Below are 193,713 nucleotides of genomic sequence, written 5' to 3'. Positions count from 1 at the left end.
GTCGCTCTTATTCAAACCTCGATTCTACCTTGCCTGGGCATGGGTTATCCACAGGGTAGGGCATAAGCCTGCACATGCCGCCCCCTTAACTGTTTGACAAGACAGGGAAAACTTGCTGAAATGGTGGGCTTTTCCGAATTCTGTCTGTCAGAAGGTTTCGCAGAAGGCCCGGTATCACCGCGAGCGCTACACTGGCGTTCGCCTGGAATCCTGGCCTTGCTGAATAGGTCGCCCGGGGAATCCCCGGCCCCAAGCCCCGTCTACAAGTCTGTTTTTGCTGGCGTTTTTGCACTTCACGTGCCATGACGCGGCAGAATCGCTTACTAGATACCCGCTTTGGATCTGCGACCAGGAACCCTCCGGGCAGGTCCCTTCTGACTTTTGTTCTTTTTGTGGATCGTCCATGAAACGTACCTACCAACCTTCCGTTACCCGCCGCAAGCGCACCCATGGCTTTCGCGTGCGCATGAAAACCCGCGCTGGCCGCGCCATCCTGAGCGCCCGCCGCGCCAAGGGCCGCAAGCGTCTGGCCGTCTAAGTCCCGCGTTTCCGGTCTTTTGCCGGAAGCCTGACTTTTTTTGCACGGACCGGCCATATTGCAAGACCTCTCGCAATCCCGTCCCGGTTCCGCGCAAACGCCTGACCCGCAGTCCATGCCGCGCTCCACGCTTCCCCCGGAGGCGCGGCTGCATCGCCCCTCCGAGTTCGCCGCCGCCCTCAAAGGCCGGCGTCTTGCCCGAGGGGCGTTTTTCGTTGTGAGCGCCGCTCCCAACGATCTGCCTCCCGGCCAGGACGCCTGTGCCCGCCTGGGCCTGGTGATCGCCAAGCGGTTCGCCGCCCACGCCACCACGCGCAATGCCTTGAAGCGGGTCATCCGCGAGGCGTTCCGTCACCGGCGCCTGGCGCTTCCGGCAAAAGACTACGTCGTGCGGCTGCACTGCAAGGTGGCGCCCGCCACGCTCACCGCGCTCAAACGCGCGGCCAGGGCCGAAGCGGACGCTCACTTCGAGCGGATCGCGCGATGAACGGCCCATCCCCCCGGCAGGCAAGCCGTCCGCGACGCGGGCGATCCGTGGGGGCCGCAATACTCATTGCCCCGATCCGGTTCTACAGGTTCTTCCTGAGCCCCTGGATCGGCCGGCAGTGCCGCTTTACCCCGACCTGCTCGGCGTACGCGATCGAGGCGATCGAACGCCACGGTCCCTGGCGCGGCTTCTGGCTGATGGTCCGGCGCATCGGCCGGTGCCATCCCTGGACGCCCGGCGGCTGGGACCCGGTTCCGCCGGCCAAGGGAACCAACGGCGGCGCTTGCTGCTCCCATGGCCACCGCACCGAGCACGATTGACGCTAAACTGGCGGGCTTTGCTGGCCCGTATTCACTTCAGTAGGCACCATGGATATCCGACGAACCGTCCTCTGGATGATTTTTTCCTTCTCGCTGTTGCTCCTTTGGAACAACTGGCAGATCCATAACGGCAAGCCGTCGTTGTTCGGGGGCCCCACGCCCGCGGCCAGCACGAGCGCCAACGGCACGCCGGCCGCCGCGAACAACGCGACGCCTTCGGTGCCCAATGCGCCCACCGCCGCCAGCGCTCCCGCGCCTTCGGCCGTGCCGGGCGCCGCCACGCCGGCCCCGACGCGCTCGGAAGAAGTCGTCATCACCACCGACGTGCTGCGCCTGACATTCGACACGCTGGGCGCCCAACTGGTGCGCGCCGAGCTGCTGAAGTACCCGGCCACCGGCCAACCCGACAAGCCCACCGTGCTGCTGGATCGCGCCGCAGGCCTGAACTACGTCGCGCAGACCGGCGTGGTCGGCGCAGGCAACGGCCAGAGCTTCCCGACGCACCAGACGCCTTTCCGCGTCGTCTCCACCGATCGCCAGCTCACCGGCGACAACCTGGACGTGACGTTCGAAGCCGAATCCGGCGGCGTCAAGGTCACCAAGACCTTCACCCTGCATCGCGGCCGCTACGACATCGACGTGCGCCACGACCTGGCCAACGTCGGCGCCGCCCCCGTGACGCCCGCGCTGTACCTGCAGCTCGAGCGCGACGGCAACGACCCGGCCGACACCTCCAGCTTCTATCACACGTTCACCGGCATCGCCGTCTACTCGGAACAGGACAAGTTCCAGAAGATGACCTTCGCCGACATCGAAAAGAAGAAGGCCAACTACATCAAGCAGACGGACAACGGCTGGATCGCCGTGGTCCAGCACTACTTCGCCACCGCCTGGGTGCCGCCGCAAGGCAAGCCGCGCAGCAACGAAGTGCTGGAAGTGCAGAAGAACCTGTACGCCGCCCGCACCATCGAAGCCGTTGGCGAAATCGCCCCGGGCGCCGCTGCCCGCGTCGATTCGCACCTGTGGGTCGGCCCGCAAGACCAGAAGGCCATGGCGGCACTCGCCCCCGGCCTGGAACTCGTGGTCGACTACGGCTGGCTGACCATCATCGCCAAGCCGCTGTTCACGCTGATGACCTGGCTGCACTCCATCCTGGGCAACTGGGGCTGGACCATCGTCGCCCTGACCGTGCTGATCAAGGCCCTGTTCTACCCCCTGGCCGCCGCCAGCTATCGCTCGATGGCCCGCATGAAGCAGGTCGCCCCGCGCCTGCAGGCCCTGAAGGAAAAGTACGGCGACGACAAGCAGAAGCTCAATGCGGCCATGATGGAGATGTACCGCACCGAAAAGATCAACCCGCTGGGCGGCTGCTTGCCGATGGTGGTGCAGATCCCGGTGTTCATCTCGCTGTACTGGGTGCTGCTGGCCAGCGTGGAAATGCGCGGCGCGCCCTGGATCCTGTGGGTTCATGACCTGTCGATCCGCGACCCGTTCTTCATTCTGCCCGCCATCATGATGGCCACCATGTTCCTGCAGATCAAGCTGAACCCGACGCCCCCGGACCCCGTCCAGGCCAAGGTCATGATGATCATGCCGCTGGTGTTCGGCGGGATGATGTTCTTCTTCCCGGCCGGCCTGGTGCTCTACTGGTGCGTCAACAACACCCTGTCTATCGCCCAGCAGTGGTCCATTACCCGCGCCATGCAGCGCAAGGCAGAAGCCGCGGCCAGCCGCTGATCGCTTCGCGCCACGAAAAACCGGCCTCCTGAGGCCGGTTTTTTTTCGCCTGCGTTCAGGCGACGACGGGGTGCATGCCGCACCAACGATAGTTATTTTCAATCAAATTTACTAGTTCAATCAACTTCACAGTGGAAACATAGACCCCTATGATGTGTCGGAGATATTCCCCGGCCGGCTATGTCCGGGGCGGTATCCATCACGTTGCGCGCGCCGGCCCAGTCGCCGCGCATTCCAGGAATTACGTAGGGAGTTGCCATGACCGACAAGAAGCCTCTGACCACCGCCTCTGGCGCCCCGGTGGCCGACAACAACAACACGCTGACCGCGGGCCCACGGGGCCCCGCGCTGCTGCAAGACTTCTGGCTGATCGAAAAGCTCGCCCATTTCGACCGGGAACGCATCCCGGAACGCGTCGTGCACGCCAAGGGTTCGGGCGCCTACGGTACCTTTACCGTCACCCACGACATCTCGCGCTACACCCGCGCCAGCATCTTCTCGAAGGTGGGCAAGCAAACCCCGCTGTTCCTGCGCTTTTCGACCGTGGCCGGTGAACGCGGCGCGGCCGACGCCGAACGCGACGTGCGCGGCTTCGCCATCAAGTTCTATACCGACGAGGGCAACTGGGACCTGGTGGGCAACAACACGCCGGTATTCTTCATCCGCGACCCGCTCAAGTTCCCCGATTTCATCCACACCCAGAAACGCGACCCCAAGACCAATCTGCGCAGCGCCACCGCCGCCTGGGACTTCTGGTCGCTCAGCCCCGAATCGCTGCACCAGGTCACCATCCTGATGAGCGACCGCGGCATTCCCGCCAACCTGCGCCAGCAGCATGGCTTCGGCTCGCACACCTTCAGCTTCGTCAACGCCAACGGCGAACGCTTCTACGTGAAGTTCCACTTCAAGTCGCAGCAAGGCATTGCCTGTCTGAGCGACGAGCAAGCCGCGCAAGTGGTGGCCCACGACCGCGAAAGCTCGCAGCGCGACCTGTTCAACAACATCGAACAGGGCAATTTCCCGAAGTGGACGCTGAAGGTGCAGATCATGCCCGAGGCCGAAGCCGAGACCTACCACATCAACCCGTTCGATCTCACCAAGGTGTGGCCGCATGGCGACTACCCGCTGATCGACGTGGGCGTGCTGGAACTGAACAAGAACCCCGAAAACTACTTCGCCGAAGTCGAGCAGGCCGCCTTCACGCCGGCCAACGTGGTGCCGGGCATCGACTTCTCGCCGGACAAGATGCTGCAGGGCCGCCTGTTCTCGTATGGCGACACGCATCGCTATCGCCTGGGGATCAACCACCACCAGATTCCGGTGAACGCGCCGCGCTGCCCGTTCCACAGCTACCACCGCGATGGCGCATCGCGCGTGGACGGCAATGCCGGCGGCACGCTGAACTACGAGCCCAACAGCGCCGGTGAATGGAAGGAAACCCCGTCGGCCGGCGAACCGCCGCTGGCGCTGGACGGCCAGGCCGCGGCCCGTTGGAACCACCGCGTGGACGACGACTACTACTCGCAGCCGGGCGCCTTGTTCCGCCTGATGACGCCGGCGCAACAGGAACTGCTGTTCGGCAACATCGGCCGCCACATGGCGGACGTGCCCGAGGAAATCCAGCGCCGTCAGCTGGAGCACTTCCGCAAGGCCGATCCGGCCTATGCCGCGGGCGTGGCCAAGGCGCTGGGCTTGAAGCTGTAACGCACCAGCACGGATGCCGCGCGGTGTTGACTGCGTGGCCCTGGCGGGCGGCCTTCGGGCCGCCCGTTTTCATTGCTGCCTTGCCGTTTGGCGCCGAAAGACTCCGAAAATCCCTGCCAGCGACTTATCCCCAGAGGGTGGGGTGGAAAGTTATTCTTTTTTATCCACAAGCCTTTCACAGGCAATCCACAGGACTTTCACAGGGATATCCACAGCTTCGGCCGACATTGACCCGATATTGCGTTGAATCGGGTATCCCAGGCCTAATACTTCAAGCCGGTGTCGCACAACACGGTAGCCACCGTCGCGTCCGGCCGCAGCCGTCCGGACTGCAACAGCTTCACCGCCGCGCACACGTTGGCCGCGGCCGAAAACCCCACGTACAGCCCCTCGCGCACGGCCAGCAGGCGGCGCCAGTCCTCGGCCTCGTCATCGGTTACTGCCAGGCTCAGGTCCATCAGCGTGGCATCCCAGTGGGGCGGCACGGCGCCGTAGCTGGTGCCCTGGATCACGTGGCGAGCCTTCATGACGGGCGCGCCGGCCAGCACTTCGCTGCCCTGCGGCTCGACCGCCGCGCACACGGTCGCCGGATTGGCCGCCTTCAATGCGCGCGCCACGCCCATGAACGTGCAACCCGTGCCTACGGCTGCGACCCAGCCATCCGGCGCACTACCCAATTGATCCAGGATTTCCCGGCCCGTGCCCGCTTCGTGCGCCGCAATGCATTCGACGGCGTTGAACTGGTCCACATAGAAGCCGCCGCGTTCGGCCGCGATGCGAGCCGCGACATCAGCGGCGGCCTGCACGTCGGCACCGGTGACCTGCCCGGGGGCGCCATCCACTTGCGCCACCAGCACCACCTCGGCGCCCAGGCCTTCCAGCATGCGGGCGCGGGCAGGGCTGTTGCCGGCAGACATCGTCACCACCAGCGGGTGCCCCAGCGCGGCGCAGGCCACGGCCAGACCCGCCCCCATGTTGCCACTGGTCATTTCCACCACCGGCATCCCCGGCTGAAGCCGGCCATCCGCCCGCGCGGCCAGCAGAATGGCGCGGGCAGCACGGTCTTTGACGCTGCCGCCGGGCTGCAGGAATTCCGCCTTGGCGACGATGCGCCCAGGGCCGTCGTGAATGCGGCCCAGGGTTACCAGCGGGGTATTGCCGATCAGGTCGATCGAGGAAGTGGCAAGCAGCATATCGGTCCCGGAAAGCTCGCGCGGCTGGCTCCGCGGTGGCACGGGCCAGGATCACGAGCGACGAGACCTATTGTAGAGAGGCGGACACCGCGGGCAGATTGGCCTGACCCGCTTGGGCGGCGCTTGCCGGCGTAGGTGAGGCGAGGGCGACAAGGGCGAGCGCCAACGCCAGGCCGGCGCCGGTCGCGGTGCGGACGAGCCGTTCACGTAGATCAGGAGAGAGACGCATGGCGGTCCTTGTGGATAAGCAGGGTGGCGAAAAACGGTCCGATGTCAGACCGGCACATCGCCTTCGATGGTGGTGCGGTACAGCTTGCGGCGCAGATGGTCGGGCGTGCCGCCGGCCAGGTGGATCAGCGAACGGTTGTCCCAGAACACCAGGTCATGCGGCTGCCAGCGGTGGCGGTACAGATGATCCGGCCGGATGCTGTGCGCAAACAGTTCGTCCAGCAGTTGCCGGCTTTCGTCTTCCGGCAGGCCTTCGATGCGGGTCGTGAAGCCTTCGCTGACGAACAGCGCACGGCGTCCGTTCTCCGGGTGCGTGCGCACGACCGGATGCACCACTTCCTGCACCTGCGCCACCTGCTGCGCGCTCAGGTTGGGGCGCCAGTTGCCTTCCTTTTGCAGCTGGCCGTACTTGGCCAGGTAGGAATGCACCGCACGCTTGCCCTCAATGGCGCTGCGCAGCGCCGCGGGCAGCGTGTCGTAGGCCAGGTGCATGTTGGCGAACAGCGTATCGCCGCCTTCAGCCGGCAGCTCCTGCGCATGCAGCAGCGAACCCAGGCTAGGCAGTGCCTTGTACGAGATGTCCGAATGCCAGTACTTGCCGGCATCGCCCAGACCGACAGGCCTGCCGTCTTCGACGATGTTGGACACGATCAGGATTTCAGGGTGTCCGGCCAGATGGAACTGGTGCAGCACGTGAATCATCAGGCGGCCAAAGCGGCGGCTGAAATCGATGTGCTGCTGCGGCGTGATGCGCTGGTCGCGAAACACCAGCAGATGATGGTCCAGATGCGCCTGGTGCACCCGCGAAAAATCGGCCGATGTCAGCTCGCGCGACAGGTCCAGGCCGATGATCTCCGCGCCAACCGGGCCCGGCAGGGGCCGCAGCTCGAACGTCTGCGATTGGGCGGCGGCGGGGCTGGCCTCCACACGCCGCAGGGCATTGCTCTGGGACATCGATCGCTCCGGTTCGCAAGGCGGCAATACCGCCCGCGCTGGCTCTGCGATCCGCTCACGGGCGGATCAGGAATGATCGATTATGGAAAGCGCGCCTTGTATCTCAAACGAAGATATCGGCGTTTGAACAAAGCTTCCCGTCATATAGAAAAGCCGCCCGGGGGAAGGTGGGCGGCTTCATGTGCTGCACGCATAAGCTAATAGCGCTTATGGCTGAACGGCAGAGCGAATCCGCCGCCAGGATGCGAGGAAAATCACTTCTGCGCGGGCAGGAAGGCCTCGACCAGCTTGACCCAGTACGTCGCGCCCACCGGCAGCAAGGCATCGTTGAAGTCGTAGTTGGGGTTGTGCAGCTGGCACGGCCCCATGCCGTGATAGCTTTCCATGCGGTGATCGCCGTCGCCGTTGCCCAGGAACAGGTACGTGCCAGGCAGCGCTTCCAGGAAGAAGGAAAAGTCTTCCGCCCCCATGAACGGCGGCATTTCGCGCACCACGTTCTCGGCGCCGAAGGCGTCTTCGGCCACCTGCGCGGCAAACGCGGTTTCATTTTCCCAGTTCACCAGCGGCGGATAGGCGCGCACGAAATCCAGCGTGCCGGTGCCGCCGTACACCTGCGGCAGCGTCGTGGCAATGCGGCGCATGTCGGCCTCGATCTTGTCCAGCACCGCCACCGAATAGGTGCGCACGGTGCCGCGCAGCACGGCTTCGCCGGGAATGACGTTGTAGGCGTCGCCCGCGTGGATCTGCGTGATCGACAGCACGGCCTGCTCCAGCGGATCCTTGCTGCGCGAGATGACGGTCTGCAGCGCATGCACCATGTCGGCGGCCACGATGATCGGGTCGACCGACGCGTGCGGCTGCGCGGCATGGCCGCCCACGCCCTTGATGACGATGTCCCAGCGGTTGCTGGACGCCATGGTGGGGCCGGAGCGGAAACCGAACTGGTTCACCGGCATGCCCGGCATGTTGTGGATGCCGAACACGGCATCGCACGGAAATCGATCGAACAGCCCGTCCTGCATCATGGCGCGCGCGCCGGCATTGCCGCCTTCTTCGGCGGGCTGGAAGATGAACACCACCGTGCCATCGAAATTGCGATGCTTGGACAAGTACTGGGCCGCACCCAGCAGCATCGTCGTGTGGCCATCGTGGCCACAGCCATGCATGCGGCCGCTGATGGTCGACTTGTGCGCGAAGCGGTTGTGTTCGGGCATGGGCAGCGCATCCATGTCGGCGCGCAGGCCTACCGTCTTGCCGCCGTTGCCGCCACGCAAAACCCCCACCACGCCGGTTTTCCCCAGCCCGGTGTGCACCTCCAGCCCCCACTCGCGCAGGCGCTCGGCCACCAGGTTCGACGTGCGCGTTTCCTGGAAGGCCAGTTCGGGATGGGCGTGGATATCACGGCGCAGGGCGGTCAAATCGCCGTGGACGCGTTCGATTTCGGCTAGGGTTTTCATGGCTGTGGATAAGCTGGAGGTGGAATGTCGGTTCGAAAAATGCAACGTCTGTGCAGACACACTATCGCAGAAATTCTCGCGCTGGCCACCCGCCGCGTCCAGCCCTGTTACGGATGAGGGTCAGCTCGCGTCGTTCAGATGGCAGGCGCTGAACTGCCCCGGCGCGATCTCGCGCAGCAGCGGCCGCTCGGCCTTGCAGCGCGCCATCGCCTGTGGACAACGTGGGTGGAACGCACAGCCGCTGGGCGGATCCAGCGGCGACGGGAGTTCGCCCTTGATAGGCTGGTAACTGCGGCGCCCGGGCGTCAAGGTGGGCAGTTCCTTCAGCAGCGCCTGCGTGTACGGATGGTTGGCGCGCTGGAACACCATGTCGGTCGGCGCCAGTTCGACCACGCGGCCCAGGTACATGATGGCGACGCGATCCGAAATATGGCTGACCACGCTCAGGTTGTGGCTGATGAACAGGTACGTCAGGTCCAGGTCGTCGCGCAGTTGTTCGAACAGGTTCAGCACCTGCGCCTGGATGGACACGTCCAGCGCCGCTACCGCCTCGTCGCAGACGATCACCGATGGCTTGAGCGCCAATGCCCGCGCGATGCCGATGCGCTGGCGCTGGCCACCCGAGAATTGATGCGGATAGCGCTGCGCAAAGCTTGGGTCCAGCCCGACCTGGCGCATCAGGCCTGCCACGTACTCGGCCTTGTCGCGGGCCCGTATCAAGCCATGTGCCACCGGCGCCTCGCCGATGATCTCGCGCACCCGCATGCGCGGGTTGAGCGAGGCGTACGGGTCCTGGAAGATCATCTGCACGCCCAGCTCGTAGGCGCGCCGCTGCTGTCCTGTCATGGCCTTCACGGCCTGGCCCTGGTAGTGCACCTCGCCGGAAGAGGGCGGCAAGATGCCGGACACGATGCGGCCCAGCGTCGACTTGCCGCAGCCCGATTCGCCGACGATGCCGATCACCTCGCCCGGCTGCACGTCCAGGTCGACCCCGGCCACGGCGTGCACGACTTGCGTCTTCAGGCCAGCCCCCAACAGGTTGGCGATGCGTCCGGCCAGGTCCACCGGTTGCGTGAATCGCAACTCCACACCGCGCAGGGACAGGATGGGGGCGGCGGCGCCGCGTTCTGCTGCGCTCATTTGATGTCAGGGTCTCCGGCATGCCAGCAGCGCACCCATTGCGCCGGGTGGACTTCAACAGGCTGCGGCTCGACCAGACAGGCGTCGCTCGCACGCGGGCAACGCCCCCGGAACGCACAGCCTTGCGGCAGGTTGAGCAAAGATGGCGTCATGCCGGGAATCGGCACCAGCGGACGGCCACGCGATTCGGGCGTGGGAATCGACGCGATCAGGCCATGTGTGTACGGGTGCATCGGGTGACTGATCACGTCCTGCGTGCTGCCGGTTTCCACCACGCGGCCGGCATACATGACCGACACGCGATCGGCCAGGCCCGCCACCACCGCCAGGTCATGCGTGATCCAGATCAGGCCCGTGCCGGTCTCGCGGCACAGCTTCTGCACTTCGAACAGAATCTGCCCTTGTATGGTCACATCCAGCGCCGTGGTGGGCTCATCCGCGATGATCAGGCGCGGTGAATTCAGCAGCGCAATCGCGATCGCCACGCGCTGGCGCATGCCACCGGACAACTGATGTGGATAAGCGCGCAAACGTTCCTGCGGCGACGGAATGCCGACCATCGTCAAGGTCTGCAACGCCCGGTCGCGGGCCTGGTCGCGCGACACCTTGTGATGCGCCTGCACCGCCTCGATCATCTGCGTATCGACGCGCAGCACCGGGTTCAGCGTCATCATCGGATCCTGGAAGATCATGGCGATCTCCTGGCCGCGCAGCTGCCGCCAGCGCGCCGGCGATGCGCCGCGCAGGTCTTCGCCATTCAAGCGCAATTCACCGTCGACGATGCGGCCCGGCTCGTCCAGCAGGCCCATCAACGAAAAGCCCGTGATGCTCTTGCCCGATCCCGACTCGCCCACCAGCCCCAGGATCTCGCCCTCGGCCAAGGTCAGGTCGACGCCATCCACCGCCTTCACCACGCCGTTACGCGTGAAGAAATGCGTCTTCAGTCCGTGCACCTGCAGCACGGGGCCTGGCGTGGCCAGCGGCTTTTCCACAGCTTGGGTCTGCATCGCGTCCGCCCTCAATTCGCGTGGCGCGGGTTGAGCACATCGCGCAGGTGGTCGCCCACCAGGTTGATGGCGATGATGGCCAGCGCCAGCGCGATGCCGGGAAAGAACGAAATCCAGTATTGACCCGACAGCAGGTATTCGAAGCCGTTGTAGATCAGCATGCCCAACGACGGCTCGGTCACCGGCACCCCCACGCCCAGGAACGACAGCGTGGCTTCCAGCGCGATGGCGTGCGCCAGGTCGATCGTGGCGATCACGATGAGCGGCGGCATACAGTTGGGCAACACATGGCGAAACAGCACCCGGCCCCACGACAGCGACATGCAGCGCGCCGCCTCGACATATTCCTTGCCGCGCTCGACCAGCGCCGCGCCGCGGGCCGCGCGGGCAAAGTAGGCCCACTGCACCACGATCAGCGCGATGATCACCTTATCCACACCTTTGCCCAGGATCGCCAGCAGCATCAACGCCACCAGGATCGCGGGAAACGACAGCTGGATATCCACAATCCGCATCAGCAGCGCGTCGATGCGGCCGCCAAAGTATGCGGCGATCAAGCCCACCGTGGCACCAATGCCGAAGGCCGCCAGCACCGACACCGTTGCCACCATCAGGCTGGTGCGCATGCCGTACAGAATGGCCGACAACAGATCGCGCGCCTGGCCATCGGTGCCCAGCCAATAGCGCATGGCGCCATCGCCGCTTTCGCTGCCGGGCTTGAGCTTGGAATCCATGATGTCCAGCGACGCCAGGTCGTACGGATTCTGCGGTGCGATCCACGGGGCCAGCAGCGCCGCGCCGACGATCACCACCAGCATCACCAGGCCCAGCGTGGCCAGCTTGCTGGCAAAGAAGTCCGCCACGAAGCGGCGCCAGGGCGTCTGCTCCTTGGCCGCGGCGGGCGGCGCGCTTGCGGTCGCGGGCGTATTCATCGGCGGCTATCCAGGCGTACGCGGGGGTCCAGCACCGTATAGATGATGTCCACCACGAGGTTCAGCATGACAAGGAAAAACACGATCAGAAGCAGATATGCCACCACCACCGGGCGGTCCAGGTTGATGATGGAATCGATCAGCAGCTTGCCCATGCCCGGCCACGAAAAGACGGTCTCGGTCACCACGGCAAACGCCATCACCTGCCCGAATTCCAGACCCGCCACCGTGACCACGGGAATCAGGATGTTCTTGAGCAGGTGCACGCCCAGCACGCGCTTTTCCGACAAGCCTTTGGCGCGCGCGAACTTGATGTAGTCCATCGGCAGCGCCTCGCGGGTGGCCGCCCGCGTCACGCGGATGATCATGGCGCACTTGGCGAATGCGATGGTGGCCGCCGGCAAGGCCAGGCTGAGCCAGCCATTGAGCGTCAACACGCTCAACTGCAGCGACCCGATGCTGACCGTCTGGCCGCGACCGCCCGCCGGCACCCAGCCCAGCATCACCGCGAACACCATGATCAGCATCAAGCCGACCCAGAAGTTGGGCAACGAGAAGCCCAGCACCGAACCCGTCATGATGGCGCGCGAACCCGGCGCCTTGGGCTTGAGCCCGGCCAGGATGCCCAGCGGCACGCCGATCAGCACCGACAGCAGCATGGCCACACAGGCCAGCTCGACGGTGGCCGGCATGCGCTCGAGAATCAAGTGCATGGCCGGCTCGCCGGTCAGGAAGCTGTTGCCGAAATCGCCGCGCACCGCCTGGCCCATGAAGATCAGGTACTGCCGCCAGAGCGGCAGATCCAGGCCCAGTGACGCGCGAATGGCGGCGCGTTGCGCTTCGGTAGCCTCCGGGCTGGCCAGCATCGATACCGGGTCGCCCACCATATAGATGCCGGCGAACACCAACGCCGACATCACCAGCATGACGACGATGGTTTGCAGCAGCCTTCGTACGATTGTCGCTAACACGGGAACCTGCCCAACGACTGCATTACTTCTTCAGCGTCGCGAACTGCGCCAGCGTCACCTGGTCAGGGCGGCCCTGGTAGCGGATGTCGTTCTTCATCGCCCAGACCGACAGTTCGAAGTGCACCGGCAGCATCGCGTAGTCGTCCATCGCGATATTGCTGGCCTGCGACAACAGTTCCGCACGCTTGGCGTCATCCATCGTGGACGAAGCTTCCTTCACCAGCTCGTCCATCTTCGGATTCGAATAGCGGCTGCGGTTGGTGGTGCCCAGGCCCGCTTCGGGATTGCGCGTCACCAGCAACGACGTCAACGCATTGGACATCTCGCCGCTGGTCACCGACCAGCCCGCCAGATAGGCCGAGAACGCATAGCTGTCGCGGTTCTTGAAGAACACCGGCGGCGCCATCGCATCCACGCTGGTCTTCACGCCGATGCGCGTCCACATCGACGCAATGGCCTGCGCCACCTTCGAATCGTTGACGTAGCGGCCCGACGGCGAGCCCAGCGTGATCGAGAAGCCGTTGGGATAACCCGCTTCTTTCAGCAGCGCTTTCGCCTTTTCGACGTCAGCCTTGGGCGCCTTGGAATGTTCCTTGCTCGATCCGAACATGGGGTAGGGCAGCAGGTTGCCGGCCGGCAATGCCACGCCGCCCATCACGCGTTCCACCAGCGCTTCACGGTTGATCGCCAGGGACAGCGCTTCACGCACGCGCTTGTCCTTCATCGGATTCTTGTCGGTGCCCTGGATGCCAGGCGAGGGCTCGGCATACTGATCCAGCGCGACGTACACCACACGTACCGACGGCGTCTCTTCGACGTACAGCTTCTTGTCGCCCTTCAGCTTGGGCAGGTCATCGGTTGGGGGATCCTCGATCATGTCGACGTCGCCGGCCAACAGCGCCGCCACGCGCGCCGCGGCATTGCTGATCGGGCGGTAGATCACCTTGTCCCAGGTCGGCTTCTTGCCCCAGTAGTTCTCATTGCGCGCCAGCACGAATTCCGCGCCGCGTTTCCACGACACGAACTTGTACGGGCCGGTGCCCACCAGGCCATCGCCGCTGTTGAGTTCCGTCGTCGTCTTGCCTTCGGCTGCCGGCCCCGATGCGGCCTTCTTGGACATGATCGGCAATTGCGCCAGGTTCACGAGCAGGTTAGGCGCGACTTCCTTGGTGGTCACGCGCAGCGTCATCGGATCCACGGCTTCCGTCTTGGCGACAGACCCCAGATACAGCGTGAACGGCGACGGGCTGTTCGGCACCTTGGGTACGCGGTCATACGTGAACACCACGTCTTCGGCGGTGAACGGCGTGCCATCCGAGAATTTCACCCCGGGGCGCAGCTTGAACGTCCACACCTTGCCGTCCACGGTCCAGGACTCGGCCAGCGCCGGCACGGGCTTGAGCTGGGCGTCGGTCGCGACCAACGTATCGAAGATGGTCTGGGAGATCTGCGTATTCGGCGTCAGCGCGTGGTACTGCGGATCCATCGACGACGGCTCGGTTTTCAGGGCAATCACCAGATCGCGCGCCAGCGCCGAACTGAAGGTGCCGAAAGCCAGCAACACCGCGGCCGAACCGCAGGCCAACGCACGCGAAAACCGATATGCCATCGTGATCTCCCTGAGCTGTTTTGGGTTTTAAACCTCGGGGCCACCTTAACCAGCAAACAAGCCGCCGCGCAACAGTTATATTCCCCTATTGTTCTCGCTTAGCCTTGTCCCTGATATGTCTGTCCACGCCCCCATCGCCGCCATTGCAACCGCCCCCGGAAGAGGCGGCATCGGCGTCGTGCGCGTTTCTGGTGCGGACCTGTCCGAATTGGTGCGCCGCCTGTTCCAACGCGATCTCACGCCGCGTCATGCCCATTACCTGCCATTCAAATCGCAGGACGGCGAACTGCTCGACGAAGGCATTGCGCTGTACTTCCGCGCGCCGCACTCCTATACCGGCGAAGACGTGCTGGAACTGCAGGGCCACGGCGGCCCCGCCGTGCTGCGCCGCGTGCTGGAAAGCTGCCTGGCCGCGGGCCGCGACCTGGGCGCTCGCCTGGCCGAACCCGGTGAATTCACGCGCCGCGCATTCCTCAACGACCGCATGGACCTGGCCCAGGCCGAAGCCGTCGCCGATCTGATCGAGGCCTCGTCGGTGGCGGCTGCCCGCGGCGCCATGGCCTCGCTGTCCGGCGAATTCTCGGCCCACGTCAACGATCTGTCCGAGCGCATCATTCACCTGCGCATGCTGGTCGAGGCCACGCTGGATTTTCCCGAAGAAGAAATCGACTTCCTCGAGAAATACCAGGCCCGTCCCACGCTGGAAAAACTGGCCGACGACCTGAACCGCCTGATCGCCCAAGCCCGCCAGGGCGTCATCCTGCGCGAAGGCCTGCACGTCGTGTTGGCCGGCCAGCCCAACGTCGGCAAGTCCAGCCTGCTCAACGCCCTGGCCGGCGACGACATCGCCATCGTCACGCCCATTGCCGGCACCACGCGCGACAAAGTGGTGCAGCAGATCCATATCGACGGCGTGCCGCTGCACATCGTCGACACCGCCGGCCTGCGCGAAACCGACGACACCGTCGAAAGCATCGGCATCGCCCGCACCTGGCAGGAAATCGAACGCGCCGACGTCATCCTGCACCTGCAGGACGCCACCGCCCCCGGCGACGAACTCGACGCCCAGATCACTGCACGCCTGCCGCCGCGCACGCCTGTGCTGAAGGTGTTCAACAAGGTCGACCTGTTATCCACAGCCTTCACGCCCGGCCCCGGCGAACTTGGCATCTCCGCCAAGCGCGGCGCCGGCCTGGACGCGCTGCGCGCCGAACTGCTGCAGATCGCCGGCTGGAACCCCGGCGCCGAATCCCCCTGGCTGGCCCGCGAACGCCACCTGCACGCCCTGCAGGACGCCGCCGAACACCTGGCCCTGGCCGCGGAACACGCGGAACAGGACGACCGAGTGCTGGACCTGTTCGCGGAAGAACTGCGGCTGGCGCATGACAGCCTGTCGAGCATCACGGGGAAATTCACCAGCGACGATCTGCTGGGGGAGATCTTTTCCAGCTTCTGCATCGGGAAATAGCCTATTCATGATTTCGGCCACGCCCCACCGCATCCGCCACGCCACCGCCGACGACCTGGCCGTCATCGAACGCATCGTCCACGACGCGTATCGCCCGTACATCGGCCGCATCGGCGCGACGCCGGGCCCGATGCGTGACGACTACCGCCAACGCATCTCGCAAGGCCAGACGCAAGTGCTGGAAGACGACACCGGCGTGCAGGCCGTGCTGGTGTTGGTGCGCGAGCCGGACTGCTTTCTGCTCGACAACGTGGCCGTGTCTCCGGCCGCGCAAGGCAAGGGGTATGGACGCGAACTGATGCAGTGGGCCGAAATTCAAGCGCGCCAGGCGGGCTATCGGCAGATACGGCTTTACACGCAGGAATCGATGACCGAGAACATCGGTATGTATCAACGCTATGGCTACGTTGAAACGCATCGCGCCGAAGAGATAGGCTTGAAGCGCGTGTTCATGAGCAAGTCGTTGCGATGAGACCCCTCTCAATAAATGAGTAATTACTCATTTACTTGAAGATCATAAACGCGCATGAATCATGCGCGTTTATGATCTTCAACTCTTAAAGCCAAGAAAAATAGCGATGGATTCGACGATATCGCTTTCATCATTTCTCGGGCCATCATAACAATATGAGCTTTTACTCATAAAAAACAAAAGGGGATTCCTTATGAAAAACCCCTTTATTCAAGTACTTTTATCAAGATTCCCCAAGCTTGTCGGCACGCAGTGACGGCGCTGCATGGATCTGTTCCCGAGCGATCCGATTGCTGGCCAACGACTTGGCATACACCGAATCCGGCCGAATTTTCTGCGCAATGACAAAGCCCGTAATGCAGGCGAGCATCAACGGCAGCATGACCTCGTAGCTCAACGTCATCTCGAAGATCATCAGTATCGACATCAGCGGCGCATACGTCGTGGCTGCGAGCAGCGCCCCCATGCCCACCACGGCATAACTCGACACGGCAGACAGGTCACCCGCGGGAAACAGCGCATGCAACCCGCTGCCATAGAGGGCGCCGACCGCCGCCCCCACGAACAGCGTCGGCGTGAACACGCCACCGATTGCCCCCGAGCCCACGCTGGCGCCGGTGGCCACGATCTTGAACAGCAGCACCGCCGCCACCGCCTGCCAGGCCCACTCGCTGTGCAGCATGCTGTTCACCACGCTGTAACCGTTGCCCCAGACTTCGGGCTTGAACACCGACAACGCCCCCACCACCAGGCCGCCGGCCGCCATGCGGGTCCACAGCGGCAATGGCATACGCCTAAACAGTGCCTTCGACGCATCCAGAAAACGCAGGAATTGCGGCGCCACCAGGCCGGCGATCAGGCCCAGCCCCAGGTAGTTGATGACTTCCCAGCCCGATACGAAGTCGAACGGCGGCATATGGAAAACCGCGTCGTAGTGCAGGATCTGGCGGGTCACGATGTTGGCGACCACCGACGACACCACCAGCGGAACCAGGGTGGCCGACGAAATCGCGCCGTAGACGATTTCGGAAATGAACAAGGCGCCGGCAATCGGCGCGTTGTACGCCGCGGTGATCCCGGCCGTGGCGCCGCAGGCCACCAGCAGGCGCAGATGACGCGGCGGCAGCACCAGGTAGCGGCCGGACAATGAAGAGAACATCGCAGCCAGCTGCACCATGGGGCCTTCACGGCCGATCGATGCCCCGGAACCGATTGAAAACAAAGAAGAAATGCTGCGCGCCACGGTCTGCCGAAAACCGATGACACCGCGGCCGATGGAGATCGCTTCCATATAGTCAGCGGCGCCGCGCCTGGGCAGCCGGCTGGCCGCCCATTGCAGGATCAGCCCGGCAATCGCCCCGCCCACCGCCGGCAGCAGGAATCGTTGCCAGGTGGACAAGCCTCGGGCCAGCGAGACCATGCCGTGCGGTTCGTCCACGCCGCCCAGCAGCATCTGGATGCCGCCCAGCAATTCTCGAAATATCACGGTGGCCAGTGCGCCCGCCAGTCCCATCAATGCCGCCGCGCACAGTGTGGCGGGCAAGTTGTCGGCCAGCAAACGGCCTCTCAGCCAGGTCGCCCAGGCCGGTTTCTTGATTCGAATTTGTCGTGGCATGGCCGGATTCTACGGCGGAAAGCTGCTCACTTTTTGTTCAGGCAACCGTCAACCACTGAAGGGACTCCTCCCCTGGCGAGGCCGATTTCCCAAGCGCTTCCAGGGCCCTTTCCGAGGCTGGAAAGGGGCGAAAACCAGGGTAGGCAATGGGCTGTTTTTCGGGGTAAAAGTGCCGCTTCCGGCCCGGGCTTTCAGAAAAGGGCCTGTGGATAACTCCTAAGGCGGCAGGTTGTGCACATTGTGTGGAGGCAAGTTGAACAAGCGGGGGTTTTGGGCCGGGTCCGAAATCTTGTCCAACTTCAACTTTTTTCCCACACAGAGTTCTTGCACAGCCAAAAACGCTCGCAAGCTCATGAAAAAGAAAGGGTTTCCAAGGTTAAGGTAGTTATCCACAGGCCTTATTAATCATTAGTCTTTATATAAAGAGAAATACAGGGAAAAGACAAACATGCTTTCTCCTAGCTCCCAGCCACGCCCCCCCGGACTCCGTCCATGCGCATCCTCCTGATAGAAGACGAAGCTGAACTTGCTCGCTGGTTGGCCAGAAGCCTGGCCCGACATGCGGGTTTCGTGGTCGAGTGGGCAGATGACGGCCTGGTTGCCGAAAGAAGGTTGGCCGTCGAAGAATTCGATGCGGTCGTGCTGGACTTGGGATTGCCAGGCATGGATGGCCACACTTTGCTGGCGAAGATTCGCGCGCGGGACGACCGTACGCCGGTGCTGGTCCTGACCGCGCGCGATTCATTGGCCGAAAAAATCGGGACGCTTCACCAGGGCGCAGACGATTTCCTGCCGAAACCGTTTGTTGTGGAAGAGTTGGAAGCGCGTTTGATCGCGTTGGTACGACGTAGCCGAGGTCGCGAACATCCGCGACTTGCCCTGGGAAACCTGGTTTTCGAGACTTCCGCGCAAAAATTTTCGGTCTCGGGACAGACTTTGCAGTTATCCCCACGTGAACATGCGGTCCTTCGGGTCCTGATCCAGAAAAGCGGCGAACCCATCAACAAGCAACAGATCCTGGATCGGATCGTGACCGACGATGCCGACATCAACCTCGAGGCCATCGAAGTACTTGTGCACAGGTTGCGCAAAAAATTGGCGGAAACAGGCGTGCAGATCACGACCATGCGCGGCATGGGCTATTGCCTGGAGAACGCTGTTGACAACTAGTTTTCCGGAAAAAACCCGGTTTTCCAGGAAAAAAAGCCGTACCCGGACCCTGAAGACCCAGCTTCTCTGGTGGCTGATTCCCACACTGGTTTTCGTAATGATGGGTGCCTTGTGGCTGTCGAACCACCAGCTGCGCAACCAGGTCGACATTGCCTACGATCGCTCGCTGGCTGGCGCGCTGCGCGCGATCGACCACAACATATCCACAGCCAGCGGTGGATTAGCCATGGAGCAGCCATACCTGATGCTGGAATTTTTCGAGCTGACGGCCAATGGCAGCGTGTTCTACCGGGTGGCGACCGAAGACGGGCTGGCCGAAATCGGCCATCCCGGGCTGCCCATGCCCATGCAGCCGCTGATTTCCGGGGAACCGCAGTTTTTCTATGCGTCGTATCTGGGCACCCCGGTCCGGGTCGCCGCGCTGGCGCGGGCGATGGATCCGCCGCTCTACGCGAACAAAGGGGGACGGGTTATTGTCCAGGTCGCCGAAGGCCTGGAAAGCCGCCAGGCGTTCCTGCACCAGGTGCTGGTGCGGTCGGTAGAGCGTGACCTGGCGGTGATCCTGATCAGCGTCCTGGTGATCGTCCTGGGCGTTTTCATGGCGTTGCGCCCCCTGGCACGGCTGAGGCAAGAACTGGAAAGGCGTCCTGCAGACGATTTAAGCCCCGTCAGCGCGTCCGACCTGCCAGGTGAGGTCCTGCCCCTGGTGGGCGCCGTAAACCTCCACATGGCCCGCTACGCGGCCCAGGCGAGGGTCCAGAGTCAGTTCCTGGACGACGCCTCGCACCAATTGCGCACGCCGCTGTCGGTTTTGCGTACCCAGACCGCCTATGCCTTGCGGGAAACATGCCCTCAGGAGGTCCGTACAGCCCTTCTGGCGATGCAGGAGGGGTTGGACAGGGCAGTACGCACCACCAACCAGATGCTGGCGCTGGCGCGCGCTAAAGACGCTTCCCTGGCCGAAGGGGGCTTTTCGCTGGAACTGGTCGACCTGGCCGAGCTGGCGGATGGGGTGATCCGCACCTTGCTGCCGACCGCCCGGGCGCGGCAGTTGGACATCGGCCTGGAGGCCGAACCAGGCCCTGTGGTGGTCAGCGGCGCCGACTGGCTGCTGCGCGAAGCGGTCAGCAACCTGGTTGACAACGCCATCCGCTACACCGCGCCCGGCGGAATGGTCACCGTTTTGGTTCGCAGGCAGGCCAACCAGGCCCACTTGGCGGTGGAAGACAGCGGCCCGGGCATGTCGGCCGAAGATATCGCCCGAGCCGGCGTCCGCTTTCGCCGCGGCGTGGCGGGCAAGAACAAGCCCGGCGCGGGATTGGGGTTGGCCATTGTCGTCACCATCGCCCAGGTTCTGGGAGCCCGCCTGGTGCTGGAGAACCGTGCCCCCTTGCCGGGACTGCGCGCGTCCCTGGTGTTTTCCCTGGAATCCGACGCCGATGTTGCGTCGCATCAGGAAAATGGCGGTTTTTGAAAGGTGTTAGAAAGCTTCGGTTTTGTACGGTTGCATCCGCTGGACCCGCCTTGCCGCACGTCGCCGGGGTAGCCAGCCATACCTAGACCTATAAATCACGGAGACGCAAGAATGCAGACCAGCCTGAAGCTGCGCCTGGCCGCCGTTGCGGCGCTTGGCGCGATTACCCTGTCCCTGGGAGCCGCCCATGCGGCCGACGAGCCCCGCCGCCCGGAATGCATCGCACCGGCCCAGCCCGGCGGTGGTTTCGACCTGACCTGCCGCCTGGCCACCGAAGGCTTGAAGCAAAGCGGCGCGCTCAAGAGCGCCATGCGCATCGTCTACATGCCCGGCGGCATTGGCGCGGTGGCCTACAACAACATCGTGGCGCAGCACCCCAACGAGCCCGGCACCATCGTGGCCTTCTCGGGCGGCTCGTTGCTGAACCTGGCGCAGGGCAAGTTCGGCAAGTACAACGTCAACGACGTGCGCTGGCTCGCGGCCATCGGCACCGACTACGGAGTGGCCGTGGTGCGCAACGATTCGCCCTATACCGACCTGAAGGGCCTGATGGACGCGTTCAAGCAGGACCCGACCAAGATCGTGCTGGGCGCCGGCGGTACGGTGGGCAGCCAGGACTGGATGAAGGCGGCATTGACCGCCAAGGCGGCCGGCGTCGATTTCAAGAAGATGCGCTTCGTGGCCTTTGAAGGCGGCGGCGAGGCCGTCACGGCCTTGCGGGGCGGCCACATCCAGGCCTACATGGGCGATGCGGCCGAAGCCTTCACCATGCTCGAGGGTGGCGCGCCCATTCGCGTGCTGGCCGTGTTCAACGACCAGCGCCTGCCGGGTAAGCTGGGCACCGTGCCCACCGCCAAGGAACAGGGCTACGACATCGTCTGGCCGATCATCCGCGGCTTCTATGTGGGGCCCAAGGTGTCGGATGCCGACTACCAGTTCTGGGTGACCGCGTTCAATCGTGTCACCAGCGCCCCCGAGTTCTCCAAGCTGCGCGAACAGCAGGGCCTGTTCCCCTTCAACAAGACGGGCGCCGACCTGGATGCCTACGTGAAGCAGCAGGTCAAGCAGTACGCCGAACTGGCCGACTCCTTCGGCCTGGTCAAGAAATAAGCCGCAAGGCATTCCTTACGACCGCGCCTGCAGGCGCACCCCGCTGCCGCCGGCCCTGCCAGCGGCCGGGGCGGGCTTGCGCCGCGCGGTCCTGCTACCAACGGAAAACTGATCATGAACGATCGCATCCTGGGCATCGCCGCGCTTGCGCTGGCGGCCTTCATGACGTGGGCGGGGTGGGGCATTGAAGCGCCGTTCGCCTACGAACCGGTGGGGCCGCGCGCGTTCCCGCTGCTCTTGGCATTGATCATCGGCCTGTGTGGCCTGCGACTGGCCTACAAGGGCGGCAACCCCGTCGAGGCCAACCCGGCCGGCGCCAATGTGCGCATCGTGATGATGGTGCTGTTCGCCACGGCGTACGCGTTTCTCTTCCAGTGGCTCGGCTTCATCATCGCCACGGCGTTGATGACCGTGTTTGTCGGCCGCCTGTTCGGCGGCGGCTGGGTCAAGTGCGCCATCGGCGGCATCGTCATGAGCGCTTTCTTTTTCGTGCTGTTCGACAAGGTGCTGGACGTGGTCCTGCCCGGCGGGCTGCTGGAGAACCTGATATGAGCGGAATTCTTGATCACCTGTCGATGGGCTTTGGTGTTGCGTTCTCTTGGACCAACATCCTGGTGGCGGCCATTGGCTCGTTCTTCGGCACCATGGTGGGCGTGTTGCCCGGCCTGGGGCCGATCAACGGCGTGGCGATGCTGATCCCCATCGCGTTTGCGATGAACCTGCCACCCGAGACCGCGCTGATCCTGCTGGCGGCGGTGTATGTCGGCGCGGAATATGGCGGCCGCATCACCTCGATCCTGATCAACGTGCCGGGCGAGGCCAGCGCCATCATGACGACGCTGGACGGTTATCCGCTGGCACGCCAGGGCCTGGCCAACGTGGCCTTGTCGCTGTCGGCATGGTCGGCGTTCTTTGGGGCGTTGGTGTCGGTGGTGGGCGTGGTCCTGCTGGCGCCGACCTTGGCCAAATGGGCGTTGGCATTCGGCCCTGCCGAATACTTCGTGCTGATGATCTTCGCGTTCTGCTGCCTGACCAGCCTGCTCGGCAAGCAGCCCGTGAAGGGCGTGCTGGCCGCGATGATCGGGCTGTCGATATCGGTGATCGGCGTGGACGCGAACTCGGGGGTATACCGCTATACCTTCGAATCCGTGCACCTGGCCGACGGCATCGATTTCGTGGTGGTGGTGATTGCCTTGTTCGCGGTCAGCGAAATGCTGGAGATGCTGGAAAAGGTAATGGCCGGGCATAGCGTCGAAGTCAAGTCCAGCGGCCGCAAGATCTTCAATCTGAAAGAGATGGCTTTCACCTGGTGGAGCGTCGTGCGCAGCGCCTTTGTGGGCTTCGGCGTGGGCGTGCTGCCCGGCGCTGGCGCCAGCGTGGCGGCCGCCGTGGCGTACTCGCAAGAGAAGCGCATCATCGAGGCCAAGGACCCGGACGCCAAGTTTGGGCGCGGCGACATGCGCGGCCTGGTGGCGCCGGAAGCGGCCGCCACCGCATCGGCCATCGGTTCGTTCGTACCGATGCTGACGTTGGGCGTGCCGGGATCCGGCACCACCGCGGTGATGATGGGCGCGCTGACGCTCTACAACATCACGCCGGGTCCGGTGTTGTTCGAATCCAAGCCCGAACTGGTGTGGGGGCTGATTGCTTCGCTGTTCGTGGCCAACGTGCTGCTGTTCATCATGAACGTGCCGCTGGTGCGTGTGTTCTCGAAGGTGCTGTCGGTGCCGGGCTGGCTGATGGTGCCGGGCATCCTGTGCATCAGCTACATCGGGGTGTATGCCATCAATGCCGGGACGTTCGACCTGGTGCTGGTCGCGGCCATCGGCACGCTGGGCTACCTGTTGCGAAAATTCGGTGTGCCGATGGCGCCGTTGGTGCTGGGCGTGGTGCTGGGCAACATGATGGAACAAAACCTGCGCCGCGCCTTGTCGATGACCGACGGCAACGTGTCGGTGCTGTTCTCCAGCCCCGTCGCGATTGCGTTGTGGGTGGCTGCCGGTGCTGTGGTGGTGGTGCCGCAAGTCATGCGCCGCGTGCGACGGGCCAGGAAGAATGCTGCCGAGCCGGTGTGAGGTGTGCGGCGAGAAGTGCTGCGCGAATGAAAAAGCCCCTTGCGGGGCTTTTTCTGCATGACATCGAGCGTGATCAGACTTGCGCCAGGCGGTCCAGCGCCGCATCCAGTGTGGCGTCCTTCTTGGCGAAGCAGAAGCGCACGATGCGGTGGTTGGATTCGGGCGCATCGGGCTTTTGGTAGAAAGCCGAAACCGGAATCACCGTTACGCCATGACGCACCGTCAGGTCGCGCGCGAAATCGGCTTCGCTTTGCTTGGAGATGTCGCTGTAATCGGCCAGCATAAAGAACGTGCCGGGGCTGGGCAGCGGCTTGAAGCGCGTCTTGGCCAGGCCTTGCGCCAGGCGGTCGCGCTTGGCTTGATAGAAGGCGGGCAGGTCGAGGTAAGGCTTGGGATCGCGCATGAATTCGGCCAGGGCGAATTGCATCGGCGAGGGTACGGTGAACACCATGAACTGGTGCACCTTGCGCAGTTCGGCGCTCAACTGGCGCGGCGCGCAGCAATAGCCGATCTTCCAGCCGGTGGTGTGGTACGTCTTGCCGAATGAGGAAATGACGAAGGCATGTTCGGCCAGCAGCGGACGACGCGCCACGCTGGCGTGCGGTTTGCCGTCGAACACGATGTGTTCGTAGACCTCGTCGGACACCAGCAGCACGCCGGTGTCGCGAACGATGGCTTCCAGCGCGTCCAGGTCGCTTTCGTCCAGCACTGCACCGGTGGGGTTGTGCGGGAAGTTCAGCATCAACAGGCGCGTCCTGGACGTGATGGCGTCGCGCACACGCTGCCAGTCTATGCGGTAGTAGGGGTCGTCGGTGGTGGGGGCGCGTAGCGGCACCGGCACGGCCGTGCCGCCGGCCAGGCGAATGGCGGGCAGGTACGAGTCGTAGCAGGGTTCGATGACCACGACTTCGTCGCCACTGTTCACGGCGGCCAGCACCGTGGCCATGAGCGCCTCGGTGGCGCCGCTGGTCACGGTGATCTCGGTTTCGGGATCGTAGGCGCGGCCATACAAGGCCTGTGTCTTCGCGGCAATGGCTTCGCGCAGCGGTGCCACACCGGGCATGTAGGGATATTGGTTATGGCCGTCGGCCATGGCCTTGCTGACCAACGCACACAGTGCCGGGTCGGGATCGAAGTCGGGAAAGCCCTGGCCCAGGTTGATGGCCTTGTGCTCGATGGCCAGGCGGCTCATGACGGTGAAAATGGTGGTGCCGACGTCGGGAAGTTTGGATCGGATCATGGTGGACGCGAAGGTGAACGCTAGGTATGCACGGGAGTTTTCGTAAGTATCCCACTAACTCATAATTCCGGTTTCTCATGAGCTTATGGCGTGGACGGTGTCGTGGTGCAGAACATGTTGTTGAGGGTCTTCGGCGGATTGGCGATCGCGTTGACTGGGGCCTTGCTGGCGGTGTGGGCGCACATCCCGCTGCCCTGGATGCTGGGGGCGCTGCTGTTGACGGCGGCGGTGCGGATCGGGGGTGTTCGCACGGTGTGTCCACGGCCGGCGCGCAATGCAGGGCAATGGGTCATCGGCACGTCGCTGGGCCTGTATTTCACGCCGCAGGTGATCGGGCACATCGGCACCAATGCCGGGCCGATCATCGTCGGCATGTTGTTTGCATTGGCGCTGGCATTCATCGGTACCGCGATCCTGCGGCGCTACACCGATGTCGATTTCAAGACGGCGTGGTTTGCCTGCGCCATGGGCGGTGCCAGCGAGATGGCCAGCTTGGCAGAGCGCCACGGCGCGCGTATTGATCGCGTCGCGACGGCGCACAGCGTTCGCGTGCTGATGGTGGTGTTGACGGTGCCCTTCATTTTCCAGTGGTGGGGCGTGGCGGGCCTGGATCCGACGGTGCCAGGACCTCGTACCGTGCATGGCGCCGGTCTGGCCGCGTTGGTGGCCCTGACCTGCATCGGAGGCCTCGTCTTCATGAAGCTGAAGTTGCCCAATCCTTGGGTGCTGGGGCCCATGCTGGTCGCGATGCTGCTCACCAGCAATGGCATCGAATTTTCAGCCTTGCCGGACGTCGTGCCCAAGATCGGCCAGCTCTTTATCGGGTGGTCGCTGGGTGATCGATACCGGCCCGATTTCTTTCGTGCGGCACCGCGTTTCATCGCTGCGGTAGCGGTGTTCACGGTCATTGCGTTGGCGTTGGCATTTGGCCTGGGCGCGTTATTGTCGTTGTGGTCCGCGGCACCTATTCCCACGTTGATCCTGGGCACTACACCGGGTGGCATTGCAGAGATGGCCATCACCGCGAAAGTGCTGCAGCTAGGGGTTCCCGTGGTCACTGCGTTCCACGTTACGCGCATGGTGTTCGTGGTAATCGTGACAGGTCCGATGTACGCGTTGCTGGCTCGTCGGCAGGCTAATTCCGCGTGACGGTATTGCGCTTCCAGTCAGAAAAATACGACATTGGGGTAAACAACTATATGAGTCTGTAATGTCGGATGAGTATGCTGATTCCGCAGTTGATTCAAGCAGCGCGCGGACTCGTTCTGCTGCTTTTGCGGCATGCGAGAACGCAGCAGCAACGCAGGTATCCCTACCGGTCGTTCAGTTCTCACGGCGTCCTTGATTCATTGCATTTCGAGTTAATTACAGGACGCTAGGAAAATGGCTCAGAAGGGCAAAGTTAAGTGGTTCAACGCTGACAAGGGTTACGGTTTCATCACGCCGGACGCCGGCGGTACCGATGTTTTCGCACACTTTTCCGCCATCCAGGGCCGCGGCTATCGCAGCCTGAACGAAGGCCAGGAAGTCGAATTCGAAGTCAAGGATGGTCCGAAAGGACCTCAAGCGGCCGAAATTCGCCCGCTCTAAATCGGGAAATCCCAATTTCCCGTCTGCCAGGCCAAGCCTGGCTACGACGCCCCAGAACCTCACGGTCTGGGGCGTTGTTTCATTCCGGTCGGAGATTCTGCGGCGTCGTTTTCGGCGTAATGTTAGTGTTCACTAACATATCCTCCAACCTTGGATAAGTTTGTGGATAATTATTTTCGGGCATGTGTATCCGGGTGCTCAGTAATGAAGCAACTCGGGTTTCGAATCCACGGTTTTGCACATTTTTCGACGCTTCCAGAAGCGCATCCAGCGCCGGTATTTTGCGGCGGTCGGCGCCAGGTCAGCGGCTGGCCGTTCCCTGGGAAACCGCGCTTTTCCCTAGGGAAACCATGTGGTTACGCCGATTTTACGGATTATTGTTCGTCCCAGGGTGGGCTGTTTTGGTCCAGTCTTGCGGTGCAAAGAGGAGCATTTTTTCTCTGCAGAGAGACGGTTGTTCACAAAGATATCCCCATCCCGGTTATGCACAGAATTAGGCCTTGAGTACCCAAAAGGCGGGTGCTCAACCTGTGGATAGAAATGGGGAAAGCGGTCGTCAGCGATCCCCGCTCCGCCCGAATCCGTCGTCTCGGGGGTGCGGCCGGCGGTACGACGGTCGCCTTGCTGTGGATTTCACGTGGAAGCGGAATTCACGCCGAATTGTGTTCCAGCGACTTTTCCACAGCTTGGCGGCATGCCGGCTCAGCCAAATGGATGATGGCGTTGCGCGCAAGGGGCGGGCAAGATATTTGCTGAACGACGGGTGCCCAATAACTTGTACACAGAGAGGCGCGTGATGCGAGTTCTGGATTTGGGTGGGGATAAGTACAGCGTCCGTTGCGGACCGTTCCAGACAGGGCGGCGGTTTGACTTCTTGATGGATACGAAGTTCCCGTCGAACTCGGCATCCATCGCATGGCGGGGCGTCACATGGGTACGGCTTGTGGACGCATGAAAAATAAATAAAAAGCTTATTGGCGCGATAGAGCCGACTTATCCACAATTTTTTCCACTGATTTTGGTGGCGGTGTTGGTGGGTCGCCCAGCTGTCCAGAGATCGAGGCCAAGCGGGGCAAAAGTAGCGCTACGTGTTGGCTGCAGAGACAGTTTTCCTGGGAAGGGATTGCCGTTTTGTGCGTTTTGCCAAATCTGGGTAATTGAATTGCCGGCGGTCGTTCGTGGCCGATTACCGGGCAATCTCTCCTACCTGATCGTGGACTCGCTGCGAGTTATCCCCAAAGTTGTTCCACGTGAAACGGGAGCCCTGGAACGGGTGCGGGCTGTGGATTTCCATGTTGATAAACCGATGACGCTTGGCGCACTGAGCGCGGCGAAGCTGTCGGGAGCGGCTCGACATGCTGTTTGTCGGGAGCATCTTTGATCGGCTAGCGGCGCCCGGTTCGTTGCGGTTCGGAGTGGCGATCAATTGCGGGGACGCATAAGGAAAGTGTCGAGCCGGTCCTTGCTTAGGCCCCGTAGTGGGCTGAAATCCTGCAGCACAACCCGAGATTTTTGCCTTGCTATGTTTCATTCGGATGACGGGAGATGGTCAACCGAATACGGGTCGGACGTAATCTTCCGTGAGGATCGTGAAATTTTCGGTTGGCGGCGTGGTTCCTCCGACGGCTACGCCGCACGAGGTTTCACGTGAAACTCGAAAATTCGCCATGTTTTTGGGTAAGGGGTAAGGTAGGGTGCTGAAAGGCACTTATTTTTTAGGCTGCCGATCGGTCGATCCGAGCTGGTGACGTCGGGTCGGGCACCTGTTGTTTTGTTGACCAGGTACCCGATACGGTGGCTTTATTTGCCTTTGTGGCTGCTTGGGATGTGGTCGTTGGCCCGTCGACCTGCTTGATCCGATATGTTCCACGTGAAACACCGCAGCGCGGATTGTCTTAAGGCGCCAGGCGATGGATGGCTTGTGGCACATGGCACATGTTTCACGTGGAACAGTGCCCATAGGGAGTGCGGTGTTCTGGATCATTAGGGCCTTCAAGGAATAGTGACCTGCACGGGCAAGGTAGGTCTGCGCACGATCGATTGCTACGAATTAATGTTTCACGTGGAACATCTGCTGGCCTCCTACGGTGCCGTTGCCCACCGCTGCATGCCCGTGTAAAGCGCTATGCAGAGTTGGGCTTATGTCAGATAGGAGGGGGGGCTGTTTCACGTGAAACACATGTCCTGGTTGCTCCACGATCCTATGTCGGGATGCATTTGACGTGATGTAGCAACCGTCCAGGCAGAGGCGAGAGGCCTCTAGGTCGCGAGCCGCGGTGGATGTTTCACGTGAAACATACATCCAGAAGGCAAATTGGAAGTCGATTTCCGCTGCGGGGCTTCAATCGATTAGGGGCTGGTGATGCCGGCTACCATGTGACCAGTCATGGACGGTATCTGACAATCTAGCCAGTTATCGATGTTTCACGTGAAACGTTCTTCGCGATCCATCCTGACAGAACCTATGTTTCACGTGGAACATACCTTGGCCAGGGCAGGGCGCGCAGATGTTCCTCGTGGAACACTCCCATCAACAGAGGCAAATGCCGACATATTTGGTCGGACGGACAGCTCGCCCGTTGCCTTTTGTACACGAACATTGAAAGACCGCGCGACCCATTGCTGCACCGAACCATGTTTCACGTGAAACATGCCCCCCCTGCCTCTATAATGAGCACCGAACGCTCTCTTACCTCCCCATCATGGATTATCCCCGCGAATTCGATGTCATCGTCGTTGGTGGCGGCCACGCCGGCACCGAGGCGGCGCTGGCTGCAGCACGCGCTGGCGCCCAGACGCTGCTGCTCACCCACAACATCGAAACCCTAGGTCAGATGTCTTGCAATCCCTCCATTGGCGGGATCGGCAAAGGTCATCTCGTCAAAGAAGTTGACGCCCTTGGCGGTGCCATGGCTTTGGCGACGGACGAGGCGGGGATTCAGTTCCGCATTCTTAATGGCTCGAAAGGGCCGGCCGTGCGCGCGACCCGCGCCCAGGCAGACCGGGTGCTGTACCGCCAAGCCATTCGTGGCCGCCTGGAGAATCAGCCCAATTTGTGGCTATTCCAGCAAGCGGTGGAAGACTTGATGGTAGAAGGCGACCGTGTGGTCGGCGCCGTGACCCAAGTCGGACTCAAGTTCCGGGCCAAGACCGTGGTCCTGACCGCCGGTACATTCCTCAACGGCCTGATTCACGTGGGTCTGCAGAATTACTCCGGTGGCCGCGCAGGTGATCCCCCGGCTATTTCCCTGGGGCAGCGCCTGAAGGAACTGCAGCTGCCGCAAGGCCGCTTGAAGACCGGCACGCCGCCGCGCATCGACGGTCGCAGCATCAACTACAGCATTCTGGAAGAGCAACCAGGTGACCTGGATCCGATTCCGGTGTTCTCGTACATGGGCAATGTGGCCATGCATCCTCGGCAGTTGCCCTGCTGGATCACCCACACCAACGCGCGTACCCACGACATCATCCGCGGCGGGCTGGATCGTTCGCCGATGTATAGCGGGGTGATCGAAGGGGTGGGGCCGCGTTACTGTCCGTCCATCGAAGACAAGATCCACCGTTTCGCCGACAAGGAATCGCATCAGGTCTTTCTCGAACCCGAGGGGTTGGACACGCACGAGGTCTATCCCAACGGCGTATCGACCAGCTTGCCGTTCGACGTGCAGCTGGACCTGATCCATTCTTTGCCCGGCCTGGAACACGCGCACATCCTGCGCCCCGGGTACGCGATCGAATACGACTACTTCGATCCACGTGGATTGAAGAGCACGCTCGAAACCAAGGCGATCTCCGGCCTGTTCTTCGCGGGTCAGATCAACGGCACCACCGGCTACGAAGAAGCCGCAGCCCAAGGACTCCTGGCTGGCGTGAACGCAGCGCTGCAGTCGTTGGGGCGCGATCCGTGGACGCCGCGCCGCGACGAAGCCTACCTGGGCGTATTGGTCGACGATCTGGTGACGCGCGGCGTCACCGAGCCGTACCGCATGTTCACCTCGCGCGCCGAATACCGCTTGAGCCTGCGTGAAGACAATGCGGACCTGCGCCTGACCGAAATCGGCCGGCAGCTCGGCATCGTCGACGACGCCCGCTGGGAAGCCTTCAATCGCAAGCGCGATGCGGTGGCCGCCGAGGTCGAACGTTTGAAGTCGTCCTGGGTCAATCCGCGCTTGTTGCCGCTGGAAGTGGCAGAGCCCTTGCTGGGCAAGGCGATTGAACGTGAGTACTCACTAGCAGATCTGCTGAAACGCCCGAATGTTTCCTATGAAGCCCTGATGGCCGCCCGCAATATCGACGGCACGCTGCTGGCTGGTCCCGGCGTGGTGGCCGACGAGGTGCTGGCCGAGCAGGTCGAGATCCAGGTGAAGTACGCCGGCTACATTGCGCGCCAGCAAGATGAAGTGCAAAAGCAGATTGCCCACGAACAACAGCCCATTCCGGCGGACGTCGATTACGACGCCGTGACCAGCCTGTCGTTCGAAGTGCGCCAGAAGCTCAAGACTCACCGGCCCGAGACCATCGGCCAGGCCGCCCGGATTTCGGGCGTGACACCGGCGGCGATCTCGCTGCTGCTCATTCACCTCAAGCGCCTGCATTACGGCTCGCGCAAGCAAGCCGCATGAGCGCCCATCCCGATCCGGCCGGCGCAGACATGGCCGGCCGTCTCTCCCGTGCATTCGAGCAACTGGGGCTGCAGGCCGATGCCGACGCGGCCGCCAAGCTGCTCGACTACCTGGCGCAGATGCAGCGCTGGAACCGAACCTATAACCTGACCGCCATTCGCGATCCGCAGCAGATGCTGGTGCAGCACCTGTTCGACAGTCTGGCCGCGGTGGGCCCGTTCAGCGACGCGCTGGGCCAGCCTGGCACGCCGGCCAGGATCTACGACGTGGGATCGGGGGGGGGCCTGCCCGGGGTCGTCCTGGCCGTCATGCGGCCCGCATGGTCCGTGACCTGCATCGATGCTGTAGAAAAGAAAACCGCATTCGTCCGGCAGATGAGCGGCGCCCTGGCCTTGCCCAACCTGCAGGCCCGCCATGCACGTATCGAAACGCTGGACCCTGCCGACTGCAACATTGTGACGTCGCGCGCCTTCGCTTCTTTGGATGATTTTGCAATGCTCGCGGGCAGGCACGTGGGCAACGATGGTACCCTCGTCGCCATGAAGGGCAAGGTCCCCGATGATGAGATCGCAGCGCTGCACGCGCGCGGGGAATGGCAAGTCGACCATATTCAGCAACTCCGGGTGCCGGAGCTGCAAGCAGAACGCTGCCTGATCTGGATGCGCCGCAGTCAAGGAACCCTATGAAGAACTTACCCCCCAGCTCGTCCGCCCGTGTTTTCTGCATCGCCAATCAAAAGGGTGGTGTGGGCAAGACGACGACCGCCATCAATCTGGCGGCGGGCCTGGCGACGCACAAGCAACGCGTGCTGCTGGTGGACCTGGACCCGCAAGGCAACGCCACAATGGGCAGCGGCATCGACAAGAATTCGCTCGAGTCGAACCTGTACCAGGTGCTGATCGGTGAATCCACGATCGAGCAGGCGCGCGTGCGCTCGGAATCGGGCGGCTATGACGTGTTGCCCGCCAACCGTGAATTGTCCGGCGCCGAGATCGACCTGGTGCAGATGGACGAACGCGAGCGTCAGCTCAAGGCCGCCATCGATACCGTGGCCACCCAATACGATTTCGTCCTGATCGACTGCCCGCCCACCTTGTCGCTGCTGACGTTGAACGGCCTGGCCGCGGCGCACGGCGTCATCATCCCGATGCAGTGCGAATATTTCGCGCTCGAAGGCTTGTCCGACCTGGTCAACACGATCAAGCGCGTACACCGCAACATCAACGACGACCTGCGCGTCATCGGTTTGTTGCGTGTCATGTTCGACCCGCGCATGACGCTGCAACAGCAGGTGTCTGCGCAGCTCGAAGCGCACTTCGGCGACAAGGTCTTCAAGACCGTCGTGCCGCGCAACGTGCGCCTGGCCGAGGCGCCCAGCTATGGCATGCCCGGCGTGGTCTACGATCGCGCCTCGCGGGGGGCGCAGGCCTACATCGCCTTCGGCGCCGAAATGATCGAACGCGTTCGCGATCTCAATAAATAAGCCGTAAGCATGTCCGTCGCACCGCGCCATTCGCCCTCCGACGCTTTGCCCCGCACGCCGCCCGCCGACGTGCGCGATGCGCTGCGCGTGCGGCTCGAAGAGGCCGCGCTCAATGCTACGGCGGTGCGCGCCCAGGTGCTCTACGACGGCTGGCTGGTGCGGTTGTCGCCATCGTCCGCCAAACGGGTACGCAGCATCAATGTGCTGGGGTTATCCACACGTCCGCTGGACGAGCGGCTGGCGTATTGTTCATCGTTGTATGCGCGCCATGGCTTGCCCATGGTGCTGCGCATCACCTCCATCGGTCCCGATTTCGCCCTGGACGCCGAGCTGGAGTCCCGTGGTTACATCCTCACTGGCGAGACCCGAGTCATGAGCATGCCGCTCGCCCCCAGGCCTGGCGCCCGGGGCGATCTGCTTTTCAAGACAGTGGACGCTGCCCGATTCGCGGCGGCGGTCGGACGCATGCGTGATTCCCGGGCGGAGCACATCGCCGAGCACCAGGCGCGCCTCGAAGGCTTGGCTGTGGATATCTTGCCGGTGCTGGCCACGGACAGCGCCGGACACTGTGTGGCCGCTGGCATGGCCGTGCGCGACGGCGATGTCGTGGGGCTGTTCGATGTGGTGACGGATCCTGCGCAAAGGCGCAGGGGCCATGCCGCCATGCTGGTCGAACATCTGTTGGCAAGCGCCGCCACGGGCGGGGCCACCACGGCATATTTGCAGGTAGAGCCGGAAAACACCGCGGCGCGCGCCTTGTACGGCCGCTACGGTTTCAAAGACTGTTACGCGTATTGGTACCGCCTGCCCGCCGAGCAGGCGGACGCCTGAGCCTGGCTCGGGATACAAAAACAGAAGGAAAGAGGATTTAACTATGGCCACCAAGAAACCCAAGGGTTTGGGTCGCGGACTTGACGCCTTGCTGGGCGCCGACGCGCCCGCCATTGACAATATCGGCAAGGCTGCGGCCAAGCCCGAGGGTCTGCCGTCCACCTTGCCTGTTTCGAAGATGCGGGCCGGCAAGTATCAGCCGCGCACTCGCATGGACGAGGGCGCGCTGGGCGAGCTGGCCGAATCGATACGCACACAAGGAATCATGCAACCCATTCTTGTGCGCGCGCTGGGCGAGGCGCCCGGCCACTACGAGATCATCGCGGGCGAGCGCCGTTTCCGTGCGGCGCAGCTCGCCGGGCTGAAAGAAGTGCCGGTGCTGGTGCGCGAAGTCGCCGATGAAAATGCGGCCGTCATGGCGCTCATCGAAAACATCCAGCGTGAAGACCTGAACCCGCTCGAAGAAGCGCATGGCGTGCGCCGCCTGCTCGACGAATTCGGCCTGACCCACGAGCAGGCCGCCCAGGCCATCGGCCGCTCGCGTTCGGCCACCAGCAACCTGCTGCGCCTGTTGAACCTGGCAGCCGCGGTGCAGACCATGCTGCTGGCGGGTGACGTCGACATGGGTCATGCGCGCGCGCTGCTGGCCGTGGATGCCGCCACGCAGATCCAGCTGGCCAACCAGATCATCGCGCGTCGCCTGTCGGTGCGCGAAGCCGAAAAGCTGGTCGCCAAGACCGCCAAAGAAGCCGAGACAGCCGCCTCGCCCAAGAAAAAGACGAACGGCGCGTCGCGCGACCTGACGCGCCTCGAAGAGGCCCTGTCCGACCACCTGGGCACCCGTGTGGCGCTGAAGGTGGGTGCCAAGGAAAAGGGCCAGATCGTCATCGACTTCCACGGCTGGGAACACCTGAATTCGCTGCTCGAGCGTCAAGGCCTGTCCGGAGTGGTCGATGCCTGATATGGCTTTGCCGGTCATTGCGGTATTGGCTACGGGTGGCACCATTGCCGGCGCCCAGGCCGATGCGACCGCCGCGGGCTACAAGGCAGGCTCATTCTCGGTAGGTGATCTGCTGGCTGCCGTGCCGCAGTTGGCGGGCCTGGCGGACATCCGCGCCGAACAGGTGGCCAACGTAGGTAGCCAGAATATGACGCACGACGTCTGGCGCACGTTGGCGCAACGCGTGGATGCGCTATGCGCCGACGCATCGGTGGCCGGCATCGTCATCACGCACGGCACGGATACGCTTGAAGAAACCGCGTACTTTCTCAGCCTGGTGATCCAGCACGACAAACCGGTGGTGCTGGTGGGGGCGATGCGTCCCGCTACCGCGCTGGGCGCCGAAGGCCCCGCGAACCTGTACAACGCTGTCGCGCTGGCTCGGCATCCCGACGCGCGCGGTCGGGGTCCGCTGGTCGTCATGAACGAAGACGTGCACTACGCGCGCGAGATCCAGAAGGTCGCCAGCGCCGGCATCAGCGCCTTCGCGTCGCCCAACCGCGGTCGCGCAGGCGTCATGCATGGCGGTGTGCCGTGCTTCTATTCGCGCAACACCACCACGCATACGGCACAAAGCGAGTTTTCACTCGCATTGTTGGAAAAGGCTGGGTGGCCACGCGTGGACATCGTCTATGCGCACGCCAATCTGCAAGCCGATGTCATTGCATTCGTCGCCGGCAAGGCGGACGGCATCGTGCTGGCCGGCGTAGGCGATGGCAATGCCACCGACCTGGCTGTGGACGCCCTGACCCGCGCGGCTGCCGATGGCGTGGCAGTGGTGCGGTCCAGCCGCACCGGCAGCGGCCTGGTGGCGCGTGACGTCGAACTGGACGACGCGGCGCGGGGCTTTGCCGCCGCCCGCGACCTGAACCCGCAGAAGGCCCGCATCCTGCTGATGCTGGCCCTGTGCGTCAGCCGCGACCCTGCGGTCGTGCAGGGTTACTTCGACCGCTATTGAAGGCTTGCGGGGTTGGCGGTGGCGTCTGCGTGCCGCGCCAGTCCCAGGCTGGCCTTGAGCATGTCATAGACCTGCCGCGTCAGCGGATTGATCAGATCGCGCCTTATCCACAGGAAGTACGTCACGTCCGGCAAGGGCGGCAGGCCTTCCTTTTCTCCCAGCACCCGCATTTCCGGCCCCAGCAGTTCCACGCTGCGTGCCGTCACGCCCAGGCCTGCCCGCAGCGCGGCCTTGATGCCCACCAGGTTCGGCGCCACGTAGTTGGTGTGCCAGCGTACCTGCGCCTGTTCCAGCGCGGTGAGCGCCAGGCGGCGAAAGATACTGGGCTCGTCGGCGAGCACCAGCGGCACGGGCGCGCTCACATCGTGCACATAGTCGGCCGACGCCAGCCAGACGGTGGGCGAGGTGCGCAGCGCCACGCCCTCGAAATCCTGGTCAAAGCGGGTTGAAATCGTCAGGTCGAGTTCGCCTGCCCGCAGTGCGTCCATCAGGAACGGACTGCGGTCGGCGCGGATTTCGAGTTTCACGCGGGGCGCCGAACGCGCGATGTGCGTCAGCAACGTGGGCAGGATGGTGTCGGCGACGTCCAGCGGCGCGCCCAATCGCAAATCGCCTTCCAGGGGCCCGTCCTGCAGCGCGCGCAGCGCCTCGTCGTTGATGGCCAGCATGTGGCGTGCATATTCGACCAATCGCCGGCCATGGGTGGACAAGACCTTGTTGCGCCCCTGCTTTTCGAACAGCGGCAGGCCGATAGCGGCTTCCAGGCGTTGCATTTGCTGCGTGACGGCCGATTGTGTCTTGTGCAGCCGGTTGGCCGCTTCGGAGAACGTGTCGTAGCGCGCGATCGCCGTCAGCGTGCGCAGCAGGTCCAGATCCAGATTGCGCATATCCCTTGAGATCGAAAAGTATTAGCAATGCTTATGGAATCTTAAGGCAATTTAAATTGTTCCGCCCCGCGCAGGGCGATACAGTGATCGAAATAACTCATGAAACAAGAGGGAAAGTCACTGTGGGTAATGCGCATCCTCACCAGCAGGGCATCGACAGCACCGTTGGAAATATTAAAAATACTTTAGGAAATAAGGGCCTGAACCGTGACAGCTTGAAGGTCGTGCTGGACCAGCTGATCCAACTGGCCGGCCACGCCGACTGGTGGGCCCAGGATCGCTACCCGGCGCCGGAAGAAGGCGAGCGCCAGGCGCGCTACCTGATCAGCGAAGACGCCGACAAGCAGTACGCGCTGTACCTGAACGTGATGCGGCCGGGCAAGCAGATCGTGCCGCACAACCACACCACCTGGGCCTGTATCGCGGCCGTGGAAGGGGTGGAATACAACTACGTCTACGACCGCACCGACGACGGCTCGGTGCCGGGCGTGGGGCATCTTGAAAAGACCGGCACCGTGGTGGTCGGCCCGGGTAGCGGCATTGCGCTGATGCCCGACGACATCCACGCGGTCGAGATCCAGGGCGACAGCGTCATCCGCCATCTGCACATGTACGGCCGCGCGCTGGAAACGCTGACCGAGCGGTTGGCCTTCGACCTGGCCGCCGGCACCTGCAAAGTCATGCCGATCGGCGTGCAGACGCGTCGCTGACCATGGACAAGCCCTATCGGCCCGCGACGCGGCTGCTGCGCGCCGGGCGCCCTCATGGCGGCTGGGTCAATACGCCGGTCACGCGGGCCAGTACTTATGTGTTCGACAGCGTGGCGGCCTGGCGCGACACGCGGGCGCGTCGCGAGCAGGAACGCCTGCCGTCCTACGGCGCACGCGGCACCGACAGCACCCATGCGCTGGAAGACGCGCTGGTGGAACTGGAACAGGGCTTTCGCGCCAAGTTGTTCCCCACCGGGCAGGCGGCCATTGCGACGGTGTTGCTGGCCTATCTGCGCGCCGGCGATCACGTGCTGGTGACCGATGCAGTCTATGAACCCGTGCGTCGTTTCTGCGCCGAACATCTGTCGCGCCTGGGGATCGAGTTCTCGTATTACCCGCCGGATGGCAACGGCCTGGCCCAGTTGGTGCGTCCGAACACCCGCATGATCTACGCCGAATCGCCGGGTTCGCTCACCTATGAAATGCCGGACCTGCGCCGCCTGGCCGAGCTGGCGCGGCAACACGATTGCTGGCTGGCTGTGGATAACACCTGGGCTTCCGGATTGCTGTGCCAGCCGCTGTCGCTGGGCGCCGATATCTCGATTCTTGCCGCCACCAAATATCTGGGCGGCCATGCCGACGTGATGATGGGCGCAGTCGTGACCAACCCGCGCGCCTGGCGGCCGTTGGATCGCGCCGGCATCGACTTCGGCCAGACTGTCGGCGCCGATGACGCCTTCCTGGTGCTGCGCGGCATGCGTTCACTGCCGCTGCGCCTGGCCCAGCATGCCCGCAGTGCGATGCGCGTGGCCGAGTGGCTGCAGGGCAGGGCGGAGGTCGCGCGCGTGTTGTGCCCGGCGCTGCCTGACGACCCTTCCCACGCCGTCTGGCGGCGTGAATGCTCGGGCACCAACGGCTTGCTGACCGTGGAGTTCGCCGCGCCCATTACCGATGCCGACATGGAGCGCGCCATCGATGCGCTGCGCCTGTTTGGCATCGGCGCGTCCTGGGGCGGCTTTGAAAGCCTGGTGATTCCGATGCAGTTGCGCAATGCGCGTTCGCTGCCGGCTGCGCAGGCGCATGGCCCGATGTTGCGGCTGCATATCGGGTTGGAAGACCCGCAAGACCTGATCGCCGACCTCGACCACGCCTTCACCCAGCTTCGACCCGAGCGCTGATATCCGCCATTTCCCCTTTTCCGATTCCCGAGAATTCACTGATGCATCTCCATTCCGACCTGAACACGGCCGACGTCGATTCCCACACGCTCAAGGGCTGGCTGCATGACGGCAACGAGATCGCGCTGTTGGACGTGCGCGAGCATGGCCAATACGGCGAGTCTCACTTGTTCTATGCCGCGCCGGTTCCGTACAGCCGACTGGAAGCCGACATCGTGCGGTTGGCGCCGCGTCGCGGCGTGCGGGTGGTGGTCTATGACGAAGGTGGCGTGGACGAGACGGCGGCGCGCGCCGCACGCGCATTGCGTGCGCTGGGCTACACGCAGGTGCACCGGCTGGCGGGCGGCATCGAACAATGGCGACGCGACGGCTATGCCGCATTTGCCGGCGTCAATGTGCCCAGCAAGACCTTCGGTGAACTCGCCGAAGAAGTGTTCCACACCCCCCGTATCGGTGCACGCGAACTGGCCGAGCGCCAGCGCCGCGGCGACGACCTGATCGTGCTGGATGGCAGGCCCTACGCCGAATACCAGAAGATGAGCATTCCGGGCGGCATCTGCTGCCCCAATGGCGAGCTGGCGTTGCGTGCACATACCCTGGCCAGGAACCCGACCACCACCATCGTGGTCAATTGCGCAGGACGCACGCGCAGCATCATCGGCGCGCAGACGCTGATCAACCTGGGCGTGCCCAACCCGGTGTTTGCGCTGGAAAACGGCACCCAAGGCTGGTATCTGGAAGACTTCAAGCTCGACCATGGCGCGCAGCGTCGCTACGACGATAGCGTGGTGCCTGAGGACTTGCCGGCGCTGGTGCAGCGCTCGGCCAATCTGGCCGAGCGCCACAACGTGCCGCGCGTCGACGCAAGCCAGGTACAGGCCTGGCTGGATGAGGCGGGTCGCAGCACCTTCCTGTGCGATGTGCGCAGCGCCGAAGAGTTTGCGCAAGGGTCCTTGCCCGGTGCCCAGCACACGCCGGGCGGCCAGCTGATCCAGGCCACCGACCAATACCTGGCCGTGCGTGGCGCACGCATCGTGGTGTTCGACGCCGAAGGTGTGCGCGCGCCGGTCGTGGCCAGTTGGCTGCGCCAGATGGGCTGGGATGCGAGCGTGCTGCAAGAGGGCGTGGCCGCAGCGCTGAAAGCCAACGTGGTGCCGGCCGATGCTCCGTCCGTGGCCGTGTTGGACGACACGGCGCTGGTCGCAGCATCCGCGCAGGGCGCGCAGCTGGTCGACATCCGCGCCAGCATGCGCTATCGCACCCAACATATCGCGGGGGCGCAATGGTCGATTCGCCCACGCTTTGCCGATCTGGCGTTGGACCCCGCGCAACCAGTGGTGTTGCTGGCCGACGAACTGGCCGTGGCCGCCTGGGCGGCGGCTGATCTGCGGGCGCTGGGCGCAAGCGACGTCAAGGTGAACCTCGGCTCGCCGGCCGGCTGGTCGGCAGCGGGCCTGACCCTGCAAGCCACGCCGGACGAGCCCGCCGACCGCGATTGCATCGACTACCTGTTTTTCGTGCACGACCGCCACGACGGCAACAAGGCCGCGGCGCGTCAGTACCTCGCCTGGGAAACCAACCTGGTCAAGCAGATCGACGAGCGCGAACGCGCCGCGTATCGCTTTCCGGCTTAGTCGCCCATGGGCCGCATGAGCGGCCGCACGACCTGCTTTATCCGATCAGCACGCCCCGGTGCCCAGCCGCCGGGGCGCGGACGGTTCATGGCGAACCGGAATGCAACGGACGGCCGAGTATCCGGCCGCCGACTACAAGGGGAAGTACCGATGACAAAGCAACACGTGCTGCAAGCCTGCACCACCGCGGCCGCCTTGGCTTGCCTGGCCTGGGGCGTCAACGCCCACGCTCAGGCATTGGCGCAGCTGGCCGACTATCCCAAGCAAGCCATCACGGTGGTGTCGCCGTTTCCGCCCGGCGGCGGCAATGACGGCGTGGCGCGCCTGATCGCGCAGGAGTTGGGCGCGATCACGGGTCAGAGCGTGGTCGTGGAGAACCGTTCCGGCGCCGGTGGCAATGTGGGTACCTCGCAGGTCTCGCGCGCCAAGCCGGATGGCTATACGCTGGTGATGTCGCAGACCAGCGTCATGGCGGTCAATCCGCGCCTGTACAAGAACGTGGGCTTTGATCCGGTCAAGGACTTCGTGCCCATCTCGCAGATCACCTCCGCGCCGCTGGTGCTCGTGTCGCGCAGCGAAAGCGCCTACAAATCGCTGGGCGACTATCTCGACGCCGCGCGCAAGCAGCCCGGCGTCATCACCTATGCCACCCCGGGCAACGGCACCATGAGCCACCTGATGGGCGCGCTGCTGTCGCAAAAGGCCGGTGTGAAACTCGTGCACGTGCCGTATCGCGGCGCCGCGCCTGCGATCACCGACCTGATGGGCGGCACGGTGGACATGCTGATTACCTCGCCCGCATCGGCCGAACCGATGGTGGCCGCGGGCAAGCTGCGCATCCTGGCGCTCAGCCACGACAACGGCATCGGTATCTTCAAGACCGCGCCCACGCTCAAGCAATCGGGCATGGACGGCATCACCGCCGACGATTGGTACGGCCTGTTCGCGCCGGCCGGCACGCCGCCGGACCGCATCGCCTATCTGGCCAAGGCCGTTGCCCAGGCCATGAAATCGCCCAACGTGATCGCCAAGATCCAGGCCGGCGGCAGCCAGCCGGTCGGCAGTGCGCCCGATGCCTTCCAGAAGCGGCTGCAGCAGGACACCCTCTATTGGGCAGACATGGTGAAGGTGGCGGGCGTGTCGGTGGACTGACGCGCGGCTACACCGTCAACGTCTTGCCCACGGCGGCCTTCAGTGGCGCGAAGGCCGGCATCTTTTCCGCGTTGACGTTGGTGACCAGGTAATCAATGCGGCCCACCTCGCAATACGACACGCGGCTGCACAGGCCGATCTTGCTGAAGTCGGCCAGCAGCACCCGTTGCTTGGCGTTGGCGGCCATCGCTCGGGCCACCTCGGCTTCGCGCAGGTCGTAGCTGGTGGCGCCGCATTCGGCGTCCACGCCCACCGGAGACAGCAGCGCCAGGTCGGCGCGGTAGCGGTGGATCTCGGCAATGGTGATGTCGCCGGCGGTGGCGCATACCGGGCCGCCCACCGATCCACCCAGCATGATCAATTCGTTGGCGCCGTTACCGGCCGCGCCGACCTTCAGGGCCACGTCGAACGAATTGGTGATGATGGTCAGCCCGGTCAGCTTGGCCAGTTCGTCGGCCAGCACGCTGGTGGTGCTGCCGGCATCCAGAAACAGTGTCTGTCCGCTGCTGACCAGGCCGGCAGCGGCGCGTGCGATGGCGCGTTTGTATTTGACGCGCGTGTGCACCCGTTCGGTGATAGGGGGTTCGCTATGCACCGGCACGGCGCCGCCGTGCACGCGGCGCAGCTCGCCCATCGCTTCCAGCTCCAGCAGGTCGCGCCTGACCGTCTCCCGTGATACCCCCAGTTCGCCGACGATACGGTCGGTCGATACCTGCTGCAGGGAAGACAGCAGGGCGCGGATTCTTTGATACCGCTCTTCTTGCCACATATCGGATGCTTCCTAATCTATTTGCGGCGCCGCGCCGCCAGCGCGATCAACGCGCGCATCGCCAGCAGGGAACCGCCCACGACCAGCATGATAAGCGTCGAATAGGCCGCCGCCTGCGAGACGAACCCCGCTTCGTCCAGCCGCAAGACGGAAACCGGCGCCACGCTGACCGAGGGCGTCACCAGGAATATCACCGCGGACAGCGTGACCATGGACCGCATGAACAGGAAGAAGAACACGCCCAATACGGTGGGGGCGATCTGCGGCAGCACGGCATCGCGCAGCACCTGCCAGGTGCCCCCGCCCAGGCAGCTGACCGCTTCCTCCAGCGCTTGCGGCACTGCGCGCATCCCCGTCATCATCGTCAGAAAGCCCTGCGTGTGATAGTGGTAGAAATTGCACAGGGCGATCAACGCGGCGCTGCCGTACAGCGCATACAGCGGCGTGGCGGGCGAATTGAAGGCGAAGATGTACGACAGGCCCAGCACCAGCCCAGGCACGCCCACCGGCAGCACCGACACCAGGTACACCAGCTTGGCCCAGGCCCGCGGGATGCGACACACGCCAAAGGTCAGGAAGAACAGCAGCAGCACGCCGCCGGATGCGGCCGCCAGTGACAGGTACAGCGATGTCCACAGCGGCGCGTAGCCGCCGCTGACGGTGATGTCGTAGTGCTTCAGCGTCCATTCCATGCGATACGGCCACAGGCGCATGAAGCTGGCGAACACGACGGTGGCCACCGTGGCCACGATCGCGCTGGTACACAGCAGCACGCCGGCCGTGAAGGCACGGTCGCGGCCGTGAGCGGGCTGCGGCATCACCCGCAATCCGCTGGGCGACGCCGAGCCGAACTGGCGTTGCGAGGCCACCCGTTCGATCTGCACCGAGATCAACGACGGCAGCAGCAACAGGATGCCCACCACCGATCCCATGCCGAAGTTCATCTGGCCCGAGACCTGGCTGTAGATCTCGGTCGCCAGCACCTTGTAGTTGCCGCCGATGACCGCGGCGTTGCCGAAGTCGGTGATGGTAATGACGAACACCACGAAGGCGGCGCTCAGCAGCCCGAACTTGCAGTTGGGTAACGTGATGTCGAAGAACTGCCGTGTGCTGGATGCGCCCATCACTTCGGCCGCGTCGTAGTAGCGCGCGTCGGTGTTGCGCAACGCGGCCTGCAGGATCAGCACTGCCTGGGGCAAGGCGTAGAACACGTTGGAAATCAACAGGCCCCAGAAGCCATAGATATCGAATTCCCAACCGGTCCAGCGGTGCACCAGGCCGTTGCGGCCCAGGATGAAGATCAAGCCCAGGCCTTGCACCAGCGAGGGCGCGAGCAGCGGCAGCACCAGCGCCAACTTGACGTAGGCCTTGCCGCGCATGCGGCTGCGGTCCAGCCCGTAGGCGATGGCAAAGCCCAGCAGCAGGCTGACGGCCGTGGTGGCCGCGCTCATGGTCAGGCTGTTGGCGGTGGCGGTCAGGATGCCGCGGGTCGCAAACACCTCGGCGTAGTTGCCCAGGCCGATCCCGCCATCCTTTTGGACCAGGCTGCGCCACGCCACGGTGGCCAGCGGAAACAGGAAAAACAACGCCAGGCCCGCCATCGGAATGCCGACGCAGGTCCACAGTAACACGCGGTCCAGCGACCAGGGCGTGCGGGCGGCGGGGGCGGATGCGGTGGCGCTCATGTGGGCCGTGCTCACTCGGCGGCTCCCGACCGCCTGGCCACGGCTGCCGGCGTCATACGCGGACCCAGGCGCATTGTCCCGGCTCCATGTCCAGGCGTACGGGGGCGCCCTGCGACAGGCCGGCCGCACCCTGTTGTTCCACCAGCAGTTCGCGGCCTTGCCAGTCCACCCGCAAGCGGGTGAGGTTGCCCATGAAGGTCATCTCGCGCACGCGCCCGGGGCCCTGGTCGTCGGGGGCGATGCGCAGGCTCTCGGGCCGCAGGCAGGCTTCGTAGCGGTCGCTGGCGCCGTCGGGCCGCGTCGCCAACAGCGCCGGCATGGCTTGCCGTACCCAGTCGGTGGGCAGCAGATTGCTCAGCCCCACGAAATTGGCGACGAACCGCGTCTGGGGCCGCAGGTACAGGTCGGACGGCGACCCCACCTGTTCCACGCGCCCGTCATTCATGCACACGATCTTGTCGGCCAGCGTCAACGCCTCTTCCTGGTCGTGGGTCACCATGATGGTGGGAATCCGCAGTCGGCGCTGCACGTCATGGATTTCTGCGCGCATGTCGGTACGCACTCGCGCATCCAGGGCCGACAGCGGCTCGTCAAGCAGGATCAGGGCGGGGTCTACCGCCAGTGCGCGGGCCAGCGCCACGCGTTGCTGCTGGCCGCCGGAAAGCTGGTGTGGATAGCGCTGCGCGTAGTCGGGCAGCTTGATCAACGCCAGCAGCTCCGTCACGCGTGACGCTATGCGCTCGCGGCTTTCACCGCGTATGCGCAGGCCGTAGCCGACGTTCTCTGCCACGGTCATGTTGGGAAAAAGCGAATACGACTGGAACACGATGCCGAAGCCGCGCTTGCGCGCCGGCAGGGCCGACAGATCGCGTCCGCCCAACCGGATGCTGCCGGCATCGAACGGCAGCAGTCCCGCCACGATGCGCAGCAGGGTGGTCTTGCCGCAGCCGCTGGGGCCCAACAAGCAGACGAACTCATGCTCGCCGACAGACAGGTCGATGCCTTCGAGGGCGACCGCGCCCTCGAAGGTCTTGCGTATCCCGCGCAGTTCCAGGTACATGGCTGCTCCAGCTGGGGACGGCGGCCGGCGGGCGCCGGCCGCGAGCCGTCAGCGTTTGATGGTGTCTTGCCAGGTCTTGATGGTGGCGTCGCGTTCGGCGGCGGATTTCTGGAAGTCCACGGGATACAGCACCGCGGTCAGGTCCTTGGGCAGGCCCGCGGCTTCGGCGGCCTTGTTCGGCGCCGCGCCGGGAATCGTCACCAGCTCCTTGTACTTGCTGTACAGCCCGCCCGCCTGGGCCGACAGCGTCCAGTCCAGGAAGCGCTTGGCATCCGTCGGGTTCTTGGCGGTCTTCATCAGGCCGGATGCCTCGAGCTCGTAGCCCACCCATTTCGACGGAATCACCATCTTGACGGGAAAGCCCTCTTCGATGGATTGCATGGCGGGGAACGCGAACGACACGCCGATCGCATACTCGCCGGCGCGGGCCATCTTGCAAGGGCGTGAGCCGGATGGGGTGTACTGCGCCACGTTCTTGTCCAGGTCCTTCAGGTACGCCCAGCCCTTCTCGGCGCCCATTCCCTGCAGCAGCGCCACGATCTGCAGGTAGCCCGTGCCGGACGCAGCGGGGCTGGGGATAACGATTTCACCCTTGTAGACCGGCTTGGCCAGGTCTTCCCACGACGTCGGCATGGGCAGGTTCCTGGACTTGAGCCTATCGGTGTTCACACAGAAGGCCGCGACGTAGCCGGTGGCGGCGAACCACTTGTTGTCGGCAGCCTTGTACTGGGCGGGCAGGGCGTCGATGCCTTTCGCGGCATACGGTTCCAGCAGTTGCTGCAGCCGCGGGTCCAGCATGTTGCTGACGGCAAAGCCCCAGATCACGTCCTGCTGCGGGTTGCCGGCTTCGGCGATCAGGCGCGCACCGAGATCGCCGGTGGACAGGCGCAGCACGTTCACCTTCACGTCCGGCATGGCGGCGTTGGCAGCCTTCAGATAGGCGGCGATTTCGTCCTCTTCCAGGGCGGAATAGACGGTAATGGCGCCGGCGTGGGCGGCCTGTGCACAACCTAGGGAAATTACTGCAACCACAAGGCTAAGCTTCTTCTTACATTGCATGATGGAACTCCGGAAAGGAATACACGGCAACGGCGGTGAGCTACGGTTTGCGGACAGCGGCCTGCTGTAAGACGGTTGGGTTGCTTTTTTAGGTATATTTGCAAATTTGTGGCAACGTGTCTAGACTGGAAAAACCTTAATCGCAAGGGTTTTTTTGGCGCTGCACCACGCCTGGGAGCTCGTCAATGCAAACTTCGCCGCCGCTTACCGCGCAGCAACTGGCCGCCTTTTCCTCGTTCGCCCAAACGCTGGCGGACCAGGTCCGGCCGTTGTCGCGCCAGTGGTTCCGCCACCCGCTGTCGGTGGACACCAAAGCGGACGAAAGTCCCGTCACCCAGGCAGACCGCGAGGTCGAAGCCGCATTGCGTGCGGCCATCGCCAGTCAGTACCCCGATCACGGCATCTTCGGCGAGGAATTCGGCGCCAGCCATGCCGAGGCTGACTGGGTCTGGTCCCTGGACCCCATCGACGGTACGCGTGCCTTCATCTCCGGCAACCCGTTGTGGGGCACCCTGTTGGCGTTGCTGCACCGTGGCCGCCCCGTGCTGGGCCTGATCGACATCCCGATGCTGGGCGAGCGCTGGCTCGGCGCCACCGATTCGCCCGCGCGATTGAACGGCGAAATCTGCCGCGCCAGCGGCTGCACCGAATTGGGGCAGGCGATTCTCTACGCCACTTCACCCGACATCTTCGAAGGCGCCGACCTGGCCGCGTTTGATACGCTGACCCAATCGGTGCGCATGCGCCGCTATGGGGGCGATTGCTACAGCTACGGCCTGCTGGCCAGCGGTCATGTCGACCTGGTGGTCGAGGCCGGCCTGCAGCCGTATGACTATCTGGCGCTGATGCCCGTCATCGAAGGGGCAGGAGGCGTCATTACCGATTGGTCGGGGCAGCCGTTAGGCCTCGCGTCGCAGGGCCGCGTGATCGCGGCCGCCACGCCGCAACTGCATCGCGAGGCGATGCGGGTGCTGGGGGCGGCCACAACCTGAAACGCCACGCCCCGCGACCCCGCAAGTCAACGCAACGCTTCAGCCATGGACAAGGTGAACGAGCATGCATGCACTAGGGGTAGCAACGGTGGAAGATGCAGAGCGGCTGGTGCAAGCCAGCACGCTCTCGCATATCAAGGTCGGCCTGTCTGACGTCGATGGCGTCATGCTGGGCAAGTACATCCGGCGCGACAAGTTCCTGGCCGCGCTGCGCGGCGGACTGGCGTTCTGCGATGTCGTGTTCGGCTGGGACCTGGACGACCAGCTCTACGACAACACCAAATACACGGGTTGGCACACGGCGTATCCGGATGCCAAGCTGCGCATCGTGCCGTCCACAGGTCGCCGGCTGCCGCTGGAACAAGGGCCCGGCGGCGAAGACATGCTGCTGTTCCTGGCCGAATTCGAAGGCCCCGCGGCCGAGATCTGCCCGCGTCGCTTGCTTCATCGCACGCTCGATCGCGCGGCCGACATGGGCTTCGAGGTCTACGCCGCGCTGGAATACGAGTTCTTCATGTTCCGCGAGACGCCGCATTCGGTGCGCGCCAAGCATTATCGCGACATGGAAAACTGGACGCCCGGCAACTTCGGTTATTCCATGCTGCGCAGCACGGTGCAGGGTGATTTCTATCGCAAGCTGCTCGACATGTGCGAACGCATGGACATGCCCATCGAGGGTCTGCATACCGAGACCGGTCCGGGCGTGCTCGAAGCCGCGATCGCGGTGGACCAGGCCGCAGCAGCGGGCGACAAGGCGTTTCTCTTCAAGACCTTCACCAAGGCGCTGGCGCAGCAGAACGGCCTGATGGCCACCTTCATGGCCAAGTGGTCGCATGATCACCCCGGTCAAAGCGGCCACATCCACCTGTCGCTGCGCGAGCGCAAGAGCGGGCGTTCGGCTTTCTACGACGAATCGCAGCCGCACGGCATGAGCCCGACGCAGGCCGCATTCATGGCCGGCGTGCAGCGCTATCTGCCTGAATTCATGGCGCTGTATGCGCAGACCATCAACAGCTATTCGCGGCTGGTGCCGGGCTACTGGGCGCCGCTGGATGCCACCTGGGGCATGGAAAACCGCACCACCGCGTTGCGCCTCATCCCGGGCAGCGACAAATCGCAGCGCGTCGAAGTGCGCATCGGCTCGGCCGACGCCAATCCCTACCTGGCCCTGTCCGCTGCGTTGGCATCGGGCCTGTACGGTATCGAGCAAGGCCTGAAGCCCGAGCCCATGGTGCAGGGTAACGCCTATACCCAGCAGTTTCCGGCGCACCTGCGTTTGCCGACCACCTTGTGGGAAGCGGCCCAGCGATTGCGTGAATCGGAAGCGGCGCGGCATCTGTTCGGCGATGCCTTCGTCGAGCATTACGCTGCCACGCGCGAATGGGAAGAACGCCAGTTCAGGCGCCACGTCACCGATTGGGAATTGGCGCGCTACTTCGAAATCATCTGACTGCTACGACACACCAAGTACTTATCCACAGCATGCATGCATAGGGCCGCCATGACGCAGGAACTCATCACCATCAGTCCCATCGACGGGCGCGAAGTCGTGCGGCGCCCCTACGCCAGCGAAGCGCAGATCGCGCAGGCGCTGGCTGACGCGCAGGCCGCGCAAGCGCCTTGGCATGCGTTGGGCATCGAACAACGCGGACGCATCCTGTCTGAGGCCGTCACGCGCTTTGTTGCGGCCAAAGCCGAAGCGGCGCGTGCGATCACGATCCAGATGGGACGGCCATTGCGCTACACACCCGGCGAAGTCGACGGCTTCGAGGCGCGCGCACGCCACATGATCGGCATCGCCGAGGCCGCTTTGGCGCCGATACGCGTGCCCGAGCTGACTGGCTTCACTCGCTTCATCAGTCGCGAACCCATCGGCGTGGCCTTGACGATCGCGCCCTGGAACTACCCGCTGCTCACCGCCGTCAACAGCATCGTGCCGGCCTTGATGGCGGGCAACACGGTCATTCTCAAGCACTCCGATCAGACGCCGCTGTGCGCTGAATTGATCGCCCGCGCATTCAGCGAAGCCGGCGTACCGCAGGGCGTGTTCCAGTACCTGCATGCCAACCACGACATCGCGCAGCGGCTGATCCGCGCGGCTGAAATCGGCTACGTGTCGTTCACCGGTTCTGTGCGCGGGGGGCGCAGCGTGGAACAGGCAGCCGCCGGCCGCTTCATCGGCGTGGGCCTGGAACTGGGCGGCAACGACCCGGCCTATGTGCGTGAGGATGCCAAGCTCGATCACGCCGTCGAAACCCTGGTGGATGGCGCGTTCTTCAATTCGGGCCAGTCCTGCTGCGGCATCCAGCGCATTTACGTGGCGCGGTCCCGCTACCAGGAATTCATCGACCGCGCGGCGAGCCTGACCAACGACTACGTCCTTGGCGATCCGCTGCGCGCCGAAACGACCTTGGGTCCGGTGGTGCGCACCCGCGCGGCCGACGAGGTGCGAGAAGTGATCGACGAGGCCCTCTCACGCGGCGCCCGCAACCTGGCCGACGCCAGCCGCTTCGAGGCCGCCCGCGCCGGCACGCCATACGTCGCGCCCGCGTTGCTCACGCAAGTCGACCATCGCATGCGCATCATGAACGACGAGTGCTTCGGACCCGTGGTCGGCGTGATGCCGGTGGACAGCGACGAAGAGGCCGTCGCGCTGATGAACGACAGCCCCTATGGTCTGACCGCCGCCGTGTTCACGCAGGACGAGGGCGCCGCCTTGCATCTGGGCCGCCAGGTGCGCACCGGCACGTTCTTCATGAATCGTTGCGACTACCTGGACCCTGCGCTGGCATGGACCGGCGTCAAGCACACCGGCCGCGGCGTGTCGTTGTCGCAAGTCGGCTACGAACAACTGACCCAAGCCAAATCCTTTCATCTGCGCAGCGTGGCCTGAGGCCGCGCGACCAGGAGCCGACATGACTGTCCCCAGCGTCAACTGGAACTATCCCACCGCCATCAAGGCGGGCCCCGGCCGCATTAAGGAACTGCCGCACTGGTGCCGCGAGCTCGGCATGGCAAGACCCTTGCTGGTCACCGACCCCGGCCTGGCGGCATTGCCGATGATCGGCGAGGCCGTGCGCGCGTGTCGGCAGGCGGGTTTGGAATGCGGCCTGTTCCACGAAGTGAAGGGCAACCCGACCGGGCGCAATGTGGACGACGGCGTCGCGCGCTATCGCGAAGGCCGCCACGACGGGGTGATCGCGTTCGGCGGCGGCTCGGCGCTGGACGCCGCCAAGGCCATAGCGCTGATGGCCGGGCAGAGCCGTCCGCTCTGGGATTTCGAGGACGTGGGCGACAACTATTTGCGCGTCAACGTTGCCGGCATGGCGCCGGTCGTGGCGGTACCGACGACGGCGGGGACGGGCTCGGAAGTGGGGCGCGCCTCCGTCATCACTGACGAGGCCGCCCACGTCAAACGCATCATCTTTCACGCGCGCATGCTGCCCGCCATCGTCATCCTGGACCCGGAACTCACCACCGGCCTGCCGCCCAGGATAACGGCGGCCACCGGCATGGACGCGCTGTCGCACAACCTCGAAGCCTACTGTTCGCCGTTCTTCCATCCCATGGCCGCCGGCATTGCGCTCGAAGGCATGCGCATCATCAAGGAATACCTGCCGCAGGCCGTCGCCGACGGCACCGATCTGCAAGCGCGCCAGCAGATGCTGGTCGCCTCCAGCATGGGCGCCACCGCGTTCCAGCGCGGCCTGGGCGCGATGCATGCGCTGGCGCATCCGTTGGGGGCGCTGTACGACGCACACCATGGCATGCTCAACGCCATCCTCATGCCTTATGTGCTCAAGGCCAACCAGCATGCCGTGGCCCCGCGGCTGCAGGCGCTGGCCCGTTACCTGGCGCTGCCGGACGACGGCCCGGGCGCCGTGCTCGACTGGGTGCTGGCCTTGCGCGAAACCGTGGGCATCCCCCACACCCTGGCCGACATCGGCATCAACGACTCGGAAGCCGAGCGGGTAGGGCGTATGGCCAGCGAGGATCCATCGGGGGGAACAAACCCCGTTACCTACACGCCTGACCAGTACGCCGAACTTTTCCGTGCAGCCGTTCGCGGAATCTTGTAAGCTTCGCCCCCTCTGCGCGGAAACGCGGCGGAGGTAGAACAAAAGATTTGAATATTTTTCGTCCCAGGCGTTTGACAGCGGATTTGAAAGTGTTCATAATCTCAAGTTCTCCGCTGGAGGGGTGCCCGAGTGGTTAAAGGGGGCAGACTGTAAATCTGTTGGCCTTGCGCCTACGTTGGTTCGAATCCAACCTCCTCCACCAGAGACCCATACCTGAATCCAGGCGATGTTTGCCTGGATTTTAAAATGTAGGCCTAGGGAACTGGGCGGCCTTCGCAACGAAGGTTGGAAAGTTCCCCAGGCCTTGATTTTGAAAGTCTGGGATAGAGATGGTGAAAGGGTAGCCCGCGGGTGTAGCTCAATGGTAGAGCAGAAGCCTTCCAAGCTTACGACGAGGGTTCGATTCCCTTCACCCGCTCCAAGATTTACATGCCCATGTGGCTCAGTGGTAGAGCACTCCCTTGGTAAGGGAGAGGTCGCGCGTTCGATCCGCGCCATGGGCACCACTAATTTCCAAAGTTCTTTTCTTCAGTCAGAAGCGCAATCCAGGTCAGGAGTCAGCCATGGCAAAAGGCAAGTTTGAACGTACCAAGCCGCACGTGAACGTGGGTACGATTGGTCACGTTGACCACGGCAAAACGACGTTGACGGCGGCGATCACGACCGTTCTGTCGAGCAAGTTTGGCGGCGAAGCCAAGGGCTACGACCAGATCGATGCGGCTCCTGAAGAAAAGGCACGCGGTATCACGATCAACACGGCACACGTCGAGTACGAAACGGAAGCGCGTCACTACGCGCACGTTGACTGCCCGGGCCACGCCGACTACGTCAAGAACATGATCACGGGCGCGGCCCAGATGGACGGCGCGATCCTGGTCGTGTCGGCCGCTGACGGTCCGATGCCGCAAACGCGTGAGCACATTCTGCTGAGCCGCCAGGTTGGCGTGCCGTACATCATCGTCTTCCTGAACAAGGCTGACATGGTTGACGACGCCGAGCTGCTCGAGCTGGTGGAAATGGAAGTTCGCGAACTGCTGTCCAAGTACGACTTCCCGGGTGATGACACCCCGATCGTCAAGGGTTCGGCCAAGCTGGCGCTGGAAGGCGACAAGGGCGAACTGGGCGAGCAAGCGATTCTGTCGCTGGCGCAAGCGCTGGACACGTACATCCCGACGCCTGAGCGTGCCGTTGACGGCGCGTTCCTGATGCCGGTTGAAGACGTGTTCTCGATCTCGGGTCGCGGCACGGTGGTGACCGGCCGTATCGAACGCGGCATCATCAAGGTTGGTGAAGAAATCGAAATCGTCGGTATCGTTCCGACGGTCAAGACGACCTGCACCGGCGTGGAAATGTTCCGCAAGCTGCTGGACCAAGGTCAAGCCGGCGACAACGTGGGCATCCTGCTGCGCGGCACCAAGCGTGAAGACGTCCAGCGTGGCCAAGTTCTGGCCAAGCCGGGCTCGATCACCCCGCACACGGACTTCACGTCCGAGGTGTACATCCTGTCCAAGGAAGAAGGCGGCCGCCACACCCCGTTCTTCAACGGCTATCGTCCCCAGTTCTACTTCCGCACGACGGACGTGACGGGCACGATCGACCTGCCGGCCGACAAGGAAATGGTTCTGCCGGGCGACAACGTGACGATGACCGTCAAGCTGCTGGCCCCGATCGCCATGGAAGAAGGTCTGCGTTTCGCCATCCGTGAAGGCGGTCGTACCGTCGGCGCCGGCGTCGTCGCCAAGATCCTGAAGTAAGCAATACCCGGATGGGTAGAGTGGGCTCTCAAGCCCCTCTATCCATCTTTGCTGTAAAAGTAGTATTATGTTCGGTTCCGCAAGCCGTCACGCAGATGGCCCTGGCGGAAAGTGGTTGAAATGTAGTGCACGTGTAGTGTTTTAGGGGCATAGCTCAATTGGCAGAGCGTCGGTCTCCAAAACCGAAGGTTGTAGGTTCGATTCCTACTGCCCCTGCCACCGCCAGGATAAACCCGCGGGAGATCATCGCGAGTTACGCATTCACGGCGGCTCGCGTCGCAATATGTCTAATACCAGCGTAGAAACTGTAACCAGTACCGCCGACCGGGTGAAGCTCGGGCTGGCGGTTCTTGTCGTTATTGCTGGCATCGTCGGGTTTTCCGTGCTTAGCGCGCAACCGATGCCTGCACGTGTCGGCGTGTTCGTCGGCGGCCTCGTGATCGCAGCTGTGATCGCCTGGTTCAGCGAACCCGGCCGCCGCACCCTGAGCTTCGCCAGCGAGTCCTACAACGAAGTCAAGCGTGTCTCGTGGCCCACCCGCAAGGAAACGACCCAGATGACGGGCATCGTTTTTGCATTCGTGGCGATCATGGGCATTTTCATGTGGGTGCTCGACAAGGGCATCGAATGGATTCTCTACGGCCTGCTGTTGGGCTGGAAATAAGGACGGCGAATGAGTAAGCGTTGGTATGTCGTCCATGTGTACTCCGGCATGGAAAAAAGCGTACACAAGGCCCTGAACGAGCGCATCGAGCGCGCGGGCCTGCAAACGTCTTTTGGCCGCATTCTTGTGCCCTCCGAGGAAGTCGTCGAGGTCAAGGGTGGCCAGAAGTCGATCACCGAGCGCCGTATTTTCCCCGGTTACGTCCTGGTTGAAATGGACCTGACCGACGAAACGTGGCACTTGGTCAAGAACACCAACCGAGTCACCGGCTTTTTGGGTGGCTCGGGCAATCGTCCGACCCCGATTTCCGAAAAGGAAGTCGAAAAGATCCTCTCCCAGATGGAAGAGGGTGTCGAGAAACCCCGCCCCAAGATCCTGTTCGAAGTGGGCGAGATGGTTCGGGTCAAGGAAGGTCCGTTTGCGGACTTCAACGGCAACGTCGAAGAAGTCAACTACGAAAAGAGCAAGGTTCGCGTGTCGGTCACGATTTTCGGTCGTGCCACGCCCGTCGAACTCGATTTCAGCCAGGTCGAAAAGACCTGATTTCAAACCCCGGGGAGCCCTGGCCTTTGCGCTAGGGCGATATAACCCGCAAGGAGCAAAGCATGGCGAAAAAGATCGTCGGCTTTATCAAGCTGCAAGTACCGGCTGGTAAGGCTAACCCCTCCCCCCCGATTGGCCCGGCCCTGGGTCAGCGTGGCCTGAACATCATGGAATTCTGCAAGGCGTTCAACGCCAAGACCCAAGGCATGGAGCCTGGTCTGCCGATTCCGGTGGTGATCACCGCTTTCGCCGACAAGAGCTTCACCTTCATCATGAAGACCCCGCCCGCGACGGTCCTCATCAAGAAGGCCGCCGGTGTGCAAAAGGGTTCGTCCAAGCCGCATACCGACAAGGTCGGCACGCTGACCCGCGCCCAGGCTGAAGAAATCGCCAAGGCCAAGGGCCCCGATCTGACCGCCGCTGATCTGGACGCCGCCGTCCGCACGATCGCTGGCAGCGCCCGCAGCATGGGCATCACGGTTGAGGGGATCTAATCATGGCAAAACTGTCCAAGCGCGCCGCCGCCATTGCACAAAAGATCGACCGCACCAAGCTGTACCCGGTCGCTGAAGCCCTGACCCTGGTCAAGGAAACCGCTGTCGCCAAGTTCAATGAATCCATTGACGTGGCCGTGCAGCTCGGCATCGACCCGAAGAAGTCGGACCAACTGGTCCGCGGCTCGGTCGTGCTGCCCGCCGGTACCGGCAAGTCGGTCCGCGTGGCCGTGTTCGCCCAAGGCGACAAGGCTGAAGCCGCCAAGGCCGCCGGCGCCGACATCGTCGGTCTGGATGACCTGGCAGACGCGATCAAGGCCGGTCAGATGGACTTCGACGTCGTCATCGCCTCGCCCGACACGATGCGTGTCGTGGGTGCCCTGGGCCAGATCCTGGGTCCCCGTGGCCTGATGCCGAACCCGAAGGTCGGCACCGTGACGCCCGATGTCGCCACCGCTGTCAAGAACGCCAAGGCCGGTCAGGTTCAGTACCGTACCGACAAGGCCGGCATCATCCACGCAACGATCGGCCGTGCGTCGTTCGGCGTGGAACAGCTGCAAACCAACCTGGCCGCTCTGGTCGACGCCCTGCAAAAGGCTCGTCCCGCCGCGTCCAAGGGCATTTACCTGCGCAAGCTGGCCGTTTCGTCCACGATGGGCGGCGGTGCACGCGTGGAAATTGCCTCGCTGTCGGCTTCCAACTAAGCCAACAGCAGTAAACGTACTTTGGGCTGCATCCGGATTCCTCCGGATGTTGCTGTCAAAGACCGCTGGAGCAGGGCGGTGCGAAGGTTCTCCTTCCACTGGAAGCAGTTCCCCCGCTGCCCCGCTTAATCCCGAAGCTCGCAAAGTTCGGATCCAGCGTAGACGGCGTCCCCAGGAAGATTTCTTTACCCGAAGAACTCGACCAGGCGCCGCATTCGGTTGACGCGCAAGGCTCAGGCCCCAAGCGTCTTTTGATGGAGTGTTCAAACCGTGAGTCTCAATCGTCAAGAGAAAGCGGTGGTAATCGAGGAAGTCTCGGCCGAAGTGGCCAAGGCACAATCGATTGTTATCGCCGAGTACCGTGGTCTGGACGTCGCCTCTGTCACCGTACTGCGCAAAACTGCGCGTGAATCGGGCGTGTATCTGCGTGTTCTGAAGAACTCGCTGGCCCGTCGTGCTGTTGCCGGCACGGCTTTCGAGCCGTTGGCTGAGCAACTGACCGGTCCGCTGATCTATGGCATCAGCGCTGATCCGGTTACGGCGGCCAAGGTCCTCGCAGGTTTCGCGAAAAGCAACGACAAGCTGGTCATCAAGGCGGGCGCTCTGCCCAACAGCCTGCTGAACCAAGAAGGTGTGAAGGCCCTGGCCACCATGCCCTCGCGCGAAGAGTTGCTGTCGAAACTGCTGGGCACCATGCAAGCCCCCATCGCGCAATTCGTGCGTACGCTCAACGAAGTTCCGACCAAGTTCGCCCGTGGCCTCGCCGCCGTGCGCGACCAGAAGGCAGCGGCTTAATCGCCCACCTTCACGGAATTCGCTGAACGACCGAGCGACACCCAAACCCTGGCATTACCAAAATTTTTGGAGTTCTGAAAAATGGCACTTAACAAAGCTGAAATCCTTGACGCCATCGCTGGCATGACCGTGCTCGAGCTGTCCGAGCTGATCAAGGAAATGGAAGAGAAGTTCGGCGTGTCGGCTGCTGCCGCCGCTGTCGCTGTCGCTGCTCCCGCTGCTGGTGGCGCTGCCGCCGCTGCTGAAGAGCAAACCGAGTTCACCGTCGTTCTGACCGAAGCTGGCGCCAACAAGGTTAGCGTCATCAAGGCCGTGCGCGAGCTGACCGGTCTGGGTCTGAAGGAAGCCAAGGACCTGGTCGACGGCGCTCCGAAGCCCGTCAAGGAAGCTGTGGCCAAGGCTGACGCCGAAGCCGCCAAGAAGAAGCTGGAAGAAGCTGGCGCCAAGGTCGAAGTCAAGTAAGACCTGCGTCAATTTGCCCGGGGACAGCGCAGTTTGCAGTCCCCGGGCTTTTGCGTTTCCAGGAAACCCCTGCTGGGGTCATGCCCTTTCAGAGGGGTTTCCTGGAGTCGTATCACCTGGGGCCGTGGTTGACGGCCCATGCAACCTCGAGTCGGAGTGCTCATGCCTTACTCGTACACCGAAAAAAAGCGCATCCGCAAAAGCTTCGCCAAGCGTGAAGACGTTCAAAACGTTCCCTTCCTGTTGGCGACACAGCTTCAATCCTACCTAACTTTCCTGCAGGCGGATACCGCCCCGTCCGATCGCGTAGCCGACGGTTTGCAGGCGGCGTTTTCGTCGATTTTCCCGATCGTTAGTCACAACGGTATGGCGCGCTTGGAGTTCGTGAGCTATGTGCTCGGCGAACCGGTGTTCGATGTCAAGGAATGTCAGCAACGTGGTTTGACCTATGCCTCGCCCCTGCGAGCCAAGGTCCGCCTGGTGCTGCTTGACCGCGAAGTCAGCAAGCCCACCGTCAAGGAAGTGAAGGAACAGGAAGTCTACATGGGCGAAATTCCGCTCATGACCGGCACCGGTTCGTTCGTCATCAATGGCACCGAGCGTGTCATCGTGTCCCAGCTGCACCGCTCGCCGGGCGTGTTCTTCGAACACGACCGCGGCAAGACGCACAGCTCGGGCAAGCTCCTGTTCTCGGCCCGCGTGATTCCTTACCGCGGCTCGTGGCTGGACTTCGAATTCGACCCCAAGGACGTCCTGTTCTTCCGTGTCGACCGTCGTCGCAAGATGCCTGTCACGATCCTGTGCAAGGCCATCGGCATGACGCCGGAATCCATCCTGGCCAACTTCTTCGATTTCGACAACTTCGAATTGAAGAGCGAAGGCGCCATGATGGAATTCGTGGCTGAGCGCTGGAAGGGCGAAATGGCCCGTTTCGACATCGCTGACCGCTCGGGCAAGGTGATTGTCGAAAAAGACAAGCGCATCAACGCCAAGCATCTGCGCGACCTGGCTGCCGGTGGCATCCAGCGCATCTCCGTGCCGGAAGACTTCCTGTACGGCCGCGTGCTGGCCAAGAACATCGTTGATGCGGACACCGGCGAAGTCATCGCCAACGCCAACGACGAGATCACGGAAAGCGTGCTGGGCGCCCTGCGCGCCGCCAACGTGCACGACATCCAGACGCTCTACACGAACGATCTGGACCGCGGCCCGTACATCTCGCAAACGCTGCGCACCGATGAAACCGCCGACCAGATGGCCGCGCGCGTTGCCATCTACCGCATGATGCGTCCTGGCGAACCGCCCACCGAAGAAGCCGTGGAAGCGCTGTTCCAGCGTCTGTTCTACAGCGAAGAAACGTACGATCTGTCGCGCGTCGGCCGCATGAAGGTCAACAGCCGTCTGGGCCGTGGTGAAGACATCACCGGCCCGATGACGCTGACCAACGAAGACATCCTTGAAACCATCAAGGTGCTGGTCGAGCTGCGTAACGGTCGTGGCCAGATCGATGACATCGATCACTTGGGCAACCGTCGCGTGCGTTGCGTGGGCGAACTGGCCGAAAACCAGTTCCGCGCCGGCCTCGTGCGTGTCGAACGCGCCGTCAAGGAACGTCTGGGCCAGGCCGAGACCGAAAACCTGATGCCGCACGACCTGATCAACTCCAAGCCGATCTCGGCTGCCATCAAGGAGTTCTTCGGTTCGAGCCAGCTGTCGCAGTTCATGGACCAGACCAACCCGCTGTCGGAAATCACGCACAAGCGTCGTGTTTCCGCACTGGGCCCGGGCGGCCTGACCCGCGAGCGCGCCGGCTTCGAAGTCCGCGACGTGCACCCGACCCACTACGGCCGCGTGTGCCCGATCGAAACGCCGGAAGGCCCGAACATCGGCCTGATCAACTCCATGGCGCTGTACGCTCGCTTGAACGAGTACGGCTTCCTGGAAACGCCTTATCGCAAGATCATCGACGGTCGCGTCAGCGAACAGATCGATTACCTGTCGGCCATCGAAGAAAGCCACTATGTCATTGCGCAGGCTAACGCCGCGCTCGACGAAGAAGGCAAGTTCGTGGACGACCTGGTCGCTTGCCGTGAGGCTGGCGAAACCATGCTGACCGCCCCGGCCAACGTGCACTACATGGACGTTGCCCCGTCGCAGATCGTGTCGGTTGCTGCCTCGCTGATTCCGTTCCTGGAGCACGACGACGCGAACCGCGCACTGATGGGCGCCAACATGCAACGTCAGGCCGTGCCTTGCCTGCGCCCGGAAAAGCCGGTCGTGGGTACGGGTATCGAGCGCACCGTGGCCGTTGACTCGGGCACCACCGTGCAGGCGCTGCGTGGCGGCCTGGTCGATCACGTCGACGCCGAACGCGTGGTTATCCGCGTGAACGACGAAGAAAACGTCGCCGGCGAAGTCGGTGTCGATATCTACAACCTGATCAAGTACACGCGTTCCAACCAGAACACGAACATCAACCAGCGTCCTATCGTCAAGCGTGGCGACAAGGTCGCCAAGGGTGACGTGCTGGCCGACGGCGCATCGACCGACCTGGGCGAACTCGCCCTGGGTCAGAACATGCTGATCGCGTTCATGCCCTGGAACGGCTACAACTTCGAAGACTCGATCCTGATCTCCGAAAAGGTTGTTGCCGACGATCGCTACACCTCGGTGCACATCGAGGAACTGACGGTCGTGGCTCGCGACACGAAGCTCGGTCCTGAGGAAATCACGCGCGACATCAGCAACCTGGCTGAGACGCAACTGAACCGCCTGGACGATTCGGGCATCACGTACATCGGCGCCGAAGTCAGCGCCGACGACGTGCTGGTCGGCAAGGTCACGCCCAAGGGCGAAACCCAGCTGACGCCGGAAGAAAAGCTGCTGCGCGCCATTTTCGGTGAAAAGGCGTCCGACGTTAAGGACACCTCGCTGCGCGTGCCTTCGGGCATGACCGGCACCGTGATCGACGTGCAAGTGTTCACGCGCGAAGGCATCGTGCGCGACAAGCGCGCCCAGTCCATCATCGACGATGAACTGCGCCGCTATCGCCAGGACCTGAACGACCAGCTGCGCATCGTTGAAAACGACCAGTTCGACCGTATCGAAAAGATGCTGGTCAACAAGACCGTCAACGGCGGCCCGCGCAAGCTGGCCAAGGGCGCCACGATCACCAAGGCTTACCTGGCTGATCTGGACCGCTGGCAGTGGTTCGACATCCGCCTGGCCGACGAGCCGCATGCCGTGGTGCTGGAACAGGCCAAGGAATCGCTCGAGCAGAAGCGTCACCAGTTCGATCTGGCCTTCGAAGAGAAGCGCAAGAAGCTGACGCAAGGCGACGAGCTGCCCCCGGGCGTGCTGAAGATGATCAAGGTCTACCTGGCCGTGAAGCGTCGTCTGCAGCCTGGTGACAAGATGGCAGGCCGTCACGGTAACAAGGGTGTGGTCTCGCGCATCACCCCGGTGGAAGACATGCCGCACATGGCTGACGGCACGCCGGCCGACATCGTTCTGAACCCGCTGGGCGTGCCCTCGCGGATGAACGTCGGCCAGGTGCTGGAAGTGCACTTGGGCTGGGCTGCCAAGGGCGTGGGCCACCGCATTGCCGATCTGCTGCGCGACGAGCGCACTGCGCAGGTCAAGAACGTTCGCGCCTACCTGGACAAGGTCTACAACACGACCGGTACGGGTGCACGCATCGACGAGCTGACCGACGAAGAAGTCATGGAAATGGCCCAGAACCTCAAGAACGGCGTGCCGTTCGCGACGCCCGTCTTCGACGGCGCGACCGAAGAGGAAATCACCACGATGCTGGAACTGGCCTATCCGGACGACGTCGCCAAGCGCATGGCACTGACGCCTTCGCGTACGCAAGCGTGGCTGTACGACGGCCGCACCGGCGAGAAGTTCGAGCGTCCCGTCACCGTCGGCTACATGCACTACCTGAAGCTGCACCACTTGGTCGACGACAAGATGCACGCGCGTTCGACCGGTCCGTACTCGCTCGTTACCCAGCAGCCGCTGGGCGGCAAGGCGCAGTTCGGCGGCCAGCGTTTCGGGGAAATGGAAGTGTGGGCGCTGGAAGCTTACGGCGCCGCCTACACCCTGCAGGAAATGCTGACGGTGAAGTCCGACGACATCACCGGCCGTACCAAGGTATACGAAAACATCGTCAAGGGCGACCACGTCATCGACGCCGGCATGCCGGAATCGTTCAACGTGCTGGTCAAGGAAATCCGCTCGTTGGCCCTGGACATGGATTTGGAGCGTAACTAATGAAAGCGCTACTCGACCTCTTTAAGCAAGTCTCGCAAGACGAGCAATTCGATGCCATCAAGATCGGCATCGCCTCGCCCGAGAAGATCCGTTCGTGGTCCTACGGCGAAGTTCGCAAGCCCGAGACCATCAACTACCGCACGTTCAAGCCCGAGCGCGACGGCCTGTTCTGCTCCAAGATCTTTGGCCCGATCAAAGACTACGAGTGCCTGTGCGGCAAGTACAAGCGCCTGAAGCATCGTGGCGTGATCTGCGAAAAGTGCGGCGTTGAAGTTACCGTTGCCAAGGTTCGCCGTGAACGCATGGGCCACATCGAGCTGGCCAGCCCCGTCGCGCACATCTGGTTCCTGAAGAGCCTGCCGTCGCGTCTGGGCATGGTGCTCGACATGACCCTGCGCGACATCGAACGCGTGCTGTACTTCGAAGCCTGGTGCGTGATCGAACCTGGCATGACGCCGCTCAAGCGCGGCCAGATCATGTCGGATGACGATTTCCTCGCCAAGACCGAAGAATACGGCGACGACTTCCGTGCCCTGATGGGCGCCGAAGCCGTGCGTGAACTGCTGCGCACCATCGACATCGACCGCGAAGTGGAAACGCTGCGCGGCGAACTGAAGGCCACCAGCTCGGAAGCCAAGATCAAGAAGATCTCCAAGCGCCTGAAGGTGCTGGAAGGCTTCCAGAAGTCGGGCATCAAGGCCGAGTGGATGGTCATGGAAGTGCTGCCCGTGCTGCCGCCGGACCTGCGTCCGCTGGTGCCGCTGGACGGCGGCCGCTTCGCGACCTCCGACCTGAACGACCTGTACCGCCGCGTCATCAACCGCAACAACCGCTTGAAGCGCCTGCTGGAGCTCAAGGCGCCGGAAATCATCCTGCGCAACGAAAAGCGGATGCTGCAGGAAGCCGTTGACTCGCTGCTGGACAACGGTCGCCGCGGCAAGGCCATGACCGGCGCCAACAAGCGCCAGCTCAAGTCCCTGGCCGACATGATCAAGGGCAAGAGCGGTCGTTTCCGTCAGAACCTGCTGGGCAAGCGCGTCGACTACTCGGGCCGTTCGGTCATCGTGGTGGGCCCGCAGCTCAAGCTGCATCAGTGCGGCCTGCCCAAGCTGATGGCCCTGGAACTGTTCAAGCCGTTCATCTTCAATCGACTGGAGATGATGGGCCTGGCCACGACCATCAAGGCTGCCAAGAAGCTGGTGGAAAGCCAGGAACCGGTGGTCTGGGACATCCTGGAAGAAGTCATCCGCGAACACCCGGTCATGCTGAACCGTGCGCCCACGCTGCACCGTTTGGGCATCCAGGCGTTCGAACCGGTCCTGATCGAAGGCAAGGCCATCCAGCTGCACCCGCTGGTTTGCGCGGCGTTCAACGCCGACTTCGACGGTGACCAGATGGCCGTTCACGTGCCGCTGTCGCTGGAAGCCCAGCTCGAAGCGCGCACGCTGATGCTGGCGTCGAACAACGTGCTGTTCCCGGCTAACGGCGAACCGTCGATCGTGCCGTCCCAGGATATCGTGCTGGGTCTGTACTACACGACGCGCGAGCGCATCAACGGCAAGGGCGAAGGCATTTTCTTCACCGACGTCGCTGAAGTGCAGCGTGCCTACGACAACGGCGAAGTCGAACTGCAAACCCGCATCACCGTGCGTCTGAAAGAGCACGAGCGCGACGAAGCAGGCGAATGGCAACCGGTCATCCGCCGTCACGAAACGACGGTCGGCCGCGCGCTGCTGTCCGAGATCCTGCCCAAGGGCCTGCCCTTCACCGTCCTGAACAAGGCGCTGAAGAAGAAGGAAATCTCGCGCCTGATCAACCAGTCGTTCCGCCGTTGCGGCCTGCGCGACACGGTGATCTTCGCTGACAAGCTGATGCAGTCCGGCTTCAAGCTGGCCACGCGCGGCGGTATCTCCATCGCCATGGGCGACATGCTGATCCCGACGGCCAAGGAAGGCATCCTGGCCGAAGCCAGCCGTGAAGTGAAGGAAATCGACAAGCAGTACTCGTCGGGTCTGGTCACGTCCCAGGAACGCTACAACAACGTGGTGGACATCTGGGGCAAGGCTGGCGACAAGGTCGGCAAGGCGATGATGGAACAACTGGCCACCGAGCCCGTGATCAACCGTCACGGCGAAGAAGTGCGCCAGGAATCGTTCAACTCCATCTACATGATGGCTGACTCGGGCGCCCGCGGTTCGGCCGCCCAGATCCGCCAGCTGGCCGGTATGCGCGGCCTGATGGCCAAGCCGGACGGTTCCATTATCGAAACGCCCATTACCGCAAACTTCCGTGAAGGCCTGAACGTACTCCAGTACTTCATCTCCACTCACGGTGCGCGTAAGGGTCTGGCCGATACGGCACTGAAGACCGCAAACTCGGGCTACCTGACCCGTCGTCTGGTCGACGTGACGCAAGACTTGGTGATCACCGAGGACGATTGCGGTACGTCGCAGGGCTACAACATGAAGGCCCTGGTGGAAGGCGGCGAAGTCATCGAGCCGTTGCGCGACCGTATCCTGGGCCGCGTGGCTGCCGTGGACATCGTCAACCCGGACACGCAGGAAACGGCCATCACCGCCGGCACCCTGCTGGACGAAGACATGGTCGACATGATCGACCGCATCGGCGTGGACGAAGTCAAGGTCCGCACTCCGCTGACGTGCGAAACGCGTCACGGTCTGTGCGCACACTGCTACGGCCGCGACCTCGGCCGCGGCTCGCCGGTCAACCAGGGCGAAGCGGTGGGCGTCATCGCCGCCCAGTCCATCGGTGAACCGGGCACGCAGCTCACGATGCGTACGTTCCACATCGGTGGCGCGGCATCGCGTTCGGCCCTGGCCAGCGCGGTGGAAACCAAGTCCAGCGGCGTGGTCGGCTTTGCCAGCACGATGCGCTACGTCACCAACGCCAAGGGCGAACGCGTTGCGATTTCGCGCTCGGGCGAACTGGCGATCTTCGACGACAACGGCCGCGAACGCGAACGCCACAAGATCCCGTACGGCGCGACCGTGCTGGTGGGCGATGGCGAGGCCGTGAAGGCCGGCGCTCGCCTGGCTACGTGGGACCCGCTGACCCGTCCGATCGTGTCGGAATACGGTGGCGCCGTGCGCTTCGAGAACATCGAAGAAGGCGTGACCGTTGCCAAGCAGGTGGACGAGGTCACCGGCCTGTCGACGCTCGTCGTCATCACGCCCAAGACCCGTGGCGGCAAGATCGTCATGCGTCCGCAGATCAAGCTGGCCAACGAGAACGGCGAAGACGTCAAGATCGCCGGCACCGATCACTCGGTGAACATCTCGTTCCCGGTGGGTGCGCTGATTACCGTGCGTGACGGCCAGCAGGTTGCCGTGGGTGAAGTTCTGGCGCGTATTCCGCAAGAATCGCAAAAGACCCGCGACATTACCGGCGGTCTGCCGCGTGTGGCCGAACTGTTCGAAGCCCGTTCGCCGAAGGATGCCGGCATGCTCGCCGACGTCACCGGTACGGTTTCGTTCGGCAAGGACACCAAGGGCAAGCAGCGTCTGGTCATCACCGACCTGGAAGGCGTGAGCCACGAGTTCCTGATTCCGAAGGAAAAGCAGGTTCTGGTGCACGACGGCCAGGTGGTGAACAAGGGCGAAATGATCGTGGACGGCCCGGCCGATCCCCACGACATCCTGCGCCTGCAAGGCATCGAGAAGCTGGCGACGTACATCGTCGACGAAGTGCAGGACGTTTACCGTCTGCAGGGCGTGAAGATCAACGACAAGCACATCGAAGTGATTGTTCGTCAGATGCTGCGCCGTGTGAACATCGTCGATGCGGGCGACACCGAGTTCATCCCGGGCGAGCAAGTCGAGCGCTCCGAGCTGCTGAACGAGAACGACCGCGTCAACGCTGAAGACAAGCGTCCGGCGACGTACGACAACGTGCTGCTGGGTATCACGAAGGCCTCGCTGTCGACCGACTCGTTCATCTCGGCCGCTTCGTTCCAGGAAACCACGCGTGTCCTGACCGAAGCCGCCATCATGGGCAAGCGCGACGACCTGCGTGGCCTGAAGGAAAACGTCATCGTCGGCCGCCTGATCCCGGCGGGTACCGGCCTGGCGTACCACCACGCCCGTCGCGACAAGGAAGCGCTGGAGGCGGCGGAACGCGAAGCCGCTCGCCAACTGGCCAACCCGTTCGAAGACTCGCCGGTCACGGTGGGCTCGGACGCCGATGTCCCGTCGCTCGACGTGGGCAGCGACGACGCCGCCGAGTAATCGGCCCGTCCGGAAAATCCCCCGCGCCGTCCTGGCGGGGGAGGCCAGAAGCAAAAAGGCCGCTGATGCGAATCAGCGGCCTTTTTTTTGGCTGGAGACGGGCGTTGCACCTTACTTGGCTGATTGGCTCTTGGCGCGCTGGAACGCCGGACCCCAGGCGGGGTGACCGGCCTCGTTGGGGGCCAGTTCGAAAGCCGGGTCCAATTGCAGGATGCGGGCGAAGCTGTCTTCGCAAAGCTGGGAATAACGGCTGACGCAGTAGCTGAACGCCTGCAGCTTGTAGGCTTCAATGCGCACGGCCCTGCTGGATGCCGCCAGCTCGTCGGACTTGGCCACCCGCCGGATGACTTCGCCGTAGTGGCCGGCGCTGTACTGGTCACGGACGTCCTGCAACTGTTGCAGCGCTTCGGGGGTGGGCGGCTTTTCAGGGGCGGCGGAAGGCAGGCCAGCGCAGCCCGCCAGGACTGCAGATAAGCCAATCATGGTGCCGAAGAGGCGAATTTTCATAGGCGTTCAACGAATCAAGGGAATTTGGCGATACGCTATCGTGCCACAGCCTGATGCGCTCGGACATTTTCGGCAATGTCCTTGCGTAACGGATTGGATAATATCCGGTTATCAGCCCAGAACCCCTCTTGCGACCGTCTTCGCAGTATTTTGAATATGTCTTCATCCGTCGGCCTGCACACGCCGCGTAGCCCGTTTTCCGGGGCTGCGCCGCTAGCCTTGCGCCCTTTGAGCGCCATCGCCGCCAGCGCGGCGGGCGGCGTGCCGGAGGCGCGCATCAAGCGATTGCTGTCGGATTTACTGCCGTCGCTGATGGGCCTGCACGCGCAAGGTGAAATATGCGGCGACATTTCGGTGGACACGGTTGGCATGGACGAAGGCGCCCGTGCGCATTTGCTGCCCGAACTGGCCGTGCCGCGATCCCGCCGCGCGGGCGTCACGCCGGCACCGGGATTCGCCCCCTTCGAGCTTTACACCGATTCGGCCGAGTGGCCGCGTGGCCCCTGGACTGACGTTTACGCGCTGTGCGCCGTCATGCACGCCCTGGTCCTCGGCCAGCGGCCGCCGCCGGCGCCCGAGCGCCGGGCCACCGACAACTACGAACCACTGGCATCGCTGGGCCTGGCCAAGTACACCCCGGCCTTTTTGGGTGTGATCGACCAGGGGTTGTCGATGTTGCCCGCCGACCGGCCGCAAACCCTGGCTGAATTGGCCCCCATGCTGGACATCTCGGCCTATGCCGAAACCTCGCCGGCCGCCAACGAGGCCTCGGTGGCCGAAGTGGCCGCGGCGCCAGCTGCACCCGTCGTGGCGGCGGCCACCCGGCCGCGCGGCGCGGGACGTCCGCTGTTGGCGTTGCTTTTGGTGGTTGCATTGCTGGGCGGGGGGATCTACGCCTGGGTGCATACCGGCATGGGTTCGACCAACGCCCTGATCACCCGTTCCGAGGTGGTGCCGCCCAATCCCCCCGCCGTGCAGCCCGCGCCGGCAGCAGGCGGGTCGACGCTATCGCCGGATCTGCCGGTGGCCGCCTATCGCGGAGCCGCGTCGGGCACAGTCAATCCGGGCACGCCGGGTCCCGATCCCTTCGCTTCTGCGCCGACCGTTCCTGGTGCGGCCGCGCCAGGAACGGTTACCCCGGGCCCTGCTGTATCCGGCCCTTCGCCGTCAGGGCCCGCTGGCTCGACGCCCGGGGCCCCCAGCCCTGCGGGTGCGATGCCCGAGAGCACGCCGCCCGCGCAGGGCCCCGCCGATCCGGGACCGGGCGGTGGCGCGCCCACGCACGAGTTGGCGCCGCCGGCTGCAGCGGCCCAGGATGACGCGCCCAAGCCGAAGCCCGTGCCGGTTCAGGTGCGCCTGGATATCCGCCCCTGGGGCGAGGTCTGGATCAACGGCATCGCGCGTGGCATCAGCCCGCCGGTGAAGGAAGTACGGCTGATCCCCGGCAAGTACCAGGTCGTGCTGCGCAATGCTGATCTGCCGCCGTATCGGGCAACCCTTGAGGTCAAGGCGGGCAAGCCTGCCGTCATCTCGCACGTTTTCCAATAGCACGGCAGTCGGTCCTGGACGCTACCGGGTTCGCCGCTAGCTCGTACGGCCTTCTTCGGGCGCCATCGGTAACCGCAGCGTAAATATCGAGCCTGCGCCCAGTTCGCTGGTGACCTCGACCTCGCCGCCGTGGCGTTGCGCCACGGTGCGTACAAATGCCAGGCCCAGGCCTGCGCCACCCACATCCGTCTTGGTATCGACGCCGACCCGGGAGAACGGTTCGAATAACCGAGCCAGGTCCTGTGGGGCAATGCCTTGGCCGTGGTCGCGTACCGATGCCCGCCAATAGCCCGGCGCGGCGTCGATGCCGCATTCGATGCGGGTGCCGGCTGGGCTGTACTTGATGGCATTGTCGATCAGGTTGCACAACGCCCGCATCAGCAGCGTCTGGTCGCCGCGCACATACGCCGCCGGCAGCGGTGTGCGCACGACCAGTTCAATGCCGCGCTTTTTCGCCGATGCCCAGAACTCATCCACGCCATCCTGCAGCAGACCGCCCAGGTCCAGTTCGACGGCGTTGATGGCCATCGACTCCGCCCGCGTGAGGTGGACGAAGTCGTCGACCAGATGCAGCGTGCGGTTTGCCAGCGCTGCGATGCGCGCCATGGTTTCGTCTTCATCGGAGGCCGAGTCGTCGTCCTGCTTCATCTCGACCAGCGCCAGGATCGAGCTTTGCGGTGCACGCATGTCGTGCGAAATGAAGCGCAGGGTTTCCTCACGCTGGCGTTCGGCGTGGCGAATGCCGGATATGTCGGTCAGCGTGGCCACCGTGCCTGCGAAATTGCCCTCGGCGGTATGGATCGGCGCGCATTTCAGGATCAGGTCGCGGCCGGCGCGATCGCGCACTTCCAGGTCGGCGCTCCAGGGGGACTGGTCTGATGCCGGCCCCTGGCCGCTCAGCACCTGCGCGACGCGCTGGCGTGTCGAGTCGTCGCTGATGGCCTTCTCGAGCAGGTGCGTGGCGGGATGGCCGACGCGTGGCGGACGCATGCCCAGGCGCTGGAAGTACATGACCGCAGCCTGATTGCGAAATTGCATGCGGCCTTCCTGATCGAACACCAGCGTTGCATCCGGCATGCCGTCCAGGCCGTCGGCCAGGAAGCGCCGCAGGTTGCGTACGCGCGCCAGGGCTCGGCGCAGTTCTCCGACGCGGCTTTCCAGCGATGCGGAGGGGCTGTTGAACTGCGCTCGGGCTTCATTCAGCACCGGCGGGTATTCGCGCTGCAGCCGGCGCAGCTCGTTGTCCATATAGCGCAGGGCGGCCTCCTGGCTGCGCCAGCTCCACAGGGGGTAGCACAGCGCCACGCCCACCAACGCCGCAGTCGGTGCAAACCACAGGTAGCTATGGCCCAGCAGCAGCAGGCTGGATATCAGCACCACGGCCAGCAGGGCGATGTTGACCAGCAGCGCCTGGTTCGGCGACAGCCGCCACAGCGCCAGGCAGGCCAGCAGCACGGGCAGGGCGGAAAACAGGGCGTTGAGCCAGGGGGCGGGTGGTTGAAAGGCGATGTCGTCGTTGGCCGCTTGCAAGAGGTTGGCGATGATTTCCACGCCGGGCATGCCGCTGACCTCGTGCGAAACCGGCGTGGTGTAGGCATCGCCCAGGCCGGTCGCCCATGCGCCCACCAATACGTATTTGCCACGCAACTGCTCGGGCGGCACGTCCCCGCGCAACACGGAAAGATAGGACACCGCCTGCGTGTGGGCGGCGGGGCCCGCGTAAGGGATCAGGATGCTGCCGTCCGGCCGGGCGCGTCGCAGCAGGTTCTCGCCCAAGGCCGCCTGTCCGCCAACGTCGAGCATGCTCAGTGCAAAGTGGCGCCAGTGTTCGCCGGCAAACCCGACGGTCAGCACCGCCGATCGCAATACGCCGTCGGCATCCATGCTGGCGTTGATGAAGCCGCTTCCGGCCGCGGCCTGGGCCAGGATGGGAATGGGGGTGCTGATGGAAGATGGGTAGACCAGCCGGTCCAGCACCACAGGCAGCACCGTGTGGCCGTTGCGCCGGATGCTGTCGGCCAGGATGGCGTCGTCGCCAGGGTGGACGGTATCCGGCTCGGCGAAGATCAGGTCCAGCCCGACCGCGCGGGCACCTTGCAGGCGATCCAGCAACGCCGCGTGTACGGCACGGCGCCAGGGCCAGCGGCCAAGCGCCTCGATGCTGGTGTCGTCGATCGCTACGATCACGATATCGGGCGACATGTCGCGGCCGGTCAGCGCGACGGCGCGATCATAGAGAATCTGGTCAACCCGGCCAAGGCCGTTGAACGAACCCAGTAACGCAGCCAACAGCGCCAGCACCACCGTCAACCACAGCCCTGATCGCGAGGTCCGGTCGATGGGGTCGGTGGCGTCCGCCATGGGCCTAGTACTCGGTCAACGTCACGACTCCGCCGCTACCGGTGGCGACGCCCAGGCCGCTGCTGGTCATCAGCAGGTTCACGCCCGTGAAGGTGGCCGTGGCATCTGCGCCGCCCAGGCCCAGCTCGTCGATGGCGCGCACCGACACGTAGAACGTGCCGGGGCCCGGCGCGCTGAAGCGGATATCGGGATTGGCGAACTGCCTGGACGAGACCGGTTGCGTGCCATCGGCATCGCGTGACACGCGCACCAGATAGCCCTGGGCGCCCGGCACGGGGGCAAAGGCGCTCGTCCAGGCGCCGCCTCCAGCTCGAACAGGCGCACCGAGCTGCGGCGCGGCCAGGAGCGGCCGCACGCCGGACACCTGGCCGTTCGCGCCGATGGCCGCGCCAAAGCCCTTTGCCACCGCGACGGGCCGTGCCGGCGCCTCGCCAGGCGCATGCGGTTGCAGCCGCACGCTGCCCTCCAGCACTTCGCTGTGCACGCCCTGGCTGCTGCTTTGCACGCGGAATCGCGTGCCGCGCACGCCGGTGACGGCAACGGGCGTGCGGATTTCGAAACGGCCCACGCCCTGTCCGGACGGCGCGACCGTGGATTCGACACTGCCGCGTTCGACATGGATGACGGAATCCGTCAGGTCGGTGCCTTCGAATTGGCGCAGGCGCGTGAGCTCCACGGCGCCATCCGCCGGCAGCGTCAATTTGGAACCGTCGGCCAGTTCCAACGTCACGAAGCCATTGGGTGCAGTGACCACCTTGCTGCCTTCAGCCACGTTGGTGCCAGGCTTGAGCGCCTGCCCGTTCAGGTTGGCCTGGCCACTGACGTGCACGACTCGCGCATCGGCAGCCCGCTCCGGAATCATCGACAACGGAATGCGCAGCTCCAGACCGATGGGCAGGCGTTCCGGTGTGGTGACGCTGTTGAGCGTCTGCAACGGACTCCAGTTGGCCTGGTTGCGTGTGTAGGTCGATGCGATGTTGATCAGCGTGTCGCCTTGGCGCACTCGGTAGATGAAGTTCTCGCCCAACGCGCCGGCAGGTTGGCTATGCGAGGAAGTGGCGAGCAGCAGGCCGGAAAGCAGGGCAAGCAAAGAAAGCGCGCGGCAGCGGCTCATGACTTTCAAATCTCCAGGTAATACCCGCCAGGCGCTACGGCGCGGGGGGCGGACTGTCTTCGGACGGGCCGATCAATTCCAGCCGGTAGCCCAGCGCATACGACGAGCTCAGTCGCACACCATGTTCCGGACGTAGCTGCAGCTTTTGCCGGATATTGGACAGGTGCGTGTCCAGCGTGCGCGAGGTCGCGGGGATTTCGCGGTTCCAGACGCACTCTGCCAACACGTCGCGCGACATGAGGCGGCCAAGGTTGCGGAAGAACAGCAGCGCAAGTTCGAATTCCTTGGGCGCCAGCGCGACCGACGAGCCATTGAGCGAAATCGTGCGAGCGGCGGGCTCGATGCGATAGTTGGCGACGTCGAACGCCTCGTTGGCGGGTTCGGCAATCTGGCTGCGACGCAGCAGGGCGGCGACCCGCGCCAGCAGTTCGAGCGGTCGCAGCGGCTTGACGATGTAGTCGTCGGCACCCGCCCGCAAGCCCTCGACCAGATCGTCTTCGCTGGACCGGTTGGTCAGGAAGATGACCGGCACGCGCGGGCCGATGTTGGCACGCAGCCAGCGCACCACATCATCGCCGTCGATATCAGGCAGGTGCCAGTCCAGCAGCACCAGATCGAACGTCTCGTTGCGCAACGCGGCAAGCAGGTCGCGGCTTTGTTGATAGCTGGAGCAGGTGTATCCGGCGGCAGTCAGGACTTGCTGGATGCGTCTTGCCTGGTCCAGGTCGTCTTCCAGCGACGCGATTTTCATCAGACGTGGTCTCGCGAAGGTTGGCTGCGCAAGCGCGCCCTGTGGCGCCCTACTGCAAGAGGGGAAAGGATTTGTGTAATGGAATGATAACTCGCGCGGCGTCACTCTTGGCTACGTTGTGCCAAGAACTGTCAAACATTGCAAAGTTAACGAATCTTGACTGGAGTTGTTGCACAACAACGGGCCAAACTGTCCTGACCGTCCAGTCACCCGGCGCGGTCGGCCGGGAACTGGGGGACGAAGGGATGGAAAGAACATATGAATCAATTGCGCGTACTGATGATGTCGCCGGACGAGGCTGCACGTAACACCGCTGTGTCCGCACTGCTTCAAGCCGGGATTTCGGCCCGTGGCTGCTCGACGTCCCTGGAACTGTTTGGCCTGCTCAGCAATGGCGCCTATGACGCCGTCGTCCTGAACGTGGGAACGCTGGGCGAGGTGGGTTACGCCTTGGTTGCCCGCCTGCACGGGTCTTCCTCGCTGGGAATCGTGGTGATGGGCAGCAATCTGTCCCTGGATACCCGCCTGCGCTGCCTGCAGAGCGGCGCCGATGCCTGCCTGCCGCCGCCGCAGGACCCTCGCGAGCTGGCCTGCATCCTGCTGGCCCTGGCGCGTCGCCTGCCGGCCGGCAAGGACAACTCCGCCGTCGAAGAGCCCGTAGCGGGGCAATGGGAGCTGCGCGACCAGGGCTGGACGCTGGCTGCGCCTTCGGGCGCCACCATTTCGTTGTCGGCCAATGAACGCCTGATCGTGCGGTCGCTGCTGGAAGTGGCGGGCAGGGCGGTCGGACGCAACGAACTCGGCGATGAACTGCGGGTGGAGGGCGGGGGCGCACGCGCCAGCGGATCGCGCAGCATCGACGTGATCGTCAGCCGTCTGCGCCGCAAAGCGGAGCTGGCAGGCGTAATGTTGCCGATCCGCACGGTCTACGGCAGCGGCTACCTGTTCGCCGACCAATAACCGCCCGCGCTGCCTGGCGCGGGGGTACACTGCCCACCGGACTACCGGCTCCCCGCGATCCGGCCCAACATTCGCGTCCGCCGCGGCCATTGCGGCCTGCCGGCAACCTGGGGCGGCATCATGGCCCAGGGGCATCGCCTTCTGCCGCGATAATTTGGCCCCATTTTTGTCGACCTGGGTCCGACCTGCGCCTAACACGTCGTCTTTTGCCGGCAACGCGCTTGCGCACGGTGCTTACAAAAGATTTTGACAGTGCGCCCAGTTCTAAGCTATGCTAAAGGGCTTACTGCTTTATTCGCGCGCAAAGTTTGATACCACCGACTGGCGTATCAAGGCGCCAGGAAGACAGGTCCGGCCAATTCCAAGCAATGCCTGCCATGCACCCCGTGCATGGCGCCGCTGAGCTTGACGGCCCAAGGCCAAAGGGGTGCGTCACGAGCCCCCGTCAACCCACGCTGCCATTTGACGGTATCAAGTTTGTGCGTTTGTCATGGTTTGTTGGCAAGCCCGCTCTTTTACGTATACGAACGTTTGAGGCGGTTTTGCGCGAACTGCCTTCTCCGAAAGTGCTTTGCTTGAGGAGACGAGTACGTAAGTACTTACCAGTGGTACGTAAAAGGGATTTCAAAGGTCATGCCTACCATTAGCCAACTCGTGCGCAAGCCGCGCGAAGTCAGCATCATCAAAAGCAAGAGCCCCGCGCTCGAAAACTGCCCGCAACGCCGCGGCGTGTGCACTCGCGTGTACACCACCACCCCCAAGAAGCCGAACTCCGCTCTGCGTAAGGTTGCCAAAGTGCGTCTGACCAACGGTTACGAAGTCATTTCGTACATCGGCGGTGAAGGCCACAACCTGCAAGAGCACTCGGTGGTTCTGGTGCGTGGCGGTCGTGTGAAGGACTTGCCCGGTGTGCGTTATCACATCGTGCGCGGTTCCCTCGACCTGCAAGGCGTCAAGGATCGTAAGCAAGCCCGCTCGAAGTACGGCGCCAAGCGCCCGAAGAAGGCTTAATAACGAGTCAGCAGTACCCCCGTGTGGCGGCTGTCCGCCATCAGGGAAGTGCAACCGCGCCGTCCGGAGTATGGGAAGGTGCGCGGCACGTAAGGGGTCGTCCTATTGGGCGGCCATGGCCGTGTAATGAAACACGGTTCAACTGAACAGACACAAGGAAGCAACAATGCCCCGTCGTCGCGAAGTACCCAAGCGCGAGATCCTGCCCGATCCCAAGTTCGGCAGCGTCGAGCTCGCCAAGTTCATGAACGTCGTCATGCTGGACGGCAAGAAGGCCGTCGCCGAGCGCATCGTCTACGGTGCCCTCGAGCAAGTGCAAACCAAGACCGGCAAAGAGCCGATCGAAGTTTTCAGCCTGGCGATCAACAACATCAAGCCGATCGTCGAAGTGAAGAGCCGCCGCGTTGGCGGTGCCAACTACCAAGTGCCGGTTGAAGTGCGCCCCGTGCGCCGCCTGGCCCTGGCTATGCGTTGGCTCCGTGAAGCCGCCAAGAAGCGTGGCGAGAAGTCGATGGATCTGCGTCTTGCTGGCGAACTGATCGACGCCTCCGAAGGTCGTGGCGCCGCGATGAAGAAGCGCGAAGACACGCACAAGATGGCAGAGGCCAACAAGGCCTTCAGCCATTTCCGCTGGTAATTTAAGGACTAATCCACCATGGCCCGCAAAACCCCGATCGAGCGCTATCGCAACATTGGTATCTCTGCGCACATCGATGCAGGGAAAACCACCACGACCGAACGTATCCTGTTCTACACCGGCGTCAATCACAAGATTGGCGAAGTGCATGATGGCGCAGCCACCATGGACTGGATGGAGCAAGAGCAAGAGCGTGGCATCACCATTACGTCGGCAGCTACGACGGCGTTTTGGCGTGGCATGGCCGGCAACTACCCCGAGCACCGCATCAACATCATCGACACCCCGGGCCACGTGGACTTCACCATCGAGGTGGAGCGTTCCATGCGCGTCCTGGACGGTGCCTGCATGGTCTACTGCGCGGTGGGCGGTGTTCAGCCCCAGTCCGAAACCGTGTGGCGTCAAGCCAACAAGTACGGCGTGCCGCGTCTGGCGTTCGTCAACAAGATGGACCGCACCGGCGCGAACTTCTTCAAGGTCTATGACCAGCTGAAGACGCGTCTGCGCGCGAACCCCGTGCCCATCGTGATCCCCATCGGCGCCGAAGACACGTTCCAAGGCGTGGTCGATCTGGTCAAGATGAAGGCCATCATCTGGGACGAAGCCAGCCAAGGCACCAAGTTCGACTACAAGGACATTCCGGCCGAGCTGGAAGGCGCCGCGAACGAATGGCGTGAAAAGCTGGTTGAAGCCGCCGCCGAGTCGTCGGAAGAGCTGATGAACAAGTACCTGGAAACGGGTTCCTTGGACGAAGCCGAAATCAACCTGGCCATCCGTCAACGCACCATCGCTGGCGAAATCCAGCCGATGCTGTGCGGCACCGCCTTCAAGAACAAGGGCGTGCAGCGCATGCTGGACGCGGTCATCGACTACCTGCCTTCGCCCGTGGACATTCCCCCGGTCGACGGCATGGACGACGACGGCAATCCCGTGCAGCGTAACGCTGACGACGGCGAGAAGTTCTCGGCCCTGGCATTCAAGCTGATGAGCGATCCGTTCGTGGGTCAGCTGACCTTCGTGCGCGTTTACTCGGGCGTCCTGAAGTCGGGCGATACGGTCTACAACCCCATCAAGGGCAAGAAGGAACGTATCGGTCGCATTCTGCAGATGCACGCGAACAACCGCGAAGAAATCAAGGAAGTGTTGGCAGGCGACATCGCCGCCGTGGTGGGTCTGAAAGACGTGACCACCGGCGAAACGCTGTGCGACATCGACTCCCACATCCTGCTCGAACGCATGGTGTTCCCGGAGCCCGTGATTTCGCAGGCTGTCGAACCCAAGTCGAAGGCTGACCAGGAAAAGATGGGCCTGGCGCTGTCGCGTCTGGCTCAGGAAGATCCGTCGTTCCGCGTGCGCAGCGACGAAGAATCCGGCCAAACCATCATTTCCGGCATGGGCGAGCTGCACCTGGAAATTCTGGTCGACCGCATGAAGCGCGAATTCGGCGTGGAAGCGAACGTCGGCAAGCCCCAGGTGGCTTACCGTGAAACCATCCGCAAGACCTGCGACGAAGTTGAAGGCAAGTTCGTCAAGCAGTCGGGCGGTCGTGGTCAGTACGGTCACGTGGTTCTGAAGGTCGAGCCGTTGGCTCCTGGCGGTGGCTACGAATTCGTGGACGCCATCAAGGGCGGTGTGGTTCCTCGCGAATACATCCCCGCGGTGGACAAGGGCATCCAGGAAACGCTGCCTTCGGGCGTGCTGGCTGGCTACCCGATCGTCGACGTCAAGGTCACGCTGTTCTTCGGTTCGTACCACGATGTGGACTCGAACGAAAACGCGTTCAAGATGGCCGGCTCCATGGCATTCAAGGAAGGTCTGCGCAAGGCCAGCCCCGTGCTGCTGGAACCGATGATGGCCGTTGAAGTCGAAACGCCTGAAGACTACGCTGGTACCGTGATGGGCGATCTGTCCTCGCGTCGCGGCATGGTCCAGGGCATGGACGACATGGTTGGCGGCGGCAAGACCATCAAGGCTGAAGTTCCCCTGGCCGAGATGTTCGGTTACGCCACGAACCTGCGTTCGCTGACGCAAGGTCGTGCCACGTACACGATGGAATTCAAGCATTACTCCGAGGCCCCCAAGAACGTCGCTGACGAAGTCATCGCCGCTCGGGCCAAGTAAATAACCCTTGTCGGGGCTGTCCATCCGGGCAGTCCCGGCAGAAATCCAAGTTTCCTTGAAAGTTAAAGGATAGAGATCATGGCAAAAGGCAAGTTTGAACGTACCAAGCCGCACGTGAACGTGGGTACGATTGGTCACGTTGACCACGGCAAAACGACGTTGACGGCGGCGATCACGACCGTTCTGTCGAGCAAGTTTGGCGGCGAAGCCAAGGGCTACGACCAGATCGATGCAGCTCCTGAAGAAAAGGCTCGCGGTATCACGATCAACACGGCACACGTCGAGTACGAAACGGAAGCGCGTCACTATGCGCACGTTGACTGCCCGGGCCACGCCGACTACGTCAAGAACATGATCACGGGCGCCGCCCAGATGGACGGCGCGATCCTGGTCGTGTCGGCCGCTGACGGTCCGATGCCGCAAACGCGTGAACACATCCTGCTGAGCCGCCAGGTTGGCGTGCCGTACATCATCGTCTTCCTGAACAAGGCTGACATGGTTGACGACGCCGAGCTGCTCGAGCTGGTGGAAATGGAAGTTCGCGAACTGCTGTCCAAGTACGACTTCCCGGGTGATGACACCCCGATCGTCAAGGGTTCGGCCAAGCTGGCGCTGGAAGGCGACAAGGGCGAACTGGGCGAGCAAGCGATCCTGTCGCTGGCCCAAGCCCTGGACACGTACATCCCGACGCCTGAGCGTGCCGTTGACGGCGCGTTCCTGATGCCGGTTGAAGACGTGTTCTCGATCTCGGGTCGCGGCACGGTGGTGACCGGCCGTATCGAACGCGGCATCATCAAGGTTGGTGAAGAAATCGAAATCGTCGGTATCGTTCCGACGGTCAAGACGACCTGCACCGGCGTGGAAATGTTCCGCAAGCTGCTGGACCAAGGTCAAGCCGGCGACAACGTGGGCATCCTGCTGCGCGGCACCAAGCGTGAAGACGTCCAGCGTGGCCAAGTTCTGGCCAAGCCGGGCTCGATCACCCCGCACACGGACTTCACGTCCGAGGTGTACATCCTGTCCAAGGAAGAAGGCGGCCGCCACACCCCGTTCTTCAACGGCTATCGTCCCCAGTTCTACTTCCGCACGACGGACGTGACGGGCACGATCGACCTGCCGGCCGACAAGGAAATGGTTCTGCCGGGCGACAACGTGACGATGACCGTCAAGCTGCTGGCCCCGATCGCCATGGAAGAAGGTCTGCGTTTCGCCATCCGTGAAGGCGGTCGTACCGTCGGCGCCGGCGTCGTCGCCAAGATCCTGAAGTAATTCGGATCTCTTAAGCAGCACACAACCAGCGAGAGCGCTCGCCGCTCTCGCGTCTCGTTCTTTAGGAAACGCCATGAAAAACCAAAAGATCCGTATCCGCTTGAAAGCCTTCGATTACAAGCTGATCGATCAATCGGCCGCTGAAATCGTCGACACCGCCAAGCGCACGGGCGCCGTTGTCCGCGGCCCGGTGCCGCTGCCCACGCGTATCCGCCGTTACGACGTGCTGCGTTCGCCGCACGTCAACAAGACGTCGCGTGACCAGTTCGAAATCCGTACCCATCAGCGCCTGATGGACATCGTTGATCCCACCGACAAGACCGTTGACGCCCTGATGCGTCTGGACCTGCCGGCCGGCGTCGACGTCGAAATCGCGCTGCAGTAAGGCGTATCGGGTCCGCTACCTTCGCCAGTGGACTCGCAAGAATGGCCGCACTCCTTCGGGATTGCGGCCATTTGTTTTTCTGCGACAGCCTGGTGCCCAGGCGGCAGGACTGGGTGCATTTCACGCTAAGTGCTTGTGCTGCCTGAAAAAAACATGCTAATATGCGAAGCTTGCCATTTTGTGGCGAGTCTAACTATGGCGAAAGCCTGAGTTACCCCAGTGTTTTCAAGGTGCCCTAGGGCGCTTTTGAAAAGACCCGGGGTGCAAAGGTTCAGCCAGGTTGAACATAAGTCGTAGGGCAAAGGCCGTTACCTTTTGCCTGATTAGCCCCGACCAATCGCAGTCGGGAATGGAGAATACGATGTCGAATTCGACACCCACGCCCGCCGCTCACCGGCTGGGGCTGGTGGGTCGCAAGGTCGGCATGACCCGCATTTTTACCGAGGAAGGTGAATCCATCCCGGTGACCGTGCTGGACGTGTCGAACAACCGCGTGACCCAAGTTAAGTCGCTGGAAACCGACGGCTACGCCGCGATCCAAGTGGCTTATGGCACTCGTCGTGCCTCGCGTGTGGCTCAGCCGCAAACGGGCCACTACGCCAAAGCCGGCACTGAAGCCGGCAGCATCCTGAAAGAATTCCGCCTTGATCCCGCTCGCGCCGCTGAATTTGCGGCCGGTGCCGTGATCGCCGTGGAATCGGTGTTCGAAGCCGGCCAACAGGTCGACGTCACGGGCACCACCATTGGTAAAGGCTTCGCCGGTACCATCAAGCGTCACAACTTCGGTTCGCAGCGCGCGTCGCACGGTAACTCCCGTTCGCACCGCGTTCCGGGCTCGATCGGCCAAGCTCAAGATCCGGGCCGCATTTTCCCCGGTAAGCGCATGGCAGGTCACCTGGGTGACGTCACCCGCACCGTTCAAAACCTCGACGTCGTTCGCGTTGACGTGGAGCGCGGCCTGCTGCTGGTCAAGGGCGCTGTCCCCGGCCACGCTGGCGCCGACATCGTCGTGCGTCCGGCCATCAAGGCCCCGGCCAAGAAGGGAGCGTAAGTAAATGGATCTCAAGCTCCTGAACGACCAAGGTCAGGCCGCGACTTTCAGCGCGCCCGACACGATCTTCGGCCGTGACTTCAACGAAGCGCTGATTCATCAGATCGTGGTGGCTTTCCAAGCCAATGCCCGTGCCGGCAACCGCGCTCAGAAGGATCGCTCGGAAGTCAAGCACTCGACCAAGAAGCCCTGGCGCCAGAAGGGTACCGGCCGCGCTCGCGCCGGTATGACTTCGTCGCCGCTGTGGCGTGGCGGTGGTCGGATTTTCCCGAACTCGCCGGAAGAGAACTTCAGCCAGAAGGTCAACAAGAAGATGTACCGTGCCGGGATCCGTTCGATCCTGTCGCAACTGGCTCGCGAAGACCGCATCGCCGTCGTCGAATCGTTCGATCTGGAATCGCCCAAGACCAAGGCTGCCGCTGCAAAGCTGAAGAGCCTGGGCCTGGACTCGGTCCTGATCATCACCGACAGCGTTGATGAGAATGTTTACCTCGCCACCCGCAACCTGCCGCACGTTGCTGTTGTCGAGCCCCGTTATGCCGATCCGTTGTCGCTGGTCCACTACAAGAAAGTGCTGATCACCAAGCCGGCCATCGCTCAACTCGAGGAGATGCTGGGATGAACGCTGAACGCTTGATGCAAGTCATTCTGGCTCCGATCGTGACCGAAAAGGCCACGTTCGTCGCTGAGAAGAATCAGCAAGTCGCTTTCCGTGTCGTGGCTGACGCTACCAAGCCGGAAATCAAGGCTGCCGTCGAACTGCTCTTCAAGGTGCAGGTCGAGTCCGTGCAGGTCCTCAACCGTAAGGGCAAAGTCAAGCGCTTTGGCCGATTCGTTGGCCGCCGCCGCAATGAGCGCAAGGCTTACGTGTCGCTCAAGGACGGCCAGGAAATCGACTTTGCGGAGGTGAAGTAAATGGCCCTCGTAAAAGTTAAGCCGACTTCGGCCGGCCGCCGTGGCATGGTGAAGGTTGTCAGTCCCAACCTGCACAAGGGTGAGCCCTACGCGCCGCTGCTGGAAAAGAAGACCCGTGGTTCTGGCCGTAACAACAACGGTCACATCACGATCCGCCACCGTGGCGGCGGTCACAAGCAACACTACCGTGTCGTCGACTTCCGTCGCGACAAGGACGGCATCCCGGCGAAGGTCGAGCGTCTGGAATATGACCCCAACCGTACGGCGCACATCGCTCTGCTGTGCTACGCCGACGGCGAGCGTCGTTACATCATCGCTCCGCGTGGTCTGGAAGTGGGCGCTACGCTGCTGTCGGGCGTCGAAGCCCCGATCCGCGCTGGCAACACGCTGCCGATCCGCAACATCCCGGTGGGTACGACGATTCACTGCGTCGAAATGCTGCCCGGCAAGGGTGCCCAGATGGTCCGTTCGGCCGGCGCTTCCGCCGTCCTGCTGGCTCGCGAAGGCATCTACGCTCAGGTGCGTCTGCGCTCGGGTGAAGTCCGCCGTGTGCACATCGAATGCCGCGCCACCATCGGTGAAGTCGGTAACGAAGAACACAGCCTGCGCCAAATCGGCAAGGCCGGTGCAATGCGTTGGCGCGGTGTCCGCCCGACGGTTCGTGGCGTGGCCATGAACCCGGTCGATCACCCGCACGGTGGCGGCGAAGGCCGTACCGGTGAAGCACGCGAACCGGTCAGCCCGTGGGGCACTCCGGCGAAGGGTTTCAAGACCCGTCGCAACAAGCGGACGAACAATATGATCGTCCAACGGCGCAAGCGCAAGTAAGAGGCGAACACTATGTCACGTTCGATCAAGAAAGGCCCGTTTGTCGATGCTCACCTGATCAAAAAGGTGGACACGGCCGTCGCGGGCAAAGACAAGAAGCCGATCAAGACCTGGTCGCGTCGCTCGACGATCCTGCCCGAGTTCATCGGTCTGACGATCGCTGTGCACAACGGCAAGCAGCATGTTCCCGTTTACATCAACGAGAACATGGTCGGTCACAAGCTGGGCGAGTTCGCGCTGACCCGTACGTTCAAGGGTCACGCCGCGGACAAGAAGGCGAAGAGGTAAGCGATGGAAACTACTGCCATTATCCGTGGGGTTCACATCTCCGCTCAAAAGACGCGTCTGGTTGCGGATCTGATCCGCGGCCAGAAGGTCGGCCGTGCGCTCGAGATCCTCACCTTCTCGCCGAAGAAGGCTGCCGTCATCCTGAAGAAGGCTGTCGAGTCCGCCATCGCCAACGCCGAGCACAACGACGGCGCCGATATCGACGAACTGAAAGTCACCACGATCTTCGTGGACAAGGCTCAGTCGATGAAGCGCTTCTCCGCTCGCGCCAAGGGCCGCGGCAACCGTATCGAGAAGCAGACCTGCCACATCACGGTCAAGGTCGGAGCTTAAGGAGTCACGATGGGTCAGAAAATTCACCCCACTGGGTTCCGTCTCGCGGTCACCCGTAATTGGTCCTCGCGTTGGTTCGCCGACGACAAGGCCTTCGGCGCCATGCTGGCCGAAGACATTCGCGTTCGCGAGTACCTGAAGAAGAAGCTCAAGAGCGCCTCCGTCGGTCGCGTGATCATCGAGCGTCCCGCCAAGAATGCCCGCATCACCGTCTACTCGGCTCGTCCGGGCGTGGTGATCGGCAAGCGCGGCGAAGACATCGAAAGCCTGAAGGCTGATCTGCAGCGTCTGATGGGCGTGCCCGTGCACGTCAACATCGAAGAAATCCGCAAGCCGGAAACCGATGCTCAACTGATCGCCGACTCGATCTCGCAACAGCTCGAGAAGCGCATCATGTTCCGCCGCGCCATGAAGCGCGCCATGCAGAACGCGATGCGTCTGGGTGCCCAAGGCATCAAGATCATGAGCTCGGGCCGTCTGAACGGTATCGAAATCGCCCGCACCGAGTGGTATCGCGAAGGCCGTGTGCCGCTGCACACCCTCAAGGCCAACATCGACTACGGCACCTCCGAAGCCCACACCACGTATGGCGTGATCGGCATCAAGGTCTGGGTCTACAAGGGCGACATGCTGGCCAACGGCGAATTGCCGCCGGAAACCGCTGCCCCGCGTGAAGAAGAACGTCGTCCGCGCCGCGCTCCGCGTGGTGATCGTCCGGACGGTGCTCGCACCGGTCGTCCGGGTGGTCGTGGCCGTGGTCCCCGCAAGGCGGACGCTGCTCCGGCGCCTGAAGGAGAATAACCATGCTGCAACCCTCTCGCAGAAAGTATCGCAAAGAGCAGAAGGGCCGCAACACCGGTCTGGCGACCCGTGGTACCCACGTGTCGTTCGGCGAATTCGGTCTGAAGGCCACCGGCCGTGGCCGTCTGACCGCCCGTCAGATCGAAGCTGCTCGTCGTGCCATCAATCGTCACATCAAGCGTGGCGGCCGTATCTGGATTCGCATTTTCCCGGACAAGCCGATCTCGCAAAAGCCTGCCGAAGTCCGTATGGGTAACGGTAAGGGCAACCCGGAGTACTGGGTTGCTGAAATTCAGCCCGGCAAGGTGCTCTACGAAATGGAAGGGGTTAGCGAAGAGCTCGCGCGTGAAGCTTTCCGCCTGGCCGCTGCCAAGTTGCCGATTTCGACCACGTTCGTCGCGCGTCATATCGGTGCTTAAGGAGTACTAAGACATGAAAGCCAGCGAACTCCGTTCGAAAGACGCCGCCGAGCTCGGCAAAGAGCTCGAAAGCCTGCTGAAGGCGCAATTCGGTCTGCGTATGCAGAAGGCCACGCAGCAGCTTGCCAACACCAGCCAGCTGCGTAACGTGCGCCGCGACATCGCGCGCGTGCGTACCTTGCTGACCGAGAAGGCAGGGAAATAAAGATGAGCGAAACTCAAAACACCCAAGTGGCCAAGCGCCAGCGTACGCTGGTCGGCAAGGTCGTCAGCAACAAGATGGACAAGACTGTCGTCGTTCTGGTTGAGCGCCGCGTCAAGCACCCCATCTTTGGCAAGATCATCATGCGCTCCGCGAAGTACAAGGCGCACGACGAATCGAACCAGTACAACGAAGGCGATACGGTTGAAATCGCTGAAGGCCGTCCCATCTCGCGCTCGAAGTCGTGGCGTGTGGTGCGTCTGGTTGAAGCCGCACGTATCATCTAAGTAAAAGCAGGTCATCGGAACGGTTCGCCGTTCTGATATAAAACGGCAAGGGCTTATCCCCTTGCCGTTTTTTTTCGTTTACGGATATCCAAGGGCATCATGCGCGGTTTGATGAAGAGGGCTGGGCGGGTGCTGTTGATCGTGGGCGGATTGGCGTTGGCGCCGATCGCGGGCGCCGCGGATCCGGCTACCGTCGGCAGGAACGTGCTGAACGCGGGCCCCGATCCTCGCGTCCAGCTCGATGGCCTGTCGCGCGATCACGCCGCCATCTTCGGCACCCAGGACGAAGACGAGCAGGCCGTGCTGAATCAGGAGCGCGCGGTGCAGACGCAGCAGGATCAATTGCGGATGCTGGAGCGGCTGTTGACCCAGAAGCCGGCCGCAGCGAATCCATCGGCTGCGGCCACCATCCCGTTGAGCAAGCCGACGGATGCACCCATGAATATGGCGCCTTTGGCGCCGACCCCGTCCGGCTCGAAACTGGGCGGCGAGGCGCAGCGCAGCATCGACCAGATGCAAAAGCGTGTCAATGATCTGCGGCGTGGCGTGGATACCTCGGCGCAAGGCGCACGCTGAAGCCGTCGAGTCGATCCCCGTGCTGCCTGGGTCATCGGGATTCGTATCGCGGAACCGATTGAAACCGAACGATGCCTGGACGGGGTCCAGACTCGCCCGACAGGCATGCTGTCCCTGATATAAATGCCGGGCAGGCAGGGTAGTTCACCCTCTAGCAGGCAATCCCTCAGGAGATGGGCATATGCGTATCGCAGCAGGCACACGTGGTTGGATGCAGGCGGCTGTATTGGCGGGTGCGAGCATGGCGGCGTTTGCCGCTTCCGCCCAGGTCGTGTTGAAGGACCAATCGTTTCCCAGGCCCTACGATGACAGCCTGATGGTCGTGGGCAGCGATAGCCGGGTACGGGCAGGCATCGAGGTGCGGGCCCTGGAGAAATTGATGCAGCAGGTGGCCGACCAGGGCAAGGCCTTGGACGAACTGCGTGGCAAGAACGACGCCTTGAACCGCAAGGTGGACGAGCAGGCCCAGAAAATCGCGAACCTGGAACGCAAGCAAGGCGACGGCGGGCGCAGCAGTGACAATCAGAAAGGCGATATCGACAAACTGTCCCGTGCTGTGGATAACCAGAAGAGCGAGCTCGACAAGTTGTCGCGCAGTGTGTCGCAGTTGAGCAGCGCGGGTAACTCCGGCGATCGCAAGGTCGATGACATGCAGCGACGTATCGACGATCTCAAGCGCAGCGTGGATGATCTGCGCAGCCGCGTGAAGTAGTCACGGGTAGAGGGTGCCTGAACGCGCCTTGCGCATGTTCAGGCCGCCTTCGCCGTGTAGCCAGGCAGGCCTGTGTGTTCGCTACGTACGCCGGGCCAGTTCCCGTAACCGCCCTGCAACGCCCGTGGGAAAGTAATACACCGACAGCACGAACAGGATGCCCAGCCACAGCAGCCAGCGGTCTGGTTCGAACAGCAGCGCCAGCGGCGCGACGCCCGCGACGGCGTCGTGGATCACGTGCAGTCCATCCTGCAGGTAGCTTTGGGCGAACACGAACAGGCTGGCGCCGATGATCGCGCCGTACATCGTGCCCATGCCGCCGATCACTACCATCAGCAGAATGTTCAACATGATCTCGAACGAGAGCGATGTGTCCGGACCGTTGTAGCGCAGCCAAAGTGCATAGAGGGCGCCCGCCAGGGTCGCGAAGGCCGCAGCCAGCAGGTTGGACAGGCTGCGATAAAGCACGGTGCGGTATCCGATCGCTTCGGCGCGGAAGGGATTCTCGCGGATCGCCTGCAGCACGCGGCCGAACGGGGAGTTGACGATGCGCAGCAGCATCAGGAACAGCACCACGCACACGGCGGCGATCAGGTAGTAGGTGATGATGCGGCCGTCGATCGTGACACCGAACAGCGGCTCCGACAGGGGACGGTAGGCCGGACGCAGCATCTGCGGCACTTTGAAGTTCAGGCCGTCTTCGCCGCCGGTCAGGTCTGACAGCTGCGACACCAAGGTCTGGAACGCAGCGGCGACGGCCAGCGTGATCATGGCGTAGAAGATGGCCCGCACCCGCAGGCTGGCCAGGCCGATGATCAGCGCAAACACCAGCGATACCGCGAGCCCCGCACCCACGCCGGCCAGGACGGACAGCCAGCTGGCGTCCAGCCGCACGCTGGCAATGGCCACGCCATAGGCGCCGATGCCGAAGAACATGGTGTGGGCGAAGCTGACGATGCCTGTGTAGCCCAGCAGCAGGTCATAGCTGGCGACCAGAACGATGAACACCAGGATCTTGGCCGCCACGGCCAGCGCCTTGGGGCCCGGAAACAGGAAAGGTGCCGCGGCCAGGACCACGACGATGGCGACCAGCATGACCGCGAGCAAGGTGCTGCGCGGCGGATCGCCGGAGAGCAGTCGGAAGGACATGGCGGCGGCTCCTAGCGGTTCGTGACCGGATACACGCCTTGCGGGCGCCACAGCAATATGGCGACCATCAGGGCGATATTCGAAAACAGCGCGGCCTTGGGCATCAGGAAGCCGGTGTAGTTGGCCATCAGGCCCACCAGCAAAGCGCCGATCAGGCAGCCGACGGTGGATCCCAGCCCGCCGATCATGATGACGATGAAGATCAGTACATTCACCTGGGCACCCAGCTGCGGCACGATGGATTGCTGGTAAAGGCCCCACAGCACGCCGCCCAGGCCGGCCAGCATGGAACCGGCCACGAAGACGCCGACGAACAAGTGGCGGATGCGGTAACCCAGGCTCTCGACCATTTCGCGGTCTTCGACGCCCGCACGGATCAAGAGGCCCAGCTTGGTGCGGTTGAGCAGCCAGAGCATGCCGCCCAGCACGCCCAGGCCGACCACCAGCGCGACGATGCGGAATTTCTCGATGGCGGCATCGCCGACCAGCACCGCGCCTCGCAGCGCGTCAGGCAATGGCAGCGACAGCGTCTGCGGGCCCCACAGCATCTTGATGATCTCTTCGCCGATGATCATGCCGCCCATGGTGATGAGGATCTGCTTCAGATGCTGGCCATAGACGGGGCGCACAATCACACGTTCGAACGCGATGCCTACGGCACCAGCCACCAGCATGCCCACGATCAAGGCGGGCAGTACGGCGGCAAGGTTCAGCCACAGGCTGCCGGACTGGGTCCAGTCGGCCATCGAACCCAGCACCGTGGCGGCCATGTAGGCGCCGATCGCGATGAACAGGCCATGGCCGAAGTTCAGTACGTCCATCAGGCCGAACACTAGCGTCATGCCCGAGGCCACGATGAAGATGATCATGCCCATCGCCAGGCCGGCGAAGGTCAGTGTGATCCAGGTCGAGAACGAGCCGATGAGGGGCAGGGCGATGGCGGCCAGTGCCAGGACCAGCAGCACGGGGCGCAGGTCGGCACGCGTGCGCGGCAGCGGGGCGTCGATATCGGCAGCGGTCATTGGTGGGCTCCCAGGGACAGGCCCAGCAGGCGGGTCTGCAGCGCCTCGTCTTGCGCCAGCTGCGTCATGCTGCCAGCGTGCACGACGCGACCGTTGTCCATGACCGCGACGTGATCGCCCACTTGGCGGGCGAAATTGAAATTCTGCTCCACCAGCAAGATGGTGGTGCAGGCCTGCTTGAGTTCGATGAAGGCGTCGATCATGTTCTGGATGATGGCGGGCGCCAGGCCCTTGCTGGGTTCGTCCACCAGCAGCAGGCGACGTGGCTCGATGATGGCGCGAGCCACGGCCAGCATCTGCTTCTGGCCGCCCGACAGCTTGCCGGCGGGGTGCAGCCAGAATTTCCTGAGCGCCGGAAAGAAGCCGAAGATCCATTCCAGTCGGGCGGTGTCGAGTTGAGTGGCGTTAGGCGCCTGGCGGGCCGCCAGCAGGATGTTCTCCTTGACCGACAGGTCGGCAAAGATGCCCATGTTCTCGGGCACATAGGCGATGCCCAGGCGCGCCATGTCGGGGGGCGAGGTGCGTACGCCCGGGCCGCCAGCCGGCGTGCCGTCGAAGGCGATGCGGCCCTGCGTGGCCTTCCACAGGCCCATGATGGTGCGCAGCGTGGTGGTCTTGCCGGCGCCGTTGCGGCCCAGCAGCATGGTGACCGCCGCGGGTGGCACGGCCAGGTCCACGCCGTGCAGGATGTGGTACGCGCCGATATGCGTGTGCACGTCGTTCAGTTCCAGCAGCGGGGCCTGGGTCACTGGGGCGTCCTTACGGAAGGGGCTGTCGAAGGGCTGACGCCCAGGTAGGCCTGTTGCACGATGGGCGAAGCGATCACCTCGGCGGGTTCGCCGTCGGCCATCAACTGGCCGTTGTGCAGCACCACGATGCGATCGGCCAGTTCGCGCACGACGTCCATCTTGTGCTCTACCAGCAGGATCGTCTTGGTCGGGTCCTGCTTGATCTCGCGGATCAGGTGCAGCACGACGGGTACGTCGTCCACGCTCATGCCGGCGGTGGGTTCGTCGAACATGAATACTTGGGGTTCAAGCGCGATCAGCATGGCGATCTCGAGCTTGCGTTGATCGCCATGCGGCAAGTCGGCGGCCAGCTGGTCGCGGCGTGCGGTGAGCCGCGTGCGCTCCAGCAAGGCGTCGGCGCGTGTCAGCAGATTGCGGTCGTCGTCCCAGGTGCGCCAGAGTCGGATCTGGCGCCAGCCCAGGCCTTGCTGGCGCGATTGCAGCGCCAGCCGCACGTTCTCGTGCACGGACAGGCGCGGAAACAATTGCGTGAGTTGAAACGCGCGACCCAGGCCGGCGTGCATGCGGGCCGGCGCCGACAGGCCGGTCAGGTCGCGGCCGTTCAGATGTACGGAACCCGCGCTGGCACGCAGTTGCCCGGAGATCAGGTTGAAGTAGGTGGTCTTGCCCGCGCCGTTGGGGCCGACGATGGCCGTCAGGCTGCCGGGCGTGAAGCGGCAGCTCACGGCGTTGACGGCCACGTGACCGCCAAAGCGGATCGTGAGCGATTGGGTTTCCAGCATGGAAGACAGGGCTCAGCGTTTGTTCTGGATCGGCACGGCCATCTGGTCGGGCGTGATTTCCTTGACCAGGTCCTGCACGGCCCACGGCACCGAGGGGTCGTTCTTGATGCGGAAGTGGTACATCGACTGCATGGCCTGGTGGTCTTCGGGACGGAAGATCATCTTGCCCTTGGGCGTGTCGAAGCTCATGCCCTCCATGGCTTTGATCAGCGTGTCCGTGTCGGAATTGCCGGCGGTCTTGTTCAGCGCGGCCACCAACGCGATACCGGCCGACATGCCGCCGGCAGTGAAGAAGTCCGGGGGCTGGCCATAGCGCTTCTGATGTTCGGCCACCAGCCAGTCGTTGATCGGGTTCTTCGGAATGCCGTAGTAGTAATAGGTGGCGCCTTCCATGCCGGCCAGCGGCTTGAGCGGCGTCATGGCGGCGAGCGTGTTGCCGCCTGTGGCGATTTCAATGCCGAAGCGCTTGGGGTCCAGGTCGGCGATCTTGAACGGATTGCCGGCGCCTGCCCACAGGATGAAGATGATCTTGCGGCCGGGCTTGTCCTTGAGCGCGTCGAACAGGCGCTGGGCACCCGCCGTGAAGTCGGTGGCATTGGCCGGCAGGTATTCCTCGTGCACGATCTTGGCCTGCTTGAGCGCGCCCTTGAAGGCCTTGACGCCGTCGCGGCCGAACGCGTAGTCCTGTGCCAGCATCGCGATGGACGTGCCAGCCTGGTCGAAGGCGACGGCGTTGGCGATGGCGTCCTGCGAGGAATTGCGGCCCGTGCGGAAGATGTACTTGTTCCACTTGTCGCCCGTGATCGAATCGGCAACGGCGGGCTCCACCAGCAGGATCTTCTCGTATTCCTCGGCGATGGGCAGCATCGCCAGTGCAACGCCGGACGATGTGGGGCCCACGGCGATGTCGGCGTTGTCGTCGGCATAGGCGGACGCGAGCTGGGCGCGTGCGACGTCCGGCTTGCCTTGGTTGTCTTTTTCGATGACGCGAATCTTGCGGCCGGCCACCGTCATGCTGCCCTGGGTGGCATATTCCAGGCCCAGCATCAGGCCGTTGTGGGTCTGCTTGGCATAGGCCTCCAGCGGGCCGGTCTTGTCGTAGACATGCGCCACGACGAAATCCTTGGCCGCGGCGGCGGAACTCATGCACAGGCCAACCAGCGTGGCAAGCAATAAGCGTTTCATGGAAGTCTCCTTGTTCTACGGATTGCCGGCGGCGGCAACGGCGCCTGAGGTGGCAAGAAAGCGGCGGACGGCGTCGATCTGCGGCGCGACGTTCAGCGCAGGGGCATGGCCGCAGTCGGGGAAGTCGATGCGTTGGGCGCGTGGACCGCGTTCGGTCATGGCATGCGCGACCTCGGGCAGCAGCAGGTCGGAATCGGCGCCGCGCAGCAGCAGCAGTGGTATGTCCAGGCTGTCGTATTCGGTCCAGCGCTCGTAGTCGGTGGGGTGATGGCTGAACTGGCCGACGATGGCCGGATCGTAGTGGGCGGTGACGCGGCCGTCGGACAAGCGGCGCACCGACGTTTCTGCCATGCGGCGCCATTGTTCGTCGCTTTGCCAGCCGTAGGGCTTGTAGGCGGCGCGCAGCCAGGTCTCGAGTTCCGTTACCGTGTCGAAGGCAGGCGGATTGCCGGCATACGCCAGGATGCGTGCGATGGCCGGTTGCGGCAGCGTGGGGCCGATATCGTTGACCACCAGGTGCGAGACGCGACCTTTGAGCGTGGTGGCGGCGGCGAGCATGCCGGTGGCGCCACCCATCGACGTGCCGACCCAGCGCACCCGTGTCAGCGCCAGCCCGTCGAGCAGGGCCCGGGCCAATCTGGCGTAGAACCCGAGCTGGTACTCCGCGACCGGATCCGGACTCCATTGAGACAGGCCGCGACCGATCGTGTCGGGGCAGATGATGCGATAGTCATCGGCCAGCGCCTGCGCCAGTTCGTCGAAATCGCGACCGGTCCTGGCCAGGCCATGCCACATGATGAGCGCGGGGGCGCCGGGGTCACCCCACTCGGTGTAGTGCAGCTCGCGGCCCTCGCAGCGCAGATAGCGTGAAGCCGGTGCGTGGCGGACGGCCTGGATGGACGCGTTGGCCATGAGTCTCCTCCCGGGTTGTCCAGGTTGTATGCTTATCGGGCTGAATATAGACTTGCGCCGAGCGCGGCCACAATGCGCCAGACCACCTGTGGCAGGGTGAGTCAAGAATATGTAGACGCAGGATCACGAGCGACCAGCCCGACCCCGCGAACCAGGAGACAGCGCCATGCCCGATACGGAATTTGCCATTTCGGCCATTGCCGGCGCCGAGCGCCGCGACCAATGGCGCGCGGCCTTGTCCGATGCCTTCGGGCCGTTCGAGGTGCATCATGGCCAGGGCGGCCGTTTCGCCGGTCATGTGCGCTACGTGCGGCGGGCCAGCCTGCAGTTCAACGACCTGCACTATCAGGGACAGAAGATCGAGCGCACTGCCGGCAACGTGTCCCGGCTGGACCAGGAGTTCTACACGTTCGGCCTGCCGTTGGCAGGCCCGCTGGCGGTTCAGCAGCAGGGCCGCGAATTCCAGGTCGAGCCGGGTTGCGTCTACCTGATGAACCAGAGTCTGCCCTACCAGGCCACTGCCTTGGGCGTCGACGGCTACCGCAGCCTGAGCGTGTCGTTTCCGCGCAGCGCACTGTCGCAACGCGATTCCCGCATCGGTCCGTTCTACAAGCTGCGCGTCGATGACGGATCGCCACGGGGGGCGATGCTGGCCAGCTACATGGACCACCTGTTCAAGGGCCTGGACGGTTGGACGGCGGCCGAAGCGGCGGAACTGGGCGAACGGCTGATCGACCTGATCGTGCTGTTCGTCGTGCAGCCAGGACAGGGCCATGCGTCGGCTTCAGACAGCAGCGTCACCATGGCGCACCGGCAACGGGCCATGGCCTATATCCGCCAGCATCTCGCCGATCCGGCGCTGACGCCTCTGCAGGTCGCGCAGGGCTGTGGCTTGTCGGTGGCCTATCTGCACCGCGTCTTCCAGGCCGGTGACCTGTCCGTGGAAAGCTTCGTGTTCGACCAACGCCTGGAGCGCTGCCGGGAATTGCTGCTGAATCCCGCACAACGTCACCGCGGTATCGCCGAATTGGCCTACCAGGCCGGCTTCGCGCATCCCTCGCACTTCAGCCGCCTGTTCAAGCAGCGATTCGGCATGTCGCCGCGCGAGTGGCGCTCGCGCGGCTAGATCGCAGTGGTACGACAGCGAAAAAAGGCCCGCTTGCGCGGGCCTTGTCGTATCCGGCGTCGGGTCGGACACCGCGTCAGAAGGGCGAGGGCTGGGTCGAGAGGTTGACGACGGTATTGCTCTTCAGATCAACGAGGATGTGCTCGGACGGCAGGCCGTCGGCCAGCTTCAACATGATCGCCATCAGCGGCTTGAAGCGGGCCTTGAACATGTCCGCCAGGGTGTTCGCATCACTGACGCGGTCTCCGTTGAGCTGCAGGCCGGCGTTGGTCTGGCTCAGCGCCTGCGCCAGCAGCTTGTACTGGCTGGCGCGTTGGGCCGGAATGTCGGCATAGGCCAGGTCGCCGGCGTTGGCCAGGCGCACGAAATCGCCCGCCAGGTCCAGCGCCTGCCACTTCGCGAAGTCCGTCAACTGCATGCCATGCGCTAGGGCCAGCGCCTGTGCGCGGTTCTGGGCGTCGGCAAGGTCTGCGGCATACGCAGGGTTGCTGGCATTGGGGCCGCCGGCGGTGTACAGGCAGTTGAAGAACTCGGGCGTCAGCTTGTTCTGGTCACCGGTGTTCTTCAGTTCCGCCAGCGTCACCGTGGTACGCAGCTGCGACAGCACCAGCATGTCGGCGCCTGTCAGGGGGCTCTTGACCAGCTCGCGCATTTCGCAGCGCCAGTCGTCGTTGAGCAGGCGCAGGCGCACCAGTTCGCTCATGTAGCGATAGTTGAAGTCGCCATAGTCCTTGGCGTCCAGGATGGACACGTTCCAGCGCGGCGGTACGTCATACGCGTTCTCGGCGCGGTACAGGTCGAACAGCTCGTCGAAGCGCGGTACCTTGTCCAGGCGGATCGTCTTGACCTCGACCTCGGTGGCGCTTTGCAGCGTCATGATCTTGTAGGCCGGCACGTAGGCGGCCATGGACGGAGCCTGGATGTTGAACAGCGCCGTGTCGCCGCCATACGTGCGCACCGCCATGTCATTGAAATGCATGTGGCCGCCCACGTGGAGCTTCAGGCCGGTCTCGGCCAGCGCGCGGGTGGTGTTTTCCGCCGGGCGGCGCACCATCTGCATCTTGTTGGCGCCCAGCAGCGCTTCGATGTCGTCCGAGGCGCCGTTGAAGAATTCCGTCATCGGGAAATGGCTGAACGCGATCACCTGCTTGCCCTGCGCCTTGCCGCGGGCCACCACATCGGCCAGCCACTTGATCACGTGGGACTTGTGCGTGAGCATCTTGTTGTAGCCCTGGTCGCCCGAACCGGTGAAGTCATTCGGGCCGGTACCCGTCGGCACGTAGACGTTGGCGTCCAGGCCCACCAGCCACACGCCCTTGACGGGTTCGACCACGTAGGACGTGTCCGGCACCATCTTGCACAGGGTATAGTTCGACGGCTTGTTGGGGCCGCCCGTGCCCTGGGCGCAGATTTCGTACTGGCGATTGATCCAGCCGGCTTGCGACAGCGCGGTGTTGTAGTTGTAGTCCTCGTACTTGTAGGTGCTGTACGGGGTTTCGTAATACACATACTGCGGCTTGGGCATGAAGCCGTGCTGGGCCAGGGCGTCGGTAATGCCCGCATACCCCATGTGCAGCACTTCTTCGGTGCAGTAGGTGTTGCCCACGCGAGCCCAGTCGCCGGCATAGGGTGTGCTGCAGGCGGCGTTGCCGCCGCGGCTATAGATGGGCTGCGAGAAGCCGATGGCGCCGGTGGCCGGGTCCAGGCCCAGGTAGTCGCTCTTGCCGTTGGCCTGGTTGAAGGGCCGTACCGGATCGTGGTTGCCGGGGGCGGCGAAGAACTGGATGCCGTACTTGCCTGCGTACTCGTCCATTATCTTGACCAGGCCGCGCATGTGCACCGGCTGGCCGTCGTCCGAGAAGTCGCCGGGCAGGGCGATGTACTTCACGCCGCGCCTGGCCGCGTCATCCAGTGCCGCCAGGAACGCAAAGTAGTTTTCGTTGAACAGCCGCGTCGACGTCAGCTGCGCATACATCGTGCGGATGGTGGCGTTGTCGCCGCGCTTCGGGTTGGGGATGCCGGGGAATGACCCGTCCTTGAAATCCGCATAGATGTCATGGAAGTGGATGTCCGGCATGAAGGCCACCTGCACAGGGGCGGGTGGCGGCGTTGCTGGCGTTTCGGCTACCGGAGGCGCGTTGCCGTTGTCGTCGTCCTTGTCGCCACCGCAGGCGGCAAGCAAGGCCGTCAGCGCCACCGCGCCCGCGCAGCGGGCGAAACGTTGATATCGGTTCATGGTGCTTCTTTCTCTTTTCGGAACAAGTTCTTCTTCAGGCGACTATTTCCCCGTTCCTGGGAAGTCGCGCCCGCGAGCGAGGCGCAATCCTGGGGGTTCAGGATGACAGCGTGATGAAAGAATGGCGCCAAAGCTGTCCACGAACGTCTGCACCGGCAGGCGAAAAAAAAGCCCCTTGCGGGGCTTTTTGCGAGAGGGCGCTTGGGTCAGATGTGCGTGATGAACTTCGTGACCAGGTAGCCATCGAACGTTTCGAGGCCGCCTTCGCTGCCGATGCCGCTGTCCTTGATGCCGCCGAACGGCGTCTCGGCCAGGGCGCTGCCGAAATGGTTGATGTTGACCATGCCGGCTTCCAGGCCGTTGGAGACCTTGGTGGCGGTCTGCAGCGAGTTGGTGAACACATAGGAAGACAGCCCGAACGGCAGGCTGTTGGCGCGCGCCAGCACTTCATCGGTGTCGGTGAAGCGAACCACCGGCGCGACCGGACCGAAAGGTTCTTCGGTCATCAGCATGGAGTTGTCGGGCAGGTCGGTCACGACCGTGGGGGCGAAGAAGAAGCCCTTGCGGTCCAGGGGGCCACCGCCCACCACCACCTTGCCGCCGTGTTTCTTGGCGTCGTCGATGAAGGCGCTCATGGCGGGGACGCGGCGCTCGTGGGCCAGCGGACCCATGTCGGTGCCGGCTTCCAGGCCGTCGCCGACCTTGATGTTCTTGAGCACGTCGGTAAAGCGCGCCAGGAACTGTTCGTAGGCGCCGTTCTGTACGTAGAAGCGGGTGGGCGACACGCAGACCTGGCCAGCGTTGCGGACCTTGAACTTGGCCAGCATGGTGGCGGCGCGGTCGATGTCGGCGTCATCGAACACCAGCACGGGCGAATGGCCGCCCAGCTCCATGGTGACTCGCTTCATGTGTGCGCCGGCCAACGCGGCCAGCTGCTTGCCCACCGGCACGGAACCGGTGAACGAGACCTTGCGCACGATGGGCGAACGGATCAGGTAGTCGGAAATCTTGGCGGGTTCGCCCCAGACGATGTTCAGGCAGCCCTTGGGCAGGCCGGCATCGTGGAACATGCGGGCGATGGCCATGACGGCGCTGGGCGAGTCTTCAGGACCCTTCAGCACCACCGTGCAACCGGCGCCGAGTGCGGCGGCGATCTTGCGGATGGCCTGGTTGTACGGGAAGTTCCAGGGCGTGAACGCGGCGCAGACGCCAATGGGTTCGCGCACGACGATCTGGCGCACATCGGGGTTGCGCGGCTGAATCACGCGGCCGTAGATGCGGCGACATTCCTCGGCGTGCCAGTCGGCGTGCTCGGCGCAGGAAGTGACTTCGCCGACCGCTTCGGCCAGGGGCTTGCCCTGGTCCAGCGTCATGTTGCGGCCGATTTCCTTGGCGCGTTCGCGCGACAGCGTGGCGACCTTGCGCAGGATGGCGGAACGGTCCATGGGAGAAGATTTCTTCCAGGATTCGAACGCGCGCTGGGCGGCGGCTAGCGCGCGATCCAGATCCGCTTCGGTGGCGTGGGGCAGCTGGCCGAGCACTTCCAGCGTGGCCGGGTTGATGACGTCCTGGGTGCGCCTGCCCTCGCCGGCAACGAATTCGCCGTCGATATACAGCGCCAACTGTTCATACATGCCTGTCTTTCCTTGCGAAATAGGAGTGGGTAGCGATCGCGGTCGCCCATGCCAGTCTAAACCAGCTTGCCGGCCGCGGGGAGGTCCAATTCCGGCGGCCGCCTAGGAGCCAATGGACGGCGCTTGCATGCGACGGGCGCGGTCGACAAAATGGTGCATCTTTGGCTGTCTATATAAATCCATTGTGCAACCCGTCGATACGCGTCCGCCCGGCCAGCCCAGTGTCTATTCCCGCGTTTTCTTCCGTTTCATCGATTGGCTGCGCCATCGGATCGCGCTGGCGTCCCTGGTGGGTGACCATCCCATCTTCAAGAACAGCCAGTTCCCGTGGGTGGCCGCGCTCGAGGCCCAGGCACCCGCCATCCGTGCCGAACTGGTGGCCCTGTTGGCCGAGCGCCAGCAACTGCCGTCCTTTCATGAACTGTCCCCTGATGTGGGCATGATCACGTCCGACGACCAGTGGAAGACCTTCGTTTTCATGGGCTACGGACTGCGCTCCGAGCGCAACCTGGCGCGGTGCCCGGCCACCGCCCGGGCGCTGCAGGGCATCCCGGGCCTGCGCACCGCGTTCTATTCCATTCTGGAACCCGGCAAGCGCATCCCCTTGCATACCGGCCCCTATAACGGCGTGCTGCGCCTGCACCTGGGGCTGGTGGTGCCCGAGCCGGCCGAGCGTTGCTGGATCGAGGTGGGAGGCGAGCGCTATTGCTGGCGGGAAGGCGAGGCCGTGGTGTTCGACGATCTGTACCCCCACCAGGTGCACAACGACACGGCCGGCACTCGGGCCGTGCTGTTCGTCGACTTCGAGCGCCCCTGCCGGGCGCCCATCAGGTGGCTCAACCGGCTGGTGCTGATGGCCGCGCCGTTCACCGACGAAATCCGTCGCGGCAAGGCCAACCACGATGCCTGGGAGCGGAATTACTATCGCGACAAAACGGGGGCAGATTGATCGCCCCGTGTCACTGGCCTGGCAAATGTCCCGGGACCGCCGCTCGTGTCGAGTTTTCCACAGGCGCTGTCGCGTATTTGCTCACTATCTCAACAAAGGGCTTGCGCTCAAAATCTAACCAGGCTAGAATGGTCAGCTTTCCCAGATTGTCGATTGGCCAGGACTAGCCCGGGCCAACGTGTTGGGGGAATACCCGCAGGATTTCAACCCAGGGTCGTTGCGTTGCCACCAGTTGATGGTCTTTGAAGCGAAAGCTTGAAGCACCAGCCAACAATAAAGCAGGGCGGCTGACCTGACGGGACCAAAACTGGCAGGAATTGCAGTGTTCCCTTTTTTGGGGAAAACCGTATTTCCAGTTAAGTTGGAACAGGAAAAATCATGATCCAAATGCAGACCACGCTGGACGTGGCCGATAACACTGGTGCGCGTCATGTCATGTGCATTAAGGTGCTCGGTGGCTCCAAGCGCCGTTATGCCGGTATCGGCGACATCATCAAGGTGAGCGTCAAAGATGCGGCTCCGCGCGGACGCGTCAAGAAAGGCGAAATTTACAATGCCGTGGTGGTTCGTACCGCCAAGGGCGTGCGCCGTAAAGACGGTTCGCTGATTCGTTTCGGTGGCAATGCCGCCGTGTTGCTCAACGCCAAGCTGGAGCCCATCGGCACCCGCATCTTCGGACCCGTTACGCGTGAACTGCGTACCGAGAAGTTCATGAAGATCGTGTCGCTGGCCCCGGAAGTGCTGTAAGGAGCCCTACGATGAACAACATTCGTAAAGGCGACGAAGTCATCGTCCTGACCGGCCGCGACAAGAAGCGTCGCGGTACCGTGCTGGCCCGCGTTGATGCCGACCACGTCCTGGTCGAAGGCGTCAACGTCGTCAAGAAGCACGTGAAAGCCAACCCGATGGCCAACAACCCGGGTGGCATCGTCGAAAAGACCATGCCGATCCACATCTCGAATGTGGCGCTCTTCAACCCCGCCACCGGTCGTGGCGACCGCGTCGGCGTGCAAGAAGTCGAAGGCCGCAAGGTTCGCGTGTTCCGTTCCAATGGTGCCGTTGTCGGCGCCAAGGCGTAAGGGGCGAAAGACATGTCTCGTTTGCAAGATTTCTACAAGAGCAAGGTCGCTGGCGACCTGCAGGCCAAGTTCGGCTACAAGAGCGTCATGGAAGTGCCGCGCATCACCAAGATCACCCTGAACATGGGTGTCTCGGAAGCCGTCGCCGACAAGAAGGTCATCGAACACGCTGTGGGTGACCTGACCAAGATCGCTGGCCAAAAGCCGGTCATCACCAAGACCAAGAAGGCTATCGCCGGTTTCAAGATCCGCGAAAACTACCCGATTGGTTGCATGGTCACGCTGCGTGGTCAACGCATGTACGAATTCCTGGATCGCCTGGTGGCGGTTGCGCTGCCTCGCGTGCGCGACTTCCGCGGTATCTCGGGTCGTGCGTTCGACGGCCGTGGCAACTACAACATCGGGGTGAAAGAGCAGATCATTTTCCCCGAAATCGAGTACGACAAGATCGACGCGCTGCGTGGGCTGAACATCAGCATCACCACCACCGCGAAGACCGACGAAGAAGCCAAGGCGCTGTTGACGGCCTTCAGCTTCCCGTTCCGTAACTAAGGGGCTGATGACGTGGCTAAACTTTCCCTCATCAATCGCGACATCAAGCGCGCCAAGCTGGCTGACAAGTTCGCTGCCAAGCGCGCTGAGTTGAAGTCGATCATCGACGACCAGTCGAAGACCGACGAAGAACGTTACCAAGCTCGGCTCAAGCTGCAACAGCTGCCGCGCAATGCCAACCCGACGCGTCAACGTAACCGTTGCGTGGTCACCGGTCGTCCGCGCGGTGTGTTCCGCAAGTTCGGCCTGACGCGCCACAAACTGCGTGAAATGGCGATGAAGGGCGAAATCCCCGGCATCACCAAGGCCAGCTGGTAGGAGAAACAATATGAGCATGAGCGATCCCATCGCCGATATGCTGACCCGCATTCGCAATGCGCAGCAAGTGGACAAAGTTACGGTGAGCATGCCCTCCTCGAAGCTGAAGGCGGCTATTGCCGCTGTGCTGAAAGACGAAGGCTACATCGACAGCTTTGAAATCAAGGGCACCCAGGCCAAGCCTGAGCTCGAGATCACCCTGAAGTACTACGCTGGCCGTCCGGTTATCGAGCGCATCGAACGCGTCTCGCGCCCTGGTCTGCGTATCTACAAGGGCCGTACCAGCATTCCTCAGGTCATGAACGGCCTGGGCGTGGCTATCGTTTCGACCTCGCGCGGCGTCATGACCGACCGTAAGGCTCGCGCCAACGGCGTCGGCGGCGAAGTGCTGTGCTACGTGGCCTAAGGAGAAATTCGAATGTCACGTATCGCTAAGTATCCGGTCGAACTGCCCAAGGGTGTCGAAGCTGACATCAAGCAGGATCAGATCACTGTCAAGGGCCCGCTGGGTTCCTTGACCCAAGCCCTGACTGGCGACGTCACGGTTGCGTTGGACAACGGCAAACTCACGTTTGTCGCCGCCAACGAAACCCGTCACGCCAACGCCATGTCGGGTACCGTGCGCGCGCTCGTGGCCAACATGGTCAACGGCGTGAGCAAGGGATTCGAGCGCAAGCTGAATCTGGTTGGCGTGGGTTACCGCGCCTCGATTCAAGGCGACGCCGTTAAGCTGCAGCTCGGTTTCTCGCACGACGTTTTGCACCAGTTGCCGGCCGGTATCAAGGCCGAATGCCCCACCCAGACGGAAATCGTCATCAAGGGCTCCAACAAGCAAGTCGTCGGTCAGGTGGCCGCTGAAATCCGCGCGTACCGCGAACCCGAACCCTACAAGGGCAAGGGTGTGCGTTACTCGGACGAACGCGTCGTCATCAAAGAAACCAAGAAGAAATAACGGCGCACGCAAGGACGAATCATGGACAAAAAAGTTTCCCGTTTGCGTCGTGCGGTTCCGACCCGCCGGAAGATCAACGAGCTGCGCGTTCACCGCCTCTCGATCTTCCGCTCGAACCAGCACATCTACGCCAATATCATTTCGCCGGAAGGCGATCGCGTTCTGGTCAGCGCCTCGACGGTGGAAGCCGAAGTGCGTGCGCAACTGGCCGGCCAAACCGGTCAGGGCGGCAACAAGGCCGCTGCTTCGCTGGTTGGCAAGCGCGTGGCCGAAAAGGCCAAGGCTGCCGGTATCGAACTGGTCGCTTTCGATCGCTCGGGCTTTCGTTACCATGGCCGCGTGAAAGCGCTGGCCGATGCCGCGCGTGAAGCCGGCCTGAAGTTCTAAGCGAGGATCTGTCAAATGGCTAAAGTACAAGGCAAGAACGCCGCGGAAAAAGAGAACGATGACGGCCTCCGCGAAAAGATGATCGCGGTCAACCGCGTGAGCAAAGTGGTCAAGGGTGGTCGCACCATGAGCTTTGCCGCGCTGACCGTGGTTGGCGATGGCGATGGCCGCGTCGGCATGGGCAAGGGCAAGGCGCGTGAAGTGCCGGTGTCCGTTCAGAAAGCTATGGAACAGGCCCGTCGCGGCATGTTCAAGGTGGCCCTGAAGAACGGCACGCTGCACCACACCGTGGTCGGCAAGCATGGCGCCGCTACCGTGCTGATTTCGCCCGCTGCTGAAGGTACCGGCGTTATCGCCGGCGGCCCGATGCGCGCTATTTTCGAAGTGATGGGTGTGCGTAACGTGGTTGCCAAGAGCCTGGGCTCGAGCAACCCCTACAACATGGTTCGCGCCACGTTGAATGGCCTGCGCGCCTCCCTGACCCCGGCGGATGTTGCTGCCAAGCGCGGCAAGACCGTCGAAGAAATCCTGGGGTAAATCATGGCTCAGAAGCAGATCAAAGTGACCCTCGTGCGCTCCGTGATCGGTACCAAGCAATCGCACCGTGACACGGTTCGCGGTTTGGGCTTGGGCCGCATCAACAGCAGCCGCGTGCTGGTCGATACGCCCGAGGTGCGTGGGATGATCCGTAAGGTGGATTATCTCGTTTCCGTCTCGGAAGCCTAAGGAATCACCATGTCGGATATGCAACTTAATTCGCTGAAGCCCGCTGAGGGCAGCAAGCACGCCAAGCGCCGCGTCGGCCGTGGTATCGGTTCGGGTCTGGGTAAAACCGCCGGCCGTGGCCACAAGGGTCAGAAGTCGCGCTCGGGCGGTTTCCATAAGGTTGGCTTCGAAGGCGGTCAAATGCCGCTGCAGCGTCGCCTGCCCAAGCGTGGTTTCACCCCGCTCGGTCAGCACCTGTACGCCGAAGTCCGTCTGTCGGACCTGCAAGCCCTGCCCATCGACGAAGTCGACGTGCAAGTGCTGAAGGCGGCTGGCGTGATTGGCCAGGCGGTTCGTTACGCCAAGGTCATCAAGTCGGGTGAACTCTCGCGCAAGGTCGTGCTCAAGGGCATTACCGCGACGGCTGGCGCTCGCGCCGCCATCGAAGCCGCGGGCGGCTCGCTTGCTTGATCACGAGGTGACGAGTGGCTAACGCGCAGGCATTGGGCAAAACCGGAGCACGGTACGGCGACCTTAAACGCCGCCTCGTGTTCCTGGTGCTCGCCCTGGTGGTTTACCGTTTGGGTACACACATCCCCGTACCGGGTATCAACCCGGATGCGCTGGCGGACTTGTTCCGTCAGAACCAGGGCGGGATCCTGGGCCTGTTCAACATGTTCTCGGGCGGGGCGCTCTCGCGCTTCTCGATTTTTGCCCTGGGGATCATGCCGTACATTTCGGCATCCATCATCATGCAGTTGATGTCGGTGGTGGTGCCGTCGCTGGAAGCGCTCAAGAAAGAGGGCGAAGCCGGTCGTCGGAAGATTACCCAATACACCCGCTACGGCACGGTCGTGCTGGCGCTGGTGCAGGCTGTGGGCATTTCGGTAGCGTTGGAGTCCCAGCAGGGACTGGTGATCGATCCGGGCATGCTGTTCCGCTTTACGACCGTCGTGACCCTGGTCACTGGCACCATGTTCGTCATGTGGCTGGGTGAACAGATCACGGAACGTGGTCTTGGCAACGGGATTTCCATCCTGATCTTCGCAGGTATCGTTGCGGGTCTGCCCGCGGCGCTGGCTGCACTGTTGGACCTGGTCCGCACCAACGCGATGTCTGTGCTTTCCGCACTGTTCATCGTGGCTCTGGTGGTGCTGGTTACCGCTTTTGTGGTGTTCGTGGAACGCGGACAGCGCAAGATCACGGTGAACTACGCCAAGCGTCAGGTCGGCAACAAGGTCTACGGTGGTCAAAGCTCGCACTTGCCGCTGAAGCTGAACATGGCCGGGGTGATTCCGCCGATCTTCGCGTCGTCGATCATCCTGTTCCCGGCAACGATCACGAGCTGGTTCTCCAGCAGTGAGAACATGCGCTGGCTTAGCGACCTGGCTGCGGCCCTGTCGCCTCGTCAACCGCTCTACATCACGCTGTACTCGGTCGCGATTATTTTCTTCTGCTTTTTCTACACGGCTCTGGTGTTCAACAGCCGCGAAACGGCGGACAACCTGAAGAAGAGTGGTGCGTTTGTTCCGGGCATTCGTCCGGGTGAACAAACAGCGCGCTACATCGACAAGATCCTGATGCGTCTGACGCTCGCAGGTGCCATCTACATCACGTTGGTGTGCCTGTTGCCGGAATTCTTGGTGATGCGCTGGAACGTTCCCTTCTATTTCGGTGGTACGTCTCTGTTGATTATTGTGGTGGTGACGATGGATTTCATGGCACAGGTTCAGGCCTACATGATGTCTCACCAGTACGACTCGTTGCTCAAGAAGGCTAACTTCAAGGGCGCGGGTTTGCCGATGCGGTAAGCAAAAGAATGTCCAAGGACGACGTCATTCAGATGCAAGGCGAGGTTCTTGAGAACCTCCCGAACGCGACATTTCGCGTCAAGCTCGAAAACGGCCACGTGGTGTTGGGCCATATTTCCGGCAAGATGCGTATGCATTACATCCGGATCCTGCCGGGTGACAAGGTCACAGTGGAGCTCACGCCCTATGATCTGACGCGAGCCAGGATAGTTTTCCGCTCCAAATGAGCGGAACCGGATTACGGAAAATTAGGAGTCAACCATGAAAGTAATGGCATCGGTTAAGCGGATCTGCCGCAACTGCAAAGTTATCAAACGTCACGGCGTGGTGCGTGTTATCTGCACCGACCCGCGTCACAAGCAGCGTCAAGGCTAACTCGGGTTAGCGACTACGCAACAGATTTATTCAAGGAATAGTCATGGCCCGTATTGCTGGCATTAACATCCCGCCGCAACAGCACGCCGAGATCGGCCTGACCGCCATTTTTGGCATCGGTCGTACGCGCGCTCGCAAGATTTGCGAAGCGGCAAACGTACCCTTTGACAAAAAGGTCAAGGATCTGAACGACGCTGAATTGGAACGCGTCCGCGAACATGTTGGTTTGTTCACGGTTGAAGGCGACCTGCGTCGTGAAGTACAGCTCTCGATCAAGCGTTTGATCGACCTGGGAACCTACCGCGGTATGCGTCACAAGCGCGGTTTGCCCGTGCGCGGCCAGCGCACTCGCACCAACGCCCGGACCCGCAAGGGCCCGCGTCGTGCTGCTGCGTCCCTGAAGAAATAATCGAGGAACTGGATTATGGCGAAAGCTTCCACCAGCGGCGCTTCGCGCGTGCGCAAAAAGGTCAAGAAGAACGTCTCGGACGGCATCGCGCACGTTCACGCTTCGTTCAACAACACCATCATCACCATCACCGACCGTCAGGGCAACGCTTTGTCGTGGGCCACTTCGGGCGGTGCTGGCTTCAAGGGTTCGCGTAAGTCGACCCCGTTCGCCGCGCAGGTTGCTGCTGAAACGGCTGGCCGCGTTGCGCTGGAATACGGCATCAAGACGCTGGAAGTTCGCATCAAGGGCCCCGGTCCTGGCCGCGAATCCTCCGTTCGCGCTCTGAACGCGCTGGGCATCAAGATTTCGAGCATTGCCGACATCACGCCCGTTCCGCACAACGGCTGCCGTCCGCCGAAGCGTCGTCGTATCTAAAGGGAATCCACATGGCACGTTATATTGGACCCAAATGCAAGCTCTCGCGCCGCGAGGGTACTGACCTGTTCCTGAAGAGCGCCCGTCGCTCGCTGGATTCCAAGTGCAAGCTGGATTCCAAGCCTGGCCAACACGGCCGCACTTCGGGTGCCCGCACTTCCGACTACGGCCTGCAGCTGCGCGAAAAGCAAAAGCTCAAGCGCATGTACGGCGTGCTGGAAAAGCAATTCCGCAAGTACTTCGCTGAAGCCGAGCGTCGCCGTGGCAACACCGGCGAAACGCTGATCCAGCTGCTGGAATCGCGCCTGGACAACGTCGTCTACCGCATGGGCTTCGGCTCGACCCGCGCTGAAGCTCGCCAGCTGGTGAGCCACCGCGCCATCGAACTGAACGGCCATACCGCCGACATCGCTTCGATGCTGGTCAAGGCTGGCGACGTGGTCTCGATCCGTGAAAAGGCCAAGAAACAAGGCCGTATCAAGGAATCGCTCGACCTGGCCACCAGCATCGGCATCCCCCAGTGGGTGGAAGTCGACACGACCAAGCTGACCGGTACGTTCAAGTCGGTCCCCGATCGCGCTGACGTCGCTCGCGACATCAACGAATCGATGGTCGTCGAACTGTACTCGCGTTAATCACGCCTGCCGGCGCCTCCTTCGCAAGGCGCTGGCGAGCTGGTCTCGCGACCCGTTTGCATGTCCCGCAGCAGCCCGCTTTCCGCCTTTTGGCGGCGGCGGGCTTTGCGGTAAGTATCGGCCGGTGTTTTTTGCACCGACCGAGTTTCATGTTTCACCCTGTCCATCAGCCTTATCGGTGTAACGAGCCGAGGGTATTGAAAAGGAACACAGTACATGTCCACTCAAGGTTTCCTGAAGCCGCGCTCCATTGAAGTCGAACCGGTCGGCACCCACCATGCCAAGATCGTGATGGAGCCGTTCGAGCGTGGCTACGGTCATACGCTGGGCAACGCCCTGCGCCGCATCCTGCTGTCTTCGATGACCGGCTACGCGCCGACCGAAGTCCAGATGACGGGCGTGGTGCACGAATACTCGACCATCCCGGGCGTTCGCGAAGATGTCGTCGACATCCTGCTGAACCTGAAGGGCGTGGTCTTCAAGCTGCACAATCGTGACGAAGTCACCCTGGTCCTGCGCAAGACCGGCGCCGGCACCGTGCTGGCCAGCGACATCGAGCTGCCGCACGACGTCGAGATCATCAACCCCGGCCATGCCATCTGCAACCTGACGGACGCAGGCAAGCTGGAAATGCAGATCAAGGTCGAAAAGGGCCGCGGCTACGTGCCGGGCAACGTGCGCGCGCTGTCGGAAGACCGTACCCACACCATCGGCCGCATCGTGCTGGACGCGTCGTTCAGCCCGGTTCGCCGCGTGAGCTACGCGGTTGAAAGCGCCCGTGTGGAACAGCGCACCGACCTGGACAAGCTGGTCCTGGACATCGAAACCAACGGCGTGATCTCGCCCGAGGAAGCGGTGCGCCAGTCGGCCCGCATCCTGATGGACCAGATCTCGGTTTTCGCTGCCCTGGAAGGCGCTGGCGATTCGTACGAAGCTCCGGTTCGCGGCACGCCGCAGATCGACCCGGTCCTGCTGCGTCCGGTCGACGACCTGGAACTGACCGTGCGTTCGGCCAACTGCCTGAAGGCCGAAAACATCTACTACATCGGCGACCTGATCCAGCGTACCGAAAACGAGCTGCTCAAGACCCCGAACCTGGGTCGCAAGTCGCTCAACGAGATCAAGGAAGTCCTGGCTGCACGTGGCTTGACCCTCGGCATGAAGCTCGAGAACTGGCCGCCCCTGGGCCTGGAGCGTCCCTAAGTCTTGAAGGGTGGCGCCTCTGGAAAGGGGCGTCTCCCGCAGCGCCCGGCCTCACCGCCGGGCGGTTTGCGAAACCGTCGTAAAATGCACCGTTTTCTACCGGACCGCGGCCTGATTGCAGGTTGATAGAAGAGCCGGACAACCCGATGGCGGAAACGCCTTCAATAGATTCAAAGGATACTTATCATGCGTCACGGTAATGGCTTGCGTAAGCTCAACCGCACCAGCAGTCACCGTCTTGCCATGTTCCGCAACATGGCCGTTTCGTTGATCACCCACGAAGCCATCAAGACCACGCTGCCGAAGGCGAAAGAATTGCGCCGCGTCATCGAACCCCTGATCACGCTGGGTAAAGAACCCACCCTCGCGAACAAGCGTCTGGCTTTTGCCCGTCTGCGCGATCGCGACGCCGTGGTGAAGCTGTTCGCCGAAATCGGCCCGCGCTACGCGGCCCGTAACGGCGGCTACACCCGCGTGCTGAAGATGGGTTTCCGTCAAGGCGACAACGCTCCCATGGCTTTCATGGAGCTGGTCGACCGTCCGGAAGTCGATGAAGCCGCTGAGGACAGCGCCGCCGAATAAGCTTCGGTTGCGCGATGAGTAGCAAGGGCGGGTCTTCGGACCCGCCCTTGTTTTTTGTGGCGTCCGGATAAGCGCCGTCCGAGCGAGGGGCAACGGGTACAAGATCCGGTCACGGGCTCAAGTGAAGCGGCGCAGGGCCCGGGATCAGATCAGCGCGTTGGCTGAGGGCGCCAGAACGGTCTCCGGGAGCGTCCGCTACGACGCGTGCAGTTCGCCCCGCAATTGTGCTGCGGCGGCCTCCAGCGCCTCTTTAGACGCCTGTGGCGGCATCCGGAAGGTCAGGTCCTGCTGCGCGATGTACTGGGTCGAGGTGACGTCCTGCGGATGGTGCATGGGAATCACGTGCGCATGGGTGTGAGCCACGTGTATGCCCGTGAACGCGAATGCCACGCGGTCTACGTTGTACAGGCGCTTCATGTGCCGCCCCAGCTTCTGGCCCAGGTTGACGATGTGCCCGGCCAGGTCGGCTGGCATGTCTTCGTAGTAGGGGTAGTGCTGCTTGGGGATGATGAGCGTGTGCCCCGCGCGCACCGGCTGGATGTCCAGGAACGCCATCAGGCGGTCGTCTTCGTGGATGATGTGGGCCGGGATTTCGTGGCGGGCGATGCGGCAGAACAGGCAGTTATCGGACATGCTTGCCTCGGTGGGTACGGAGACGCGCGACGGCGCGGCGCAGCCGCAAGTCCGGCCGTGGAGGGCGGTGGCGGCAATACCGATAAAATACCCCGAGTTACATCCCACACGGCTACCCCAAGGAGGCCCCATGTTGCGCGATGACGACGTCGTGCTGGTCATCAGCAACGCGCCGGACCTGCTGCTGGCCAAACGTATCGCCCACGTGCTGGTCGAAGACGGACTGGCGGCCTGCGTGAACCTTGGCGCCCCGGGCCTGTCCATCTACCTGTGGCAAGGCGTGGTCGAGGGGACGGAAGAAATCCCCATTCACATCAAAACCACCTACGCGCGCCACCAGGCCGTGGTCCAGGCCCTGGCGCAGATGCATCCCTACGACGTGCCCGAAATCATTGTGCTGCCGGTCATCGGCGGCGCCGCGCCCTATCTGGATTGGGTGCGCGAGCAGACGGCCGTCTCGCAGAACAAGAGAGACTGATGTTGCAACTCGCGGTTCCAGCCGGCGCGCCGGCGCGTGCCTTTTTCTCCAGAATGCTGGCCCTGTTGGCAATGTCGCTCTTGCTGTGGGGTTGGAGTGCGTCGGCGCGCGCCGATGCCGAATTTCTCGAACCGGAAAAGGCCTTTGTCTTCAGTGCGATGATGGCGGCGCCGGATACGGTCGAACTGCGTTTTCGCGTCGCGCCCGGCTATTACATGTACCGCGAGCGTTTCGGCATCACGATCAGTCCGTTGGGTGCGGCGACCTTGGGCGAGCCTGTCTATCCGAAGGGGGAGGTCAAGTACGACCCGACCTTCGAAAAGGACATGGAGGTCTATCACAAGGATGTCGTGATCCGGGTGCCGGTGGCCCCAGGCGGCCAGCCTTTCACGCTGACGTTGACCGGCCAGGGCTGTGCCGATGCCGGCCTGTGCTACCCCCCGATGGACAGCAGCGTGAAGCTGACGCCCGTGGCGGGGGGCTATGCCGTGGCGGGCGCCGGCGCGTCCGCCGCGCCGGCATCGTCCGGCGGCCTGAGCGCGCTGGTGAATGCGGGCGATACCGGCCTGGCCGATGCGTTGGGCGGGCTGGGCTGGGTCAAGACGGCCGGCGTGTTCCTGGTGCTGGGCTTGTTGCTGGCGTTCACGCCGTGCGTATTGCCGATGATTCCCATTCTTTCGTCGATCGTGCTGGGCGGGGCCAGCCAGGCCCGCCCGAGTCGCGGCCGGGGCCTGGCGCTGGCCGCGACCTACGTGTTGGGCATGTCCGTGGTCTATACCGCGCTGGGCGTGGCGGCCGGCTTGAGCGGCGCGGGTCTTGCCGCCTGGCTGCAGACGCCCTGGATCCTGACCTTGTTCGCGATTTTGCTGGCGGTGCTGGCGCTGGCGATGTTCGATGCCTTCACCTTCCAGATGCCGTCGGGCATCCAAGCGAAGTTGGCGGAGCGCTCGTCGCGCGTGCCGGGCGGCCGCTACACCGGCGCGTTGGTGATGGGCGCATTGTCGGCCCTGATCGTCGGGCCCTGCGTGGCCGCGCCGCTGGCCGGCGCGTTGCTGTACATCTCGCAGACCGGCGACGTGGTGCTGGGCGGTTCGGCCCTGTTCGCCATGGCCTGGGGCATGGGGGTGCCGCTCTTGATCGTGGGAGCTTCGTCCGGCGCACTGCTGCCCAAGGCGGGCCCCTGGATGGATGGCGTCAAGCGCCTGTTCGGCATGTTGTTGCTGGCGACGGCATGGTGGATGCTGATCCCGGTCGTGCCCACCTGGATGCAAATGACCGGCTGGGCCTTCCTGGCGATTGTCGGGGCCGTGATGCTGCGGGCGTTTGATGCGCTGCCAGCCGGCGCTGGCTCGGCGCGCATGTTCGGCAAGGGCCTGGGGCTGCTGTTGGCCCTGGCCGCCGCGGCGTGGCTGGTGGGGGCGGCCAGCGGCGGGCGCGACGTGCTGCAGCCCTTGTCCCATCTGGCATCGGGCGGCCCGGCCGCGGCCGGCGTGTCGGCCAATGCCGGTGAAGTGCATTTCAAGCGGGTGCGCAACAACGCCGAGCTCGACGCGCTGCTGGCGCAGAGCCAGCAGCCGGTGATGCTGGATTTCTATGCTGACTGGTGCGTGTCGTGTCGCGAGATGGAGCGCTTCACCTTCACCGATCCGGGGGTGGCGCAGCGCATGGCGGGCATGTTGCTGGTGCAGGCCGATGTCACGGCCAACAACGCCGACGATCGCGCACTGCTCAAGCGGTTCCGGCTGTTCGGCCCCCCGGGCATCATGTTCTTCGAGCCGGGTGGCAAGGAATTGCCCGATGCCCGCGTGGTGGGCTTCCAGGACGCCAAGCGTTTCACCGAGTCGCTGGACCGCGTGCTATTGCGCTGAGCGGCGCCCGGCCGCTACCATGAGGGCTTGCGTCGCGTGGGCGGCGCCCTCCATCCACCAGGCCGGCGCCCGTGACGTCTTCGACAGTTGCTGCAAGCCAGGACCGCACCGGTCTGATCTATCTTCAATTGATGTTCGTGATGGCCACGTGGGGCCTGAACATCGTCTCTATCAAGTACCTGACACAACACATGGACATCCGGGCCCTGGCGGCCGTGCGGATCGCCGTGGCGTTCGTTGCGGTCACGCTGATCGTCAAGGCCCGTCGTGGCCGCATTCCCCGGCTAGGTCGCGTGGAACTGGGCTGGGTGGCGCTGGCGGGCTTTCTGGTGGTGTACGCGCACCAGACCGCGTTGGTCTACGGCTTGCAGTTCTCGTCAGCCGCCAATGGCACGCTGCTGATGGCCACCAGCCCGCTGTTGTCGGCGCTGCTGGCGGCCTTGTTCTACCGTGAAAAGCTGACGTGGTTGCGCATTGCGGGCGCCTTGCTGGGCTTGGCCGGCGTGGCGATGGTGGTGATCGGCAGCGGCGCGCAGCTGGGCCTGACCGGCTGGGGCGACGCGATCGTGTTCCTGGCGGTCGCGGTGTTCGTGTTCGGCGGGCTGGTGATCCAGCGCATTTCGCGCACGCTCGATCCGCTGGCGATGCTCTGGTACATGTACCTGGCCGGTGGGCTGATGCTGGTGGTGCATGCCGTCCTGACGCCTGGCGCTTACGACACCGAGGGCTGGCGCATGACGTGGTGGCCGTGGATGGTGCTGCTGTTTTCGGCCGTGATCGCCTCGGGCGTCAGCAACATCATCTGGAATGCAGGCATCGCGCGGCTGGGGATCAGCCGCGCGGCGCTGTTCGTGAACTGGCTGCCGATCTTCGGCCTGCTGTTCGCCGCGCTGTTCCTGGACGAACACGTGACGCTGGTGCACGTGGCCGGCCTGGCCTGCATCTTGAGCGGGACTTGGCTCGGCCTGCGCCGCAGCGCCTAGTCGCGGTTCTTGAGCAGCTTGGCCGCCTCGATGGCGAAGTAGGTCAGGATGCCGTCGGCGCCGGCGCGCTTGAACGCCAGCAGGGCTTCCATCATGACCTTGTCGTGGTCCAGCCAGCCGTTGGCGGAGGCGGCCTTGATCATCGCGTATTCGCCGCTGACCTGATAGGCGAAGGTCGGCACGCGGAAGGTGTCTTTCACGCGGCGCAGCACGTCCAGGTAGGGCATGCCGGGCTTGACCATGACCATGTCGGCGCCTTCCTGCAGGTCGGCAGCGACTTCGCGCAGGGCTTCGTCCAGGTTGCCCGGGTCCATCTGGTAAGCCATTTTGTTGGACTTGCCCAGGTTGGTGGCGGACCCCACGGCGTCGCGGAACGGGCCGTAGAAGGCGCTGGCGTACTTGGCCGAGTAGGCCATGATCTGGGTGTGGATGTAGCCGTTGGCCTCGAGCGCACGGCGCACGGCGCCGATGCGGCCGTCCATCATGTCGCTGGGGGCGACCATGTCGACGCCGGCGGCGGCTTGCGTGAGCGCCTGCTTGACCAGGATCTCGACGGTAGGCTCGTTGACGACGTAGCCGTTTTCATCGATGACGCCGTCCTGGCCGTGGCTGGTGTAGGGGTCCAGCGCTACATCGCACAGCACGCCCAATTCAGGAAAACGTTTTTTCAGCTCGCGCACCACGCGCGGGATGAGGCCGTCGGGATTGGTGGCCTCGATGCCGTCGGGCGTCTTGAGCGACGGATCGATGGCGGGGAACAGCGACAGCACCGGGATGCCCAGCGATACACATTCTTCGGCCACCGCCATCAGCGTGTCCGGCGAGTAGCGGACCACGCCGGGCAGCGACGGCACGGCTTGCTTCAAGCCCGTGCCTTCGGCCACGAACACGGGGTAGATCAGGTCGTCCACCGTGAGGGTGTTTTCGCGCACCAGGCGGCGGGTGAAGGCGTCGCGACGCAGGCGGCGGGGGCGGGAAACCGGGAAGTCGGGGGTGATGATCTGCGGGTTCATGGTACGACCTTGGGAGAAATCCAGTTTTCTATGTGCGCGCCAGCTTCTTCCAGGCCGATGCGCTCGGGCGCCGAGAAGGGGATGGTGTGCAGGGCGCCGATGTCCGCCAGGTCTTTGCGCACGGAAAACACGGTGCGCATGCGCTGGCCGTAAGGCAGCTTGTCGGCTTTGGTGAGCAACGCCAGCACCGGGCGTCCGGTGGGGGCGATGAAGTTGGCCAGGCGCCGATCCAGTTCGGTGACGCCGCGGCGGATGTCGATGAGCAGCACGATGCCGACCAGCGATTCACGGTCGCGCAGATAGCCGCCCAGGATGTCGGCCCATTTTTCCTTCTCGTTGCGGGCGACCGACGCGTAGCCGTAGCCGGGCAGGTCGACGAGATAGCCGATGTGGCTTTCCGGATCCAGCGGATCGGGCAGGCTGAACATGTTGATCAGGCGCGTGCGGCCCGGCGTCTTGCTCGAGAAGGCAAGGCGGCGCTGGTTGCACAGCACGTTGATGGACGTGGATTTGCCCGCGTTGGACCGGCCGACAAAGCAGACCTCGGGTGCGCCGGCGGGCGGCAACTGGTCGAGGCGAGCTGCCGACGTGAGAAAAGAGGCGCGATGTAGGAGGGACACGGATGGCTTTGGATACGGTTGGTTTCGAGCCCTATTGTATAATCCGGCGTTTGCAACAGTGGTCCCCGTGCGCGGAGCCGTCTCTTTTGCTTACCGTTAAGGGCATTTCGGTACCTACCGGCATGTTCCAGGCAGGCAAAACGGGCAAATCAGGTTCGATACGGTTTTCCAGATGTGCGGGTAGGCGTGGGCGCCTTTTTGCGCCTTGAGCGATGCGATTCGTCGAGGTCTTCATGAAGCGTGTGCTGTCCCGGATGTTGGTTGCGAGCGGGCTGTTGCTCGGCGCCTCCGCCTTATCTACTACGAGTTTCGCCGCCGACGGTGCTGCGGGCCCGGCCAAGCCAGATGCCGCCAAGGGCGGACAGCTGTTTGACCAGGGTGACGCCTCCCGAGGCATCATCGCCTGTGCCTCCTGTCATGGCGCGGCGGGCAACAGCACCATCCCGGTGAACCCCAACCTGGCCGCGCAACCCCACGAATACCTGGTCAAGCAACTGACCGATTTCCAGGTCAAGGCGGGCGCCAAGCTGCCCGTGCGCAATGGCCCGGGCGGCAATCCCACCCCCATGACCGCCATGGCGCAGAACCTGACGCCGGCCGACATGCAGAACATCGCGCTGTACCTGGCGCAGCAGCCCCTGAAAGAGCCTGCCACGGCCGGCTACGAGAAGCTGGTTGATCTGGGTCAAAAGATCTGGCGCGGCGGCTTGCCCGAACGCAATGTTCCCGCGTGCGCGGCATGCCATTCTGCCAACGGCGCGGGCATTCCGGGCCAATACCCCCGCTTGTCGGGTCAGTTCCCCCTGTATATTGAAGAACAGCTCAAGCTGTTCCGCAGCGGCGATCGCGCCAACGACGTGATGCACGCCGTGGCCGACCGGATGTCGGATGCCGACATCAAGGCCGTGGCGGATTACGCGGCTGGCCTGCGGTAGCCGCTTGCCGGCAACGCGCGCGGCTGGTCCGCGTTCACGCAACCTGAGCGTACGGAACCTGGTTCCGTTACGCGCTGTCTACGAGGGGGGTAGCCGATAGCGCGGCCCCCCTTTTTTCATGAATTCGACTCAGACACACTCTCGTCCTTCCCTGCGCAGCCTGCCCCGCGACCTGTTCGAACTGCTGGGGTCGATGCGTTTTGCCGTCAGCCTGCTGATGTTCATCTGCGTGGCCAGTCTGGTGGGGACGGTACTGCAACAGAACCGGTCGTCCAGCAATTACATCGACCAGTTCGGCCCGTTCTGGTACGAGGTGTTCGACAAGTTCTCCATCTGGCACGTCTACAACAGCTGGTGGTTCCTGTTGATCATGGCATTCCTGGTCGTGTCGACGTCGGTCTGCCTGATCCGCAATGCGCCCAAGATGCTGCGCGAGGCCAGCTCGTTTCGCGAGCACGTGCGTGGCAGCAGCTTGCGGGCGTTTCCGCACCGCGTCGAAACCGAGGTGCCCGGCGATGTGCCTCAAACGGCGGCCGGCCTGACGGCGCTGCTCAAGCGCATGGGCTATGCGGTGCGTGAGCGCCAGGACAATACGGGTGTGCTGCTGGCGGCCAAGAAGGGTAGCGCCAACCGGCTGGGCTATGTGTTCGCGCACGCCGCGATGGTCATCATCTGTATTGGCGGGCTGCTCGACAGCGAGCTGCCCGTGCGGCTGCAGGTCATGTTCGGCGGCAAGAAGCCGATCGTCGAGAACATGCTGATTTCCGAGGTGCCGGAAAGCGGCCGCCTGTCGGTCGACAACCCCAGCTTTCGCGCCAGCGTACTGGTGCCCGAGAACGGCCAAGCCAGCACGGCGGTCGTGATGGTCGGCGACGGCGCGCTGGTGCAGCCGATGCCGTTCACGCTGAAGCTCAAGAAATTCGTCGTCGACTACTACTCGACGGGCATGCCCAGCCGCTTTGCCAGTGAAGTGGAAGTGACGGACCCGGATACCGGCAAGTCGTTCGATTCCACCATCGAAGTGAACGAGCCGCTGCGCTTCAAGGGCATGACGGTGTATCAGTCCAGCTTCGACGATGGCGGCAGCACGGTGGTGCTCAAGGGCTATCCGCTGGTTGGCGCCGACAGCGCCACCTTCAAGGTCGACGGCACGGTGGGCAAGACCGCCGAAGTCAGTGCCAATACGGCAAAGGGCCCGCGCAGCATGGGCGTGGAAATCACGGCGCTGCGCCCGATCAACGTCGAAGACCTGACTCGTGGCGACCCCAAGGGCGCCAACCAGAGTTTTGCCGAGCATGTGGCGTCGGTGTCCGGCAGCGCGGCCGGCAAAAAGAACGAAAACCTGCGCAACGTAGGCCCCAGCGTCGAATACAAGCTGATCGACGACGCGGGCCAGGCGCATGAATTCCAGAACTACATGTTGCCCGTGCAACTGGACGGCGCCAGCGTGTTCCTGGCCGGGGTGCGCAACAATGCGTCCGAGCCCTTCCGCTACCTGCGCATTCCAGCGGACGACGACAGTTCGGTCGCGGAATTCATGCGGCTGCGCGCCACGTTGGCCGATCCGAGCGCACGCCAGGAAGCGGCCCGCCGCTTCGCGGAGCGCAACAGCCCCAGTGGTGCCGACCGCCAGCCTCTGCAGACGGCAGCCGAGCGTGCGCTGGAAACCTACGCCGGGGGCGGCCTGCAGGCCGTGGCCGCGTTCCTGCAGGCCAATACGCCGCCCGCCGACCTGGAGCGCGCGGCTGACGTCGTGATCCGGCTGATCGGCGCCAGCATGAATGAACTGCGGGGCGTAGAACGCGAACGCGCCGGCTTGCCGCCCGTGCCGACCGAGGGCGCCGAAGGCGAGCGCGCCGCGGTGTGGTCGCGCCTGGCGGTGGCGGCCTTGTCCGACCTGACCGTCTACCCGGCTCCGGTGTTCTTCTCATTGGCCGATTTCAACCACATCCAGGCCAGCGTGTTCCAGGTCAGCCGCACCCCGGGCAAGAACACGGTCTACCTGGGCAGCCTGCTGCTGGTGCTGGGGGTGTTTTCGATGTTCTATATTCGAGATCGCCGCGTCTGGATCTGGGTCCGGCCGCAAGACGGCGGCAGCGGCATCCTGGCGGCGATGACTTCGCAGAAGCGTACACTCGACTTCAACCACGAGTTTGATCGCTTCAAGCAGGCGCTGCTGCGCCAGAAAGGGTCTTAAGGTTTCTTATGTCCACGACGACCACCACGCACTCCCCTACGCCCGACATGCCCGTGCATGCGGCTTCGCCAGGCAGCTCCTGGGACGAAAGCCTGTCCGAAACCGGTGACAACCGCGCACAACGCGGCAAACCCGACTGGACCGACGTCGTCTTCTTCCTGTTGCTGGCGGTGGGGGCGGGCTTTGCGCTGACCCGCTACGCCGGCGCCATGGACTACTACGAGAAGATCATCCTGTGCGGTACGGTGCCCGCGCTGGCCTGGCTGGGCTGGCTGTGGCGCCCCTTGCGCCGCCTGATGGTGGCCTGTGCCATCGCGGCCGGCCTGGCGCTGATGCTCTACGGCAACGACCTGGCACGGGCCGAGCAGGTGTTCTTCCTGAAGTACCTGTTCTCGTCGCAGTCGGCCATTCTCTGGATGAGCGCGCTGTTCGCGCTGGCCATGGTCTGCTACTGGATCGGCGTATTCAGCCCGACGGCCGCGTGGCTGGGCACCGCCCTGACCTGGGGGGCGGTGTTCGCGGGTGTGACGGGCTTGCTCGTGCGTTGGCGTGAAGGCCACTTGATGGGCCCGGACCTGGGTCACATCCCGGTCAGCAACCTGTATGAAGTGTTTGTCCTGTTCTCGCTGATCACGGCGCTGTTCTACCTGTACTACGAACGCAAATACAAGACCCGTGCGCTGGGCGGCTTCGTGCTGCTGGTGGTGACCTCGGCCGTGGTGTTCCTGCTCTGGTATTCGTTCACGCGCGATGCCGGGCAGATCCAGCCGCTGGTGCCGGCGCTCAAGAGCTGGTGGATGAAGCTGCACGTGCCGGCCAATTTCATCGGCTACGGCACGTTCTCGCTGGCGGCCATGGTCGGCTTTGCCTACCTGGTCAAGCAGCATGGGCAGACCACGTCCTGGTTGAAACTGGCGCCGCTGTTCGTGCTGGGCGTGCTGCTGTGCGCCGAACCGATGGTGTTCCGCACCGATGGGCTGTCGGCCACCTGGATGCTGTATTTCGGTATCGGCGCCGTGATCGTGGGCGCGATCCTGCTGGGCCGGCGTCATATTGCCGCCGCGCTGCCGCCTTTGGAGGTGCTGGACGACATCATGTATCGCGCCATCGCCATCGGTTTCGCCTTCTTCACCGTAGCCACCATCCTGGGCGCGCTGTGGGCAGCCGATGCCTGGGGCGCGTACTGGCAATGGGACCCCAAGGAAACCTGGGCGCTGATCGTCTGGCTGAACTACGCGGCCTGGCTGCACATGCGCCTGATCAAGGGCCTGCGCGGCACCATGGCGGCCTACTGGGCGCTGACGGGCCTGTTGATCACGGGCTTCGCCTTCCTGGGCGTGAACATGTTCCTGTCGGGCCTGCATTCCTACGGTCAGCTCTGACGTCGTCACTCCCAACGAAAAAGGCCCCGACAACGGGGCCTTTTTCATATGCGGATGGCGCGCAGCTCAGGGCAGCGTCGACTCTGCGCGCAGCAGGTCGTCCAGCGTCTCGCGTTGACGTACGACGTGATATTGGTTGCCGTCGACCATGACTTCGGCCGCGCGGGGGCGCGTGTTGTAGTTGCCGGCCATGGTCATGCCGTAGGCGCCGGCCGATTCCAGCGCCAGCACATCGCCCTGTTCGAGGGCCAGCACGCGCTGTCTGGCCAGCCAGTCGGCGCTTTCGCAGACCGGGCCGACGATGTCGTATTCGGTGGCATCGCCGCCGCGCGGCCGCAGGGGGCGCACTCCGTGCCAGGCCTCGTACAGCGCCGGCCGCAGCAGGTCGTTCATGCCGGCATCGACGATGGCGAAATTGCGTGCTTCGTTGTGCTTGAGGTACTGCACGGTGGTCAACAGCACGCCGGCATTGCCGATCAGCGACCGACCGGGTTCCAGCACCACGTGCAGGTGACCTTGGCCGCGGGCCTGCAGGCGCTGGAATACCTGGTCCAGCAGCGCCTTGGGCGAGGGTGGGGTCTCGTCGGTGTAGCGGATGCCCAGGCCGCCGCCCAGGTCCAGGTGCGACAACCGGATGCCGATACCGTCCAGCTGTTCGACCAGATCGAGCAGCTTTTCCAGGGCATCTAAATAGGGACTGATGTCGGTCAGCTGTGACCCGATGTGGCAATCCAGGCCGGTGATGTCCAGCCCCGGCAGCAGACGGGCGCTGCGGTAAGCGTCCAGCGCGGCGTCGATGGCGATGCCGAATTTGTTTTCTTTCAGGCCCGTGGAAATATAGGGATGGGTCTGCGCGTCGACGTCCGGGTTGACGCGCAGCGACACCCGGGCGCGCTGGCCCATTTCTTCGGCCACGTCGGACAGACGCTGCAGTTCGGCCTCGGATTCGACGTTGAAGCAGAACACGCCGGCCGCCAGCGCCGCCCGCATTTCCCAGGCTTGCTTGCCCACGCCTGAGAACACGATCTTGGCCGGGTCGGCCCCCACGGCCAGGGCGCGCTTGAGTTCGCCGCCCGAGACGATGTCGAAGCCGGCACCCAGGCGGACGAATTCCTTCAAAACGGCCAGGTTGGAATTGGCCTTCATGCCGTAGCAGACCAGCACGGGCCGCTGGCCGACGGCGCTGCGATAGATGTCCCAGGCGCCCTTGAGCGCGGCGCGGGAGTAGACGTAGAGCGGCGTTCCCAGCTTTGCGGCCAGATGGTCCAGTGGCACGTCTTCGGCGTACAGCACGTTGTTGCGGTACTGGAAGTAGGGGTGCCCGGCCAGCTCGGGCGGAACTGGGAACTCGGCGTTCATGGCAGCGAGGGCGCTGCCGGAATCTGCGGCACTTGGGGCGCAGACTGGGATTGGGTGCGCGGTGGCGGCTTGCCGTCAGGCGTCGGCATGTACAAAGGACCCTTGTACCCGCAGGCCGCAACCATGCCGGTCGCCACAAGCGTGGCTACAATGCGAAGAGACATGCGGCTGAATGCCAATTGGAACACTGGGAACTCCGTAATTCTTGCAGGCTCGATTATGACCGAAACCGAATTTCTTGCGTTGATCGACCAGGTGCTGGAAAGCATCGAAAGCCAGGCCGATGACTGGGCGGCTTCGCTCGACGTCGACGTCGAAACCAGCCGCAGCGGCAATGTGCTGACCATGGTGTTCGAAGACAATACCCACGTGGTGGTGAACAGCCAGGCCGCCATGCAGGAACTGTGGGTGGCCGCGCGCAGTGGCGGCTTCCATTACCGCTACGACGGCCAGAACTGGAACGATACCCGAGGCGGTCCGAAATTGCCGGACGCGCTGTCCCAGATCTGTTCCGCGGCGGCGGGCGTGCCCGTCACGATCCGCCTGTAGCGCTCAATGAAAAAGGCCGGTTCTCAGGAACCGGCCTTTTTTTTCCCCGTCAGAACGGAATTTTCTGCGACCAGGGCTGGGCATTCTGCGTACCCACGCCCGGCCCGACCTTGATGCGGTTGTCGGCGCCGCTGTCGTTGTTCAGGCCGTTCAGGAATTCGCCCAGCGTATCGGCTTGTGGCAGGCCCAGGCGTGCAACGGCTTGTCCGGGCGGGAATTCCGAGAAATAGTATTCGCCGTTCTCGACGATGATGCCATCCGGACGGGGACGCGGCTTTTCTTCCGGCACGCCCTTGAGCACGTCCTGCATGTAGTCGACCCAGATCGGCATGGCAACACCGCCGCCGGTTTCGCGCGAGCCCAGCGACTTGGGCTGGTCAAAGCCCAGCCAGGCGGTGGCCACCAGGGACGGGGTGTAGCCCGAGAACCAGGCGTCCACGGATTCGTTGGTGGTGCCGGTCTTGCCGGCGATGTCGTTGCGCTTGAGCAGCGCCCGGGCGCGGGCGGCGGTGCCGAAGGTGGCCACGCCACGCAGCACGTCGTCCATGATCCAGGCGGTGCGCGGGTCGATGGCGCGAGCGGCGGCGTCGCCGGCCACGACCGGCTTGGACTGCATCACGATCTTGCCGTTGCTGTCGGTGACGCGGTCGATCAGGTAGGGCGTGATGCGATAGCCGCCGTTGGCGAACACGGAGAACGCGCCGGCCAGCTGCAACGGGGTCACGGAGCCCGCGCCCAGCGCCAGCGGCAGCACGGCCGGCTGACGGGCCTTGTCGAAGCCGAAGCGGGTCAGGTAGTCCTGTGCGTACTGCGGGCCGATCGCCTGCAGGATGCGGATCGAGACCATGTTCTTGGACTTGTACAGGCCCTGGCGCAGCGTCAGCATGGGTTCGTACTGGTTGCCGTAGTTCTTCGGGTTCCAGGCCTTGGAGCCCGTTTGCGCGGCGGTCAGTTCGAACGGCTGGTCGGAAATCTGCGTGGCCGGCGTCAGGCCGCGTTCGAGCGAGGCGGCGTAGATGAACGGCTTGATGTTCGAACCCGGCTGGCGCCAGGCTTGCGTCACGCGGTTGAAGTTGCCGCGGTAGAAGTCGAAGCCGCCGACCATGGCGCGGATGGCGCCGTCTTGCGGCGACAGGGCCACGAACGCGGCCTGCACGGACGGCAGGTTGATGATTTCCCAGTTGTCGCCGAGCTTGCGGATATAGACCACGGAACCACGCTTGATGCGTTGTTCGGGCTTGGCTTTGTCGTTGAGCGCACGCGCCACGACGCCCAGCACCTTCTTGTCGGTGACGGTGATGACTTCGCGCGAGCTGCGGGCCAGCTTGACCTCGGTGGGGCTGGCCGACAGCACCAGCGCGGTCAGCAGGTCGCCGCTGTCGCTGAACTTGTCGAACACGCCGTCCAGGAATTCGTCCAGGGCTTGAGGGTTGTTTTCGGTGCCGGGGGGCAGATCGAGCTGCTCTTCGGGGCCGGGGTAGGGCGCGCGGCGGGTGTACTCCAGCACGCCTTCGCGTACGGCGCGGTAGGCGGCTTCCTGGTCCTTGGATTGGACCGTGGTGTAGATATTGATGCCGCGCGAGTAGACGTTGTCCTGGTAGACATTGAACAGCAGCTGGCGGGCCAGTTCGGCCACGTACTCGCCGTGGATGGCGTAGCCGCCAGCCGGCGTGCCTTCCGCGGACTTCATGACGATCTGCTGCGCCATCGCCTGCTTGTATTCAGGTTCGGTCAGGTAGCCCAGCGACTGCATGCGGCCCAGCACGTAGCGCTGGCGCAGTTCGGCGCGGGGGCGGTTGGAAATCGGGTTGAAGCGCGAAGGGGCCTTGGGGATGCCGGCCAGCATCGCGGCTTCGGCCGGCGTGACTTCCGACAGGGGCTTGCCGAAATACGTGCGCGACGCGGCGGCGAAGCCGTAGGCGCGGTGCCCCAGGTAGATCTGGTTCATGTAGAGCTCGAGGATCTGGTCCTTGGTGAGCTCGGATTCGATCTTGAACGTCAGCAGCAGTTCATAGAACTTGCGCGAGTAGGTCTTTTCGGACGACAGGTAGAAGTTGCGCGCCACCTGCATGGTGATCGTGCTGGCGCCCTGCGTCTTGGACATGTTGATCAGGTTGGTCAGGCCTGCCCGCACCACGCCCGTCCAGTCGATGCCCCCGTGCTGGTAGAAGCGGTCGTCTTCGGCGGCCAGCACCGCGGATTTCATGACGTCCGGGATTTCGTTGAAGCGCAGCACGTTGCGGCGTTCTTCGCCGAATTCACCGATGAGCACCTTGTCGGCGGTATAGACGCGCAGCGGCACCCGCGGGCGGTAATCCGTCATGGCGTTCAGGTCGGGCAGGTTGGGCCACGCCAGCGCCAGGGCCATCCCTGCCAGCAGCACGCCGCACAGGAACAGGCCGACACAGAAGATGCCGGTCTTGACGAAAAATCGCAATATCGGGGAACCGCTCTTGGCGGGCTTGTCTTTTTTGGAGGAATTCTGGGGCTTGCTCATCGCGGCGATTTTACGGGTATCTCCGGTCCCGCCTCAGCGTGGCGGATCGGTTTCTGTAACAAGATAGTTCAGTGTGGTGCGCGGGCAACTTGGCGGCAGATGTGATAATGCCGTCATGAACTTTTCCGCTCACTCATGTCCGGAGGCTGACCCGGACCTGGCGCCCTCCGGCGAGGCGCCCGAAAACTTGCCTTGCGCCTCGGAATGCGCAGGCAAGACCGTGTCGTTGCCGCATGACCTGCCCGTCTTCCTGGTAGGGATGATGGGGGCGGGCAAAACGACCATCGGCCGTGGCCTGGCGCGTGCCCTGGGGCGCGAGTTTATCGATCTGGATCATGAGCTCGAGGCGCGTTGCGGCGTACGGGTGCCGGTAATCTTCGAAATCGAGGGCGAGGCCGGTTTCCGTCGCCGGGAGTCCGCCGCTTTGGAAGAGTGTACCCAACGGCGCAACATTATTCTTGCCACGGGCGGTGGCGCCATCCTGGCCACCGAAAACCGCCTGCGCTTGCGCCAACGGGGCATCGTGGTCTATTTGAGGGCCAGCGTGGACGAATTGTTCCGCCGTACTTGCCGCGACCGCAACCGTCCCCTGCTGGCGACCGCCGATCCCCGCGGCACGCTGCGCGACCTGATGACCCTGCGCGAACCCCTCTATAAAGAAGTGGCCGACCTGGTGGTGGAAACGGGCTCGATGCCCGTCCATACGCTGGTCAAGGCCCTGCTGCCGCAATTACAAGCCTTCGAGAAGCAGATATGAACGTTGTTGAGGTCGACACCCCGGGCGGCCAGTACCCGATCCGCATCGCGCCGGGCCGCCTGGACGCCCTGGACCAGAGCATTCCCGCCGACGCCACCGCCATCGCCGTGGTCACCAACCCCACCGTGGCCGCGCTGTACGGCGAACGCGCCGAGGCCGCGCTGGCACGCACCGGCAAGCGGGTGTTGCGCATCGAACTGCCCGACGGCGAGTCCTATAAAGACTGGCAGTCGCTGAACCTGATCTTCGACGCCCTGCTGACGCATCGTCTGGACCGGCGCTGCGTGCTGGTGGCGCTGGGGGGCGGCGTGATCGGCGACATGACCGGTTTTGCCGCCGCGGTGTACATGCGCGGCGTGCGTTTCGTGCAGGTGCCCACGACGCTGCTGGCGCAGGTCGATTCGTCGGTGGGCGGCAAGACGGCGGTGAACCATCCGCTGGGCAAGAACATGATCGGGGCTTTCTACCAGCCGCTGGCAGTGGAAATCGATACCGACGTGCTCAACACGCTGCCGGCGCGCGAAATCTCGGCGGGCCTGGCCGAAGTCATCAAGTACGGCCTGATCCTGGACCCGGCGTTCTGGACCTGGTGCGAGGAAAACGCGCCCAAGCTGCGCAGCCTGGATCCCCAAGCCGTCGCCTACGCCATCCGGCGCTCGTGCGAACTGAAGGCGCAGGTGGTGGGCAAGGACGAACGCGAATCCGGCCTGCGCGCGATCCTGAACCTGGGTCATACCTTCGGCCACGCCATCGAGGCCGGCCTGGGCTATGGCGCCTGGCTGCACGGCGAGGCCGTGGGCTGTGGCATGGTGCAGGCCGCCGAGCTGTCCGCTGACGTGGCAGGGTTTCCGCGCGCCGATGTGGCGCGCGTTCGCGATCTGGTTGCGGCCATCGGTTGCCCCGTGGTGGCGCCCGACCTGGGCGCCGACCGTTGGCTGGACCTGATGCAGGTCGACAAAAAGACCGAAGGCGGCGAAATCCGCTATGTGCTCATGACCCGCATCGGCGAAGCGATGATGCGGGCGGCGCCGGCAGACGCCGTGCGCGCCGTGCTGGCCCGAACCACCGAGTAACGACAGGAGTGACGGTGTCGCAGATGAAAGAACTGGCTTCCTATGCATCCGACCCGTCCCGATCGCGCGGCCGGACCTACGCCGAGCCGCCGCCGGAAAACCGCAGCGAGTTCCAGCGCGATCGCGACCGCATCGTGCATTCAAGCGCCTTTCGGCGGCTGGAATACAAGACCCAGGTCTTCGTGAACCACGAAGGCGACCTGTTTCGCACCCGGCTGACGCACAGCCTGGAAGTGGCGCAGATCGCGCGCACGCTTGCCCGCAGCCTGGGGCTGTCCGAAGACCTGACCGAAGCCATTTCGCTGGCGCACGACCTGGGCCACACGCCCTTTGGCCATGCGGGCCAGGACGAGCTCAATGCCTGCATGCGCGAGCTGGCGCCCGAGGCCGGCGGTTTCGAGCACAACCTGCAGAGCTTGCGGGTGGTGGACGAGCTTGAAGAGCGCTACGCCGACTTCAATGGCCTGAACCTGTGTTTTGAAACGCGCGAGGGCATCCTCAAACATTGCTCGGCGGCGCATGCGCGGCAGTTGGGCGCCGTGGGTGAACGCTTCCTGTCGCGTACCCAGCCGTCGCTCGAGGCGCAGTTGGCCAACCTGGCCGATGAAGTGGCCTACAACAATCACGATATCGACGACGGCCTGCGCTCGGGCCTGATCACGCTCGAACAATTGCAGGACGTCTCGATTTTCCAGCGGCATCATGCCCAGGTGCTGGACCGTTATCCTGGCCTGGCTTCGCGCCGGGCCGTGGCCGAGACCATCCGCCGCATGATCAACACGTTGATCACGGACCTGACGCAGACCTCGCTTGCGCGTATTCGCGATGTGGCGCCGGCCAGCGCGGACGACGTGCGCCGCTCGCCGCCGCTGGCGGGTTTTTCAGGCGAGATTCGCCGCGAAGCCGACGAACTGAAGAAATTCCTGTTCGACAACCTGTACCGGCACTATCGGGTGCTGCGCATGACCACCAAGGCGCGGCGCATCGTGCGCGAACTGTTCGCGGCCTTCCTGGATGACCCGCGCCTGTTGCCGCCGGACTATCGTCGTGCCGCCTTCAACGAGCAGGCCCGTGCCATTGCGGACTACATCGCCGGCATGACCGACCGCTACGCCATTCGCGAGCACAAGCGCCTGTTCGACATGGCGTAGTCCAGACCGCTGACGGTTTGCCGCAAGGGCAAGCCGTCCGGCCCCCCCGTTTCAGCGATGCTTGCGGTAAGGTTCGTCGGCTTCGACGAAGGTGGCCTCGGCGCGCGCATCGCGCATCCATTCCTGCATCGCTGGCAGCGCCAGCACGGCATCCATGTAGTCGCGCACCGGGCCGGCCGCAGTGATGCCATAGGTGGTGAAGCGGGACACGACCGGCGCGAAGAACGCGTCGGCGATCGAGAACGCACCGAACAGGAACGGCCCACCCTGGCCGAATTCGGCACGCGTGTCTTGCCAGATGGCATGCATGCGCGAGATGTCCTGGCGCGCGGCTTGCGGAATGTCGATGCCGGGCAGATGGGCTTCGATGTTCATGGGCAGGGCCTGGCGCAGGGCGCCAAAGCCGCTGTGCATCTGGGCGGACAGCGAGCGCGCTCGAGCGCGGGCGTAGGCATCCTGCGGCCACAGGCGGGCCTTGGGGTGTTGCTCGGCGACGTATTCGCAGATGGCCAGCGAATCCCACACGGCGAATTCGCCGTCCAGCAGCACCGGCACCAGGCCGGCTGGGGTCAGCGGGCTTAGGCTGCGGGCGAAGTCCTCAGTGAACAAGCCCAGCTTTTGCTCGGTGAAAGCGACACCGGTGGCGCGCAGGGCGAGCCAGGGGCGCAAGGACCACGACGAATAGTTCTTGTTGCCGATGATCAAGGTGTACATGCCGTTTCCCCTTTGTGGCGCCGCGCCCGTCAAGCGCCAGGCGTGCGGCGCAGCAGTTTGCCCAGATAGTGTCCCGTATGGCTGCCCGGGGCGTCGGCGACGTCTTCGGGGGTGCCTTGTGCCACCACGCGGCCGCCGCCGTCGCCCCCCTCGGGGCCCATGTCGACCAGCCAGTCCGCCGTCTTGATGACGTCCAGGTTGTGTTCGATGATGAGCACCGTATTGCCGCTGTCCACCAGCTGGTTCAACACTTGCAGCAGCAGTTCGATGTCGCGGAAATGCAGGCCGGTGGTGGGTTCGTCCAGGATGTACAGCGTGCGGCCGGTGCTGCGCCGCGATAGTTCCTGAGACAGCTTGACGCGCTGGGCTTCACCGCCGGACAGCGTGGTGGCGCTTTGGCCCAGCCGGATATACGACAGACCCACGTCGATCAGCGTATGCAGCTTGCGCGCAATGGCCGGCACAGATTCGAAGTACTCCAGCGCCTGCTCGACGGTCAGGTCCAGCACCTCGCTGATGTTGCGGCCGCGGTAGCGGATTTCGAGCGTTTCGCGGTTGTAGCGCTTGCCGTGGCAGACGTCGCAGGGCACGTACATGTCGGGCAGGAAGTGCATTTCCACCTTGACCACGCCGTCGCCCTGGCAGGCTTCGCAGCGTCCGCCCTTGACGTTGAAGCTGAAGCGGCCGGGATCGTAGCCGCGCGTGCGCGCTTCGGGCACGCCCGCGAACAGTTCGCGGATCGGCGTGAACAGGCCGGTGTAGGTGGCCGGGTTGCTGCGGGGCGTGCGGCCAATGGGGCTTTGGTCGACGCTGATGATCTTGTCGAAGTTCTCCAGCCCCTGCATTGCCACGTACGGAGCGGGTTCGCTTTGCGCGTGATGCAGCGCCCGCGACACCGCCACGGCCAGCGTATCGTTGACCAGGGTCGACTTGCCCGAGCCCGACACGCCGGTCACGCAGATCAGCCTGCCCGCGGGCAGGCGCAGATCCACGGTCTTCAGGTTGTTGCCGCTGGCGCCGGTAAGCGTCAGCCAGGGCAGGTCGTCGGTGACTGGACGGCGCTGCGGAATGGCGATGGCGCGCTTGCCGCTCAGGTACTGGCCCGTGAGCGAATTGGGGTCGCGCTGCACGGTGTCGGGATCGCCTTGCGCCACGACTTCACCGCCATGTTCGCCCGCGCCCGGCCCCATGTCCACGACCCAATCGGCCATGCGGATCATGTCTTCGTCATGTTCGACCACGATGACGCTGTTGCCCAGGTCGCGCAGGTGCTGCAGGGTGCCGATGAGGCGGTCGTTGTCGCGCTGGTGCAGGCCGATGGACGGTTCGTCCAGCACGTACATGACGCCGGTCAGGCCTGAGCCGATCTGGCTGGCCAGGCGGATGCGCTGCGCCTCTCCTCCGGAAATGGTGTCGGCGCTGCGGTCCAGCGACAGGTAGTTCAGGCCGACGTTGTTCAGGAAGCTCAGGCGCGCCTCGATCTCGCGCACGATGCGTTGGGCGATCTCCTGTTTGGCGCCGGTCAGCGTCAGGTCACGGAACCACGTCAGGCAGGTCGACAGCGGCATGGCTTCGACCTCGTATATGGCCTGGCCGTGGCGTTCGCCGCCGCGCGGATCGTGGCCGATCAGCACGTTGCGGGCCTCGGGCCGCAGGCGCGAGCCGCCGCAATCGGGGCAGGTCTTGATGTTGCGGTACTTGCCTAGCTCTTCGCGCACGGTGGCCGAATCGGTTTCGCGCCAGCGGCGTTCCAGGTTCGGGATCACGCCTTCGAAGGTGTGGCGCTTGACGGTGCTGCGGCCTTTTTCGTTCAGGTAGAGGAACGAGATTTCTTCTTCGCCCGAGCCGTACAGCACCTTGTCGCGCAGCGCTTCGGGCAGGTCTTCGAAGGGCGCATCGATATCGAATTCGTAGTGCGCGGCCAGGCTGGTCAGAAGCGAATGGGTAAAGGCGTTGCGGCGGTCCCAGCCGCGGATGGCGCCGGCCGCCAGGCTGAGTTCGGGAAAGGCGACCACGCGCTTGGGGTCGAAGAATCCGACCTGGCCGATGCCGTCACAGCTGGGGCAGGCGCCCATCGGATTGTTGAAACTGAACAGGCGCGGTTCCAGTTCCGGCAGGCTGTGGCTGCAGACGGGGCAGGCGTAGCGGCTGGAGAAGACCTGTTCGCGGGTGCTGTCCATGTCCAGCGCCAACGCGCGGCCATCGGCCAGCTGCAGCGCGGTTTCGAAGCTTTCGGCCAGGCGCTGCTTGCTTTCGGGCTTGATGCGCAGGCGGTCGATCACCACGTCGATGTCGTGCTTCTCGGTTTTCTTGAGCGGCGCCATGCCGTCGATCTCGACCATCTGGCCGTCCACGCGCAGGCGCACATAGCCTTGCGCCTGCAGGCTGGCGCATTCGTCTTCGAAGCTGCCTTTCTTGCCCCGCGCGATGGGGGCCAGCACCGCCAGCCGGGTCTCTGCCGGCCAGGACAGCACCGCGTCCACCATCTGGCTGACGCTTTGGGCTTGCAACGGCAGGCCGTGGTCCGGGCAGTAGGGCGTACCCACCCGCGCATACAGCAGGCGCAGGTAGTCGTGGATCTCGGTGATGGTGCCGACCGTGGAGCGCGGATTGTGCCCCGCGGCCTTCTGCTCGATGGAGATTGCGGGCGACAGGCCTTCGATCAGGTCCACGTCGGGCTTGTCCATCAGTTGCAGGAACTGGCGCGCATAAGCGGAAAGGCTTTCGACGTAGCGCCGCTGCCCTTCCGCGTAGAGCGTATCGAACGCCAGCGAGGACTTGCCCGAGCCGGACAGGCCCGTCACCACCACCAGCTTGTGGCGCGGCAGGTCCAGCGAGACGTTCTTGAGATTGTGGGTGCGAGCACCCCGAATGCGTATGGTCACGTCTATCGGGCTCTTTTAAGCGGTTGCAAAGGCCAACTTGGTACTATAGCGCGCCGAGTCCTCCCCCGTACGGGGGCGTTCGCCAAGATGGCTTGATGCGGACCCGGCGCCCAGGATCAGACCGCAAGCGCATGACATCCGTCAGCGCGGGCGGCCCTCGTCATCGTTTAGATTTCCGCATGCCGGCAGATACCAAACTGAAATTGACCCCTTCCGAGCGCCGCGCCAGCGTGGCGCTGGCCGGCCTGTTCGCCGCACGGATGCTGGGGTTGTTCCTGTTGTTGCCCGTTTTCGCTGTCGCCGCCCGTGGCTTGCCCGGGGGCGACGATCCCGCGCGCGTGGGCCTGGCCCTGGGCATGTATGGCCTGACCCAGGCTTTCATGCAGATTCCGTTCGGCCTGGCGTCAGACCGCTGGGGCCGCCGGCCCGTGGTGATCTTCGGCCTGCTGCTGTTCGTGGCGGGCAGCATCGTCTGTGCCCAGGCGACCGACGTGTTCTGGATCACCATCGGCCGAGCGATCCAGGGCGCTGGCGCCATTTCGGCCGCGGTGACGGCCTGGCTGGCCGATGCCACTCGCGACGAGGTCCGTACGCGGGCCATGGCGATGGTTGGTGGATCGATCGGCCTGTCGTTTGCGGTGTCGCTCGTGCTTTCACCCGTCCTGGTCGGCTGGTGGGGGCTGTCGGGCCTGTTCTGGACCATCGCCTGTCTGGGCGTGATCTGCCTGGGCGTGGCGCGCTGGGTCGTGCCGGTAGTGCCGCGCACGCAGGCCCGCAGCATGCAGGCGGCCAGTCCGCGCCAGGTGCTGACGCATCGCGACCTGCTGCGGCTCAATTTCGGGGTATTCGTGCTGCACCTGATCCAGGTGTCGCTGTTCGTGGTGGTGCCTGCGCTGCTGGCCAAGGTGGGCGGGCTGGACGCTCGCGAATTGTGGAAGGTCTATCTGCCGGTCATCCTGGTCTCGTTCGTGTTGATGGTGCCGGTGGTGTTCGTGGCCGAAAAGCGCCGCGCGCACCGTGGCGCCTTGCGTGCGGCGGTGGCCGGCCTGGTGCTGGTGTGCGCATTGCTGCCGGCGGCCAGCCACGGTTTTTACACCCTGGCAGTGGCGTTGACCGGCTTTTTCGTAGCGTTCAATGTGCTCGAAGCCTTGCAGCCGTCGCTGGTGTCGCGGGTGGCGCCGCCGGCCTACAAGGGACTGGCCCTGGGGTTCTACAACACGGCCCAGGCCGCTGGCCTGTTCACGGGCGGCGCGCTGGGCGGCTGGGTGGCCTCGCATTCGGGCGCGGGAGCGGTGTTTGTGGGCGCTGCGGTGCTGGCGGCCTTGTGGCTGGCCGTGACCTGGGCGCTGAAGCCGCTGGCGTAGCCGAGGAGCCTTGCCGCGGGCGGAAAGTCGCGGATCGCGCCGCCAACGGTGTCCAACCGCGCTGAAATCGATTCCCGAGCAGGACAGCTTTGTCACGATTCCGGTTTGGCGTGGCAGGCGCTTTTCGTCGATAATACAAGCCAAATTAGGGCTTCACCGGCATCGCCGGTCATCGCTATGATGACCGGCGAGTTTCATGAAGCCGGTCTTCAACATTGCTATTTATGTTGTTGCCGGCGTATCCGCGGTAACGCGTGGCGCAGGCTGTCAACAACAGAGGGACAACGGCATGGCATCGGTTAACAAAGTCATTCTCGTGGGCAACCTGGGTCGCGACCCGGAAGTCCGCTACAGCCCCGACGGGGCCGCAATCTGCAACATGTCCATCGCCACCACCTCGTCCTGGAAGGACAAGGCCAGCGGCGAGAAGCGCGAAGAAACCGAATGGCACCGTGTCGTCATGTATAACCGCCTGGCCGAAATCGCCGGCGAATACCTGAAAAAGGGCCGTTCGGTGTACATCGAAGGCCGCCTGAAGACCCGCAAATGGCAAGACAAGGACACCGGCGCCGACCGCTACAGCACCGAAATCGTCGCTGACCAGATGCAGATGCTGGGTGGCCGCGAAGACGGCGGCGGCGGTGGCGGCAACTACGGCGGCGGCGGTGGCTACGACGATGCGCCCGCGCGCCAGCCGCAGCAACGCGCCCCGGCCCAACGCCCGGCGCCGCAGCAGCGTCCGGCTCCCCAATCGGCCCCGGCCGGTGGCGGCGCCAACCTGGCCGACATGGACGACGATATTCCGTTCTGATCGCGCCATCACGATGGTGCGCCGACCGCGCGTCATCAACCACAGCCCGGCAAGCCTTGCGGCCGCCGGGCTTTTTTGTGCCTGTTGCTTGACCGTACCCGCGCCTGTCCACAGGCTACGCACAGCCTGTCCACAGCTTGCCCACCGATTTTCGGGGCTTGTCCACCGGTTATGCACAAGGGGGCGGGCGGGCAATGGGTGGGCGGGAATCCGTTCACGCAGGCAAACTACCTGCCCGGATTCCGGCTTTTCAACTAGCCTGGCCTGGATCGCCGCAGCCCATCTGGGTTTGCCGGCCATGCATCGATGCGCTGTCCACAGGCTGCGCACAGCATTTCCACAGTTTGCCCACCGATAATCAGGGCTTTTCCACAGCTTGTTAACAGGGGTAGGCTGGAAGGCCCGCCCCTTCAAGCCCGCCAGAGAACAGCAATGACCCAGAACATCTACGACACGCCGGAGTTCTTTGAAGGCTATAGCCAGATGGCCCGCTCGGTGCATGGCCTGGATGGCGCGCCCGAATGGCCTGCGCTACGGGCGCTGGTGCCGGATGTCAAAGGCCGTGCCGTGGTTGACCTGGGCTGCGGTTTCGGCTGGTTCTGCCGCTGGGCTCAAGAGCAGGGCGCCGCTGAGGTGTTGGGGTTGGACGTATCCGAGAACATGCTGGCGCGGGCGCGAGACACCACCCGCAGCGCTACGATCCGGTACCAGCGGGCGGATCTGGACCAGTTGCAGCTACCGCCCCAAAGCGTCGACCTGGCCTACAGTTCGTTGACGCTGCATTACCTGGAATGCTTGCCCGCGCTGTTTGCCACGGTGCATCAGGCGCTCAAACCGGGTGGGCGCTTCGTGTTTTCGGCCGAGCATCCGATCTACACGGCGCCGGCACGGCCTGGTTTCGTTCAGGACGAGTCGGGGCGGCGCATCTGGCCGTTGAATCAATACGCGTTGCGGGGTCCGCGCACTACGGATTGGCTGGCCAAGGGTGTGATCAAACAGCATCGCACCGTGGGAGACTACGTGAACCTGTTGATCAAGGCGGGCTTCACCCTGGCGCATCTGGACGAATGGGCGCCTACTGCCGCCCAGCTTGCCGCGCAGCCGGCGCTGGCCGAAGAGCAGGACCGGCCCATGATGCTGCTGGTGGCCGCGCAACGCTGAAATATCTGGTTTCACAATAACCGCTTGCGTTGTCTATCTAGTAGTAGGTAAGATTCATCCATCGACGCAGCAAACTCAGCAACACCGCAGCGTCGCCCCAACCAGAAATACAGTAGTCGCCTTTTTTATTTACCTTGTTATCTACCTATAAGTAGATAGTTTAACTGAAACAACCTAGCCATCGTTATCTGGAGATCCACCATGAAGACCCTCGTATCCGCCCTCATCCTGTCCGCCTCGTTCATCGGCGCCGCCCAAGCTGGCGAACTGGATTACCCGCCCGCCGCCAATACCCAAAGCACGGTGACCCGCGCGCAAGTGCAGCAAGAGCTGGCCGCCGCCCGCGCCAACGGTGAATTGGCCTCCGGCGAAGAAGGCTACGCAGCGACCGCGTTCGCCAGCGCCAGTGACAAGAGCCGCGCCCAGGTGAAGCAGGAACTGGCTGCTGCCCGCGCCCAAGGCCTGACCGAAAGCGGTGAACTGGACTACCCGCCCGTCCAAGGCTGAGTTTTTTATCGACTGCGAGTCTATCTATAGATAGATAGCTTCTTGATTCACGTAGCAAGCGCAAGCAGTCACCCAAACAGCAAGCCAAGCATTACCCCTATCCCTACTGGAGATCCACCATGAAGACCCTCGTATCCGCCCTGATCCTGTCCGCTTCGTTCATCGGTGCCGCCCAAGCCGGCGAACTGGACTACCCGCCTGCCGCCAACACCCAAAGCACGGTGACCCGCGCCCAAGTGCAGCAAGAACTGGCCGCCGCCCGGGCCAACGGTGAACTGGCCACCAACGAAGAAGGCGCCGTCGCCACGACGTTCGCCAGCGCTGGCGACAAGAGCCGCGCCCAAGTGAAGCAGGAACTGGCTGCTGCCCGCGCCCAGGGCCTGACCGAAAGCGGTGAACTGGACTACCCGCCCGTTCAAGGCTGAGCCTGATGCCGAGCGATGCGGACTCCGGGGGGCGGGATATTTCCCGGCCGGAGTCCGCACGGTTGTTCCGGACCGGGGGCAAACCCGCCGATGACGAACCGATCTATTAGTAGGTAATATTCAGCCATGGACACTCCCACTCCCAATACCACCCGCGACCAGCTGCTGGCTCACGCCGAGAAGCTGATCCGCACCCGCGGTTGCAATGGCTTCAGCTATCGCGACCTGGCTGAGCACGTGGGCGTGAAGACGTCCAGCATTCACTATTACTTTCCGGGCAAGGACGATCTGCTCTACGAGGCTGTCGAAGCCTATAGCGCCCGTGCCCTGGCCTCGGTGCGCAGCATCGATACCACCCAGCCGGCCCACGCCCAGCTTGAAGCCTATCTGTCGATGATGGAATCGAAGGCGTGCGGCAGCGGCGAGTTGTGCCTGGGCGGCATGTTGGCGGCCGAAATGATGAGCTTGCCCGATCGCGTGCGAGGTGCATTGCAGGGATTTTTCCGGGCGCACGAAGTGTGGCTGACCCGGGTGCTGGCGCAAGGCGCCGAAGAAGGCACGCTGAAATTCTCAGGTAGCGCCGAAGCGGCCGGCCGGGCGGTGTTCGCCACGGTGCAGGGCTGCATGCTGGTATCACGGCTGTTCCAGGCACCGCCGGCCCTGTGCGAGGCGATCAGCGCCTTGTACGTCGAGTGCCAGGATAAGCCGGCCGCCTGATCTGCCCGCCTGGTTATTTGCACGGCCGCAATGCGCAAGCTTGCGGCCGTTGTCTTTGAGGCACCGTTGGTGTGGCGGAGCAGGGCGTCAGGCCAGGGCCCGGGCCATGTCCACGCTGCTGCGCCCCTGCATGCCGAGATCGCGCATGCGTTGCAGGAAGCTGGTTTGGGCGTCATCAAAGCCGGTCACCGGGCTGATGCAGTCGGTGAGCAACACCACGCGAGAGAAGTTACCGCCTGGCAGGTACTCGCCCAGGTGCTCGACGGTGGCCTTGACGCAGTGGCTGCCCGCCACGCCCGCGACGACGATCAGATCGGCGCGGCCCAGCGAGTCGAGCAAATTGCGGTTGAGCTGGCTGCGGGGGTCGTCAGCGTCGGGCACCTCGGCCATCAGCGCGCTGTAGTGCTCCGTCCAGGGATTGGTGCCCTTGGGCACCTTGCGCACGATGAATTGGCCCTCGTCTTCCCAGCGGCTGTAGGCGGCGCGCACGTCCGCGTGGACATTATGGCCCCACGTGCCGATCTCGCAATGCACGGGCCACACCATCAGCGTGTAGCGGCCGCGCGCCTCCAGTTCGTCCAGGTAGGACAGTGTGCGCGGCAGGTCGTCTACGTGACGAGGCTGGAAGGCGCCCGAGCGCACCTGGCCGGCGGTGATGGGCGTGAAGGGGGCGACCGGGCGACCGTCACCCGTGCGCCAGAACGTGGGGTGCGCGATGTCCAGTCGGTGATGAGAATCCAGCGTAACGGTAATGGCGGACAACGCCGGCGCGGTCGCGTCGATGAACCGTGCCAACCGTTGCATATCGGCATGCGCGCCAGGTACCGGCAGCGCGGGCGCAATGGCCTGGCCGGTCAGCGGATCGGCGGGCAAGTAGCCCTTCGGCAGATCGCAGAAATCGTTCTGCGGATCGATGATCAGTAGATGAACAGAGCGCGACATGGGGGCAGGGGCGGGGGGTGAATAAGGAATATAGACCGGGATACCCGCGCCGGGCGAGTTCATTGCGCCCGCGCGTCCAGGAGCGGCCGTCCTGCGAAGAAGGGCTGGCTAGAACAGCACCAGGTGGCGGGCGCAGTCGGGCAATTGCCGCAACAGGGCTCGCCACAGCAGCCAGATGCGTACCAGCGCCACCACTCCGACTGCCGCTGCGATGTAGAAAATCATGACCCGCTCCGTTCTTCAATAAATTCGCACGACCGTGCGAAATTGGCCGCAAGAAATGCCGGCTTGCGCCGGCGCCTGGGTGCACTACTCGATGTACTTGAAACTGCGATACGTGGAAATCAGGCGCTCATAGGCGGCGCGTACTCGCTCATGAGCCTTGGGGTCCCGCAGGAAACGGGCGTCGTGCATCAGCCCGATCATCAGACTGTAGACCTCGAACACCAACTGCTCGGGATCCGTGTCCGGACGCAGGTGACCGGCTTCCAGCGCCTGCTGCACCGTGCGGACCATCGCGGCGCGCCAGCCCCGCAGATGTTCTTCCACCACCGAGCGCAATGGCGTGTCGACGTCGTCGTATTCAAAGGCGCCGGCAACATAGATGCAGCCAGTCAGCAGTTCGACATTGCAGGCGCGTTCGATCCAGTGAGCCACCAGCGCATTCAGACGCGGCAGCCCGCGGGGTTGCGCCATGGCGGGGGTGAACACGGCGGCGACGAAGCGGCGGTCGTATTCGTCCAGCACGGCTTGCTGCAGCGCTTCGCGTGACCCGACCCGGGAGAACACGCCGCTCTTGCTGATGCCCAGCCGTTTGGCGACCTGGCCGAGCGACAGGCTCTCCAGCCCCTGGGCGGCGGCCATGTCCAAGGCCGCGTCCACAATGGCCGCGAAGGTCAGTTCGCTCTTTTCAGTCAAGGCAGTCATGCACGAAATTTAGCACGATCGTGCGAAATTGGGGGTTTTTATCTTATCGCTGTCGGCGGCTGAAAAAAAGCCGGACAGCTTGCGCTGCCCGGCTGGATCATGCAGGTTCTGGCGGAATGATCAGGCTTGGGCCGCCTTGAATTCCAGGCGGAACTTGTGCAACAGCGGCTCGGTGTAGCCGTTGGGCTGGGTCAAGCCTTCGAACACCAGCGCGCAAGCGGCCTTGAACGCCAGCGAGCCGTCGAAGTTGCCCGCCATGGGCAGGTAGTGGGGGTCGCCCGCGTTCTGGCCATCAACCACCTTGGCCATGCGCTTGAAGGTTTCCATGACCTGGTCGCGGTTCGTGACGCCGTGGCGCAGCCAATTGGCGATGTGCTGGCTGGAGATGCGCAGCGTGGCGCGGTCTTCCATGAGGCCGACGTTATGGATGTCGGGCACCTTGGAGCAGCCGACGCCCTGGTCGATCCAGCGCACCACGTAACCCAGGATGCCCTGGACGTTGTTGTCGAGTTCCTGCTGGATGTCGGCGGCGGACCATTTCGAGCGGTCGCCCACGGGTACCGTCAACAGGCCGGCCAGCAGATCGTCGCGCACGCTGTCGAGCTTGGTGCGTTCGAGTTCCTGTTGCACGGCCTGCACATCCACCTGGTGGTAGTGCAACGCGTGCAGGGTGGCGGCGGTGGGCGACGGCACCCAGGCGGTGTTGGCGCCGGCCTTGGGGTGGGCGATCTTTTGTTCGAGCATGGCGGCCATCAGGTCGGGCATGGCCCACATGCCCTTGCCGATCTGGGCGCGGCCGCGCAGGCCGGCGTCCAGGCCGACCAGCACGTTGTTGCGCTCGTAGGCGGTGATCCAGGCGGTGGACTTCATGTCGCCCTTGCGCAGCATGGGGCCGGCTTCCATGCTGGAATGCATTTCGTCGCCGGTGCGGTCCAGGAAGCCGGTGTTGATGAACGCCACCCGCGCAGCTGCGGCCTGGATGCAGGCCTTCAGGTTGATGCTGGTGCGGCGCTCTTCGTCCATGATGCCCATTTTCAGGGTGTTGCGTGGCACACCGAGCAGGTCTTCGACGCGGTCGAACAGTTCGCTGGCGAAGGCGGCTTCGGCCGGGCCGTGCATCTTGGGTTTGACGATATAGACCGAGCCGGTGCGCGAATTGAGCTTGCGTTCGCGGTCGTGCAGGGCGGCCAGGCTGGTGACCACGGCGTCCAGGATGCCTTCGGGGATTTCCTGCCCATCGCGGTCGAGCACCGCCGGGTTGGTCATGAGGTGGCCGACGTTTCGCACGAACATCAGCGAGCGGCCGTGCAGGCTCAGCGGGGCGCCGTTGGCGCCGGTGTATTGGCGGTCGGCATTGAGCTTGCGGGTGAAGGTCTTGCCGGCCTTGGTGACGGCTTCGGTCAGGTCGCCCTTCATCAGGCCGAGCCAGTTGCGGTAGATGTGGACCTTGTCGTCGGCGTCGACGGCCGCGACCGAGTCTTCGCAATCCATGATGGTGGTCAGCGCGGCTTCGACCAGGACGTCCTTGACGCCGGCAGCATCGGTGGCGCCGATGGCGTGGCTGCGGTCGACCTGGATTTCGAAGTGCAGGCCGTTGTTCTTGAGCAGCACGGCCGTGGGCGCGTCGGCATTGCCTTGGTAGCCCACGAACTGCGCCGGCGTCTTGAGCGTGGTGGCGCTGTTGGAGAGTGCGATGCTGAGCTGGCCGTTCTTGACGGCGTAGCCGCGGGCATCGGCATGCGAGCCCTGGGCCAACGGGGCGGCGGTATCCAGGAAGCTGCGGGCGCGGGCGATGACGGCGGCGCCGCGTTCGGGGTTGTACCCCTTGCCCGTGTCGCCAGGCGTGGCCGGGATGGCGTCGGTGCCGTAGAGCGCGTCGTACAGGCTGCCCCAGCGGGCGTTGGCGGCGTTCAGGGCGTAGCGCGAGTTCGACACCGGCACCACCAGTTGCGGGCCGGCTTGCTGGGAGATTTCGGTATCGACATGGTCGGTCGTGGCGCGCACGCTGGCCGGCTGCGGCAGCAGGTAGCCGATGCCTTCCAGGAACTTGCGATAGGCGGCCGGGTCGGCGATGGGGCCGGGGTGGGCGCGGTGCCAGGCGTCGAGTTCAGCCTGCAGGCGGTCGCGTTCGGCCAGCAGGGCGCGGTTCTTGGGGGCCAGGTCATGCACCAGGGCCGAGAACCCCTTCCAGAAGGCGTCGGCATCCAGGCCCGAGCCGGGCAACGCTTCCTTTTCGATGAACTGGCTGAGATTGGCCGCCACTTGCAGGCCGTGGTGCTGGGTGCGTTGAGTCATGCGAGTCTCTGGTAAGGAGGTCTGGGCGGCGCGCGCGCCGGGCGAATCTGTCGTGACATCATCGTTCGCGGCTGCGCCAAAGTCCATATCAAAACCCGCTGGTCATACCAGTTTATTCACGCCCCACCCGGCAAACATTGTTTTTTTATGGTTTTATATCAGCCACTTACAGTTGGCGTGAAAAGCGTGCTCGTCTAGGACGAAAGCTTGGTCATACCACTGGTACGGAGAACGCATGCACGCCGAAATCGAAACTAAACCCCGCCAGGTGGCGGACGAGGTGGCCGAGCGCATCGAGCGCCTGATCCTGGACGGCGTCCTGAAGGCCGGCCAGGCGCTGCCGTCCGAGCGGCGCCTGACGGAAAAGCTGGGCGTGTCGCGTACGGCGCTGCGCGAGGGGCTCAAGCTTTTGCGCGCGCGCGAGATCATCCACACGTCGCAGGGCAAGGGTTCGTTCGTGGCGCGCATTTCCAAGGTGGATGCGGGCCCGTTGATGCACCTGTTCAACTCGCAGCCGCGCACGCTGTACGACCTGCTCGAGGTCCGTTCGCTGTTGGAAGCCGATTCGGCCCGGTTGGCGGCGCTACGCGGCACCGAGGCCGATTTCATCATGATCCGGCGTCGCTACGAAGAGATGGTGCATGCCCAGGCGGATGCCGATACGGCCACGCACGCGCACTTGGATCATGCGTTTCATCTGGCTATCTGCGAGGCTTCGCACAACCCGGTGCTGGTGCATACGCTGCAATCATTGAACGACCTGATGCTGGGATCGGTGTTCGCCTGCGTCAATAACCTGTACCACCGCGAGCCCGAAAAGCGGCAGATCGACAAGCAGCACGCCAAGCTGTTCAACGCGGTGATCGGGCGCCAACCCGAGCAGGCGCGCCGCGCCGCCGCCGACCATGTCGACAGCGTGCGGCAGAACCTCGCTGAAATCGAGCAGGAAGAACAGCGCCTGGTGCGCGCCACGTTGCGCCTGGAAGGCTGGACGTAGCGCGCAGCCGGCAGACCTTTACCGGTCTTCAGTCATCGCGGCCGCCAGGGCCAGCGGCTTGCCGGCGTAGACGCGGCCGAAGCGGTTGCCGAGCAACGCTTCCAGCGCGATCTGCTCTTGCCCCACGAAGCCCTTCTGCGGCAGCACGCCTTGCGCGACCAGGTCCAGCGCCGCGCAGATGCCGGCGGCGGTCGACAGCTGGATGGCGCTCAGGCGATGGCCGTCGACGTCGGCGCCGAAGACGCGAATGGGGTACGACTCTTCTTCCAGCCGGCCGTGGCGATGCCCGGACGCCTGCGCCTGGATGACGATCACATCCTGTTCGGTGGTGGGGATGGCCGTTTCGAAGATGTCTTTGAGCAGGTCGCGGCGGTCGCGCAGGCGCAGGTCATTGAGCAATAGCTTCATCAGGTTGCAATGGCCCGGGTAACGGACTGACTTGTAGTCCACGTTGCGAGCGCGGCCCAACAGCGTGGCGGGCAGCGTGCCCAGCCCGCCCGAGGTGTTGAAGGCTTCGTATTCGACGCCGTCCAGCGCAAAGGTCTCATAGCCTTCCAGCGCGGGCACGCTGGTCAGTTCACCATCGACGATGGCTTCGCACGGGTTGCAGTATTCGTTGATCAGCCCTTCGGTGCTCCAGGTCAGGTTGTAGCGCAGGCTGTTGGACGGGTAACGCGGCAGTGCGCCCACGCGCATGCGCAGGTCCAGCAACGTGTCGAAGCGACGGGCCAGCGCGTTGCCGACGATGCCGATGAAGCCCGGCGCCAGGCCGCACTGCGGCATCAGCACGCTGTGGCTGTCAGCGGCCAGCGCCTGGATGGCATGGGTGCTGGCTACGTCTTCGGTCAGGTCGAAGTAATGGACGCCGGCCTTCGCGCACAGTCCCGCCACCGCGATGGCGCGATGGAACGGCAGCGCATTGACCACGGCGTAACGGCCCTCGAGGCAGGCCGCGATCGAGGCGTCATCGGAAATCTGGCGCGTTTCGCAGCCCAATTCGGCCACGGCGCGCAGGCGCGCGGGGTCCTGGTCGGCAACCAAGACCGAATAGTCGCCGCTACGCTCAAGCATCAGGGCGATGGCGAAGCCGATTTTTCCGGCGCCCAACAAGAGGACGGGCTTGGTAGAGGTGGACATGGTGCGCTCCTGCATAGAGAGGGGGAAGGATTGGCCTCATCCTATGCGCGAGCGTTGTCGATTTGTAGATGCTAAAGCGTCGTAACGGTTTTAACTAACGTCGTTATGACTTAATTGGGTGTCGATTCGTCAAAAGAAAAGCCCCTCGGCCAGGGCCGAAGGGCTTTGCAGGGCGATTGCCGGGCCTGGAAGCCAGGCCTTGCAATCAGCTGCCCATGGGGGGGTAGTCCATGTTGCCGAAGGTGACCAGGCCTTCCGTCTTGGCTTGGGCCAGTTCGGTTTGCACTTGGGCGCGGGTCAGCGACGAGGCAGCGGCGTGGGCAACGGGCGGGTAGTCCATGTTGCCGAAGGTGACTTCACCGGCGTTCTTGGCTTGGGCCAGTTGCTCTTGCACTTGTTGCGCGGTCAGGCTGGACTTCTGGGCGATGGCGGCGGGGTAGCCTTCTTCGCCGAAGGTGTATTGGCCCGAAACCTTGGCTTGTTGCAGTTCGGCTTGAACCTGGGCACGCGACGGGCCTTGGTCGGCTTCGGCGGCTTGGGCGCCAGCGGCAGCCAGAACGGACATAGACAGCATCAAAGCGGTAGCAAGGGTTTTCATAGCAGACCTCCATATGTCTTGAGCTTGGGATCCGAACCTCTGGCCTGATTGCTGGGGGTTCGCTTGCTGTGTCCCGATGAGATGCATTCTGTGCCTAAACAACCCTGGGATAAACCCTTATTACCTGAAAACATCTTTCCAAAATACGTACTAATCGGTCTGGAACTTCTCAAATGGCACCATAGGTGGCGATATTTCCATTTGATGACGCAATAGGTGGTGGTCGGCCCGGGCAGGGGCCAAGGCCGGCGAATCAAGGGGGAGGGGGGAAAGCGGCGCGCAGCCCCGGAAGGGTTCCGGGGCTGGCAGGGAGAGGGATCAGCGGTTCAGGTCAGCCAAAGCGGCGTCGTATTCAGCGCGTGCTTCGTCCAGCTTGCGCTGGGCCTTGTCGATCTTGTCTTGCTTGCCCTTGGCGCGGGCGGTCTTGAGCTCGGCCTCGCGTTCGGAGACCTTGTTCTGCTTGTCGCGCACGTCGGCTTCGCGCTGGGATTGCAGGCGGCTGTCGGTGCAATGGGCCTTCGCTTCTGCCAACGCTTTTTGCAGGCCGGCCACCTTGCGGGTGTTGTTGTCGGCCTTGGCCGCGGCAATGTCGTTTTCGATCTGGCAGAACTTGGCGGCGCAGCCGCGTTGCGCCGAGCAGTCGGTCGCGGCCTGGGCGGGCAGGGCGCCGAGCAGCGCGCAAACCGAAGCCAGGGCCGTCAGGGTTTTGGTCAAAGCGGGCATGCGGTGTCTCCGTAAGGCGTGTCGGGAGCTGCCATCTTCGCCCAAGCGGCCGTGGCTCGCAATGCGCGCGGTCAACGGATCAGCGTGCCTGCCAGCGCTGCCGCAACCAGCAATGCGCCCAGCCACAGGTTGGCGCGGAACAGCATGAAATTGCGGTCGGGGCGCTGGATGTCGAAGACCTTCAGTTGCCACGCCAGGTGCACGGCAATGGCGGCGATGCCCACGTAATAGGCCCACGACAAGCCGATGGCGTAGCCGCCCCAGGCCCACAGCACGACGGTGGCCAGGTAGAAGCCGCCGATCCAGAGCTTGCCCTGGTCGCCGAAGCGCATGGCGGTGGAGTGCAGCCCGAGGCTGCGGTCGTCGCGCACGTCGACGTAGGCGTAGATGCTGTCGTAGCCCACCTGCCACAGCACCGCGCCCAGCCACATGGCCACGGCGGCCAGGGGCACGTGGTTCTGCGTGTCCGACCAGGCCATGAGCATGCCCCAGTTAAAGCAGATGCCCAGTACCACCTGCGGCCAGTAGGTGACGCGTTTGCATAGCGGATAGATGAAGACGAAGGGCAGGACGGCCACGGCCAACCAGCGGCTCATGCCGTTCAGGAAGAACAGTAGCGAACCGCAGACGAGCAACTGGCCGATCAGGAACCACACCGCCTTGCGCATCGTCAGCTGGCCGCTGGTCAGCGGGCGAAAGCGGGTGCGTTCGACGTGTTTGTCGAAGTTGCGGTCGCACATGTCGTTGACGGTGCAGCCGATGCCGCGCATCAGCAAGGCGCCCAGCGAGAAAACGATCAGGCGTTGCAGGTCGGGCAGGCCACCGGCGGCCTGGATCAGCGCAGCGATGCAGGGCAGCAGGGTCAGCCAGGTGCCGATGGGGCGGTCAAGCCGGCACAGGCGGGCGTAGGGCCGCCACGATCGGGGCAGCCAGCGTTCGACCCAGTCGGTGAAGACGATGTCGCTGAGGTCGACGGGAGGTTGTTGCGGGGCGCTCACTGTCACGGCGAAAAAAAGGGGAGGAAAGCCGACAGCATAAAACAACGGCCGGGCAAGTTGCCCGGCCGTGGTGCCGTCAAGGGTGGTCAGGGCCGGGTTTTCAGGCCGTGTATTCCTTGAGCAGCTTGCCCAGGATGGCAATGCCGGTGCGGATCTTGTCTTCGGGCACGGTGGCAAAGCTGAGACGCAGCGTGTTGGCACGGCCGGCGCCGCTGTAGAACGGCGCGCCGGGCACGAACGCCACGTTCTGGGCAATGGCCTTTTCGAGCAGCTTGGTGCTGTCGATGTGCTCGGGCAGCGTCAGCCAGATGAACATGCCGCCTTCGGGCTTGGTCCAGGTGACGGTGGCGGGGAATTCGCGCTGGATGGCTTCGAGCATGCAACTGCCCTGGGCGCGGTAGATTTCGCGCACGTTGGGCAGGTGCTCTTCCAGGAAGCCGTCCTTGACGATTTCGTACACGGCCATCTGGGTCAGCGTGGGCGTGTGCAGGTCGGTGGCTTGCTTGGCCTGCACCAGCTTGTTGATCAGCGGACGGGCGGCGGCGATGTAGCCCAGGCGCAGACCCGGGGCCAGCACCTTGGAGAACGTGCCGAGACGGACGACATTGGCGCCGTACTCGGAGGCCAGCGCGATCAGGCCCGGCTGCGGTTCGCCTGCGTAGCGCAGTTCGCCGTAGGGGTCGTCTTCGATGATGGTCAGGTTCAGTTCGGCGGCGCGCTTGACCAGCGCAATGCGGCGCGCCAGGCTCAGCGTGCGGCCGGTGGGATTCTGGAAATTGGGCAGGGCGTACAGGAAGCGCGCGCCATCGGCCAGTTCGGGGGTGATGGCATCGGGGATCAGGCCGCCGTCGTCGGTGGGCACCGGCACGAACTTGGGCTGGTACAGGCTGAACGATTGCAGGGCGCCCAGGTAGCTGGGGTCTTCGACCAGCACTTTGCTGTCTTTGTCGATCAGGACCTTGCCGAGCAGGTCCAGCGCCTGTTGCGAGCCGGAGACGATCAGGATCTGGTCGGCGGTGACATTGGCGCCCGCGCTGTTGAGGTCGTCCGCGACCCATTGGCGCAGCGGCGCAAAGCCTTCGGTGGGACCGTATTGCAGGGCGGCGCGGCCGTTGGTGGCCAGGACCTTGTCGAATGCCGCTCGTACCACTTCTACCGGGAAGCCGCCGGGCGCCGGCAGACCGCCTGCGAACGAGATGACTTCGGGCCGCTCGGTGACCTTGAGGATCTCGCGGATGGCGGAACTGGTGAGTTGCTGAGCGCGTTCCGAGAAGGAAAACGCAGGTTCGAAAGGCTTGTCCATGGCTTGCTTCTTAATCAAGAAGAGGGGTGGCAGGGGTAACGGCAACGAGGCAGAAAAGACGTTACTGCGTAAACTATTGTCCCACAGCGAGGCGAGCCGGCCCCTTTATCGCGGCGCGCCCCTAAAATCACTTGCATCGATAATCGCCTGTACAGTTACATTTATACATATGTTTGAAGCTGCCCCGATTGCCGCCGAATCCAAGGCTGCGTTGTACGCCGAACTGGTCAAGCAGGCTCGCGCGCTGCTCGAAGGCGAGCACGACCGCATTGCCAATGCCGCCAACCTCGGCGCGCTGGCCTACCAGGCCCTGCCCGACCTGAACTGGGTGGGCTTTTACTTCTTTGATGGCACGGAACTGGTGCTGGGTCCCTTCCAGGGCAAGCCGGCCTGCGTGCGCATTGCGCTGAACCGCGGCGTGTGTGGCGCGGCGGCGAGCCAGCGCCAGACGCAACTGGTGCCGGACGTGCACGCGTTTCCGGGCCATATCGCCTGCGACGCCGCCTCGCGCTCCGAGATCGTGGTGCCGCTGGTCCATCAAGGCCAGCTCATTGGCGTATGGGACGTCGACAGCCCGGTGCCCGACCGCTTCGACGAAGACGACCGGCGCGGCATGGAAGCACTCTGCGAGGCGTTCCTGGCCAGCCTGCGTTGACAGGCCCGCGGCAGCCCGGTAGATTTGCGCATCGGCCGGTTGCGGCCGATTTTGCCCCTTTATTCCTTTCATGATTCATCAGGCCAACCAATCCGCTTACCTGTTCCGCGCCCTGGGCGTGGCGACGGTCTGCGTCGGCCTGAAATCCAAAAAACAGCCGCTCATCTGACCGGAGCATGCTGTTCCGTCAGATGGGCGACGGAACAGCGGCCTCTCGGCGGCGCCATGGCGCCTTCGCGCGCACCCCAAGTATCCCGAGCACTTCTGTACGGTCCAACCACGGTCCGCTTACACCGAAGGAGTGTTCATGCAAACTCGTCAATCCCTCTTCCAAGGCGTCTGGGTTCCCCTGGTGACGCCGTTTTCCGGCGGCGCTGTCGATGGCGGGGCCCTGCGCCGCCTGGTGCGCCATTTCGTGGCCGCCGGGGTGGATGGCCTGGTCGTCTGCGGCAGCACCGGCGAAGCCGCGGCGCTGGATGATGCCGAGCAACTGGCCGTGCTCGACGCCGTGCTGACCGAAGCTGGCCGAATGCCCGTGGTGATGGGCCTGGCGGGCAACCATCAAGGCCATGTGCTGCAGCGCCTGTCGGCCTTTGGTACGCGTCCGCTGGCGGGCATTCTGGCACCCGCGCCGTATTACGTGCGCCCTGGCCAGGACGGCGCTGCCGCCTATTTCCGCTGCCTGGCCGATGCCTCGCGCTTTCCCCTGGTGCTGTACGACATTCCGTACCGAACCGGCACATCGCTGGAGACCGCCACATTATTGGCCTTGGCGGCGCACCCGAACATCGCCGCCATCAAGGACTGCGGCGGGTCGCTGGACAAGACGCTGGCGTTGATCGCCGACGGCAACATGCGCGTGCTGGCGGGTGAAGACCTGCAATCACTGTCGCTGCTGTGCCTGGGGGGCGCTGGCATGATCGCGGCGGCCGCGCATATCCGCCCCGATCTGTTCGTGGCCATGTACCAGGCGGTGCAGGCGCAGCAGCTGGACCTGGCCCGCCGCCTGTTCCAGGCGCTGGTGCCCATCATCCAGCTGACGTTCGCCGAGCCCAATCCGGGCCCCGTCAAGGCGCAATTGGGTCGCCAGGGCCTGTTGACCGACGAATTGCGCCAGCCGATGCCCAGCGCCAGTGCGGCCCTGGCGTTGCGCATGGATGCCGCGGTGGCGGGATTGAACCGGCAGTTCCCCTGCCAGTAACAGGCGTCTGGTCAAAGGCTTGGGCCGACCGTCATGCGGCCCGTCGGGAGGCGGATTCATTTTGTAATAAATGTCTCACCTTGATCCTGACGGATTGCTTATGATGCGGCCATTCTCCGGGGTGAAACAAAACGTTCATGGCCCAAGCTTTCGTCGCGTTGTCCGCCTGGCAGGTCATGCTGGCAGGCCTGCTGTTCTTCGGCGGCATCTATCTGGTTTTCGGTGCTGCGACCTGGCTGCTGACCCAGCACATCCTGCCGGCGCTGGGCATCGGCCGTCCGCTGGACCCGCGGCCGTTGGCGCCGGGGCAACTGCGGCGCGAGTTCGCCCAGTCTGGCCTGTCGATCCTGCTGTTCGGCACCGGCATGATCTTTCCATGGGGCCTGCTGCAGCTGGGTTGGGCGCACCTGGATCCGGATGCCAGCTGGCAGAAGATCACGCTGGAAATCCTGGTGCTGGTGGCCTGGAACGACGTGCACTTCTGGATCAACCACCGGTTGCTGCACACCAAGCTGCTGCGCCGCTTTCACCTGCCGCACCACCGCTCGGTGGTGACCACGCCATTTTCGACCTACAGCTTTCACCCCATCGAGGCGCTGATGCTGGGCAATGTGATCATGCTGCCGATGGTGCTGCACGATTTCAGCTTCTGGTCGCTGGCATCGGTGCCGCTGTTCAGCCTGTTCTTCAATTGCATCGGCCACGCCAATTACGACTTCTTTCCCAACGTGTCCTATTCGCACTGGTTCGCCGCGAGCCGCCGACACCATCTGCACCACGCCTGCTATCACGGCAATTTCGGGTTCCAGTTCACCTTCATGGATCGCCTGTTCCGCACCCGGCTGCAAGCCGAGGCGGCCACGCCCCAACTGGAGGCTTTCCGTAAGCGAGAATCGCTTGGCGGACGCGCTTAGCAAGCCGCGCCGGCTGCCCACGCTGCGTAACCGGCGCGATTGGCAGAGCCTGGCCTACCTGGCCGCGTTGCCCGCGCTGGCGGCGTGGCAGTGGCTGCACGGCTTCTGGTGGCCGCTGTATGCGCTGATGCTGTTCCTGACGCTGGGCATCGGTGTGATTCACCACAACCACACGCACATCCGCATGTGGCGGGGGCGCTGGACCAATCGCGCAACCGACTTCTGGATCACGCTGTTGCAGGGACACCCCACCTTCGTGTTCTACCCGGCGCACGTGGCCAATCACCATCGCTACAAGCACGGCGCGCTCGACGCGGCGCGCACCTATCGGTTCGGCGGCGATACCAATCACCTGTGGGGCTACCTGATCCACCCGGCGCAGGCCGTGTGGGTGCTGTATCCGTTGTTTTTCGCCTGGCTGGGCCGGCTGCGCCGGCATTGGCCGGGCGCGTGGCGCTACTGCATGTGCCAATACGGCGCGTGGCTGGGGCTGTGGGGCGCACTGCTGGCCCTGAACCCGGTCAAGGCGCTGGTGTTCGTCATCATTCCGCAGCTGCATGGCCTGCACTGGTTGCTGGCCACCAACTATCTGCAGCACGCGCATGCCGATGGCGGCCCGCGGGCGGTGGCCGGCCTGAACTACGCCCGCAATTTCGAAGGAATGGTCAATCCGCTGCTGTTCAATATCGGGCTGCATACCGCGCACCATGAACATCCGCGCGCGCACTGGTCGGAACTGACCGGCTTGCACCGCGATCACTACCGGGCCCGCGTGACGCCCGCGCTGAACGAGGGCGGCCTGACGCCCTACATGTTCCGCGTGTTCGTGCTGGGCACTTTCCTGCCGCGTTTCCGCACCCGCTCGTGCATGGCGCCCGAGCACGTGCGCTAGCGCCGCCTACCCATACCTGCCACTAGAGACCCGCCATGCCTATCGCGTTCAATCGTGTCTACCTGGAGAGTGCCGGCTACTTCATGCCGGGCGAGCCCGTGTCCAACGAGGCCATGGACAGCTACATCGCACCGCTGAACCGCATGTCCAGCCGCATCAAGAGCCGCATCCTGGCCGAGAACGGCATCAAGCAGCGCTATTACGCGATCGATCCCGAAGGCGCCACGGTGTTCACCAATGCGCAGCTGGCGGCCAACGCCATCCGCGATTGCCTACGGCGCAACGACAGCGACCTGGCGGACGTGTCGCTCTTGACCAGCGGGTCGTCGGGCGGCGACGCACTGATGCCTGGGTTCGCCAACATGATCCAGGGCGAATTGGCCGCGCATCCGATGGAAACCTTGTCAGTGCATGGCATCTGCGCGGCCGGTGTTTCAGCCATCCAGTCGGCGGCGCAGGGCGTCGAGATGGGCGGGCATGCCCGCGCGCTGGCCGTGGCGGCCGAATTGCCGTCGCGGATGTTCAAGCGCTCGCGCTTCGCGGCGCGCGGCTACGACGCGGATTTCGATGCGCATTTCCTGCGCTGGATGTTGTCGGACGGCGCGGGTGCTGTGCTGCTGGGGCAGGGCGGGCAGCCTTTGCCGGGCGCGTCCAGCGGCGTGCGGTTGCGTCTGAAGTGGGTGCACCAGCGTTCGTTCTCGGGCGATTACCCGGTCTGCATGCAGCTGGGCCTGTCGGCCGATCGGCAGAAGGGGCACCTGGACTATCCGTCCTGGAACGAAGCCGAGGCGGACGGCGCGCTGTCGCTGCGCCAGGACATCCGGCTGCTGCCGCATCTGTTCGACATCGGCATCCACGAGTACGCCAAGCTGGTACGCGACGGGTGGCTCGACCCGGACCAGGTGGATCATTTCCTGTGCCACTACTCGTCCGAGAAATTCATTCCGGTGGTCGAAGACCTGATGGAGAAGGCCGGCCTGGTGATTCCGCGCGAACGCTGGTTCAGCAACCTGGCCTGGCGCGGCAATACGGGGGCGGCATCGATCCTGATCATGCTGGCCGAGTTCCTGGAAACGCGCGAGGTCAAGCCGGGCGAGCAGATCTTCTGCTACATCCCCGAGTCGGGCCGATTCATGGCTGCCTACATGCTGCTGGAAGCCGAGGCCGTGCAGGGCGCCGCCGTGCCCGTGTCGACCGGCGCGGTACAGACCGCGGCCGGGCGCGAAGACGCCCATAGCGCCGATGCTGATGCCATCGCGCCGCCGCACGATCCGGACATGGCGCCGCAAGGCCTGGGCCAGTTGCTGACCGAGCTGGCGGCCATCTGGCACGACTACCGTTCGCGTGTCTGGCGCACGCCGGTGGTGCGCCGCCTGCGCAACCGCCAGTTCCAGACCGCCGACTACCTGAACTGGATGGAAAACTGGATTCCGCAGGTGCGTGAAGGCAGCAAGTGGATGCGTGAAGGCGCGGCGTCGCTCACCGAGCAGTACCAGCCGCTGGCCGCGTTGATCGACATGCACGCCGGCGAGGAACAGAACGATTTCCAGATCCTGTTCCAGGACTACCGCACGGCCGGCGGCCCGATCGACAATATCGACCTGCTGCGCCGCAACCCCGGCGGCGAAGCGCTGAACGCCTACCTGCACAGCCTGGCCGCCACCCGCGACCCGATCGGCCTGCTGGGCGCCATCTACATCATCGAAGGCACCGGCCAGCGCATCGTGCCGGCGCTGCTGCCGTTGCTCAAGGCCAGCCTGAAGTTGCCGCCGGACGCGTTCCGCTTCCTGGAATACCATGGCCACAACGACGAGAACCACCTGGCCCGCTGGTTGACCGCCGTGGAACTGGCGCTGGACTGCGATGAAGATGGCCGCGCCGAGCAACGCATCGTCGACACCGCGCGTCGCACGGCGGCGCTGTACCTGATGCAGTTTCATCACGTGATGGAGGACGGCGCGGCATGAACACGGAACCGGATTTCCTGGCCAAGGCGCACGATCCCGCCGATCCCAGCCCGTGGCTGGCCTTGTACCTGGACCGCAGCACGCCGTTGCCGGACAAGGTCAAGAAAGCCTGGCTGACGGATTCCAGCTGCGCTTCGCGCCAGTATCTGTTGCCGTTCTTGCGGCCGCTGGCGCGCGCCTTCATCATCCTCATCCAGGTCGTGAAGACGTTCCTGCCGCGCCGCTGGTCGCATTCGCGGCTGCTGCACCGCATCCTGGCGTGGGGCCTGAAGCGTTTCGTGTCGCCCGAAGCCAATTGGCTCATCCTGCGCCACTTTCACCTGGGCGCGCAGGCCCTGTCGTTCATTGCGGCCAATTCGCCGGTGCGCATCACCACCACGCCGCTGGAGCCGATGGAGATCGACGACCTGAAGGACGAATTGTTCGTCAAGCACGACCTGAACCTGTTCAACTTCGTGATCCGGCTGAACCAGGCGTTGCGCGATGCCGGCGTCGAGATGCATGCGCCGGAGCAGGTCGATTTCTCGATGATCCGCGATCCCGATCTGCGGCTGGAAGACATGCCACGCGGCAAGCTGAATTTCCTGGATCTGCAAAGCGCGATCGAGCTGTTCACGCCGCTGTACCAGCTGATGCTGACCGACAACGATTTCTGGCGCGCGGCCAATTCGCTGCAGCTGGACGAAACCATCGGCATCTACGCGGCCAAGTTGCTGGGGGCGCCGCAGCACCTGATCCTGGTGAACAACAGCCATCCGCTGGTGCCGATGTCGACATTGCGGGCTGGCTACCGGCTGGTGCTGCACGGCCTGTCCACGGAAATGCTGCACAGCCTGTTGATGGAAATGAAGGCCGCGCAAGCCGGCGCCGAGCCGCCGGCACCGATCGCCTGAGGGGGCGCCGCGGTCCTCAGGGCCATCGGCGGTGTCCATTGGGGCGCGCAAGCCCGGGTTGTCACTGTAGAAGGCGGCAAAGTCGCTGCGCTATATTGCGACCCTTGCCCGCCGAGCCTCGCGGGGGCCGTGTCCACATGGCCTGAATCCCTGTTCCCGGAAGCACTTTCAATGCCCCAGCCCATCGAAGTCCTGGCCACTGTCTTGTTCGTCGTGGCGGTGCTTCACACCTTTTCCGTGCCCGTGTTTGCTCGTCTTGCCCATCGGGGCGGGCCGCATGCGGGCTTCTGGCATCTGTTCTCGGAAGTCGAGGCCGTCTTCGGCGTCTGGGCGTTCGCGTTGATCGTGGCGATGGCCGCGTTGTCGGGGCCAGCCGAAGCCATCGGCTACATGGACACGCGCAACTTCACCGAGCCGCTGTTCGTATTCGCCATCATGGTGGTGGCGGCCAGCCGGCCGATCCTGGAACTGGTGGGGTTGCTGGTGCGCATGACGGCGCGCGCGGTACCCCTGCCACGTGAGCTGGCGACGTTTTTCGTGGTGATGTCACTGGTGCCGCTGGGCGGCTCGTTCATTACCGAACCGGCAGCCATGACGCTGGCGGCGATCCTGTTGCGCGACGCGTATTTCCGCACCAGCGGCCGCGCGGGCTTCAAGTACCTGACCCTGGGCGTGCTGTTCGTCAACGTGTCCATCGGCGGGGTGCTGACCTCGTATGCCGCGCCGCCGGTGTTGATGGTGGCGTCCACCTTTGGCTGGGATTCGGCCTACATGGTGCAGCACTTCGGTTGGCGGGCGGCGGTGGCGGTCTGCCTGAATGCCGGCATCCTGACGTTCGTGTGCCGCAAGGCCCTGCTTGAACGGACGGTGGGCACCGGCGCCGGCGTGGATGGCGCCGAGGGCCATGACAAGCGTCCGCCCGTGCCGCCGTTGGTGATGCTGATCCACCTGGTATTCCTGGTGGCCGTCGTGCTGACCGCGCACCATCCCGCCATTTTCCTGGGCCTGTTGATGATGTTCATCGGCTTTGCCGAAGCCTACAAGCGGCACCAGAACCGTCTGTTGATCAAGGAAGGCCTGATGGTTGGGTTCTTCCTGGCCGGCTTGGTGGTGCTGGGCGGCCTGCAGAAATGGTGGCTGCAGGACTTGCTGGGGGGCCTGCAACCTTTCGTGCTGTTCTGGGGCGCCACGGCCCTGACGGCCGTGACCGACAACGCCGCGCTGACCTACCTGGGCTCGCTGGTGGAGGGCACGGGCGAGGCCTGGCGCTACATGCTGGTGGCCGGGGCGGTCACGGGCGGCGGCCTGACGGTCATTGCCAACGCGCCGAACCCGGCGGGGTTCGCCATCCTGAAAAACCATTTTCCGGACGGCAGCATCTCGTCCGGACGGCTGTTTTTGTCCGCACTGGGGCCTACGTTGGTGGCTGCGCTGATGTTCCTGCTACCCGTCTGACGGGGCGGGGGGCGGCGCCCCGGCGACGGCCCCACGGGCCCCGCCGTGAGGTTGCCGCCGGCCCTTCATGAAAAACCGCTAAAATTCAAGACTTTCCCGTATTTTTCCGGCCTTGCCCGCCCGTTGTCCGGTCTGGCGCCAGTTCCGGCCCCGTGTCCTGCTTTGCAAGACCCGCCGGCGAACCTGGCTCCGCACCGTCCGGCCGACGGTTATTGAACCGCCGGGCCCGCGCCAGGGAGCCCTCGATGCCCATCTACGCTTATAAGTGCAGCGCCTGCGGCCATGCCAAAGACGTCTTGCAGAAGATTTCCGACGCGCCGCTTTCGGTTTGCCCCGAATGCGGCCAAAGCACGTTTTCCAAGCAGGTGACCGCGGCTGGATTCCAGCTCAAGGGCTCCGGCTGGTACGTCACCGATTTCCGCAACGGCAGTGGCGGCAATCAGGCCACCGGCGCCGCTGCGCCGGCGTCGTCGTCCGATAATGCCGCCCCGGCGGCCAGCCCGGCCCCCGCCGCCAGCGCGCCGGCCCCGGCGGCTGCCCCCGCGCCCGCCGCCGGCTCGGCTTCCGCTTCCTGAGACCGCGCGCGATGCGTATGCGCGTCATCAAAAAGTACTTCATCACCGGCCTGCTGATCTGGGTTCCCCTGGTCATCACGGTGTGGGTGCTGGGGCTGCTGGTCGCGACCCTCGAAGGGTTCGTGCCTGGCTTCCTGTCGTCCGAATCGCTGTTCGGCGTCGACATTCCCGGCTTCCGCTTCGTCCTGGTCATCGTGGTGGTGCTGTTGACGGGCATTTTCGCGGCCAACCTGATCGGCCGCACCATGGTGGACCAGTGGGAAAACCTGCTGGGCCGCATTCCGCTGGTGCGCTCGATCTACAACTCGGTCAAGCAGGTCAGCGACACCGTGCTTGCCCCCAATGGCCAGGCGTTTCGCCGCGCGGTGCTGGTGCAGTATCCGCGCGCGGGCAGCTGGACCATCGCATTCGTGACCGGCACGCCCAGCGGCGAAGTGGCCGACCTGCTTCCGGGCGACCACATCAGCGTGTACGTGCCGACCACGCCGAATCCCACGTCCGGCTTTTTCCTGATGGTGCCCCGTGCCGACACGGTGGACTTGCAGATGAGCGTGGACGCGGCCCTGAAGTACATCGTTTCCATGGGCGTCGTCGCCCCGGGTCCGGCGGTTGCGCCGGGCGTCCGGCCGGCGCCGCTCTCTCCGGCACCTGGCGCGCAGAACGCGCCAGGCGCCGATTCGTAACCCTTACGCTATAACCAAGCACACAACGGAGTTATCCCGATGCGTACCTGCTACACCGGCCAGGTTTGCCGCGACCATCTCGGCCAGACCGTCACCCTGTATGGCTGGGTGAACCGCCGCCGCGACCACGGCGGGGTCATCTTCATCGACTTGCGCGACCGCGCGGGCCTGGCGCAGATCGTGTTCGATCCGGATAACGCCGCCTTCGCCACCGCCGAGCGCCTGCGCAACGAATTCTGCGTGCGCGTCACGGGCCTGGTGCGCGAGCGTCCGGCCGGCACCGCCAACGCCGAGCTGGCCTCGGGCGAAATCGAAGTGCTCTGCAAGGAAGTCGAAATCCTGAACGCGTCGGTCACCCCGCCGTTCCAGCTGGACGACGACAACCTGTCGGAAACCACCCGCCTGACGCACCGCGTGCTGGACCTGCGCCGTCCGCAGATGCAGCGCAACCTGATGTTGCGCTACCGCGTGTCGATCGAAACGCGCAAGTTCCTGGACCAGCTGGGCTTCATCGACATCGAAACCCCGATGCTGGCCAAGAGCACGCCCGAAGGCGCCCGCGACTACCTGGTGCCCTCGCGCGTGAACGCCGGCCACTTCTTCGCGCTGCCGCAATCGCCCCAGCTGTTCAAGCAGATGCTGATGGTGTCGGGCTTTGACCGCTACTACCAGATCACCAAGTGCTTCCGCGACGAAGACCTGCGCGCCGATCGCCAGCCGGAATTCACCCAGATCGACTGCGAAACGTCGTTCCTGAACGAATTCGAGATCCGCGAGATCTTCGAAAACCTGATCCGCCACGTCTTCAAGGTGGTGCAGGGCGTTGACCTGGCCCAGCCGTTCCCGATCATGACCTGGACCGAAGCCATGCGCCGCTACGGTTCGGACAAGCCCGACCTGCGCGTGCAGCTCGAGTTCACGGACATCACCGATGTCATGCGTGACGTGGACTTCAAGGTGTTCGCCGCCGCCGCCACGGCGCCCGGCAGCCGCGTGGTCGCCCTGCGCGTGCCCGGTGGCGCCGAAATGTCGCGTAGCGAGATCGACGCCTACACCCAGTTCGTCGGCATCTACGGCGCCAAGGGCCTGGCCTACATCAAGGTCAACGAAGTGGCCAAGGGCCGCGACGGCCTGCAATCGCCCATCGTCAAGAACCTGCACGACGCTGCCCTGGCCGAACTGGTCAAGCGCACCGGCGCGCAAGACGGTGACATCATCTTCTTTGGCGCCGACCGCGAGAAGGTCGTCAACGACGCCATCGGCGCGCTGCGCGTGAAGATCGGCCACAGCGAGTTCGGCAAGAAGTCGGGCCTGTTCACGGCTGGCTGGCAGCCGCTGTGGGTGGTCGACTTCCCGATGTTCGAATACGACGAGGAAGACGGCCGCTACACCGCCGCCCACCACCCGTTCACCAGCCCCAAGGACGGTCACGAAGACTTCCTGGAAACCGATCCCAGCAAGGCGTACGCCAAGGCCTACGACATGGTCCTGAACGGCTGGGAAATCGGCGGCGGCTCGGTTCGTATCCACCGCGAAGAAGTGCAGAGCAAGGTGTTTCGCGCGCTCAAGATCGGCGCCGAGGAAGCCCGCGAGAAGTTCGGCTACCTGCTGGACGCGCTGCAATACGGCGCGCCTCCGCACGGCGGCATCGCCTTCGGGCTGGACCGCATCGTCACGATGATGACCGGCGCCGAATCGATTCGCGACGTGATCGCCTTCCCGAAGACGCAGCGTGCGCAAGACCTGCTGACGCAAGCGCCTTCGGAAGTCGACGAGAAGCAACTGCGCGAACTGCACATCCGCTTGCGCAACGTCGAGCAGAAGTAGGCCCCCCCCGACGCGCCGGAGGCGCCTCCCCCCAGGGGGGCGCCTCACGGGACCGGCGGAGCCGGATCCGCGGCGGCCCGGCTTGTGACACGGCACTTGCTTGCGGAGTGCTGCGTTCTTGGGGGCTCTGGGTTTGCAGTGAGCATCTTTTTGTTGCGGCTCGGGATTGCGGAATTGGGGTAATCTGGCAAACGCCGCTTTGTGGCGGTGCTTGCCGGGCTGCTTCTGGGCTTGGCCAGTGGTTCCTCTGCTTTCAAAGGCGCCATCGCTTTTATGTCGCTCATCCGTGTCGTCAGCTACAACATCCACAAGGGCCGTTCGGCGCTGGGCCGGCGTGACTCCCTGAATGAATTGCGCCTGGGCCTGTATGGCCTGCGCCCCGACCTGGTCTTCCTGCAGGAGGTCCAGGGTCGCAACGAACAGAAATCGTTGCTGGATGCCCAGCACGAGTCCTTGGCCGCAGCCCTGAAGCTGGATGTGGCCTATGGCCGCAATGCGGTCCGCCATGAAACCGATCATGGCAATGCGCTGTTGTCGCGCTTTCCCATTCTTGACCACGAAAACCAGGACATCTCCGACCACCGGCTGGAACAGCGCGGTCTCTTGCATGCGCGCATCGAACTGGATGGCCGTGCGGTGCATTGCTTCGTGGTGCATCTGGGCTTGTTTGCCGGCAGCCGCAGCCGCCAGATCCTGGCGCTGACCGAGCGCATCCGGCGCATGGTGCCGGACGGCGAACCCATCCTGATCGCGGGCGACTTCAACGACTGGGGCGACCGCCTGGCGCCGCTGTTCGTGCAGCAGTTGGGCCTGTATGAAGTGTTTTCGCACGCGCCACGCAGCCATGGCGGGGAACTGCCGCGGCTACGCGACTCGGTCAAACGCTTGAGCAATGCCTTGCGCGGCCTGCCCAACAGCGGCGTGTCCGTCATGGAACGCACCAACCAGCTGGGCATGGACGGTAGCTCGCGCCTGCTGCTGCCCCCGCCCCGCACGTTTCCGGCCGTGTTTCCCTGGTTTCGCCTGGACCGCATCTACCAACGCGGCTTTGCCGTGCGCAGCGCGCGTGTGCTGCGCGGCCGCGAATGGGCGCGGCTGTCCGATCATTCCCCCTTGCTGGCCGAGCTGGAACTTCCGTGAAGGCCGAGCAGGTCAAGTTGGAATGGACCGACGGCAACCAGATCCGCTTGTTGCAGAACGGGACCGATTTTTTTCCTGCCCTGTGCAAGGCAATCGACGAAGCCCAGGTCAGCGTGCACCTGGAAACCTACATTTTCATGCTGGACCGCACCGGCTTGAAGGTGCTGGACTGCCTGATGGCCGCGGCCGCACGCGGCGTGAAGGTGCGGGTGGTGCTGGACGGATTCGGCAGCGCCGAGACGGCCGATGCCGTGCGTGAACGCTTGACCGCGGCAGGTGCGCAATGCCGCATTTTCCGCCCCGAGCCGCGTTGGTTTGCCAAGTTCATTCCGTCGCGCAGCCGTCTGCGGCGCCTGCACCGCAAGGTCACTGTCGTCGATGGCAGCATTGCCTTCATCGGCGGCATCAACATCGTCGACGATTACGATGACCTGGATCCGACCGACGGCATTTCGGCGCCGCGCTTTGACTTCGCGGTGCAGGTGCAGGGGCCGGTGGTCACCGATGCCGCCTACGCACAGGACCTGCTGTGGGTACGCCTGAACTGGGCTCGCCTGCGCCGTCATCCGCGCGATTGGAGCCGCATGCGGCTCACCAAGCCCACCCATGCGCCGGTGGCGCCTTGCGGCGACCTACGCGCCGCACTGGTACTGCGGGACAATCTGCGCTTTCGCCAGACCTTTGAGCGCGCCTACCTGTACGGCATCACCCAGGCGCGTCGCGACATCCTCATCGCCAACGCCTATTTCTTCCCGGGTCGTCAGTTTCGCCGGGCCCTGGCCAAGGCTGCGGCGCGCGGCGTGCGGGTGCGCCTGCTGCTGCAAGGCAAGGTCGAGTACCGGATGCAGTATCACGCCACGCGTTCGCTTTACGACCAATTGCTGCGGGACGGCATCGAGATCTACGAATACATGCCCAGCTACCTGCACGCCAAGGTGGCCGTCATCGACAACGTGGCCACGGTCGGGTCATCCAACCTGGACCCCTTCAGCCTGCTGCTGGCGCGCGAGGCGAATGTGGTGGTGGACGATCAGCCGTTCTCGTGGGATCTGCAAGAGCGGCTGGAGGCGGCCATCCTGGAAGGCGGGCGCTTCATCCGGCCGCTGGAATACCAGCGCCGCGGCTGGGTGCGGCGCTGGGTGGATGCGGTGTCTTACACCCTGCTGCGGATTGGCGTGGCGTTGACGGGGACGTCGGACAAGTACTGAGTCGCGGCCGCGGCGGTAAACTGCAAGGCTGGAAGGTCGGGCCTTCGTTCGGGCATTACGCAATGAGCATTCTCGTCACCGGCGGCGCCGGGTTCATCGGTTCCAACTTTGTGCTGGATTGGCTGGCGCAGAGCGATGAACCCGTGGTCAATCTGGACAAGCTGACCTACGCTGGCAACCCCGCCAATCTTGCGAGCCTGAAAGGCGACACGCGCCATCAGCTAGTGGTGGGCGACATCGCTGATACGGCTCTGGTGGCGGCGCTGTTGCAGGCGCACCAGCCGCGAGCGATTTTGCACTTCGCCGCGGAATCTCACGTAGACCGTTCCATTGCCGGCGCCGGCAATTTCATCCAGAGCAACATCTGTGGCACCTTCGGTCTGCTCGAAGCGGCCCGCACCTACTGGGCAGGCTTGGCGGGCCAGGCCCGCGACGACTTCCGCTTTCTGCATGTCTCGACCGATGAGGTCTACGGTTCGTTGGCGCCGGATGCGCCGGCCTTCACCGAAACCAGCGCCTTTCAGCCCAATAACCCGTATTCCGCCAGCAAGGCCGCCAGCGACCATCTGGTGCGGGCTTGCGGCATGACGCATGGCTTGCCGGTGCTGACGACGCATTGCTCCAATAATTTCGGGCCGCGGCAGTTTCCCGAGAAGCTGATTCCGGTGGCAATCCATAACGCGCTGGCTGGCAGGCCAATTCCTGTCTATGGAGATGGTCTGCATGTGCGTGATTGGCTGTACGTGGCCGATCATTGCAGCGGTCTGCGACGCGTTCTTGAGCGCGGTCGGGCCGGCGAGACTTATAACCTGGGTGGCGACAGCGAGTGCACCAATCTCGAGGTGGTCCTGGCCGTATGCAGGCAACTTGACCAACTGAGGCCGCGGGCTGATGGGGCCTCGTACAAGACACAGATCATTATGGTGGCGGATCGGCCGGGGCACGACCGCCGCTACGCCGTCGATACGACCCATATTCAGCATGAACTGGGTTGGCGGCCGACGCAGACGTTCCAGTCCGGCCTGGAGAAGACCTTGGGCTGGTATCTGGACAACCCGCAATGGGTGATGGATATTGTGTCGGGTGCCTACCGTCATAGGGCTTCCTTGCCATGACGTCAACGCTGTCTCGCAAGGGCATCATTCTGGCCGGTGGATCCGGCACGCGCCTGCATCCGGCCACGCTGGCCGTCAGCAAGCAGCTGATACCGGTCTATGACAAACCAATGATCTACTACCCGCTCAGCACATTGATGCTGGCGGACATACGCGACATCCTGGTGATAGCCACCCCCGAAGACGCGCCGCGCTTCGCCCAGCTGCTGGGCGATGGCACGCGCTGGGGCCTGAATTTGCAATATGCCGTGCAGCCATCGCCAGACGGCTTGGCACAGGCCTTCCTGATTGGTTCAGACTTTATCGGCCAGGCGTCCTGTGCGCTGATCCTGGGTGACAACTTGTTCTATGGGCATGACTTGCCGCAATTGCTGATGCAGGCCGATGCCAGGCAAGAGGGTGCCACGGTGTTTGCCTACCATGTGCAGGATCCGCAGCGCTATGGCGTGGTCGAGTTCGATGCGGGCGGCCGAGCGTTGCGGATTGAAGAGAAACCCGCGATACCGCAGTCCAGTTACGCGGTCACCGGTCTTTATTTCTACGACAACCAGGTGGTGGAACTGGCGCGGGCAATCCGTCCGTCGGCACGCAACGAGCTGGAAATCACCGATTTGAATCAGGCCTATCTGCAGCAGGGCCAGCTGAGCGTCGAGATCATGGGCCGTGGCCACGCCTGGCTTGACACCGGAACCCACGATAGCCTGCTTGAAGCCAGCCAGTTCATCGCCACGCTGGAGCGCAGGCAGGGCCTGAAAGTCGCGTGTCCGGAAGAGATCGCCTACCGCAAGCAATGGATTACCGCCGTGCAACTCGAAGCGTTGGCGGGGCCGCTGCAGAAAAGCGGCTACGGTGATTATTTGATGAGCCTGCTCAAGCGTTTGCCCTTCTAATGATCATCACGCCCCAGTCATTGCCCGATGTCCTGCTGATCCAACCCGAGGTGCACCGGGACGCACGCGGCTGCTTTCTCGAAACCTATCGGCAATCGGTGCTGGATGCCGCGGTAGGACGAGAGTTGCGCTTTGTGCAGGATAACCAGTCCGAATCTCATCGCCATGTGTTGCGTGGCCTGCATTACCAGACCTCGGAACCCCAGGGAAAATTGCTGCACGTGACCGAAGGCGAGATCTACGACGTCGCCGTGGATATGCGCCAGGATTCGCCCACCTTCGGCCGGTGGGCCGCGCAGCGGCTTTCCAGTGACAACCACCTGCAGCTCTGGATACCGGAAGGGTTTGCCCATGGCTTCCTGGTGATGTCCGAGCGGGCTGTCGTGTCGTACAAGACCACGGCCTATTACCAGGCCGGGTCCCAGCAGTGCGTGCGGTGGGATGACCCCGAACTGGCGGTGGCTTGGCCGCTGGCCGGCATACCGTTATTGTCGGCGGCGGATCAGCGCGGGTTGCCGTTGAGCCAGGCGCCCAAGGTTCGAATCGGCTAAGCGGCGCTTGTGCGGCGCTTGCCGCCAACCAGGCCCAAGGCCAGGGCAGTGCCTACCAGGATAATGCCCGCGCCGGTGAGAATCGATACGGTAATGGCTTCATCCAGGAACCAGGCGCCCCATACGACGCCGAAGACGGGCACCAGGAACGTAACACTCACAGCGCCTGTCGGACCCACATTGGCAATCAAGCGGAAGAAGACGATGTAGGCAGCGCCGGTGCAGACGACAGCCAGCAGGATCGTCGCGCTCCAGGCCCGGGCCGACACCGGCGCTTCCGGCCACGTGGCCAGTGCCAACGGCAGCAGCACCAACGTGGCGGCGAGCATGCTCCCGGTGGCGTTGGATAAGGCGTCCACGCCGGTCAGAAAGCGCTTGGTCCAGTTGGCGGCGATACCATAGAACACGGGTGCGGAGACCGCCGCCAATACCGCGGGGCCGGTTCCTCCGGCCTGGAAACTGAGTTTGTCCCAGACCAATACCACGATACCCAGCAGGCCGATCGCCAGACCCAATGAACGCGACCAGGGCAGCCGGTCCTTTAGCCAGAGCCAGCCAACCACGGCGCCCCAGACTGGCGTCACCGCATTGGCGACCGACAGGAATCCAGCGCCCAGCGACTGGGCGGCATAGGCATAGAGCAGAAATGGCAATGCGGCATTTAGCGTCCCGACCACCAGGATGGCTTTCCAATGTCTGGCGATGATGGGCAGCTTGCCGCGCCACAAGGCCGCGGGAATCAGGAACAAGGCCGCCAAGCCAACGCGCAGTTCGATCAGCGCTACCGGACCGAATTCGCCCACGGCAAGCCGCATGAACAGGAAGGAGCCGCCCCAGACGGCGGCCAGAAGCAAAAGGTCCAGCAAATCACGACGGCGCATGGTGAGTCCTGAGTCAGGCTTGAGTCCGGCTGGTCGCCAGGTTCTTCATCTTGACCCGATGCGCGATCAGGGCACAGGTCAGGCACAGGACAATACACAGGACAAGCCCGGTGCGCACTCCGTTTAGTATCGTGCCGTGCGAAATCAGGATGCCCACTACGGCGGTACCTAGCGCGCTGCCAATAGCGCGGGTGGTCTGCACCAAGGCAGAAGCGACGCCGACGTCGCGCCGTTCACTCAACATCTGCATGAACAGCGTCAGATTGGGCAGTAGGAAGCCGAGTGCGCAACCATTGACAAAAAACGCCGCAAGAATCCACCAGGCCGAGGTCCCTGGAGAAATCAGCAGGACCATGAGGGTACCCGCAGCCAGTAGGCCGGCGCCAAACACCATCAGGCGCTGGGGCTCCGCCTGGCGGGGAAACAGCCGACCGTTGATGATGCTGCCTACCGAGATGGCCGCGACCAGCGGCGTCAGCAGCAAGCCGGCTTCGCTGGGCGTGTAGCCCAGTACCTGCTGCAGCAACAACGGGCTGTAGAAGATCAGCACGAACATGACGGCGCCTACCGTCATTGCCGCCAGGTTCAGCAATTGCGGTTCGCGGCCAGCCAGCACGCGCAACGGGAATATCGGGGACGCGACGCGGCGTTCTATCGGAATGAGCAGGAAGATGGCGGCGATACCGACGACGGCCAAGGCCAACCCCATCATCGGGTGTGCATGTTCGCCTTTGGCGAAGCCTAATTCCAACGCTGCCAATGGCGCGCCTACGGCCAACACCAGCAATACGGCGCCGATCCAGTCGATGCGGCGTTCGCCGGTGTGAACCGGTTTGATCCGAGGAAAGTACTTGGCCAGAAGGAACAGGGCGACTGCAGCGGCGATGGGTGAAATGAAGAAGGCGGCCCGCCAGCCCAGCGCCTGGGTGGCTGCGCCGCCCAGTACAGGGCCGATGCCGCTGGCCATGGCGAAAGCGGCGGAGACCAGCGCCATCCATTTCACGCGTTGCTTGGCATCGGGGAACAGATCGGCTGGAGCCGCGAAGGCGGTGGCGATCATCATGCCGCCGCCAATGCCTTGCAGTGTTCGAAAGAGAATCAACTGGCCCATGGTCTGCGATAAGCCACAGGCGACGGAGCCGAGTGCGATGATCAGCACCGACACCAGCATCAGCGGCTTGCGGCCGAACAGGTCGCCCAGGCGGCCGAAAATCATGATTGATGCCGCCGTCGCCAGCAGGTAGCCCGTACCGACCCAGGCATAAAGCGCCATGCCATCCAGGGCCTCAGCCACGCGCGGCAGCGTGGTGCTGATGATGGTGGAATCGAAGGCCGCCAGCACGACGGTGGCAGCCACTCCGGCCATGCCCATCAGAAGGTCGCGGCGGGAGTGGGCGGGTTCCGTGGCGGGGGGCGGTGGTGGTGGCGCGGTCATGCCGCCAAGGATATCACCGGCCCTACGGGGTTCTACTTATAGAATGCGTGATAGCTCCAGAATACGGCAACCACCAGCACGACCAGCGCCCAGGACCAACGGGAATTGGACAGGCCGCGAGGTTCGGGTTCGGGTGGCGGCGGCGGCGGGGCCAAACGGGGTTGGCCAGCCATGTAGTCGATGAACGCGGTGAAGAACTTCGCGATGATCTTTTCACCGGCCTTGAGCACCAGGCCTTCGCCGCACTCCGCCAACTTGCCGCCAGTCATGCCGGCCACGGTGTAGGCGACTCTCGTGCCCTGGTCTTTTGTCGACAGATTGACCTGGGCGGTGCCGATGGCCAGGCAGGCAGCGCGGCCCTTGCCTTCGAACACCAGAGTGCAACTGTTGGGGGGATCCACATCCGAGAGCAGGATCTCACCTTCGTAGTCGGTGTCCAGGCCGGCGATCTTGGCTCGAAGCGTCACCCCGTACTCAGTGGGGCTACGCTGGACGACTTCGACGCAGCCGGGGATGCACCGCTGCAGCACGGCGGGATCGGTCAACGCATCCCAAGTCTGGTGCTGGGTTGAAGGAATCCACTGGGCATCTGCAATGCGCATGGCTGTCTCCTTTTTGGAAGCGTTATGGCCCATTCTTGCTCCGATCGCAATATTTGGCTAGCCCGTATCGACGCGCGGTTGTGGTTCGAGGGCGTGCCAATAACCGCATCGCGCAGCCGCTATGCGTTAATTGATATCGATTATTTTTTGCAATACGCAACGAGATGTGCGTTTTTGCCAATCGCTAAAAAATGGGGCGGGAGTGCACGACTCCATGCGCGACATGCTCGCGACCCGCACGGGAGCGACGTACTATGCGGCGCGGTTGCAACGGTCGGAGGGAGATGGCGCGAGTTCCTGGGCGAAAGGGGTGCGGTGGAGGATGCCCCTTAAGCTACTATAGCCGGTTGAACAGGAAAGCGATGCGAGGCAATCTGCCTTGGCTGGCCGACAGGCCGCGTTCAAGTTCGTTGCTCATTGTCTTGTGGCTGGTATCGATGTAAGCAGCCCCTGGCCTGAATGCGGTCATGCACCACGCCGCAGCCGGGGAGGGTTTACGCATAAAATCGCGCCACTTTACTGCTGGTGTATCCCATGCTTTATGTTTTAGTCGCGTTCCTTATATCGCTCGCCATCACGTTATTGCTCGTCCGGTTCAATTCGTTGCATGGCAAGTATACGGCCGACCACGATATAACCAGCGTTCAAAAATATCACGTCCGTCCGGTGCCCCGGGTCGGCGGTATATCCATTGTAGTGGCCATGTTCGGCATTGGGGTGGTGGCCGCGGTGCGCGAGCCCGGCCAAGGCGGGGAACTGGCCACTTTGTTGGCGGTGGCGATGCCGGCCTTCCTGGGCGGACTGGCCGAAGACGTGACCAAGCGCGTGCGGGTACTGGTGCGGTTGGGCCTTGCCATGATTTCCGGTGCTGCGGCTTATTATTTATGCGGCGCCACCCTGACTCGGCTGGATATCATTGGAGTCGATTGGCTGCTGCAGTTTGGTGCCATCTCCCTGGTCTGTACGATGATCGCAATTGCCGGGGCAGCAAATGCGATCAATATCATTGACGGCTATAACGGACTGGCCGCTGTGATCAGCGCGATGATTTTCGCTGGATTTGCCTATGTTTCATATTATCTGGGCGATCGGCTGCTGCTGATCGCCGCTGTGGGGATGATCGGTGCCATCGTAGGCTTCCTCGTATGGAACTACCCCCGGGGGCTTATTTTCCTGGGCGATGGTGGTGCGTATTTCATCGGTTTCATGGTCGGCGCCATTTCGGTGCTGATGCTGGCGCGGCACCCAAATGTCTCTGCCTGGTTCCCATTGTTGTTGTGCATCTACCCAGTATTCGAGACGCTGTTCTCGATATATCGGAAAAGATTCTTGCGCGGGCAGTCTCCAGGCATGCCGGACGGTGTGCATCTGCATATGCTTATCTACAAGCGCTTGGTGCGATGGGCTGTTGGTTCCAGCGACGTGCGCCATAAGATCCAGCGCAACGCGATGACTTCGCCCTATCTGTGGTTGCTGACCTCGTTCGCGGTCATTCCCGCAGTGCTGTTTTGGCAAAACGAATATCTGCTGATGTTCTTCGTCGCGGCCTTTTCGGCGACCTATATCATTCTTTATCGCAAGTTGGTCCTGTTTCGCATGCCCAAGTGGATGGTCATTAAGAAGCGGGCGAAGATCGTACGCCGGGGAATTAAGGAGAAATGATCTTCTTCGTGCGGTCGTACGTCGCGGACTTCGATGCAAGGTTAGCCAAGTATTTCGACGCGCTGGCTGATGCAGGCTTGACTTGGCATTTCATCGGTTGGAACAAGGATGGCTCGGCACGAGCCGATGAGACCAGGCAGACTTTGTTCTCTCTCCCGGCGAAACTGGGCGGTGGCTGGCGCAACGCTATCGCGCTACTGCGCTGGAACTTGTTCGTATTCATGCAGCTGTGGCGTGCACGGCGGGTCCTGCGGGTCGTGCATGCCATCGATCTGGATTCAGCCGCCGCGGCGTGGGTGTTTTGCGCCATTGCGGGAAAGCGCTTGGTCTTCGACATCTACGACAACTATTCGGCCGTACGCAATCTGTCCGGAGTGGCGGGCAGATTTCTCGATGCACTGGAAACGCACATTGCAAAGTCTGCTGCTCTGACGCTGATCGTCAACGAGGAGCGATATGCGCAACATGGTCTATCCACGAAGCTGCCCAACGTGCTGGTGTTGGAGAACGTGCCCGGAACATTTACCGAAGCTCAACCGTTACGGGAACCGAGTCCGCCCTGGAAAATTGGCTATTTCGGCGTGTTGGAGCCTCGTAACCGGGGTCTGGAAGATCTGCTTCTTGTCTGCGGCGGCCGGTGCGATGTCGAGCTCCACGTGGCTGGCTACGGTGGGTTGGAGGACACCTTAGAGGTCGCCGCCACAGAGTTTCCCAACATCCATTTTTACGGAGCTGCGCGTAGCACAGAGGGTTTGGCGTTGATGGCTGGTATGGACGTCATAGTAGGAATGTACTATCTGACGGTGCCGAATCACTTATACGCGTCACCTAACAAATACTATGAACATCTGATGTTGGGACGGGGTATGCTCACCACCGTTGGCACGCCACCCGGCACTAAAGTGACGCTTCAAGGCACTGGCTGGGCCATTGCTGAAGGCGCTCCCGCCATTGCCGCCTGGCTTGACGGATTGAATTCTTTCCAAATCCGTGCAGCGGCTGATCAAGCGCAGAAATTATGGCTTGAAAAATACTCCTCCTATTATTCAGAGCATTATAGGGGTGTTTATGTTCGCCATATCATAAGGCTGCTGGGGAGTATACGTTGATGCGCCCGGAAAAGCTTCCCTCGGTATCCATCGTGATGCCTGCCTATAATGCGCAGCGTTACATAAAACATGCGATCGATTCTGTCCTTGAGCAAACGTTCCAGGATTGGGAGTTGCTCGTGGTTGACGATTCCTCAACCGACAACACTGGCAAGTACGTGGCTGAGTATACGGATGAGAGAATTCACTATTTGAAGAATCCCGGAAACCTGGGTGTTGTTCAGACGCGCAACCGGGCAATCGATGCTGCTCGAGGGAAATACATTGCATTTCTCGATAGCGACGATATCTGGCTGCCGCATAAGCTGGCCGCGCAGGTGCAGGTATTGGAAGCCGGTGTGGCGGTCAGCTACGGATCCTACGTTCGCATGACTGAAGAAGGCGAGTTACTAGCGCCAGTGGACGTTCCGGAATCCCTGAAATATAGCGATATGTTGAAGTCCAATTTCATTGGACACCTGACCGGAATCTACCGCAAGGATCGGTTGCCTGACTTGCGTTTCGAGTCGGGTGGACATGAAGACTATGTTTTCTGGCTACGTGCAGTTAAAATCGCGGGCGAAATTCACGCGACACTGCCAGGTACGCCTCTTGCATATTATCGCGTGGTAAAGAACTCTCTGTCTTCGAATAAAGGCAGGGCAATCCGGTGGCAGTGGCGAATATATCGGAAAGTTCTGAGTCTGTCTCTTCCGCTTAGTTTTTATTATTTTTGTTTTTATATATTCAACGCGTTCCGCAAGCGCTGTCTATTTCGGTTGGGACGTCGGGCATAAAATGGATTTTATATATCGTGAGTAGTGCGCATAGACATCCGGCATCGCCCGTTTCTTTGTTCAAATCATTGTTCAAGTACCGTACTCTGATCAGTGATCTGGTAAGACGCGAGGTGGTGGGGCGCTATCGGGGCTCCGCATTTGGGCTGCTCTGGTCTTTTTTTAATCCAGTCTTCATGCTGCTGGTATATACGTTTGTTTTCAGCGTTGTATTCAAGGCGCGCTGGCCGGGCGGCTCCGAATCGAAGACGGAGTTCGCTTTGGTTTTGTTTGCCGGCTTGATGCTTTTTAATTTTTTTGCTGAGTGCATCAATCGTTCACCGTCGTTGATCCTGTCGAATGTCAATTATGTGAAGAAGGTGGTCTTTCCTCTTGAAATTCTGCCATGTGTTGCCTTGGGTTCGGCGTTCTTCCATCTGCTGATCAGTTTGGCGGTCTGGATGGCGTTCTATCTGGTTTTTTATGGCGTGCCTCACGCCACCGTTCTGCTCTTTCCTGTGGTGGTGCTGCCTCTTGTCATTCTAGTTCTTGGGGCAAGCTGGTTCCTGTCCGCTTTGGGCGTGTACCTGCGCGATGTCTCGCAGTTCATCGGCATTGTCACGACCGTGCTGATGTTCATGTCTCCTATTTTCTATTCCGCTACATCCCTGCCCGAGCGTTATCGTGTATTCCTGCATTTGAGTCCCTTGACGGCTGTGGTTGAACAAGCACGCAATGTGCTCTTCTGGGGAGTGGGGATTGATTGGCGGATTTGGTCGCTTTACACCGTTGCTGCGTGCCTGATCGCAGTGTTGGGATACGCATGGTTTCAACGCACCAGGAAAGGATTTGCTGATGTCCTCTGATTCCCTGGCTATTTCGGTTCGCAATCTCAGCAAGTGCTTCCACCTCTACGACAAGCCGAGGGACAGGCTGTTGCAGATGGGATCGTTCGGTCGGCGCCAGTATTACCGCGAATTCTGGGCACTGCATGACTTGTCGTTCGATGTGCAGCGCGGCGAAACAGTGGGCATCATCGGCCGAAACGGCTCGGGAAAGTCCACGCTGCTGCAGATGATTTGCGGGACCTTGACGCCCACAACGGGTGAGATATGGACCAGCGGTCGCATCGCCGCGCTACTGGAGTTGGGTGCGGGATTCAATCCTGAATTTACAGGACGCGAGAACGTATACCTGAATGCATCCATCCTGGGGTTGACCAAGCGCGAGACGGACGAGCGCTTCGATGACATTGCAGCGTTCGCGGATATCGGTAGTTTTATCGACCAGCCGGTCAAGGTGTATTCCAGCGGCATGTATGTCCGGCTGGCTTTCGCAGTGGCCATCAATGTAACACCAGACGTGCTGATTGTTGATGAGGCGCTTGCGGTCGGAGATGCGCGCTTTCAGTACAAGTGCATGCGTCGCATCAAGGATATACAGAACGCCGGCGCGGCAGTATTGTTCGTCAGCCACGACGTCGGCTCGGTGCGGATGCTGTGTCAGCGAGCCGTCTGGCTGGATAAAGGTAACCTGCGCATGACCGGTGAAGTATCTGCCGTGACCAGCAAGTACGCTGAATTCATGTACCAGGACGAGAATGGTGGCGCGCCGGCCGTTGCCGCAGAACCGGAGATGGCTGCCGTCCTGCCGGAGATCCGGGATGGCGAGTCATTGCTACCGGCAACGTCTGACAGGCATGTGGACAATAAGCCGGCCTCGCACTGGGGCTCGCAGGTGGGACTGATCAGCCACGCAGCGGTTCACACGGAAGCAGGACAGCGTAAAGATGTGTTTGACTGGGGCGAGAGTCTGCGTGTGAAAATCGCCTTCCTGCCGCCTGCGGGAGTCGAGCTCAGCAAAGTCAGCGTGGCTTTTTCGATAAAGAATGAAAAGGGCGCGGATCTGATGGTGGCCAGCACCCTCGAGACACCGGAATTGGTGCTGACTCAAAGCGGTTCATTGATTCAGGTGGAGTTTGACTTCACCAACCACCTTGTGCCGGGCAAGTATATTCTCGTTGCGGCGCTGGAGGATGCAAGCTCTGGCGGAATGTCGTATTTCGAGTATATCGAAGGTGCCCATTATTTTTCTGTTGTTGCAACCACCAGGTTCATGGGGATATTTCGACCCGGAGTCAAGATTCGGATTAGCGGAGATGCGGCATGAGCCAAGGCGATATAAATAGCCATGATTATTGGAATGGCCGATTCGATACCGACTGGGAGTCCAATAAGGGCCAGGAGCAGTCTCGTTTTTTTGCCAGGGTGGCGCTGGAAAATTTGCCGGCCTGGCTGCGCTCTACTGCGAATCAGAACAATTGGAAGGTGTGCGACTGGGGCTGTGCGCAAGGCGATGGCACTGATGTGCTCGCCGGTTATTTCGCTCGGGAGCAAGTGGTCGGCATAGATTTTGCCGAGTCGGCCGTGAAGACGGCGCGTGAACATTACCCAACAATACGCTTCGATGCGCAGGACTGGCTTGCCTCGGATACGGTGAGCGAAAAGTTCGATCTGGTTTTTTCATCCAATACGCTCGAACATTTCACTGATCCGTTCAATGTGCTGTCAAAGCTGTTCCAACGGACCGGGCATTGTGTCGTACTGGCGCTACCTTATCGGGAACTGGACCGTATTTCCGAGCATTTTTTCACTTTCGCACCCGAGAACATTCCGCTGTTCGCGCATTCGGACTGGTTGCTCGTGCATTCGAGAGCGGTGGATTGTCGGGGAATGAACCCGACTTATTGGTACGGCGACCAAATCATCCTCGTATATGTGAACAGGCACTGGGCTGAGGCTAATCGTCTGGTTCTGGGCGATGTTTATGTGAATGCCGATATCGTAAACGTCGATATTGCGCAGTTGGCACGGGTTGAACAGGCGAAAAAGCATGAGGCTCTGCTTGAACATCATTCTCGCTTGAGCAATGAGGTCGTTGAACTGAAGAAACTGTTAAATAATTTCGGATTGCTTCTGGATGCGCAGTTGCAACAACAGGCCATTGTGCTGGAAGAACAGCGCAAGCTTGATGCGGCCAACAAGGATCTGGCGCTGGCACTTGCAAGTATGCAGAACAGTAGTTCGTGGCGCCTGACTGCTCCTATCCGAGCGTTGGGGCGAGCAGCACGGAAAGTCCTTCGGGTCAAAGATTGAATCCTGGCGAATGGCCGATGGCAAGACGGCATGCTGTCCATATGAGTTCAGCGCCATTGATCGGGTAAATGTGTAGATAAGCTTTATGAAAAATATCAGCGGGTTCGCCGTGTCCTGGTTCTTCGCGCCCTATGTGGGCTCGGCAGATATTGACTTTTACAAAAGAATAAAAGACACGAATATATCCTATTTGGTCGCCCAGGTTGCGAGAGATAATCCGGATAACCAATTATTGCGTTATTCCGGCAAGGCAAGTATTGAGCGATTCCCAATTGAACTTGACCATAAGAATCCGCGTACTCCCGGGGTGCGCAGGAAGTTCATCGATGCGGTCCAGGATTTGTATGAAAGGAATAAAGGGAAGTTTGATTTCCTAATATCTCATTCAAATGAAATGGTGAGCCACGATGCGGCTTCTCGAATCAAAAGAAGATATCCGGATTTACCGTGGATCGCTTATTTCGGAGATTTGTTCGTACGTAATCCCTATGTCGCTCACATGCGTGGCTATCCCATGGTTGAGGAGGACCGTCTGATCGAACGGAATACGTTGCGCGATGCGGATGTGATCCTGCTCAACAATGAATATCAGCGGGATCTGATGTTCGTGGATGAGATGGAGCAATACAAACACAAAGCCGTGGTGGTTCCGCATTGCTATGATCCGATGATGTACGGCTCAGATGGCGAGCGCGCTGGCGGCAAATTCATTTTTGCCCATCTCGGTACGCTTTATCATGTGAAGCGCACGGCAGCTCCAGTTTTGCTGGCAGTGGATCGGTTGCTGGAGATCTACCCGGAATACCGAGATAAGTTCGAAGTTCGCTTTTACGGCGGTGCCCCCTATGCGGAAGACATCGAAGCGCATAAGGACATGAGGTTCCGTGAGCACGTGCGCTTCGAACCACCGGTTTCCTATATGGCGAGCCTGCAATTGATGCGGCAGGCAGACGTTCTTTTGTTGATTGATGGAATGTTCACGCAGGAGCAGGATGGAATAGACAGCAACCCCTTCTTTCCTGGAAAGCTCGCTGACTACATGGGTGCCAAGAAGCCCATCGCGGCTGTGACAATGGCAGCAGGGCCTTCCGCCGACATTCTATCCAGAAGCCACAACCTTATTGCCGATCTGCGGGCAGATCGAATTGCATACGTATTGAAGCGGTATCTCGACGGCAAGGTGAAGCCGGATTTTGGCGTGTACGAAGATTATTCGATCGATATTGTCGCTCCCAAAATGGAGCAAGTGATTCGGTCGATTGTAAAGAGCTAGATTATCATGAAAAAATACGACTTCATTATAGTTGGTGCTGGCTTTGCCGGTTCCATTCTGGCAGAACGCCTGGCTTCTCAAAATGGGAAGCGTATATTGCTGATAGACCAGCGGGAGCATATCGCCGGGAATATGTTCGACTACCAGGACCAGCACGGGGTCCTGGTGCATAAGTATGGTCCGCACCTTTTCCGTACCAATAGCCCGCGGGTTCTGGAATACATATCGAAATTCACGGGATGGCATCCTTATCAGCATCGGGTGTTGGCTGAAGTGCAGGATCAGTTGGTGCCGGTGCCTTTCAATCTGACGTCACTTGAGCGCCTTTTGCCCGAGCGCGCGGATGAGCTCAAGGGCTTGTTGGTCGCAGAATTCGGCATGGACGTGAAGGTGCCTGTTTCGGTACTGCGCAAGCACGCCGATCAGCGCATTCGAGAATTCGGAGAGTTCGTATTCGAGAATGTGTACTTGAACTACACCACCAAGCAATGGGGGGACAAGCCGGAGAACCTGGACTTCGAGACCATCACTGCCCGAGTTCCCGTGCACATTTCATACGATGATCGCTATTTCCAGGAACAACATCAGGCATTGCCGAAAGATGGCTATACAAAGATGTTCGAGGCGATGCTGGCGAATCCGCTGATTGAGGTGTGCCTCAACACCAAAGCTAAAGATATTCTTTCGCTCTCCCCGGAAACCGGTGAGATCAATTACATGGGTAAACGTTTTGAAGGAAGGGTGATATATACCGGACCTATCGACGAGCTGTTCGATTACCAGTTCGGAGAATTGCCCTATCGTTCGCTGCGCTTTGACCTTGAGTCTCATGATGTGGATTATTATCAGCCCTGCGCGACGGTCAACTATCCCAACACACAGCTCTACACGCGGATTACCGAGTATAAGCACTTGATGGCCCAGCCACCGGTTAAGACGACCATCATGAAGGAATATCCGCAGGCCTACGATAGGATGGTTCCTGCTCAGAGCATTCCGTATTATCCTATTCCGAAGGATAGCAATGCGGAGCTGTATGGAAAGTACTCCACCTTGGCTGCGAAATATCCTCAATTGATGCTGGTCGGGCGTCTTGCTGAATATAGATATTATGATATGAATAATATCATCGAGCGCGCGCTGGATGTGTTTGATAGCCAATTCAAGGGCACTGCTGCGAAATGAATCCGAAAGTCAGCATCGTTGTCCCTGTCTACAATCTCGAGTTTTATATTGATCGCTGCCTGCGTTCGCTTGAGAACCAGACTCTGCAGAGCATTGAAGTGCTGGTGATCAATGACGGCGGCACGGATGATAGCCAGTTGATAATCGACGAATATGTTGCGCGACGGCCCGACATATTCAAGTCTTTCGTCAAGCCGAATGGTGGCCATGGTGCGGCTTGCAACTATGGAATTGACAGGGCTTCAGGCGAATACATCACCATCGTGGACGGGGACGATTTCCTGGACGCTGACTCTGTCCAGTTCATGTACGACAAGGCCCAATCTACGGGTGCCGACCTGTTGATAGGAAATCTGCTGTACTGCTATACCGGCAGCACGGCACCCTTCAAGCCGCTGCCGTTTGATAGCGAGAGAGAACTGGTCGGCGAAGACCGGGATCTTCTATATAGAAACTGGGCAACCCCGTGCGGGCGGCTGTATCATCGGTCAATATTCTCGGATCCGGACGTCCGCCTGCTGGCGGGCGTCATTTTCGCAGATGCGAATTTTGTTCCGAAAAGCTATCTTGTTGCCAAGAAAATATATTACGTCAACAAAGAGCTATACAACTACGATATTACGCGTCCCACTCAGTCCATGAAACAGACGGATAAGAGGATATTGAATATCGTTCCGGTTCTTGAAGATATGCTCGCCTTCTACCGGAAGAAAGGTGAGTTCGATAGAAATCGGCGCCTTTTGATGTGGTATGTCGCCCGGCATTGCGCGGCTTGGATCACGAAAGTAAAGACGTTGCAAGGCTATAGCAGAAGCAAGGCGCTCCAGGATATCTTCAGTGTCGCGGAAAAGAACTTCGGAGGCGACTGGATAAAGTGCGGGATTATTCGGGAGTCCTTTGGCGCTCGGGTCGAGAAAGGCATCTCGATAGCGCGAATGTTTGGGTATTACCCGATTGTTTGCTTCTGGATGCTGGCTTCCGGCCTGCGACGGATGGACCGCTGGACTGAGCGGGTGCTTGGCATGCCGCTGAAGCTGTATAAATATGCAAAGCGTCGTTTGGGAAGAGCCCTCCGCACCTGAATTTACCCTTCTTCCTGTCCATGGCTTGAATCATGCGTAAAACAATATTCATAACTGGTGGCGCAGGCTATATCGGTGTGCACACGCTGGTCAGCCTCGTTGAGGCCGGCTATAAGCCCCTGGTATTGGACAATTTTTCCAATAGCCGCCCCGAGGCGCTCGTCCGCGTTGAAGAGTTGACTGGGCACGAGATTGATTTCATCGAGGGTGATATCCGGAACACGGACCTGCTTGTGCGCCTGTTCGTCGACCAGGCCATGAAAGGCGAGCCTGTTTCGTGTGTACTTCACTTGGCCGCGCTGAAGGCTGTTGGCGAGTCGGTCGCGCTGCCCCTGTCGTACTACGACGTCAACGTCACAGGAACCCTGAGTCTGCTTGAGGCGATGAGGCACGCTGAGATAAAGAACATGGTCTTCAGCTCCTCCGCGACCGTCTATTGTCCCGGAACAGATCTGCCTTATACGGAACATCATGTGTTAGGGCCTTCGAATCCCTACGGACACTCCAAGGCCATGGTCGAACGGATATTGCAGGACTATTGTTTTGCCGACCAGGGGTTCGCGGCTATTGCCCTGCGTTATTTCAATCCTATCGGCGCTCACAGGAGCGGGCGAATCGGCGATCATCCGCAAGGCGTGCCGAATAATCTCTTTCCCTATATAACCAGGACAGCCATCGGCAGTCTGCCCTCGTTGCCGGTATTCGGTGCGGATTATCCAACTACCGATGGAACGGGTGTCCGCGATTACATTCATGTTTCGGACCTGGCGGCGGGCCACGTCAAGGCCATCGACTGGCTGCTGGACCGGGGTGATCGAGGATTTCACTCTTTCAATTTGGGTACCGGCCGAGGGACATCTGTACTGGAATTGTTGAAGGCTTTTGAACTGACGAGCGGAATGCCTGTGCCCTACCGGATCTGTGATCGTCGTCCCGGTGATGTTGCAGCTGCGTGGGCAGACGTTTCGTCCGCGAATCGCATTCTCAAGTGGACTGCGATTTACACCATTGAGGACATGTGCAGGGATGGGTGGCGCTGGCAACGCAACAATCCTAACGGCTACGGGTCATAGGCGTATCAGTGAGGTGGTTGTCCTATTTTATGGTTTCCCCCGGGGCGGTGAGCGGTTCAGGCTGTCATCAAGGCGTCACGAGGTACAATCTCGGCACAATCGCTCCTCAGCGAGGTCGCTAATCGCCCGGTGATAGTACGGTTAGCCACCATCTCAAATTCTGCCTCCCCTTTGAGCGGTATCCAATTGAGCATTCACGACGAGAAAACGGTCAGCGGCACTGCTGGGCCAGATAAGTTTGCGAACACTTCGCAGCAGGTGAGCAAGGATAGCCAGGCATTGGCGCCGGCGCAGTCGACGGCGGTCGAAGCGCTACAGTCAGACCTGGACGTAGCCAAGGCCAAGATTACCGAATTGGAGCTGCGGCTGTGGCGGAGCCAGCATGCCTTGGAAACGGCAGTTGCTTCTCAACTGTCGATAAAGCAAAGGCTGAAGCGGCGCATACTTGCGGCGCGCGGCGGCTGGAGAATCCAGGCGGCTTGGTGGCGCATTCAGCGTGCGCTGCGCGCGATTGAGCAAAAGAAAATGGCAAAGACCGCCGCTGCGGCGGGCCTGTCTACGGTGGACTCTAATTCCGCAGAAGAAGAATACCCGGAATACAAGTTCCACAGCCGTGCTCAGGCGGATTACGTTCGTGCTGGAATGAAGCAGCCTTCCAGGCAAAATCGTAGCGAAATCCTCAGGCTGTTTGCCATGTACCCGAACAGAAAGGGTATTGTTCTGTGCCCGGTCGCATATGACCTGGAGCTGAAGCAGCGGCCGGACCATATCATGGCGGCCTTTGCCAAAGACGGTTATCTTTGCATTCAGCTCCAGGTGAATAACAATACCCCTTACCTGCGCAGGGCAGGCGAGGGTTGCTATGTTTCGAATATGACGGTCGAACTCTTTGCGATGTTGCAAGATACGCCGTTTATTTTGTATTTGCATTGGCCAGGGTTCCTGCATTACGCCGAGATTGCGAGTAAGGCATTACTGATTTACGACGTGCTGGATGATTTGACCGTTTTCGCAAGTCCGTCGGAGACCATGCGCTCTGATCACAGGATTTTGCTCGAGAAAGCCGATATCACGCTGTTTTCCGCCCAAAAACTGCTGGATAAAAACAAGGCCAGTACTTCCCACGGTGTTCTCTATGAGAATGGCGTTTATCTCTCGGATTTTACGGGCGGGTTGCGTGAATTGTGCCCGCTTCCCCAGGGCGCCAGGATTGACAGCGAAGCTGTGACGGTTGTCGGATATCACGGGGTGATTTCTGAGCTCATTGATTTTGACCTTGTCGATCAACTGGCCGCCTTGCCCAATGTAGTGCTGCTTTTTGTTGGCCCGATTGCGGCATTCGTCCCGGAAAATCTGGATGAAGTAAAACGCAGAATGGCCCGCCTTGAGGCGCAGTCGGAGCGATTCATTCACCTAGGTCCGAAGAAATATGCTGATTTGAAGCATTATCTGGCGTGGATTGATGTGGGCATTGTGCCATTCATTGTCAGCGAGAAGACGGATGCCGTATCACCGCTGAAATTGTTTGAATACCTGGCCGCCGGTAAACCCGTGATCGGTACGCCCACGCGCACCATGCTCAATTACGAAGGTGCGATTGTTGTCGCTGACGGAGATAAGTTCGTAGAGGCAATATCGAGCGGCGCATGGAAATCGGCTTATACCGATGCCTCTGCACAATTGGCGTCATCGCATGATTGGCGCGAATTGCATAAGCCTGTGCGCGAGTTCGTGGCAGCCAATGCCGTCACTCGGAATCCGACTGGAGTATCCAATCGGGGTCGTCCGAAGGTCGATATCGTGAATATCAATTTCTACGACTGGCATGGCGAGGTTGTCTTCAAGGGCGGCGCGGAACGTTACGTATACGACCTTGCGGTGTTGCTCGAAGAAATGGGGTGCGACGTACGCATATTGCAAAATTCGTACGAACCCTTTGAGCGCATTTTCAAGGGCATCAAGGTGCAGGGCATTGCGGCCACACCCGAATTGGATTTTGTGAAGATCTCGCAAGCCTATGCCTCGTTCTGCAAGGATAGTGACGTACTGATTGCATCGCCTGCGGAGCTCGCCTGCCGACTGCCGCAAGACAAGAAGGTGCTTTCGATCAATCACGGCATCCATTGGGACGGCAAGAACAATCGGGTAGAGCGCTATGATCGTTCACGCTACGATTTGATCCTGGACGCCGTCAAGAACAGCGATGGCTGCGTTTGCGTGGACACCAATTTCATCAATTGGATGCGCACTTATGATTGGCCCTTGGCCAACTCGTTGTCGTACGTTCCGAATTACGTCGATCTGCGGCAATTCAAACCGAGTGTGAAAGACTTCCGGGACGGTACGCTCTGCTTCCTGTATCCCCGTCGGTTGTACGAACCGAGAGGGTTGTACTTGACCATCGACGCGTTCGATGCGCTTTTTGCCCGGCACGACAATATTCGCCTGGTTTTCTGCGGGCAGGCTGTCGGCGCCGATGTCGCTGCGACCGAGGCCTTTATCGCACGACACCCCGGACGCGTCACGTGGACGGAGCATGACATGGATGACATGCATCTGGCCTATGTGGATAGCCACGTCGTGCTGGTTCCGACTACCGAGTCAGAGGGCACTTCGCTCTCATGCATTGAAGCCCTTGCGACGAACAATGCAGTGATCTCCACGAATGTCGGCGGGCTGCCAAACCTGATCGTGGATGGCTATAACGGCTTGTTGATCAGACCGAGCATGTGGGATCTGGTCCAGGCTGCAGAGCGCTTGATTGGGGATCGTCAGTTGGCCGAGAAACTGGCTGCAAATGCGCAACTGACTGCCGAGGGCTTTTCCAAAGATGCCTGGAAGCATCGTTGGAAGCAAGTGATCAACACGGTCGTGTTCGCTGATTGACCATACCGTAAGCGATAACACCGCCTGGAAGTCCCAGGCGGTGTTGCATTTTGAGGCTCCAGTTTTATGTTGGATGAAGTTGACCGAGCAGGGGGGCATGCCACTGCGCAGGAATCGCATATTTCTTTGCGCAGAGCCGTCGCTGAGGTCCTGGTTTTTGTCGTCTATCTGCTGTCGTTGACTTGGGCGCTGCATAGGTACGCGGAATTCGATCTGGGCGATCCCCACTGGCGAATCGTTGCGATCGTTGTTGCTTTGTCGCCAGCCATGTTCCTCTATTTGCTGCTTCGTTTGCTGATGGGGGCGCTACAGGCGGTTGGCATCAGCGTAGCTGCTGCAGCATTACTGATTGGCATCAATCAGACGAAGACTGCGTATACCGGAACGCCACTCGCATGGGGAGATATTGCCACCACCCAGAATATTTCCATTGTTCTGGCCTATCTGAGCTGGTGGAAAATCATTCTTGTGGTGATGGTGGTGGTGACGGCCGGCGCGGCGCTCGCACTGACCTGCAGGCGCGCGTTTGCCCGCGGGACGTTGCGTGGCAGGGCATTTACTGCCGGCCTGCTTTTGATGGTTGCGCCTGTCGCGTTTCAACCGTACCTGCCCGACGCCTGGTGGAACGCAAATTACAAGATGCAGACGTTGTTTGCGCGCCATGGCATTTATTACACAACCGGTGATTGGCGGAGCAATGTTACCGTCAATGGTTTGTTCGTCCACCTGGTGCAGACCAGCCGGCGGCCAATGCCGCCGCGGCCGTCAGAGGCCGAATGGAATCTGCTGCACGCCATACCGAGTACACCGCCAGCGGCCTCTCCGCCCAAACATGTCTTCTTCATTCTGTGCGAAGCATGTTGGTACGACGAAAACAATTTCAAGGATGCATTCGAGCCCTTACGAAAGTTGGGCTTTTTGCCGTTGCGCGGGATATCTCCAGCGTATGGCGGCGGAACCGTGAACGCATCATTCGAGATGCTTACGGCCATGCCGTCACATGGAGCGTTGGCCGGTGTGGTCTATCAGGAGTACGGGCTGGTCATGGCACCCAAGACGCAGACCCTGGCGTCATCCCTGAAGGTACAAGGCTACGAGACCTATGCTTTGCACAATTTCACGCGAACGTTCTGGTCGCGCAACATCGTGTTGGCCAAATTCGGATTTGATGAGTTTATCGGGCTAGAGGACATGGGTTACGACGGATCGGGTCCGTTCCCCAGGGAAAATATTCTGTATAACCGGGTGCTGGATATCCTGAATAGAAATCCGGACGGGAAGGCATTCTTCAATCTTGAGACGGTGTACACGCATTGGCCCTATCCGTTCAACAACGATTCTGGCCAAGGTGATTACCATGGGCGCTTGGTCAAAGCCATCCAAGACATGGGGAAATTTGTCGAAGCCGTACGCGTTGTATCTCCTGATGCGGTGTTCATGATTTACGGTGATCACAAGCCGGCGTTGACCAAGTTTTTCTATGAACGAGGCGTACTTCCGGCAGATATGTTCGTTAGTACAGGCGCGAAGGCGGAAGATTTTGTGTTCCAGCGGTTTCTTGACTCGCGTGTCCTGGGTGACGTCCCCGTCTGGATTGGTAGTGGAAGTCGCGAGAGTGAAACGCTGAAGAAGATGCAGCAGCTAGGCCAACACAAACCTTTTTATTGTCTGTCGGCAATTTTTGATCAATTGTTCCTGGGATCGCTGAATCCGGCAGCTCGCTATGCCCAGCGCTATATCTGCGATCAATACGACGACAATTATCTGGAGAGCGCCGGGAAAATGCCTGGCTGGATGTATTCGGCAATGTTGTTTCACCCCGACCAAGTGCCATGATCCATCCACGGAGGTGGCTCACTGTCGGTGAGCCACCTTTGCTCGTCAATGACGCTGCAACAGCGTCTGCACGATACGTTCGCTGGATTGCCCGTCACCGTAGGGGTTATGCGAGAAGCTCATCTTCTGGTATTCGTTGACATCCGAAAGCAACAGTCTGAGCTGGCCCGTAATCAATGCGACATCCGTACCCACCAAACGAACTGTGCCGGCGGCCACGGCTTCGGGGCGTTCGGTCGTGTCACGCATGACCAGGACAGGTTTCCCCAGGGACGGCGCCTCTTCTTGAATGCCGCCGGAGTCGGTCAAGATGATGTACGACCGCGTCATCAGATAGACGAACGGCAGGTAGTCCAGGGGTTCGACCAGAAAGACATTCTTGAGGTGGCTGAGCAGGCGCGTGACGGGTTCGCGGACGTTGGGGTTCAGATGCACCGGGTACACGAAATCTTCGTTGGGAAACTCTTTGGCGGCGGCGGCGATGCTTTCGCAAATGCGCTCGAAGCCGGCGCCAAAGCTCTCGCGACGATGTCCTGTGATCAGGATCACTCGGCGGCCGGGTTGCAAATAGGGGAAGCCGGCTTCAAGCTTTTGGCGCAGCTCGACGTCGTTTTCTATCTTGTGCGTGACAGCCAGTAGCGCGTCGATAACGGTGTTGCCCGTGACGACGACATTGCTTTCAGGTACGCCTTCCTTCAGAAGATTCGCCCGGGATGTGTCGGTCGGCGCGAAATGAATCTGGGCCAATGCCCCGGTGAGTTTACGGTTGGCTTCTTCCGGCCAAGGGGAATAGATATCGCCAGTACGTAATCCTGCCTCGACGTGGCCGACGGGGATTTTCTGGTAGTACGACGCCAGCGTGGCTGCAAACGTCGTGGCCGTGTCGCCGTGAACCAGTACGTAGTCGGGCTGAAACTGCTGCAGCACATTTTGCATGCCGGCAAGGATGCCTGTCGTGACCGCGGTCATGTCCTGACCGGGTTTCATGATGTTCAGGTCGAAATCCGGCTTGATGTCGAACAGTGCCAGCACCTGATCGAGCATTTCGCGATGTTGCGCCGTGACGCACACCTTGGATTCGATCGCCGGATTGCGCGCGAGGGCATGGACCAGCGGCGCCATTTTGATGGCTTCAGGTCGAGTGCCAAATACTGTGAGGATTTTCATTGTTCAACGGGGTGAGTGACAGTGTGTAGACCGCAGCGAATACGGCTGCGCCGCAGCCCCGAGCGACTGCAGGTCCGTTACGATAGCAAGAAATCCCGTAGAATTGCGCCGCTCCTCCGTGCGTGCCCCTTCTGGCGCAGCCTCTTGCCGTGCGGCTCTCCATCTACCTACCTGCCATGAAAGGGCGAATATGCGCATGCCGCGGTCAGGGCTTGGACGAATCGCTGCCGCCCTGGCGGCGGTCACTGTTTTTTTTGGAACGGCTGCGGTATTTCGTCCAGAGCCCGTCTCCGATTTCCTGTACTACTGGATGATCGCGGACACGCCTAGCCTTTATCACAAAGGCGGGGTGGTGGGTTGGCTGTTCTCTCCGTTCAAGGCTTTGGGTATTGCCCCCTATTGGGCTGCTGCAATGCTCAACGGCTGCTTCGCTGTGCTGGCGATCTTTGCGGTCTTGCCGGCAGTTGAGAGAGCACGCCGCATCGACGCAGCGTGGTTGTCCGGAGCGGCTGCGGTCCTGCTGGCTATTCTCGCTGCCGCGCCTGCTTCAGCGTTGGTCGCGACCGACTTGATGGCATTCAACACTTTTGCGATTGGCATGAGCATGCTGATGCGTGTCGGGCGACGTTCGTCGGGCGGTATCGCTGTGGGGGCTGTGGCGGCATTGGCGTTGAGTGCTTCGCTTCGTCCGATCTATGCGCCGCTGATGGTTGTCAGCGGCGTGTCGTTGATGTTGATACGGTACGAAATAGACCTTCCTGGCCGGGGGGCCGCGCATTGGCGAGGCCGGTTGTTGTCAGCGGGAATGGGCGTGCTTATCGTGGTCGGGGGGCTGTTGGCGGCGAATCTGATCGAGAAGGGACTGTTGAGTCAATCTCAGACCGCACAGTACGCACAAGGCGTTGTGCGCGCAGTCGTGGCGATCGGCCACGACATGGGTGATGGCAGGGATACCTGCGGCGCGTGGTCGGAAAGTCGAGCGCGTTTCGGTCTCGAGAAGAGAGCAGAGCCTTTGGTCCCGTTCATCCTCGAACGACAAAAGGAGGTCGGCTGGCGGCTTCTGCCCGCGCTTTATGGATGCAAGGTCTCTCGGATACTCGGGTTCCGGGATTGGTTCGGTGCATGGCTGCAGGGCTCTCTTCGCTATAGCCAGGACAAGATACTGGCGGACAGCATGGGGGTGGATGTTGCGATGATCGACGAAGCGGCGCGACAGAGCCACGTGAACCGAAGCCTGGGGCAGATGCAGGCCTATGAGATGCGAGCTGCCGAGTATGCCAAGATTTCGCGTTGGATTGGCCTCGTGCTGCAGGTAGTGATTCTGTTGTTTCTGGCGCTGTCGACACGCGCACTTGCGCGTGACAGATCTTGGGTATTCGGTCTTTGCGCACTTGCCGTATCGCTTCTGCCCGCTGGCGTCCTGATCGGGCTGCACGCCATATTTTTCGAGGTGCAGGCGCGCTACGCTTATCCGATATGGGTCTTGCCCGCTGTTTTCATGATGCTGATTCTCAAGGCTGCCAGTGGCGGTCGTCCCATCGCCAGGATAGGGGGGGCCACGACGCCCGATGTGGTGTAAATTCGCGAACTAACTGATCTCGCTTCGAATTTTTCTGACTTTTTGATGCCGACCCGCATTCTTATCGTTCGCACCTCCTCGCTGGGCGACCTCGTCCACATGCTGCCGGCAATAACCGATATTGCCCGGCACGTTCCCGACGCGCAGATCGATTGGGTCGTCGAAGAGGCGTTTGCCGAGATTCCTTCCTGGCATCCCGCGGTCAATGAAATCATCAAGGTTGCCCATCGCCGCTGGCGTAAATCCTGGTGGTCGGCGCAAGTGCGGGCCGAGCGGCGCGCGCTGCGCGAACGGCTGCGGTCCGTGCAGTACGACATCGTCCTGGATATGCAGGCCTTGTTGAAATCCGCCTGGCTGGTGCGTCAGGCGCGTGGCGTGCGGCACGGTCTGGATTGGCGTTCCGCCCGCGAACCGCTGGCGTCCCTGTTCTACAACGTGCGCCATCGCGTGGAATTCTGGCAGCCCGCCGTCATTCGCCAGCGCAAGTTGGCCGGACTGACGTTCGGGTATCAGCACGCCGGGCTGCCGGATTTCGGCTTGCAGTCCTTTGTGCGGCAAGCCGGGCAAGCGGCGGATCCCGTCCACGAAGTGCCTGGCGAAGGGCTCAATGCCGCGGAACTGCCTCGGCTGCATCATGTGGATGCCGATCGCGGCTATGCGGTGATCATGCCGTCGGCCAGCCGTGATGACAAACTCTGGCCCGAAGACGACTGGCGGGCTGTCTTTCGTCGCCTTCTGGACGCGGGTTGCTCGCTCAAGCTGCTGGCCGGCAACGAGCAGGAAGCCGAACGTGCCCGGCTGTTGGTGGCCGGCATGGAAGACGTCGAAGTCATGCCACGCATGGACCTGAGTTCGGTGGCCCGATTGTTGGCGGGATCCCGCCTGATGGTGGGGTTGGACAGTGGCCTGACACATCTGTCGGCGGCTCTGGGCCGCCCCACGATCGGCATCTATCGCGCGTCCACGCCGGTGCGCACGCCCCTGGTCGGTTCCAATTACACGGCCAGCCTGGGCGATCGCGGCGCCTCGCCTTCGCGCGAGGCTGTCATGGCGTCGGTGGAGCAGGCGCTGGCGGCGCACTGACATGAACCGCGGCGTCTACACCCTGGCGTTGCGGGCGCTGGCGCCCCTGGTCTGGCTGTGGATGGCCCGCCGGGCCAAGCGGGCAGGCGGCGAATGGCAGATTTTTTCCCCCGAACGCTTTGGCCGGAACGCCGCGAATCATTCCGCTGCCGTGGCGGACGCGACGGCGCCCGGTCCCGTCTGGGTGCATGCCGTGAGCCTGGGCGAGACGCGTGCCGCCCAGCCGCTGCTGCAAGCGTTGCTGGACCACGGCCTGCCTGTGTTGCTGACCCACATCACTGCCACGGGCCGTGCCGAAGGCGCGCGGCTGTTTGCCGACGCGATTGCGCGGGGACAGCTTCGCCAGGCCTGGCTGCCTTACGATTTTCCTGGCGCCACACGGCGCTTTCTGGCGGCCAACACCCCCCGCTGCGGTCTGTTGATAGAACGCGAAATCTGGCCCAACCTGTTGGCGGCTGCCCGGCGTGCCCGCCTGCCGATGGCGCTGGTAAGCGCCCGCTACTCGGAATCTTCGCTGCGCCAGGCGCGTCGTCTGGGCAGCGTCATGCGCGAAGCGCTGCAAGGGCTGGATCTGGTGCTGGCCCAGACCGCGCAGGACGCCGACCGGTTGGCCCAGGCTGGCGTGCGCAATCCGAGCGTGTCGGGCAATTTGAAATTCGATCTGGCCTTGCCTGACCGGCAGGTTCAGGCGGGGCAGGCGTGGCGCGCCCGTCTGGGCCGGCCCGTGGTCGCCTTGGCCAGTACCCGCGAAGGCGAGGACGCGCCGTTCATCGACGCGATCAAGCGCCAGTCGGCGACGGCTGGCGGGCCTTTGTTCTTGCTGATTCCACGTCATCCCCAGCGGTTCGACGAGGCTGCGGCGCTGCTGGAGCAGGCGGGCGTGCCTTATGTCAGGCGCTCGTCCGGACAGGATCCCGGCGCGGACACGACCGTGCTGCTGGGCGACACACTGGGCGAGATGGCCTTTTACTATGCGGCCTCGGATGTGGCCGTGGTGGCCGGCAGTTTTGCGCCGCTGGGCGGACAGAACCTGATCGAAGCGTGCGCGGCAGGTGTGCCCGTCATCGTGGGGCCGCACACGTTCAATTTTCAGCAGGCTGCCAGCGATGCCATCGAGGCGGGTGCGGCGCAGCGCCAGCCCGATCCGGCACAGGCAGTGGCCGCCGCCTTGGCGTTGGTGGCCGATCCGCCCAGGCGGCAGGCGGCTGGCAAGGCGGCGCAGACCTGGTTTGCCAGCCATTCGGGCGCCACGGCCCGGACGATGGCCGCGTTGGCACCGTGGCTGGATTGATGAAGGCGGCGTCGCAGGCGCATGCGACGCGGGCCTGACGTGCAAGCTGCCGCGAAGCCTTAACGGGCGGCTCTGGGCACCAGCGTGACGGCGCCCGGGTTCAATTCCTGGCTGAAACGGCGCGGATCCCGGCCTTCATCCGCCGGTCGCGTGCCCAGCCAGCCCTGGCCCAGCGCCAGCACCCACAGATTCGCCAACAAGATCAGGATGAAGAGCACTCGCATGCGGCGGCCTCGTGTCAGGCGTCTGACGCCGGGGTGGCGCGCGCCATGGCGGCCAGCCCGTCCAGGACGGGGTGGTTGAGGTAGACGGGCACCGGCGCGGCGCCGAACGCGCCGCCGGCATCGGCCAGCAGGCGCTCGATTTCCTGGTGCACTTCCGGCCAACCGCCGCCGGCGGCGAAGATCTGCGGCGCCTGGCCGTAGCGTTGGCGGCCGGCCAGCCATTGGCGCACCACCGCGCCGGCTTGCGCGGCGGCGATGCCCGAGGCGATGGCTTCGTGCGTGTCGGTGGGGTAGGCCACGACCTGGCCCTCGGCGACCGGCAGGTTGGCCGTGCCGTGGGCCAGCGCGTTGCGCATCATGGCCGGGCCGGGCAGGATCAGGCCGCCGGCAAAGACGTTGTCGGGTCCTACGGTGTCGATGGTGGTGGCCGTGCCGAAGCTGGCCAGCAGGAACGGGGGATGGGCCCCCGGCAGGCGCGACAGCACGCCCAGCAACGACGCCCAGCGGTCTGCGCCGAGCTGCTGGGGCGTCTTGTAGTGATTGACCAGCCCCAGGGTGGTGGCCTGCGACGTCGCCCAGGTGACCGCACAGCCGCGCCGCTGCAGGATGGCGGCAATGGCGGCGCCGCGTTCGGCGCCCGCCACGTTCACGCCCAGCGCGCGGGTCGGCTGCTGCGGCAAAGCGGCCAGCCAGCGGTCCAGCGCGTCCAGGTCGAGGCCATCGAAGGCGACAGCAGCAGGCTCGCGTGGCATGTCGGGGCTGGATGGATCCAGCCAGCCCACTTTGAGGCGGCTGTTGCCGGAGTCGATAAGGATGATCATGCCTGCTGCCTGATCGAGATTTCACCGACCGATATCGGCGTGGCGCCCTGGGGCGTCTGCACCAGCAGGCGGCCTTGGCTATCGACGCCACAGGCCGTGCCGCTGAGGATCACGTCGCCCTTGTCCAGCACATTGACGGCGCGGCCAGCCAGCGCGTCGACCTGGCCGAAACGCTGCGCGAAGGCGCCAAAGCCGTCGCGTTCCAGCATTTGCACGGCCTCGTGCCAGGCGGTGGCCGCGGCGCAGACCAGGTCTGCGGCGGTGGCGGGGTGGCTGGGCGCATGTTGGGTCACCTGGGTCCAGTCGGCGACCTGGCGACCCAGGGCCTGCGACAAGGCGTCGGCGTCGACCAGGTTCACGCCCATGCCGATGACGACGGTGTAGCCGGTTTCGCGGCCGCCCGGATTGCGGGTGGTCTCGACCAGCACGCCGGCCAGCTTGGCGTCGCGCCATTGCACGTCGTTGGGCCATTTCATGCAGAGGCCGTCGGCGCCCGGGCCCGCCACGGCGCGCAGCGCCTCGCAGGCGGCCAGGCCGGCCAGCGGCGACAGGGCGGGCAGTTGCGCGGCCGGCAGGTGCACGTCGAACGCGCACGAGAACATCAGTGCCGCGCCCACCCGGTTCTGCCAGGGGCGGCCGGCACGGCCACGGCCCGTTTCCTGGAGGTGGGTGCCCAGCAGCCAGGGCTTGCCGGCGCCCGCACCGCTGCGGGCGCGCGCCAGCAGGTCGGCGTTGGTCGAGCCGGTGCTGGCGGTCCAGGCGATATCTTGGAAGGCGGGCAGGCGCGAACCCAGCATCCGGGCCAGGTCGTCTGGCGCGGGCAGGTCGATGGGGCGGACTTGAGCGGACATGGCGGCGATTGTAGGGCACGCGCGGGCCCGGTTCGCGGCGTTTTGGCCCCAGCGTATATGATTGTCGATACATTTTGCATCGGTATCCTGTCTTCATGCCGCATTCTTCCCCGTCCGTGTCCGCCGCCGCGCCCTTCCGCCAGGAAGCGGGCGTGTGCCATGTGGGGGGCGACTGGAGCGTTCTGGCGCTGGCCGAGCCCGGCGAGGTCGAACGCCGCCGCGCCGCGATGGCCAAGGCCGCCAGCGAGGACGCGCGCTGGGACCTGCACGGCATCAGCCGGCTGGACACCATTGGCGCGCTGTTGATCTGGCAGGCCTGGGGCGAAAAACTGCCCGAACGGGTGCGCTGGTCGGCCGGTCAGCAGGACGTGTTCAATGCCCTGGCCCTGAACAAGGGCGAACAACAGGTACCGCCGCGCCCCGAGGCCTCGTGGGGCGGGGTGCGGGCCGTGGGCGACGCGGTGCTGCAGGCGGCCGAGAACGGCCGTGCCTTGTTGGTGATGCTGGGGCAATTGGTCCTGGATTTTGTCGGCATGCTGCGCCGCCCATCCCGCGGCCCGTGGCGCGAGATTTCGGCCCAGGTCTATCGCACGGGAGCGCAGGCGTTGGGCATCACCGCACTGGTGGGGTTCCTGATCGGCGTGGTGCTGTCGTACCTGTCGGCGCAGCAATTGCAGATGATCGGCGCGGACCGCTTCATCGTCAGGCTGCTGGGCGTGTCCATCGTGCGCGAGCTGGGGCCGGTGCTGGCTGCCATCCTGGTGGCGGGGCGGTCAGGGTCGGCCATTACCGCGCAGATTGGCGTCATGCGGGTCACGCAGGAACTGGACGCGATGCTCGTGATGGGCATTTCGCACGGGCAGCGGCTGATCCTGCCGCGGGTGGTGGCGCTGGCGGTCACCATGCCGCTGCTGGTGCTGTGGACCGACACCATGGCCATCCTGGGCGGCATGCTGGCCGCGCAGGTGCAGCTGGGCGTGTCGGCGCAGTGGTTCCTGCAATCCTTGCCCGACGCGATTTCCCTGACCAATTACTGGATCGGCATCCTGAAGGGCGTGACCTTCGGCATGCTGATCGCGCTGATCGCCTGCCATTTCGGCCTGCGCATCCAGCCCAACACGGAAAGCCTGGGGCGGGGCACGACGACGTCGGTCGTCACGTCGATCACCGGCGTGATCTTGCTGGACGCGTTGTACGCGGTCATTTTCAGTTCGGTGGGCATCTGATGGCCGGCGCCGAACAACATCGCCTGTTTACCGAAGATCATGTCACGGTCGCGCCGGTCATCACCGTGCGTGGCCTGCGTACGGCCTTCGGCGACCACGTCGTGCACGACAACCTGGACCTGACCGTATTTCCCGGCGAGATCCTGGTGTTGGTGGGCGGCTCGGGCACGGGCAAGACGGTGCTGCTGCGCCAGATCATCGGGCTGGACCAGCCCGCCGCGGGCACCATCCAGGTACTGGGTAACACGCTGTCCGAGCTGACGACCGCGGAGCGGCGGCGCCTGTCCTACCGCTGGGGCATGCTGTTCCAGGCTGGCGCGCTGTTCTCGGCGCTGTCGGTGTTCGATAACGTAGCGCTGCCGCTGCGCGAACTGCGTACGGTGCCCGAAGACCTGGTGCGCGACGTCGTGATGTGCCGGTTGGCGATGGTGGGCCTGACGGCGCAGGATGCCGACAAGCGGCCGTCGGACCTGTCCGGCGGGATGGTCAAGCGCGTGGCGTTGGCGCGGGCGTTGTCGCTGGATCCGGAACTGGTGTTCCTGGACGAGCCGACGGCGGGCCTGGACCCGCTGCGCTCGGACGAATTCGTGGACCTGGTGCGCAGCCTGCACCGGCAGTTGGGATTTACCGTTGTCATGGTGACGCACGATCTGGACACGCTGCTCGCGTTGGCCACCCGTGTCGCCGTGCTGGCGGACAAGCGGGTGATCGTATGCGACACGGTGCCGGAAGTACTGAAGGTCGATCACCCGTTCATTCACACATTCTTCCTGGGCGAACGCGGTCTGCGCGCGCTTGGGGACATGGCGCCGAAGGGAACGCATCATGGAAAACCGTAGTCACGCGCTCATGGCCGGCATCTTCACGCTGGTCCTCCTGGCCGCCGCTGCGCTGGTGGCCGTGTGGATCGGCCGTGACCGGACCAAACTGCAAACCTATGAAATCGTGTCGGCCACTGCCGTCAGCGGCCTGAACCCGCAATCGACCGTCCGTTACCAGGGCGTGCCGGTGGGCAAGGTGCAGTCGCTGGCGCTGAACCCCGACAAGCCTGGCCAGGTGCGCATCCGCATCGGCGTGGCGCCGAACACGCCCATCACCGAATCGACCTGGGCGGAGCTGGGCGTGCAGGGCGTGACCGGCATGGCCAATGTCGAGCTGCGCGATGACGGCAGTTCGCTCAAGCGGCTGGCGTCCAGCGATACCCATCCCGCCGCGATTCCGTTGCGCCCGGGTTTCCTGGACCGTATCGAGCAGCGCGGCGGTCGGCTGATTTCCAATGTGGAAGACGCGACCGAGCAATTGCGGCGGCTGCTGAGCCAGCAGAACGTGCAGGCGCTGACCGCCAGCTTGCAGAATGCCGCCGACATCACGCAGTCGCTCAAGGACGCCACGCGTGACCTGAGTCCGACCCTGGCCAAGCTGGGGCCGCTGATGGATTCGCTGGGCAGCACGTCGCGCCAGGCCGACCGCGCGGCGCGCGAGGTGGCCGACCTGGCCCAGCAGGCGCGGCAGTCGCTGGCGCGCCTGAACGCGCCCGACGGTCCGCTGGCCACGGCCACGCGCAGCCTGAACGACATCGCCTTCGCCGCGTCGCGCCTTGACGGCGAGACGCTGCCCGCCATCACCAGCATGGCCGCCAACGTCAGCGCGGCTGCGCGCGGCGCCACTTTTACCTTGCGGCGCGTCGATAACTCGCCGCAGTCGTTGTTGTTCGGGCCGGCGCCGGTCGCGCCCGGGCCCGGCGAGGCCGGGTTCGCCGGATTTGGGAGACAGCCGAAATGAAGATGCGTAGCGCGATTCTGATCCTGACTTTGGCGCTCGCCGGTTGCGGGGTAGGCCGCGTCGGCGCGCCGCCCGCCGTATTCGACCTGGGGCTGGATGCCCGCCCCGCGCCGCAGTTGCCGGTGCGCGAACCCATTGCCCTGGTGTTCTCGGCTGTGCCGGCGTTGTCCGACACGGGTATCGTCTGGCGCGTGGGCGACAGCGCTGCGCCCAAGTCCTACGCCACCTATCGATGGTCCTCGTCGCCGTCCGACCTGGTGCGCCAGCGCCTGATCGAACGCCTGTCGCGCCAGGGTCCGGTCCTGGCGGATCGGGCCAGCGGCCAGACGCCGCAGTTGCAGGTGTACCTGTCGCAGTTCGAACAGGTTTTCACGCCTGACGGTTCGGCCAGCGAGGGCCGTGTACTGCTGCAGGCGGTGCTGTTGAATGGCCGTGACGTGGCGGGCCAGGTGCGCATTGTGACCCAGGCCCCCGCGCCGACGCAGGACGCCGCCGGCGGCGTGGCCGCCTTGCGCCAGGCCACCGACGACGCCGCTGATCAGTTGGCGCAGTGGCTGGCCAGCAATCCGAAGGCTGCGGCGCGGCCCGCGCGCTGAAGCCTCGCCGGTTAACATTCTCTTTTTCACGCAGCACGAGTTCCCCTATGCCCGCAAGCACTGAAACCCACGCCTTCACCGGAGCCGCCGGCCGCATCGATTGCGCGGTGGATTGGCCTGACGGCACACCGCGGGGCTGGGCCCTGGTGCTGCATCCGCATCCGCTGCAAGGCGGCGCCCGCGAAAACAAGGTCGTGACCACACTGTCGCGCGCCTGCGTGCAGCATGGGTTGGTGGCGGTGCGCCCCAACTTCCGCGGGGTTGGCCTGTCGGAAGGCGTGTTCGACAAATCCGTGGGTGAAACCCAGGACATGCTGGCGGTGGTGGCACAGATGCGTGAACGCCATCCCGAACTGGCGGCGGCGCCCTGGGTGCTTGCCGGATTCTCCTTCGGCACCGCCGTGGCCGCGCAGACCTACGCTGCGCTGGCAGAGCAGGGCGACGCCGTGCTGCCCAGCGCGCTCATGCTGATGGGCCCTGCCGTGAACCGCTTCCAATCACATGAGGTGCAGGTTCCTGACGATACGCTGATGGTGCACGGCGAAGAAGACGAAGTCGTGCCCCTGTCCGAAGCCATGGACTGGGCTCGTCCGCGCTCGATTCCGGTGGTGGTGATTCCCGGCGCGTCGCACTTCTTCCACGGCAAGCTGCTCGTCTTGCGCCAACTGGTGCAGGCGCGCCTGAAGGTCGCGCTGGACTGATCCGCGCGCGGCGATGCGCGCGAGTTGCATCAGGTTGCATGTTTTAAATGACCAAGGAACCCATCCCGGGGCGGATGGGTCCTATCGACTGCCTATAATTGTCAGCCACTTGCCCCGCGCCAGCGGGCGTCTTTCCTGGACCCACGTTGCCGATGAAGAATTTGCCTTACTCCGCTCAATCCCCCGTTGTCTTTGCCCGTCGTGCGTTGGCCGGCGCGGTGTTGTCGGCGATGCTTGCGGCCTCGCTGCCGGCCTGGGCCCAGCAGGCGCCCGCCGCGGCACCTGCGGCCGCCGGCGCCACGGCGCCCGCGCCGACGGCCTCGGGGGTGGTGCCGGTGGGCGATGTGTCGGCGGTGCCGGCGCCCACCATCGCGGCCAAGGCCTGGATCGTGCTGGACGTGAACAGCGGCCAGACCCTGGCAGCCTCCAACCCGGACATGAAGGTCGAGCCCGCTTCGCTCACCAAGATCATGACGGCCTACGTGGTGTTCAACGCGCTGGAAGAAAAGCGCCTGACGCTTGAGCAGACCGTGCCTGTGTCCGAGCACGCCTGGCGCACTGGCGGTTCGCGCATGTTCATCGAGCCGCGCAAGCCGGTCACGGTCGACGAACTGAACCAGGGCATGATCGTGCAGTCGGGCAACGATGCGTCCGTCGCGCTGGCCGAAGCGGTCGGTGGCAGCGAATCCGCCTTTGCCTCGCTCATGAACCAGGAAGCCGAACGCCTGGGCATGCGCAACACCCACTTCATGAACGCCACGGGCCTGCCCGACCCGCAGCACATGACCTCTACGCGCGACTTGGCCACCTTGTCCGCGCACCTGATCACCGACCACCCTGAGTTCTTCCACTACTACAAGCAGAAGAGCTTCACGTACAACAAGATCACCCAACCCAACCGCAACCGCCTGCTGTGGGCCGATCCGTCGGTCGACGGCATGAAGACCGGCCACACCGATTCCGCTGGCTACTGCCTGGTGTCGACGGCGGTGCGCGGCGACCGTCGCATCCTGGTGGTGGTGGTGGGGACCGACAGCGAAGCCACTCGTGCCGAAGAAAGCCTGAAGCTCTTGAACTGGAGCTTCCAGAACTTCGACACCGTCAAGCTGTTCGACAAGAGCCAGCCCGGCATCGATGCGCGCGTCTGGGAAGGCACTGCTGAAAACGTCAAGCTCGGCCCGCCCAATCCGGTGTCGGTGGCCGTGCCGCGCGGCAAGGCCGGCGACCTGAAGCCGGTGGCGCAGCGCACGGACCCGCTGATCGCGCCGCTGGCCAAGGGCCAGCAGGTCGGCACCCTGCAGTTCACGCTGGATGGCAAGGTGCTGCGCACCGAACCGCTGGTGGTGCAGGACGCCGTGGAACGCGCGGGCTTCTTCGGTCGCATGGTCGACACCGTCAAGCGCTGGTTCCAGTAAGCGGACGCGCCACGGGCGCGGCCGCGGGTGTAAGCTTCTATCCCAAGGGGCGGGCCGGGTGGCCCGTCCCTATCCATTTGATTCTCAGGAGCGGCTCATGATTCCGGGCGTACCGGGCGAAAGCCAGGTGTTTCTCAATGGCGAGTTTCTGCGCGTGGACGAGGCCAAGGTCTCCGTGCTGGACCGCGGCTTCATATTCGGCGACGGCATTTACGAAGTCGTGCCGGTCTATCGCGGCAATGCCTTTCGCATGGCCGAGCACCTGGACCGCCTGGATCGCAGCCTGGCGGCCTTGCGCATCGCCCAGCCGTTCGACCGGGCCGGCTGGATCGACCTGATCGAGCAATTGCTGGCACGCTCCAATCTGGAAACCTGCATCGTCTACCTGCAGGTCACGCGCGGCGTCGCCAAGCGCGACCACCAGTTTCCCGCCCAGCCGGTCACCCCGACCGTCTTCGGCATGGTGTCGGCGTGGGCGCCGCCGTCGGCTGCGGCCCGCACGCAAGGCCTGTCCGCCATCAGCATCCCCGACGAGCGCTGGCTGCACTGCGAGATCAAGTCCGTGTCGCTGCTGGGCAATGTGCTGGCCAAGCAGCAGGCCGTGGATGCCCATGTCGACGAAGTCCTGCAGTTCCGCGATGGCTTCCTGACCGAAGGTTCGTCCACCAACATCTGGGTCGTGTCCGGTGGCAAGCTGCTGGCACCGCCCAAGAACAACCTCATCCTGGAAGGCATCCGCTACGGCCTCATGGGCGAGCTGGCGACCGAAGCCGGCATTGCCTTCGAAGCGCGCCGCATTACCCAGGACGAAGTCGCGCAGGCGGACGAATTGATGTTGTCCTCGGCCACCAAGGAAGTCCTGGCGATCGTCTCGCTGGACGGCCGGCCGGTGGGTTCGGGCAAGCCCGGCCCCGTTTTTGAGCAATTGCGCGCGGGTTATGATGCCCGCATCGCCGCGCTCTGAGCCGGCCCTGCGGGGGCGCCCTGAGCGGGTCCCCCGCGTCGCCCGCCCTGCCGGGCGGGCCTTGCCTGGGCGATGCCTGCCCCCATATAGATGAATTGACGCTCCAGGCCATCCATCATGCATATTCCGCCCGAAGAATCCCTCATCGAGTACCCCAGCGACTTTCCCATCAAGGTCATGGGCAAGCAGCACCCCGATTTCGCGCAGACGCTGACCGAGGTCGTGCTGCGCTTCGACCCGGGTTTTGACGCCGCCACGGTCGAAATGCGGCCCAGCAAGGGTGGCAACTACATGGGGCTGACCTTCACGGTGCGCGCCACCTCGCGCGAGCAGCTCGACGGCCTGTACCAGGCATTGCACGGCCACCCCATGGTGTCGATTGTCCTGTAAGGCAAGAAGATTGCCGTGATCAAGTGGCTCGCGCGGCCGGCGGACTACCTCTCCGTGTGGCGGGACATGCAGGCGTACACCGACCAGCGGTCGGCTGAGACGCCCGATGAAATCTGGCTGTGCGAGCATTCGCCCGTCTACACGCTGGGCCAGGCCGGCTTGCCCGAGCATGTCCTGAACCCCGGCGCCATCCCCATCGTCCACTGCGACCGCGGCGGGCAGGTCACCTATCATGGTCCCGGCCAGGTCATGGCCTATGCGCTGTTCGACCTGCGCCGCGTCGACATGTACGTGAAGGAATACGTCGCACTGCTGGAATCCGCGGTGATCGATACGCTGGACGACATGGGCGTGGCCGGCGCCTGCCGCAAGCCGGGGGCGCCGGGCGTCTACGTGCCCGCGCCGGGCGGCGGCGACCTGGCCAAGATCGCCGCGCTGGGCATCAAGATCCGCAATGGTCGCGCCTATCACGGGGTATCGCTCAATGTGGCGATGGACCTGGCGCCGTTCCTGGGCATCAATCCCTGTGGCTACGCCGGGCTGCGCACGGTCGACATGGCGGCCTGCGGCGTCCGGCAAGACCCTACCGACGTTGGCGATACGCTGGCGCGCAATCTGGCCCGTGCCTGGCGCCAGGCAAGGACTCCCGCATGACACTCAGCTTCAGCCCGGCCGATGTGGCCGCCACCTCGCCGGAACAACTGGCGCGGCTGCGCGAAGGCTCGGCCGAGCAGTACGCCGCCTGGATACGCACCGCGGCCGAGATGGGCCTGGTCGAAGCCCAGACCATCTACGGCCAGATGCTGCTGGACGGCGTCGGCGTGCCGCAAGACCAGGCCGAAGGGCTGGCCTGGTTCAAGCGCGCCGCCCACGCCGATCACCTGATGGCCATCAACATGGTCGGCCGCTGCTACGAGAACGGCTGGGGCGTGGCCCCGGACGATATCGTGGCGGCGTACTGGTTCCGGCTGGCCGCCGACCGCGGACTGGACTGGGGCATGTACAACTATGCCCATATGCTCAAGAGCGGCCGCGGCGGCGTGGTGCAGAACCGCGCCGCGGCGCTGGCCCTGTACCAGCAGGCCGCCCAGGGCGGCCACGTGAAGTCCATCGGCGTCGTGGGCCGCTTCTATGAAGCCGGCGATGTCGTACCCCAAGACCTGGAGCGTGCCTTCGATTGCTACCAGCGTTGCGCCGAAGGCGGCGACTTTCGCGGCATGTTCCACTTGGGCCGCATGCTGCTGCTACGCGGTCGCAAGGAAGAAGCCGTGCAATGGCTGGTGCGAGTGCCCGAAACCGCCACCCCGGCGTTTCTGCGTGAAGCCGATGCCATGCTGCGCGACAGCGGGTTTCCGGCCCTGTACGAAACCGGGGCTTGACCGGGCGGCGGTCGCCAAGGCCACGAGCGTGATCCTGGCTCGGCATGCCTGGCGTTTGCGTGGTCCTGAGGCTGGGCGCAGGGCCTTGACGACATCCCTCAAGTGCTCAGGCGCGGCTCGAACCGCACCTCCATCGTGATCTGGGTGCCGGGCGGCTGTTCGCCGTCCAGCCGATCCAGCAACAGCTGCGCCGCGCGCCGGCCCAGGTCGGCGGCATCCACGCCCAGCGTCGTCAGGCCCTGCACCCATTGCGGCGCGCTGCCATCGTCGGTGAAGCCCAGCACCGCCAGGTCCTGCGGTACGTGCAGGTCCCGGTTGTGAGCCTCCGAAACCGCCGCGGCGGCCAGCAGGTCCGACGTGCAGAACACCGCATCGAAAATCGTGTTGGTGGCCAGCAGCCGCAGGAAGGCCATGCGGCCATCGTTCATCTGCTGGGCCTCGGGCTGCACGATGTCGGCCACCTGGGTCAGCCCCAGCGCGGCCGCCGCGCTGATGAAGCCCTCGCGGCGGGCCCGCTCCCAGGGGGTGTCTGCACTGATGCACGCCACCTGGGCAAACTTCTTTTCGGCGAAATGGCGGGCCGCCTGGCGGCCGGCTTCGGCGTTGTTGATCGTGACGACGCTGTCTAGCGGGGTTTCCGGCAGGCCCCAGGTTTCCACCACCGGAACGTCCAGCGCCGCGACGGTGGCACGCAGTTGCGGATCGTCCAGCGGCCCCAGGACCAGGACGGCGGCGGGCTGCAACACAGCCAAGCCCGGCAGCAGGCCGGGCTCGCGCCAGGAGCCCGTGGCCAGGTAGTAGCCGGCCACTGCCAGCCGGTCGGCAATGGCTTGGATCGCGCGCGGCGCGGGCGGCGAGTCCAGGCGAGGGGCGACCAGGACGATGGGACGGGGGACGGATGGGGAGGGCATGGCGGGCGGGGTGGAATTCATCAGGCGTGACGATAACCCAGCCTGGGGAGCCGCCCGGCCAAAGGCCGTTCAGGGCGGAAGCCCCCAGGGAGGGTAAAATGCGTTTTTTGTCTCAGACCACGGCGCGATCCGCGCCGGTCGTGAAGGTGTCTCATGTCTACGCTTGCCGAGTCGTCTGTTCCCTCGAACGAACCCGCCGCTACGCCTGCCGAAGCGGTCTACGATCCGACGCAGAAACAGAAATCCCAGGCCAAGACGGCGCGCATTCCTATCAAGATCATTCCCGCCGAACGCCTGAAGAAGCCGGAATGGATCCGCGTCAAGGCTGCCCAGCCCGGTTCCCGCTTCTACGACATCAAGCGCATCCTGCGCGAGCACAACCTGCACACCGTCTGCGAAGAAGCCTCTTGCCCGAATATCGGCGAGTGCTTCGGCAAGGGCACGGCCACGTTCATGATCATGGGCGACAAGTGCACCCGCCGCTGCCCGTTCTGTGACGTGGGCCATGGCCGCCCCGACCCGCTGGATACCAAAGAACCTGAGAACCTCGCACGCACCATCGCCGCGTTGAAGCTCTCGTACGTGGTGATCACGTCCGTCGACCGCGACGACCTGCGCGATGGCGGCGCCGGCCATTTCGTCGATTGCATCACCCATATTCGCGAACTGTCGCCGTCCACCCGCATCGAGGTGCTGGTGCCCGACTTCCGCGGCCGCCTGGACCGTGCGCTGACCATCCTGAACGCCGGCCCCCCGGACGTGATGAACCACAACCTGGAAACGGTGCCGCGCCTGTACAAGCAGGCTCGCCCGGGGTCCGACTACATGCACTCGCTCAAGCTGCTGGCCGAGTTCAAGAAGCTTCATCCGAACGTGCCCACGAAGTCGGGGCTGATGCTGGGCCTGGGCGAGACCGACGAGGAAATCCTGCAGGTCATGCGCGACATGCGCGAGCACAACGTCGACATGCTCACCATCGGCCAGTACCTGCAACCGTCCGAACACCACCTGCCGGTGCTGCGCTACGTGCACCCGGACACGTTCGCGATGTTCGAGCGGGAGGCTTACGCGATGGGCTTCTCGCACGCGGCCGTGGGTGCGATGGTGCGTTCTTCGTACCACGCAGATGAACAGGCGCATGCGGCGGGTGTGCCCAACTGAGCGGTACGTCTGGTGATCGCCTGGATGAAAAATGCCCCGCAAGGGGCATTTTTCATTGGTCGGCCGGGCGCGATACGCGACTGGTCCAGAATACGTCCGGGAGGCCGGCATCGTGGTTCAGGTAGCGTGCCAGCACGAACATCAGATCGGACAGCCGGTTGAGGTATTGCCGCACCGGCGCGTTCACCGTGTCGGCATGCGCCAGGGCCACGATCGCGCGCTCGGCACGGCGGCAGACGGTACGCGCCAGATGTGCGTACGCGGCGGCCCGGCAGCCCCCAGGCAGAATGAATTCGCGCAAGGGGGCCAGCGCGCCGTTGTAATGCACCAGCCGTGCGTCCAGCTGCGCCACCTGAGCATCGGCCAGGGCAACGTGGCCAGGGATGCACAATTCGGCACCCATATCGAACAAATCGTGTTGGATGGTCAGCAGATCCTGGGCCACATCGGCGGGAACCGACTCGGTCAGCAGCAGGCCGATGACGCTGTTGAGCTCATCCACG

General features: G+C 63.1%; 186 protein-coding genes and 4 tRNA genes (1 of these 190 only partly in view). 138 read left to right on the top strand and 52 right to left on the bottom strand.

Annotated elements, in window-relative coordinates:
- Positions 1-403: 403 nt before the first annotated feature.
- From rpmH to ACUDP5_RS29380, 5 genes are all read left to right on the top strand, one after another.
- Complete coding sequence (rpmH, locus tag ACUDP5_RS29400) at positions 404-538, top strand: 50S ribosomal protein L34 (RefSeq protein WP_006228069.1); 135 nt, start codon at positions 404-406, stop codon at positions 536-538.
- A gap of 115 nt (positions 539-653) precedes the next feature.
- Complete coding sequence (locus ACUDP5_RS29395) at positions 654-1,025, top strand: ribonuclease P protein component (RefSeq protein ID WP_025140407.1); 372 nt, start codon at positions 654-656, stop codon at positions 1,023-1,025.
- A complete protein-coding gene (yidD, locus tag ACUDP5_RS29390; RefSeq protein WP_081821741.1) occupies positions 1,022-1,345 on the top strand; it encodes a membrane protein insertion efficiency factor YidD in 324 nt (107 codons plus the stop codon). The genes ACUDP5_RS29395 and yidD overlap by 4 nt, the downstream gene beginning before the upstream one ends.
- A 48-nt stretch (positions 1,346-1,393) precedes the next feature.
- Positions 1,394-3,082, top strand: coding sequence for a membrane protein insertase YidC (gene yidC, locus ACUDP5_RS29385; protein ID WP_263915312.1), 1,689 nt, complete (start codon positions 1,394-1,396; stop codon positions 3,080-3,082).
- A 258-nt stretch (positions 3,083-3,340) separates the two neighbouring features.
- Positions 3,341-4,786: a catalase gene (locus ACUDP5_RS29380; protein ID WP_263915311.1), complete on the top strand. Its 1,446-nt coding sequence runs from the start codon at positions 3,341-3,343 to the stop codon at positions 4,784-4,786.
- 263 nt (positions 4,787-5,049) lie between these two features.
- On the opposite strand, the gene ACUDP5_RS29375 is transcribed toward ACUDP5_RS29380, so the two are convergent.
- The 8 genes from ACUDP5_RS29375 to ACUDP5_RS29340 form a co-directional block, all read right to left on the bottom strand.
- Positions 5,050-5,979: a PLP-dependent cysteine synthase family protein gene (locus ACUDP5_RS29375; RefSeq protein ID WP_445657876.1), complete on the bottom strand. Its 930-nt coding sequence runs from the start codon at positions 5,977-5,979 to the stop codon at positions 5,050-5,052.
- Between the two features lie 273 nt (positions 5,980-6,252).
- Positions 6,253-7,161 (bottom strand): TauD/TfdA dioxygenase family protein, encoded by a 909-nt coding sequence (locus ACUDP5_RS29370; protein ID WP_445657875.1) that lies wholly within the window; start codon positions 7,159-7,161, stop codon positions 6,253-6,255.
- Between the two features lie 254 nt (positions 7,162-7,415).
- Positions 7,416-8,618 (bottom strand): M20 aminoacylase family protein, encoded by a 1,203-nt coding sequence (locus tag ACUDP5_RS29365; RefSeq protein ID WP_445657874.1) that lies wholly within the window; start codon positions 8,616-8,618, stop codon positions 7,416-7,418.
- Positions 8,619-8,738: 120 nt separating this feature from the next.
- Positions 8,739-9,758, bottom strand: coding sequence for an oligopeptide/dipeptide ABC transporter ATP-binding protein (locus ACUDP5_RS29360; protein ID WP_263915307.1), 1,020 nt, complete (start codon positions 9,756-9,758; stop codon positions 8,739-8,741).
- Positions 9,755-10,765, bottom strand: coding sequence for an ABC transporter ATP-binding protein (locus ACUDP5_RS29355; RefSeq protein WP_445657873.1), 1,011 nt, complete (start codon positions 10,763-10,765; stop codon positions 9,755-9,757). The genes ACUDP5_RS29360 and ACUDP5_RS29355 overlap by 4 nt, the downstream gene beginning before the upstream one ends.
- Before the next feature lie 11 nt (positions 10,766-10,776).
- On the bottom strand, positions 10,777-11,697 hold the full coding sequence (locus ACUDP5_RS29350) for an ABC transporter permease (protein ID WP_025140395.1): 921 nt from the start codon (positions 11,695-11,697) through the stop codon (positions 10,777-10,779).
- On the bottom strand, positions 11,694-12,668 hold the full coding sequence (locus tag ACUDP5_RS29345) for an ABC transporter permease (RefSeq protein ID WP_025140394.1): 975 nt from the start codon (positions 12,666-12,668) through the stop codon (positions 11,694-11,696). Before ACUDP5_RS29345 ends, ACUDP5_RS29350 begins: the two co-directional genes overlap by 4 nt.
- A 22-nt stretch (positions 12,669-12,690) precedes the next feature.
- Positions 12,691-14,277, bottom strand: coding sequence for an ABC transporter substrate-binding protein (locus ACUDP5_RS29340; RefSeq protein WP_263915305.1), 1,587 nt, complete (start codon positions 14,275-14,277; stop codon positions 12,691-12,693).
- Between the two features lie 115 nt (positions 14,278-14,392).
- Between ACUDP5_RS29340 and mnmE the strand changes: the two genes are divergently transcribed.
- Positions 14,393-15,745 (top strand): tRNA uridine-5-carboxymethylaminomethyl(34) synthesis GTPase MnmE, encoded by a 1,353-nt coding sequence (gene mnmE, locus ACUDP5_RS29335; protein ID WP_263915304.1) that lies wholly within the window; start codon positions 14,393-14,395, stop codon positions 15,743-15,745.
- 7 nt (positions 15,746-15,752) lie between these two features.
- The gene (locus ACUDP5_RS29330) at positions 15,753-16,217 is read left to right on the top strand and encodes a GNAT family N-acetyltransferase (RefSeq protein ID WP_263915303.1); all 465 of its coding nucleotides are present in this window, start codon (positions 15,753-15,755) and stop codon (positions 16,215-16,217) included.
- Between the two features lie 223 nt (positions 16,218-16,440).
- Here the strand turns inward: ACUDP5_RS29330 and ACUDP5_RS29325 are convergent, their stop codons facing one another.
- Positions 16,441-17,832 (bottom strand): ClcB-like voltage-gated chloride channel protein, encoded by a 1,392-nt coding sequence (locus ACUDP5_RS29325; RefSeq protein ID WP_445657872.1) that lies wholly within the window; start codon positions 17,830-17,832, stop codon positions 16,441-16,443.
- A 492-nt stretch (positions 17,833-18,324) separates the two neighbouring features.
- Here ACUDP5_RS29325 and ACUDP5_RS29320 point away from each other — a divergent pair, with 492 nt between their 5' ends.
- From ACUDP5_RS29320 to ACUDP5_RS29300, 5 genes are all read left to right on the top strand, one after another.
- Complete coding sequence (locus ACUDP5_RS29320) at positions 18,325-19,002, top strand: response regulator (RefSeq protein ID WP_263915301.1); 678 nt, start codon at positions 18,325-18,327, stop codon at positions 19,000-19,002.
- A gap of 97 nt (positions 19,003-19,099) precedes the next feature.
- Complete coding sequence (locus tag ACUDP5_RS29315; protein WP_445659231.1) at positions 19,100-20,476, top strand: sensor histidine kinase; 1,377 nt, start codon at positions 19,100-19,102, stop codon at positions 20,474-20,476.
- A 111-nt stretch (positions 20,477-20,587) separates the two neighbouring features.
- On the top strand, positions 20,588-21,586 hold the full coding sequence (locus tag ACUDP5_RS29310; RefSeq protein ID WP_445657871.1) for a Bug family tripartite tricarboxylate transporter substrate binding protein: 999 nt from the start codon (positions 20,588-20,590) through the stop codon (positions 21,584-21,586).
- Between the two features lie 114 nt (positions 21,587-21,700).
- The gene (locus ACUDP5_RS29305; protein ID WP_263915299.1) at positions 21,701-22,138 is read left to right on the top strand and encodes a tripartite tricarboxylate transporter TctB family protein; all 438 of its coding nucleotides are present in this window, start codon (positions 21,701-21,703) and stop codon (positions 22,136-22,138) included.
- A complete protein-coding gene (locus ACUDP5_RS29300) occupies positions 22,135-23,661 on the top strand; it encodes a tripartite tricarboxylate transporter permease (protein ID WP_263915298.1) in 1,527 nt (508 codons plus the stop codon). Before ACUDP5_RS29305 ends, ACUDP5_RS29300 begins: the two co-directional genes overlap by 4 nt.
- Before the next feature lie 73 nt (positions 23,662-23,734).
- On the opposite strand, the gene ACUDP5_RS29295 is transcribed toward ACUDP5_RS29300, so the two are convergent.
- Positions 23,735-24,901 (bottom strand): pyridoxal phosphate-dependent aminotransferase, encoded by a 1,167-nt coding sequence (locus tag ACUDP5_RS29295; RefSeq protein WP_445657870.1) that lies wholly within the window; start codon positions 24,899-24,901, stop codon positions 23,735-23,737.
- A 114-nt stretch (positions 24,902-25,015) separates the two neighbouring features.
- On the opposite strand from ACUDP5_RS29295, the gene ACUDP5_RS29290 reads away from it, so the two are divergent.
- The 8 genes from ACUDP5_RS29290 to ACUDP5_RS29255 all read left to right on the top strand — a co-directional run bounded on the left by ACUDP5_RS29290 (position 25,016) and on the right by ACUDP5_RS29255 (position 35,385).
- The gene (locus ACUDP5_RS29290; protein ID WP_445659230.1) at positions 25,016-26,050 is read left to right on the top strand and encodes an AbrB family transcriptional regulator; all 1,035 of its coding nucleotides are present in this window, start codon (positions 25,016-25,018) and stop codon (positions 26,048-26,050) included.
- Positions 26,051-26,284: 234 nt separating this feature from the next.
- Complete coding sequence (locus tag ACUDP5_RS29285) at positions 26,285-26,491, top strand: cold-shock protein (RefSeq protein WP_006389561.1); 207 nt, start codon at positions 26,285-26,287, stop codon at positions 26,489-26,491.
- Positions 26,492-29,193: 2,702 nt separating this feature from the next.
- Entirely contained in the window at positions 29,194-31,113 is a 1,920-nt protein-coding gene (gene mnmG / locus ACUDP5_RS29280; RefSeq protein WP_445657869.1) for a tRNA uridine-5-carboxymethylaminomethyl(34) synthesis enzyme MnmG, read from the top strand.
- On the top strand, positions 31,110-31,799 hold the full coding sequence (rsmG, locus tag ACUDP5_RS29275) for a 16S rRNA (guanine(527)-N(7))-methyltransferase RsmG (RefSeq protein WP_263915295.1): 690 nt from the start codon (positions 31,110-31,112) through the stop codon (positions 31,797-31,799). Before mnmG ends, rsmG begins: the two co-directional genes overlap by 4 nt.
- Complete coding sequence (locus ACUDP5_RS29270; protein ID WP_263915294.1) at positions 31,796-32,596, top strand: AAA family ATPase; 801 nt, start codon at positions 31,796-31,798, stop codon at positions 32,594-32,596. Before rsmG ends, ACUDP5_RS29270 begins: the two co-directional genes overlap by 4 nt.
- Before the next feature lie 9 nt (positions 32,597-32,605).
- On the top strand, positions 32,606-33,427 hold the full coding sequence (locus ACUDP5_RS29265; protein WP_263915293.1) for a GNAT family N-acetyltransferase: 822 nt from the start codon (positions 32,606-32,608) through the stop codon (positions 33,425-33,427).
- A gap of 43 nt (positions 33,428-33,470) precedes the next feature.
- The gene (locus ACUDP5_RS29260) at positions 33,471-34,388 is read left to right on the top strand and encodes a ParB/RepB/Spo0J family partition protein (RefSeq protein WP_263915292.1); all 918 of its coding nucleotides are present in this window, start codon (positions 33,471-33,473) and stop codon (positions 34,386-34,388) included.
- Entirely contained in the window at positions 34,381-35,385 is a 1,005-nt protein-coding gene (locus ACUDP5_RS29255) for an asparaginase (protein WP_445657868.1), read from the top strand. Before ACUDP5_RS29260 ends, ACUDP5_RS29255 begins: the two co-directional genes overlap by 8 nt.
- On the opposite strand, the gene ACUDP5_RS29250 is transcribed toward ACUDP5_RS29255, so the two are convergent.
- The gene (locus tag ACUDP5_RS29250; protein WP_263915290.1) at positions 35,379-36,272 is read right to left on the bottom strand and encodes a LysR substrate-binding domain-containing protein; all 894 of its coding nucleotides are present in this window, start codon (positions 36,270-36,272) and stop codon (positions 35,379-35,381) included. The genes ACUDP5_RS29255 and ACUDP5_RS29250 overlap by 7 nt on opposite strands.
- 122 nt (positions 36,273-36,394) lie before the next feature.
- On the opposite strand from ACUDP5_RS29250, the gene ACUDP5_RS29245 reads away from it, so the two are divergent.
- The 4 genes from ACUDP5_RS29245 to ACUDP5_RS29230 all read left to right on the top strand — a co-directional run bounded on the left by ACUDP5_RS29245 (position 36,395) and on the right by ACUDP5_RS29230 (position 40,946).
- Positions 36,395-36,982, top strand: coding sequence for a cysteine dioxygenase family protein (locus ACUDP5_RS29245; protein WP_445659229.1), 588 nt, complete (start codon positions 36,395-36,397; stop codon positions 36,980-36,982).
- Positions 36,983-36,984: 2 nt separating this feature from the next.
- Positions 36,985-38,160, top strand: a complete 1,176-nt coding sequence (gene metC, locus ACUDP5_RS29240; protein ID WP_445657867.1) for a cystathionine beta-lyase — start codon at positions 36,985-36,987, stop codon at positions 38,158-38,160.
- 41 nt (positions 38,161-38,201) lie between these two features.
- A complete protein-coding gene (locus ACUDP5_RS29235) occupies positions 38,202-39,794 on the top strand; it encodes a rhodanese-like domain-containing protein (RefSeq protein ID WP_445657866.1) in 1,593 nt (530 codons plus the stop codon).
- 150 nt (positions 39,795-39,944) lie between these two features.
- Positions 39,945-40,946: a Bug family tripartite tricarboxylate transporter substrate binding protein gene (locus ACUDP5_RS29230; RefSeq protein WP_445657865.1), complete on the top strand. Its 1,002-nt coding sequence runs from the start codon at positions 39,945-39,947 to the stop codon at positions 40,944-40,946.
- A 7-nt stretch (positions 40,947-40,953) separates the two neighbouring features.
- Here the strand turns inward: ACUDP5_RS29230 and ACUDP5_RS29225 are convergent, their stop codons facing one another.
- The 4 genes from ACUDP5_RS29225 to ACUDP5_RS29210 are packed head-to-tail and all read right to left on the bottom strand — an operon-like array spanning position 40,954 to position 45,519.
- Complete coding sequence (locus ACUDP5_RS29225) at positions 40,954-41,715, bottom strand: DeoR/GlpR family DNA-binding transcription regulator (RefSeq protein ID WP_445657864.1); 762 nt, start codon at positions 41,713-41,715, stop codon at positions 40,954-40,956.
- 17 nt (positions 41,716-41,732) lie between these two features.
- The gene (locus ACUDP5_RS29220; protein WP_445659228.1) at positions 41,733-43,400 is read right to left on the bottom strand and encodes an ABC transporter permease subunit; all 1,668 of its coding nucleotides are present in this window, start codon (positions 43,398-43,400) and stop codon (positions 41,733-41,735) included.
- A gap of 52 nt (positions 43,401-43,452) precedes the next feature.
- Positions 43,453-44,460 (bottom strand): ABC transporter ATP-binding protein, encoded by a 1,008-nt coding sequence (locus ACUDP5_RS29215; RefSeq protein ID WP_263915284.1) that lies wholly within the window; start codon positions 44,458-44,460, stop codon positions 43,453-43,455.
- 48 nt (positions 44,461-44,508) lie between these two features.
- Positions 44,509-45,519, bottom strand: a complete 1,011-nt coding sequence (locus ACUDP5_RS29210) for an ABC transporter substrate-binding protein (protein WP_263915283.1) — start codon at positions 45,517-45,519, stop codon at positions 44,509-44,511.
- A gap of 185 nt (positions 45,520-45,704) precedes the next feature.
- On the opposite strand from ACUDP5_RS29210, the gene hisN reads away from it, so the two are divergent.
- From hisN to rpoC, 17 genes are all read left to right on the top strand, one after another.
- A complete protein-coding gene (hisN, locus tag ACUDP5_RS29205; RefSeq protein ID WP_263915282.1) occupies positions 45,705-46,511 on the top strand; it encodes a histidinol-phosphatase in 807 nt (268 codons plus the stop codon).
- A gap of 64 nt (positions 46,512-46,575) precedes the next feature.
- Positions 46,576-47,961 (top strand): glutamine synthetase family protein, encoded by a 1,386-nt coding sequence (locus ACUDP5_RS29200; RefSeq protein WP_263915281.1) that lies wholly within the window; start codon positions 46,576-46,578, stop codon positions 47,959-47,961.
- Between the two features lie 51 nt (positions 47,962-48,012).
- The gene (locus ACUDP5_RS29195; protein ID WP_445657863.1) at positions 48,013-49,404 is read left to right on the top strand and encodes an aldehyde dehydrogenase family protein; all 1,392 of its coding nucleotides are present in this window, start codon (positions 48,013-48,015) and stop codon (positions 49,402-49,404) included.
- Positions 49,405-49,426: 22 nt separating this feature from the next.
- Positions 49,427-50,590 (top strand): iron-containing alcohol dehydrogenase, encoded by a 1,164-nt coding sequence (locus ACUDP5_RS29190; protein ID WP_263915279.1) that lies wholly within the window; start codon positions 49,427-49,429, stop codon positions 50,588-50,590.
- A gap of 115 nt (positions 50,591-50,705) precedes the next feature.
- Positions 50,706-50,792 (top strand) — tRNA-Tyr (locus ACUDP5_RS29185).
- A 145-nt stretch (positions 50,793-50,937) separates the two neighbouring features.
- Positions 50,938-51,011: transfer RNA gene (locus ACUDP5_RS29180), tRNA-Gly, on the top strand.
- A 10-nt stretch (positions 51,012-51,021) separates the two neighbouring features.
- A tRNA-Thr gene (locus tag ACUDP5_RS29175) sits at positions 51,022-51,096 on the top strand.
- 57 nt (positions 51,097-51,153) lie between these two features.
- A complete protein-coding gene (tuf, locus tag ACUDP5_RS29170; RefSeq protein WP_175192346.1) occupies positions 51,154-52,344 on the top strand; it encodes an elongation factor Tu in 1,191 nt (396 codons plus the stop codon).
- 143 nt (positions 52,345-52,487) lie between these two features.
- Positions 52,488-52,563: transfer RNA gene (locus tag ACUDP5_RS29165), tRNA-Trp, on the top strand.
- 64 nt (positions 52,564-52,627) lie between these two features.
- Complete coding sequence (gene secE, locus ACUDP5_RS29160) at positions 52,628-53,008, top strand: preprotein translocase subunit SecE (RefSeq protein WP_175192347.1); 381 nt, start codon at positions 52,628-52,630, stop codon at positions 53,006-53,008.
- 9 nt (positions 53,009-53,017) lie between these two features.
- On the top strand, positions 53,018-53,551 hold the full coding sequence (gene nusG / locus ACUDP5_RS29155) for a transcription termination/antitermination protein NusG (RefSeq protein ID WP_006389586.1): 534 nt from the start codon (positions 53,018-53,020) through the stop codon (positions 53,549-53,551).
- A gap of 62 nt (positions 53,552-53,613) precedes the next feature.
- Complete coding sequence (gene rplK / locus ACUDP5_RS29150; RefSeq protein ID WP_006389587.1) at positions 53,614-54,045, top strand: 50S ribosomal protein L11; 432 nt, start codon at positions 53,614-53,616, stop codon at positions 54,043-54,045.
- Between the two features lie 2 nt (positions 54,046-54,047).
- On the top strand, positions 54,048-54,749 hold the full coding sequence (rplA, locus tag ACUDP5_RS29145; protein WP_025141328.1) for a 50S ribosomal protein L1: 702 nt from the start codon (positions 54,048-54,050) through the stop codon (positions 54,747-54,749).
- A 270-nt stretch (positions 54,750-55,019) separates the two neighbouring features.
- Complete coding sequence (rplJ, locus tag ACUDP5_RS29140; protein ID WP_006389589.1) at positions 55,020-55,544, top strand: 50S ribosomal protein L10; 525 nt, start codon at positions 55,020-55,022, stop codon at positions 55,542-55,544.
- 81 nt (positions 55,545-55,625) lie between these two features.
- Positions 55,626-56,006 carry a 50S ribosomal protein L7/L12 gene (gene rplL, locus ACUDP5_RS29135; RefSeq protein WP_013397031.1) on the top strand — a complete coding sequence of 127 codons (381 nt, stop codon included), beginning with the start codon at positions 55,626-55,628 and terminating at the stop codon, positions 56,004-56,006.
- A 162-nt stretch (positions 56,007-56,168) separates the two neighbouring features.
- On the top strand, positions 56,169-60,281 hold the full coding sequence (rpoB, locus tag ACUDP5_RS29130; protein ID WP_263913078.1) for a DNA-directed RNA polymerase subunit beta: 4,113 nt from the start codon (positions 56,169-56,171) through the stop codon (positions 60,279-60,281).
- Positions 60,281-64,525 (top strand): DNA-directed RNA polymerase subunit beta', encoded by a 4,245-nt coding sequence (gene rpoC, locus ACUDP5_RS29125; protein ID WP_263913077.1) that lies wholly within the window; start codon positions 60,281-60,283, stop codon positions 64,523-64,525. The genes rpoB and rpoC overlap by 1 nt, the downstream gene beginning before the upstream one ends.
- A gap of 111 nt (positions 64,526-64,636) precedes the next feature.
- On the opposite strand, the gene ACUDP5_RS29120 is transcribed toward rpoC, so the two are convergent.
- On the bottom strand, positions 64,637-65,032 hold the full coding sequence (locus ACUDP5_RS29120) for a TssQ family T6SS-associated lipoprotein (protein WP_263913076.1): 396 nt from the start codon (positions 65,030-65,032) through the stop codon (positions 64,637-64,639).
- A 156-nt stretch (positions 65,033-65,188) separates the two neighbouring features.
- Between ACUDP5_RS29120 and ACUDP5_RS29115 the strand changes: the two genes are divergently transcribed.
- A complete protein-coding gene (locus ACUDP5_RS29115; RefSeq protein WP_445659227.1) occupies positions 65,189-66,580 on the top strand; it encodes a serine/threonine protein kinase in 1,392 nt (463 codons plus the stop codon).
- A gap of 36 nt (positions 66,581-66,616) precedes the next feature.
- Here the strand turns inward: ACUDP5_RS29115 and ACUDP5_RS29110 are convergent, their stop codons facing one another.
- From ACUDP5_RS29110 to ACUDP5_RS29100, 3 genes are read right to left on the bottom strand one after another with little or no spacing between them, the layout of a single operon-like run.
- Positions 66,617-68,941 carry a CHASE2 domain-containing protein gene (locus tag ACUDP5_RS29110; RefSeq protein ID WP_445657862.1) on the bottom strand — a complete coding sequence of 775 codons (2,325 nt, stop codon included), beginning with the start codon at positions 68,939-68,941 and terminating at the stop codon, positions 66,617-66,619.
- 4 nt (positions 68,942-68,945) lie between these two features.
- Positions 68,946-70,055 carry a FecR domain-containing protein gene (locus ACUDP5_RS29105; protein ID WP_263913073.1) on the bottom strand — a complete coding sequence of 370 codons (1,110 nt, stop codon included), beginning with the start codon at positions 70,053-70,055 and terminating at the stop codon, positions 68,946-68,948.
- A gap of 34 nt (positions 70,056-70,089) precedes the next feature.
- The gene (locus ACUDP5_RS29100; RefSeq protein WP_263913072.1) at positions 70,090-70,806 is read right to left on the bottom strand and encodes a response regulator transcription factor; all 717 of its coding nucleotides are present in this window, start codon (positions 70,804-70,806) and stop codon (positions 70,090-70,092) included.
- 258 nt (positions 70,807-71,064) lie between these two features.
- On the opposite strand from ACUDP5_RS29100, the gene ACUDP5_RS29095 reads away from it, so the two are divergent.
- The 18 genes from ACUDP5_RS29095 to ACUDP5_RS29010 all read left to right on the top strand — a co-directional run bounded on the left by ACUDP5_RS29095 (position 71,065) and on the right by ACUDP5_RS29010 (position 83,601).
- Positions 71,065-71,766 (top strand): response regulator transcription factor, encoded by a 702-nt coding sequence (locus ACUDP5_RS29095; RefSeq protein WP_263913071.1) that lies wholly within the window; start codon positions 71,065-71,067, stop codon positions 71,764-71,766.
- Positions 71,767-72,399: 633 nt separating this feature from the next.
- Complete coding sequence (rpsL, locus tag ACUDP5_RS29090; protein ID WP_005017264.1) at positions 72,400-72,777, top strand: 30S ribosomal protein S12; 378 nt, start codon at positions 72,400-72,402, stop codon at positions 72,775-72,777.
- Positions 72,778-72,943: 166 nt separating this feature from the next.
- Entirely contained in the window at positions 72,944-73,414 is a 471-nt protein-coding gene (gene rpsG, locus ACUDP5_RS29085) for a 30S ribosomal protein S7 (RefSeq protein WP_006216561.1), read from the top strand.
- A gap of 18 nt (positions 73,415-73,432) precedes the next feature.
- Positions 73,433-75,535, top strand: coding sequence for an elongation factor G (fusA, locus tag ACUDP5_RS29080; RefSeq protein WP_263913070.1), 2,103 nt, complete (start codon positions 73,433-73,435; stop codon positions 75,533-75,535).
- Positions 75,536-75,613: 78 nt separating this feature from the next.
- Positions 75,614-76,804, top strand: a complete 1,191-nt coding sequence (gene tuf / locus ACUDP5_RS29075; RefSeq protein WP_175192346.1) for an elongation factor Tu — start codon at positions 75,614-75,616, stop codon at positions 76,802-76,804.
- A 73-nt stretch (positions 76,805-76,877) separates the two neighbouring features.
- Positions 76,878-77,189: a 30S ribosomal protein S10 gene (rpsJ, locus tag ACUDP5_RS29070; protein WP_003806903.1), complete on the top strand. Its 312-nt coding sequence runs from the start codon at positions 76,878-76,880 to the stop codon at positions 77,187-77,189.
- Positions 77,190-77,550: 361 nt separating this feature from the next.
- Positions 77,551-78,240 (top strand): 50S ribosomal protein L3, encoded by a 690-nt coding sequence (rplC, locus tag ACUDP5_RS29065; protein WP_175192355.1) that lies wholly within the window; start codon positions 77,551-77,553, stop codon positions 78,238-78,240.
- Between the two features lie 4 nt (positions 78,241-78,244).
- The gene (rplD, locus tag ACUDP5_RS29060; RefSeq protein ID WP_175192356.1) at positions 78,245-78,862 is read left to right on the top strand and encodes a 50S ribosomal protein L4; all 618 of its coding nucleotides are present in this window, start codon (positions 78,245-78,247) and stop codon (positions 78,860-78,862) included.
- A complete protein-coding gene (gene rplW, locus ACUDP5_RS29055) occupies positions 78,859-79,155 on the top strand; it encodes a 50S ribosomal protein L23 (RefSeq protein WP_006216557.1) in 297 nt (98 codons plus the stop codon). Before rplD ends, rplW begins: the two co-directional genes overlap by 4 nt.
- Positions 79,156-79,983, top strand: a complete 828-nt coding sequence (rplB, locus tag ACUDP5_RS29050) for a 50S ribosomal protein L2 (protein WP_025136344.1) — start codon at positions 79,156-79,158, stop codon at positions 79,981-79,983.
- Between the two features lie 12 nt (positions 79,984-79,995).
- Positions 79,996-80,271, top strand: coding sequence for a 30S ribosomal protein S19 (gene rpsS, locus ACUDP5_RS29045; protein ID WP_006216555.1), 276 nt, complete (start codon positions 79,996-79,998; stop codon positions 80,269-80,271).
- Between the two features lie 3 nt (positions 80,272-80,274).
- The gene (rplV, locus tag ACUDP5_RS29040; protein WP_006227021.1) at positions 80,275-80,604 is read left to right on the top strand and encodes a 50S ribosomal protein L22; all 330 of its coding nucleotides are present in this window, start codon (positions 80,275-80,277) and stop codon (positions 80,602-80,604) included.
- 9 nt (positions 80,605-80,613) lie between these two features.
- Complete coding sequence (rpsC, locus tag ACUDP5_RS29035) at positions 80,614-81,405, top strand: 30S ribosomal protein S3 (protein WP_025136343.1); 792 nt, start codon at positions 80,614-80,616, stop codon at positions 81,403-81,405.
- A 2-nt stretch (positions 81,406-81,407) separates the two neighbouring features.
- Positions 81,408-81,824, top strand: a complete 417-nt coding sequence (gene rplP, locus ACUDP5_RS29030; RefSeq protein ID WP_006389610.1) for a 50S ribosomal protein L16 — start codon at positions 81,408-81,410, stop codon at positions 81,822-81,824.
- Between the two features lie 13 nt (positions 81,825-81,837).
- The gene (gene rpmC, locus ACUDP5_RS29025; protein ID WP_003806912.1) at positions 81,838-82,029 is read left to right on the top strand and encodes a 50S ribosomal protein L29; all 192 of its coding nucleotides are present in this window, start codon (positions 81,838-81,840) and stop codon (positions 82,027-82,029) included.
- A gap of 2 nt (positions 82,030-82,031) precedes the next feature.
- Positions 82,032-82,313: a 30S ribosomal protein S17 gene (rpsQ, locus tag ACUDP5_RS29020; protein WP_006216549.1), complete on the top strand. Its 282-nt coding sequence runs from the start codon at positions 82,032-82,034 to the stop codon at positions 82,311-82,313.
- A 111-nt stretch (positions 82,314-82,424) separates the two neighbouring features.
- On the top strand, positions 82,425-82,889 hold the full coding sequence (locus ACUDP5_RS29015; RefSeq protein ID WP_445657861.1) for a hypothetical protein: 465 nt from the start codon (positions 82,425-82,427) through the stop codon (positions 82,887-82,889).
- A gap of 181 nt (positions 82,890-83,070) precedes the next feature.
- Entirely contained in the window at positions 83,071-83,601 is a 531-nt protein-coding gene (locus ACUDP5_RS29010; RefSeq protein ID WP_175217022.1) for a hypothetical protein, read from the top strand.
- A gap of 81 nt (positions 83,602-83,682) precedes the next feature.
- Here ACUDP5_RS29010 and ACUDP5_RS29005 read toward each other — a convergent pair whose 3' ends face one another.
- Genes ACUDP5_RS29005 through ACUDP5_RS28980 form a run of 6 tightly spaced genes read right to left on the bottom strand, consistent with a single transcriptional unit; the run spans position 83,683 to position 89,400 of the window.
- A complete protein-coding gene (locus tag ACUDP5_RS29005) occupies positions 83,683-84,750 on the bottom strand; it encodes a branched-chain amino acid ABC transporter permease (RefSeq protein WP_445657860.1) in 1,068 nt (355 codons plus the stop codon).
- Between the two features lie 11 nt (positions 84,751-84,761).
- Positions 84,762-85,772: a branched-chain amino acid ABC transporter permease gene (locus tag ACUDP5_RS29000; RefSeq protein WP_263913067.1), complete on the bottom strand. Its 1,011-nt coding sequence runs from the start codon at positions 85,770-85,772 to the stop codon at positions 84,762-84,764.
- Entirely contained in the window at positions 85,769-86,521 is a 753-nt protein-coding gene (locus ACUDP5_RS28995) for an ABC transporter ATP-binding protein (RefSeq protein WP_263913066.1), read from the bottom strand. The genes ACUDP5_RS29000 and ACUDP5_RS28995 overlap by 4 nt, the downstream gene beginning before the upstream one ends.
- Positions 86,518-87,303, bottom strand: coding sequence for an ABC transporter ATP-binding protein (locus ACUDP5_RS28990; RefSeq protein WP_445657859.1), 786 nt, complete (start codon positions 87,301-87,303; stop codon positions 86,518-86,520). The genes ACUDP5_RS28995 and ACUDP5_RS28990 overlap by 4 nt, the downstream gene beginning before the upstream one ends.
- A 12-nt stretch (positions 87,304-87,315) precedes the next feature.
- Positions 87,316-88,488, bottom strand: a complete 1,173-nt coding sequence (locus ACUDP5_RS28985; protein WP_263913064.1) for a substrate-binding domain-containing protein — start codon at positions 88,486-88,488, stop codon at positions 87,316-87,318.
- 15 nt (positions 88,489-88,503) lie between these two features.
- Positions 88,504-89,400 (bottom strand): alpha/beta hydrolase, encoded by an 897-nt coding sequence (locus ACUDP5_RS28980; protein ID WP_263913063.1) that lies wholly within the window; start codon positions 89,398-89,400, stop codon positions 88,504-88,506.
- A gap of 166 nt (positions 89,401-89,566) precedes the next feature.
- Between ACUDP5_RS28980 and ACUDP5_RS28975 the strand changes: the two genes are divergently transcribed.
- A complete protein-coding gene (locus tag ACUDP5_RS28975; protein WP_263913062.1) occupies positions 89,567-90,526 on the top strand; it encodes an AraC-like ligand-binding domain-containing protein in 960 nt (319 codons plus the stop codon).
- A gap of 76 nt (positions 90,527-90,602) precedes the next feature.
- Here the strand turns inward: ACUDP5_RS28975 and ACUDP5_RS28970 are convergent, their stop codons facing one another.
- Positions 90,603-92,762, bottom strand: coding sequence for a metallophosphoesterase (locus ACUDP5_RS28970; RefSeq protein ID WP_445657858.1), 2,160 nt, complete (start codon positions 92,760-92,762; stop codon positions 90,603-90,605).
- 206 nt (positions 92,763-92,968) lie between these two features.
- Positions 92,969-94,396, bottom strand: coding sequence for an NAD-dependent succinate-semialdehyde dehydrogenase (locus ACUDP5_RS28965; RefSeq protein WP_025136332.1), 1,428 nt, complete (start codon positions 94,394-94,396; stop codon positions 92,969-92,971).
- A 184-nt stretch (positions 94,397-94,580) separates the two neighbouring features.
- Here ACUDP5_RS28965 and ACUDP5_RS28960 point away from each other — a divergent pair, with 184 nt between their 5' ends.
- The 19 genes from ACUDP5_RS28960 to rplQ all read left to right on the top strand — a co-directional run bounded on the left by ACUDP5_RS28960 (position 94,581) and on the right by rplQ (position 104,770).
- On the top strand, positions 94,581-95,345 hold the full coding sequence (locus ACUDP5_RS28960; protein ID WP_263913060.1) for an aspartyl/asparaginyl beta-hydroxylase domain-containing protein: 765 nt from the start codon (positions 94,581-94,583) through the stop codon (positions 95,343-95,345).
- A 378-nt stretch (positions 95,346-95,723) separates the two neighbouring features.
- The gene (gene rplN, locus ACUDP5_RS28955; RefSeq protein WP_006216531.1) at positions 95,724-96,092 is read left to right on the top strand and encodes a 50S ribosomal protein L14; all 369 of its coding nucleotides are present in this window, start codon (positions 95,724-95,726) and stop codon (positions 96,090-96,092) included.
- A gap of 11 nt (positions 96,093-96,103) precedes the next feature.
- Positions 96,104-96,424, top strand: a complete 321-nt coding sequence (rplX, locus tag ACUDP5_RS28950) for a 50S ribosomal protein L24 (RefSeq protein WP_006389623.1) — start codon at positions 96,104-96,106, stop codon at positions 96,422-96,424.
- Positions 96,425-96,436: 12 nt separating this feature from the next.
- Positions 96,437-96,976, top strand: a complete 540-nt coding sequence (rplE, locus tag ACUDP5_RS28945; RefSeq protein WP_263913059.1) for a 50S ribosomal protein L5 — start codon at positions 96,437-96,439, stop codon at positions 96,974-96,976.
- Positions 96,977-96,988: 12 nt separating this feature from the next.
- Complete coding sequence (gene rpsN, locus ACUDP5_RS28940) at positions 96,989-97,294, top strand: 30S ribosomal protein S14 (RefSeq protein WP_006227037.1); 306 nt, start codon at positions 96,989-96,991, stop codon at positions 97,292-97,294.
- 10 nt (positions 97,295-97,304) lie between these two features.
- Positions 97,305-97,700, top strand: coding sequence for a 30S ribosomal protein S8 (gene rpsH, locus ACUDP5_RS28935; RefSeq protein ID WP_006216525.1), 396 nt, complete (start codon positions 97,305-97,307; stop codon positions 97,698-97,700).
- Positions 97,701-97,712: 12 nt separating this feature from the next.
- Positions 97,713-98,246 (top strand): 50S ribosomal protein L6, encoded by a 534-nt coding sequence (gene rplF / locus ACUDP5_RS28930; protein ID WP_025136329.1) that lies wholly within the window; start codon positions 97,713-97,715, stop codon positions 98,244-98,246.
- A 21-nt stretch (positions 98,247-98,267) separates the two neighbouring features.
- Positions 98,268-98,633: a 50S ribosomal protein L18 gene (gene rplR / locus ACUDP5_RS28925; RefSeq protein WP_013397004.1), complete on the top strand. Its 366-nt coding sequence runs from the start codon at positions 98,268-98,270 to the stop codon at positions 98,631-98,633.
- A 15-nt stretch (positions 98,634-98,648) separates the two neighbouring features.
- A complete protein-coding gene (gene rpsE, locus ACUDP5_RS28920; protein WP_006389628.1) occupies positions 98,649-99,170 on the top strand; it encodes a 30S ribosomal protein S5 in 522 nt (173 codons plus the stop codon).
- Between the two features lie 3 nt (positions 99,171-99,173).
- Entirely contained in the window at positions 99,174-99,359 is a 186-nt protein-coding gene (gene rpmD, locus ACUDP5_RS28915) for a 50S ribosomal protein L30 (protein WP_006216520.1), read from the top strand.
- Between the two features lie 9 nt (positions 99,360-99,368).
- Positions 99,369-99,809: a 50S ribosomal protein L15 gene (rplO, locus tag ACUDP5_RS28910; protein ID WP_043541568.1), complete on the top strand. Its 441-nt coding sequence runs from the start codon at positions 99,369-99,371 to the stop codon at positions 99,807-99,809.
- 14 nt (positions 99,810-99,823) lie between these two features.
- Positions 99,824-101,149 carry a preprotein translocase subunit SecY gene (gene secY / locus ACUDP5_RS28905; protein ID WP_025136326.1) on the top strand — a complete coding sequence of 442 codons (1,326 nt, stop codon included), beginning with the start codon at positions 99,824-99,826 and terminating at the stop codon, positions 101,147-101,149.
- Between the two features lie 8 nt (positions 101,150-101,157).
- A complete protein-coding gene (infA, locus tag ACUDP5_RS28900; RefSeq protein ID WP_003806927.1) occupies positions 101,158-101,376 on the top strand; it encodes a translation initiation factor IF-1 in 219 nt (72 codons plus the stop codon).
- Between the two features lie 34 nt (positions 101,377-101,410).
- Complete coding sequence (gene rpmJ / locus ACUDP5_RS28895; protein ID WP_003806928.1) at positions 101,411-101,524, top strand: 50S ribosomal protein L36; 114 nt, start codon at positions 101,411-101,413, stop codon at positions 101,522-101,524.
- Between the two features lie 43 nt (positions 101,525-101,567).
- Positions 101,568-101,933: a 30S ribosomal protein S13 gene (rpsM, locus tag ACUDP5_RS28890; RefSeq protein WP_006216517.1), complete on the top strand. Its 366-nt coding sequence runs from the start codon at positions 101,568-101,570 to the stop codon at positions 101,931-101,933.
- Between the two features lie 15 nt (positions 101,934-101,948).
- Complete coding sequence (gene rpsK, locus ACUDP5_RS28885) at positions 101,949-102,350, top strand: 30S ribosomal protein S11 (protein WP_006216516.1); 402 nt, start codon at positions 101,949-101,951, stop codon at positions 102,348-102,350.
- An 11-nt stretch (positions 102,351-102,361) separates the two neighbouring features.
- Positions 102,362-102,985 carry a 30S ribosomal protein S4 gene (gene rpsD / locus ACUDP5_RS28880; protein ID WP_263913058.1) on the top strand — a complete coding sequence of 208 codons (624 nt, stop codon included), beginning with the start codon at positions 102,362-102,364 and terminating at the stop codon, positions 102,983-102,985.
- Positions 102,986-103,201: 216 nt separating this feature from the next.
- Positions 103,202-104,188 carry a DNA-directed RNA polymerase subunit alpha gene (locus ACUDP5_RS28875; protein ID WP_006216514.1) on the top strand — a complete coding sequence of 329 codons (987 nt, stop codon included), beginning with the start codon at positions 103,202-103,204 and terminating at the stop codon, positions 104,186-104,188.
- Between the two features lie 186 nt (positions 104,189-104,374).
- Positions 104,375-104,770, top strand: a complete 396-nt coding sequence (gene rplQ / locus ACUDP5_RS28870) for a 50S ribosomal protein L17 (protein ID WP_025136324.1) — start codon at positions 104,375-104,377, stop codon at positions 104,768-104,770.
- 195 nt (positions 104,771-104,965) lie between these two features.
- Here rplQ and ACUDP5_RS28865 read toward each other — a convergent pair whose 3' ends face one another.
- Complete coding sequence (locus ACUDP5_RS28865) at positions 104,966-105,403, bottom strand: HIT family protein (RefSeq protein WP_263913057.1); 438 nt, start codon at positions 105,401-105,403, stop codon at positions 104,966-104,968.
- Positions 105,404-105,533: 130 nt separating this feature from the next.
- On the opposite strand from ACUDP5_RS28865, the gene cutA reads away from it, so the two are divergent.
- The 3 genes from cutA (at position 105,534) to ACUDP5_RS28850 (ending at position 108,732) form a co-directional block, all read left to right on the top strand.
- Complete coding sequence (cutA, locus tag ACUDP5_RS28860; protein WP_445657857.1) at positions 105,534-105,881, top strand: divalent-cation tolerance protein CutA; 348 nt, start codon at positions 105,534-105,536, stop codon at positions 105,879-105,881.
- Positions 105,881-107,749 (top strand): protein-disulfide reductase DsbD, encoded by a 1,869-nt coding sequence (dsbD, locus tag ACUDP5_RS28855; protein ID WP_445657856.1) that lies wholly within the window; start codon positions 105,881-105,883, stop codon positions 107,747-107,749. The genes cutA and dsbD overlap by 1 nt, the downstream gene beginning before the upstream one ends.
- 131 nt (positions 107,750-107,880) lie before the next feature.
- Complete coding sequence (locus ACUDP5_RS28850) at positions 107,881-108,732, top strand: DMT family transporter (RefSeq protein ID WP_263913089.1); 852 nt, start codon at positions 107,881-107,883, stop codon at positions 108,730-108,732.
- On the opposite strand, the gene hemB is transcribed toward ACUDP5_RS28850, so the two are convergent.
- Positions 108,729-109,745 carry a porphobilinogen synthase gene (hemB, locus tag ACUDP5_RS28845; protein WP_263913054.1) on the bottom strand — a complete coding sequence of 339 codons (1,017 nt, stop codon included), beginning with the start codon at positions 109,743-109,745 and terminating at the stop codon, positions 108,729-108,731. The genes ACUDP5_RS28850 and hemB overlap by 4 nt on opposite strands.
- A complete protein-coding gene (gene yihA, locus ACUDP5_RS28840; RefSeq protein WP_025136320.1) occupies positions 109,742-110,365 on the bottom strand; it encodes a ribosome biogenesis GTP-binding protein YihA/YsxC in 624 nt (207 codons plus the stop codon). The genes hemB and yihA overlap by 4 nt, the downstream gene beginning before the upstream one ends.
- Positions 110,366-110,598: 233 nt before the next feature.
- Between yihA and ACUDP5_RS28835 the strand changes: the two genes are divergently transcribed.
- From ACUDP5_RS28835 to ccsB, 3 genes are all read left to right on the top strand, one after another.
- Entirely contained in the window at positions 110,599-111,300 is a 702-nt protein-coding gene (locus ACUDP5_RS28835; RefSeq protein ID WP_263913053.1) for a c-type cytochrome, read from the top strand.
- A gap of 118 nt (positions 111,301-111,418) precedes the next feature.
- Positions 111,419-113,497 carry a cytochrome c biogenesis protein ResB gene (locus ACUDP5_RS28830; protein WP_263913052.1) on the top strand — a complete coding sequence of 693 codons (2,079 nt, stop codon included), beginning with the start codon at positions 111,419-111,421 and terminating at the stop codon, positions 113,495-113,497.
- Between the two features lie 47 nt (positions 113,498-113,544).
- The gene (ccsB, locus tag ACUDP5_RS28825) at positions 113,545-114,879 is read left to right on the top strand and encodes a c-type cytochrome biogenesis protein CcsB (protein ID WP_263913088.1); all 1,335 of its coding nucleotides are present in this window, start codon (positions 113,545-113,547) and stop codon (positions 114,877-114,879) included.
- 66 nt (positions 114,880-114,945) lie between these two features.
- On the opposite strand, the gene lysA is transcribed toward ccsB, so the two are convergent.
- Complete coding sequence (lysA, locus tag ACUDP5_RS28820; protein ID WP_445657855.1) at positions 114,946-116,238, bottom strand: diaminopimelate decarboxylase; 1,293 nt, start codon at positions 116,236-116,238, stop codon at positions 114,946-114,948.
- Positions 116,235-116,363: an LPS translocon maturation chaperone LptM gene (lptM, locus tag ACUDP5_RS28815; protein ID WP_445659226.1), complete on the bottom strand. Its 129-nt coding sequence runs from the start codon at positions 116,361-116,363 to the stop codon at positions 116,235-116,237. The genes lysA and lptM overlap by 4 nt, the downstream gene beginning before the upstream one ends.
- A 94-nt stretch (positions 116,364-116,457) precedes the next feature.
- Between lptM and cyaY the strand changes: the two genes are divergently transcribed.
- Complete coding sequence (cyaY, locus tag ACUDP5_RS28810) at positions 116,458-116,787, top strand: iron donor protein CyaY (RefSeq protein WP_025136314.1); 330 nt, start codon at positions 116,458-116,460, stop codon at positions 116,785-116,787.
- Between the two features lie 49 nt (positions 116,788-116,836).
- Here the strand turns inward: cyaY and ACUDP5_RS28805 are convergent, their stop codons facing one another.
- On the bottom strand, positions 116,837-119,284 hold the full coding sequence (locus tag ACUDP5_RS28805) for a penicillin-binding protein 1A (RefSeq protein WP_445657854.1): 2,448 nt from the start codon (positions 119,282-119,284) through the stop codon (positions 116,837-116,839).
- Between the two features lie 259 nt (positions 119,285-119,543).
- On the opposite strand from ACUDP5_RS28805, the gene ACUDP5_RS28800 reads away from it, so the two are divergent.
- From ACUDP5_RS28800 to ACUDP5_RS28790, 3 genes are read left to right on the top strand one after another with little or no spacing between them, the layout of a single operon-like run.
- Positions 119,544-120,041, top strand: coding sequence for a shikimate kinase (locus ACUDP5_RS28800; RefSeq protein WP_263913086.1), 498 nt, complete (start codon positions 119,544-119,546; stop codon positions 120,039-120,041).
- Positions 120,038-121,114, top strand: coding sequence for a 3-dehydroquinate synthase (aroB, locus tag ACUDP5_RS28795; RefSeq protein WP_263913049.1), 1,077 nt, complete (start codon positions 120,038-120,040; stop codon positions 121,112-121,114). The genes ACUDP5_RS28800 and aroB overlap by 4 nt, the downstream gene beginning before the upstream one ends.
- Before the next feature lie 23 nt (positions 121,115-121,137).
- On the top strand, positions 121,138-122,265 hold the full coding sequence (locus ACUDP5_RS28790) for a deoxyguanosinetriphosphate triphosphohydrolase (protein WP_263913048.1): 1,128 nt from the start codon (positions 121,138-121,140) through the stop codon (positions 122,263-122,265).
- Positions 122,266-122,316: 51 nt separating this feature from the next.
- Here ACUDP5_RS28790 and ACUDP5_RS28785 read toward each other — a convergent pair whose 3' ends face one another.
- Both ACUDP5_RS28785 and uvrA read right to left on the bottom strand, forming a co-directional pair.
- Positions 122,317-122,979, bottom strand: coding sequence for a glutathione S-transferase family protein (locus ACUDP5_RS28785; RefSeq protein ID WP_445657853.1), 663 nt, complete (start codon positions 122,977-122,979; stop codon positions 122,317-122,319).
- 29 nt (positions 122,980-123,008) lie between these two features.
- Positions 123,009-125,864, bottom strand: coding sequence for an excinuclease ABC subunit UvrA (gene uvrA / locus ACUDP5_RS28780; RefSeq protein WP_445657852.1), 2,856 nt, complete (start codon positions 125,862-125,864; stop codon positions 123,009-123,011).
- Positions 125,865-126,043: 179 nt separating this feature from the next.
- Here uvrA and ACUDP5_RS28775 point away from each other — a divergent pair, with 179 nt between their 5' ends.
- From ACUDP5_RS28775 to ACUDP5_RS28750, 6 genes are all read left to right on the top strand, one after another.
- A complete protein-coding gene (locus ACUDP5_RS28775) occupies positions 126,044-127,228 on the top strand; it encodes an MFS transporter (protein ID WP_263913046.1) in 1,185 nt (394 codons plus the stop codon).
- 289 nt (positions 127,229-127,517) lie between these two features.
- On the top strand, positions 127,518-128,039 hold the full coding sequence (gene ssb, locus ACUDP5_RS28770; protein WP_263913045.1) for a single-stranded DNA-binding protein: 522 nt from the start codon (positions 127,518-127,520) through the stop codon (positions 128,037-128,039).
- Positions 128,040-128,471: 432 nt separating this feature from the next.
- The gene (locus tag ACUDP5_RS28765; RefSeq protein ID WP_263913044.1) at positions 128,472-129,200 is read left to right on the top strand and encodes a class I SAM-dependent methyltransferase; all 729 of its coding nucleotides are present in this window, start codon (positions 128,472-128,474) and stop codon (positions 129,198-129,200) included.
- Positions 129,201-129,401: 201 nt separating this feature from the next.
- Positions 129,402-129,707 (top strand): DUF4148 domain-containing protein, encoded by a 306-nt coding sequence (locus ACUDP5_RS28760; protein WP_263913043.1) that lies wholly within the window; start codon positions 129,402-129,404, stop codon positions 129,705-129,707.
- 119 nt (positions 129,708-129,826) lie between these two features.
- Positions 129,827-130,132, top strand: coding sequence for a DUF4148 domain-containing protein (locus tag ACUDP5_RS28755; RefSeq protein ID WP_445657851.1), 306 nt, complete (start codon positions 129,827-129,829; stop codon positions 130,130-130,132).
- Positions 130,133-130,258: 126 nt separating this feature from the next.
- Positions 130,259-130,849 carry a TetR/AcrR family transcriptional regulator gene (locus tag ACUDP5_RS28750; RefSeq protein WP_263913041.1) on the top strand — a complete coding sequence of 197 codons (591 nt, stop codon included), beginning with the start codon at positions 130,259-130,261 and terminating at the stop codon, positions 130,847-130,849.
- Between the two features lie 87 nt (positions 130,850-130,936).
- Here ACUDP5_RS28750 and ACUDP5_RS28745 read toward each other — a convergent pair whose 3' ends face one another.
- The 3 genes from ACUDP5_RS28745 to ACUDP5_RS28735 all read right to left on the bottom strand — a co-directional run bounded on the left by ACUDP5_RS28745 (position 130,937) and on the right by ACUDP5_RS28735 (position 135,013).
- On the bottom strand, positions 130,937-131,791 hold the full coding sequence (locus tag ACUDP5_RS28745) for an isochorismatase family protein (RefSeq protein WP_263913040.1): 855 nt from the start codon (positions 131,789-131,791) through the stop codon (positions 130,937-130,939).
- 309 nt (positions 131,792-132,100) lie between these two features.
- A complete protein-coding gene (locus ACUDP5_RS28740; RefSeq protein ID WP_025136300.1) occupies positions 132,101-132,718 on the bottom strand; it encodes a TetR/AcrR family transcriptional regulator in 618 nt (205 codons plus the stop codon).
- A gap of 120 nt (positions 132,719-132,838) precedes the next feature.
- Positions 132,839-135,013 carry a malate synthase G gene (locus tag ACUDP5_RS28735; RefSeq protein WP_445657850.1) on the bottom strand — a complete coding sequence of 725 codons (2,175 nt, stop codon included), beginning with the start codon at positions 135,011-135,013 and terminating at the stop codon, positions 132,839-132,841.
- A gap of 235 nt (positions 135,014-135,248) precedes the next feature.
- On the opposite strand from ACUDP5_RS28735, the gene glcC reads away from it, so the two are divergent.
- Positions 135,249-136,010 carry a transcriptional regulator GlcC gene (gene glcC / locus ACUDP5_RS28730; RefSeq protein WP_263913037.1) on the top strand — a complete coding sequence of 254 codons (762 nt, stop codon included), beginning with the start codon at positions 135,249-135,251 and terminating at the stop codon, positions 136,008-136,010.
- Positions 136,011-136,028: 18 nt separating this feature from the next.
- On the opposite strand, the gene ACUDP5_RS28725 is transcribed toward glcC, so the two are convergent.
- The 5 genes from ACUDP5_RS28725 to ACUDP5_RS28705 form a co-directional block, all read right to left on the bottom strand.
- Positions 136,029-137,147, bottom strand: coding sequence for a saccharopine dehydrogenase family protein (locus tag ACUDP5_RS28725; RefSeq protein WP_263913036.1), 1,119 nt, complete (start codon positions 137,145-137,147; stop codon positions 136,029-136,031).
- A gap of 205 nt (positions 137,148-137,352) precedes the next feature.
- Positions 137,353-137,745, bottom strand: coding sequence for a DUF4148 domain-containing protein (locus tag ACUDP5_RS28720; protein ID WP_263913035.1), 393 nt, complete (start codon positions 137,743-137,745; stop codon positions 137,353-137,355).
- A gap of 318 nt (positions 137,746-138,063) precedes the next feature.
- On the bottom strand, positions 138,064-138,468 hold the full coding sequence (locus tag ACUDP5_RS28715) for a DUF1090 domain-containing protein (protein ID WP_263913034.1): 405 nt from the start codon (positions 138,466-138,468) through the stop codon (positions 138,064-138,066).
- Between the two features lie 71 nt (positions 138,469-138,539).
- Entirely contained in the window at positions 138,540-139,466 is a 927-nt protein-coding gene (gene ubiA, locus ACUDP5_RS28710) for a 4-hydroxybenzoate octaprenyltransferase (protein ID WP_445657849.1), read from the bottom strand.
- A 100-nt stretch (positions 139,467-139,566) separates the two neighbouring features.
- The gene (locus ACUDP5_RS28705) at positions 139,567-140,769 is read right to left on the bottom strand and encodes a PLP-dependent aminotransferase family protein (protein WP_263913032.1); all 1,203 of its coding nucleotides are present in this window, start codon (positions 140,767-140,769) and stop codon (positions 139,567-139,569) included.
- A gap of 169 nt (positions 140,770-140,938) precedes the next feature.
- On the opposite strand from ACUDP5_RS28705, the gene ACUDP5_RS28700 reads away from it, so the two are divergent.
- The 15 genes from ACUDP5_RS28700 to rfbC all read left to right on the top strand — a co-directional run bounded on the left by ACUDP5_RS28700 (position 140,939) and on the right by rfbC (position 156,735).
- Positions 140,939-141,424: a GAF domain-containing protein gene (locus tag ACUDP5_RS28700; protein WP_263913031.1), complete on the top strand. Its 486-nt coding sequence runs from the start codon at positions 140,939-140,941 to the stop codon at positions 141,422-141,424.
- A 307-nt stretch (positions 141,425-141,731) separates the two neighbouring features.
- Entirely contained in the window at positions 141,732-142,625 is an 894-nt protein-coding gene (gene dapA / locus ACUDP5_RS28695) for a 4-hydroxy-tetrahydrodipicolinate synthase (RefSeq protein ID WP_263913030.1), read from the top strand.
- 137 nt (positions 142,626-142,762) lie between these two features.
- Positions 142,763-143,539, top strand: coding sequence for a sterol desaturase family protein (locus ACUDP5_RS28690; protein ID WP_263913029.1), 777 nt, complete (start codon positions 142,763-142,765; stop codon positions 143,537-143,539).
- The gene (locus tag ACUDP5_RS28685; protein ID WP_263913028.1) at positions 143,523-144,431 is read left to right on the top strand and encodes a fatty acid desaturase; all 909 of its coding nucleotides are present in this window, start codon (positions 143,523-143,525) and stop codon (positions 144,429-144,431) included. The genes ACUDP5_RS28690 and ACUDP5_RS28685 overlap by 17 nt, the downstream gene beginning before the upstream one ends.
- A 35-nt stretch (positions 144,432-144,466) precedes the next feature.
- Positions 144,467-146,398: an iron-containing redox enzyme family protein gene (locus tag ACUDP5_RS28680; protein ID WP_263913027.1), complete on the top strand. Its 1,932-nt coding sequence runs from the start codon at positions 144,467-144,469 to the stop codon at positions 146,396-146,398.
- Positions 146,395-147,291: a DUF6999 family protein gene (locus ACUDP5_RS28675; RefSeq protein WP_263913026.1), complete on the top strand. Its 897-nt coding sequence runs from the start codon at positions 146,395-146,397 to the stop codon at positions 147,289-147,291. The genes ACUDP5_RS28680 and ACUDP5_RS28675 overlap by 4 nt, the downstream gene beginning before the upstream one ends.
- A gap of 171 nt (positions 147,292-147,462) precedes the next feature.
- Positions 147,463-148,746: a putative Na+/H+ antiporter gene (locus tag ACUDP5_RS28670; protein WP_263913025.1), complete on the top strand. Its 1,284-nt coding sequence runs from the start codon at positions 147,463-147,465 to the stop codon at positions 148,744-148,746.
- A 245-nt stretch (positions 148,747-148,991) separates the two neighbouring features.
- Positions 148,992-149,321 (top strand): FmdB family zinc ribbon protein, encoded by a 330-nt coding sequence (locus tag ACUDP5_RS28665; protein WP_263913024.1) that lies wholly within the window; start codon positions 148,992-148,994, stop codon positions 149,319-149,321.
- 17 nt (positions 149,322-149,338) lie between these two features.
- The gene (locus ACUDP5_RS28660; protein ID WP_263913023.1) at positions 149,339-150,004 is read left to right on the top strand and encodes a DUF502 domain-containing protein; all 666 of its coding nucleotides are present in this window, start codon (positions 149,339-149,341) and stop codon (positions 150,002-150,004) included.
- Positions 150,005-150,043: 39 nt separating this feature from the next.
- On the top strand, positions 150,044-151,831 hold the full coding sequence (gene aspS / locus ACUDP5_RS28655; RefSeq protein ID WP_263913022.1) for an aspartate--tRNA ligase: 1,788 nt from the start codon (positions 150,044-150,046) through the stop codon (positions 151,829-151,831).
- A 273-nt stretch (positions 151,832-152,104) separates the two neighbouring features.
- The gene (locus ACUDP5_RS28650; RefSeq protein ID WP_263913021.1) at positions 152,105-152,971 is read left to right on the top strand and encodes an endonuclease/exonuclease/phosphatase family protein; all 867 of its coding nucleotides are present in this window, start codon (positions 152,105-152,107) and stop codon (positions 152,969-152,971) included.
- A complete protein-coding gene (gene clsB / locus ACUDP5_RS28645; protein ID WP_263913020.1) occupies positions 152,968-154,179 on the top strand; it encodes a cardiolipin synthase ClsB in 1,212 nt (403 codons plus the stop codon). Before ACUDP5_RS28650 ends, clsB begins: the two co-directional genes overlap by 4 nt.
- 62 nt (positions 154,180-154,241) lie before the next feature.
- Positions 154,242-155,294 carry a dTDP-glucose 4,6-dehydratase gene (gene rfbB, locus ACUDP5_RS28640; RefSeq protein ID WP_445657848.1) on the top strand — a complete coding sequence of 351 codons (1,053 nt, stop codon included), beginning with the start codon at positions 154,242-154,244 and terminating at the stop codon, positions 155,292-155,294.
- The gene (gene rfbA / locus ACUDP5_RS28635) at positions 155,291-156,184 is read left to right on the top strand and encodes a glucose-1-phosphate thymidylyltransferase RfbA (RefSeq protein ID WP_445657847.1); all 894 of its coding nucleotides are present in this window, start codon (positions 155,291-155,293) and stop codon (positions 156,182-156,184) included. The genes rfbB and rfbA overlap by 4 nt, the downstream gene beginning before the upstream one ends.
- Positions 156,184-156,735 (top strand): dTDP-4-dehydrorhamnose 3,5-epimerase, encoded by a 552-nt coding sequence (gene rfbC / locus ACUDP5_RS28630; RefSeq protein WP_445657846.1) that lies wholly within the window; start codon positions 156,184-156,186, stop codon positions 156,733-156,735. The genes rfbA and rfbC overlap by 1 nt, the downstream gene beginning before the upstream one ends.
- Here rfbC and ACUDP5_RS28625 read toward each other — a convergent pair.
- The 3 genes from ACUDP5_RS28625 to ACUDP5_RS28615 are packed head-to-tail and all read right to left on the bottom strand — an operon-like array spanning position 156,732 to position 159,653.
- Complete coding sequence (locus ACUDP5_RS28625) at positions 156,732-157,616, bottom strand: DMT family transporter (RefSeq protein ID WP_445657845.1); 885 nt, start codon at positions 157,614-157,616, stop codon at positions 156,732-156,734. The genes rfbC and ACUDP5_RS28625 overlap by 4 nt on opposite strands.
- Before the next feature lie 13 nt (positions 157,617-157,629).
- Positions 157,630-159,051: an MFS transporter gene (locus ACUDP5_RS28620; protein ID WP_445657844.1), complete on the bottom strand. Its 1,422-nt coding sequence runs from the start codon at positions 159,049-159,051 to the stop codon at positions 157,630-157,632.
- A 32-nt stretch (positions 159,052-159,083) separates the two neighbouring features.
- Positions 159,084-159,653, bottom strand: a complete 570-nt coding sequence (locus ACUDP5_RS28615; protein WP_445657843.1) for an SRPBCC family protein — start codon at positions 159,651-159,653, stop codon at positions 159,084-159,086.
- Between the two features lie 534 nt (positions 159,654-160,187).
- On the opposite strand from ACUDP5_RS28615, the gene ACUDP5_RS28610 reads away from it, so the two are divergent.
- From ACUDP5_RS28610 to ACUDP5_RS28555, 12 genes are all read left to right on the top strand, one after another.
- Positions 160,188-161,315, top strand: a complete 1,128-nt coding sequence (locus ACUDP5_RS28610) for an MraY family glycosyltransferase (protein WP_445657842.1) — start codon at positions 160,188-160,190, stop codon at positions 161,313-161,315.
- Positions 161,312-162,424, top strand: coding sequence for a hypothetical protein (locus ACUDP5_RS28605; RefSeq protein WP_445657841.1), 1,113 nt, complete (start codon positions 161,312-161,314; stop codon positions 162,422-162,424). The genes ACUDP5_RS28610 and ACUDP5_RS28605 overlap by 4 nt, the downstream gene beginning before the upstream one ends.
- Positions 162,424-163,200, top strand: a complete 777-nt coding sequence (locus tag ACUDP5_RS28600; protein WP_445659225.1) for a glycosyltransferase family 2 protein — start codon at positions 162,424-162,426, stop codon at positions 163,198-163,200. Before ACUDP5_RS28605 ends, ACUDP5_RS28600 begins: the two co-directional genes overlap by 1 nt.
- A 14-nt stretch (positions 163,201-163,214) precedes the next feature.
- Complete coding sequence (locus tag ACUDP5_RS28595) at positions 163,215-164,045, top strand: ABC transporter permease (protein ID WP_445659224.1); 831 nt, start codon at positions 163,215-163,217, stop codon at positions 164,043-164,045.
- A complete protein-coding gene (locus ACUDP5_RS28590) occupies positions 164,035-165,348 on the top strand; it encodes an ABC transporter ATP-binding protein (protein ID WP_445657840.1) in 1,314 nt (437 codons plus the stop codon). The genes ACUDP5_RS28595 and ACUDP5_RS28590 overlap by 11 nt, the downstream gene beginning before the upstream one ends.
- The gene (locus ACUDP5_RS28585) at positions 165,345-166,334 is read left to right on the top strand and encodes a class I SAM-dependent methyltransferase (protein ID WP_445657839.1); all 990 of its coding nucleotides are present in this window, start codon (positions 165,345-165,347) and stop codon (positions 166,332-166,334) included. Before ACUDP5_RS28590 ends, ACUDP5_RS28585 begins: the two co-directional genes overlap by 4 nt.
- 85 nt (positions 166,335-166,419) lie before the next feature.
- Positions 166,420-167,607, top strand: a complete 1,188-nt coding sequence (locus ACUDP5_RS28580) for a hypothetical protein (RefSeq protein WP_445657838.1) — start codon at positions 166,420-166,422, stop codon at positions 167,605-167,607.
- A 6-nt stretch (positions 167,608-167,613) separates the two neighbouring features.
- On the top strand, positions 167,614-168,792 hold the full coding sequence (glf, locus tag ACUDP5_RS28575) for a UDP-galactopyranose mutase (RefSeq protein WP_445657837.1): 1,179 nt from the start codon (positions 167,614-167,616) through the stop codon (positions 168,790-168,792).
- Positions 168,789-169,874, top strand: coding sequence for a glycosyltransferase family 2 protein (locus tag ACUDP5_RS28570; protein ID WP_445657836.1), 1,086 nt, complete (start codon positions 168,789-168,791; stop codon positions 169,872-169,874). Before glf ends, ACUDP5_RS28570 begins: the two co-directional genes overlap by 4 nt.
- A 32-nt stretch (positions 169,875-169,906) precedes the next feature.
- A complete protein-coding gene (gene galE / locus ACUDP5_RS28565; RefSeq protein WP_445657835.1) occupies positions 169,907-170,947 on the top strand; it encodes a UDP-glucose 4-epimerase GalE in 1,041 nt (346 codons plus the stop codon).
- A 186-nt stretch (positions 170,948-171,133) separates the two neighbouring features.
- The gene (locus ACUDP5_RS28560; protein WP_445657834.1) at positions 171,134-173,833 is read left to right on the top strand and encodes a glycosyltransferase; all 2,700 of its coding nucleotides are present in this window, start codon (positions 171,134-171,136) and stop codon (positions 173,831-173,833) included.
- Positions 173,834-173,899: 66 nt separating this feature from the next.
- Entirely contained in the window at positions 173,900-175,669 is a 1,770-nt protein-coding gene (locus ACUDP5_RS28555) for a sulfatase-like hydrolase/transferase (protein ID WP_445657833.1), read from the top strand.
- Positions 175,670-175,714: 45 nt separating this feature from the next.
- Here the strand turns inward: ACUDP5_RS28555 and wecB are convergent, their stop codons facing one another.
- The gene (gene wecB, locus ACUDP5_RS28550; RefSeq protein ID WP_445657832.1) at positions 175,715-176,836 is read right to left on the bottom strand and encodes a non-hydrolyzing UDP-N-acetylglucosamine 2-epimerase; all 1,122 of its coding nucleotides are present in this window, start codon (positions 176,834-176,836) and stop codon (positions 175,715-175,717) included.
- Positions 176,837-177,026: 190 nt separating this feature from the next.
- Here wecB and ACUDP5_RS28545 point away from each other — a divergent pair, with 190 nt between their 5' ends.
- Genes ACUDP5_RS28545 through ACUDP5_RS28535 form a run of 3 tightly spaced genes read left to right on the top strand, consistent with a single transcriptional unit; the run spans position 177,027 to position 180,789 of the window.
- The gene (locus ACUDP5_RS28545; RefSeq protein WP_445657831.1) at positions 177,027-178,415 is read left to right on the top strand and encodes a hypothetical protein; all 1,389 of its coding nucleotides are present in this window, start codon (positions 177,027-177,029) and stop codon (positions 178,413-178,415) included.
- A gap of 45 nt (positions 178,416-178,460) precedes the next feature.
- The gene (gene waaC / locus ACUDP5_RS28540; protein ID WP_445657830.1) at positions 178,461-179,498 is read left to right on the top strand and encodes a lipopolysaccharide heptosyltransferase I; all 1,038 of its coding nucleotides are present in this window, start codon (positions 178,461-178,463) and stop codon (positions 179,496-179,498) included.
- A gap of 1 nt (position 179,499) precedes the next feature.
- Positions 179,500-180,789, top strand: a complete 1,290-nt coding sequence (locus ACUDP5_RS28535) for a 3-deoxy-D-manno-octulosonic acid transferase (RefSeq protein WP_445657829.1) — start codon at positions 179,500-179,502, stop codon at positions 180,787-180,789.
- Between the two features lie 59 nt (positions 180,790-180,848).
- On the opposite strand, the gene ACUDP5_RS28530 is transcribed toward ACUDP5_RS28535, so the two are convergent.
- From ACUDP5_RS28530 to ACUDP5_RS28520, 3 genes are read right to left on the bottom strand one after another with little or no spacing between them, the layout of a single operon-like run.
- Positions 180,849-181,013 (bottom strand): hypothetical protein, encoded by a 165-nt coding sequence (locus ACUDP5_RS28530; protein ID WP_445657828.1) that lies wholly within the window; start codon positions 181,011-181,013, stop codon positions 180,849-180,851.
- 14 nt (positions 181,014-181,027) lie between these two features.
- Positions 181,028-181,834 carry a type III pantothenate kinase gene (locus ACUDP5_RS28525; RefSeq protein WP_263913013.1) on the bottom strand — a complete coding sequence of 269 codons (807 nt, stop codon included), beginning with the start codon at positions 181,832-181,834 and terminating at the stop codon, positions 181,028-181,030.
- The gene (locus ACUDP5_RS28520; protein ID WP_263913012.1) at positions 181,831-182,685 is read right to left on the bottom strand and encodes a biotin--[acetyl-CoA-carboxylase] ligase; all 855 of its coding nucleotides are present in this window, start codon (positions 182,683-182,685) and stop codon (positions 181,831-181,833) included. Before ACUDP5_RS28520 ends, ACUDP5_RS28525 begins: the two co-directional genes overlap by 4 nt.
- A 95-nt stretch (positions 182,686-182,780) precedes the next feature.
- On the opposite strand from ACUDP5_RS28520, the gene ACUDP5_RS28515 reads away from it, so the two are divergent.
- From ACUDP5_RS28515 to ACUDP5_RS28470, 10 genes are all read left to right on the top strand, one after another.
- The gene (locus tag ACUDP5_RS28515) at positions 182,781-183,911 is read left to right on the top strand and encodes an MlaE family ABC transporter permease (protein ID WP_445657827.1); all 1,131 of its coding nucleotides are present in this window, start codon (positions 182,781-182,783) and stop codon (positions 183,909-183,911) included.
- Positions 183,911-184,750, top strand: a complete 840-nt coding sequence (locus ACUDP5_RS28510; RefSeq protein ID WP_263913010.1) for an ABC transporter ATP-binding protein — start codon at positions 183,911-183,913, stop codon at positions 184,748-184,750. Before ACUDP5_RS28515 ends, ACUDP5_RS28510 begins: the two co-directional genes overlap by 1 nt.
- Positions 184,737-185,693 carry an MlaD family protein gene (locus ACUDP5_RS28505; protein WP_263913009.1) on the top strand — a complete coding sequence of 319 codons (957 nt, stop codon included), beginning with the start codon at positions 184,737-184,739 and terminating at the stop codon, positions 185,691-185,693. Before ACUDP5_RS28510 ends, ACUDP5_RS28505 begins: the two co-directional genes overlap by 14 nt.
- Positions 185,690-186,289, top strand: a complete 600-nt coding sequence (locus tag ACUDP5_RS28500) for an ABC-type transport auxiliary lipoprotein family protein (protein WP_445657826.1) — start codon at positions 185,690-185,692, stop codon at positions 186,287-186,289. The genes ACUDP5_RS28505 and ACUDP5_RS28500 overlap by 4 nt, the downstream gene beginning before the upstream one ends.
- Before the next feature lie 47 nt (positions 186,290-186,336).
- Entirely contained in the window at positions 186,337-186,990 is a 654-nt protein-coding gene (locus ACUDP5_RS28495) for an alpha/beta hydrolase (protein WP_445657825.1), read from the top strand.
- 152 nt (positions 186,991-187,142) lie between these two features.
- Positions 187,143-188,405 (top strand): D-alanyl-D-alanine carboxypeptidase, encoded by a 1,263-nt coding sequence (locus tag ACUDP5_RS28490; RefSeq protein WP_263913006.1) that lies wholly within the window; start codon positions 187,143-187,145, stop codon positions 188,403-188,405.
- Between the two features lie 97 nt (positions 188,406-188,502).
- A complete protein-coding gene (locus tag ACUDP5_RS28485; protein WP_263913005.1) occupies positions 188,503-189,369 on the top strand; it encodes a D-amino acid aminotransferase in 867 nt (288 codons plus the stop codon).
- A 117-nt stretch (positions 189,370-189,486) separates the two neighbouring features.
- A complete protein-coding gene (locus ACUDP5_RS28480) occupies positions 189,487-189,759 on the top strand; it encodes a YbeD family protein (RefSeq protein ID WP_199164744.1) in 273 nt (90 codons plus the stop codon).
- A gap of 15 nt (positions 189,760-189,774) precedes the next feature.
- Positions 189,775-190,413 carry a lipoyl(octanoyl) transferase LipB gene (gene lipB / locus ACUDP5_RS28475; RefSeq protein ID WP_445657824.1) on the top strand — a complete coding sequence of 213 codons (639 nt, stop codon included), beginning with the start codon at positions 189,775-189,777 and terminating at the stop codon, positions 190,411-190,413.
- Positions 190,410-191,138: a tetratricopeptide repeat protein gene (locus ACUDP5_RS28470; RefSeq protein ID WP_445657823.1), complete on the top strand. Its 729-nt coding sequence runs from the start codon at positions 190,410-190,412 to the stop codon at positions 191,136-191,138. The genes lipB and ACUDP5_RS28470 overlap by 4 nt, the downstream gene beginning before the upstream one ends.
- A gap of 98 nt (positions 191,139-191,236) precedes the next feature.
- Here the strand turns inward: ACUDP5_RS28470 and ACUDP5_RS28465 are convergent, their stop codons facing one another.
- Complete coding sequence (locus ACUDP5_RS28465; RefSeq protein WP_445657822.1) at positions 191,237-192,070, bottom strand: substrate-binding domain-containing protein; 834 nt, start codon at positions 192,068-192,070, stop codon at positions 191,237-191,239.
- A 132-nt stretch (positions 192,071-192,202) separates the two neighbouring features.
- Here ACUDP5_RS28465 and lipA point away from each other — a divergent pair, with 132 nt between their 5' ends.
- The gene (lipA, locus tag ACUDP5_RS28460; protein ID WP_445657821.1) at positions 192,203-193,210 is read left to right on the top strand and encodes a lipoyl synthase; all 1,008 of its coding nucleotides are present in this window, start codon (positions 192,203-192,205) and stop codon (positions 193,208-193,210) included.
- Between the two features lie 52 nt (positions 193,211-193,262).
- On the opposite strand, the gene ACUDP5_RS28455 is transcribed toward lipA, so the two are convergent.
- Positions 193,263-193,713, bottom strand: the 3' portion of a protein-coding gene (locus tag ACUDP5_RS28455) for a cob(I)yrinic acid a,c-diamide adenosyltransferase (RefSeq protein ID WP_445657820.1). Its footprint extends 113 nt past the window's final position; the window shows 451 of its 564 coding nt (coding positions 114-564); its start codon lies beyond the right edge, outside the window; its stop codon occupies positions 193,263-193,265.

Source organism: Achromobacter sp. NCFB-sbj8-Ac1-l (assembly GCF_052695805.1).
Note: the sequence above shows the minus strand (reverse complement) of the source record. Positions and strands in the feature narration are given on the sequence as shown.

Bases quoted from the DNA above. Each gene is read 5' to 3' on its own strand.
- rpmH (WP_006228069.1), top strand. From the start codon at position 404: ATGAAACGTACCTACCAACCTTCCGTTACCCGCCGCAAGCGCACCCAT.
- ACUDP5_RS29395 (WP_025140407.1), top strand. From the start codon at position 654: ATGCCGCGCTCCACGCTTCCCCCGGAGGCGCGGCTGCATCGCCCCTCC.
- yidD (WP_081821741.1), top strand. From the start codon at position 1,022: ATGAACGGCCCATCCCCCCGGCAGGCAAGCCGTCCGCGACGCGGGCGA.
- yidC (WP_263915312.1), top strand. From the start codon at position 1,394: ATGGATATCCGACGAACCGTCCTCTGGATGATTTTTTCCTTCTCGCTG.
- ACUDP5_RS29380 (WP_263915311.1), top strand. From the start codon at position 3,341: ATGACCGACAAGAAGCCTCTGACCACCGCCTCTGGCGCCCCGGTGGCC.
- ACUDP5_RS29375 (WP_445657876.1), bottom strand. From the start codon at position 5,979: ATGCTGCTTGCCACTTCCTCGATCGACCTGATCGGCAATACCCCGCTG.
- ACUDP5_RS29370 (WP_445657875.1), bottom strand. From the start codon at position 7,161: ATGTCCCAGAGCAATGCCCTGCGGCGTGTGGAGGCCAGCCCCGCCGCC.
- ACUDP5_RS29365 (WP_445657874.1), bottom strand. From the start codon at position 8,618: ATGAAAACCCTAGCCGAAATCGAACGCGTCCACGGCGATTTGACCGCC.
- ACUDP5_RS29360 (WP_263915307.1), bottom strand. From the start codon at position 9,758: ATGAGCGCAGCAGAACGCGGCGCCGCCGCCCCCATCCTGTCCCTGCGC.
- ACUDP5_RS29355 (WP_445657873.1), bottom strand. From the start codon at position 10,765: ATGCAGACCCAAGCTGTGGAAAAGCCGCTGGCCACGCCAGGCCCCGTG.
- ACUDP5_RS29350 (WP_025140395.1), bottom strand. From the start codon at position 11,697: ATGAATACGCCCGCGACCGCAAGCGCGCCGCCCGCCGCGGCCAAGGAG.
- ACUDP5_RS29340 (WP_263915305.1), bottom strand. From the start codon at position 14,277: ATGGCATATCGGTTTTCGCGTGCGTTGGCCTGCGGTTCGGCCGCGGTG.
- mnmE (WP_263915304.1), top strand. From the start codon at position 14,393: ATGTCTGTCCACGCCCCCATCGCCGCCATTGCAACCGCCCCCGGAAGA.
- ACUDP5_RS29330 (WP_263915303.1), top strand. From the start codon at position 15,753: ATGATTTCGGCCACGCCCCACCGCATCCGCCACGCCACCGCCGACGAC.
- ACUDP5_RS29325 (WP_445657872.1), bottom strand. From the start codon at position 17,832: ATGCCACGACAAATTCGAATCAAGAAACCGGCCTGGGCGACCTGGCTG.
- ACUDP5_RS29320 (WP_263915301.1), top strand. From the start codon at position 18,325: ATGCGCATCCTCCTGATAGAAGACGAAGCTGAACTTGCTCGCTGGTTG.
- ACUDP5_RS29315 (WP_445659231.1), top strand. From the start codon at position 19,100: ATGATGGGTGCCTTGTGGCTGTCGAACCACCAGCTGCGCAACCAGGTC.
- ACUDP5_RS29310 (WP_445657871.1), top strand. From the start codon at position 20,588: ATGCAGACCAGCCTGAAGCTGCGCCTGGCCGCCGTTGCGGCGCTTGGC.
- ACUDP5_RS29305 (WP_263915299.1), top strand. From the start codon at position 21,701: ATGAACGATCGCATCCTGGGCATCGCCGCGCTTGCGCTGGCGGCCTTC.
- ACUDP5_RS29300 (WP_263915298.1), top strand. From the start codon at position 22,135: ATGAGCGGAATTCTTGATCACCTGTCGATGGGCTTTGGTGTTGCGTTC.
- ACUDP5_RS29295 (WP_445657870.1), bottom strand. From the start codon at position 24,901: ATGATCCGATCCAAACTTCCCGACGTCGGCACCACCATTTTCACCGTC.
- ACUDP5_RS29290 (WP_445659230.1), top strand. From the start codon at position 25,016: ATGTTGTTGAGGGTCTTCGGCGGATTGGCGATCGCGTTGACTGGGGCC.
- ACUDP5_RS29285 (WP_006389561.1), top strand. From the start codon at position 26,285: ATGGCTCAGAAGGGCAAAGTTAAGTGGTTCAACGCTGACAAGGGTTAC.
- mnmG (WP_445657869.1), top strand. From the start codon at position 29,194: ATGGATTATCCCCGCGAATTCGATGTCATCGTCGTTGGTGGCGGCCAC.
- rsmG (WP_263915295.1), top strand. From the start codon at position 31,110: ATGAGCGCCCATCCCGATCCGGCCGGCGCAGACATGGCCGGCCGTCTC.
- ACUDP5_RS29270 (WP_263915294.1), top strand. From the start codon at position 31,796: ATGAAGAACTTACCCCCCAGCTCGTCCGCCCGTGTTTTCTGCATCGCC.
- ACUDP5_RS29265 (WP_263915293.1), top strand. From the start codon at position 32,606: ATGTCCGTCGCACCGCGCCATTCGCCCTCCGACGCTTTGCCCCGCACG.
- ACUDP5_RS29260 (WP_263915292.1), top strand. From the start codon at position 33,471: ATGGCCACCAAGAAACCCAAGGGTTTGGGTCGCGGACTTGACGCCTTG.
- ACUDP5_RS29255 (WP_445657868.1), top strand. From the start codon at position 34,381: ATGCCTGATATGGCTTTGCCGGTCATTGCGGTATTGGCTACGGGTGGC.
- ACUDP5_RS29250 (WP_263915290.1), bottom strand. From the start codon at position 36,272: ATGCGCAATCTGGATCTGGACCTGCTGCGCACGCTGACGGCGATCGCG.
- metC (WP_445657867.1), top strand. From the start codon at position 36,985: ATGGACAAGCCCTATCGGCCCGCGACGCGGCTGCTGCGCGCCGGGCGC.
- ACUDP5_RS29235 (WP_445657866.1), top strand. From the start codon at position 38,202: ATGCATCTCCATTCCGACCTGAACACGGCCGACGTCGATTCCCACACG.
- ACUDP5_RS29230 (WP_445657865.1), top strand. From the start codon at position 39,945: ATGACAAAGCAACACGTGCTGCAAGCCTGCACCACCGCGGCCGCCTTG.
- ACUDP5_RS29225 (WP_445657864.1), bottom strand. From the start codon at position 41,715: ATGTGGCAAGAAGAGCGGTATCAAAGAATCCGCGCCCTGCTGTCTTCC.
- ACUDP5_RS29220 (WP_445659228.1), bottom strand. From the start codon at position 43,400: ATGAGCGCCACCGCATCCGCCCCCGCCGCCCGCACGCCCTGGTCGCTG.
- ACUDP5_RS29215 (WP_263915284.1), bottom strand. From the start codon at position 44,460: ATGTACCTGGAACTGCGCGGGATACGCAAGACCTTCGAGGGCGCGGTC.
- ACUDP5_RS29210 (WP_263915283.1), bottom strand. From the start codon at position 45,519: ATGCAATGTAAGAAGAAGCTTAGCCTTGTGGTTGCAGTAATTTCCCTA.
- hisN (WP_263915282.1), top strand. From the start codon at position 45,705: ATGCAAACTTCGCCGCCGCTTACCGCGCAGCAACTGGCCGCCTTTTCC.
- ACUDP5_RS29200 (WP_263915281.1), top strand. From the start codon at position 46,576: ATGCATGCACTAGGGGTAGCAACGGTGGAAGATGCAGAGCGGCTGGTG.
- ACUDP5_RS29195 (WP_445657863.1), top strand. From the start codon at position 48,013: ATGACGCAGGAACTCATCACCATCAGTCCCATCGACGGGCGCGAAGTC.
- ACUDP5_RS29190 (WP_263915279.1), top strand. From the start codon at position 49,427: ATGACTGTCCCCAGCGTCAACTGGAACTATCCCACCGCCATCAAGGCG.
- tuf (WP_175192346.1), top strand. From the start codon at position 51,154: ATGGCAAAAGGCAAGTTTGAACGTACCAAGCCGCACGTGAACGTGGGT.
- secE (WP_175192347.1), top strand. From the start codon at position 52,628: ATGTCTAATACCAGCGTAGAAACTGTAACCAGTACCGCCGACCGGGTG.
- nusG (WP_006389586.1), top strand. From the start codon at position 53,018: ATGAGTAAGCGTTGGTATGTCGTCCATGTGTACTCCGGCATGGAAAAA.
- rplK (WP_006389587.1), top strand. From the start codon at position 53,614: ATGGCGAAAAAGATCGTCGGCTTTATCAAGCTGCAAGTACCGGCTGGT.
- rplA (WP_025141328.1), top strand. From the start codon at position 54,048: ATGGCAAAACTGTCCAAGCGCGCCGCCGCCATTGCACAAAAGATCGAC.
- rplL (WP_013397031.1), top strand. From the start codon at position 55,626: ATGGCACTTAACAAAGCTGAAATCCTTGACGCCATCGCTGGCATGACC.
- rpoB (WP_263913078.1), top strand. From the start codon at position 56,169: ATGCCTTACTCGTACACCGAAAAAAAGCGCATCCGCAAAAGCTTCGCC.
- rpoC (WP_263913077.1), top strand. From the start codon at position 60,281: ATGAAAGCGCTACTCGACCTCTTTAAGCAAGTCTCGCAAGACGAGCAA.
- ACUDP5_RS29120 (WP_263913076.1), bottom strand. From the start codon at position 65,032: ATGAAAATTCGCCTCTTCGGCACCATGATTGGCTTATCTGCAGTCCTG.
- ACUDP5_RS29115 (WP_445659227.1), top strand. From the start codon at position 65,189: ATGTCTTCATCCGTCGGCCTGCACACGCCGCGTAGCCCGTTTTCCGGG.
- ACUDP5_RS29110 (WP_445657862.1), bottom strand. From the start codon at position 68,941: ATGGCGGACGCCACCGACCCCATCGACCGGACCTCGCGATCAGGGCTG.
- ACUDP5_RS29105 (WP_263913073.1), bottom strand. From the start codon at position 70,055: ATGAGCCGCTGCCGCGCGCTTTCTTTGCTTGCCCTGCTTTCCGGCCTG.
- ACUDP5_RS29100 (WP_263913072.1), bottom strand. From the start codon at position 70,806: ATGAAAATCGCGTCGCTGGAAGACGACCTGGACCAGGCAAGACGCATC.
- ACUDP5_RS29095 (WP_263913071.1), top strand. From the start codon at position 71,065: ATGAATCAATTGCGCGTACTGATGATGTCGCCGGACGAGGCTGCACGT.
- rpsL (WP_005017264.1), top strand. From the start codon at position 72,400: ATGCCTACCATTAGCCAACTCGTGCGCAAGCCGCGCGAAGTCAGCATC.
- rpsG (WP_006216561.1), top strand. From the start codon at position 72,944: ATGCCCCGTCGTCGCGAAGTACCCAAGCGCGAGATCCTGCCCGATCCC.
- fusA (WP_263913070.1), top strand. From the start codon at position 73,433: ATGGCCCGCAAAACCCCGATCGAGCGCTATCGCAACATTGGTATCTCT.
- tuf (WP_175192346.1), top strand. From the start codon at position 75,614: ATGGCAAAAGGCAAGTTTGAACGTACCAAGCCGCACGTGAACGTGGGT.
- rpsJ (WP_003806903.1), top strand. From the start codon at position 76,878: ATGAAAAACCAAAAGATCCGTATCCGCTTGAAAGCCTTCGATTACAAG.
- rplC (WP_175192355.1), top strand. From the start codon at position 77,551: ATGTCGAATTCGACACCCACGCCCGCCGCTCACCGGCTGGGGCTGGTG.
- rplD (WP_175192356.1), top strand. From the start codon at position 78,245: ATGGATCTCAAGCTCCTGAACGACCAAGGTCAGGCCGCGACTTTCAGC.
- rplW (WP_006216557.1), top strand. From the start codon at position 78,859: ATGAACGCTGAACGCTTGATGCAAGTCATTCTGGCTCCGATCGTGACC.
- rplB (WP_025136344.1), top strand. From the start codon at position 79,156: ATGGCCCTCGTAAAAGTTAAGCCGACTTCGGCCGGCCGCCGTGGCATG.
- rpsS (WP_006216555.1), top strand. From the start codon at position 79,996: ATGTCACGTTCGATCAAGAAAGGCCCGTTTGTCGATGCTCACCTGATC.
- rplV (WP_006227021.1), top strand. From the start codon at position 80,275: ATGGAAACTACTGCCATTATCCGTGGGGTTCACATCTCCGCTCAAAAG.
- rpsC (WP_025136343.1), top strand. From the start codon at position 80,614: ATGGGTCAGAAAATTCACCCCACTGGGTTCCGTCTCGCGGTCACCCGT.
- rplP (WP_006389610.1), top strand. From the start codon at position 81,408: ATGCTGCAACCCTCTCGCAGAAAGTATCGCAAAGAGCAGAAGGGCCGC.
- rpmC (WP_003806912.1), top strand. From the start codon at position 81,838: ATGAAAGCCAGCGAACTCCGTTCGAAAGACGCCGCCGAGCTCGGCAAA.
- rpsQ (WP_006216549.1), top strand. From the start codon at position 82,032: ATGAGCGAAACTCAAAACACCCAAGTGGCCAAGCGCCAGCGTACGCTG.
- ACUDP5_RS29015 (WP_445657861.1), top strand. From the start codon at position 82,425: ATGAAGAGGGCTGGGCGGGTGCTGTTGATCGTGGGCGGATTGGCGTTG.
- ACUDP5_RS29010 (WP_175217022.1), top strand. From the start codon at position 83,071: ATGCGTATCGCAGCAGGCACACGTGGTTGGATGCAGGCGGCTGTATTG.
- ACUDP5_RS29005 (WP_445657860.1), bottom strand. From the start codon at position 84,750: ATGTCCTTCCGACTGCTCTCCGGCGATCCGCCGCGCAGCACCTTGCTC.
- ACUDP5_RS29000 (WP_263913067.1), bottom strand. From the start codon at position 85,772: ATGACCGCTGCCGATATCGACGCCCCGCTGCCGCGCACGCGTGCCGAC.
- ACUDP5_RS28990 (WP_445657859.1), bottom strand. From the start codon at position 87,303: ATGCTGGAAACCCAATCGCTCACGATCCGCTTTGGCGGTCACGTGGCC.
- ACUDP5_RS28985 (WP_263913064.1), bottom strand. From the start codon at position 88,488: ATGAAACGCTTATTGCTTGCCACGCTGGTTGGCCTGTGCATGAGTTCC.
- ACUDP5_RS28980 (WP_263913063.1), bottom strand. From the start codon at position 89,400: ATGGCCAACGCGTCCATCCAGGCCGTCCGCCACGCACCGGCTTCACGC.
- ACUDP5_RS28975 (WP_263913062.1), top strand. From the start codon at position 89,567: ATGCCCGATACGGAATTTGCCATTTCGGCCATTGCCGGCGCCGAGCGC.
- ACUDP5_RS28970 (WP_445657858.1), bottom strand. From the start codon at position 92,762: ATGAACCGATATCAACGTTTCGCCCGCTGCGCGGGCGCGGTGGCGCTG.
- ACUDP5_RS28965 (WP_025136332.1), bottom strand. From the start codon at position 94,396: ATGTATGAACAGTTGGCGCTGTATATCGACGGCGAATTCGTTGCCGGC.
- rplN (WP_006216531.1), top strand. From the start codon at position 95,724: ATGATCCAAATGCAGACCACGCTGGACGTGGCCGATAACACTGGTGCG.
- rplX (WP_006389623.1), top strand. From the start codon at position 96,104: ATGAACAACATTCGTAAAGGCGACGAAGTCATCGTCCTGACCGGCCGC.
- rplE (WP_263913059.1), top strand. From the start codon at position 96,437: ATGTCTCGTTTGCAAGATTTCTACAAGAGCAAGGTCGCTGGCGACCTG.
- rpsH (WP_006216525.1), top strand. From the start codon at position 97,305: ATGAGCATGAGCGATCCCATCGCCGATATGCTGACCCGCATTCGCAAT.
- rplF (WP_025136329.1), top strand. From the start codon at position 97,713: ATGTCACGTATCGCTAAGTATCCGGTCGAACTGCCCAAGGGTGTCGAA.
- rplR (WP_013397004.1), top strand. From the start codon at position 98,268: ATGGACAAAAAAGTTTCCCGTTTGCGTCGTGCGGTTCCGACCCGCCGG.
- rpsE (WP_006389628.1), top strand. From the start codon at position 98,649: ATGGCTAAAGTACAAGGCAAGAACGCCGCGGAAAAAGAGAACGATGAC.
- rpmD (WP_006216520.1), top strand. From the start codon at position 99,174: ATGGCTCAGAAGCAGATCAAAGTGACCCTCGTGCGCTCCGTGATCGGT.
- rplO (WP_043541568.1), top strand. From the start codon at position 99,369: ATGTCGGATATGCAACTTAATTCGCTGAAGCCCGCTGAGGGCAGCAAG.
- infA (WP_003806927.1), top strand. From the start codon at position 101,158: ATGTCCAAGGACGACGTCATTCAGATGCAAGGCGAGGTTCTTGAGAAC.
- rpmJ (WP_003806928.1), top strand. From the start codon at position 101,411: ATGAAAGTAATGGCATCGGTTAAGCGGATCTGCCGCAACTGCAAAGTT.
- rpsM (WP_006216517.1), top strand. From the start codon at position 101,568: ATGGCCCGTATTGCTGGCATTAACATCCCGCCGCAACAGCACGCCGAG.
- rpsK (WP_006216516.1), top strand. From the start codon at position 101,949: ATGGCGAAAGCTTCCACCAGCGGCGCTTCGCGCGTGCGCAAAAAGGTC.
- rpsD (WP_263913058.1), top strand. From the start codon at position 102,362: ATGGCACGTTATATTGGACCCAAATGCAAGCTCTCGCGCCGCGAGGGT.
- ACUDP5_RS28875 (WP_006216514.1), top strand. From the start codon at position 103,202: ATGTCCACTCAAGGTTTCCTGAAGCCGCGCTCCATTGAAGTCGAACCG.
- rplQ (WP_025136324.1), top strand. From the start codon at position 104,375: ATGCGTCACGGTAATGGCTTGCGTAAGCTCAACCGCACCAGCAGTCAC.
- ACUDP5_RS28865 (WP_263913057.1), bottom strand. From the start codon at position 105,403: ATGTCCGATAACTGCCTGTTCTGCCGCATCGCCCGCCACGAAATCCCG.
- cutA (WP_445657857.1), top strand. From the start codon at position 105,534: ATGTTGCGCGATGACGACGTCGTGCTGGTCATCAGCAACGCGCCGGAC.
- dsbD (WP_445657856.1), top strand. From the start codon at position 105,881: ATGTTGCAACTCGCGGTTCCAGCCGGCGCGCCGGCGCGTGCCTTTTTC.
- ACUDP5_RS28850 (WP_263913089.1), top strand. From the start codon at position 107,881: ATGTTCGTGATGGCCACGTGGGGCCTGAACATCGTCTCTATCAAGTAC.
- hemB (WP_263913054.1), bottom strand. From the start codon at position 109,745: ATGAACCCGCAGATCATCACCCCCGACTTCCCGGTTTCCCGCCCCCGC.
- ACUDP5_RS28835 (WP_263913053.1), top strand. From the start codon at position 110,599: ATGAAGCGTGTGCTGTCCCGGATGTTGGTTGCGAGCGGGCTGTTGCTC.
- ACUDP5_RS28830 (WP_263913052.1), top strand. From the start codon at position 111,419: ATGAATTCGACTCAGACACACTCTCGTCCTTCCCTGCGCAGCCTGCCC.
- ccsB (WP_263913088.1), top strand. From the start codon at position 113,545: ATGCCCGTGCATGCGGCTTCGCCAGGCAGCTCCTGGGACGAAAGCCTG.
- lysA (WP_445657855.1), bottom strand. From the start codon at position 116,238: ATGAACGCCGAGTTCCCAGTTCCGCCCGAGCTGGCCGGGCACCCCTAC.
- lptM (WP_445659226.1), bottom strand. From the start codon at position 116,363: ATGGTTGCGGCCTGCGGGTACAAGGGTCCTTTGTACATGCCGACGCCT.
- cyaY (WP_025136314.1), top strand. From the start codon at position 116,458: ATGACCGAAACCGAATTTCTTGCGTTGATCGACCAGGTGCTGGAAAGC.
- ACUDP5_RS28805 (WP_445657854.1), bottom strand. From the start codon at position 119,284: ATGAGCAAGCCCCAGAATTCCTCCAAAAAAGACAAGCCCGCCAAGAGC.
- ACUDP5_RS28800 (WP_263913086.1), top strand. From the start codon at position 119,544: ATGATGGGGGCGGGCAAAACGACCATCGGCCGTGGCCTGGCGCGTGCC.
- aroB (WP_263913049.1), top strand. From the start codon at position 120,038: ATGAACGTTGTTGAGGTCGACACCCCGGGCGGCCAGTACCCGATCCGC.
- ACUDP5_RS28790 (WP_263913048.1), top strand. From the start codon at position 121,138: ATGAAAGAACTGGCTTCCTATGCATCCGACCCGTCCCGATCGCGCGGC.
- ACUDP5_RS28785 (WP_445657853.1), bottom strand. From the start codon at position 122,979: ATGTACACCTTGATCATCGGCAACAAGAACTATTCGTCGTGGTCCTTG.
- ACUDP5_RS28775 (WP_263913046.1), top strand. From the start codon at position 126,044: ATGCCGGCAGATACCAAACTGAAATTGACCCCTTCCGAGCGCCGCGCC.
- ssb (WP_263913045.1), top strand. From the start codon at position 127,518: ATGGCATCGGTTAACAAAGTCATTCTCGTGGGCAACCTGGGTCGCGAC.
- ACUDP5_RS28765 (WP_263913044.1), top strand. From the start codon at position 128,472: ATGACCCAGAACATCTACGACACGCCGGAGTTCTTTGAAGGCTATAGC.
- ACUDP5_RS28760 (WP_263913043.1), top strand. From the start codon at position 129,402: ATGAAGACCCTCGTATCCGCCCTCATCCTGTCCGCCTCGTTCATCGGC.
- ACUDP5_RS28755 (WP_445657851.1), top strand. From the start codon at position 129,827: ATGAAGACCCTCGTATCCGCCCTGATCCTGTCCGCTTCGTTCATCGGT.
- ACUDP5_RS28750 (WP_263913041.1), top strand. From the start codon at position 130,259: ATGGACACTCCCACTCCCAATACCACCCGCGACCAGCTGCTGGCTCAC.
- ACUDP5_RS28745 (WP_263913040.1), bottom strand. From the start codon at position 131,791: ATGTCGCGCTCTGTTCATCTACTGATCATCGATCCGCAGAACGATTTC.
- ACUDP5_RS28740 (WP_025136300.1), bottom strand. From the start codon at position 132,718: ATGACTGCCTTGACTGAAAAGAGCGAACTGACCTTCGCGGCCATTGTG.
- ACUDP5_RS28735 (WP_445657850.1), bottom strand. From the start codon at position 135,013: ATGACTCAACGCACCCAGCACCACGGCCTGCAAGTGGCGGCCAATCTC.
- glcC (WP_263913037.1), top strand. From the start codon at position 135,249: ATGCACGCCGAAATCGAAACTAAACCCCGCCAGGTGGCGGACGAGGTG.
- ACUDP5_RS28725 (WP_263913036.1), bottom strand. From the start codon at position 137,147: ATGTCCACCTCTACCAAGCCCGTCCTCTTGTTGGGCGCCGGAAAAATC.
- ACUDP5_RS28720 (WP_263913035.1), bottom strand. From the start codon at position 137,745: ATGAAAACCCTTGCTACCGCTTTGATGCTGTCTATGTCCGTTCTGGCT.
- ACUDP5_RS28715 (WP_263913034.1), bottom strand. From the start codon at position 138,468: ATGCCCGCTTTGACCAAAACCCTGACGGCCCTGGCTTCGGTTTGCGCG.
- ACUDP5_RS28705 (WP_263913032.1), bottom strand. From the start codon at position 140,769: ATGGACAAGCCTTTCGAACCTGCGTTTTCCTTCTCGGAACGCGCTCAG.
- ACUDP5_RS28700 (WP_263913031.1), top strand. From the start codon at position 140,939: ATGTTTGAAGCTGCCCCGATTGCCGCCGAATCCAAGGCTGCGTTGTAC.
- dapA (WP_263913030.1), top strand. From the start codon at position 141,732: ATGCAAACTCGTCAATCCCTCTTCCAAGGCGTCTGGGTTCCCCTGGTG.
- ACUDP5_RS28690 (WP_263913029.1), top strand. From the start codon at position 142,763: ATGGCCCAAGCTTTCGTCGCGTTGTCCGCCTGGCAGGTCATGCTGGCA.
- ACUDP5_RS28680 (WP_263913027.1), top strand. From the start codon at position 144,467: ATGCCTATCGCGTTCAATCGTGTCTACCTGGAGAGTGCCGGCTACTTC.
- ACUDP5_RS28675 (WP_263913026.1), top strand. From the start codon at position 146,395: ATGAACACGGAACCGGATTTCCTGGCCAAGGCGCACGATCCCGCCGAT.
- ACUDP5_RS28670 (WP_263913025.1), top strand. From the start codon at position 147,463: ATGCCCCAGCCCATCGAAGTCCTGGCCACTGTCTTGTTCGTCGTGGCG.
- ACUDP5_RS28665 (WP_263913024.1), top strand. From the start codon at position 148,992: ATGCCCATCTACGCTTATAAGTGCAGCGCCTGCGGCCATGCCAAAGAC.
- ACUDP5_RS28660 (WP_263913023.1), top strand. From the start codon at position 149,339: ATGCGCGTCATCAAAAAGTACTTCATCACCGGCCTGCTGATCTGGGTT.
- aspS (WP_263913022.1), top strand. From the start codon at position 150,044: ATGCGTACCTGCTACACCGGCCAGGTTTGCCGCGACCATCTCGGCCAG.
- ACUDP5_RS28650 (WP_263913021.1), top strand. From the start codon at position 152,105: ATGTCGCTCATCCGTGTCGTCAGCTACAACATCCACAAGGGCCGTTCG.
- rfbB (WP_445657848.1), top strand. From the start codon at position 154,242: ATGAGCATTCTCGTCACCGGCGGCGCCGGGTTCATCGGTTCCAACTTT.
- rfbA (WP_445657847.1), top strand. From the start codon at position 155,291: ATGACGTCAACGCTGTCTCGCAAGGGCATCATTCTGGCCGGTGGATCC.
- rfbC (WP_445657846.1), top strand. From the start codon at position 156,184: ATGATCATCACGCCCCAGTCATTGCCCGATGTCCTGCTGATCCAACCC.
- ACUDP5_RS28625 (WP_445657845.1), bottom strand. From the start codon at position 157,616: ATGCGCCGTCGTGATTTGCTGGACCTTTTGCTTCTGGCCGCCGTCTGG.
- ACUDP5_RS28620 (WP_445657844.1), bottom strand. From the start codon at position 159,051: ATGACCGCGCCACCACCACCGCCCCCCGCCACGGAACCCGCCCACTCC.
- ACUDP5_RS28615 (WP_445657843.1), bottom strand. From the start codon at position 159,653: ATGCGCATTGCAGATGCCCAGTGGATTCCTTCAACCCAGCACCAGACT.
- ACUDP5_RS28610 (WP_445657842.1), top strand. From the start codon at position 160,188: ATGCTTTATGTTTTAGTCGCGTTCCTTATATCGCTCGCCATCACGTTA.
- ACUDP5_RS28605 (WP_445657841.1), top strand. From the start codon at position 161,312: ATGATCTTCTTCGTGCGGTCGTACGTCGCGGACTTCGATGCAAGGTTA.
- ACUDP5_RS28600 (WP_445659225.1), top strand. From the start codon at position 162,424: ATGCGCCCGGAAAAGCTTCCCTCGGTATCCATCGTGATGCCTGCCTAT.
- ACUDP5_RS28590 (WP_445657840.1), top strand. From the start codon at position 164,035: ATGTCCTCTGATTCCCTGGCTATTTCGGTTCGCAATCTCAGCAAGTGC.
- ACUDP5_RS28585 (WP_445657839.1), top strand. From the start codon at position 165,345: ATGAGCCAAGGCGATATAAATAGCCATGATTATTGGAATGGCCGATTC.
- ACUDP5_RS28580 (WP_445657838.1), top strand. From the start codon at position 166,420: ATGAAAAATATCAGCGGGTTCGCCGTGTCCTGGTTCTTCGCGCCCTAT.
- glf (WP_445657837.1), top strand. From the start codon at position 167,614: ATGAAAAAATACGACTTCATTATAGTTGGTGCTGGCTTTGCCGGTTCC.
- ACUDP5_RS28570 (WP_445657836.1), top strand. From the start codon at position 168,789: ATGAATCCGAAAGTCAGCATCGTTGTCCCTGTCTACAATCTCGAGTTT.
- galE (WP_445657835.1), top strand. From the start codon at position 169,907: ATGCGTAAAACAATATTCATAACTGGTGGCGCAGGCTATATCGGTGTG.
- ACUDP5_RS28555 (WP_445657833.1), top strand. From the start codon at position 173,900: ATGTTGGATGAAGTTGACCGAGCAGGGGGGCATGCCACTGCGCAGGAA.
- wecB (WP_445657832.1), bottom strand. From the start codon at position 176,836: ATGAAAATCCTCACAGTATTTGGCACTCGACCTGAAGCCATCAAAATG.
- ACUDP5_RS28545 (WP_445657831.1), top strand. From the start codon at position 177,027: ATGCGCATGCCGCGGTCAGGGCTTGGACGAATCGCTGCCGCCCTGGCG.
- waaC (WP_445657830.1), top strand. From the start codon at position 178,461: ATGCCGACCCGCATTCTTATCGTTCGCACCTCCTCGCTGGGCGACCTC.
- ACUDP5_RS28535 (WP_445657829.1), top strand. From the start codon at position 179,500: ATGAACCGCGGCGTCTACACCCTGGCGTTGCGGGCGCTGGCGCCCCTG.
- ACUDP5_RS28530 (WP_445657828.1), bottom strand. From the start codon at position 181,013: ATGCGAGTGCTCTTCATCCTGATCTTGTTGGCGAATCTGTGGGTGCTG.
- ACUDP5_RS28525 (WP_263913013.1), bottom strand. From the start codon at position 181,834: ATGATCATCCTTATCGACTCCGGCAACAGCCGCCTCAAAGTGGGCTGG.
- ACUDP5_RS28520 (WP_263913012.1), bottom strand. From the start codon at position 182,685: ATGTCCGCTCAAGTCCGCCCCATCGACCTGCCCGCGCCAGACGACCTG.
- ACUDP5_RS28515 (WP_445657827.1), top strand. From the start codon at position 182,781: ATGCCGCATTCTTCCCCGTCCGTGTCCGCCGCCGCGCCCTTCCGCCAG.
- ACUDP5_RS28510 (WP_263913010.1), top strand. From the start codon at position 183,911: ATGGCCGGCGCCGAACAACATCGCCTGTTTACCGAAGATCATGTCACG.
- ACUDP5_RS28505 (WP_263913009.1), top strand. From the start codon at position 184,737: ATGGAAAACCGTAGTCACGCGCTCATGGCCGGCATCTTCACGCTGGTC.
- ACUDP5_RS28500 (WP_445657826.1), top strand. From the start codon at position 185,690: ATGAAGATGCGTAGCGCGATTCTGATCCTGACTTTGGCGCTCGCCGGT.
- ACUDP5_RS28495 (WP_445657825.1), top strand. From the start codon at position 186,337: ATGCCCGCAAGCACTGAAACCCACGCCTTCACCGGAGCCGCCGGCCGC.
- ACUDP5_RS28490 (WP_263913006.1), top strand. From the start codon at position 187,143: ATGAAGAATTTGCCTTACTCCGCTCAATCCCCCGTTGTCTTTGCCCGT.
- ACUDP5_RS28485 (WP_263913005.1), top strand. From the start codon at position 188,503: ATGATTCCGGGCGTACCGGGCGAAAGCCAGGTGTTTCTCAATGGCGAG.
- ACUDP5_RS28480 (WP_199164744.1), top strand. From the start codon at position 189,487: ATGCATATTCCGCCCGAAGAATCCCTCATCGAGTACCCCAGCGACTTT.
- ACUDP5_RS28470 (WP_445657823.1), top strand. From the start codon at position 190,410: ATGACACTCAGCTTCAGCCCGGCCGATGTGGCCGCCACCTCGCCGGAA.
- ACUDP5_RS28465 (WP_445657822.1), bottom strand. From the start codon at position 192,070: ATGAATTCCACCCCGCCCGCCATGCCCTCCCCATCCGTCCCCCGTCCC.
- lipA (WP_445657821.1), top strand. From the start codon at position 192,203: ATGTCTACGCTTGCCGAGTCGTCTGTTCCCTCGAACGAACCCGCCGCT.